The following is a 230,686-nucleotide window of genomic DNA, read 5'->3' as shown; positions in this document are numbered from 1 at the left end:
GTGAAAAACCTAAGGCTTGTTACTGAATTGTTATATAATTGAAACCGTTTTTAATGAAGAAATAATACGTGTGACAACTTGTACAGCCGATGTGTAAAAAAGGCACATTGTTATTCGTGAGAGCGCTGTTTTTTCGTTATACTGGGGGCAAAACCATATCAGGAGGGATTGTCATGTATAAAGCCGCTGCAGCCGTCATATGTATGTGCTTACTCGCCGGCTGCCAATCAAATGAAAAGATGCAAACAAACAAACCCTATTCTCAAGCCGCGGCCAATCATGCCAAACGGGAAAACCATCATACAAAAGAGAAAAAACAGAAGGCGGAGCCCCGTTACTATATCAATCCGAAAACCTTTTCTGTGGAAAAAATGGATGAACAGAAAGAAAAAAACCGATCGCATTGGTAACGATCGATGACGCGCCTGATCAGCATGCCGCTGAGATTGCGGACAAACTGCATGATCTCAATGCGTCAGCGATCTTTTTTGTAAACGGACATTTTTTGAAAAAAGATGAAAATAAGAAAGCGCTTAAGCATATTCATGAGTTAGGCTTTATGATCGGAAATCATACAATGACTCATCAAAACTTAAAAGATCTTTCCGAACAAAAACAACGGGAAGAAATCATTGGCGTCAATAAAGCGGTTGAAAAGGTAATAGGAGAGAAACCCGCATTTTTCAGGGCGCCTTTCGGAAGCAATACGGACTACAGTGACAGACTTATAAAAAAAGAAGGAATGGTGAAAATGAACTGGACCTTCGGGTATGATTGGGATCAGAAATATCAATCCAAAAAAGCGCTTACCGATATCACCCTGAGCAGTCCTTACCTGCGGGACGGCGCCAACATATTGATGCATGACCGGAAATGGACGGCTGAAGCCATGCCGGACATTGTAAAAGGATTGCGTCATAAAGGATATACCGTGATTGACCCTAGAGCTATAAAAAGACCGTAAAAATAAATGTGTTATACAATTTATCGGTTGACATATTAAATGTGACATAATAATATAATAACAACAAGTAAAAATTAAGCGTTTTCAAATTCTGAGAAATGGGGAATGACAGATGGGTACAATTGTTTGCCAAGACTGTAACGAAGCGATTCATTACTTTGAGGATGAGAAGGTCACGACGTTATACGGAACATGCTGCGGACAATGCCAGTGTCATCTTGAAGAAGAGTAAAAAGCGTAAAAAAGGCCCGAAACGATTTCGTTTCGGGCTTATTTATGTTTATTGGATGGCTTTTTGCTCTTTGATGACTCTGATCATTTCAAGCGTTGCATCTTCGGGACCCTGCACAGGAAGGCCGGCGTCCAAGTTTTTAAAAATGTAGCTGATATTTTCTTCAGTAATGATCTCACCCGGAATAAAGATCGGAATTCCCGGCGGGTACACCATGACAAACTCTGCAATGATCCGTCCCGCGGATTCTGTTAACGGAATGACTTCCGTATTTGCGTAAAAAGCGTCTCTTGGCGTCATCGCTAACAGAGGAATCTCAGGAAGCAGAACTTCCGCTTGCTGATGAGCATAGTCATTTGCAGAAGCCTGCTTTGAAATGTCTGTAAGCGCGCTTACAAGACGGTCGGCATCTCCTGCTCTGTCTCCGGGGGTGAAAATACATAAAATATTATACAAATCGGACAGCTCGACTTCGATATTAAATGATTCGCGGAGCCATTTTTCAACGTCATGACCCGTCAGCCCGAGGTTTTTGACCGAAATGATTAATTTAGTCGGATCATAACTGAAGGCAGCTTTTGACCCAGTGATTTCTTCGCCGACACAGCGGATGCCTTCAATTTGATTGAGGCGTTCCCGTGTCTGATCCGCCAGCAGAATCGTTTCTTCAAGAAGATCGCGGCCTTCTGTAGCGAGGCGTTTTCTTGCGACATCCAGTGAAGCGAGAAGCAGATAGGATGTTGACGTTGTCGTCAGCATGCTTAAAATTGACTGTACTCTTTCTTTGGAAACAAGGCCTTCTCTCACATTTAAAATGGAGCTCTGTGTCAGGGAGCCTCCCAATTTGTGCACGCTTGTGGCTGCCATATCAGCGCCCGCCTGCATGGCGGACAGAGGAAGCTTATCATGAAAATGAATATGCACGCCGTGCGCTTCATCGACAAGAACAGGCACATCGAAAGAATGCGCGAGCTTTACAATGCTGCTCAAGTCAGCTGCCACACCGAAGTACGTCGGATTGATGACAAGCAGGCCTTTTGCGTCAGGGTGCTCCGTCAAAGCCCGCTCGGCGGACTCAAGCGTAATGCCGTGAGAAATTCCGAGCTCAGCGTCAATTTCCGGGTGTATAAAAATCGGCACCGCTCCGGAAAATACAATGGCCGACATAATGGATTTATGAACGTTTCTCGGAATGATGATTTTATCTCCGGGTCCGCATACGGCCATGACCATCGTCATAATGGCGCCGCTCGTCCCTTGTACGGAAAAGAAGGTATGGTCTGCGCCGAATGCTTCCGCGGCCAGATCCTGGGCTTCTTTAATGATGCCCTTTGGCGCATGTAAATCATCCAGAGGTTCGATATTAATTAAATCTATGCTTAACGCGTTTTCTCCGATAAATTGTCTGAATTCCGGGTCCATTCCCGCGCCTTTTTTATGGCCCGGAATGTGGAATTGGACAGGCTGTCTGTCCGCGTGCTTTTTCAGTCCGCTGTACAGGGGTGTTTCATGTTGCGGCAATTGTTTTCCCACCTTTATCATAATACCTACGGATTAGTTTGTATTACATTCAGTTTTATTACCCGTTTTTAAACGTAAAACAAATGAATTATATTATGAACTTGAAAGAAAGTAAAGAACAATTTATGATCTATGGAAGATGCTTATTTTGAGCATGATGATAAAGGAGTGAAGACATTTGGAATATCAATATCCGATGAATGAGGACTGGACGACAGAGGAGGCCGTGGACGTCATTGCTTTTTTTCAGCAGGTGGAAAACGCCTATGAAAAAGGAGCTGACCGAGACAGACTTCTGAATGCGTACCGCCGCTTTAAAGAAATCGTTCCCGGGAAAGCGGAAGAAAAGAAAATCTGCAGCCAATTTGAAGCTGACAGCACCTATTCCCCGTATCGGACTGTGAAACAGGCGAAACAATCAGATCAAGCGATTATCAAAATGTAGACAAAAGCGAGCCGGCAATCGGCCCGCTTTTTATGTTATGAGACTTTCTGAGTCAGTGTGTATAAAAAGGAAAGCTTCCTAAAAGCATCTTCAATGGTTTGCAGGAATTCATTGTTGTTCATGTTGATCACGTCTTCTTTTTGCAGCTGAATGCCGCATAAAAGCTCTGCTTTTTTCACTGTCTGCAGGCGTTCAAATAATGTTTTCAGCTGCTCCTGATCCATGTCGGACTGCTTGTACGCACCTGGCTTCGTATGATCCGGCGACCATACAAAATGACCGGGAATCTGTTTTGTGATTTCCTCCTGCTTCGCTTCCAGCAATCTGCCGTATTCCTCTTTTATCGGAGATTCATAAATGATGGCAAACCATACAAACATATGGGTGTCCCATAATCCGATCTGAAAGTGAGGGAGTTTCTTATACCCGCGTTTGCTGTTGGCAAAGGCAACCCAGCTGTCAGCCGGCGGGTTGACAGATCTTCTCGCGTGCTTGGCGACATGCGGAAACATTTCATCTCCTGTCAATGCTGACAATGTCGGTGCGAAATGCTCTCCTAACAAGGTCAGCTTCGGACGGACTTGTTCTTTTAACACCTCCATGCGCGGATCTAAACCTTCTATTGTAAATGTATCGAAGTCTTCTTTTGTAAAACGCATCTGAGTCATCTTTTTCCTCCTTATCGTAAGTATTCATATTTTACCACAGCCGCCGCCGGCCGCAAAAACATTGAGAACGTTTGAGACGAGAGGATTGGTGGTAAAAAACGAATAGGTAAACACACAATTTTAAGAATGTTGTTACAGCCGAATATAAGTTTCCATACGATATAAGAAGTATCATTAATAAATTGGAAAAATGGGATGCTTTTTTAACAAATGATCTCTGGAAGGGGCGAAAGACAATGAGGCAAGTGGTGAAGGAAGGATTCAGGGAGGAAAAAAATAACCGTGTAGCTGTCTGGAGACTAGAGGTTGATTATGAATTGGCAACCCTGTATGAGGCCATGCAAAAAGAGAATGAAGATCAAATCGATCTCAGCAAAAGAAAACTGGAACGTCTCAGAAAAGAGTGGATTCGGCTTAACGGATAAAGAATAGTAAAAACGAACCGCAGGAAATGGTTCGTTTTTACGTGAGAAGGCATTTTTTTCATTTTCCTTGCTTTTTCATCGCCTTTATCAGTATGCTATAGAATAAGCTATACATAGAAAAGAGGTACACGGTATGACAAATTGGACGGAAATTGATGATATCGCAAAACAATGGGTAAAAGAAGCCGGAACGAGAATCAGACAATCCATGCAGGAAAGCTTGACGATTGAAACAAAATCAAATCCGAATGATTTAGTCACAAATATTGATAAAGAGACGGAGCGCTTTTTCATTGACCGTATACAAGGAACTTTTCCCGGACACCGGATTCTCGGAGAAGAAGGGCAGGGGGATAAACTCCGCTCCCTTGACGGAATCGTCTGGATCATTGATCCGATTGACGGGACGATGAATTTTGTCCATCAAAAGCGGCATTTCGCGATCTCCATCGGCATCTTTGAAGACGGAAAAGGCAAAATCGGCTTAATTTATGATGTGATGCAGGACGAACTGTATCACGCATTCAGCGGAAAAGGGGCTTATCTGAACGATGCGCCGCTTGCTCCTTTAAAAGAAGCTTCCATTGAAGAAGCCATTATTGCAATCAATGCCACATGGGTGACGGAAAACAGAAGGATTGACCCGAGTATTTTTGGCGCCGCTCGTAAAACGGGTCAGAGGAACGCGTTCCTACGGTTCGGCGGCACTTGAGCTGGCCAGTGTTGCGGCCGGCCGCATTGACGCATACATTACGATGAGGCTCGCGCCGTGGGATTACGCTGCCGGCTGCGTGCTGCTGAACGAAGTCGGGGGCATTTACACGACCACAGACGGCGAACCGTTCACGTTTTTAGACAACCACAGCGTGCTTGCGGGCAATCCGGCTATACATAAAATTATCTTTGACGACTATTTACATGCTGACAGGTAGAGATTTTGAAGAAGAAGATCTCGGGTTTCTGGAGCAGCTGGCGGCATCGCACCCGGTGTGGAAAAAGGAAGAGTTCGGAACAAAAAATGCGGCGGAGTTTATGCTTGCATACTCCATGTACAATGGAACGTGGCTCGTATGGGAGATTGACGGCGCTCCTGCCGCCGTCAGTTTTCATTTGGAATGGGCCCCTTCAAACGGAAAACCGTGGCTCGGAACCGTGGCCGTCGCTCCGGAGGCAAAAGAGAAAGGAATCGGACGCGCGGTCATTGAAGAGATTGCGGGCCGGCTGAGAGGAGAGCATAAAGCGATGTTTTCAGCCGTTCCCCTGGACAGGCAGGAATGGGTTTTGTTTTTAAGCCAATGCGGCTTTGAACAGCTTAAGCTTGAAAAAGACGATCGGGAAAAGACATATATGATCATGGTGAAGCCATTGTGAAATGTTGCAGATATAAAAAAGAGACCGGATTTCTCCGGTCTCTTTTCTTGTTTACAAGCCGACCGCATTCCAGGCCGCTTCTACGCTTGCAGCGTCTTGAGAGCCGTAAAGGTCCCGCGCTGATTGAATCAAAGCTGCTTTTGCATCTTTAAAGCTTGATGACGGAGTGAGATATACCGTCAGTGCGCGATAGTAAATCTGCTCCGCTTTTTTCACGCCGATTTTTGTAATCGTGTTGTAAGCGGCTTTGTTCGGAATTCCGCTGTTTGTATGCACGCCGCCGTAGTCGCCGGCATCAGTGTTCGGAAGGTTTTGATAATTTTTGTAATGGTCGGGCTGTCCGTATTTTGTCGGATTGGATAAGCTGCGGAGAGCCGGCTGGCTGACCGTAATATCCTCACCGATATCCCAGTCCTCAGTATCGGTGAAGTACCCGAATACATCAGAGAAGGATTCGTTTAAAGCGCCCGGCTGATTTTCATAGTTCAGGTTGGCTGTTTCCTGTGTAACGCCGTGTGTCATTTCATGGGCCGTTACGTCCATTGAACCGGAAAGAGGCGAGAAGAATGAGCCGTCACCGTCACCGTAAATCATTTGGTCGCCGATCCAGGCCGCGTTATTGTATCTGCTGCCGTAATGAACGGAAGATACGATTTTGCCGCCTCTATTGTCGTAGCTGTTGCGTTTAAACGTCTGATAGAAATAATCATACACTTTGCCGAGATTGTAATGCGCATCAACCGCAGCGCGCTGAGAAGAAGTTGTGAACTGGTTTGTAGTGCTTGATACGAGCGTGCCCGGCAGGTTATATTGTCGGTTTTGCAGATCGTACGTAATAATTTGTGTTCCGGTAGGCTTCGAAAGATCACGCATTACATATTTGCCGTTTTCAGAAGAAATATTTAATGAGACCGTTTTTCCTTTAAGAGTCGTACCTGTTCCGGTTGCAGCGGCATGTTCCACTTTGTTTTGCTTTTTCAGGACTTTCCCTGTTTCCGCATCAACGGTTACTTCCCAGTTAGCTGGTTCCGGTTCGATGTAGCGGATGGTTACATCATAGGCGAGTCGGTATTTACCGTCTTTTGTGGCCGCTGCTTTCAGCTCGGCTTTGTTTTTGTTTGCAACGTTGCCGTTAGAGACGGCTTCAGGTGATTTGCCGATTGCTTTAAATGCATGATCCAGCGCCTGATTTGCCGATAATTTTTTGCTGTTTGCCGTTTTGGCAGAAGCATCGTTGTTTAATTCACCGTTAATCGCATAGACATTGTTGGATTTATCGACGTGAATAATGACTTGCGAGTCTTTCACAGGCACACCGTTAACGACAGGCACATAACGGAAGTGCTTGTAGCCGAGATCATCGGTCGTGTGGTCAATCAGCTTCAGTCTCTCAGAAGGGTTGCCTTTGAAGACTTTGCCGTTTTGTTTCAAGTATTGCTTGATTGCTTTGTCACTGACTGAAGGCAATTCAGATTGCACCAAAGAATGCTTCGGCACAAAGTTCGTCAGGTTTTCTTTAAGCTGAGGATTCTCAGCTGCCTGAACACCCGGAAGACTGATGGTTAAACTCATAAAGGAAGCGGCGACAGCAACAGACAATTTCTTACCTAAACCCACAATAAATCCCCCTTTTTGAAAATAATGAAAACTTATATTGTTATAATAAACCAGCATTCTCTCATTCTGCAATATAAAACTAGACTCCGCTGATGAATTGATAGAATCGTCCCGTAAAGGCTTCCGGCGGCCAGCATCGGGGGATAAGCCGAGAGGCACGTGTTGAATCAGACATGAGTCGAATGATGCGATTTATTCTGAAAAAAATGACAAATGAAGTCGGGAAAAATGATAGGGGAAAAATGTTCCGATTTGTAAAACTTTTTTTATAGCCGTTTGTCTAAACGGGTGAGGCCTTAATAAACGAAAAGGATTGTTTCAGATGTCAGAGATTTTCAGTCATTTTATTCAGCATTTCGACAGATATTTCATTTTAAGCAGACAGAGCGTGTTGATCATTCAGTGGTCAGCCGTCTGCCTTGCTGTTTTATACGCGCTGACTTTTCATCCGAAAATCAGCCGTGAGAGAGTTTGGTTTTATTCAGGAATTCTGATCAGGGCCGTATTATTGGCGGGCATAACAGTTGAATTGGTTCATCAGGTGCAGAGTACTCGCTTTAGCGCGCACTATTTGATATCGGAAGAAAGAGAGCTTCTTCCGATCGTTCATCTCTTAATGTATGGGTATGTGCTGCTCACCGCGTTTCACTATATGCTCATGCCGCAGAAGCAGAGGGGAAAGGGCATATTTTATACCTTTGATCTCACTGTGGTGACACTGCCCGTCATTCAGCTGATCTTCAGTTTTTTCGCTTTCTGGAATAACAGTCCCGATGCGATGGCGGGGGAGGATATAGTTTCGATGCTATGTTTTATTACGGTTGTTTTACTACTTCTGATTTCTATGAATGTTTTATTCTTTAAAATATATTGGAAACCGAGACCCGTTTTTATCTGCGTGTTTTATGCCGGGGTCATCGGGCTGTTGGTGTGGGTGCTCGCTGCGCCCTCGGCAGGTGTAACAAAAGATTACGGCAGACTTCTCCCATTTACGGTGTATTTAACGATGGCCGGTTTTCTGATGACCCATCATTTATTTCATCGGTCAGACAGGATCAGGCAGCGGACGAAAAGCTTTCTTGCGGCGGCAACGGCCGCTGGTTTTATTGTCTTTTTGAATCCGGTATACAATGCGGGCGATGCAGCTTTTGCGGTTTCAAAGCCGATAGCTGAAGATTCTGTTGATAATGTGGGTGAACATATCACTTCAGACCAAGCGGAACGGATCCTTACGTCATTTTTTCCGGCTGAGAATCCGATTTATTTAACAGAGACCAATCAGGACCTCCATTACTTTTACCGTTTTAAAACGGAAGATTATGAAGCGGAAGTGGACGAGGTTTCCCGATTGATTACAAATTATCAATATCTTAAAAAACCGGAAGGCCGCACTTTTACAGAAGAGGAATACCGGAAAAAGTCGCTGGATTTCTTGTCGGCGCACGGCCGAAAAATAAAAACACAAGGCATTCAGACAACAGTGAAAAAAGAAGACGGACAGTTTGTCGTGGAGATTACGCCGAAAAGACAAGGGACGAAACACGAAGATTCAGGCACAGTATTTTACTGGGAAAAAGACACCATTATGGGTTTTTCAGAAGATCCGTCTATTTATCAGCTTGAGTCCCTGCCGCGGGTGCATATGAAGGAAAAAGACATAGTGAAAGCATCAAAAGCCGCCTTTCGTACGCTGCAAATGCCTGATCAGACATTTGAAATCACAAATACAGATATAAACAGCCTGATCGGCAGCAGTTTGACCGTAACTGCGAATAACGGAACGGAGCTGATATTTGATGCAGTATCCGGACGTCTTATGAAAATCAGAGTCTCACCTGACAGCACCGTTTTAACAAAAACAGAACTTCAGAAGAAGCTTTTTTCATTGCTGGACGCGGATACTTCAAAGCTTAGACAAATTGATAAATCGGAAGGCAATCTCGTTTTTGAAAACTCTGAAGGCACATTCGTTTATACGCTTCGGAATGAAGAAGGCATGAAAGAGGCCTCATTCTACGGACAGGTAAGTGCCAAAACGTTCCCGTATACATACAGAGACGGACAAACAGCATTCAAAAAAGTGGCGGCAGCTTATAACGGCATCATTTACAAAAAGCGGGTGAAGCCTGTCATAGCGGTGAAAGACGGCGTAACATATAACGCATGGCTTGTCATTATTCAGCCGTTCGGTTCAAACCGTCATGACGCATATGTAGTGAACGCGGATACTTACGAGGCGGTGAACCTTTATGAACAATAAAGAAAAAAGGCTGTCTTCTTCGATTTATACGACCTATATAAGGAGGGGGAACTCGAAGGCGGCACGCTCCAGTGGATGAAAGAACATGAGCCTTTATTCGGAGCTGAGGCGGAAAACAGAAAAGGGCAGAATGAACATGGTTTGAATGCGCCATCCGGCGATATCCGCCAGATTAAATATATGAAATGCCTGACGTATGGATTGTACGGATTCTTCATTGTGCTCTCAATCTGGATGACAGTGTGGTTTTACTTTTAAATGAAAAACAAGATGTCAATTGAACAGCTGTACCGTGAACATTATCAAGATATTATGTATTACCTTTACAGACGCACACAACATGCTGAGACCGCTAAAGACCTCGCTCAGGATACATTTATGAAAGCATTTAACGGGCTTGAGTCGTTTAAGGGCCATTCGTCTATCAGAACGTGGCTCTATGCAATTGCCCATCATACCTTCATCAATTGGTACAGACGTGATAGAAAATATCAATTTTCAGATATCACCCTGAATGAAGGGCTTCAGCAAACAACATATGAACTGCCGGAGCATTACGTCGCCCGGACAGACACTCAGAATGCGCTGACCAGGCAGATTCAGCGTCTGAAAAGCGATCAGCAGACCGTTTTAATTTTAAGGGAATTTCAAGAGCTGTCTTACGAAGAGATTGCTGATGTTTTGGACTGGAGTCTTTCGAAGGTGAAGAGCACCCTGTACAGGGCGAGAATGCAGCTGAAACAGCACTTGGCGGAAAAAAGGAAGGAAGGACAGATATGACTTGCTGTTTAGTGAGAGATTTACTCCCTTTATATATTGAAGGCGATTGTGAAACAGAAACGGAGCGGTTTATTTCCCGCCACCTTGAATCATGCGGTAAGTGCGAAAGTTTATATCATATGATGAAGGAGCCGCTTGACCTCGGCAGCCCTGAGATGAAGGCGCCAGCCTGTTATGCAGAAGAAGAAAGGCGGTTTAAGGAACGGTATTACGGGAAGCTGCTGATAAAAGCAGCCTGTTTGTTCGGCGCTGTTTTCTTTATCATGCTGATCCTTAAAATGCTGATTTAAAAAAACGCCCGGCTGAATGACCGGGCGTTTTATCCGTTTACTCAGCCGGATGAAAGGCTGTATAAATGCCTTCAAGCAATTCTTGGGGCAGTGAATTAAAGAATCCGGCACACAGCTTTGCTTCTTTTTTTCCTGCTCCTGCTTTTTCAGCAAGGTCCTGATCAAACGTATACACACCGTCTTCTTCAATCAGCGCAGATTGAAGGATATGAAGACTTTGGGAAAAAGCGGTGAACAGCTGATCAACGATAAGGGCCTCTTTTTCCGTAAATCCGAGCTCCACCGCTTTTTCTTTATTAAATGTATATTCGCCGTCCGTTTTCTCAATACATTGAGAAAGAACGGTTAAAAATTCGGTTGAACTGTCCCACAGCTTTTGAATGGTCTGTGCGGCTTCTTTATCTAATCCCAATTCAACCGCTTTTTCACCGTCAAAATAATAGACACCGTCTTTTTCGTAAATGGATTGGCTGATGATGTCAATGAGTTTTGCCGCGTCTTCCGGTGTTTTCTCTCCGGAAGCCTGCAGGGCATGCGGTTCATTTGCCTGAATCGTTTTTGCGCCGGCAGAATCAAGCGGACTGAATGCAAGCAAGGCGGCTGAGGCGGTTGCGGCGGCAGTTACAGCGGTTTTCTTCAAAAAAGATGTTTTCATTTCATTCTCTCCTTGTCATGTGTATTTGCTTACAGTCACAAGTATAAAAAGACAATGATGGAATTGATATAGGAGGTATGGTATTTTCTGCATAACGATGCCGGACTATTTCAGACTGTATATTCTGAGGGAATCTGCTGATGTAACTAGAATGGGGGCCGTCATTTCCGGCTTCCTGACTAGGCGGCGGGGGAGATAAGCCTTACATCTGGAGCCTGCTTTTGAGGATGTAAAAAAGCCTGAATCTTTGATTCAGGCTTCATAAGATTGTCTTTCCATGTTTACGGAATTTTGCAAAGGGTCATGCTTTTAATCAAGCAGTCCCTGTTCGCGCATTTTTTCTTTACGGTGAAACCGCTTCCCATCATGGCGATAACGAGAACAATGCTTCCGATGATGCCCCATGCGCTTTTCTCAGCGATTGATACGCCGATCAGCATCATGCTGAAGACTGCTGCGAATGCAAATAATAATAAGAGCCAATTCAATTTTTTCATATTTCCATCCCCTTTAACGTCATACTTTCAGTTTACAGAAAAACGTAACGCTTTTAAAGAGGATGTGTGGTATAATATGAAAGTTATCTAATTTTTTTAGGAGATGAAAATGTGAAACTTCGAAACGATCTTCGCAACATCGCGATTATTGCCCACGTTGACCATGGGAAAACGACTTTGGTAGACCAATTGCTTCACCAAGCCGGAACATTCCGTGCCAACGAAAATATTGCCGAACGCGCAATGGATTCAAACGATCTTGAACGTGAACGCGGTATTACAATTCTTGCGAAAAATACTGCGATTAACTATAAAGATACACGCATTAATATTTTGGATACTCCGGGACACGCCGACTTCGGCGGAGAGGTAGAACGGATTATGAAAATGGTTGACGGCGTTCTGTTAGTCGTTGACGCATATGAAGGCTGCATGCCGCAAACCCGTTTCGTACTGAAAAAAGCCCTTGAGCAGAACTTAAACCCGGTTGTCGTCGTAAACAAAATCGACCGTGATTTCGCCCGCCCGGAAGAAGTCATTGATGAAGTGCTTGATTTGTTCATCGAGCTTGACGCAAACGAAGAACAGCTTGAGTTCCCTGTCGTCTACGCTTCTGCGATTAACGGAACGGCAAGTCTGGATCCGAAAAAGCAGGACGAAAATATGGAATCACTGTATGAAACGATTCTTGAACATGTCCCTGCCCCGGTAGATAACGCCGAAGAGCCTCTTCAATTCCAAGTGGCGCTGCTTGATTACAATGATTATGTCGGCCGTATCGGTATCGGACGCGTTTTCCGCGGCACGATGAAAGTGGGTCAGCAGGTTTCATTGATGAAACTTGACGGAACGGTTAAATCATTCCGCGTAACGAAAATCTTCGGTTTCCAAGGATTGAAACGCGTGGAAATTGAAGAAGCGAGAGCGGGAGACCTTGTTGCCGTTTCGGGCATGGAAGACATCAACGTCGGTGAAACGGTTTGTCCGGCTGACCACCATGAGCCGCTGCCGGTTCTGCGCATTGATGAGCCTACGCTTCAAATGACATTTGTCGTAAACAACAGCCCGTTTGCAGGCCGTGAAGGCAAATATGTCACAGCCCGCAAAATTGAAGAGCGTCTGAACGCGCAGCTTCAAACAGACGTCAGTCTTCGTGTCGAACCGACTGCATCACCAGACGCATGGGTTGTTTCAGGACGCGGTGAGCTTCACCTGTCCATTTTAATTGAAAACATGCGCCGTGAAGGCTATGAGCTTCAAGTGTCTAAACCTGAAGTTATCATTAAGGAAATCGACGGCGTCAGCTGCGAGCCTGTTGAGCGCGTGCAGATTGACGTGCCTGAAGAGCATACCGGTTCTGTTATGGAATCAATGGGTGCGAGAAAAGGCGAAATGCTTGATATGATTAATAACGGAAACGGCCAGGTCCGCCTGATCTTTACCGTACCTTCACGCGGACTCATCGGCTATTCTACTGAGTTTCTGTCACTGACACGCGGTTTCGGTATCCTGAACCACACGTTTGACAGCTATCAGCCGATGCAAAAAGGCCAAGTCGGAGGCCGACGTCAAGGTGTGCTCGTTTCCATGGAAAACGGAAAAGCGACATCTTACGGAATTCAAGGTATTGAAGACCGCGGCGTCATCTTCGTTGAGCCCGGAACAGAAGTATATGAAGGCATGATTGTCGGCGAACATAACCGTGACAATGACCTTGTCGTCAATGTCAGCAAAATGAAACAGCAGACAAACGTCCGTTCCGCTACGAAGGATCAAACGACTACGATTAAGAAAGCGCGCATTATGTCGCTTGAAGAATCACTCGAGTACTTAAACGAGGATGAATACTGCGAAGTAACGCCGGAATCCATCCGTTTAAGAAAGAAAATCCTGAATAAAAACGAACGTGAAAAAGCGGCGAAAAAGAAAAAACAGCAGGAATGTCTTAATCACTTGCAGAATTTGAAAAGGTAGAACCCGAACGGAAAAGGGGAGGGGGATCTTTTTGAATGAAGTAAGTGAACGGCTGTCGTTCTTTGCGGCTCTTTACCAAGTGGATGAGCATCCGCTGGCGGGAATGTGGCTGTTATACGGAACGATCGTCGTGCTTTCGGTGATTGTATTTAAACTCGGCTTTGCCAAACGGCTGCCGGTGTTGAAGGCTGCGGCAGTTTATCTCTTTCTAGTGCTCGGCTGCACCGTGCTGACTTTTTTCGGTGTGTTTCTGCCGGTCGGAGAAGGGCTTGTTGTCGCCGCCTTGATTTTGATCATTTACAAAATCCGTCTGCACCAGTCCAAAAAAAGCCAGTCAGCTAAACCGCAATAAAAAAATGACCTTGCCTTCCGGCGGGTCATTTTTTATTCGGTTTATTTTTCAGTTTATCTTTTTCGCTTTTTGTCCGGGATGAAAGGAAAAGTGTCCGGTATTCAGCCGCGCCTCCGTTTTGATTTTGATTCGGTCATGGCATTCCCGGCACATATATGTATGAATCGGACGATTGCGGAGGCGTTTGGCTGTCAGTGTTTCATCATCAATTTGTTCGATTTTGTCGCAAATGGAACATTTTACTCTCATTGATTTTCACCTCTTTCACTATGACAAGCATTATATCATGGATGCCCCTCCTGCCAAAGGGAAAGAAAGCAGCGCCCTTCCTTTGGAGCGGGCGCTGCTTTTTACTGGCGGTTTTTCATATGATGATCCGATTGATCGTTCTGTTCGTTCTGCAGCTTGTTCTGGTCTCTTTGGTTCAGCTGATCATCATTCGATTGAGTCGGTGATTCTTTTTCATTGTCGGTCACATCATTCGGGACTTCCGGCATGACACGACCGACGATGGCGGCAAGTTCGTCCAAAATGCCTGAAACGGGGCGGCCGGCTTTAATGTCGCTGCCCATGCCTCTCAGACGGGAAACCGTATCAGGATCAGCCACGACAACGGCATTGGCGCCGTAAGGATCGTTTTTTAACGCCTGGGCAACGGTGTATTTAATGCTCTCCACTTTGCTTCTTTCTAAATTGTCATCCACATCGATTCCGACAACGGAGTATCTTCCGAGTACAACCGCGGTGGCATCTGAAATGCCGGGGATTTTTTCGGTTACTTCGACGAGATGCTTAGCGATGTCTGTCCGGCCGGGATTTTCAGCTGTCTCAGGAGCCGTATTTTTCACATGAATCGGTTTTGCATCACGCTGATCGGTTGATTCGTTCTGGATATTGCGGCCTCGGCCGTCCTGTACAGCAGTGCAGCCGGTCAGGATAAACAAGGCTTGTATGATAATGAAAAGAATTCGCACGTCAGATTCCCTCCTTGAATGCTTTCATTTATTTTATTGTTGAATTAACCTTCTATCTTTATTCACCAAATCATATATTTTAGCAGGCATCCCCGTTTTTCGCGGAAAGAGAAGCACACGATGGGCTTTGATCCTTATTTCAGGAGGCTGAGACTTGAGTAAAATTTATGTGTTAGATACGAATGTACTTTTGCAGGATCCTAACGCCATTTTTCCTTTGAAGAAAACGAAGTTGTCATCCCCGCCGTCGTGCTGGAAGAGGTCGATTCAAAAAAGCGGTATATGGACGAGGTCGGGAGAAATGCGAGGCACGTATCTAAGCTGATAGACGGGCTCAGGGAGAAAGGTAGGCTGCATGAGAAAGTTCCGCTTGAAAGCGGAGGAACGCTCAGAATTGAACTGAACCACCGGTCATTTCATCAGCTCCAAGAAATTTTTATCGAAAAAACGAATGATAACCGCATTTTGGCGGTGGCAAAAAATTTAAGCCTTGAGGAGGAAACGAAAGAAAACGGCCGCCTCGTCATCCTGGTCAGCAAAGATGTGCTTGTCAGGGTAAAGGCGGATGCCATCGGGCTTTTGGCGGAGGATTTTTTAAACGACAGAGTCGTTGACCATGATGAAATATATAGCGGGTACAAAGATATATTTATGAATAAAGAGCGGTTTGCCTCGTTTTATAAAAACAAACAAATTCCAGTCAAGGAGCTTCAGCAGCATCAGGTTTATCCGAATCAATTTGTGCTGATGAAAGATGAATTAGGAGGATCTTCGTCTGCGGTCGGCATGGCGGATAAGAAAGGAGAGACCGTAAAAAGACTTGTTTTCGATGATGAGCACGTATGGGGTATCAGGCCGAAGAACGTCCAGCAGACAATGGCGCTTGAACTCCTGCTGAGGGAAGATATCCCGCTTGTCACCCTGATCGGAAAAGCGGGAACGGGAAAAACCTTGCTTGCTCTCGCGGCAGGGCTTCTGCAGACTGAGGATCTCGGTATTTATAAAAAGCTGATCGTCGCGCGTCCCATCGTCCCGGTGGGAAAGGATATCGGATATTTGCCGGGCGAAAAAGAGGAAAAGCTCAAGCCGTGGATGCAGCCGATCTTTGATAATCTTGAATTTTTATTCAATGCGAAAAAGCCGGGTGAACTTGAAGCGATTTTGGCAGGAATCGGATCGATTCAGGTGGAGGCGCTGACATACATTCGGGGAAGAAGCATTCCGGATCAGTTTATTATTATTGATGAGGCTCAGAATCTGACGAGGCACGAGGTCAAAACGCTTTTGACAAGGGTGGGAGAGGGAAGCAAAATTGTCCTGATGGGCGATCCGGAGCAAATAGATCACCCATACTTAGACAGTTTAAACAACGGACTTGCTTATGTTGTAGAGCGGTTTAAAGGACAAACCGTCTCCGGCAGCGTGAAGCTTGTGAAAGGTGAGAGATCCGGCCTTGCACAGCTTGCCGCCGATTTGTTATAAAACTTCGATTTCTGTGACGCCCGTTATCGGTTTTTCAAAGTCTCCGTCCACGTAAAAATGGACCGGGCCGCCGTCTTGAAGCGGTTTCCCCGCATCGCTGAAATGCGCGATTGCGTCCATCGCCTTTTCGAGCGGCACTTCGGTTCTTTCTGATTTTGAAATAAATGCGCACAGGACAGCGCTTTCTTTCGGCTCGGCATTTGCTAAAACAGCGCCGAGCTTCATGGCGAAGCTGCCGTTCATCAGTCTTTCTTTTTCATAACGTTTTTCGCTTTTTAAAGTCGGCGGCGAAATGCGCCCTTCTCTGATCACCCGTTCCGGATCAAGTGTATGCTCCTGGGTTTCTGCAGAGCCGTCCGGATGAACGGGCTGATTGTTTTCAAACGGAAACTTGCGGTCATCGAAAATCCAGACACTCGGATCAATTGTAATCGGGTATGTAACATTGCCTTTTACTTGAATAACGCTCATGTTGAAGCCCCCCTTTACTTAAAGTATAAAAGTTTTCGCATGAATTGTCACTTTGCGTCGCAAACTTAGATGTATACAACGGCAGCGAAGTGAGGATGATCGACATGGTATGCCGGCATTACCAAGAGCTGGACGCATTAGTTCAGGAAGCGAAAAAAAGGACCGAAGAAGGCAAAGTGGCAGACTATATTCCGGCTCTTGCTGAATCCGAACAAGACAGCCTTTCGGTCACGATTTATCATGCGGAAAATACATGTCTGACGGCAGGAGACGCCGACCGGACATTTACGCTGCAGAGCATTTCGAAAGTGCTTTCTCTGGCGCTCGTACTGATGGATTACGGAAAGGAAAAGGTGTTCAGCTGCGTGGGTCAGGAGCCGACCGGCGACCCGTTTAACTCCATGATTAAGCTTGAAACAGTGAATCCGGGCAAGCCTTTAAATCCGATGATTAATGCGGGAGCTCTCATCGTTACGGCTTTAATTAAAGGGCATTCGCCGAAAGACCGCCTGGATTACCTGCTCGGATTCATCAGAAGACTTGCGAACAATCAGGACATTACATATTGCAGACATGTCGCGGAATCGGAATTCAAATCTTCCATGATTAATCGGGCCATGTGTTATTACATGAAGCAGTATGACATTTTTAAAGGCGATGTTGAAGAGGTCATGGATTTGTATACAAAACAGTGCGCGATTAAGATGAGCAGTCTGGATTTAGCCAAAATCGGCTGTGTATTCGCCCTTGACGGGAAGCATCCGGAAACCGGGGAGCAGGTCATTAAAAAAGATGTGGCGAGAATCTGCAAGACGTTTATGGTGACATGCGGCATGTACAATGCGAGCGGGGAATTCGCAATAAAGGTCGGCATTCCCGCTAAAAGCGGCGTTTCGGGAGGAATCATGGGCATTTCGCCGTACAACTTCGGAATCGGTATATTCGGCCCGGCGCTTGATGAAAAAGGCAACAGCATCGCGGGTGTGAAGCTTTTGGAAATCATGTCTGAGAAATACAGGCTGAGTATTTTTTGAAACATTTTTTATCATAACATCTGCTTAAATCCTCTTGCAATTTCATCTGATACCCTTTATGATAAATAGAAGAATTAGGTACTCGCCTGGGGAACGGAGGGATACTTTTGGCTTCAGAGATTATAGTTGACCATCAGCAGAAAGCATTCGAGCTGTTGAAGTTAGATGCTGAGAAGATTTTGAAGCTGATCCGAGTACAAATGGATAACTTAACGATGCCTCAATGTCCTCTGTATGAAGAGGTCTTGGATACTCAGATGTTCGGACTGTCGAGGGAAATCGATTTTGCTGTCCGCCTGGGATTAGTTGACGAAAACGACGGCAAAGAGCTGCTGGACAGACTTGAAAGAGAACTGTCTGCTTTGCATGACGCGTTTACAGGAAAATAAATGATCAAACTCAAACTATTCAACGGTTTGGGTTTTTTATAACCGTAAACCGTTTTTTGCATCTTCTTTTCGTAAGACGGTCTCTTAATCTGCATTTCATCCGAAAAACTATAAAGAAACTGCGTAAATTGTTTATGAATTATAGTAAAATATAATACGCAATAGGTATTAAACGTAAGCTTTAAGCAGGAAAGAGGATGTTATGTTTAAAAGAATGTTAAAATCTTACGATTATTCATTGATATGCGCTATCATTCTGCTGTGCAGTTTCGGATTGGTAATGGTATACAGCTCAAGCATGATTACCGCCGTTATGCGTTACGGCGTGAGCAGCGACTATTTCTTTAAACGGCAGCTGTTCGCCGTCATCGCGGGGTTTGTGCTGTTTATTATCGCCGCCGTTTTTCCGTACAAAGTGTTCGCCCATCAAAAGATTCAGAAAATCATACTGCTTGCGTCAGTGGCTGCGCTTTGCGCGCTGTTTGTTTTCGGACATGTTGCCGGAAATGCGCAAAGCTGGTTTAAAATCGGCGGAATGGCCATTCAGCCGGGGGAATTTGTCAAGCTGACCCTGATACTGTATCTTGCCGCGGTGTACGCAAAGAAACAAAGCTACATCGATCAGCTTTTGACGGGGGTTGCGCCGCCGGTGATCGTCACCGTAGTCATTTGTGCGCTTATCGCTATTCAGCCCGACTTCGGAACGGCGATGATTATCGGTCTGATCGCGTTTTGCGTCATTATGTGTTCGGGATTCAGCGGAAGGACCCTGCTCAGGCTGGTTCTCATGGCGGGAATCGTATTACTCCTTGTCAGCCCGATCATCTATCTGAAATGGGACGATATTTTGACACCCGGGCGTATGAGCCGGTTTGAAAGCCTTGAAAATCCATTTAAATACGCCAGCACATCAGGCCTGCAGATTATAAATTCGTATTATGCGATCGGCTCAGGCGGTTTTTTCGGTCTCGGTCTTGGAGAAAGCATTCAAAAATACGGTTATCTGCCTGAATCGCATACAGACTTTATTATGGCGGTTATTTCAGAGGAGCTCGGCATTTTCGGCGTCCTGTTTGTCATTGTGCTGCTGGCTTTTGTCGTGTTAAAAGGTTTTTATATTGCGAGAAAATGTGAAGATCCGTTCGGAAGCCTTTTGGCAATCGGGATATCCAGCATGATTGCGATTCAGACCTTTATCAATCTCGGCGGTGTCAGCGGTTTAATTCCGATCACAGGTGTTCCGCTGCCGTTTATCAGCTACGGGGGATCATCAATGTTTTTGTTATTAACGAGCGCCGGTATATTGGTGAATGTCAGCATGCATGTCAAGTACTCAGAAAAGAAGAAAAAGAGGGAGCCCGTTCCGTCTAAGGGGGTAAAAAGACGGCAGACGGAAAAATCTGTGTATCTCTAAAAAACAAGTGTATACACAGGGCGGATATTCCTTTATTATAAACTACATATTTATTAGGCCAAGGGGGAGAAAAGTTTGTCACAACAATCCATCCAAAAAGTGTTAGTAGCAAACAGGGGAGAAATTGCGATCCGGATTTTCCGGGCGTGCACAGAATTGAACATCAGAACGGTAGCCGTTTATTCAAAAGAAGATTCGGGCTCCTATCATCGCTATAAAGCGGATGAAGCTTATCTTGTAGGGGAAGGCAAAAAACCGATTGACGCGTATCTTGATATTGAAGGGATTATTGAGATCGCAAAAAGAAACGGCGTTGATGCCATTCATCCGGGCTACGGATTTCTCTCTGAAAATATCCAATTTGCGAGACGCTGTGAAGAAGAGGGCATCGTATTTATCGGACCGACGTCAGCGCATTTGGATATGTTCGGAGATAAGGTAAAGGCGAGGGAGCAGGCAGAAAAAGCCGGTATCCCCGTTATTCCGGGGAGTGACGGACCGGCTGAAACATTAAAAGATGTCGAACAATTCGCAAAAGTCCACGGATTTCCGTTTATTATTAAAGCATCGCTCGGAGGCGGAGGCCGCGGAATGAGAATCGTCCGAAGCGAAAGCGAATTGAAAGAATCGTTTGAGCGGGCCAAATCAGAAGCGAAAGCCGCATTCGGAAACGATGAAGTGTATGTTGAAAAACTGATCGAAAATCCTAAGCATATTGAAGTTCAGGTGATCGGAGATAAAGAAGGCAATGTCGTCCATCTGTATGAGCGGGACTGTTCCGTTCAGAGACGCCATCAAAAGGTCATTGAGGTGGCGCCGAGTGTATCTTTGCAGCCTGAATTAAGGGACGAAATCTGTGAAGCGGCTGTGGCGCTTGCGAAAAATGTCGGCTATATCAACGCGGGGACCGTGGAATTTCTCGTAGCGGGCGGTGAATTTTACTTTATTGAAGTGAACCCGCGCGTACAAGTGGAGCATACGATTACGGAAATGATAACGGGGGTTGATATCGTTCAGACGCAGATTCTCGTCGCGCAGGGCCACGGACTGCACAGCCGTGCCGTCAATATCCCAGAGCAGAAAGACATTTTTACAAACGGGTATGCGATACAATCACGTGTGACCACTGAAGATCCGCTGAATGACTTTATGCCTGACACGGGTAAAATTATGGCTTACCGCTCAGGCGGCGGCTTCGGCGTCCGCCTTGATACGGGAAACAGCTTCCAGGGCGCCGTCATCACGCCTTATTATGATTCACTGCTCGTCAAGCTGTCGACATGGGCGCTGACGTTTGAACAGGCATCAGCGAAAATGGTCCGCAACCTGCAGGAATTCAGGATCAGAGGCATTAAGACCAATATTCCGTTTCTTGAAAACGTGGCAAAGCATGAAAAATTCCTGACGGGCCAATACGACACATCGTTTATCGACACAACGCCTGAGCTGTTTGTTTTCCCAAAACAGAAGGACCGCGGAACAAAAATGCTTTCCTATATCGGAAATGTCACGGTGAACGGTTTTCCGGGAATCGGAAAAAAGAAAAACCTGCATTTGATAAGCCTCAGACCGTTACGTTAGATATCGGGGAAAAGCCGGCAAGCGGTACGAAACAGATCCTTGATGAAAGAGGCGCCGAGGGGCTTGCAGACTGGGTGAAAGAGCAAAAATCCGTGCTCCTGACCGATACAACGTTCAGGGATGCCCATCAGTCCCTGCTCGCAACACGGATCAGGTCCAATGATTTGAAAAAAATCGCGAATCCTACGGCTGCCCTGTGGCCTGAACTGTTCAGCCTTGAAATGTGGGGAGGCGCGACATTTGATGTAGCGTACCGTTTCTTAAAAGAAGACCCTTGGAAACGCCTTGAAGATCTTCGCAAGGAAGTGCCGAACACATTGTTCCAGATGCTCCTTCGTTCATCAAATGCCGTCGGTTATACAAACTATCCCGACAATGTCATCCAAAAATTTGTCCGGCAGTCAGCGGAGTCCGGTATTGACGTATTCCGGATCTTTGACAGCCTGAACTGGGTAAAAGGGATGACGCTGGCTATCGATGCCGTCCGTGAAACCGGAAAAGTGGCGGAGGCTGCGATTTGTTACACGGGAGATATTCTTGATAAGACCCGGACGAAATATGATTTGCAATATTATCTTTCTATGGCGAAAGAGCTTGAGGCGTCTGGTGCGCACATTCTCGGCATTAAAGACATGGCCGGTCTTTTGAAACCTCAAGCCGCATACGAACTTGTCTCAGCGCTGAAGGAAACGATTAATATTCCCGTTCATCTTCACACGCATGATACGAGCGGCAATGGCGTCTTTCTCTATGCCAAAGCTGTTGAAGCGGGTGTGGACATCGTGGATGTCGCCGTCAGCTCAATGGCGGGTCTGACTTCACAGCCGAGCGCAAGCGGATTTTATCATGCGCTTGAAGGAAACAGCCGCCGTCCTGAAATGGATGTCCGGCAGGTGGAAAGACTGTCACAATATTGGGAATCCGTCCGTCAGTATTACAGTGAATTTGAAAGCGGGATGAAGTCTCCGCATACTGAGATTTATAATCATGAAATGCCGGGCGGCCAGTACAGCAATCTGCAGCAGCAGGCAAAAGGAGTCGGCCTGGGCGATCGCTGGAATGAGGTGAAAGACATGTACAGCGTCGTCAACCGCATGTTCGGCGACGTCGTGAAAGTAACACCTTCTTCCAAAGTCGTCGGAGATATGGCGCTTTACATGGTGCAAAACAATTTAACAGAACAAGATGTTTATGATAAAGGCGAAACGCTTGATTTTCCGGATTCAGTCGTTGAGCTCTTTAAAGGGCAGATCGGCCAGCCGCACGGCGGATTTCCGGAAAAACTGCAAAAGCTCGTTCTGAAAGGACAGACGCCGATCACGGTAAGACCGGGTGAGCTGCTTGAACCGGTATCTTTTGAAGGCATTAAAGAAGAATGGAAAGAAACGCATCAGATGGAATTGAGTGATCAGGACGCAATCGCGTATGCTCTTTATCCGAAGGTGTTTACTGAATATGTTAAAACGGCTGAACGCTTCGGTGATATTTCCGTATTGGACACACCGACTTTCTTCTACGGCATGACACTCGGTGAAGAAATCGAAGTGGAAATCGAGCGCGGAAAAACGCTGATCGTGAAGCTTGTATCTATCGGTGAACCGCAGCCAGATGCAACACGTGTCGTTTATTTCGAATTGAACGGCCAGCCGCGCGAGGTGGTCATTAAAGATGAAAGCATTAAATCGTCCGTGCAGGAAAAATTAAAAGCAGATCGGACAAACCCAAGCCACATTGCGGCATCTATGCCGGGAACAGTCATTAAATTGTTAACGGAAACCGGTGCAAAGGTGAATAAAGGCGATCATCTGATGATTAATGAAGCGATGAAAATGGAGACGACGGTACAGGCGCCGTTCTCCGGGACGATACAGCAGATTCATGTGAAAAACGGTGAACCGATTCAGACAGGCGATTTACTGATCGAAATTGAAAAAGCGTAAAAAATGAACATAAAAAACCTGATCCGCCCCGTGTGCGATCAGGTTTTTTTATATGTGAAAAGGCCGAAGCTCTGATGCTTCGGCCTTTTCGTGTGCCTCAGATGTTCCGCTGTTTTGATTCATAGCGGAAGCGGGCGATTAATAATAAGAAATAGCATAAGACGCCGAACAGGCCGGCAATAAAGAGCGAATGGGCAAGTGCAAAGCCGGTGGCCATTTCTGAATAAACAACCATGATTCCGGACAGCGCCTGTAATACAACAAAGGCAAGAGCCGCTATCCAGCCCCCAAGAATCTGTTTTTGGTCTTTGTAGGAGCGCACCGCATGCGCAAAAGCGACAAGAATCCATACGAACAGAAGCAGCGCTGCCGTTCTGTGGCCCATCTGCACCCATTCCTGAAAATGGGACGGAAGCCCGTGATTCAGCCTGCTGCAAAGCGGAACGTCAGGGCAGGCAAGGCTTGATTTCGTATGGCGCACATAAGCCCCCGTATAAACGACGATATACGTGTAAATCGAAAGGCCGATCATATGAAACTGCATTTTCCTGCCGATTCTGAGCGGCTTGACGAGCTTTTTGTCTGATTTATCAGCTTCAAATATGAGCAGCGTCAAAATCAGAACAGAAGCGAAAGAAATTAGCGATATGCCGAAATGAAGCGCCATAACGAGCGCATTTGATCCGAAAACAACCGCTAATGCGCCGAGAAGCGCCTGTAAAAATAAAAAGATAATGGACATAATGGCGAGAAAGGTTGTTTCACGGAAAACAGGCGTGACTTTTCTCCATGCCCAAAAAGCCAGACTCAGCACGAGAACGATTGAGACACCGCTTGCGAGTCTGTGGCTCCATTCAATGATAGAAGCGGCGTTAAGCTCCGGGAAAAACCGGCCGTGGCAAAGCGGCCACTGCCTTCCGCATCCGAGACCCGATCCTGTTTTTGTGACAAGAGCGCCGCCGATCAGCACGACGAGCATAACGAATGTCGTCAGCACGCCGAGCGCTTTCAAAGCTTTATTCATTTTACATTCACCTTCTTAACAAACTGGACAAAATGATATACGTACCAAGTGTAAGCGAATATGTGTTTTGTGGCAATTCTCAATTCTGTTTGTTCACAAAAATATAATAGAATCAGGACTTCTTAGATAATGGGGTTGATTATTCCAGATGGGTCTGATAGAAATAAAGTAACCGCTTTATTATGAAACCGGCGGATTTGGTAAAATTCATAAAAAGTTCACAAATAAATTCCTGTTTCTCGTTTAATATTTAAGAGGATGTTTTTTTACAGGTCATTATCTTGTATGATAGAGTTGCAGGTCTTAAAAAACCTGCTTTAGGTTTGTAAGGGAGGTTTACGTTATGGCTAATTCCAGAATTTTAAACGATACAGCTATAGACGGACAGATTGAAGAGACGACGGCATGGAAGGATTTCCTTTCGCTTATCAAAATAGGAATCGTCAATTCGAATTTAATTACGACTTTTACCGGCATGTGGCTTGCGTTACATATATCCGGTCTGAGTTTTTTAGGCAATTTAAACACCGTGCTTCTTACATTAATAGGATCTTCTTTGATCATCGCCGGTTCTTGTGCGGTTAACAACTATTACGACCGTGATATTGATCATTTAATGGAACGCACGAAAGTAAGACCGACGGTAACTGGAAAGATTCAGCCGAATCAAGCGCTGTGGTCAGGAATTTTACTCATTGCTTTAGGACTTATCATGCTTTTGATGACCACCGTGATGGCAGCAGTCATCGGTTTTATCGGCGTGTTTACGTACGTTGTTCTTTATACAATGTGGACGAAACGCCGTTATACGATTAATACGGTTGTCGGAAGTGTATCAGGCGCCGTGCCGCCGTTAATCGGCTGGACAGCGGTTGAAGGGCACATCGGTGTTGTCGCGTGGGTTTTATTCATGATTTTATTCATCTGGCAGATTCCGCACTTTTTAGCGCTTGCGATTAAAAAGACGGAAGATTACAGAGCAGCGAATATTCCGATGCTTCCGGTAGTGCACGGCTTTGAAGTGACGAAAAGACAGATTATCGTCTGGGTCGCATGCCTGCTGCCGCTTCCGTTTTTCCTCGGCAGTCTCGGTCTTCCGATCGTCATTCTCGGCACTTTGCTTAATGTCGGATGGCTTGTTCTCGGACTGATGGGATTCCGCATGAAAACATCATGAAGTGGGCAACCCTTATGTTTGTCTATTCGCTTAACTACATGACCATTTATTTTGTAGCGATGGTGGTCTTCACGCTGTTTTAATTGAATAATGAGCTTGTTTGATCGCCAAAACAAACAATGACAACTAGTAAACGCCGCCTTGACCTTTTGTTTAATCAGGCGGCTTTGCTTTTATACATAGATGGAATTTTAAGTAAAAAATCTCATATTTTAAGAAATGAGGAAATGAAGTATTTCGGCTGGAAGCAGATTTACTGCTTGTGCATCTCGTACTGATTCAAAAAAGGGGTTGGGTGAAATGTTAAAGCGTTGGCGTCTTTTATCATTATTAGCCTTAGTGCCGCTTTTATTGAGCGGCTGTGGAAAACCGTTTCTGTCCACACTCAAGCCTGCCGGCGAAGTGGCTGATAAACAATATGATCTGACGGTGCTCAGCACACTTATCATGGTTGTCGTCGTTGCGGTCGTAGCAGTTATTTTCTTTTACGTCATTGTGAGATTCAGACGGTCGCGTATAGGGGAAGACACGATACCGAAACAGGTGGAGGGGAACCGTTTTTTAGAAATCACCTGGACCGTTATTCCGATCCTGCTTCTGATTATTCTTGTCATTCCGGTTGTCATCGATACATTGGCACTGGCGGATACGTCGCCGATGGATAAGAAAAACCGTAAAGCAGAGGATGCGCTCGTGATTAATGTAAGGGCGAATTTATACTGGTGGGAATTCGAGTATCCCGATTACGGGTTTGTGACAAGTCAGGAGCTGATCGTTCCCACAGATGAACGCGTCTATTTCAAGCTGAAGTCCTCAGATGTGAAACACTCTTTCTGGATTCCGTCAGCGGGGGGGAAAATCGATACGAATACGGATAATGACAATACTTTCTTTCTGACCTTCGATTCTAAACGCAGCAAAGAAGCGGGAGAATATTTCTTCGGGAAATGCGCAGAGCTGTGCGGGCCTTCACATGCGCTGATGGATTTCAAAGTGAAACCGCTGCCGTCAAAAGAATTTAAACAATGGACGAAAGCGATGAAAAATTATAAGCATACAACAGATTCCGGTTTAGCCGCGCAAGGAGAAGAGCTGTTTAAGGAAAAAAACTGCCTGAGCTGTCATGCGGTTGAGCCCAATGATAAACGGGCTGAAGCGGCAAGAACGGCTCCGAATCTCGCTACCTTCGGTGAACGGGTCAAAGTGGCCGGTATTAAGGATGCGAATAAAGAGAATATAAAAGCCTGGCTGAAAAATCCGGACAGCATTAAACCGGGCAATAAAATGACAGGCACTTATCCGAAGCTCTCGGACGCTGAAACGGATGCGCTGTATGAATATTTAAAAGGGCTGAAAGCGGAGAACAAGTGAGGACAGGGAGATATCAGGGGGGAGGTCGCAAATGATGAATACGCTTACAGGACAGCAAAGAAAAAGCTCTTTACTTTGGGATTATTTGACGACGGTTGACCATAAGAAAATCGCGATTTTATATATGATCGCCGGGGGATTTTTCTTCGTCGTCGGCGGACTTGAGGCCATGCTTATCAGGATTCAGCTCTTGAGGCCGGGGAACGATTTTATGGGTGCTCAGCAGTTTAATGAAATTATGACGATGCACGGCACGACAATGATCTTCCTGGCAGCGATGCCGCTGTTATTCGGGCTGATGAACGCGGTTGTGCCGCTGCAGATCGGGGCGCGTGACGTATCATTCCCATTTTTGAATGCGCTCGGATTTTGGCTGTTTTTCTTCGGAGGCATCTTTTTGAATCTGAGCTGGTTTTTAGGGGGCGCTCCTGATGCAGGCTGGACGTCGTACGCGTCGCTTGCGCTGAATTCGAAAGGGCACGGCATAGACTTTTTCGTGCTCGGCCTGCAAATATCAGGCTTAGGTACGCTCATTGCGGGGATCAATTTTCTCGCCACGATTATTAATATGAGGGCGCCGGGTTTGACGTATATGAGACTGCCGCTGTTTACGTGGACGACATTTGTGGCGTCGGCACTCATTTTATTCGCATTTCCTCCGCTCACCGTCGGTTTGGCGCTGATGATGCTGGATCGTTTGTTCGGAACGAATTTCTTTAATCCTGAATTGGGCGGCAATACGATTATCTGGGAGCATCTGTTTTGGATTTTCGGGCATCCGGAAGTATACATTTTAATTCTTCCCGCCTTTGGGATTTTTTCAGAAATTATTCCCGTATTTGCGAGGAAACGTCTGTTCGGTTATTCGTCTATGGTCTTTGCGATCGTGCTGATCGGCTTTCTCGGGTTCATGGTATGGGTTCACCACATGTTTACAACGGGACTCGGACCGATCGCTAATGCGATATTTGCGGTTGCGACGATGGCGATCGCGGTGCCTACCGGCATTAAAATTTTCAACTGGCTTTTGACCATCTGGGGAGGAAACGTCAAATTCACGACGCCTATGCTGTATGCCGTCGCCTTTATTCCCTCTTTCGTACTCGGAGGAGTCACGGGTGTCATGCTGGCGGCCGCAGCGGCAGATTATCAGTTCCACGATACGTATTTTGTCGTAGCGCATTTCCACTACGTCATTATCGGCGGCGTTGTGTTCGGCATCCTGGCGGGCGTGCATTTCTGGTGGCCGAAAATGTTCGGGAAGGTGCTTCATGAAACGATGGGGAAAATTTCGTTCGTCTTATTTTTTATCGGGTTTCATCTTACCTTCTTCATTCAGCATTTTCTCGGCTTGATGGGAATGCCGCGGCGCGTTTACACATATCTGCCCGGCCAGGGGCTTGATACCGGCAACCTGATCAGTTCAATCGGCGCGTTTTTCATGGCGGGCGCGGCTGCTTTACTCGTCGTCAATATTATTTATACCTCAATAAAGGGGAAATACGTCGGGAACGACCCGTGGCTGGACGGTCGTACGCTTGAATGGGCGGTCTCTTCGCCGCCGCCGGAATATAATTTTAAACAGCTTCCGTTTGTCCGGGGACTTGACCCGCTGTGGATTGAAAAGCAGGCCGGAAATGAAGGGATGGCGCCTGCAGAGCCTGTAGAGGACATTCATATGCCGAACGGCTCCATCATGCCGTTTATCATATCTTTCGGGCTGTTTGTCGCAGCGTTCGGGTTTTTATACCACTCCGATTATTCATGGGGGCTTCCGGTTATCTTCATAGGGCTCGGCATCACATTCTTTACCATGCTGCTTCGCTCTGTGGTCGATGATTACGGCTATCATATTCACAAAGAAGATCTGCCGAATGATGATAAAGGGGTGAAGGCGTAATGCAGCTGCAGGAAAAAATGACGGCTGAAACCTTTCCGGCTTCTCCTGAAAAAGCAACGCTGGAGGGGAAAAATAAGTTTTTGGGATTTTGGCTGTTTCTCGGCGGCGAAACGGTTCTGTTCGCCTCGCTATTTGCGACATTCCTTGCTTTACGGGAATCAAAAGCCGGAGGGCCGTCAACGGCTGAGATGTTTGAGCTGCCGATCGTGTTTATCGCGACGATGCTTCTTTTGACGAGCAGCTTAACGAGTGTGTATGCGATGTATCATATGAAAAATTTCTCCTTTAAAAAATGCAGGTGTGGCTTCTGGTTACCGTATTATTGGGAGCGGGATTTTTAGGGGTTGAAATCTATGAATTTATGCATTACACTCACGAATTCGGCTTTACCATTACAAGCTCTGCGCTCGGCTCAGCGTTTTATACGCTCGTCGGCACACACGGAGCACACGTGGCGTTCGGGCTGTTGTGGATCAGCGCGCTCATGATCCGGAATGCGAAAAGAGGGCTCAGCCTTTATAATGCGCCGAAATATTATGTGGCCAGCTTATATTGGCATTTTATCGATGTCGTGTGGGTCTTTATCTTTACCGTTGTATATTTGATGGGGATGGTGGGATAACGATGGACGATAACAAAAACAGAGGGACTGTCAGTACGGATCTCGAATATCGGAGAAGGAAAAATGCCGAGGAGATGAAATATCAGGTCATATCCTTCGGCTTGATGATCGGCCTTACGCTTGTCGCGTTTTTGACGGTGGCTGCAGACGGCATTGCCGGATGGTTTACGATGCCGTTTCTGATCCTGCTTGCGGTCATTCAGGTCATCTTTCAGCTGTTTTACTTTATGCATATGAGCCAGAAGGGGCATGAAGCGCCGTCATTATTTCTGTATTCGGGAATATTTGTCGCGTTTATCACCGTGCTTGCATTTGTCACGATTATTTGGTGGTAATCGGGGCGGCGGGGAGTGAGAGATTTGATTAATTTGGAAATGTTCGGGTTTCGCGCAATGTGGAGCCCGTATCTGTTTTGTATAACTGCCGTGATAACAGGTGTTTACTTTTACTGGTGCAGCCGGCATAAAGGACGTGTGGCCGTTAAGGAGAAGGTGCTGTTTGTGCTTTCCGCGCTATTTTTTTACGCGGCTGCGGGAAGTCCGGTTGATTTATTGGGCCATGTGATGTTCAGCGCCCATATGGCGCAGATGGCGGTTCTATTTTTAGTCGTACCGCCGCTGTTGATCTCCGGAATTCCCGGCTGGGCATGGAAAAAACTGATCTTCCGTCCTGTCGTAAAGCCGCTGTTTTCGTTTTTTTCAATGCCGCTTATCGCTTTAGTGCTGTTTAACGGTATTTTTTCGCTGTATCACATCCCGTTTATATTTGATTTCGTCAAAACGGATTCGCTGTATCACACGCTGATGAACGGACTCATCTTTGTAACGGCGTTTTTTATGTGGTGGCCGCTTGTGCATAAGGTGGACGGTCTGCCCCGTCTCAGCGGTTTAATGAAGCTGGGGTATATTATGGCAGACGGGATTTTGTTAACGCCGGCCTGCGCGCTCATTATGTTCAGCGGGGCGCCCATGTATGCCACGTATACAGATCCGGCGGCTTGGGCCGAAGCAATGAAGCTTTGCGTTCCTTTAGATTTGCTGGAGGAGATCCCTTTATCCGGACCGGAGATGTTTAACACGCTACCTCCTCTGGAAGATCAGCAGCTTGGGGCAGTGCTGATGAAAATCATTCAAGAGGCGGTCTACGGAATATATTTGGCTGTCATCTTTTTTCAGTGGGTCAGAACGGAACGGGAAAAAGATACGCTGTCAGAGCCGCCGTATATCGAGCATACCGTCTCATAAAAAAAGTACAGCAGAATATGCTGTACTTTTTTATTACATTTGCACTGTTTTTAATGACTCTTCCAATTCAAGCAGTAAAGCTTTGCTTTCAGCGACGACATGTTCCGGAAATTCTTCAGCGCTGCCGTATTCTACGCCGTGCGGATAATAATGCTTTCCTAAAAGAGGGGCCTTCAGCTGAATCACGGCCCGGCTGCCGCCGACATCGCCCTCTTTTGCCGTTCCTTGAATCCGCAGATAAAATGTCCCCTCAGGTACTGAAAACTTTTTGTCGTAAGTCACTCTTTCATAATCCCATTGTCCAGCCAGAATGAGCCCTTTACCTTCCATCAGATCATTCAAGCGGCTGAGCTCCGCTGTTACCCCTTCAAGACCGCTGTTTTCAAACTTCAAACCTTCCCCCTCCTTTTAAAAATGCCCTTTCCTGACAATCATAGTATGAAAGCGTTACACTTTCAATGATTCATACGGTGAAAGTATGCAAAAAGAAAAATTTGACGACAATAGTAGCAGAAAAAGGAGGAATTCCGCAATGACAAAGATCAATAAGCTCATGACGTCAGACTTGCAATATTGTACAGTATTAGATAATGTATATGAAGCTGCGGTGAAGATGAAAGACGCGGATGTCGGCGCCATTCCGATAGTGGATGAAGACGGCGCCACACTTGTCGGGATCGTGACAGACAGAGATCTCGTATTACGGGGAATTGCTTCAAAAAAGCCGAACTCTCAAAAAATAACCGACGCAATGACAGAGCGGGTTATCAGTGCAGAAGAAGACGCCTCTGTGGAGGAGGTGCTCCATTTGATGGCTGAACATCAGCTCAGAAGAATTCCCGTCACAAGGGATAAAAAACTGGTCGGCATTGTTACGCTCGGCGATCTTTCGTTGGCCGAGCAATCAAATGAGCAAGCAGGCCGGGCGCTGTCTGACATTTCTGAAGACGGAGGTCCGGAGGGGTTTATCCATTAAACATAAATCACGGACGATGCAAATAGGCTGTACTGTATAAGAGTACACAAAAACAGAACGGTTTGATGATATGGGGGTGAGAGGTTGAAAAATATCGCAAGGGCTCTCGTTATCCTTTTGCTTATTTACGGAGCGTATGTTCTGTTTATACAATATGGATCGGCTCCTCAGAAAAAGACCAATCAGGAGGAGCCTCAGGTTTCCAATGAAGAAGAGAGCGGAAAACGGCTGAAAATGCCGTCATCCGGACTGCTTTCTCTCATGGGGAAATCTGCCGCCGATGTGAAAAAGAAACTTGGGGAACCGTCTCGGAAAGATCCTTCTGCCTACGATTACGAGTGGTGGGTGTACAACCAGGGGAAAGACCAATACGTACAAGTCGGTATTTTGAATGATAAAGCCGTGACTTTATACGCTTCGGGAAGCGGCATCAACGCAAAACCGTTTAAGATCGGCGAATCGACGGGCGAAGTTTTTAAAACGACGCAGGTTTCTCCTTTTGTCAATGTGACTGACAAGGGAAACACGTATCGGTTTGAGTTTTCCGAAGAAGATATCAATACCCGTCCCACCGTCAAGATAGGCGGAATGTATGTTCAGCTGTACATGGACAAATTTGACGGGAATCTGTCAAGCATCAGGGCTTTTGATGCGGAAACGCTTGTGAAACAAAGGCCGTATGAGGTCATGTACAGAGGAAAGCTGACAGAACCCGAGCCAGTTTCTGATAAAAAATGGAACGACATTGAACGAGCGAGTGAACAGCAGATTCTCGACATTACAAATGTCATCCGCGTGAAACACGGACTGGCAAGGCTGAAATGGGACGAAGGCGCCGCGAAAGTGGCATTCGGCCACAGCAAGGACATGAAGGATAACAAGTATTTCTCTCACGTCTCAAAGAAATACGGGACTCTGAAGGACCGCTTGGAAAAAGGCGATGTGAAATACCGGGAGGCCGGTGAAAATATTGCCTACAACTATGTGGACGGTCCTGCAGCCGTGGAGGGCTGGCTGAACAGCGAAGGCCACAGGAAGGCGCTGTTAAGCCCGGATTATACGCACCTCGGTGTCGGCGTGGACCGGAAGTATTATACGCAAAACTTCATTAAGCCTTGGCAGTAAAAAACCGCAGAGGGACGCGTCCCCGCGGTTTTTTTATGTTTTTTTCGCGAGCGGCGCTCCTGCTGAAAAAAATATACCTGCTTTTTTTCGCAATTTAGGCGAACATTAAGGCGCATGAACCGATACATTATAGCAGGCAAAACTTTTCGGAGGGGGTGAGAATTGTGGCGAATCAGCAATCACGGCAATCAATCGATGATTTTAAACAATTCGTAAAAAAGCATCCCAAACTGATCCAAAATGTTCGCAAGGAACAAAGAAGCTGGCAGGAAGTCTATGAAAACTGGGTTCTTCTGGGCGAGGATGATCCGATGTGGGACCCTTTTAAAGACGAGGCCGTTCAGCCTTCTTCCGACGCGGAAACCAAACAGGAACCAGCTGAAAAGAACGATTTCGTTTCAAAAATGGTCACTGCCGTCAAAAAGATGGATATCAACCAAATGAATGAGCAGATCAATAAAATGAGCCAGTCCATTTCATCATTGCAAAGCCTTTTAAGCCAATTTTCGGGGAGCAGCACGAAGCAGCCCCGGCAAGGCTCCGGACAACATCCTTTTTCATTCAGAAAGGATTAAAGAAGGGGATCGTGTATGCGAAAAGAGGTTCAGGAATTCATATCCGCAGATGAGGAACGGAAACGGTTTATACGGCAGCGTCCCGTTTGGTACCGCAGACTTGCGAGAAAACCGGACGATCTCAATTCCTTTCAGCTTGACATGATGAATTTTTATGAAAAGACGATACCGCATCGGGTAAGTCAATTCTCAAACGGGATTCAAATGGCGCAGATGATGATGCAGATGGTACACGCCATGCGTTCGCAGGATTAAAAAGCGTTTAAACGCCGCATTTTCCAATTGGGTGGTTTCATGGTAAACTAGCAACTGGAGGTGCGTATTTATGTATGCAACAATTGAGTCCGTCAAGCTTCAAAGTGAAGCGGAGCAGCTTGCCGGCATGATTCTGCAGTCTGAGACGGCTGAAAATTACCGCGATTGTTACAAGCGTCTCCGTGAAGATGAAGAGGCAGGGCGGATCATTCGTTCTTTTATGAGCGTTAAAGAGCAGTATGAGGATGTGCAGCGCTTTGGCAAATACCATCCTGATTATAGAGAGATTTCCCGCAAAATGAGAGAAATGAAGCGGGAGCTCGATTTAAACGATAAGGTGGCCGAATTTAAAAAAGCGGAGACTGAGCTTCAGTCGCTGCTTGACGAGATCAGCATTGAACTCGGAACGGCCGTCTCGGAGCATGTAAAAGTGCCGACGGGGAATCCTTATTTTGACGGCCTGTCATCCTGCGGCGGCGGCTGCGGTTCCGGCGGCGGCTGCGGATGCAAAGTTTCCTGACGAGACGGCCGTCTCGTCTTTTACATAAAATGAACAGAAAGTCAGGCGGGTGATCATGATGGAAAATAAGCGCCAAGGCATAATCGTATATCTGCATTCCTTAAAACACAGCAAAATGCTGAGAAAATTCGGCAACGTTCATTATGTTTCCAAGCGGCTGAAATACGTTGTGCTGTATTGCGATATGGACCTGGTCGAAAAAACAGTGGAAAAGATTTCTTCTTATTCTTATGTGAAGAAGGTAGAGCCTTCTTATAAACCTTTTTTAAAGCTGGAATTTGAATCAAAGCTTGATAAAGCGAAAGAGTACGATTATAAAGTCGGTATATAAAAAAATCCCCGCAGATACCTGCGGGGTCCTTCTATTCCTTAACAAGTTAAGGAGAAGGAAAAGGGAGAGGAGAAACCGGAGGAAGAACTTATGGGGAAACGTAAGTCTTCTCCGCGGTTGGCAACAACATCATTCATTGATGCTGTTACACGTAGTCTTGACAGGAATGTGAATATGTATACACGTTTTTCACGTTCATTGTTTGAAAGAATGCTTTATGATAAGATAGGGATTGTTTTTATACATAACGGCTCAGCCGATGAGAAACATCAAAGTTTTCAGAAAAAGTGGTGTGAATAATGAGAGTGATTTCCGGTTCAAGAAAAGGACGAGCCTTAAAGGCGGTGCCGGGCACATCAACAAGGCCGACGACGGATAAAGTAAAAGAGTCTATTTTTAATATGATCGGCCCGTATTTTGACGGAGGAACAGGGCTGGATTTGTTTGCGGGGAGCGGCGGTCTCGGGATTGAAGCGCTGTCGCGCGGATTTGACCGCTGTATCTTTGTGGACCGTGATTTCAAAGCCATCCAAACGGTAAAAGCGAATATCAAAGCGCTCGATCTGCTGTCTTCATCGGAAGTATACCGCAATGATGCAGAGCGGGCCCTCTATGCCGCGGCGAAACGGGAAAAAGGTTTTGACGGAATTTTCTTAGATCCTCCGTATAAGGAACAAAAGCTGAAAGCGCTTATCGAAATGATTGATGAGCAGAACATGCTGAATGAAGACGGTTTTGTCGTAGCCGAGCATGATAAAGCCGTTGCGCTTCCTGAAGCCGTCGGCGCGCTTTCTGTAACAAGAAGGGAAATTTACGGGCTTACAGGAGTGACGATATACCGAAATAGGGGGTAATGATGTGGCAAGTATAGCTGTATGTCCCGGAAGTTTTGATCCCGTCACCTACGGACATCTGGACATTATCAGACGGGGGGCAAACGTGTTTGAGCATGTGTACGTATGCGTGCTCAATAATTCTTCTAAGCAGCCGCTGTTTACAGTCGAGGAACGCTGTGAGCTGTTAAGAGAAGTGACAAAAGACATTCCGAATATTACGGTCGAGACGTCACAGGGACTGTTAATCGACTATACGAAAAAAAGCGGGCGAAAGCGATTATCAGAGGGCTCAGAGCCGTTTCTGACTTCGAATATGAGATGCAGGGGACTTCCGTCAACCGTGTGCTTGACGAATCAATAGAAACTTTTTTTATGATGACGAACAATCAGTACTCTTTTTAAGTTCAAGCATCGTAAAAGAAGTCGCAAAATATAACGGGCCTGTTTCAGAGTTTGTTCCTCCGGAAGTTGAACAGGCGCTGAAGCAGAAATTTAAAGGATGAGAAGCGCTGATCGGCGTCTCATCCTTTTTTTGTCCGTGCTGACAGCCTGTAACAATAAATCAATGCGTATACGGCGAGAGCTGTCAGCGTGATGGCGGGCCCGGTTTCAACAAGTGTATTCCATCCGCTGACGGCAGCAGATCCCGCGTCCTGATCGCGGAAAGGGAGGAATACGGACTGGTAAGGTTCGTCCAATGCAAGGTAAAGCGGCTTCCACAGTAAGAGAATAAAGAGTGCGGCATAAATGCCCTGAAGGATACGCGCCGCGAAAAACGGTTTAAAGCGGATATCTGTTTCCGATAAAATGCCGGCTACCTGGGCCTGTACGGAAAGGCCGCTGAACCCGAGAATAAAACTCACAATCATGGCTTTCGGCAGCAAGGCGGCATCAGCTTCACTGACCAGCTTGCTCCCAAGTGTAATTTCAAACATTCCGCTGATAAGAGGGATGTCCAGATTTGCCGGAAGATGAAAAAGGGAAAGCAGCGCGTTTGTAAATACAGAAAGCACATCCATGACTTGTACGATTGATAATAACCGGCTGAAAACCGAAAACAATATAATAAAACCGCCCACCATCAGCAAGGTTTGTACAGAAGAGGTGACGGCGTCGCCCAGAATTTTTCCGAGCGGCCGCTTTTCCGAAAGCCGCGCCTTGTGGAGGGCCAGAAATGCTTCCTTCAGAGAAGGGAGAGCGATCGTCTTTTTACCGGTATACGCCGCTTCTTCTTTCCGTCCGTATGAACGCATCGTCAGGCCGACGGCGATGTTTCCGAGATAGTGAGCCGATGCCAGCAGAATGCCGAGAGACGCGTTATGAAAAAAGCCGACCGCCACAGCAGCGAATATAAATAACGGATTGGATGAATTGGTAAAAGAGACGAGGCGTTCAGCCTCTACTCTGGAGATTTGTTTATCCTGGCGCAGCCGTGCAGTCAGCTTCGCGCCGGCCGGATTGCCTGAAGCCATGCCCATAGCCAGTACAAATCCGCCGACCCCCGGCACTCTGAAAATGGGACGCATAAAGGGTTCGAGTAAAAGGCCGACAAATTTGACAATGCCGAATCCGATTAAAAGCTCAGATAGAATAAAAACGGAAGCAATGAAGGAAAACGACCTCCCACCACATGGAAAGACCGGTTTTGGAGGCTTCGAATGAGGCCTGAGGGTGTGAAATAACCGTCGCCGTCAAAAAAATGAAAAACAATGAAATCAAAAATGTATGAAACTTAGACAAATTCATTCTTACCTCCCCGATGCTAAAATTGCACACTGGCATTTATATCATGATAAAATATAGAACAGACCTTAAAGGCGGCCGGGCAAGTACCTATTTGTCATCCTGTACTAATATACGAGCATAGGGGTTCAATTTAGACCATAGAATTCATGTATAGGATGTCTATTAGGGGGTTCGTCGCGTTGGCCAAACCTACAATCGGGTTAGCGTTAGGTTCGGGAGGGGCAAGAGGCATCGCTCATCTCGGAGTGTTATCCAGTTTACATAAGCATCAGATTCCAATTGATATGATTGCCGGCAGCAGCATGGGAGCATTAGTCGGAAGCTTTTATGCGGCCGGGCATGACGTGGCTACGATGAAAAAAGTCGCCAAAGCATTTAAGCGGCGGGTGTACGCGGATTATACGATGCCGAGGCTCGGATTTTTAAAAGGAGACCGCATCAGGCAGCTTGTTCATGCCTATACGTACGGCAAGCCGATAGAAGAACTGCGGATCCCGCTCGGCATCGTGGCCTGCGACCTTCAGACCGGCGAAAAACTCGTTTTTACGAAAGGTTCAGTGTCCGAAGCCGTCCGCGCGAGCATCAGCATACCGGGCGTTTTCGTCCCGCAAAAAATGAACGGACGTATGTTAGTCGACGGCGCGGTGGTTGACAGAATCCCGGTTTCCGCCGTAAAAGATATGGGTGCTGATATCGTCATCGCCTCTGACGTATCCCGGGTGAAAAAAACGGAAAAAGCGGCACATATTTTTGATGTAATCATGCAAAGTATGGATATACTGCAAAATGAATTGGTCCGTCACCAGACCATTGCCGCAGACGTCATGATCCGCCCTTCTCTTGAATCATTCAGCTCAAGTTCTTTTGCCAACATTGATCATATGATCACAGCGGGCGAAGAAGCCGCAGACCGGATGATCGGCCGGATTAAACAAGAAATAGAGAACTGGGAGGGCTAACTCATATGAAAGCAAAACATTTTCGCTGGGTGTTTATCATCCTGATCTTATTAATTGCTGTTACATTTATTAAGCTTCCGTATTACATTACACAGCCGGGAGAAGCATCAGAGCTGAGACCGCTGATTAAGGTGGACGGAGGCTATCCTGAAAAAGGAAGCCTTTCCTTGATGACTGTCAAAGTAGGCCCCGCCAATCCGTATACATATCTTTGGGCGAAAGTGCATCCTTACGATGAAATCGTCCCTGATGAAAGCATAAAAGAAGAGGGCGAATCGGACTCGGATTATATGAAGCGCCAGCTGCAAATGATGAAAAGCTCCCAAGAAAACGCGGTCATTGCCGCTTATCAAAAAGCCGGGAAACAGGTGAAATACTCATTTAACGGGATTTTCGCCAGCTCAGTCGTCTCTGACATGCCGGCAAAAGGAAAAATAGAGGTCGGTGATAAAATCATCAGCGCGGACGGGAAAACATACGAATCCGCTGAAAAGCTGATTGATTATATCAGCAGCAAAAAAGCGGGGGAGAAAGTAACGTTTCACATTGAACGGGACACGAAAGAAAAGACCGTTGACATTGTGCTGAAATCATTCCCGGAAGACCCGAAAAGAGCGGGAATCGGCGTCGCGTTATATACGGATCGGAACGTGAAAGTAAAGCCGGATCTCCATTTCAGCATTGAAAACATCGGCGGGCCTTCTGCGGGTCTCATGATGTCTTTAGAAATTTACAACCAGCTGACAAAACCTGACGAAACAAAAGGCTATAATATAGCCGGAACGGGGACAATCGACGTGGACGGCAAGGTCGGACCGATCGGCGGAATCGATCAGAAAGTCGTCGCCGCAGACAAAGCGGGAAAAGATATTTTCTTTGCGCCGAATCAAAACGGAGCTGAAAATTCTGATTACAAAAATGCGGTAAAAACGGCGAAAGCAATCAAGTCCGATATGAAGATCGTCCCTGTCGACACCATGCAGGACGCACTTGACTATTTGGATCAGCTGAAAGTAAAAAGCACCTGATACAGGCAGGTGCTTTTTTTACGCATTCAAAAAACGCTTTTCGTCTTCATCATAGCGGATCGGCGCTTGTGAAAATTCCTGTTTCTCAAACAATGTGCGTTCAGGTTCTTTTATCGGCAGGCTGTAAACTCGTCCCGCCAGTATGTCCAGATCCAGAGCGGGATGAGAGAAAGAAGAGAGCTTGCTGACGAGAGGTGCGGTAAGCTCTTTTTTCTTTGCCGACAGGTACCCCTGTCCTTTTTTCGTCATTCCGAGAAGACGGATATAAGGAGCGCTTGAAGGCTGTAAAAGCCGATGCATGTCTTCCTTTTTCGTCCGTGTCAGAATGTGCGTGTTCATCCGCTGCAGCCTCGTCCACGTGTATCGTTTTGTTTTCAATCGTTCCATCATTTCGCGATAGGATCGGGCTTGTCTGATGGTGCGCAAAATTCTGTGCTCAAGGCCTTCTTCCACTTCGTAGATTCGGCTCAATTCTTCAGCGGACAGAGTGCTGACGCTGTATTTTACATATGAAAAATAGTCTTCCGTGCTGTGCCATATCCCGTATGAATTTCTGTAAGCCTCCAGCTCACGCGCAGACGCTTCCGGGAGAAAGCTCCTTGCGGCCGCCGTTCCTTTTTCTATCAGCGCTTTTCGGATGCTTGTTGCGCTGGCTATCCGGCTGTTATCTCCGGGAAGCTCGTCGTCATGATACTGGGAAGCGATTCTGGCTGTCGTATAAGGCTTCATAGCGGAACCGAAGGCGTGTATCGCTCTAACGTAGTGAAAACCGAGAATATTGTTCGGCTTGGACAAATCGAGCATGTCCCGCCCTTTGAATATGTGTGAAAAAGCTTTTGAGGCGGCGGCCGGATAGCTGAGACCCTTTTTCAGCTCCTCTTTCAGAATCAGGCTGCAGTCATCTTCCTTTCGGCTGAACGCTTCAGACGCTTCAATAAAGGGTTCGATCCGCCCGTTTTCGCTGCCGAAAAACAAGCTGCTGCATCCTAAATGATGAAGAAGCGAAACGCTGCCGCGCGCGAATAATTCCGCTTTTTGTACGGCATATATATAAGGGAGCTCAATGACGATATCTACGCCGTTTTCCAGCGCCATTTTTGTCCGGGCCCACTTTGAGACGGCGGCCGGTTCCCCGCGCTGCAAAAAAGGGCCGCTCATCACCGCCGCTGCCACGCTGCTGTCCGTTTTGATTTTTGCTTGTTCCGCATGATAGCGGTGTCCGTTATGAAAGGGATTATATTCAACAACCAGGCCGACTGCTTTCATATTTGTCCCGCCTTTCTTGCTATGTTTTGCTTCGTGTGGTACATTTGCAAATGAAGTGCATATTTTAGTCCGTTTCGTTTAGTGTATGCATAGCCTATCCGGCTGTCAACGATTGCATGACGGCGGCATTATGCTGTAAAGAAAAATATTGACAAAAACATTCTGAAAAGCTATAATCATGTTTGTTGCTTTCCTGAGGTGATACAAATGAAATGGACGATTTATCAGCTTCATCAAATGGCGAAAAAGAGCTTTGAATTTGATGAAACAGTTGAGTTAAATGAGCTGACAAAATTGAATTCTGACATCCGCCGCATTTCTCCCGTCCGGGTGAAGGGCCGCGCGGAGATTGAATCCAAGCAAGTTTCGTTTGACTTTACGATTTCAGGCGAAATGGTTTTGCCGTGCTCAAGAACTTTAGTTGATGTGCCGTATCCATTTACAATCGCGACAAAAGAACTGTTTAGATTTCATAAGTCGGATGATATAGAAGATGAGGACGTTCATATTGCTGAAGACGATATCGTCGACTTAACTCCGATCGTAAAAGAAGAGATTCTTTTAGAAATTCCTATGCAAGTCTTTTGTGAAACTGAACAAAAAGAAGGAGCCGCTCCCCAAGTGGGGAAGGATTGGCAAGTGATTTCTGAGGAAGACAAGAAAAATCAAATCGACCCCAGACTTGCGGATCTGAAAAAGCTCTTAACACAAGATGATGAATCTTAACTCTTTAAGGAGGTGGGAATAATGGCTGTACCTTTTAGAAGAACTTCTAAAATGAAAAAAAGATTGCGCCGTACACATTTCAAACTAAATGTACCTGGTATGACAGAATGCCCGTCATGCGGAGAGATGAAATTGTCTCACCGTGTATGTAAAGCATGCGGATCATACAACGGCAAAGACATAAATGTTAAAAGCAATTAATGTATGAAGAAAAGCGCGGGAATCTCGGTTCCTGCGCTTTTCTTTTTTTTGCCCCTCCGGCCTGCTTCCGCCGAAAAAATTGTGAGCGCCAGTAGTCTATCTAATCTATCAGCGGCATATGTATGAGGTAAATGAGCAAATATGGAGGGAGATACGATTGACGATAACGAGACAAGACGCGTGGACGCAAGATGAAGATTTGCTGCTGGCCGAAGTGGTGCTCAGGCATATTCGGGAAGGCGGGACCCAGCTTTCCGCTTTTGAAGAAGTCGGCAGAGCGCTGACGAGAACGGCTGCCGCCTGCGGGTTCAGATGGAATTCTTATGTCAGAAAACAATATCAGTCAGGGATAGAACTGGCGAAAAAACAGCGGAAGGAATTAAGAAAGCAGATCGGGGTGCATTCCGCCAATCTGCCGGGAACCGTCAAACAGCCTCCGATCCGCAGGGCGGAAGGAGAAAAAGAGCTGTCCATTGATGATGTCATTTTGTTTCTTCAGCAATTTAAAGAGTCGCCGGCCGCAGCGGATGTTCGTCATGAAAAAGAAAAACTCACAGAACAGCTGACCGCGCTGCAAAAAGAAGTCGAGGATCTGCGTGAGGAAAATGAAAGCTTGAGAAACAAGCTGGAGATGACGGAAGAAGATTATAAAGCGTTAATTGACATTATGGACAGAGCGAGAAGGATGGTCAATTCAAAAGAAGACGACAGGAAATCGGCGCAGAGCCTGTAAAATGAACCGGCCTGAGGGCGGCGGCCCGGCCGGTTTTTTATTATGCCGTTTCTCCGGATGTCATTTCACCGTCCATATCGGGATGCCAGATGTAAGGATTTTCTCCTTTATCACGCGCCATATCATATTTAACGGGCTCAAAATTCATCTTATCCCAGAATTCTGCTGATTTCATGCGTGAATTTGTCCTGATCGGCATTCTGAAGGATTTTGCAAAATCAACAAGCGCTTTTCCGTATCCGTTGTTTTGATAGCCCGGAAGAACCTCAAGCTTCCAAAGTTCCAAAAAGTCCTGACGCTGATCAAAATACGGATTCGCGCCTCCGTTTACCTGATATAAACTCATTCTCGCCACTAGTTTATCCCCGAAGTAAATCCCGTAAAAAGGCGAGGTGCTGTCATTTTCAATGATATTATCCTGAAGATCTTCAAGCATCGACAGCTCCTGCATCCCGTATTCCTTAAACCTTTTAAATTCTTCGAGTGTCTTATAGTTGATGAGCAGGCGCTCTATTTTCAACACAAACTCCCCCTTTGTTGTGTTCTACCATTATTGTAAACGCTTTAATTGAAAATTCCAACTATAATATGCTTGCCTGTCTTTTTGCTCGAAACGAAATTGAAGTAATTTGCGGCGGCTTCTGCTATGATAATATGGAAAAAAGCAGATATAGGGTGTGACAGTGTGAAAATCGGAATTATCGGCGGCGGAGCGGTAGGTCTTTTATGTGCTTACTACTTATCGTCCCGCCACCAGGTAACGGTCATTACGCGGCGGACGGAACAGGCTGATGCGATTAACTCAGGCGGTATACGGCTTTTGAAAGACGGAATAGAATGTACGGCGGCATGCAGAGCGCAAACCGGCCTCACTCCCGGATTCGACCTCTTAATCGCAGCCGTTAAACAGCACCAGCTCAGTGCTGTGCTGCGGGATCTTGAGACGATAAAAGGGACGAATGTGCTGTTTTTGCAAAACGGCATGGGACACATACACGACATTAAAGATTGGCATACGGATCATTCGCTTTATGCCGGCACTGTTGAGCACGGAGCAAAAAAGATATCGGATCATGCCGTTGAACATACGGGAGCGGGAGCCGTAAGATGGAGTGTATTCAGCGCATCCCGGCCGGAAACGCTCAAAAGCATCTTTTCCGGCATGCACCGGGATTTTCCCGTATATGATGAAAACGACTGGTATCGGCTGTTAACGGGAAAACTGATCATCAATGTATGCATCAACCCGTTAACTGCATTGCTGCGTGTGAAAAACGGAGAGCTGTTAAGAAATGACGCTTACAAAAAATATATGAGAAACGTGTTTGAAGAAGCGGAGACAATACTTGGCCTCGCCGATAGAGAAAAAGCGTGGAACAAGGTTTGCGAAGTTTGCAGACTGACGGAAAAAAATCATTCTTCCATGCTCGTCGATATCATGGCAGGCAGGCGGACAGAGGCCGATGCGATTATCGGCTATCTTGTAAAAGAAGCGGAAAGCCGCGGATTGCCGGCCGTTCATCTCACGTTTTTACACCGCAGCATAAAAGCGTTAGAAAGAAATTGAAACAAAGTCTTTTGAGGTTTTCCGGTAACATGCTATACTCATTTCGGAAACCTAACTATTTATTGGAGAAAGGAAGTTCCAGACAGATGCAGCTAACTGAACTTTCCATCAAAAGTCAAAATAAGTTTGTGCAGCACTATATAGATGGAGAAAACATGTCTTCATTTTTTGATTATGATATTCATTCAGAGGACGTATGGCAAAAGCGGCTTCATGACCTCTCTTCGCGGCCGTTTGCCAGAGAGGAATTAGCGGATTATTTATCCTCCTATCACGAAAAATTTCATTCCGACGCCATGCAGGCCTCCATCGAAAAACTGAGAGATCCAAAAAGCGCAGCGGTTGTAGGCGGCCAGCAGGCCGGTCTTTTAACAGGGCCTCTTTACACCATACATAAAATTATCTCCATTATCGTACTTGCCAGACAGCAGGAAGAGGCGCTGCAGATTCCTGTCGCACCGATCTTCTGGGTGGCGGGTGAAGATCACGATCTGGAAGAAATTAATTATGTGCATACGTCAACAGAGAATAAAGGTCCGGTGAAGCGGAAACTGCCGCAGTCGTACTGGAAAAAAACATCGGCGGCTAAAACCGAGCTTGATCAGGAAAAATGCGCGGCTTGGATTGATGAAGTGTTCGCTGCTTTTGAGGAAACGGATCACACAAACACACTCCTTCAAAACGTGAAGCGATGTTTACGCTCATCAGAGACGTTCACGGACTTTTTTGAGCTGTTGATCGCCGACTTGTTTCAAGAAGAAGGCCTTATTCTGATGAATTCGGGAGATCCGGGGATTAAAAAGCTGGAAACGGGTATGTTTCAGCAGATTTTAAAACACAATCACGAGCTTGCCAAAGCCGTGTCAGACCAGCAGGTTCTTATGCGGGAAGCCGGTTATCACCCGATTATTGAATCGGACAAAGATCAGGCCAATCTGTTTTACGAACACGAGGGAGAGCGTTTCTTAATTGAAAAAGAAAACGGCGTTTTTGTCATTAAGGAGCTTGACCTGAAGTGGACGAACGACGAGCTTCATACTCATATGGAAGAAAAACCGGAATGTTTCAGCAATAACGTTGTGACAAGGCCGCTTATGCAGGAGTTTCTCATCCCGACTCTGGCGTTTATCGCGGGACCGGGGGAGATCAATTATTGGGGTGAGCTGAAGCAGGCTTTCTCATTAATGGGCTTCCGCATGACTCCGGTAGTGCCGAGACTGAACATTACGATTCTTGAGCGCCATATTGAAAAGAAGCTTTCAGAACGGAATATCCCGCTTCAGGAAGCGATCGAACACGGCACCGGACACCTGAAAGACACTTATTTTGAAGAGCAGATTCCGGAAGAGTTTTCTTCTGTAATGGAACAGGCGAAGTCGCAGATTGAAGCCGTCCATAAACGTGCAAGGAACGAAGCGCTGAAGGTCGATTCAAGCCTTGAGCCGCTTTTACAGAAGAATGCCGCCTTCATTCAGGATCAGCTCTTGTTTTTAGAACGGACGGTAACGAAAAGAATTGAAGAAAAAGAAGGTTTTGTGCTGCGTGACTATGAAAGAATCCAAAACAGCATCAGACCGCTCGGCGCTCCGCAGGAACGGATTTGGAATGTAATGTATTATTTGAACCGTTACGGTCCAAAATTCTTCACAACCTTCAAACATCTGCCATTTTCTTTTCAAAACCAACATCAGATTGTCAAACTTTGAAATAAAGTTTTAAAGAACCCTGAATAGTTCAGGGTTTTTTTTATGTGTAAACAGTGTAAAATGAGGTTGTGGAGAGAAGTGGCGGATAGTGGTGAGTTTAGGGGAGAAAGTGGGGGTCCTTATCGTGTTTATGGGTGAATACCAGCATACAATAGATGCAAAGGGCCGCATGATCGTACCCGCAAAATTCAGAGAAGGCCTCGGTGAGCAGTTTGTGCTGACAAGAGGACTTGACCAATGCCTTTTCGGCTATCCGATGAATGAATGGAAGCTGATTGAAGAAAAGCTGAAGGCTCTGCCGCTCACCAAAAAAGACGCCCGCGCATTTACCCGATTCTTTTTTTCCGGTGCGACCGAATGCGAACTGGACAAGCAGGGAAGGGTTAATATTGCGTCATCTCTTCTGAATTACGCAAAACTGGAAAAAGAATGTGTTGTCATCGGGGTTTCCAATCGAATTGAATTGTGGAGTAAGGTAATATGGGAACAATACACAGAAGAGCAAGAAGATTCATTCGCTGAAATTGCTGAAAACATGATTGGATTTGATATATAATGGATCTTCGTGCATCACAACAACAACTGACAATTCAATTCATTCCTGATAAAGGTGGGACCGACACAAATGTTTCAGCATAAGACAGTACTTCTTCGTGAAACCGTCGACGGTTTAAATATCAAACCGGACGGAACCTATGTGGACTGCACCCTTGGCGGCGCCGGGCACAGTACATATTTATTGCAGCAATTATCGGAAAAAGGACGCTTGATCGCCTTTGACCAAGATGACACGGCACTTGAAAACGCAAAGAAAACATTGTCCGAATACAAAGGACAGCTCATTCTGGTAAAAAGCAACTTTCGTTATTTAAAAGAGTGTTTACATGAACACGGCATTACGAGTGTCGACGGAATTTTATTTGATTTAGGAGTATCCTCTCCGCAGCTTGATACACCGGAACGGGGATTCAGTTATCATCATGACGCACCGCTGGACATGAGGATGGACCAGTCGGCCGCCCTTACGGCGAAAGAAGTCGTAAATGATTGGCGGTATGAGGACCTTGTGAGGATTTTCTTTAAATACGGAGAAGAAAAATTCAGCAAGCAGATCGCCCGGAAAATTGAAGAGGCAAGAGAAAAATCGCCTATTCAAACAACCGGCCAACTGGTCGATCTAATAAAGGACGCGATACCGGCTCCGGCAAGAAGAAGCGGAGGTCATCCGGCCAAACGTGTATTCCAAGCCATTCGAATCGCCGTAAACGACGAGCTTCAAGTATTTGAAGAGGCCCTCTTGCAAGCGATAGAGGTGCTGAAGCCGGGCGGAAGGGTGTCTGTGATCACTTTTCACTCGCTGGAAGACAGAATGTGCAAGACGACATTCAAGGAAAAATCATCACTTCCCGAACTGCCTCCGGGTCTTCCCGTGATACCGGAAGAATTTGAACCGGAATTAAAACTGATTACGAGAAAGCCCATTACGGCATCAAAAGAGGAGCTTGAAGAAAATAACCGCGCCCGGTCAGCGAAGCTCCGCATTGCGGAGAAACGAAAATAACGGGCAGCAAATGACAACATTAAAGGAGGTCATCAGCCTATGAGCAACTTAGCTTACCAGCAGGAAAAACAACAACGGCCAGTGATAAGTCCCGAAAAAAAGGTGATTGTCAAAAAGAGGGCTTCCATTACACTCGGGGAAAAGGTGCTGCTCGTCCTGTTTGCCATTGCCGTTCTCTCCACATCAATGTTTATCGTATCAAAGGCATACGCGGCGTACCAATCCAATATTGAGGTGCAAAAAACTGGAGGAGAAAGTATCTGAGAAGAATAAGCAGATCGGTGATCTCGAAAAGACGGCGGCTGACTTAAGCCAGCCGCAGCGCCTGATGGATATCGCTAAAAAGCACGGTTTGAATCTGAAAGATAAAAAAGTGAAAAACATACAGGAATGATAACCCATGCCGAAAAAAAATAAGTTTATGAACAGAGGAGCAGCGATACTCAGTATTTGTTTCGCTCTCTTTTTCTTTGTCATTCTCGGGAGAATGGCGTACATTCAATTAACCGGTAAAGCAAACGGTGTAGAACTTGCAACAAAAGCGACCGAGCAGCACGAAAAAAAGCGGACGATAGAAGCGAGCCGCGGCTCTATTCTTGACCGGAACGGCAAAGTGCTTGCAGAGGACACGGCGACATATAAGCTCATTGCCGTGCTTGATAAAAAAATGACGAGTGATCCGAAGCATCCTCAGCATGTCAAAGACAAAGAGAAAACGGCGGAAAAACTGGCGACCGTTATCAATCTTGATAAAAGCGAGATTCTGGACATCTTAAACAGGAATGGCGCGAAGCAGGTGGAATTCGGTTCAGCCGGCCGCGATATCTCTTATGCGAAAAAACAAAAGATCGAAAAAATGGATCTTCCGGGTATTTCTTTCTTAAGAGATACGAAGCGCTACTATCCGAACGGTATATTTTTGTCAAATGTTCTCGGCTATGCCGATGTGAATGAAAAAACAAACGAGATACAAGGCTCTTTAGGGCTTGAAAAAATACTGAATAACTATCTGACGGAACGTGACGGGTCCGTCACTTACGAAAGTGATAAATCCGGCTGGAAACTTCCGAACAGCAAGGAAAAAATCACCGCACCTAAAAACGGTGACAATGTATATTTAACCATTGATCAGAAAATTCAAACCTTTCTAGAAGACAGCATGACGAAAGTAGCGGAAAAATATAAACCGAAAAAAATTATGGCGGCTGTCGTAGAACCGAAAACAGGCAAAGTGCTTGCGATGGGACAGCGTCCGAGTTTTGACCCGAATATCAGAAACGTCACCAATTATTACAACGACTTAGTATCGTACGCGTATGAACCGGGTTCAACGATGAAGATCTTTACGCTTGCCGCGGCGATTCAGGAAAATGTGTTTTCCGCAAACGAGAAATATAAATCAGGAACATATAAAGTGGGAGGCGGACCTGTTAAAGATTGGAACGATGGCGCCGGATGGGGTATGACAAGTTTCCATGACGGCCTCATGAGGTCATCGAATGTTGCTTTCGCCAAACTGGCCAATGAAAAACTGGGGTTTGACCGGTTTAATGAGTACCTGCACAAATTCGGGCTCTATCAAAAAACAGGGATTGATCTGCCCGGTGAAGTATCAAGTAAAATTAACTACAAATATGATTTTGACAAAGCGTCTACGGCTTACGGCCAAGCATCGGCGATAACACCGATCCAGCAGCTTCAGGCCGTCACGGCGATTGCCAATAACGGCAAAATGATGAAACCTTACGTCATTGATCATATTGTCGACCCCGATACGAAAAAAGTCGTCAAGCAGACAAAACCAGAGCAAGTAGGCACGCCGATTTCAGCCGATACGGCGAAAAAAGTCCGGAACCTGCTCGGAGAAGTCGTGACATCAGACATCGGAACGGGGAAACCTTATAAAATTGAAGGTTTTGACGTCGCGGGTAAAACGGGAACCGCACAAATCGCCGGGACGGGCGGATATTTAAGGGGAACGAGCAACTATGTGTTTTCATTCATGGGCATGGCGCCGAAAAATGATCCTAAGCTCGTCATCTATGTAGCCGTGCAGCAGCCGCAGTTAAAAGCGGGTCAAAGCAGCTCTGATCCTGTCGCGGAAATCTTTAACCCGACGATGAAAAACAGCCTCCACTACATGAATATCGAACCGACGGAAAAAACAGATTCCGGTCAGGAAGAAACGAAAAGCCAAAAGATGCCTGACCTGACAGATAAAACGGTCACGGGCGCTGAGAAGGAAGCGAAAAATGAACACCTCACACCGATTGTCATCGGCAGCGATGTTGCCGTAAAAGAGCAGTATCCGACAGCCGGAGAAGATGTGATCACCAATCAGAAAATCTTCTTGAAAACAGACGGAAAGATGACGATGCCGGATATGTCCGGATGGTCGAGACGGGAAGTGCTTCAATTCAGCAAAGTATCAGGCATTCACATCGATGTGAGCGGTGAAGGTTACGCTTCAAGCCAAAGTGTGAAAAAAGGCAAAGAACTGAAAGAAAATACCGTGATTAAGGTGAAATTTAAAAATCCTGATTAACGGGACAGAGAAGTCCGCGGATGCCCGCGGGCTTCTTTTTTATGCGCGGCCGTTCTATGTGTCCAAGCTGAGGCATAAATTGAAACAAGCCTAAATAAGGAGTGGACGGTCCCTTGCGCGTTTCAAATGTAACGGTTCGAAAACGTTTATTACTGGTTTTGCTTTTTGGCGTAATCATTTTTTTGATCATTGACAGCAGATTAGGCTATGTCCAATTTGTGATGGGGGAAAAGCTGACTTCTCTGGCTAAGGATTCCTGGAGCCGGAATTTGCCGTTTGAGCCTGAGCGGGGAGAGATCCTTGACCGAAACGGCGTGAAGCTGGCTACGAATAAAAGCGCGCCGACCGTCTTTGTCGTACCGCGCCAGATTCAAAATCCCATAAAAACGGGCAAGCTTCTCGCGTCAGTTTTAAATATGTCGGAAGAGAAGGTCTACAAACACATTACTAAGAAAACCTCCATAGAAAAAATCTCACCCGAGGGGCGGAAAATTTCCAATAAAAAAGCGAAAGAAATCAAAGCGCTTGACTTAAAAGGGGTTTATGTGGCTGAAGACAGCATCCGCCATTATCCGTACGGAAGCTTTTTGTCCCATGTTCTCGGTTTTGCTGGTATTGATAACCAGGGCCTTCTTGGATTGGAGGCTTATTATGATGATGACTTAAAAGGTGTAAAGGGATCAGTGAAATTTTATACGGATGCCAAGGGGAAGAAAATGCCTGATGAAGCGGATGATTACACCCCTCCGAAAGACGGACTTGATATGAAATTGACGATTGACGCCAAGGTTCAGACGATTATAGAAAGAGAGCTCGACAATGCAGCGGCGAAATATAACCCAGACGGAATGATTGCGGTCGCAATGAATCCGAAAAACGGGGAAGTGCTCGGTATGTCAAGCCGTCCTGATTTTGATCCGGCTGACTATCAATCCGTAGATCCGTCCGTTTACAACCGGAACCTGCCGGTATGGAGCACATATGAACCGGGTTCGACCTTTAAGATTATTACGCTTGCGGCGGCTCTCCAAGAGCAAAAAGTAAACTTGCAAAGAGACCACTTTTATGACAAAGGATTTGCCGAGGTTGACGGCGCCCGCCTCCGATGCTGGAAAAAGGGCGGCCACGGTTCGCAATCTTATCTTGAAGTCGTTCAAAATTCCTGCAACCCTGGGTTTGTACAGCTGGGGGAACGGCTCGGAAAACAAAAGCTGTTTCAATATATTAAGGACTTCGGCTTTGGAAAGAAAACAGGCATTGATCTGCAAGGGGAAGGAACGGGGATCTTATTCCCGCTTGACAGAGTCGGTCCGGTCGAACAGGCGACAACCGCTTTCGGACAAGGGGTTTCCGTCACGCCGATTCAGCAGGTGGCAGCCGTTTCCGCAGCAATAAACGGCGGAACGCTTTATACTCCGTTTATCGCCAAAGAGTGGGTTGATCCCGTTACGAAAAAAACCGTTAAGAAACAATCGCCGATTGCGAAAAGACAAGTTATTTCCCAGGAAACGTCAAAGCAGATCAGATATGCTTTAGAAAGCGTCGTCGCTCAGGGAACCGGGCGGAATGCCTTTGTGGAAGGATATCGCGTCGGCGGAAAAACAGGGACCGCACAAAAGGTCAAAGACGGCAAATATCTCGAAAACAACCATATCGTCTCCTTTATCGGTTTTGCGCCGGCTGATGACCCGAGCCTTGTCGTGTATGTCGCGGTTGATAATCCGAAAGGCACGATTCAATTCGGGGGAACCGTCGCCGCGCCGATTGTCGGAAATATGATGAGAGACAGTCTGCCGGAGCTCGGCGTGAAACCGCGAAAAAATCAAATCGAGAAAAAATATCAATGGAACGACACAAAAACAATAGAGGTTCCGAATGTTGTAGGGATGTCTGTCTCTGATCTTGAGTCGCTGCTTGTCAATTTGAATATTGACTCCTCAGGAAAAGGAAGCAAAATTGTGAAACAATCACCTGCAGCCGGAACGAAAGTAAAAGAAGGCTCAAAGATCCGTGTTTACTTGAGTGAAGAATGAGTCTTTTTGAGGCAGCCGATTGTTTTCGGCTGCCTTTTATCATAAAGAGAAAAAAAGAAGATAACTTTTAAGATTAACTGGATGTATCCTTTTATTTACGCTAAAATATGAACTGTATGTTTAAAAGCCATTCTGACTTTTATAAACGGTTATCATGATAAAAGAATGAATAGAATTTCTGAGAGGTTTGATACAATGAAACTTACAAAGCTGCTTACATATTTAATGGCCGAACCTGTTCAAAATGACTTTCATGACCCTGACATAACTTCAATTGAGATGGACTCCAGGGAAGTGAGAAAAGGGAGTCTTTTTGTGTGTATAAAAGGGTATACGGTAGACGGACATGATTTCGCCCAAAAAGCCGCAGAAAACGGCGCAGCGGCCATCGTTGCCGAGAAAGAGCTTGACGTCGATGTCCCTGTCATTCTCGTCCGCCGGTCACAGCGGGCGCTCAGCGTTCTTTCTGACGCGTTTTACGGGCAGCCGACAAAGCAGCTTCAGCTTATCGGCATCACCGGCACAAACGGCAAAACATCAACGACGCACATGGTTGATGAGATTTTCAAAAAAGCGGGAAGACAGACCGGTTTAATCGGAACGATGTACATTAAAATCGGGGATGAGACATTCCCGGTCAAAAATACAACGCCCGAAAGCGTCACACTGCAAAAAACGTTCAAGAAAATGAATGATGAGCATGTTGACACAGCTATTATGGAAGTGTCTTCTCACGCTCTGTCACTCGGCAGGGTTCACGGCTGCGATTATGATATTGCCGTATTCACGAACCTGACGCAGGACCATTTAGACTATCACAAGACGATGGAAGACTACAGACAGGCTAAAAGCCTCCTGTTTTCCCAGCTGGGCGGCTCCTTTAACCATGAAAAGCCAAAGCGGGCAGTTTTAAACGCAGATGACAAAGCCAGTGCTTACTTTGAAAAAGTGACGGCGGCGCACATCCTTACATACGGAATCGAGAACGATGCCGATGTCATGGCGAAACAAATCGAGATCTCTGCGCAAGGCACAAGTTTTGAACTCGTTACGCCAAAAGGATTAAAGCAGATCACGGTTTCACTCGTCGGCCGCTTCAACGTGTATAACGTACTGGCTGCAGCGGCGACAGCGATCGCAGCGGGTCTGCCGTTTGATACGATCACAAGCGCTCTTGAAGAGCTGCAAGGTGTCAGAGGCCGGTTTGAATTGGTGAATCATAATCAGCCGTTTCCTGTGATCGTCGATTACGCGCACACGCCTGACAGTCTGGAAAACGTTCTGAATACATGCAAAGACATGACAGAGGGCAAGCTTTTCGTCGTCGTCGGCTGCGGCGGAGACCGGGATAAAACGAAACGCCCGAAAATGGCGGAAATTGCGGTGCGGATTGCCGACGAACCGATTTTCACTTCAGATAACCCGAGAAGCGAAGACCCGCTGGCCATATTAAGAGATATGGAAAGAGGGGTAGAAGGCACCTACTATCACAGTATCGCAAACCGCGAGCAGGCTATCTTTTTTGCCATTGCCAACGCGAAAAAGGGAGATGTGGTTCTGATTGCCGGGAAAGGGCATGAAACCTATCAGCAGATCGGCAATGAAACATTCGACTTTGATGACGCCGAAGTAGCGGGAAGAGCTATTGTTGAGCTGAATAAAAAGTAAAACAGGAAAGAGTGTTAGAATGAGGGAAATGAAAAGAATTACGGGGACACAATGTGAATATGATAAATACGTATGTCGTTTGAACGAAACGGGAGGAGAAAAGAGCAATGCTTGAGCAAGTGATTTTATTTACAATAATAATGGGATTTTTAATCAGTGTTCTGATATCTCCGATTCTTATCCCGTTTTTAAGACGTTTAAAATTCGGCCAAAGTATCAGGGAAGAGGGGCCGAAATCTCATATGAAAAAATCAGGGACGCCGACGATGGGCGGGGTCATGATTATCGTATCCATCGCCATTACGGCGATTGTCATGACGCAGAAATTTTCGCATCTGAGTGCGGAAATGTTTCTTCTGCTGTTTGTTACGATCGGATACGGCCTGCTCGGCTTTCTGGATGACTATATTAAAGTAGTAATGAAACGGAATCTCGGATTGACGTCGAAGCAGAAATTGATCGGCCAGATCATTATTGCCATTGTATTTTACGGAGTATATCATTATTGCCATTTTTCAACCGGCATCAGGGTGCCGGGCACACATCTGTCAATCGATCTTGGCTGGGGATACTTTATCCTCGTTCTCTTTATGCTTGTCGGAGGTTCAAATGCCGTCAACCTGACAGACGGTCTGGACGGTCTCTTGTCCGGTACCGCGGCTATCGCATTCGGCGCTTTCGCCATCCTTGCGTGGAACCAGTCACAATATGACGTTGCGATTTTCTCGGTTGCCGTTGTCGGCGCCGTTCTCGGTTTTCTTGTATTCAACGCCCATCCCGCCAAAGTATTTATGGGGGATACCGGTTCGCTTGCGCTCGGAGGAGCGATCGTGACCGTTGCCATTCTGACGAAGCTTGAAATTCTGCTCGTCATTATCGGCGGAGTTTTTGTTATTGAGACCTTATCTGTTATCTTACAAGTCATCAGCTTTAAAACGACAGGAAAACGAATCTTTAAGATGAGTCCGCTTCACCACCATTACGAATTGGTCGGATGGTCTGAATGGAGAGTTGTCGTCACATTCTGGACTGCAGGACTGCTGCTTGCCGTTTTAGGAATTTACATCGAGGTGTGGTTATAAGTGGAAAACGAACTTTTTTTGCAAAAACAAAACTTTCTGGTCCTCGGACTGGCGAAAAGCGGATATGCGGCTGCGTCGATTCTTCATGAAAAAGGCATTAACGTCGTCGTGAATGATCAAAAAGCCTTTGAAGAGAACGAACCTGCCCAAAGGCTTTCAGAAAGAGGAATCGAGGTCATCTGCGGTGAGCATCCGACGTCACTTTTTGATCAGCATCACATTACCATTCTGATCAAAAACCCCGGAATCCCGTATGAAAATATCATGGTGGAGGAAGCGAAAAGAAGAGGCATCCCGGTCTGGACGGAAATCGAGCTTGCGTATTATATCACCAATGCAAAATTCATCGGCATTACAGGTTCAAACGGGAAAACAACAACGACGACCCTGATTTATGAAATGCTGAAAGCTGACTCGATAAAGGCGCTGATCGCAGGGAATATCGGCACTGTCGCCAGTGAAGTGGCTTATCATGCTGACGGTGATGAATGGATCGTCACAGAGCTTTCTTCGTTCCAGCTTATGGGGACTCATGCGTTCAGACCTGAAATCGGCCTGATTTTAAATGTGTTCGACGCTCATTTGGATTACCATCACAGCCGTGAAAACTATGAAAAAGCCAAGCAGAACGTGTATCTTCATCAGCTTGAGAGTGATACGGCCATCGTGAATCAAAGCGATGAAACAGTCGTGCGGCTTGCCGAAAGCGGAAAAGCCGGCACCGTTCCGTTTTCAGTTCATCAGGAACTGTCAAGCGGCGCATTTATTAAAGACGGAATGCTGATGTTCGGTGATGAAGCGATTCTGCCTGTTGATGACATCGTGCTGCCGGGCGCGCACAATTTAGAAAATATATTGGCCGCTGTAGCCGCGGCAAAAACGGCGGGCGCGTCTAATAAAGCGATTCAGAAGGTGCTGACAAGCTTTACCGGTGTCAAACACCGTCTGCAGTATGTAACAGCGATCCGGAATCGTAAATTTTATAATGACAGCAAAGCGACGAATATTTTGGCCACAAGCAAAGCGCTCTCCGCGTTCAAAGCACCGGTTATTCTGCTTGCAGGCGGACTGGACCGCGGCAACGGTTTTGACGATCTGAAACCGTATATGGACAATGTCAAAGCGGTCCTGACGTTCGGACAGACAGCGCCGAAGATAGAAAAACTGGGCAATGAGCTGGGAATACAACATGTCAAACGTGTCGATAATGTTGAACAAGCAGTATCTGCGGCGTTTGCGCTCTCAAATGAAGGAGACGTCATCCTCTTGTCACCCGCGTGTGCAAGCTGGGATCAGTTCAAAACATTTGAAGAACGCGGTGACATGTTTATAGATGCCGTGCATATGCTTAAGTAAGGGCTTGTCTCTGTTCATCGGCAGCCCTAAATGACTTATGCTTGGGGTGTCGATTGCTTTGACTACTAAAAAAACAGCGCCTGATTTGTTATTAGTTATTATTACGTTATTGCTTTTAACAATAGGATTAATTATGGTCTACAGTGCAAGTGCGGTATGGGCGGATTATAAATTTGACGACTCGTTTTTCTTCGCAAAACGGCAGCTGCTGTTTGCGGGGATCGGCGTCATTGCCATGTTTTTCATTATGAATGTGGATTATTGGACATGGCGCACATGGTCGAAGCTGCTTCTGATCATTTGTTTTTTCTGCTTGTGCTTGTGCTGATTCCGGGAGTCGGAATGGTGCGGAACGGTTCAAGAAGCTGGATCGGAGTGGGAGCGTTCAGCATTCAGCCTTCGGAGTTTATGAAACTCGCGATGATTGCGTTTCTGGCTAAATTTCTTTCTGAAAAACAGAAGAATATTACGTCATTCAGACGCGGATTCGTTCCCGCGCTCGGAATCGTGTTTTCTGCATTTATTATTATTATGTGCCAGCCGGACCTGGGAACCGGGACGGTAATGGTGGGCACGTGCATCGTGATGATTTTTGTATCCGGTGCGCGAATCGCTCATTTCGCGTTTCTCGGACTCATCGGTTTAAGCGGATTTGCGGCGCTTGTTCTGTCCGCTCCTTATCGGATTAAACGGATTACCTCTTACTTAAACCCGTGGGAGGACCCGCTTGGAAGCGGATTTCAGATCATTCAGTCGCTCTATGCCGTAGGTCCGGGCGGACTGTTCGGGATGGGGCTCGGCCAAAGCCGGCAAAAGTTTTTTTACCTGCCGGAGCCGCAAACCGATTTCATTTTTGCTATTTTATCTGAGGAACTCGGCTTTATCGGCGGTTCGCTCATATTGCTGCTGTTCAGTATTTTATTATGGCGGGGCGTCAGGATTGCCCTCGGCGCGCCGGATTTATACGGAAGCTTTGTCGCCATCGGTATTATTTCTATGATAGCTATTCAAGTCATGATTAATATCGGCGTTGTGACGGGGCTGATCCCGGTAACAGGAATTACGCTGCCGTTTTTAAGCTACGGAGGCTCATCACTGACGCTGATGCTCGCAGCGGTCGGCGTGCTTTTAAATGTCAGCCGGTACTCGAGGTATTGATCTGTATCTTGCCTCATCACTCATGATCTATTCGTTATCTATAAAAAAACAGACAACATCAATAACCCTGTCCTAAAAACAGGGTTATCGCTATGTGATTAAGGGGGACATACGAATGCGTATTGCAGTAAGCGGAGGCGGAACCGGAGGACATATTTATCCGGCTTTGGCCTTTATTAAAGAAGTTCAGCGCCGGCATCCGGATGTGGAATTTTTGTATATCGGAACAGAGAACGGTCTTGAGAAAAAAATTGTTGAACGGGAAAATATCCCGTTCCGCGCCATTGAAATTACAGGTTTCAAACGAAAACTTTCTTTTGAAAATGTAAAAACCGTCATGCGTTTCTTAAAAGGCGTGAAGAAAAGCAAATCATATTTAAAAGAGTTTAAACCGGATGCCGTTATCGGTACAGGCGGCTATGTATGCGGTCCGGTTGTATACGCGGCCGCAAAAATGGGAATTCCGACGATCATTCATGAGCAAAACAGCCTTCCAGGCATCACAAATAAGTTTCTCTCGAAATATGTTAATAAGGTGGCAATTTGCTTTGAAGAGGCAAAATCGCATTTTCCTGCTGAAAAAGTTGTGTTTACGGGAAACCCGAGAGCCTCTGAAGTCGTCTCAATTAAGACAGGCCGCTCATTAACTGAGTTCGGGCTGAAAGACAATCAAAAAACGGTGCTCATTTTCGGCGGAAGCAGAGGCGCGGCTCCCATTAACCGTGCCGTTATAGATATGCAGGAAGAATTGAAAACGAGACCTTACCAAGTGCTTTATATTACCGGGGAAGTGCATTATGAGAAGGTAACGGCTGAGCTGAAAGGCGGAAAAGCCGCTGATAATATGGTGACAAAACCGTTTTTGCACCAAATGCCGGAGTACTTACAATCAATTGATGTCATTGTGGCAAGAGCCGGAGCGACGACGATTGCGGAGATCACCGCTCTCGGCATTCCGAGCGTGCTTATTCCGAGCCCGTATGTGACAGCCAATCACCAGGAAGTCAATGCGAAGGCGCTCAGCCAGCATGACGCTGCAATCGTACTGAAGGAAACCGAGCTCAGCGGAGAAAAACTGATCGCTGCGCTGGACAAAATCGTCATGAATGAAGAAACCTTAAAAGACATGAGTGAGCGGACAAAATCACTCGGTGTTCCGGATGCGGCAGCCAGACTGTACAGTATCATGGAAGACATAAAAAATAGAGCAAATGGAATGCGGAGGTTTATGATGGAGAACGTAATTCAGGAATTAAGAGACCGCGAAGTCGGCAAAGTGCTGGAACAAGAACCGCTCGCGAACCATACAACGATGAAAATCGGCGGTCCGGCGGACATTTTAATCATCCCCAACCGTGTGGAAGCGGTCAAAGATATTATGGATATTGTGAAGAAACATGATCTGCCATGGACGGTTATCGGCCGCGGTTCAAATCTGCTCGTGCTTGATGAAGGCATAAGAGGAGTTGTCATCAAACTGGGCGCAGGTCTGGATCATTTGGAGATTGACGGTGATCAGGTGACGGTCGGAGGCGGCTATTCGGTCGTCCGGCTTGCGACTTCCATGAGTAAAAAAGGAATGTCCGGTCTCGAATTTGCAGCGGGCATCCCCGGATCAATCGGCGGGGCCGTCTATATGAATGCCGGGGCGCACGGATCTGATATGAGTGAGATTCTTGTGAAAGCCCGTATCTTATTTGAAGACGGCACAATCGAATGGCTGACAAACGAAGAGATGGATTTCAGCTACAGAACGTCTGTTTTGCAGAAAAAACGCCCCGGCGTCTGTCTCGAGGCAGTTCTTCAGCTTGAGCAAAAGGAACGGGAAGCCATTACGGCGCAAATGCAGCAGAACAAAGATTACAGAAAAAATACGCAGCCGTATTCAAGCCCATGCGCCGGAAGCATATTCAGAAATCCGCTGCCGAATCATGCCGGAAACCTCGTTGAAAAAGCGGGATTAAAAGGACATCAGATCGGCGGAGCGAAAGTATCCGAAATGCACGGGAATTTTATCGTCAATGCCGGCGGAGCGACTGCCAAGGACGTTCTTGACCTGATTGAGTATGTGAAAAAGACAATCCGTGAACAGTATGATGTTGACATGCATACAGAAGTTGAAATCATCGGAGGGAATCGTTAAAAGGTTCTCTGATTTACATGAGCTCATGTGATATACTTTTAACAAATGTCAAACGGCATCACAGCATGCCGTTTGTTTTTCAATCAGACGAATGTCAAGCTGTTTCATTCTTAGTGAGGTGGACAGGCAGTGAACCCAAATCATGAAAGAGAAAAAATCGTAAATATTGAAGAGCGGATTCCGAAAATCAAAGAGCAGCGGAAACAAAAAGCAAACCGCCGGCTGATTTCATTCATTGTGCTCTTTTTTATGATGGTGCTGATCATTGTGTATTTGCAGATGCCGATCAGCAAAGTGTCTTCTGTCACCGTTTCCGGAAACGAAAACGTGTCTGTAAAAGAGATCAACGCGCTTTCTGATATACATAACGGACAAACCGAGTTCTGGAGTCTGAACAAGAAAAAACAGAAGATAAGATTGAGCAGAATAAACTGGTGAAAAAGGCGGATCTTTCAAAAGTATTTCCTAATAAAGTCAGCATTCACATTGAAGAATACAAGACGATCGCGTATCTGCAGCGGAATGATGTGTATTATGAAGTGCTGGAGAACGGCACCGTGCTGCCGAACGAAGTCACGCCGGATGACGCGGGCCCGATTTTGGTTGACTGGACAAACGCGAAAAAGCGGGTCAAAATGGCGGAGCAGCTTGATAAGCTTTCCGGTTCGCTAAAGCAGTCGATTTCTGAAATCTATTATACACCGGTAAAAATGGACCAGGACCGGATCAAGCTGTATATGAACGACGGGTATGTAGTTACCGCTTCTATTAAAACATTTGCCGACCGGATGAAGACCTATCCTTCTATCGTTTCCCAGCTGGACGGCGGGAAAAAGGGGATTATCCACTTAGAAGTCGCTACGTATTTTGAAGAATTTAACAAAGGTAAATCCGGCAAGAAAAAAGAACATGATTAATAGTTCTAAAGAACTAATTTAGAGGTGATTCAAAAGAATCTATTATAATCAGCGGGGCAGCCGATATAACCGATAGCGGAATAATTATGACTATGTTTGTTTTTGCCTGGGATATGGCTGCCGGACAAGCGGAAAATTCTCAATGCAATGGGCGTGTCTTCTTTAATGAGCATTGCATTTGGAATTTTCCTCCTGTTTCTTCTTTTTTCGGATGTTTCTGGCAATATCTATAGCTTTTCTGGAGGTTCATCTTAGTGTAGACTAATGGAAAGCGGGTATATTTGCATCTGGTTTGCACATTATGGCACCGTGACAGGAATTCTTACGGTAAGGTGGTCCGTCTCTAAAAAAAATAAAAAAATGCGATATAAAAGAGGATATACATAGAATATAACGAATAGTTTCATTAAACATAAATTGTGAGAAATCAGATAGAAATTTGTTGATGCTGTTGTTTTTGTTACACACTTGTAAAGCCACATCCATTGTATTGTTGTTCCGCAAATAATAGAATAGAATTTGATCGAAATGTGAGGAGGTGCCATAGAATGAACAACAATGAACTTTACGTCAGTCTTGACATCGGTACGTCCAATACAAAAGTGATCGTCGGAGAAATGACAGATGATTCCCTTAACATTATCGGAGTGGGAAATGTACCGTCTGAAGGGTTGAAAAAAGGCTCAATCGTTGATATAGATGAAACCGTTCATTCTATAAGAAAAGCGTTTGACCAAGCTGAAAGAATGGTAGGTTTTCCGCTGAAAAAAGCCATTGTCGGCGTTAATGGAAATTATATTCATATTCAAGATACGAACGGCGTTGTCGCTGTTTCCAGTGAAAACAAAGAAATTCACGTTGAAGACGTCCGCAGGGTAATGGAAGCGGCACAGGTCGTGTCAGTTCCGCACGAGCAGCTGATCGTTGACGTCATTCCGAAACAGTTTATCGTTGACGGAAGAGACGAAATTACCGATCCGAAAAAAATGCTCGGCGTGCGCCTGGAAGTAGAAGGCACGCTGATTACCGGCTCCAAAACGATCTTACATAATTTACTTCGCTGTGTGGAGAGAGCGGGCGTTGAAATTACTGATATCTGCCTGCAGCCGCTTGCGGCCGGTTCGGCGGCTTTGTCAAAAGACGAAAAAAACCTCGGAGTCGCCATGATTGATATCGGCGGCGGCTCGACGACGGTGGCGGTATTTGAACAGGGGCACCTGAAGGAGACAGCCGTCATTCCGCTCGGAGGCGAAAACATCACGAAAGATGTATCGATCGGATTGCGCACTTCCACCGAAGAGGCTGAAAGAGTAAAAAAACAATTCGGACATGCATTCTACGATGAGGCTTCAGAAGATGAAGTATTTGAAGTCACCGTCATAGGAACGAATCAAAAGCAATCTTTTACACAGCAGGAAATTGCCAATATTATTGAAGCAAGAGTGGAAGAGATTCTTGAGATCGCCGCAGCCGAAATTGAGCAGATGGGAATTACAGATCTGCCCGGCGGCTTTGTGCTGACCGGCGGACAGGCCGCAATGCCCGGAGTGCTTTCATTGGCACAGGAAGTGCTGAGGCACAATGTAAGGGTCGCAAGCCCGAATTATATCGGTGTAAGAGACCCTCAGTATATGACGGGTGTCGGCTTGATACAATTTGCCTGCCGAAATGCCAGAATTCAGGGAAGAAAAATAGGCTTTCATATGCCGGAAGAAGCCGTGCAGGAAATCGCGGTCTCTCACGAAGAAGAACATCATCAGCGGCCTGAGGCGCAGCAGCGTCCAAAAGCAAAACAAAAAACACAAGCCGAACACAACAAACCGAGCAAAATGAAAAAACTATTAAGCATGTTTTGGGAATAGATTGATAGTCATTCGGCAGATTAGGAGGATTTAGCATGTTGGATTTCGAAACAAACATAGACGGCTTAGCATCAATTAAAGTAATCGGAGTAGGAGGCGGCGGTAATAACGCGGTCAACCGAATGATTGAAAATGAAGTGCAGGGTGTAGAGTACATTGCGGTAAACACGGACGCGCAAGCTCTTAACCTGTCAAAAGCGGAAGTGAAAATGCAGATCGGGGAAAAGCTGACCCGCGGTCTCGGAGCGGGAGCGAATCCGGAAGTCGGCAAAAAAGCCGCTGAAGAAAGTAAGGAACAAATCGAAGAAGCGCTAAAAGGCGCTGACATGGTGTTCGTTACAGCCGGAATGGGAGGCGGTACCGGAACGGGAGCCGCACCGGTGATCGCGCAAATCGCAAAGGACTTAGGCGCTTTGACTGTCGGTGTCGTAACAAGACCGTTTACATTTGAAGGAAGAAAACGCCAGCTGCAGGCTGCAGGCGGTATCACGGCAATGAAAGAAGCCGTTGACACACTGATCGTTATTCCGAATGACCGCATTCTTGAAATTGTCGATAAAAACACACCGATGCTTGAAGCATTCCGTGAAGCTGATAACGTCCTTCGCCAAGGGGTGCAAGGTATCTCTGACCTCATCGCAACGCCTGGTTTAATCAACTTGGACTTTGCCGATGTCAAAACCATCATGTCCAACAAAGGTTCAGCATTGATGGGTATCGGGATCGCTACGGGCGAAAGCCGTGCTGCTGAAGCCGCCAAAAAGGCGATCTCCAGTCCGTTACTGGAAGCGGCAATCGACGGAGCGCAAGGTGTTTTGATGAACATTACGGGAGGTACAAACCTGAGCCTCTACGAAGTGCAGGAAGCAGCCGACATCGTCGCTTCTGCATCTGACCCTGATGTCAATATGATTTTCGGTTCAGTTATCAATGAAAATCTGAAAGATGAAATCGTCGTCACCGTTATTGCGACCGGTTTTATCGAACAGGAAAAAGATGACTCAAAACCGCAGCGTCCGAATTTAAACCAAGGATTGAAGTCTCAAAGCCAAAACGCTGCGAAACGTGAGCCGAAACGAGAAGAAACACAGCATCAAAACACGGTGAACCGCCATACATCACAGCCGGCGGATGATGCTCTCGACATTCCTACATTTTTAAGAAACCGCAACAAACGCGGCTGATGTAAAAAAGGACAAGACCACATGGTTTTGTCCTTTTCTTTTTTGTGCACAGTCTTCCTTCCTATCCCCCATGATCTATACAGTGAAAAAGAAACTTTAGACCTATGACGAATTGATTGTTTTTAGTTTCATACGGCTTTCTACAGAATGTGACAATATCTGAATGGAAGATTGTCTACATTTAACGTACAGCATCGAAATGACAAACGATTCCAATTAAGAAGGAGGGATACACATTTTATAGGTCGTTACCAAATAAGGGGGGGTACGATTGAAGAAAAAAACGAGAAACAGATGGACAGGCTCCGTTTTAAGCGCGATTGTCGTCAGTTCACTGTTGTTTCCGGGTGGAGCCGGAGCGAACAGCACACCGGGGGCAGTTTCTTTCACCAAAGATCTTTCTTCCTCTAAGAGCATTCAGCATAAGATTTCCGATTCAGTCAAGAAGCGTTTTGAAAAAAATGATAAAGTCACGTTTCTTATCAAATTTAAAGAGAAAGCCGATACGAAAAAAGCGGTCAAAGAAGCAGAAAAAAATGCCGAGTCTCAATCGCTTTCCGCAGCAAAAACCGAATATCAAAAGCGGTCAGCCGTCGTTTCTTCTTTAAAACTGGCGGCTCATGATGCGCAGCAGAATCTGAAAACATATTTGGAAAAACAAAAAAGAAAGGAAAGGCTGATCACATCCATTCCTATTATATTGTCAACGGAATGGCAGTCACTGCTTCGAAAGAGGTAATGGAAAAAGCCGCCTCATTTCCTGAAGTAGAAAAAGTTCTTCCGAATGAAAAACGTCAGCTTACTCAACGGCAATCAAAAGCTCCTTTTCAAATGAAGAAAAACAAAAAGAGGTCAAAGCAAAGGAAGGCATCGAATGGAATATCAGCCAAATTGATGCGCCGCAGGCCTGGGCCTCAGGATACGACGGAACCGGCACGGTTGTCGCCTCCATTGATACGGGAGTTCAGTGGGATCATCCCGCGCTTAAGGAAAAATACCGGGGTTACGATCCTGAAAATCCCGCAGCGCCGAATCATGAAATGAACTGGTATGATGCCGTGTCCCATAAAGAAGCTCCCTACGATGACCTTGAACACGGCACTCATGTAACAGGGACCATGACGGGTTCAGAACCTGACGGCTCAAATCAAATCGGTGTGGCTCCGGGGGCGAAATGGATCGCAGTAAAAGCATTTTCAGATGACGGAGGAACCGATGCCGATATTTTGGATGCCGGTGAATGGGTGCTCGCGCCTAAAGATAAAAACGGCACGCCGCATCCCGAGATGGCGCCGGATGTTGTCAATAATTCCTGGGCAGGCGGTTCGGGAATGGACGAGTGGTACCGCGATATGGTGAATGCGTGGAGAGCGGCAGGGATTTTTCCTGAATTCTCTGCGGGAAATGAAGACTTATTTACACCGGGAGGACCGGGTTCAATCGCAAATCCGGCCAATTATCCTGAAGCATTTGCGACAGGTGCGACTGACATCGACAAGAAACTCGCTGATTTCTCACTTCAAGGCCCCTCACCGTATCATGAAACAAAACCGGACATTTCGGCTCCGGGAGTGAATATCCGTTCTTCTATTCCTGGAGGATCATACGAAGGCGGCTGGGACGGAACTTCAATGGCCGGGCCGCATGTGGCGGCGACGGCGGCTTTGTTAAGGCAGGCGAACGCCTCTATTACGGTCGATGAAATGGAAGACGTTTTGACGCGCACCGCCGAAAAGCTGACAGATTCAGTTTTTCCGGAATCACCGAATAACGGTTACGGCCACGGTCTCGTTAACGCTTTTGATGCCGTTTCTGCCGTAACGGACGGAATTGGAAGCGTAGAAGGCAAGGTATCTTCTGCGGGCGAAGATCACAATCCGCCCAGCTTTCGTCATGAACCGGTCTCAGAGGCTTACAAAGGGACAAACCTTCCGTTAACGGTTACAGCAGAAGATGATGTAAGCGTAACTGAGGTGATCCTCTCCTATCAGTTTGATGAAGGAGAGTGGAAAACGACAGCCGCCGTTCAAAAAAGCGGCGATGAAAAAAGGGAACATACCAGGCGGAGATTCCGGACGTAACGGGAAGCAAGATAAGTTATAAATGGACCATAAAAGATTTCGGAGGTCATTCTGTAGAATCTGATACGTACCGGGCTGACGTGAAACCGAGCATTACGGCGGGATACAAAGAGGATTTTGAATCACAGCCGGCGGGCTGGTCCAGTTACGGGACACATGATCAATGGGAATGGGGTATGCCGGGTTCAGGGCCAGGCGCCGCATTTTCCGGAGAAAAAGTGTATGCGACGAATCTGTCCGGCCCTTATGCCGATTCGGCCAACATGAATTTGGTGATGCCTCCGATACAAGTTCCGGAAACAGGGCAGCTGTTTTTACAATTTAAAAGCTGGCACAAGCTCGAAGAATTTTTTGATTACGGGTATGTGTTCGTTCTGCCGGAAGGGAAATCAAATTGGGAGCAGGCGGCCGTTTACAATGGTGATTCCGCAGGATGGAATGATGAAGAGGCAGATTTATCTGCGTATAAAGGCCAAAACATAAAGCTCATGTTTAATATGCAGTCTGACGAAGTACTCAATGAAGACGGGTGGTATATCGATGATGTCCGGCTTTCAAGCAGTCCTCTCGGCAAGGCGGTTAAAAATAGTAAACACAATAGACAAACACCTCCCGGCCACCTGAAGAAAAAAGCCATCAGTCCGAAACAGGCCAAACCGGCGGTAAAATCATCCGGAAAACCGGTGAAACATGAAACGAATCTCCTGCCGCTCAGAGCGCAAATCAGTGTCGCCGAGACGGGGAAATCCGTGTATTCCGACCCCGCAACCGGAAGCTACAGCCTGTCTCATAAAGCGGGAAACTATACGCTGAAAGCCGAGGCGTACGGATTTAAGTCCGCTTCGAAACAAGTTTCTGTTCAAGCAGACAAAACCGCGCAGGCAGACTTTACACTGGAGCAAATGCCGTCCGGCACGCTAAAAGGAACCATCACCAATCAGTCCACAGGCGAACCGGTAAAAGGGGCTGCGCTTTATGTGGCCGAGGATGCCGCAATTGAACCGGCGGTGACAAACGATAAAGGGGAATATTCGCTTAAGGCCTACGAAGGCTCCTACACAATCAAAGTAGCGGCAAAAGGCTTTTACAATAGCGAATTTTCTGTCGACATCAAAGGAGATGCTGAAAAAAACGTCAAGCTTAAGCCGTATGTCGGTTATGAAGGGGAAATCGCCTATGATAACGGGACGGAAGAAGCCGCGCTGTCATATTTTAAAGCCGGCAGCAAATCTGCCGTTAAGATGACCCTCAAAGATGGAAAAGAACACGGTATGCTGACGGGAGGCCTTTTAAAATTTTGGGGCGCCGACTGGCCTGATCCGGGCGGTACCGAATTTCAAGCAGAAGTATATGATGCATCCGGCCCTGATGGAGCTCCTGGCAGCAAAATTGCCGGCCCGTTCCAAGCTGAAGCGCTTCGAAACGGCGAGTGGACCAAAGTGGATCTCAGCTCAAAAGGAATCGCGGTCGGAAAGGATTTTTATCTTGTGTTCCGTCAGACGAAACCCGATCCTTATACACCTGCCCTGTCATCTGATGACGGCAGTCCGTACTCGAACAGAAACTGGCAATACCTCGACGGCCGCTGGTCAAAAGCCGATAAATCAGACGGAAACTTTATGATCAGGGCTTTGGTCGACTACGAAGCTTCTGTGCCTGAGATAACGTCGCCTGAAGACCGGTCATTTACAAACAAGAAGTCAATCACGGTGAAAGGAACGGCTTCACCAAAAACCGCTGTCCGTCTTACCAATAACGGTAAAACCGCCGCAGAAACGAAAGCAGATGCAGACGGCAATTTCCAGGCCGGTGTCACACTCACTAAAGATGCCAATCGGCTGACGGCGGCATCTGTGACAGACAGCGGGTCAACCGACGAGTCACGCCCTGTCACGGTCATACTGGATGAGGATAAGCCTGATGTGACGATTGACAGTCCGGCAAACGGTGATAAAACAAATAAAGAAGCAGTGACTGTAAAAGGAAAAGTGCACGACGACCATTTAAAATGGGTAAAGGTGAACGGAAAAAAGCTGAAGTAAATAACGGTTCTTATCAAGCGAGAACCCTTCTGGAAAACGGCAGCAATGAGATCAAGGTCACGGCCTCAGATGAAGCGGGTAACAAAACAACGAAAAAGACGGTAATCGATGTCAATTACAATGCTCCCGTCATTTCCGGATTGGTTCCCGGAGCGGATAAGGAATTAAAAGCCGGAGAATCAGTGAAAATCGCTTTTTCAAGCGGAAAGAAATTAGACGCTTCCTTCGTGATCCGTCTGCCTCTGACAAACGCCCGGGCAGGGAGCCAAAACGCAACAGAGCTTCCGCTGAGAGAAATTTCTCCGGGACGATATGAGGGTTACTGGACGGCGGCTTCTTCCATCAAAGCAAGCGGAGCAAAAATTGACGTTATCGCAAGAGATGACTACGGAAATGAAACGAGACAGACGGCTAAAGGAAAACTTTATATCAATGAGTAAAAACAGAGCGCTGCCAAATCACGGCAGCGCTTTTTTAGTTGAAGGGGACAATAGAAAATCAACCTTTTCGGCCCTCGACAAATAAAACGGTTATCCCTTAAAAATTGTACTTTACCCTCAACATTAATTGACAGACTTTCCCACAGAGCTTGCTTTATACTTATGAAACAAGAGAGAGAAACAGATATGTAAGACAAAAGAGGAAAGGGGTCAGATGTGAAAATCTATCTGGATGTCATTTGGCTGTTGAACTTTTGTTTTGATTCTCTTTTGCTTTTATTGACCGCCTTTATTTTAAAACGCCAAGTGAAAAAGAAGAGTGGCCGCCGGCGGTTTTATCGGGTCAGTCATTGTGCTTCTGATGTTTACGCCTGTTTCTCCCTTTGTGGAGCATCCGGCGGGAAAAATGGCGTTTTCGGTAGTCATCGTGCTTACGGCTTTTGGCTTTAAACGGTTCCGATACTTTTTTCAAAATTTGTTCGCCTTTTATTTCGCGACTTTTCTCGTCGGCGGGGGAATGATCGGCGTACATTCCCTGCTGCAAACAGAATCAATTGTGCAGCAAGGCGTAATGGTCACAAGCCAGACCGGATTCGGCGACCCGATCAGCTGGATGTTTGTAGTTATTGGATTTCCGGCCATATGGTTTTTTCGAAAAAGAGAATTGAAGACATCGAGACGAAGTCCATTCAGTACGATGAACTTGTCATGGTGCAGGCGGAATTCAGCGGACAGACAATCCGCGCGAAAGGATTGGTGGATTCCGGGAATCAGCTGTATGATCCGCTGACGAAAACGCCGGTCATGATCCTTCACATTGACAAATTCGCTCCGATTCTCAGCGAAAAGGAAACGGACCTCATCAAATCCGCCAGTCCGCTTGAAGTGATAGAGCAGCTTGATGATTCGTTCCGCCATGCGGATAAGCTGAGGCTGATTCCATACAGGGGCGTCGGCCAGGACAATCAATTTTTAATCTGTTTAAAGCCGGATTACGTCACGATTTTAACAAAAGACGAAATGATCGCTTGTGAAAAATGCCTGATCGGCATCAGCACGAAACCATTATCTGCGGACGGTGAATTTGACGGAATCGTTCATCCGAAGATGCTGACAGGGAAGGCTGTAAAACATGTTTCCTGACGAAAAGTCTGTTATTCATCATACTCAAAACGCGTTGTATTTAGAAGGGGGAGGAAGATGAAAAAACTTAAGCTGCGTCTGACATATTTGTGGTATAAATGGCTGATGAAACTCGGACTGAAAAGCGATGAAGTGTATTACATAGGAGGAAGCGAGGCGCTGCCGCCGCCTTTGTCTAAAGAAGAGGAGCAGGTGCTCTTATTAAAGCTGCCGAGCGGGGATCAGGCGGCGCGGGCCATTCTGATTGAGAGAAACTTACGTCTTGTCGTTTACATTGCCCGCAAATTCGAAAATACCGGCATCAATATCGAGGACTTAATCAGCATCGGCACCATCGGTTTGATCAAAGCGGTAAACACTTTTAATCCGGAAAAGAAAATCAAACTCGCCACCTACGCGTCGCGATGTATCGAAAACGAAATTTTAATGTACTTGCGCCGAAACAATAAAATCCGTTCAGAGGTGTCCTTTGATGAACCGCTGAATATTGATTGGGACGGAAACGAGCTGCTGCTTTCGGATGTGCTCGGCACAGATGATGATATTATTACAAAAGACATTGAAGCCAATGTGGATAAAAAACTTTTGAAAAAAGCGCTTGAGCAATTAAACGAAAGAGAAAAGCAGATTATGGAACTGCGTTTCGGGCTTGTCGGAGAAGAAGAAAAACACAAAAAGATGTAGCCGACATGATGGGGATTTCACAATCTTATATCTCCCGGCTCGAAAAGCGGATTATCAAAAGACTGAGAAAAGAGTTTAACAAAATGGTGTAAAATTTTTTCCATCTGACAGCCCTTACTGCTGCAAGGATTGCCGCAGCCGGATGTTTATTTCTGTAAAATGGCGGTGCATATTTTTCCCACCCGAGGAGATACTTAACGTTGTACAGCAGCTCCTAGTGGGAGGGAAAAACGTGTCAAGAAATAAAGTCGAAATTTGCGGGGTGGATACCTCCAAATTACCGGTGCTCAAGAATGAAGAGATGAGAAAGCTGTTTAGGCAATTACAGGATGAGGGCGATGATTCAGCGAGGGAAAAGCTTGTAAACGGCAATCTGCGCCTTGTCTTAAGCGTCATTCAGAGGTTTAACAACAGAGGAGAGTATGTTGATGACTTATTTCAGGTCGGCTGCATCGGACTAATGAAATCCATTGATAATTTTGACCTAAGCCATAATGTTAAGTTTTCAACATACGCTGTACCGATGATCATCGGAGAAATCCGCAGATATTTGCGGGATAATAATCCGATCCGCGTCTCGAGGTCGCTTCGCGATATCGCATATAAAGCGCTTCAAGTAAGAGAGCGGTTAATCAGTGAGACAAGCAGGGAGCCGACAGCAGAGGAAATCGCTAAAGTTCTTGAAGTGCCCCATGAAGAAATTGTGTTTGCCCTTGACGCCATCCAGGATCCGGTTTCACTGTTTGAGCCGATTTATAATGACGGCGGCGATCCGATTTACGTGATGGACCAGATCAGCGATGAGCGCAATAAGGATACACAATGGATTGAGGAGCTGGCTCTGAAAGAAGGCATGAGAAGACTGAACGAACGGGAAAAAATGATTTTGCGAAAGCGCTTTTTCCAAGGGAAAACCCAAATGGAAGTCGCTGAAGAAATCGGCATATCCCAAGCTCAGGTCTCAAGGCTTGAAAAGGCAGCCATTAAACAAATGAATAAGAATATCCATCAATAACGGAAAAAGCCTTTAAACCTTGTTTAAAGGCTTTTTTCATGCGATGGTTTACGTTTGCAAAAAAGTGATGTATTCTAATGTGTAAAAGTTTTTGGAAAATTTAAATAAAGTAAACGGGGGAAACTGCAATGATTTTACAGCTGGACAGTGTGTCATTAAAAAGAAACGGGAAATGGATTTTGAAAGATATCAACTGGCGCGTCGAGAAAAACGAAAATTGGGTGCTGTACGGATTAAACGGAGCCGGAAAAACGGCTTTGCTGAATATGTTATGCTCTTATTACTTCCCCACTTCAGGAGAGATGCAGGTGCTCGGCCATCAATTCGGCAAAACAGAGCTCGGTGACAGGCTCAGGAGGAAAATCGGCCTTGTTTCAGCAGGTCTTCAGCACAAATTATATGCCGCGGACTCCGCTTTTGAAATCGCCCTCAGCGGCGCGTACGCTTCAATCGGGCTGTACGAAACTCCGAGTGAGCAGGTAAGGGAAAAAGCGATCGGTCTTCTGAAGGATTTGGGCGCCATCAGTTACGCCGACAGACGGTATGAAACATTATCACAAGGGGAAAGACAAAGAGCGCTGATTGCGCGGGCGCTTATGGCTGATCCCAAACTGCTGATTTTGGACGAACCCGTGACGGGTCTTGATTTTATGGCAAGGGAGCAGCTGCTGGACACGATTACGTCGATCGCCGAAAAAGAAAATGCGCCGTCCATCCTTTATGTCACCCATCACGCTGAAGAAATTCTGCCGGTATTTGATCAGGCGCTGCTTTTAAAACAGGGCGAGGTGTTCGCCTCCGGGAAAATCAGGGACATGCTTTCTGACGAGCGGCTTACAGCGTTTTTCGATACGCCTGTCAATGTCTTATGGAACAATGGCCGCCCGTTTTTAACACGTGCAAAAGAGGCATCATCCGTAAAATAACATAAATTCACCCTGGGGGTGCTGCCATGCGGCTGAGAGAGACGTTGTCTCAACCCTTAACGGACCTGATCCGGATCATGCCGGCGGAGGGAAGCGGTGAAAAAAGCGGAGGAAGATCCGTTTTTCACCCGTTTCATTTCATGAATGAAACGGGTTTTTTGATACAGCCAAAGGGGAGATTTCCAATGCATCAGATTGATATGCTGTTACACCAGGCGGAAAAACGGCGGAATGACTTCATACATATTGCTGAAAGGTTGATAGCCTTTCCGACTCCGGCCCCGCCAGCAAGAAATACGGCAGAAGCCCAAAAGTGGGTGGCCGGCTTTTTAAAAGAAACGGGCTTCTCGGTCGATATGTGGGATGTGTATCCGGAAGATCCGAATGTAGTCGGTGTTTTAAAAGGGACAGATTCAAGCAGGCATCAAAGCCTGATTTTAAACGGACACATTGATGTGGCAGAAGCCGGGGGCGAAGACTGGCACTCTGACCCGTTTCAGCCGATCGTAAAAGACGGCATGCTGATCGGAAGGGGCGCCGCTGATATGAAAGGGGGTTTGGCGTGTGTTCTTTTCTCTCTGAAGCTGATCCATGATGCCGGCATTGAGCTTCCGGGCGACCTCATTGTACAGTCTGTAATCGGAGAAGAAGTCGGTGAGGCGGGGACGCTGGAATGCTGCAACCGCGGCTATCACGCGGATTTTGCGGTTGTTGCGGATACGAGCAGCCTGCATATTCAAGGGCAGGGCGGTGTCATCACCGGCTGGATAGAATTAAAAAGCAAACAAACATTTCATGACGGCATGAGGCGCAATATGATTCATGCGGGCGGAGGCACATTCGGAGCGAGCGCCATCGAAAAAATGGCAAAAATCATCACTGCCTTGGGAGAGCTGGAGCGCCACTGGGCGGTAACGAAAAGCTATCCCGGCTTTGCGCCCGGCACCAATACGATCAACCCCGCCGTCATTGAAGGCGGAAGACACGCAGCGTTTGTCGCCGATGAATGCCGGTTATGGATCACCGTCCACTTTTATCCGAACGAAACGCACGAACAAGCAGCCGCAGAAATCGAAGACTATATTAATCGTGTCGCTGACAGTGATCTGTGGCTCAAAGAAAACAGGCCGGTGTTCAAATGGGGAGGATCTTCGATGATTGAAGACAGAGGAGAGGTGTTCCCGGCGCTGGAAATCGACCCGGACCATCCGGCAGTTTCTGTCTTGGCTGCATCACACTCAGCCATAAAAAAACAGCAGCCCGTCATTGATGTTTCCCAAACCGTAACTGACGGAGGGTGGCTTTATCATGCCGGGATTCCGAGCGTCATATACGGTCCCGGCGATTTAAGAAACGCCCACTCCGTAAACGAGGAAGTGTCCGTTGATGAGCTTATGGACTATACGAAAATTATGCTGAGATTTATCCTCGGCTGGTGCAGCCGCAAAAAAGATTGCCCGAGGTGACAAGGTTCAGCCAGGCCGTTCATATAATAGGAAAAAGAACGGGCAAAGGGCGTGATACGGATGATCAGCATATCTGAATTTCAAATAAAAGATGTGGTAAACGTGTCGAACGGAAAAAAACTCGGAAGCATCGGTGATATTGATATTAACGTGACAACGGGAAAAATTCAGGCGATTATTTTAGGCGGCAGCGGAAAAGTTCTCGGTTTTTTTCGGAAAAGAAGAGGAAATGATCATTCCTTGGCGAAATATAGTTAAAATTGGGGAAGATGTCATCTTAGTGCGTGTAAACGAACCAAAGGGGGGAGCGTAATCCTCCCTTTACTTGTAAAAAGCCGGAAATCTCAATGTTTCCGGCACATTTATTTATCTCATTTTTCAATCAGCCGCTAAACGTATGCTTAAAATTGTGTTAAAATGAGTGGGAAATTACGCTTTTTTAATGTTTGTCGAAAGGTTGGATCTCCATGAATACATATCACCCGTTTAGTCTTACCACCCCCTCGGCACTCATGATAGAAGACTGGAACTGTGTGAATCAGCTTAACACAAAGGTCATCGCCGGATTCACGACGAAAAACGGCGGGGTCAGCAATCCTCCGTATGAGTCATTAAATACCGGATTGCACGTCCGAGACGAAGCTCATGATGTTGTGACAAACCGTGAAGTCATAGCGTCCTTATGCGGTACTGATCTGGATTCCTGGGTGTTCGCCGACCAGACACATGAAAACCGCGTCCGGCGCGTGACAGCCGGGGATAAAGGAAAAGGGGCGAGAGACTATTCTTCCGCATTCCGCGGGACGGACGGGCTCTACACGAAAGATGCGAATCTTTTTTTGGCCCTTTGTTTTGCGGACTGTGTGCCCTTGTATTTTTATGACCCGGTGAAATCCATTATCGGCGCTGCCCATGCCGGATGGAAGGGGACGGTCAAACAAATCGGACGCATCATGACGGAACGCTGGGTAAACGAAGAAGGCTCCCGTTTAACAGATATTCAGGCTGTCATCGGTCCGTCCATCAGCGCGGGAAGCTATACAGTCGACGACCGCGTCATCAATGAAGTGCGGGCGCTGCCTTTTACGGCTGAATCCGCCATATGCGAAACGGAAAAAGGCCAGTATCAGCTTGATTTAAAAGAGGTCAACCGTCTTCTTCTGATACATTGCGGCATTCCGGAAGAAAACATTTCAGTCAGCGGTTTATGCACCGAACGAGAGCGTGAACTATTCTTTTCACACCGCCGCGACAAAGGGAAAACGGGACGCATGATGTCCTTTATCGGAATGAAGGAGGCGTAAGATCTTGCGTGTTGCTGATCAATTACGACATATAAACGAAAGAATAAACGAAGCATGTAACAGATCGGGCCGAAGCCCCGAAGATGTTACCGTCATCGCGGTTACAAAATACGTATCAGCTGAAAGGGCTCAAGAGGCCGTTGATGCCGGTATTACAAGTCTGGGAGAAAACCGGGATGCCGAGCTTATCCATAAGCAGGAAGTCGTCAAAGGAAGCCCGGAGTGGCACTTTATCGGCAGTCTTCAGTCCAGAAAGGTGAAGGCCGTCGTTGACCGTGTATCTTATATTCATTCCTTAGACAGACTGTCATTGGCAAAAGAGATTGAAAAACGGGCGCAGCATGCGGTTCGCTGTTTTGTGCAGGTGAATACTTCGCTTGAACCGTCTAAGCACGGTTTGAAAACAGAGGAGGTCATCCCCTTTATCAGAGAGCTTGCTGAGTTTAGAAACATTTCTGTAGAGGGCCTGATGACGATGGCTCCCCTGACAGACGATACAGAAACGATCAGAGCCTGCTTCCGGCAATTGCGTGATCTGAGGGATCAGGTGCAAAAACTGAATCAGACAAACGCACCGTGCCGGGAACTGTCAATGGGCATGTCAAATGATTATGAAATCGCTGTTGAAGAGGGCGCAACTTTTATCAGAATCGGCTCTTCATTAGTCGGAAATGAACCGGGGGGTGTAAACAAATGAGCATGAAAAATAAACTGAAAAACTTTTTCTCAATGGATGAGGAGGAGTATGAGTACGAATACATTGAAACAGAGCAGGATCATCCGGAAGAGCATGAACAGCAGAAAGATAAACAGCCTGCTTACGCTCAGAAGCCGCAGGGCAAGCAGAACGTAGTAAGCTTGCAAAGTGTTCAGAAATCCTCTAAAGTGGTGTTGAGTGAACCGCGGGTATATGCGGAAGCGCAGGAAATCGCCGATCATTTAAAGAACAGGCGGGCGGTTGTCGTCAATCTGCAGCGCATCCAGCATGATCAGGCGAAAAGAATCGTCGACTTTTTAAGCGGTACCGTCTACGCCATCGGCGGCGACATTCAGAGAATCGGTTCAGATATTTTTCTGTGCACGCCTGATAATGTCGACGTTTCCGGCACGATTTCGGAGCTTATAAATGAAGACGAACATCAGAGGTGGTAAAGCAGGATGATTCTTTATCAAATTTTTTCCGTTCTGAGTTATTTAATTTACATCTACTCGTTTGCCCTGATCATCTATATCTTTATGTCATGGGTGCCGAGTACGAGAGAAACGGCGGTCGGACGATTTCTCGCAGCGATTTGCGAACCGTATTTAGAGCCGTTCAGAAGGATCATTCCGCCCATTGCCATGCTGGATATATCCCCGATTGTAGCGATTATCGTGCTTCGGTTTGCCACGACGGGGCTTTGGGGCCTATACCGCATGATCGCAATGTATACTTGAATGCGACAGTTTGATACGGGCTTGGCACCAGCCAAGCCTCTTTACATAGAAAGGAAAGAACATGAGCGATATTTACCAGCACTTCAGACAAGACGAGCGGCCTTTTATTGATCAGGTGCTTGAATGGAAACAGATTGTCCTGGACCAGTATCGGATGAAGCTGACTGATTTCTTAGATCCCAGGGAACAGGTGATTGTAAAAGCCGTTATCGGCGACGCCTGCGGTCTTGCGTTTTTCGGAGGATATGACAGAGCTGAGCGCAAACGCGCGATTTTATACCCTGAATATATGGAACCTGAACAGGATGATTTTGAGCTCCGTGCTTTTGACGTCCAATACGCTGAAAAATTCGTCAGCATTGACCACCGCTCTCTTCTCGGATCATTAATGGGGATCGGCTTAAAGCGGCAGAAATACGGCGATCTGATTTTCTCAGAGGAAGCCGTGCAGCTCATCGTCTCCGGTGAAATCGCCGATTTTGTCAGCACTCAGCTGACCAAGGCGGGCAAAGCGCCGGTAAAGCTTGAGAGAATCGAGCTTTCCGCTCTTCACATTCCCGCTTCAGATGTCGAAATAAGGGATGACACGGTTTCTTCATTGCGTCTCGACGCCGTCTGCGCCTCAATGAGCAGGCAATCCCGGCAGAAAGCGCAGGCGCTTGTGAAAAACGGGCTCGTTAAGGTGAATTGGAAAGCTATTGAAGATCCGTCTTATCAGGTTGCTGAAGGGGACATGCTCTCGATTCGCGGCTTCGGACGATGCAGTTTGGCAAAAGTTGACGGAAAACGAAAAAGACAAATGGAAAGTTACATTTGAACGGCAAAAATGAGTCGTTTTTTCAGTTTTTTTCTCCATCTGTGCCGTATTTGTTTTATAATGTGAACTAGATAACCGTACTGAAATGTAAAAATGGAGGTGGCAATATGCCATTAACGCCGAATGATATCCATAACAAAACGTTTACAAAAGGTTTTCGCGGATATGATGAAGATGAAGTAAATGAATTTTTAATGCAGGTCAGAAAAGATTACGAAATCGCACTCCGTAAAAAAACGGAGCTTGAGGCGAAAGTGAACGAGCTGGACGAAAAAATCGGCCACTTTGCCAATATCGAAGAAACGCTGAATAAATCAATTCTCGTAGCCCAGGAAGCAGCAGAAGACGTAAAGCGCAACTCGCAGAAAGAAGCGAAGCTGATCGTCCGTGAAGCAGAAAAAAATGCCGATCGCATCATCAATGAGTCACTTTCCAAATCAAGAAAAATCGCAATGGAAATCGAAGAGCTGAAAAAACAGTCTAAAGTCTTCAGAACACGTTTCCAAATGCTGATTGAAGCGCAGCTCGACCTGCTGAAGAACGATGATTGGGATCATCTGCTGGAATACGAAGTCGACGCGGTATTTGAGGAAAAGAATAATTTTCAGATTTTCTTGACATTCTCCGGCCCGTTCGAATATAATACGTTCATAAATTCAGATGAAAAGACGATTGAAAGGGACCGGCATGACTCAAAACAGGCTATAAAGCGAACCGGGGAAGGTGTAAGCCCGGGATGGCCGGAATCATGCAGATCAGCCCTTTAGTTTCCTTTCTGAACCGAGAGTAGGAAAGGACGTTCCATCACGTTACGATGTTCGAGAGGAAAAGACGGATGATCCGTTTTTTCTAAAAGGGTGGTACCGCGAGATAAGCTTTCTCGTCCCTTATGGGATGAGAGGGCTTTTTTTATTTTCTGAAAAATGTTGTGGAGGAATGAAAATGGATTACAAAGATACGCTGTTAATGCCGAAAACAGATTTTCCGATGCGGGGAAATCTGCCGAATCGTGAGCCGGACATGCAAAAAGACTGGGAGGAGCAGGATATTTACCGTCTTGTTCAAGAACGGACGAAAGACCGCCCGAAATTCGTGCTGCATGACGGACCTCCTTATGCAAACGGAGACATCCACATGGGCCATGCCCTGAACAAAATCCTGAAAGACTTCATCGTCCGCTATAAATCAATGAGCGGCTACAACGCACCGTACGTGCCGGGCTGGGATACGCACGGACTGCCGATTGAAACGGCGCTGACGAAAAACAAAAAAGTAAACCGGAAAGAAATGTCCGTCGCTGATTTCCGCAAGCTTTGCGAAGATTATGCATGGCAGCAGATCGAAAGACAGCGCGAACAATTCAAGCGTCTCGGCGTCAGAGGCGATTGGGAAAACCCGTATGTTACGCTTCAGCCTGAATTTGAAGCGCAGCAGATCCGCGTTTTCGGCGAGATGGCGAAAAGAGGCTATATTTATAAAGGGCTGAAGCCGGTCAACTGGTCGCCTTCAAGTGAATCTGCCTTAGCAGAAGCGGAAATTGAATATCAGGACAAACGTTCCGCGTCTATTTATGTTGCGTTTAAGGTGAAAGACGGTAAAGGCGTTCTGGAAAACGGAGAAAGCTTCATCATCTGGACGACGACGCCGTGGACGATGCCTGCCAACCTCGGAATTTCCGTTCATCCTGATCTTGAATACAATGTCATCAAGGTTGGAGACAAGCGTTATGTAGTGGCGGCTGAACTGATCGAAAATGTAGCGGAGGCATGCGGCTTTGAAAATCCTGAAGTTGTCGCATCATATAAAGGCAGAGAATTAGAATACATCACTGCAGAACATCCGCTGTACGGCAGAGATTCACTCGTCATGCTCGGTGACCACGTCACAACCGATGCCGGAACAGGCTGTGTTCATACTGCCCCGGGCCACGGGGAAGATGACTTTATCGTCGGCCAAAAGTACGGCTTAGAAGTACTGTGCCCTGTTGATGAAAAAGGAAACATGACCGACGAAGCGCCGGGCTTTGAAGGAATGTTTTACGATAAAGCCAATAAACCGATCACGGAGAAGCTTGAAGAAAACGGCGCGCTCTTGAAACTCGAGTTTATTACACACTCCTATCCGCATGACTGGAGAACGAAAAAACCGACCATCTTCAGAGCGACAGCGCAATGGTTTGCGTCAATTAAAGATTTCAGATCCGATCTGCTTGATGCCATCAAACAAACGAAGTGGGTGCCGGAGTGGGGCGAACAGCGCCTTTACAACATGGTTCGCGACCGCGGTGACTGGTGTATCTCAAGGCAGCGCGTGTGGGGTGTTCCGATCCCGGTATTTTATGCAGAAAACGGTGAGCCGATCATCACTGACGAAACGATTGAACATGTGTCTGAGCTGTTCAAACAGCACGGCTCAAACGTCTGGTTTGAAAGAGAGGCAAAAGACCTCCTGCCGGAAGGATTTACACATCCGGGAAGCCCGAACGGAATCTTCACGAAAGAGCAAGACATTATGGATGTATGGTTTGATTCGGGTTCTTCCCATCAGGCTGTTCTTGAAGAACGAGATGATCTTGTCCGTCCGGCTGATTTATACCTTGAAGGCTCTGACCAATACCGCGGCTGGTTTAACTCATCTCTTTCCACCGCTGTTGCAGTCACCGGCAAAGCGCCGTATAAAGGCGTATTAAGCCACGGATTTACACTTGATGCAAACGGCCGTAAAATGAGTAAATCACTCGGCAATACGATTGACCCGACAAAAATCGCAAAACAGCTTGGAGCTGAAATTCTGCGTTTATGGGTATCTTCCGTAAACTATCAGGCCGATCACCCGGTTTCTGAAGATATTCTGAAGCAGGTCGCGGAAGTATACCGGAAAGTCCGCAACACGTTCCGCTTCCTTCACGGCAACCTGTTCGATTTCGATCCAAGCGTCAATGCCGTGGATGTAAAAGATCTCCGCGAAGTGGATCAATATATGCTGATCAAGCTGAATAAGCTGATCGACAAGGTGAAAAAAGCGTACGATGAATACGAATTTGCGGTTGTTTATCACAGCATTCACAATTTCTGTACGATCGAGCTCAGCTCATTCTATCTTGATTTTGCAAAAGATGTTGTGTACATCGAGCATGCGGATCATCCGGACCGCCGCAGCATGCAGACCGTCTTTTATGAAACGCTGCTGGCGTTAGTGAAGCTGACGGCGCCGATTCTCCCGCACACGGCGGATGAAATGTGGTCTCATTTATCATTTGTTGAAGAAGCGAGCGTGCAGCTGACAGATATGCCGGAAACCATTGCTGTTCCGGACAGTCAAGCGACAGAAGAAAAATTCGACCGCTTCATGGAGCTTCGAAACGACGTGCTGAAAGCTTTGGAAACAGCCCGTAACGAAAAAATTATCGGAAGATCATTGGAAGCGAGCCTGACTTTGTATCCGAACAAAGAAAACCGCGACCTCTTGTCATCCATTAAAGAAAACATCGCGCAGCTGTTTATCGTCTCAGAACTGACAGTAAAAGACGAAAGTGAAGCGCCGGAAAACGCGCAAAGCTTCACAACAGGAAAAATGACCGTAGAAAAAGCGGAAGGCCAGATGTGTGAGCGTTCCCGCGTAATTTCTAAAGATGTCGGAGCCAATCCGAAATATCCGACATTATCACTGCGCAATGCGGAAATCGTTGAAAAATATTATCAAAAATAATAAATGAGAAAGCGCCCGGTGTCAGCCGGGCGCTTTTTTACATGCCAGCAATGTCATCGATTAGAACGGCAGGAAAATTCTTATGGGCTTCAAATGGCGCTCTGAGGGCAACAATAAAGCTATAACATCAAGAGCAGGAGTTGTGATGAATGAATGATCAACTGACCGCAATCCACACGGAGCTTCTCATGATGAAAGAAGAACTTCAATCAAGATTATTCGAATATTCTTGCTTTCAAATGTCAGCATCTGTTGAACCTTCAATGAACGACCAAGAAGCAACTCTGATCTATCATATAAAAGAAGAACTTCAGGATGTTCTTCTTGCCCTGTCTAAGTTTGAAAACAATACGTACGGTTATTGTGAAAAAACAGGCGCCCCCATTCCGATTGAAAAACTTGCGGTGCTGCCGACGGCCAGAACCGCTGATGATTTTTATTATCCCGCTCAATTTGAAAAGAAAACCCTTCCATACTGGGTAACCGGAGATTATGCATATGATCAGGCGCTGTATGAGTGACAGCGTCTGTTTGCATACGCTTATGATCTGCCTTTACTCTGGCATCTTTTACTGATAAAATTCATAAAGGATAAAAGTAACTGTATACTGGAGGAACGTGTGTGCTTTATTATCTTATCGCTCTTTTTATTATTATTGCCGACCAATTGACCAAATGGCTTGTCGTCAGCCATATGGAATTGGGACAAAGCATACCTGTCATCGACCAGGTGCTTTATATCACATCTCATCGCAACACGGGAGCGGCGTGGGGGATTTTAGCCGGCCAAATGTGGTTTTTCTACGTCATTACCATCGCCGTGATTATCGGAATCGTTTATTACATACAGCGTTATGCAAAAGGGCAGATGTTACTCGGAATTTCTCTCGGCTTAATGCTGGGAGGTGCGGCCGGAAACTTTATTGACCGGGCGGCGCGCCGGGAAGTGGTGGATTTTATTCATGTCATCATCGTGGATTATCACTATCCGATTTTTAATATCGCGGACTCCTCACTGTGCGTCGGTGTAATACTTTTATTTATTCATATGCTGTTTGACAGCGGGAAAAAGAAGGAGCAATAACATGAATCAATTTGAGATAACCGTTCAGCCTGAACAAAAGAGCGAACGGATTGATAAATTTTTGGCTTCAACGGGAGAAAACTGGTCACGCACTCAAGTGCAGCAATGGGTAAAAGAGGGACTGGTATCCGTTAACGGCAAATCCGTAAAAGCGAATTATAAAATGCAGCCCGGCGATCAGGTAAACGTCACCATTCCTGAACCGGAAGAATTGGACGTGCTTGCAGAGCCGATGGATTTGGACATTTACTATGAAGACCAGGATGTCTTGGTTGTGAACAAACCGCGGGGCATGGTCGTACATCCGGCGCCCGGCCATGTGACAGGGACGCTCGTAAACGGACTGATGGCTCACTGCGATGATCTTTCAGGTATTAACGGCGTCATGCGCCCGGGAATCGTCCACCGGATTGATAAAGATACCTCCGGCCTGTTAATGGTCGCCAAAAACGATATGGCGCATGAATCACTCGTTAATCAGCTCGTCAATAAAACCGTGACGAGAAAGTACACAGCGGTTGTCCACGGGTTGATTTCACATGATGACGGAACGATTGACGCTCCGATCGGAAGAGATAAGAAAGACCGTCAAAGCATGACCGTAACAAGAGAAAGCAGCAAAAACGCCGTCACGCATTTCCACGTGCTTGAGCGGTTTCAAGACTTCACGCTCGTAGAGTGCCGTCTTGAAACCGGAAGAACGCATCAGATCCGTGTTCATATGAAATATATCGGATTTCCTTTGGCAGGCGACCCGAAGTACGGACCGAGAAAAACCATTGATTTCAACGGTCAGGCGCTTCATGCCGGAATATTAGGTTTTGACCATCCGCGGACGGGCGAATACATGGAGTTTGAAGCGCCCCTTCCTGAAGATATGAAAAAACTCATTGAACATTTGAGAAATAGCCATTGACAGCGAGTTTCTTTTCTGGAATAATAAAAACAAGCTGAATAGATTCTTTAACACAGTCCAGAGAGGCTGAGAAGGATAACGGATAGGACAGAAAAGATACATGTGTGTCTTCGTCCTGGAAAGGAACCCCTCTATGCTCTGGCAGGAGGGGTTTTTTCTTCTTATATACGAATGGAGAGGTGTCACGAGTGAATCAAAAAGCTGTTATTCTCGACGAACAGGCGATCAGGCGGGCGCTGACAAGGATAGCCCATGAAATGATCGAACGGAATAAAGGAATGAATGACTGCATTCTTGTAGGGATTAAAACAAGAGGTATTTATTTAGCGAAGCGGCTGGCCGAGCGGATCGAACAGATTGAAGGAAATCCGGTCACCGTCGGGGAAATCGATATCACCCTTTACCGTGACGATCTCACAAAAAAAACGAGCAATGAAGAGCCGCTTGTAAAAGGCGCGGACATTCCGGCCGATATCACAGACCAAAAGGTCATTGTGGTTGATGATGTGCTTTATACCGGCCGGACGGTGAGAGCTGCGATGGATGCTCTCGTTGATGTCGGGCGGCCGTCATCGATACAGCTTGCCGTGCTTGTCGACAGAGGACACCGGGAGCTGCCGATCAGAGCGGACTATATCGGGAAAAACATTCCGACCTCAAAAGCTGAAAAAGTGATGGTTCAGCTGAGCGAAGTTGATCAGACTGATATGGTCGCCATTTACGAAAATGAATAATCACCCTTTTTAAATGCATTCCAGAGAGTTTGCGAAGAGGATTTTAAAACACAAAGCCGGGCGGATCGACGCGGCCGGGCTTTGTATGCCTCTTTGCGCAAAAAGCAAAGAGGTTTTTTTATACCATTTGAAAGTCAACCGGGAGGAAAACGCCATGAGTAAGAAAAAAGTAAACCTGGGAGTCAGGGACGTCCCCAATCCATTGTCCTGGCTGTCATTCAGCCTGCAGCATTTATTCGCCATGTTCGGTTCAACCATACTCGTGCCGAAACTGGTCGGAATGAGCCCGGCAGTGGCGCTTGTCACGAGCGGAATCGGGACACTCGCCTATCTCTTGGTGACAAAAGGCCAGATTCCCGCTTATCTCGGCTCATCATTCGCCTTTATATCACCGATTATCTTGGTGAAGGCGACGGGAGGGCCGGGGGCTGCCATGGTCGGCGCTTTCCTGGCGGGAATTGTGTATGGCCTGATCGCGCTTCTCATCAGGCAGCTTGGAACGGGGTGGCTGATGAAGCTGCTGCCCCCGGTGGTCGTCGGGCCGGTCATCATCGTCATCGGCCTCGGACTGGCAAGCACAGCCGTCAATATGGCAATGTATGCTGATCCGAATGCGAAGGAACTCGTTTACAGCCTGAAACATTTCAGTGTAGCCGGCGTCACTTTGGCCATCACCATTATCTGCGCCATCTTTTTACGGGGATTTTTAAGCCTGATTCCGGTATTGATCGGCATTATAGGCGGATATCTGTTTGCGGTGACACAGGGCATCGTCAATTTTCAGCCGGTCATTGATGCAAAATGGTTCGCCGTTCCTGAATTTATCATCCCTTTCAAAGACTACACGCCGTCAGTGACATTGGGCATTGCCGCTGCGATGGTGCCGGTCGCTTTCGTGACGATGTCAGAACATATCGGCCACCAAATGGTGCTGAGTAAAGTCGTCGGACAGGATTTCATTAAAAAGCCGGGACTGCACCGCTCCATAATGGGGGACAGCGTAGCGACGATCATCGCTTCGTTAATCGGCGGCCCGCCGACGACAACATACGGCGAAAACATCGGTGTCCTGGCAATTACGAGAGTTTTCAGCGTCTTTGTCATCGGCGGCGCGGGAGTGATTGCGCTGTGCTTCGGATTTATCGGCAAAGTTTCAGCGCTGATCAGCTCTGTTCCGTCCGCGGTTATGGGAGGCGTTTCCTTCCTGCTCTTCGGAATTATCGCCTCCAGCGGCTTAAGAATGCTGATTGACAACAACATTGATTATGAAAACAAGCGGAATTTAATTATCACATCCGTCATCCTCGTGATCGGCGTCGGAGGGGCTTTTATTCAAGTATCAAAAGGCGGGTTCCAAATATCCGGCATGGCGCTTGCGGCAATCGTCGGAGTCATCCTGAACCTTATCCTGCCGCATGCAAATGAAGAAGACGCGATTGCATCAGAAAACAAAATCATATGTAAACCTTTTAAAGAAAGTCCAGAGAGGCTTGGAAGGGTTATAACGGGAAGAAGCTGTACGGCTCTTCTCTCTTTAACCGCACCCCGAGTCTATAGACCGGGGTGTTTTTTACGGCCTTCAAGCGGAAACGGAGGAGAAAAAACATGAATCATTTAACGGCGATGTCTGAACTGAGCGCGGCTGAAATTACAGAACTGCTGCGAGAGGCAAAAGCGATAAAAGAGGGTGCAGTCCGTCCCGATCTCGCGGGAAAATTCGTTGCGAATCTGTTTTTTGAACCGAGCACGAGAACGCGGTTCAGCTTTGAAGTGGCGGAAAAGAAACTCGGGATGAACGTGCTCAGCTTAGACGGCACGAGCACAAGCGTTCAAAAAGGCGAGTCCTTATACGACACGGTCAAAACACTGGAATCAATCGGAGCGGACGCCTGCGTCATAAGGCACAGCACGGATGAATATTACAAAGATCTGACCGGCAGAGTCAATATTCCGATTTTAAACGCCGGCGACGGCTGCGGCCAGCACCCGACTCAGTCATTGCTCGATTTAATGACGATTCAAGAGGAATTTGAGACCTTTCAGGGCCTGACGGTTTCCATTCATGGCGATATCAAACACAGCAGGGTGGCAAGGTCAAATGCCGAGGTGCTGACAAGGCTCGGCGCACGTGTGCTGTTTTCTGGTCCGCCGCAGTGGCAGGATGAGAAAAACGCCTTCGGCACCTGTGTTCAGACGGATGAAGCCATACAAGCTTCAGATGTCGTCATGCTGCTCCGCATCCAAAATGAAAGGCATCAGACAGAAGCCGACCAAAAAGGCTACCTGGAAGCATACGGGCTGACCGCAAAGCGGGCGGAGAGCATGAAGCGGCATGCCATCATCATGCATCCCGCACCGGTGAACAGAGGAGTCGAAATTGACACAACATTAGTGGAATGCGGAAAATCAAGAATCTTTAAACAAATGGAAAATGGTGTGTATATCAGAATGGCGATCTTAAAAAGAGCACTGCAAACCAATGTGAAAAGGGGAGAAGCGGCTTATGTCTTATCTCATTAAAAACGGCTGGATATTAAATGAACAGGGAGAAAAAGCGGTACAGGATATCCGGGTAACGGGTGAATTCATTTCGGAAACCGGGCTTCTGACAGCGAAAGACGGAGAAACGGTGATCGACGCTGAGGGACTGTTCGTTTCACCTGGGCTCGTAGACCTTCATGTCCACTTCAGAGAACCGGGCGGGGAGAAAAAAGAAACCATTGAGACGGGCTCTAAAGCCGCGGCGCGGGGCGGCTTTACCACAGTCGCCGCCATGCCGAATACAAGGCCCGTGCCGGATACGAAAGAGCAGATGGAATGGCTGCAAAACAGGATCAAAGAAACCTCATCTGTCAGGGTCCTTCCTTACGCATCGATTACGATCAGACAAACCGGGGAAGAAATGACAGATTTTGAGGCGCTTCATGAAGCGGGCGCATTCGCCTTCACCGATGACGGCGTCGGCGTTCAGACGGCCGGAATGATGTATGAAGCCATGAAACGGGCGGCTTCAATAAATAAAGCGATTGTCGCTCATTGTGAGGATAACTCGCTTATTTACGGCGGAAGCGTGCATGAAGGATCTTTTTCAAAAGCGAACGGCCTGAACGGCATACCTTCCATTTGTGAAGCGGTACATATTGCCCGTGACGTCCTGCTGGCGGAAGCGGCGGGCTGCCATTACCACGTGTGTCATATCAGCACGAAAGAATCCGTCAGAGCCGTAAGAGACGCAAAAAAAGCGGGAATCCGCGTGACGGCGGAAGTATCGCCGCACCACCTGCTGCTTTGTGACGAAGATATCCCGGGACTTGATACCAATTTTAAGATGAATCCGCCGCTTCGCAGCAAAGAGGACAGAGAGGCGCTGATCGAAGGGCTTTTAGACGGCACGATTGATTTCATCGCCACTGACCATGCGCCGCATACAGAAGAAGAGAAAAACACGGACATGAAGCTTGCGCCTTTCGGTATTGTCGGGTTAGAAACTGCCTTTCCCCTTCTGTACACACATTTTGTGAAAAACGGGGCGTGGACGCTGAAGCAGCTGGTTGATTTCATAACGGTAAAACCTTGCGAGGCATTCGGTCTTCCGTACGGAACGCTTGCACCGGGGGCGCCGGCTGACATCACCCTGATTGATCTGGAAAAAGAAGCGGCCATTGACAAAGATACATTTTTATCTAAAGGAAAAAATACGCCATTCAACAAGATGAAGTGCTTCGGCTGGCCTGTTGCAACGATGGCTGCCGGTAAACTTGTATACGAAGAAGGGAGACTCGTCAAATGAAAAGAAGACTAGTGCTGGAAAATGGAGCGGTATTTGAGGGTGAAGCATTCGGGAGCCTGGAGCATACCGCGGGTGAAGTCGTATTCAACACGGGAATGACCGGTTATCAGGAAATTTTATCAGACCCTTCTTACTGCGGGCAGATCGTGACCCTGACGTATCCGCTGATCGGCAACTACGGAATTAACAGAGATGACTTTGAATCCATCACTCCTTTTGTAAAAGGGCTGATCGTAAAAGAACTGTGCGAGCTGCCTTCCAACTGGCGTTCGGCTTACACGCTTGACGAGTATCTGAAAATGAAAAATATCCCCGGCTTACAAGGGATCGACACGCGAAAACTCACCAGAATGATCCGCACGGCCGGCGCATTAAAAGGAACGTTTGCTTCAAGTGAGGAGAATGTCGGAGAGGTTCTTGCAAGGCTGAAAAAAACGGAACTGCCGAGAAATCAAGTCGCTCAAGTATCGGCGAAAACGGCATATCCGAGTCCGGGCCGCGGCAAACGCATCGTGCTCGTCGATTTCGGTATGAAGCACGGCATCTTAAGAGAGTTAAACAAAAGAAAATGCGATGTCATCGTTGTGCCGTACAATGTAACGGCGGAAGAAGTGCTTCAGCTCAAGCCGGACGGCATCATGCTTTCTAACGGACCCGGAGATCCGAAAGATGTGCCGGAAGCCATTGAAATGATAAAAGGCATACTCGGGAAGGTGCCGTTATTCGGAATCTGCCTCGGCCACCAATTATTTGCGCTGGCATCGGGAGCGGAAACGGAAAAATGAAATTCGGACACAGGGGTTCCAATCATCCGGTTAAAGAGCTTGCGACAGGGAAAGTCGCTTTAACAGCCCAAAACCACGGATATACAGTTTCTTCAATAGATGAGACAGAGCTTGAAGTGACGCACATTGCGATCAATGATCAAACGATCGAAGGACTCAAGCATAAAACATTGCCGGCATTTACAGTTCAGTACCACCCTGAAGCTTCACCGGGGCCGGAAGACGCCAATCACTTATTTGACAGATTCATTGACTTGATCGAAACAACTGAGAAAGAAGGGGAAGCGGTATGCCAAAACGCGTAGATATTAAAAAGATTTTAGTGATCGGATCAGGCCCGATTATTATCGGACAGGCGGCGGAATTTGATTATGCGGGCACACAGGCGTGTCTCGCTTTAAAGGAAGAAGGCTATGAAGTCATTCTCGTCAACTCGAATCCGGCAACGATTATGACGGATACGGAAATGGCTGATCGGGTATACATCGAACCGCTGACGCCGGAGTTTCTCACGCGTATTATCAGAAAAGAACGGCCGGACGCCATCCTGCCGACTCTGGGAGGACAGACCGGACTGAATCTTGCCGTCGAGCTGTCTGAACTCGGGGTTCTTGAGGAATGCGGAGTGGAAGTGCTCGGCACAAAGCTGTCTGCCATCCAGCAGGCGGAAGACCGCGACTTATTCCGTACGCTGATGAATGAGCTGAATGAACCGGTGCCGGAAAGTGAGATCATCCGCACTTTACAGGAAGCTGAGGAATTTGTCGGCCGGATCGGGTTTCCGGTTATCGTGCGCCCCGCTTACACATTAGGCGGAACGGGCGGCGGCATCTGCTCGAATGAAGCGGAACTGAAAGAGATCGTCGAAAACGGATTAAAGCTCAGCCCCGTCCATCAGTGCCTTCTGGAAAAAGCATTGCCGGTTACAAAGAGATCGAATATGAAGTCATGAGAGACAGCAGAGATCACGCGATCGTCGTCTGCAATATGGAAAATATCGATCCGGTCGGCATCCATACGGGCGACAGCATCGTCGTTGCCCCGAGCCAGACTTTGAGCGACCGGGAATATCAGCTTTTGCGCAATGTTTCATTAAAGCTGATCCGCGCGCTCGGCATTGAAGGCGGCTGTAATGTTCAGCTCGCGCTCGATCCTGACAGCTTCCAATACTACATTATCGAAGTGAATCCGCGGGTGAGCCGCTCATCCGCCCTCGCTTCAAAAGCGACGGGTTACCCGATCGCAAAGCTTGCGGCGAAAATCGCAGTCGGGCTTTCTCTTGATGAAATGATGAACCCCGTAACGGGAAAAACATATGCGGCTTTTGAGCCCGCGCTTGACTATGTCGTTTCTAAAATCCCGCGCTGGCCGTTCGACAAATTTGAGTCGGCAAACCGCAGGCTCGGGACGCAAATGAAAGCCACCGGAGAGGTCATGGCCATCGGGCGCACCCTTGAAGAATCGCTGTTAAAGGCGGTCCGCTCACTGGAAGCCGATGTCTATCACCTGGAACTGAAGGATGCGGAAGAGATTTCTGACGGGCTTTTGGAAAAACGGATCAGAAAGGCCGGAGATGAACGGCTGTTTTATCTCGCAGAAGCGTTCAGAAGAGGCTACACAGTGGAGCAGCTTCATGAGTTTTCCGCAATTGACGTATTCTTTTTGCACAAGCTCTCTAAGCTGGTCGCTTTTGAAACCGAGCTGAAAGCGGAAAAAGGCAGCCTCGCCGTCCTGCAGACAGCGAAGGAACTCGGTTTCTCCGACAAATATATCAGCCGGGAATGGAATATGCCGGAACAAGAGCTGTATCAAATGCGAAAAGAAGCAGCCATCAAGCCTGTATATAAAATGGTGGATACATGCGCGGCGGAATTCGAATCAGAAACCCCGTATTTTTACAGCACATATGAGGAAGAAAATGAGTCTGAGGTAACATCAAGAAAAAGCGTCGTCGTCCTCGGCTCCGGCCCGATCCGCATCGGACAGGGCGTCGAATTTGACTATGCGACCGTTCATTCTGTCTGGGCCATCAAGCAGGCAGGTTATGAAGCGATTATTATCAACAACAACCCTGAGACGGTGTCCACTGATTTCAGCATATCAGACAAACTGTATTTTGAACCGCTGACGGTAGAAGATGTCATGCACATCATCGATTTGGAACAGCCGGAAGGCGTTGTTGTCCAATTCGGCGGCCAGACGGCGATCAACCTTGCGGAAGAATTGAGCGCCCGCGGCGTCAAAATTCTCGGTACATCACTTGAAGATTTAGACCGTGCGGAAGACCGGGATAAGTTCGAGCAGGCGCTTGAGGCGCTGAATGTGCCGCAGCCGCTCGGAAAAACCGCCGTGTCGGTGAACGAAGCGGTCAAAATCGCTGCATCCATCGGCTATCCGGTACTTGTCCGCCCTTCGTATGTGCTCGGCGGCCGGGCGATGGAAATCGTCTATCACGAAGAAGAGCTGCTTCACTATATGAAAAATGCGGTCAAAATCAACCCGCAGCATCCGGTGTTAATCGACCGTTATCTGACGGGGAAAGAAATCGAAGTCGATGCCGTATCCGACGGCGAAACAGTCGTTATTCCGGGGATTATGGAGCATATCGAGCGGGCCGGCGTCCATTCAGGGGATTCAATCGCCGTCTATCCGCCTCAGTCTTTAAGCGGAGACATTAAGAAAAAATCGAACAATACACTGTAGCCTTGGCAAAAGGCCTTAACATCATCGGATTGCTGAACATCCAGTTCGTACTGTCGCAAGGTGAGGTGTATGTGCTTGAGGTAAATCCGCGGTCAAGCAGAACCGTGCCGTTCTTAAGCAAAATCACTAAGATTCCGATGGCGAATCTGGCGACAAAGGTCATTCTCGGCCAAAAGCTTGCTGATTTCGGCTATCAAGAGGGGCTGCAGCCTGAACAGCAGGGGGTATTCGTGAAAGCGCCTGTCTTCTCATTCGCGAAGCTGAGAAGAGTGGATATTACGTTAGGCCCTGAAATGAAGTCGACGGGAGAGGTCATGGGCAAAGATTCAACCTTGGAAAAAGCGCTCTATAAAGCGCTGATTGCCTCTGGCATTCAAATCCCGAACTACGGCTCAGTGCTGTTGACCGTTGCTGATAAAGATAAAGAAGAAGGACTGCTGATCGCCAAGCGGTTCCACGCCATCGGCTATAAAATCTTGGCGACGGAAGGAACGGCGGCTTATTTGAAAGACGCTCAGATTCCGGCTCAAGTCGTCGGGAAAATCGGCGAAGAAGGGAAAAATCTGCTCGATGTGATCAGAAACGGCGAAGCGCAATTTGTCATCAATACGCTGACAAAGGGCAAACAGCCGGCCAGAGACGGCTTCAGAATCCGCCGCGAATCCGTTGAGAACGGAGTCGCCTGCCTGACATCTTTAGATACGGCCGAAGCCATTTTGCGGGTATTGGAAAGCATGACATTCCGGGCGGATCATATGCCTGCATCCGAAACCAATCAAAAGGCGGCAGTCACGATATGAAAAAAGCGCATTTGACTGTTCAATCCAACTTAGAAATTGCCGACCGGATTTATAAGATGGTGCTGAAAGGAGAGCTTGTCCGGCACCTTACCGAGCCGGGTCAATTTCTTCATCTGAAGGTGAGTGACGCGGTCACGCCGCTATTAAGAAGACCGCTCAGCATTGCGGACGTCAATTTCGCCGCGGATGAAGTATCCGTTATCTACCGAGCTGACGGTGAGGGAACGCGTCTTTTGTCCGGGAAAAAAGCGGGCGGCAGGATAGACGTTCTCGGCCCTCTCGGCAACGGATTTCCCGTCCGGCGGATTGAACCCGGCAAAACCGCGCTGTTAGTCGGAGGCGGAGTGGGGGTTCCGCCTTTGCAGGAACTGTCAAAGCGCCTGACGGAAAAAGGCGTAAACGTCATTCATGTGCTTGGATTTCAATCAGCAAAGGATGTTTTTTACGAACAGGAATGCCGTGCGTACGGAGACACCTATGTGGCGACGGCTGACGGAACATATGGAGAGAAAGGATTTGTCACCGATGTCATCCGTGAAAAGCAGCTCGAATTCGATGTCCTGCTAAGCTGCGGACCGACACCGATGCTGAAAGCTCTGAAGCAGCAGTACGGCCATAAAGAGGTTTATCTTTCGATGGAAGAGCGGATGGGCTGCGGCATCGGGGCCTGCTTCGCCTGCGTGTGCCGCACGGGTGAAAGCGATACATCCTATGTAAAGGTCTGCCTTGACGGGCCGGTATTTAAAGCTGAGGAGGTGGCGCTGTAATGTTAGAGGTGAATCTGCCGGGTCTCCAATTGAAAAACCCGATCATCCCCGCTTCCGGATGTTTCGGTTTCGGGAAAGAATATGCCGGATTTTACGATTTATCATGCCTCGGAGGCATTATGATTAAAGCAACGACGAACGAAGCCCGCTTCGGAAATCCGACGCCGAGAGTGGCGGAGACAAGCGCGGGAATGCTGAATGCCATCGGACTGCAAAATCCCGGCCTTGAGCATGTGCTCAATCATGAGCTGCCTTGGCTCGAACAATTTGACACGCCGATTATCGCAAATGTCGCCGGTTCTCAGGTGGACGACTATAAAGAAGTGGCCGAGCACATCAGCCAAGCGCCGAATGTGCATGCGCTTGAGCTTAACATTTCATGTCCGAATGTCAAAACGGGGGGGATTGCTTTTGGTACTGATCCCGTCATGGCGGCCGAACTGACAAAAGCGGTGAAAGAAGTTTCCGCAGTGCCTGTGTATGTGAAGCTTTCGCCTAATGTCGCAAACATAACCGAAATTGCCAAAGCGATTGAAGCGGCCGGTGCTGACGGTCTGACGATGATTAATACACTCATCGGGATGAGGCTCGATCTCAAGACCGGACGGCCGATTTTAGCAAATAAAACGGGCGGACTGTCAGGCCCGGCGATCAAACCGGTCGCCATCCGGATGGTATACGAAGTCAGCCAGGCCGTTCAAATTCCGATTATCGGGATGGGCGGCGTTCAGACCGCAGAGGATGCATTAGAATTTCTTCTTGCGGGAGCGAGTGCGGTTGCCGTCGGCACGGCAAACTTCGTCAATCCGTTCGTCTGCCCGGAAATCATAGAACAGCTCCCCCGTGTGCTGCGCCAACACGGCTTTCAATCTGTAAGTGAATGCATCGGAAGGAGCTGGAAACATGAAAAACAACCTGCCCATCATCGCGCTTGATTTTGCATCAGGGGAAGAGACTTTAACGTTTTAGACTTGTTTGAAAAGGAAAGGCTTTTTGTCAAAACGGGGATGGAACTTTTTATCAGGAAGGCCCCGCCATCATTCACCAATTAAAAGAACGGAACTGTGATATATTTTAGATTTAAAGCTTCATGATATCCCGACTACGGTCAATAAAGCGATGAAGCGGCTGGCCCGCCTCGGCGTTGATCTCGTCAATGTGCATGCGGCAGGGGGCGCACGCATGATGCGCGCGGCCCTTGAGGGGCTTGAAGAAGGCACGCCGGCAGGCAGAAAACGCCCGTCTTTAATCGCGGTGACTCAGCTGACCAGCACTTCAGAGCAGGTGGCGAAGGAAGAGCTTCTGCTGCAAAAGCCGCTGTTAGAAACGGTTGTGCACTACGGCAAAATGGCGGAAGAGTGCGGGCTGGACGGAGTGGTATGTTCGGTCCATGAAACAAAAGCCATTTATGAAGCGGTCCGGCCTTCATTTCTGACAGTCACGCCGGGCATCCGCACGGCCAGTGACGCAGCTGACGATCAAGTCCGGACGGCGACTCCGTCATTTGCGAAAGAAAACGGTTCGTCAGCCATCGTCGTGGGCCGCTCAATTACAAAAGCGGAAAACCCCGTTAAAGCATATGAAGCAATTAAACTGGAATGGGAGGGCGTTCGCCGATGAAACAGGCTATCGCAAAACATCTATTACACATTGAAGCTGTCTTTTTACGTCCGAATGAGCCGTTTACGTGGGCGAGCGGCATTTTATCACCGATCTATTGTGACAACCGTCTGACATTGTCGTATCCAAAAGTGAGAAATGATGTGGCGGACGGGCTCGGCAAACTGCTGAAGGAGCATTTCCCCGAGGCGGAGATGATCGCGGGCACTGCAACGGCGGGCATTCCGCATGCTGCGCTTCTCGCAGACCGTACAGGCGCGCCGATGTGCTACGTCAGAAGTAAACCGAAAGCGCACGGCAAAGGAAATCAAATAGAAGGCGCCATTAAGAAAGGACAAAAACAGTCGTGATTGAAGACTTGATTTCTACCGGAGGCAGCGTGCTTGAAGCTGCGGCGGCCCTTCAAAGAGAGGGCGCGGAAGTCCTCGGCGTCATTTCCATTTTTACATACGGACTGCCGAAAGCAAAAGAAGCCTTTAAAAAAGCGGGTCTTCCTTATTACTCGTTAACCGATTATGACACGCTGATTGAAGTCGCGCTTGAAAACGGAACGATTCATTCAGCTGACATTGAAAAACTGAAATCATGGAAACTGAATCCCGAGTCAAAAGATTGGTTTAAAAAATAATGACAATAAAAACAGGCCTCAGGGCCTGTTTTATTATTCCTATCAAAAAACTCGGGTTGACTTCTGTTAGAATTGTGCTAAAATTTAGTACAAATCTAAAAAGCTTATCAAGAGCGGCTGAGGGACTGGACCGATGACGCCCGGCAACCTGCGTGTATTGCAAGGTGCCGCATCCAGAAAAATGCACAGCATTTTGAAGATAAGGGCTATACCGGGTCACTGTCTTTCATTCCGCTGGATTGAAAGTTTTTTATATGAAAAAAAGATTGAGGGATAAGACAACCGGCAGAGAACAACAGCTGTTTGATTGTCTCCGGGAGGAGGAAAGAAAAAATGCTAACGTATGACACATGGGAGGAACCGGCGATTACATTTCCGGAAGACGATTCCTATAAAGGCGCGCTGTCCGTTTTAAAATGGGCATACGGCCACTACGGAGACCAGCTTGTTTACGCGTGCAGCTTCGGGATTGAGGGCATCGTCCTGATCGATTTAATTTCTAAAGTAAAGAAAGACGCGGAAATCGTGTTTCTCGATACGGGTCTTCACTTTAAAGAAACATATGAAACGATCGAAAAAGTGAAAGAACGTTATCCCGGGCTGAACATTATCCTGAAAAAGCCCAGCCTTACTCTCGAGGAACAGGCCGAGGCTCACGGAGATAAACTGTGGGAAAGAGAACCGAACCAGTGCTGCTACATCAGAAAAATTCTGCCGTTAAGAGAAGCGCTCGCAGGGCATCCGGCATGGCTGTCCGGCCTTCGCCGGGATCAAGGGCCGAGCCGGGCGAATACGAATTTCCTGAATAAAGACGACAAGTTTCAATCGATTAAAGTATGCCCGCTGATCCATTGGACATGGAAAGACATCTGGAGATATACTTCCAAGCATGAGCTGGATTACAATATCCTCCATGATCAGGGGTATCCGAGCATCGGCTGTGAACCGTGCACTTCACCTGCGTTTACCGCGGAAGATTTGCGGAGCGGCAGATGGAACGGCATGGCGAAAACAGAATGCGGACTGCATGAATAAAGGAGCTGCCCGATGGAATTAGCCGCTATTTTATTCTGTCTGTTTTTTGCCATGAATATCGGAGCCAGCGGAGCCGCGGCATCAATGGGAGTCGCTTACGGGTCCGGCGCCGTTAAAAAGAAAACGTATGCGCTGATCATCTGTGCGGCCGGAGTCCTGTCAGGGGCGGTTATCGGCGGCGGTGAAGTCGTTAAGACGATCAGCGGCGGAATCATTCCCGAACAAACCATTACGCTCACCATTGTCTGCATTATAATCGGAGCGGCGGCGCTATCGTTATTCACGGCGAATGTGCTCGGCATTCCGCTGTCGACGAGTGAGGTCACTGTCGGGGCGATTGTCGGTGTCGGCGTCGCGTACAAAGTATTGTTTTTACAGCATCTTTTGGTCATCGTGATTTTTGGGTGCTCGTACCGTTCGTCGCGTTCTGTTTCACTTTTCTCGTATCGAAGGTATTCAGTTCTCTGAATATTCGAGTCATTTCGAAACGGAAACAGAAGATTTTAGGAATTGTGCTGCTTTTTGCGGGGTTTTGGGAAGCTTTTTCAGCCGGAATGAACAATGTCGCAAATGCGGTGGGCCCTTTGGTGGCTGCGGGCGTACTCAGCGTGTCAAAAGGAACGCTGTACGGAGGCATCTTTGTCGCTCTCGGCGCTCTGCTTTTAGGACGCAAAGTGCTTGAAACCAACGGGAAAAAGATTACGAGGTTTTCAGCCGGAGAAGGCATACTGCTTTCAGGAACCGGCGCGGGGCTTGTCATTATCAGTTCCGTCTTCGGTCTGCCGGTCCCATTGGCGCAAGTCACATCATCATCAATTATCGGTATCGGAATGGCCAAAAACGGGCCGAACGTTTTTCATAAAGAAGTCGTGAAAACGATGCTCAAAGTATGGGTTGTTTCGCCGTTTTTGTCACTGTCGATTTCGTATCTGCTTGTCTCCCTGCTGTTAAAAGGAGATTACTATTCCATCTTTATGATGGCCAGCGTGCTTTTGGCAGCTGGCGGAGCCGCCAGTCTGATGAAAGCCATCCGAAAAGAGAAACGCTCTGTCCATGAACAAGGCGGGGGCATTTAACTATTAATCTGAGTTTATTTATCTGTTAACTGGGAGGAATCATGTATTATGAGTTTAGCACCGCACGGAGGAACATTAATTAATCGGGTGAATGAGCAGTATAATCTTACATCCGTCCACAAAGAAATTGAGCTTGATTTGATTTCGTTCGCTGATTTAGAGCTGATCGGGATCGGGGGGTACAGCCCGATTGAAGGATTTTTCACAGAAAAAGATTACGTGTCAGTCGTTGAAAATATGCGTCTGGCATCAGGGGTTGTCTGGTCCCTGCCGATCACGCTTCCGGTCGATTCAGAAAAAGCGGCTGAGCTTGCCGTCGGCGACACGGTGAAACTGACTTACGGCGGAGAAACATACGGTGTCGTCGACATCGAAGATATTTATACGCCGGATAAACAAAAAGAAGCCGTTCACGTATATAAAACCGATGATGCCGCGCATCCGGGCGTGAAAAAATTATTTTCACGCGGCGATACGTATGTCGGCGGGCCGATCACATTAATTAAAAAAGCGTCAAAGCAGTTTCCTGAGTTTACATTTGAACCTGCCGATACAAGACGCAGCTTCGAAGAAAAGGGCTGGAAAACCATCGTCGGTTTCCAAACGAGAAATCCGGTCCACCGCGCCCACGAATATATCCAAAAAACCGCGCTTGAGACGGTTGACGGCCTGTTTTTGAACCCGCTCGTCGGTGAAACAAAATCAGATGACATTCCGGCGGATGTCAGAATGGAAAGCTACCAGGTGCTGCTCGATCATTATTATCCGAAAGACCGCGTTTTCCTCGGCGTATTTTTGGCGGCTATGCGGTATGCGGGGCCGAGAGAAGCCATTTTCCACGCGCTTGTCCGCAAAAACTACGGCTGCACGCATTTTATTGTCGGCCGCGATCATGCCGGCGTCGGTGATTACTACGGCACATATGAAGCGCAAGAGCTGTTTGATCAATTTACAGCGGATGAACTCGGGATTACACCGATGAAATTCGAGCACAGCTTCTTCTGCCAGAAATGCGGCAACATGGGAACGGCCAAAACATGCCCGCATGACAGAGAAGACCACGTCATTCTGTCAGGAACAAAGGTCAGAGAAATGCTGCGAAGCGGCGTCATGCCGCCGGCGGAATTCAGCCGTCCTGAAGTTGTCGAGGTGTTGATTAAAGGGCTGAAAACGAAAGAAGAAGCAGGCGTTTCTTAAGGAGGAAAATAGAGTGACAAATCGTGATATCGTATGGCATGAAGCCTCAATAACGAAAGAAGAATACCAGCAGAAAAACAAGCATAAAAGCTCTATCCTCTGGCTGACGGGCTTAAGCGGTTCAGGGAAATCCACGATTGCAAACGCCGCAGCGCGCGAGCTGTTTGAACGAGGCTATCAAGTCATTGTGCTTGATGGTGATAACATCCGCCACGGCTTAAACAAGGACTTAGGTTTTTCCGATGATGACCGCAAGGAAAATATACGCCGCATCGGGGAAGTGGCGAAGCTTTTCGTTCAGCAGGGAACCATCGTCATCACGGCTTTTATTTCTCCGTTCCGTGAGGACAGAGATCAGGTGAGAGAGCTTGTGGCAGAGGGCGAATTTAATGAAATCTACGTGAAATGCGACCTTGATATATGTGAAAAGCGCGATCCGAAAGGTTTATATAAAAAAGCAAGAAATGGTGAAATTCCGTTCTTTACGGGGATCGACTCACCGTATGAAGAGCCGAAAGCGCCTGAGCTCGTACTTGATTCAGGCAAATTTGAACGTGAAGAATGCACCGGAAGACTGGTTGACTTTGTGAAAAACAGCTTAGCATAATAGGTCCAAAAAGGCCGCGCAATCAGCCGGATATCCCCCGCAATGGAGGGATATGGTAAAATAGCTGAAGTGCGGCCTCGCGGCTGTTCTGGGAAGATTTCAAAACGGATCGGGGAGACATGCTATGGGGAAAGTATTTATCGTTGGAGCCGGTCCGGGAGATCCGGACTTATTAACGGTGAAGGCAATGAAAGCCATACAGAAAGCGGACGTTATATTATATGACAGATTGGTAAACAAAGAGATTTTACAGTACGCCGGAGAAGAAGCGGATCTGATTTACTGCGGCAAGCTCCCGGATTTTCACATTATGAAACAGGATACGATCAACCGTTTCCTTGTGAAGTATGCGAAAAAGGGGAAAACCGTTGTAAGGCTCAAGGGGGGCGACCCGTTTGTTTTCGGCCGCGGAGGCGAAGAAGCGGAGGCTCTCGCGCAAAACGCCATTCCGTTTGAGATCGTTCCCGGCATTACATCAGGAATCGCGGCTGCTGCTTATGCCGGCATTCCGGTGACGCACAGAGAGGCGAGCTCCAATGTCGCATTCGTTACGGGGCATTATAAACAAGAAGACGACTTTGAAGAAAATGGAAAGCGCTGGCGACGGGCATTGATACGCTGGTGATTTATATGGGAATTAAAAATATCCGGCAGATTGAAAGAATGCTGCTGGAAAACGGCAGAGACGGCGGCACTCCGGCAGCCTTTATTCATTGGGGGACGACGGACAGGCAAAAAACAGTCGTCTGCACCGTCGGCACGCTTTCAGACACAGTGATAAAAGAAGAAATCAAAAACCCGAGTTTAATTGTTATCGGTGATGTCGTCAATTATCACTGCAAACTGGACTGGTATGCATCTGAACAGAAAAATCCGGATTTGAGCGAGGCGTTGTAAATGAAGCAGGCGATTTTATATATCGGGCACGGAAGCAGGCTGAAAAAAGCGCAGACAGAGTCGGCGGCGTTTTTAAAAGGGTGCATGCCGCACGCTGACGTTCCCATTCAGGAAATCTGTTTTTTAGAACTGCAGGAACCGTCTATTGAAGCGGGATTTGAAGCTTGTGTCAGACAAGGCGCCACTCATATTGCGGCCGTGCCTTTGCTGCTCTTGACCGCAGCCCACGCAAAACATGACATTCCGGCTGAAATCGCCCGTGCGGCGGCCCTGCATCCCGATATAAAAGTGACATATGGTGTTCCGATCGGAGTGGACGATGAAGTCGTAAAAGCCGTGCATCATCGCATTGAAGATACCGGAGTGCCCATTGAGCAGGCGAAAGTGGTGCTGATCGGAAGAGGAAGCACAGATCCGGCCGTTAAAAACGCAGTCAGTGAGATTGCCGGAAAACTTGAGGCGATTATACCTGTTAAAGAAGTCATCCCTTGTTTTTTAACAGCATGTGACCCGCACTATAAAGAAGTGTTTGCCGGCCTTGAAGAGGATGATGGAGCACCCGTTTTTATCGTTCCATATCTTCTGTTTACCGGGCTTTTAATGACTGAGATTGAACGGGAAGTTCAAAAGCTTCAAACGATCAATCAAAATGTTCATCTCGCTTCATACTTAGGTTTTCACCCGCATATTAAGCAGGCGTTTTTGAACCGTGTGACAGAAGCTGTCCGAAACCCCGGCGGTCAGTTTGATTTTAAGGGGGGACAGTATGCTGCCTCTTCACATTAATCTCAGCGGAAAAAGAATTATCATCGCGGGCGGAGGCAATGTTGCCTTAAGAAGACTCAAAACAGTGCTTCCGGAAGGCGCGGATATTACTGTAATCAGTCCTGATGTCATGCCTGAAATTAAACAGCTGGCAGATGAAGGACGTATCCGCTGGGTTTCCCGTAAAATTGAAATGAAGGATCTCGCGCCCGCTTTTTTCATCATTGCCGCGACAAATGACCGCAGCGTGAATCGGGAGATAGCCGCGGGCGCTTCTGAAACGCAGCTGGTCAATTGTGTAAGCGAGGCTGAACGGGGCAGCGTGTATATGCCGAAGATCATCCGCAAAGGGCGCATTCAAGTATCCGTATCAACAAGCGGCGCAAGCCCGGCACATACGAAAAGACTGGCTGAGGACATAAAGCCTCTCATTACTGCTGATTTGGCTGAAGAAGTGGATCGATTATTTGAGAAAAGAAGAAGACCATAAAAAACACCTTGTCTGTCATCAGGCAGGGTGTTTTTTATACTGTCCTGACAGTCCGCCGAATATGAAAAATTCAAAACGAAAGCGGGCAGTTTGAATGGTATATGCCGACAAGCGGTCAGGATTGCGAAGTGATGCGGAATATGTATGTGATCCCGATGCCGCCTGGATTCCGCCCGCATACAAAGGAAAGGTCAGAGACCCGCCCGAATGTGCTCAGGTTTGGCGAGGGAAGGTGAAAGTATCCGCCGCCAAATCAGGTGTGACCGTTTTAATCACAGACGGCCCGGCGGATCAGGCAGACATGACGGGAAACTGATCAGATATTGTAAAGATGATTCTGACGGCTGGGAGAGTTTCGTCTCCGTTTATACGTAATAAAAACACCTCCAAGCTGAGCGCGGGTTTCAGCTTGGAGGTGCGTTTATTTTTTCAGCCGTATGACAAGGTCGGCATCAGGTGTGACAAATACGGTATGCTGGCTGTCATAGGTGACAAATCCGGGCTTTGCGCCGTTTGGCTTTTTCACGTGTCTGATTTTTGTATAATCAACCGGAACGGAGCCGGAATCTTTCGCTTTGGAAAAATAAGCGGCGATCGCAGCGGCCTCCAGTATGGATTGTTCATCCGGATCGCTGCTTTTAATCACAACGTGGGAACCCGGAATGTCTTTCGTGTGGAACCATAAATCATCCCTTGCGGCAGCTTTTGTCGTTAAGTACTCATTTTGTTTATTGTTTTTGCCGACAAGAATCGTCAATCCCCGTGAAGATTCATATTGCTCCAAAACAGGAACGTGCTGCTTCTGTTTTTTCTGTCCTCTCTGCTGTTTCGGCCGCAGATATTTGCCTTCCACAAGCTCTTCCCTTATTTCATGGATATCTTTTGTGGAGGCGGAGGAGAGCTGCTGGATCAGCTGATCGAAATAAGCGATTTCCTCCTCGGCCAGACGGATCTGTTCTTTTACCACCTCGACGGAATTCTTCGCCTTTTGATACTTTGTAAAATACATCTGTGCATTTTCTGACGGTGTTTTGTTCGGATTTAAAGGGATGGTCACCGTCTTACTTTCTTCATCATAATAATTGATGACTTCCGCTTCTTTGTCACCTTTTTTCAGCATATACAAATTCGCCGTCAGCAGTTCGCCGTATAGCTGGAATTCCTTCGCATTCTCTGAGTAGTCGAGCGTCTTTTCCAGCTTTTTTATCTTATTGGCGTTCTTTTTCCGTTCATTTGCGACAAATCGCTCGAGATCCTGCGCCTGCTGTTTGACGCGGTCGCGTTCCGCTTTGCCGAAATAAAACCGGTCCAACAGCTCACTCAATGAGTGAAAGGTGCGCTCCTCTCCGTTTACATGTGTGAGAGACAGGAGGTAAAAGTATTCCTTTCCGCCGGCTGTCGTAATGTTCGGTGTAAACCTGCAATCTTTCACGGCATGGAACATTTCAATCAGCGTCTTCGGCAGCGTTATTTTGTTAGCGAGACCCGCTCTGTGAACGGCTTCTTTTGCAAACAGCGGAGAAACACCGGAGAAATGTCTGACGATCTGCTGGTCAAGCCGTCCTTCCTGAAAACTGAGATAACGCAAAACGTCCTCTTCATCCGCGGCAAGCGGCGAAATTTTTTCCTGAGCGGGAGGAAGCTTGTAATCATATCCCGGCAGAACGGTCCGGTAGCTGTTCATCGACGGAGATAAATGTTTCAGCCCGTCGATGATGGCTCCTTCTCCGTCAGTCAGAATAATATTGCTGTGCCGTCCCATAATTTCAACATACAGCGTTCTTACGGTTTCGTCGCCGATTTCATTTCTGCTTTTTATGCGGAATATCATAATCCGGTCTAATCCGGCCTGCTCTATTTTCTCAATAAATCCGCCTTCTATATGCTTTCTGAGCAGCATACAAAACATCGGCGGCTCGCTCGGATTTTCATAGGCCTGGTTTGTCATGTGCACCCGTGAATAGCTCGGGTGCGCCGACAATAATAATTTGTGGTTTTTCCGTTGGCGCGGATGTGTAATATCACATCGTGCTTAAAAGGCTGATGGACTCTCGTGATCCGGCCTCCGGCAATCCGGCTGTTTAATTCATGTGTCATTCCGTATGTAAACATGCCATCAAAAGACATATAAAACACCCTTTCCTTCTTCCTGCATTCGATAATTATAGCATGAAAAGGGGCGAGTCAGAATAAGCTTGTTTACAGAGTGACATCTCTAAAGCGAGGCAGGGGAGTGGACGAGAAGAATGAAGTTTCATGAAATGGGACAAACCGATTTGCTGAAAGCAACAAATACGTCCATTAAACAGGGGTTGACCGAAAAAGAGGTGAAAAAACGCCTTGAAAAGCACGGACCGAACGAGCTTCAGGAGGGCAAGAGGACACCGGCGATCGTCGTGTTTTTCGCCCAATTTAAAGATTTTATGGTGCTCGTGCTGCTGGCGGCGACCTTAATATCCGGGTTTTTAGGCGAATATGTAGATGCCGTAGCGATTATGGCGATTGTATTTGTCAATGGGGTTCTCGGTTTTTTTCAAGAGCGGCGTGCGGAAAAGTCTTTACATGCATTAAAAGAGCTGTCAACGCCGTATGTGTCAGCGTTGCGGGACGGGAGCTGGAAGAAAATTCAGTCCAAGGAGCTCGTTCCCGGCGATATCATGAAATTTTCAAGCGGCGACCGGATCGGCGCGGATGTGCGGATCGTTGAAGCGAAAAGCCTTGAAATTGAGGAATCGGCGCTGACCGGGGAATCAATTCCGGTGGTTAAACAAGCTGATAAACTGAGAAAGCCGGATGTTTCGTTAGGCGACATCAGCAATATGGCGTTTATGGGTACGATCGTAACGCGCGGCAGCGGTGTCGGCGTCGTCGTCGGTACAGGAATGAATACGGCAATGGGGAAAATCGCCGATATGCTGGAATCCGCCGGCAGCCTTTCAACACCGCTGCAGCGAAGACTTGAAGAGCTCGGCAAAATTTTAATTATCGTCGCGCTCCTTTTAACGGTATTGGTCGTTGCAGTCGGCGTCTTACAGGGACATGATCTTTACAGCATGTTTTTGGCCGGGGTGTCATTGGCCGTCGCCGCGATTCCGGAAGGGCTTCCCGCCATTGTTACGGTGGCATTATCAATCGGCGTCCAGCGCATGATCAAACAAAAATCAATTGTCAGAAAGCTCCCGGCTGTTGAAACATTGGGCTGCGCCTCTGTCATTTGTTCTGATAAAACCGGCACGCTGACACAAAACAAAATGACCGTCACCCATATGTGGTCAGGCGGCAAAATTTATAAAGTGTCGGGCATCGGCTATGAGCCGGAGGGCGTTTTCACCCGAGATGAGCGGGAAATCAAGCCGAAAGATGAGAAGATTCTTGAACAGATGCTGGTTTTCGGCGCGTTGTGCAACACATCTGAAATCGCACTGAAAGACGGCCGTTATGTACTCGACGGTGATCCGACAGAAGGAGCGCTGCTGACGGCTGCAAGAAAGGGCGGCTATTCAAACGATTGGCTCAGCGGGCAATACCGCGTGGTTGCCGAGTTTCCGTTTGACTCCGTCCGCAAAATGATGACCGTCATTGTAGAGGATAAGGAAAAAAGCAGTTCGTCATCACTAAAGGAGCGCCCGATGTGCTGATTGACCGCTCGTCACATCTGATGCACGGCGCAAGAAGTACGGCTTTTTCAGGAGAAAAGAAAGCAGAAACGGAAGCGGTTCTGAAAGAGCTGGCGTCGCAAGCTTTGCGTACGATCGCGATTGCTTATAAACCGCTTAAGGCCGGAGAAAAGCCGACAATGGAGCAGGCGGAAAAAAATCTGACGATGCTCGGCTTGTCAGGCATGATTGATCCGCCCCGTCCGGAGGTCAGACAGGCCATTAAAGAATGCCGTGAGGCCGGCATTAAAACAGTTATGATCACAGGAGATCACGTCGAAACGGCAAAGGCCATCGCAAAAGATTTGCGTCTTCTTCCGAAAAAGGGGCGTGTGATGGACGGCAAGACGCTGAATGAGCTTACGGACAAAGAACTTATCGAAACGGTCGATGATGTCTACGTCTTCGCACGCGTGTCACCTGAACATAAATTGAAAATCGTCAAAGCGTTTCAGGAAAACGGACACGTCGTCGCCATGACGGGAGACGGGGTTAATGACGCGCCGGCCATAAAGCAGGCAGATATCGGTGTTGCCATGGGCGTGACGGGAACGGATGTGGCAAAGGAAGCCTCTTCTCTCATTCTGGTGGATGATAACTTTGCTACGATTAAATCAGCCATAAAAGAGGGACGGAATATCTATGAAAATATAAGAAAATTCGTCCGGTATTTGCTCGCCTCCAACGTCGGTGAAATTTTAGTGATGCTGTTTGCGATGCTTCTCGCTCTGCCTCTGCCGCTCGTTCCGATTCAGATATTGTGGGTGAACTTAGTCACTGACGGGCTGCCGGCGATGGCCCTCGGTATGGATCAGCCGGAAGGAGACCTGATGAGGCGGAAGCCGCGGCATCCGAAAGAAGGAGTGTTTGCGAGAAAACTGGGCTGGAAAGTCGTATCAAGAGGGTTTTTAATCGGAGCCGCAACCATTTTTGCGTTTATCATCGTCTATCACCGCAATCCTGAAAATCTGCCCTACGCACAGACCGTCGCCTTCGCGACTCTTGTCCTGGCTCAGCTTATACACGTGTTTGACTGCCGGAGCGAAACGTCTGTTTTCTCCCGGAATCCGTTTGAAAATATTTATCTGCTCGGCGCCATCATTTCTTCTGTCTTCCTGATGGTCATCGTCATCTATTATCCGCCGCTGCAGCCGATTTTCAAAACAGTGCCGATTACGCCGGGCGATTGGATGCTGATTATCGGGATGTCTGGCATACCTACTTTTTTGCTGGCGGGTTCACTTTTGACAAGAAAAAATAATTCCATATGATATAATCTTAGGGGTAATAGCATGTCTATTGCCCTTTTATTTTGATAACGGGAAAGAATTGGGTGTTTCATATGATACGGAGTATGACAGGCTTCGGCAGCGCAAGCAGCACAAAAGGCGATCTCTCGGCAACCGTTGAATTGAAATCCGTCAATTACCGGTTCAAAGAAGTGAACGCCCGCCTGCCACGGCCTTTGCTATATGTAGAGGATAAGCTGAAACAAACGATATTGCAGCATATACAGCGCGGAAGAGTAGAGCTGTTTCTCACTGTAAACAGTGACGCGCTCATAAAAAGAAGCCTGAACATCGATTGGGAGCTCCTTGATGAATATGTGAGCGCCGCACGCGTCATGAAAGAGCGCTACAGCCTGGCCGCAGAACCCGATGCAATGGAGTTCTTTAAATTTGAACATATTGCGCAGATACACGAAGAACAGATGCGTGATGACAAGCTTGAAGAAGTCATCAGAGAAGCCGCTGAGCTGGCTGTAAAGGAACTTTGTGACATGAGGGAAAAAGAAGGACGGCTTTTGGCGGAAGACTGCTTTCTGCACATTGAGCGGCTTGAGACGCTGTCCGAACAGGTAAAAGAGCGCGCTTCGGCCGTTGTTATTCAATATCGCGAGCGTCTTTACGCCCGAATGAAGGAATGGACGGAGGATGCGCTCGACGAAAGCCGGCTGATCACGGAATGCGCCATTTTCGCCGATCGTTCTGATATAACGGAAGAAATTACCAGATTGAAGAGCCATTTTGTTCAATTCCGTGATATATTAAAAGAAGGCGGGGCAGTCGGCCGCAAACTTGATTTCCTTGTTCAGGAGCTTAACCGGGAAGCGAATACGATCGGCTCAAAAGCCAATGATCATCAAATCACAAAGCTTGTCGTTGAAATGAAAAGTTCTATTGAAAAATTGAAGGAACAAGTGCAAAATATAGAATAGCGACTGTGCGTATTGTTTACAGACGGCCTCTTCAGGTTACACTAGAGACGTCTATTTTACAGGGGGAACGTAGAAGATGACGATTAAACTGATTAATATCGGATTTGGCAATATCATCTCCGCCAATCGGATGATTTCGATTGTCAGCCCGGAGTCTGCGCCAATAAAGCGAATGATCCAGGATGCAAGAGACCGCGGAATGCTAATAGACGCTACATACGGACGAAGAACCCGTGCAGTTGTCGTCATGGATAGTGATCACATTATCTTATCTGCCGTCCAGCCTGAGACAGTTGCACACAGACTTTCTGTGAAAGAAGAAATTATGGATGAAGGGCAGGGGTAATTGCCGCATGAAAGAAAGAGGGTTATTAATCGTTCTCTCAGGTCCCTCCGGAGTTGGAAAAGGAACGGTTCGGCAAGCAATATTTTCACAACAGGACACGAAATTTGAATACTCGATTTCAGTCACGACGAGAAACCCGAGAGAGGGCGAGGTCGATGGCGTCGATTATTTCTTTAAATCTAGAGATGAATTCGAACGCATGATTGAAAACAACAAACTGCTTGAGTGGGCGGAATATGTCGGCAACTATTACGGAACGCCCGTTGATTATGTCGAACAGACGCTTCAAGAAGGAAAAGACGTCTTCTTAGAGATTGAAGTGCAGGGCGCGCTCCAAGTGCGGAATGCATTTCCGGAAGGCCTGTTTATCTTCTTAGCGCCGCCGAGTCTTTCTGAGCTGAAAAACAGAATCGTGACAAGAGGGACTGAAACCGACGATTTAATCGAAAACAGAATGAATGCCGCAAAAGCTGAAATCGAAATGATGGACGCGTATGATTATGTCGTTGAAAACGACGATATCCAAACGGCTTGTGATAAGATTAACGCAATCGTTCTCGCCGAGCACTTAAAACGTGAACGCGTCGCTCCGAGATATAAGAAAATGCTGGAGGTAGAATAACTTATGTTAGATCCGTCAATTGACTCTTTAATGAATAAATTAGATTCTAAATATACGCTGGTGACCGTGTCTGCAAGACGCGCGCGTGAAATGCAGATCAAAAAAGACCAGCAGATTGAACATACCATTTCTCACAAATATGTAGGCAAAGCTTTAGAAGAAATTGACGCGGGCCTGCTTTCGTTTGAAAGAGAAGACAGCGAATAACAAGCACACGTAGCAACCTATCTCTACATAGGTTGTTATTTTTTTCCGTTTGGGATTTGTCCAATGCTTTCATAAAGGGGAGAAGACTTCATGAAAAACCGAAACATTTTGCTATGCGTAAGCGGAGGAATTGCCGTTTATAAAGCTTCCGCACTCACGAGCAAGCTGGTTCAGGCCGGCGCAAACGTCAAAGTGATTATGACTGAGTCCGCGCGTGAGTTTGTTTCTCCGCTGACATTTCAGGCGCTGAGCCGGAATGAAGTATATACAGATACATTTAATGAACAAAATCCGAAGGTGATTTCTCATATTGATGCCGCTGACTGGGCGGATTTAATTATTGTCGCGCCCGCTACGGCAAATATCATCGGCAAGCTTGCTAACGGAATTGCTGACGATATGCTCACAACGACGGTGCTGGCGGCTGAGGCCCCGGTCTGGGTGGCGCCTGCGATGAATGTCCATATGTATGATCATCCGGCGGTGAAACGGAACATCTCTGTGCTTTATCAGGACGGGGTCCGCTTTATCGAGCCGAGTGAAGGCTATTTGGCATGCGGATATGTCGGCAAAGGAAGGCTGGAGGAGCCGGAGCTTATTGTTGAGCGTGTCAGAGAGCATTTTAAGGAGCCTGAAGACGATGCACCGCTGAAAGGAAAACATATTGTCATTACGGCCGGTCCGACGCGCGAAGCCGTGGACCCTGTCCGCTTCTTCACAAATAAATCCACCGGCAAAATGGGCTACGCCGCTGCTGAAGCCGCCGTCCGTCTCGGGGCGCGGGTGACGCTGATTTCAGGCCCGGTGTCAATAGAGCCGCCAGTCGGGCTGTATCAGTTTCTTCCTGTGCAATCGGCAGCCGATATGAGAGAAGCCGTGCTTTCTGTGTTTGATTCATGCGACATGGTGATTAAGACGGCGGCCGTGGCCGATTTTACGCCGGCGGCTGTTTCTGATCACAAAATGAAGAAGAAAGACGGTTCGCTCGTGATCGAATTCAACCGTACGGCAGACATACTGAAAGAACTCGGCGAACGGAAAACACACCAGCTGCTGGTCGGTTTTGCGGCTGAAACGCAAGACGTCGAACGCTATGCGCGCAGAAAACTCGAACAGAAAAACCTTGATATGATCGTTGCGAATGATGTGAAAGCAGAAGGGGCCGGATTTGGCACGGATACGAATGTCGTCACCTTCTATTTCCGGGACGGAAGAAAACGGGAGCTTGCGCTTATGTCTAAACTTGACGTTTCCTTTGAAATGCTGAAGGAAATGACCGCTTTGAAAGCCGAGGACCGAAAACCCGTATGAATGTAGCAGAAGTCATTGTCGATGTCAGCTCCAAAAACATTGACAGACCCTTTGATTACAAAATTCCCGATCATTTAAAAGGGATGATCGAAGTCGGCATGCGGGTGATTGTCCCGTTTGGCCCGCGCAAGCTTCAAGGATTTGTGACCGGTTTGAAAGATTCGTCCGAATTAAACGGCGGCTCAATGAAGGAAGTCGAGAAGCTTCTTGATTTGACGCCCGTTCTGACTGAGGAACTGATGCAGCTGTCTTCATGGCTTTCTGACAAAACGCTGTCGTTTAAAATCACGGCGCTTCAGGCAATGCTGCCCGCCGCACTGAAGGCGAAGTACGAGAAAGAGCTGAAAGTCGTTGACGAAGAAGCGCTGACATCGGACATCAAACAGCTTTTCAGGAATCAAAAAAGTCTTCTGTACTCGGATATTACCGATGAAAGCATTCTTTCGTCACTTCAAAAATTCGTGCGCAAAGGAAGCATTGATGTCACATATAAAGTCGCCCAAAAAACGAATAAAAAAATGATCCGCATGATCGAAGCGGGGGCGGACAAAGAAGAACTCGCCCGGCACGCAGATTCATTGACAAAGCAGGCTTCTAAACAGCTCGCCGTGCTTACTTATTTTATCGGCGGGGGAGCAAAGATTTCCGCGGCCGAGCTTTGCAAAAAGACCGATTCCAGTTCCGCGACGCTGAAAACGCTTCTTAAAAAGGGGCTTCTTACGGAAAGCTTTGAGGAGGTTTACCGCGATCCTTATCAGGACAGAATGTTCAAAAAAACAGAGCCGCTCTCTCTTACAGAAGAGCAGCAGGCCGCTTTTGAGCCGATTAAACAAGCTGTAGCCGATCATGTCCATCACGTCTTTCTGCTTCACGGCGTCACAGGAAGCGGCAAAACGGAAATTTACCTGCAATCCATTGAAAAAGTGCTGGCAAAAGGACAAGAAGCCATCGTGCTCGTTCCGGAAATCTCGTTGACACCGCAAATGGTCAACCGTTTTAAAGGCCGCTTCGGCTCACAGGTTGCGGTCATGCACAGCGGATTATCCACAGGTGAAAAATACGATGAATGGCGGAAGATTCAGCGCAAGGAAGTCCGGCTTGTCGTCGGAGCCAGATCGGCCATCTTTGCCCCGTTTGAAAATCTCGGCATGATCATTATTGATGAAGAGCACGAATCTTCCTATAAGCAGGAGGAAATGCCGCGGTATCATGCAAAGGACGTAGCCATCCGCCGGGCCGCGCATCACAGCTGTCCGGTCGTCCTCGGGAGCGCCACGCCGACATTGGAGTCATTTGCGCGGGCGAAAAAAGGCGTTTATGAGCTGCTTCCGTTAAAACATCGCGTAAACCGCCAGCTCATGCCTGACGTTTCTCTCGTTGATATGAGAGAAGAACTGAGAAACGGCAACAGATCAATGTTTTCAAGAGAGCTGATGGAACAGCTGGAAGAGAAGCTTGCAAAAAAAGAGCAGGCCGTCCTTTTTCTGAATAAACGGGGGTATTCCTCGTTTGTGATGTGCCGGGACTGCGGTTATGTGCCGCAATGTCCGCATTGCGACATTTCCATGACTTATCACCGCTACGGACAAAGGCTGAAATGCCATTACTGCGGCCATGAGGAACCTGTCCCGGGAACATGCCCGGAATGCGGCAGCGAACATATCCGCTTTTTCGGCACGGGAACGCAGCGTGTGGAGGAGGAGCTTACCAAAGTGCTGCCTCAGGCGCGCGTGATCAGGATGGATGTGGATACCACTTCAAGAAAAGGCGCACATGAAAAACTGTTGTCAGCGTTCGGTGAAGGGAAGGCGGATATCCTGCTCGGTACGCAAATGATCGCAAAAGGGCTTGATTTTCCGAACGTGACGCTCGTCGGAGTATTAAGCGCAGATACGACGCTTCACATCCCAGATTTCAGAGCCGCGGAGAAGACATTCCAGCTGCTGACGCAGGTAAGCGGACGGGCCGGGCGGCATGAAAAGCCGGGAACGGTGGTCATTCAAACGTATACACCGTCTCATTACAGCATTCAGCTGACGAAAACGCACGACTATGAAACTTTTTTTCAGCAGGAAATGGCGCACAGACGGGCCCAGTCATACCCGCCGTATTATTACGTGGCGCTGGTGACCGTTTCTCATGAAGAGGCGGCAAAAGCTGCGGTCACCGCAGAAAAGATTACAAACTATTTAAGAGCGGGATGCGGGCCTGATACGAAAATTCTCGGGCCGGCGGCTTCCCCGATTGCCAGGATCAAAGATAGATATCGCTATCAATGCGTGATAAAATACAGACAGGAAAACGAGTTGCAGATTCAGTTGAAAAAGATACTGGAGCACTATAAACGCGACATTGCGCAAAAGCATGTAATGATTTCAATCGATATGAATCCGTACATGCTGATGTAACATTAGTTTTTGGAGGGCAAAATTTTGGCTGTGAAAAAAATCGTCACACACCCGGCGGAGGTTCTGGAAACACCCGCCGATGAAGTGACAGTGTTTGATAAAAAATTAAAAAACTGCTTGACGATATGTACGATACGATGCTCGAAATGGATGGCGTCGGTCTCGCCGCGCCGCAAATCGGCATTTTGAAAAGAGCGGCCGTCGTGGACATCGGTGAAGAAAGCGGCCGGATCGACCTTGTAAATCCGGTTATTCTTGAAAAGAGCGGTGAACAGACCGGAGTCGAGGGCTGCTTAAGTTTCCCCGGGGTTTTCGGTGATGTCACCCGCCCGGATTACGTAAAGGTAAAAGCCCACGACCGTAAAGGAAAACCGTTTATTTTAGAAGCGGAGGGTTTTTTGGCCAGAGCCGTTCAGCATGAAATGGATCATTTAGACGGCATTTTATTCACATCAAAAATTACGGCTTACTACACTGAAGAAGAACTGGCAGAAATGGAAGGATGATTGGATGACAAGGATCGTTTTTATGGGAACGCCCGACTTTTCAGTTCCCGTCCTGCGCACGCTTATTGAAGACGGGTATGAAGTGGTTGGTGTCGTTACGCAGCCTGACCGCCCGAAAGGCAGAAAAAAATCATGACGCCCCCTCCTGTAAAGGCTGAAGCTGAACGTCACGGCATTCCCGTGCTTCAGCCCGAAAAAGTAAGGCTCGAAGAAGAAATAGAAAAAGTGCTCAGCCTGAAGCCGGACCTGATTGTTACGGCGGCATTCGGACAGATCCTGCCCAAGCAGCTGCTGGACGGCCCGACATACGGCTGTATCAACGTACACGCGTCACTATTGCCTGAATTAAGAGGCGGAGCGCCGATACATTATTCGATTCTCCAAGGCAAGAAGAAAACAGGCGTGACGATCATGTATATGGTTGAAAAGCTTGATGCGGGCGATATGATTTCTAAAATCGAAGTGGAAATTGATGAAACGGATAACGTCGGCACGCTGCACGACAAATTAAGCATAGCTGGGGCAAAGCTTTTGTCAGAGACCGTCCCGAACGTCATTTCCGGAAATATTAAACCGATCAAACAGGACGAATCAAAAGCGACTTACGCGCCTAACATTAAGCGTGAGCAGGAGCGGATTGATTGGGCAAAGCCCGGAGAAGAGATCTACAACCAGATCAGAGGTTTAAACCCTTGGCCTGTCGCCTATACAACTTTGAACGGTCAAACTATTAAAGTATGGGCTTCTGAAAAAGTTGCTGCAAAAACTGAAGCTGCGCCCGGAACAGTCATCCGCACGGAGCAAAACGGCATTGTCGTCGCATCAGGAAACAGCACCGCCCTTTTAATCACTGAACTGCAGCCGGCGGGAAAAAACGGATGAAGGGCGAAGATTTTGCAAGAGGCAAAAATGTGCAGCCCGGTGACGTGTTAGGAGCAGCAAATGAAGAAAATTAATGTCCGGGAGCTCGCCCTTGAAGCGCTTGAGAAGCTTGAGCAAAATCAGGCATACAGCAACCTGCTTCTTACATCGGTTATCAAAACGAACACGCTCAGCGATCAGGACAGAGGACTGCTGACAGAGCTTGTCTACGGAACGCTGCAAAATAAAATCGCCTTAGACTATATGCTGAAGCCTTTTATCCGCAAGCCGAATAAGGTGAAGCCGTGGGTGATTCAGCTGCTTCGTCTGTCCGCGTATCAAATGGAGTATTTAGAAAAAATTCCGGATCGCGCCGCCATCCATGAAGCGGTTGAAATCGCCAAAAAACGCGGGCATAAGGGCATTGCGTCCTTTGTCAACGGCATTCTCCGCTCCCTGCAGCGTGAGGGGGCGCCGTCATTCGCTGAAATTGAAGACCCGGTTCTCCGTCTTTCTACAGAGACAAGCCATCCCGAATGGCTCGTAAAAGAGTGGGTCGAGGCGTACGGCTTTGAGGCGGCTGAAAAAATCTGCCGGATTCATCTCATTCCGCCGAAGCAGACGCTCCGTGTCAATCACATAAAGAGCGACAGGGAAACGGTGCTGAATGAGATGGAGAATGCCGGTCTGGAAGCGGAAGCCGGAGACCTTTCTCCTGATGCGATTAAGCTTTTGAAAGGAAGCATCGCGAACACGACATTTTTCCAAAACGGCCGGGTATCCATACAGGATGAAAGCTCAATGCTTGTCGCGCGGGCGCTGGACCCGAAGCCGGGCGAAACCGTTTTAGATGCATGCGCCGCACCGGGCGGAAAGTCGGCTCACATTGCGGAACTGATGGAGAACGAGGGGAGCCTCACATCGCTTGATCTTCACCGCCATAAAGTGAAGCTGATTAAAGAGGGCGCAGAACGGCTCGGACTTACGATCATCGACGCGCAAACGATGGATGCGCGAAAAGCGGGAGAGGCCTTTGGCGCAGAACGGTTTGACCGTATTCTCGTTGATGCGCCTTGCTCAGGTTTCGGTGTCATCAGAAGAAAACCCGATATGAAATATACGAAGACGCCGGAGGACAGCAGACGGCTGTCAGAAATCCAGCTCGGCATTTTAAGGGAAATCGCCCCATTAGTAAAAAAAGGTGGCACACTCGTATACAGTACGTGTACAATGGATCGGACAGAAAATGAAGAAGTTATGCATGCGTTTATACAAGAACACCCTGAGTTTGAACCCGATTTGTCTCTTGAAAAGCGGCTGCCTGAAAAGGCGAGACCCTTTGTTCAGGATGGAAGCCTTCAAATTCTTCCGCATTATTTCGGAACAGACGGTTTCTTTATTAGCAGCATGAGAAAGAAGGGATAAAAAATGACACAATTAAAAAAGACAAGCGTACGGAAAGAGCTGCGGACTGAGCAGCCGTCCATTTACTCTTTTGAATTAGATGAAATCAAACAATGGCTGACCGAGAATGGCGAAAAGCCGTTCCGCGCAGCACAGATTTTTGAATGGCTCTATGAAAAGCGGGTTTCTTCATTTGATGAAATGACGAACCTCTCAAAAAGCCTGCGTGAAAAACTCGAGAGCAATTTTGTGCTGACAACGCTGAAAACGGCTGTAAAACAGACATCTCAAGACGGTACGATGAAATTTTTATTTGAGCTTCATGACGGTTATACGATCGAAACGGTTTTAATGAGACACGAGTATGGTAATTCTGTATGTGTAACGACACAGGTCGGCTGCCGGATCGGCTGCACATTTTGCGCGTCAACGCTCGGCGGTCTGAAACGGAATCTTGAAGCGGGAGAAATCGTCGCTCAAGTCGTGAAAGTGCAAAAGGCGCTTGATGAAACGGATGAACGCGTCAGCTCAGTCGTCATCATGGGAATCGGAGAGCCGTTTGATAATTTCAATGAAATGCTCGCTTTCTTAAAAATCATTAACCACGATAAAGGGCTGAACATCGGAGCGCGTCATATCACAGTTTCCACCAGCGGAATCATTCCGAAGATTTACGATTTCGCCGATCAAAAAATGCAGATCAATTTCGCGATTTCTCTGCATGCTCCGAATACGGAAATCAGAAGCCGTCTGATGCCGATTAACAAAGCCTATAAGCTTCCTGACCTTATGGAGGCCGTCAAATATTACATCGAGAAAACAGGCAGACGGATCAGCTTTGAATACGGGCTGTTCGGCGGCGTAAATGATCAGGTCGAACATGCAGAAGAGCTTGCAGAACTGTTAAAAGACGTGAAATGCCATGTCAATTTAATTCCGGTAAACTATGTGCCTGAACGGGATTACGTCCGCACACCGAGAGATCAGATTTTCGCATTCGAAAAAACGTTAAAATCCCGCGGTGTAAATGTCACGATCAGAAGAGAGCAAGGCCATGACATTGACGCGGCCTGCGGTCAGCTTCGCGCGAAGGAGCGTCAAGACGAGACGAGGTGAAGAGGTTGATTACAGCCTTGAAAACAGATACAGGTAAAGTCCGCCGGCATAATGAAGATGCGGCGGGCATTTTCACAAAAGAAGACGCGGTGCTTGCGGTTGTCGCCGACGGCATGGGCGGTCATCTTGCCGGAGATGTAGCGAGCAGGATGGCGGTTGCGGCGATGGAAGAGCAGTGGAACCGGACGGAAACGGTTCCTTCTCTGCCGTCTGCTTGCGAGGATTGGCTGAAAGACCGGATTCATGAGGCGAATGTCAAAGTACATGACCACGCTAAAGCGAATGAAGAATGCCGGGGAATGGGCACCACCATTGTTTGCGCCTTATTCACGGGGAAGTTTGTCACTGTGGCTCATATCGGAGACAGCCGGTGCTACCTGCTTCAAGAGGGGGAATTCACTCAGCTGACTGAGGACCATTCGCTTGTGAATGAGCTGGTCAAGACGGGGGAAATTTCGAAAGAGGACGCCGAGCACCATCCGCGGAAAAATGTATTGACGAGAGCGCTGGGGACAGATGAAACCATCAGCCCCGACGCCCGTTCTTTTGAGCTGTCTGACGGCGATCAGCTGCTTTTATGCTCTGACGGACTGTCAAATAAAATAGAAGATCACGAGATCAAACAAATGCTTCAAGCCGGATCTGATCCTCAGGAAAAAGTAGACCTTCTCATCAGCAAAGCAAATCAAAACGGCGGCGAAGATAACATCACGGCTGTGTTGATTGAGTTTTCCGCAGATGCAAAAGAGGGTGAAGACAAGTGCTAACCGGCAAGCGGATCAGCGGGCGTTATCATATCCTCCGGCCCATTGGCGGCGGCGGAATGGCAAACGTTTTTTTAGCTGAGGACATCATTCTCGAACGTGAAGTCGCAATTAAAATTCTGCGGTTTGACTTTGTGAATGACATTGATTTTATCAGGCGTTTCAGAAGAGAAGCACAGTCGGCATCAAGCCTCGATCATCCGAATATCGTCAGTATTTACGATATCGGGGAGGAAGGCGATATTTATTACATTGTCATGGAATATGTGGAAGGCATGACATTAAAGGAATACATAACCGCACACGGACCGCTCCATCCGAAAGAAGCGCTGTCCGTTATGGAGCAGATCGTCTCGGCCATCGCCCATGCCCATCAAAACCATATCGTGCACCGGGATATTAAACCGCACAATATATTGATAGATCATTTAGGGCATATCAAGGTGACGGATTTCGGCATCGCCACAGCGCTTACATCTACGACAATCACACATACGAATTCTGTGCTGGGCTCGGTTCATTATTTGTCTCCGGAGCAGGCGAGAGGCGGTCTGGCAACGAAAAAATCAGATATTTACGCGCTCGGCATCGTGCTGTTTGAGCTTTTAACAGGCAAAATCCCTTTTGACGGAGAATCAGCCGTCAGCATAGCGCTAAAGCACCTGCAAACAGAAACGCCTTCCGCCAGAAAGTGGAACCCTTCCATTCCGCAGAGCGTTGAAAACATTATTTTAAAGGCAACCGCCAAAGACCCGTTTCACCGCTATGAAAGCGCCGAGGACATGGAGGCGGACATTAGAACGGCTTTTGACGCCGGCAGGCTGAATGAACAAAAATTTTCCGTGCAGGATGATGAGGAAATGACAAAAGCCATTCCCATTATTACTGACGGCGCAAAAGCCGCGCATCCGGCGGAAACGCCGGGGGAGACGGATGATCAGGAACAGCAGCCAGCCAAAAAGAAAAACGGAAATGGCCGTGGATTTTGCTGGCCGTCTGTTTCATTTTCATTATGGCGGCTGTTCTTGCGGTCACCGTGTTCCCGTCTTTATTTATGCCTAAAGATGTAAGCGTCCCCGACGTACGGGGCATGAAGTACGAAAAAGCGGAAGCCCTGCTTGAAAAGAACGGGCTCCGGGCTGATCCTGATATAACGGACATTGAAGATGAAAAAATAGAAGAGGAATTAATGGTCAAAACGGACCCAAAAGCGGGGTCTACCGTTAAAGAAGGCTCTTCTGTAAAACTGTACAAAAGCATCGGAAAACCGAAAACCCAGCTGATCGACGTGAAAGGACGGCAGATCGGCGACGCAAAAAAAGCGCTGAAGGAAAAAGGCTTCAAACATGTCAATGTCAAAGAAGAAAACGATGACAGCGAGGCCGGCACCGTAATTGATCAGGACCCGTCAGCCGGCACCGACATGGTCGCAAGCGACGATGAAGTCAATCTAACGGTCAGCCTCGGCCCGGCGGACGTTACGCTGAGGGACTTAAAGACTTACAGCAAAGAAGCGGCTTCAGGGTATCTTGAAGATAACGGCCTGCAGCTTGTTGAAAAACAAGCCCATTCAGATGACGTGCCGGAAGGACAAGTCATGAAACAAGAGCCGTCAGCCGGCACTGCGGTTAAGCCGGGAAGTAATGTTGAAGTGACGTTCTCGCTCGGACCTGAAGAAAAACCGGCGAAAACGGTAAAGAAAAATCAGCATTCCTTACGAACCTGAACATGAAGGGGACGAGCTTGAAGTGCAAATCGCCATCGATGATAAGGACCACAGCATCTCTGATACGTATGACTCATTTAAAATAAAAGAGCCGACTGAAAAAACAATTGAACTGAAGATTGATCAGGGACAGAAGGGGTATTATCAAGTGATGGTCGATCATAAAGTCGTCAGCTACAAAACGATTGAATACCCGAAAGATAATGACTGACAAGGAGGGACCCTATGCCTGAGGGCAAAATTATAAAAGCGTTAAGCGGATTCTATTATGTCTTGGATGAATCACAGGACAAGATCATTCAATGCAGGGGCCGGGGCATTTTTAGAAAAAATAAAGTAACGCCCCTGGTCGGCGATTATGCCGTTTATCAGGCTGAAAATGATAAAGAAGGCTACCTGCTGGAAATCAAAGAACGAACAAACGAGCTGATCAGGCCGCCGATTTCAAATGTCGATCAGGCCGTTCTCGTCTTTTCTGCCGTTCAGCCGGCGTTCAGCACGTCTTTATTGGACCGTTTTCTCGTCCTTGTGGAAGCCAACGGCATTCACCCGATCATCTGCATAACCAAAATGGACTTAGCTGCAGACGGGGAATCGAAAGAGGCGATACTTTCTTACGTGAAAGACTATCAGGCGATCGGTTATGACGTATATGTGACGTCATCAAAAGAAAACAGCGGTTTAACAGGCATTGTGAAACACTTCGAGGACAAAACGACGGTGTTTGCCGGTCAGTCCGGAGTCGGAAAATCTTCGCTTTTAAATGCGATCAGCCCGGAGCTTGAGCTGAAAACAAACGAGATTTCCGCGCATTTGGGACGCGGAAAACATACGACGCGCCATGTGGAGCTCATTCATACATCAGGCGGTCTGGTTGCGGATACTCCGGGGTTCAGTTCGCTTGAATTTACCGGCATTGAGGAAGAAGAGCTGGGCAGCACGTTCCCTGAGATCAGAGAAATAAGCGCCTCTTGCAAATTCAGAGGCTGTCTGCATCTTAAAGAGCCAAAATGCGCGGTAAAGCAAGCGGTGGAAGAAGGAGAGATTCAGCCGTACCGCTATGAGCATTACAAAGAATTTATGCAGGAAATAAAAGAGAGAAAGCCGAGGTATTAATATGATTAAGGTTGCGCCATCAATTCTTTCCGCCGATTTTGCTTCACTGGGCGAGGAAATTAAAGACGTGGAAAAAGGAGGGGCGGACTATATCCATATTGATGTCATGGATGGCCATTTCGTCCCTAACATTACAATCGGGCCGCTTATCGTTGAAGCCGTCCGTCCGGTGACTGATCTGCCGCTGGATGTCCATCTTATGATTGAAAACCCGGACCGCTACATCCCAGCATTCGCAAAAGCCGGTGCGGACATCCTTTCCGTTCATGCTGAAGCGTGTCCGCATCTTCACCGGACCATTCAATTGATAAAAGAGCAGGGGGTAAAAGCGGGAGTTGTGCTTAATCCGCATACGCCCGTCCAAATGATTGAACATGTGATCGAGGAGCTTGACCTTGTGCTGTTAATGACGGTTAACCCAGGTTTTGGCGGACAGCGCTTCATTCATTCGGTTCTGCCGAAAATCCGTCAGGTCAAACAGCTGGCTGAGGAGAAAGGCCTGTCTGAGCTTTTAATCGAGGTGGACGGAGGCGTTAATAAAGAAACAGCCCCTTTATGCGCTGAAGCGGGCGCCAATCTGCTTGTTGCCGGGTCTGCCGTATATAATCAGCCGGATCGGAAAAAAGCCATCGCTGACATCCGAAACGCATCATAAACATGCTGAAAAAGAGCCCGGTGAAAGCCGCCGGCTCTTTTCGCGTCTAAGAGAGAGGATAGCATATGAAGACAATCAATATCGTTGCGGGCGGCCCGCGGGAGCTTATTCCCGATCTATCCGAATACACAGACGGAGATACGACGTGGGTCGGAGTCGATAAAGGGACAGTTGCTCTTTTGGAAGCCGGAATCATTCCGCAGGAAGCTTTCGGTGATTTTGACAGCATTACGGAAGAGGAGCTCATGCAGATTCAAAAAGCGGCGCCGGCCCTCCATGTGTATCAGGCGGAAAAAGATTATACCGATCTTGAACTCGCCCTTGACTGGGCTTTACAAAAAGAACCGGAAACCATTCGGATGTTCGGTGTGACGGGCGGAAGAGCCGATCACTTTTTAGGGAACATCCAGCTGCTGTATAAAGCCTTACATAAGAATACCGATGTCAAGCTGATCGACCGGCAGAATGACATTCAGATGTTCGGGCCCGGCCGTTATACAATTGAAGAAAAAGCGCGCAGACGCTATATTTCTTTCATTCCGTTTACGGAAGCGGCAGACGGCCTGACACTCGACGGTTTTAAATATCCCCTTGATAATTGTCATATTCCTCTGGGTTCCACACTATGTATTAGTAACGAACTCATTCATTCACGAGGTACTTTTTCGTTTGCAAAAGGCATATTAATAATGGTAAGGAGCGCGGATTAGAAAAGCGGCTTCTGCCATATGCGGAAAAAACCATGAATCCTAAAGTGATGAACGCAGCGGATACGGGACTTATAGGAGGGGACAAAATGAAATTTTATACCATTAAATTGCCGAAGTTTTTAGGAGGAATTGTCCGGGCGATGCTGGGCTCATTTAGAAAAGAGTAAGCCCAAGAAGCTGAAATTGCCCTCTTTGAACGCATAAAAAACGCCTGCCGCATAAAAGGGCAGGCGTTCATTTTTGCTTATACACGCTCAACTTTACCGGATTTTAAAGCCCGGGCAGATACATACACTTTTTTAGGTTTGCCGTCAACGAGGATGCGGACCTTTTGAAGGTTGGCGCCCCAAGTACGCTTAGAAGCGTTCATTGCGTGAGAACGGTTGTTTCCGGCTTTTGTTTTTTTACCTGTAATAAAACATTTACGTGCCATTTGTTTCCCTCCTAACTGCGCGAAACATCTTTTCAAACATAGTGTCTCAGATGCTTTCGTTATACAATACTTTAAATAATTTACCACAGCTAAAAACCGTTTGCAACTATTGTTTCCCTTACTTTCAAGAAAAATCACTTGACATGTAAAACCAATCACATTTCCGCGCTGAAGGCCGCTGTCTGTATCTTTTCTTTTCATAATGGGATACATATAGTAGAATAATGATAACTCTATGCACCTGAAGGAGGAACCTGTGTGTCCATTGAAATGAAGACAAAATACGGACAGATTGATATATCCAACGAAGTCATCGCAATGGTTGCCGGAGGCGCTGCCATTGACTGTTACGGAATAGTGGGGATGGCCTCAAAAAACCAGATTAAAGACGGTTTGTCTGAAATCCTCCGGAGAGAGAACTTCGCAAAAGGCGTACATGTCCGTCAGGAAGCCGAACAAATACATATCGACATGTACATTATTGTCAGCTACGGCACTAAAATATCCGAAGTAGCCCACAATGTTCAGACGAAGGTAAAATACACAGTAAATCAAACAATCGGACTTGCAGTTGATTCTGTAAATATTTATGTCCAAGGCGTACGAGTAACGAACCCGTAGTGAGGAGGATGAGTATTGTCTAGACGAAACTTAGATGGGAGAGCTTTTGCGGCAATGATTCTGGCGGGGGCTGAGACATTGTCTCAAAACGCATCCGCGGTGGATGCGCTGAACGTGTTTCCCGTGCCTGACGGCGATACCGGAACAAATATGAATTTATCGATGTCATCCGGTGCAAGAGAGGTAGAGCACATTGACTCACCCGACATCGGCAAAGTCGGCATCGCCCTGTCAAAAGGCCTGCTTATGGGGGCGAGAGGAAACTCAGGGGTGATCTTGTCCCAATTGTTCAGAGGTTTCACAAAGAGCATTGAAAACAAAAACCAAATAGACGCCAAAGAATTTGCCGCAGCACTCCAAGCGGGAGTGGATATGGCATATAAGGCGGTCATGAAACCGGTTGAAGGAACGATTTTAACCGTGGCCAAGGATGCGGCTAAAAAAGCGGTCGCCTCGGCTAAAGAAGAAACCGATATCATTGCTCTCATGGAGGCCGTTATTGAAGAAGCCGAAGCGTCGCTGAACCGCACGCCGGATCTGCTTCCTGTTTTAAAGGACGTCGGTGTCGTTGACAGCGGCGGAAAAGGTCTGCTTTGTGTATATGAAGGCTTTTTGGCTGCTTTAAAAGGAGAGGCCGTACCGAAAAAAGCGGTTCTTCCGGCACTCGATGATATGGTGAATGCCGAGCATCATAAAAGCGCGCAGAGCATGCTGAGTACAGAAGACATTGAATTCGGATTTTGTACGGAAGTGATGGTGAGGCTGGATCAAGATAAACGGACGTTCAAGGAAGAGACGTTCAGAAACGAACTGAGCCGTTTCGGCGATTCATTGCTGGTCGTGGCTGATGATACGCTTGCGAAAGTTCATATTCATGCCGAAGAACCAGGGAACGTACTCAATCTCGCACAGCGTTACGGCGATTTGATTAAAATTAAAATTGAAAACATGAGGGAACAGCATACTTCAATCATCAGCCAAGAACATGATGAAAAAAGCCGGCCGGCGTTATGAAAGAAGCCCGCAAGCCTTTTGGCATCGTGACTGTGGCAATGGGAAAGGGCATTTCTGAATTGTTTACGAGCATCGGCGCTTCACACGTAATCGAAGGCGGCCAGACAATGAATCCGAGCACGGAAGATATTGTTGAAGCCGTTCAGTCTGTCAATGCGGAGACGGTTTTCATTCTTCCGAACAATTCCAATATTGTGATGGCTGCCAATCAGGCGGCGAGCGTGGCTGAAGAAAATGTCATTGTCATTCCGGCAAAAACGGTCCCTCAAGGCATGACCGCCCTGCTTGCGTTTAACCTTGACCAGCCGGCTGACGTAAATGAAGCCAATATGCTTGAGGCCATCCGGAATGTGAAAAGCGGACAGGTGACATATTCAGTCAGAGACACCCATATCGACGGCAAAGATATTAAAAAAGGTGATTTTATCGGCATTTTAAACAGTTCAATTATCGGCAGCGCCGAAGATCGGATAAGTGCGGCGAAATTGCTGCTGAATGAAATGATCGGGGATGAAGATGAAATCATCACCATCCTGTACGGAGAGGACGCGCCGGAAGAAGAAGCTGAGAAACTCGCTGAGTATATTGCAAGCGTCTGTGAAGATATCGAGGTTGAAATCCATAACGGCAGACAGCCTCTGTATCCATATATATTTGCGGCAGAATAGAAGGGCTTATCAGGCCCTTCTATTCTTATGCCTTTATTTACCTGCGGCAGTGCGGCAGTGTGCCTGCTTGCCAATTGAGAAATGTTCAATTAGTCTAAAGAAAAGCGCTGAATGAAGTGATGTTAAGGAGGAGCAAACCAGCATGAAGTATAGAAGCGTTTTTGATATTATCGGCCCGGTAATGATCGGTCCGTCCAGTTCACATACCGCAGGCGCCGCCCGGATCGGCAGAGTGGCCAGAAGCTTATTCAGGCGGGAGCCCCGCCGGATCGTTGTGTCTTTTTACGGATCATTTGCGGAGACGTATAAGGGTCACGGCACTGATGTCGCGATTATCGGCGGCCTGCTTGATTTTGATACATTTGATGAACGGATTAAAACAGCGATTCAAATTGCGGAAGAGAAGGGCATATATGTAGAGTTCCGTACAGAGGATGCCGTGCCCGTTCATCCGAATACGGCGCGCATCGTCATTTCTGATGATGAGGGAGAGCTTGCCCTTACCGGTATTTCCATCGGCGGCGGAAAAATAGAAATCACGGAGCTCAACGGCTTTGAGCTGCGTCTTTCCGGAAACCATCCGGCTATTTTAGTCGTTCACAATGATAAATTCGGCACGATTGCAGGCGTTGCCAATGTGCTTGCGAAATTCTCCATCAACGTCGGACATATGGAAGTGGCGCGTAAGGACGTCGGCCAGCTTGCGCTGATGACGATTGAGGTCGATCAGAATATTGAAGAAGAAGTGCTTGACGAGCTTTCAACACTTCCTAATATTATACAGGTTACTAAGATAGCTGACTAAAAAGTCAGGAGGAAAATGACATGTTTCGTAATGTAAAAGAATTAATAGAAATCACTCAAGAAAAACAAATTCCGATTTCGGAAGTGATGATCACCCAAGAGATGGAAGTGACGCAAAAAACGCGGGAAGAAATCTTTCAAGGAATGGAGCGCAATCTCTCCGTCATGGAAGCAGCTGTTGAAAAAGGGCTGAAGGGCGTCACGAGTCAGACCGGTTTAACAGGCGGAGATGCCGTGAAACTTCAGGCATATATCCAATCGGGAAGAAGCCTGTCGGGCAATCTGATTTTAGACGCCGTTTCTAAAGCTGTGGCGACAAATGAAGTCAATGCGGCGATGGGAACGATCTGCGCTACACCGACCGCCGGCTCTGCCGGGGTCGTGCCGGGAACGTTATTCGCCGTAAAGCATAAGCTGCACCCTACGACAGAACAAATGATCCGTTTTCTGTTTACAGCCGGCGCGTTCGGTTTTGTCGTAGCAAATAATGCGAGTATTTCAGGAGCGGCAGGAGGCTGTCAGGCGGAAGTCGGGTCAGCATCAGGCATGGCAGCGGCTGCGATTGTGGAAATGGCGGGCGGAACGCCTCAGCAATCAGCGGAAGCAATGGCGATTACACTGAAAAATATGCTCGGTCTCGTATGTGACCCGGTCGCCGGATTGGTAGAAGTGCCGTGTGTCAAACGAAACGCAATGGGAGCATCCAACGCAATGATCGCGGCGGATATGGCGCTGGCCGGGATTACAAGCCGCATTCCTTGCGATGAGGTGATTGACGCGATGTACAAAATCGGCCAGACGATGCCGACAGCACTGCGTGAAACGGGACAAGGCGGTTTAGCCGCGACACCGACGGGAAGAGAATTAGAGAAAAAAATTTTCGGAGGAGCGCTGAAATCAAGTGACACACCATCAGCAAACTAGTATAGCGGAAATTAAGGGCATTGGGCCGGAAACAGAAAAAACATTGCACGAACTTGGTATCTATGACATTTCTGATCTTCTGAATTATTTCCCTTACCGTTATGACGACTATGAGCTGAGGGATTTAGAAGAAGTAAAACATGAAGAAAGAGTGACGGTAGAAGGGAAGGTTCATTCAGAACCTTCTCTTACCTATTACGGCAAAAAACGAAACAGGCTGACATTCAGGGTGCTTGTCGGCAATTATTTAATTACCGCTGTCTGCTTTAACCGTCCCTACTTAAAAAAGAAACTGACGTTAGGTTCTGTCGTCACGATATCCGGGAAATGGGATAAACACAGACAGACCGTTTCCGTGCAGGAATTAAAAAACGGTCCTCATCAAGAAGATAAAAGCATTGAGCCTGTTTATTCCGTTAAAGAAAACGTCACCGTAAAAATGATGAGACGGTTTATTAAGGAAGCGCTGCAGCATCATTTGGACAGTGCGGCCGATCCGCTTCCTGAAAAATTGAGAATCCGCTACAAGCTTCCTGACTACAAACATGCCCTGCAGACGATGCATCAGCCTGAAACGCGGGAATCGTTACAGCAGGCAAGACGCCGGTTTGTTTACGAGGAATTCTTATTATTTCAGCTGAAAATGCAGGCGTTCCGTAAAGCGGAAAGGGAACAGTCAAAAGGCATCAGCCATGTGTTTCCTGCTGAAAAGCTCGCCGCTTTCACAGACAGCCTGCCGTTTTCGCTCACAACCGCACAGACGCGCGTGCTTCGGGAAATTACCGCTGATATGACATCCCCTTACCGAATGAACCGTCTGCTGCAAGGTGATGTCGGTTCAGGGAAAACGGCCGTCGCCGCCATCGCTTTGTACGCTGCGATTTTGTCGGGGTATCAGGGGGCATTAATGGTGCCGACTGAAATTCTGGCCGAACAGCATGCAGATTCTCTCGTATCGTTGTTTGCAAATGAAGATGTAAATATCGCGCTTTTGACGAGTTCTGTCAAAGGAAAGCGGCGCAGGGAGCTTTTGGAGCGGCTTGCTCTCGGAGAGATTGATATTTTAGTAGGGACCCATGCTTTAATCCAGGATGAAGTGGAATTCAAAGCGCTGAGCCTTGTTATTACGGACGAGCAGCACCGGTTCGGGGTCGAACAGCGCAAAAAACTCAAGAATAAAGGTCAGGATCCGGATGTGCTGTTTATGACAGCTACTCCGATTCCGAGAACGCTGGCCATTACCGTCTTCGGAGAAATGGATGTTTCCGTGATAGATGAAATGCCCGCGGGGCGAAAACAAATCGAAACGTATTGGGTGAAACACGACATGCTGGAGCGGATTTTGGCTTTTATAGAAAAAGAGCTGAAGCAGGGAAGGCAAGCCTATATTATCTGCCCGCTCATTGAAGAGTCGGATAAACTGGATGTACAGAATGCGATTGACGTATATAACATGCTGTCTGACGTTTACCGCGGTAAATGGAATGTCGGCCTGATGCACGGGAAGCTCCATTCTGATGAAAAAGATCAGGTGATGAGAGAATTCAGCGCCAATCAATGTCAGGTACTTGTGTCAACAACCGTCGTAGAAGTCGGCGTGAACGTGCCGAATGCGACGATTATGGTCATCTATGACGCCGACCGTTTCGGGTTATCTCAGCTCCATCAGCTCCGCGGCCGGGTCGGGCGGGGAGACCACCAATCTTTCTGCATCTTGATGGCAGATCCGAAATCCGAAACCGGGAAGGAACGGATGAGAATCATGTCGGAGACAAACGACGGCTTCGAGCTGTCTGAAAAGGACCTTGAACTGCGCGGCCCCGGTGATTTCTTCGGAAAAAAACAGAGCGGTATGCCCGAGTTCAAGGTGGCGGATATGGTTCATGACTACAGAGCTTTGGAAACGGCTCGCCAGGATGCGGCCAATCTGGTGTCTTCAAAGGCTTTTTGGAAAGATGACGAATACCGCATGCTGCGCGGTCAATTACTTTCAAGCGGCGTCCTGGAAGGGGAGAAATTAAGCTGATTCTGCAAAATTCGGCGGCTTTCAAAAAACAATCATTGCATTCCAATCTATGAGATTATATACTACTATTAGTACCTAGTCTTAATTGTCCGGATGGTGTTTACAGATGAGAAGAAGCAAGAAAGAACGCCAAAAATTATTGCAGCAGACGATCAAATCGACACCCTTCATCACAGATGAAGAATTAGCGGGGAAATTCGGCGTCAGCATTCAGACGATCCGTTTAGACCGCTTAGAGCTCTCAATACCGGAGCTGAGGGAAAGAATTAAAAACGTGGCAGAACAAACGCTTGATGATGAAGTGAAATCACTGTCTTTAGACGAAGTGATCGGTGAAATTATTGATCTGGAGCTTGACGGCCAGGCCATTTCCATATTAGAAGTAAGACGCGAGCATGTCTTCAGCCGCAATCAAATTGCGCGGGGGCATCATTTGTTTGCGCAGGCGAACTCACTCGCCGTAGCCGTCATTGATGATGAGCTGGCGCTGACCGCAAGCGCAAATATCCGCTTTACAAGACAGGTGAAAGAAGGCGAGCGCGTCGTTGCGAAAGCCAAAGTGACGGCAGTCGAAAAAGAAAAAGGCAGAACGGTAGTTGAAGTCAACAGCTATGTGGGAGAAGAAGTCGTGTTCTCCGGCAGCTTTGACATGTACCGTTCAAAACAATCATAAAGGTGGAGCATGCATGAGAATAGCTGTAGATGCAATGGGGGGCGACAACGCACCCAAAGCTGTTATTGACGGAGTAATGAAGAGTATTGAGGCATTTGACGATCTTCATATTACGCTGGTCGGTGACAAGACAACGATAGAATCACACTTGCCAACAACATCAGACCGCATCACTGTGTTGCACGCCGATGAAGTGATTGAACCGACGGATGAACCGGTCCGCGCCGTACGCAGAAAGAAAAACTCTTCTATGGTGCTGATGGCGCAGGAAGTGGCTGAAAACAGAGCGGACGCCTGCATCTCAGCGGGGAATACGGGCGCACTCATGACAGCCGGACTGTTTATCGTCGGCAGAATTAAAGGAATCGACCGGCCTGCGCTTGCGCCGACGCTTCCGACCGTTTCAGGCGACGGTTTCCTTCTTTTGGACGTGGGAGCCAATGTCGATGCCAAACCGGAGCATCTCGTCCAGTACGGAATTATGGGATCTGTATATGCCCGGCAGGTTCTCGGAATCAGCTCGCCCCGCGTCGGATTGTTAAATGTCGGCACGGAAGAAAAGAAAGGAAACGACCTGACAAAAAAGACGTTTGAACTATTAAAAGAAACAAACGTGAATTTTGTCGGAAACGTTGAGGCGAGAGACTTGCTCGAAGGCGCTGCTGACGTCATTGTCACAGACGGCTTTACGGGCAACGTCACGTTGAAAACATTGGAAGGTTCAGCGTTATCGATTTTCAAAATGCTGAAAGATACACTGACTTCAAGTTTTGTTTCTAAGCTCGCAGCGGGAGTGCTGAAGCCGAAGCTGATGGAAATGAAACTGAAAATGGACTATTCTGAGTACGGCGGGGCGAGTCTTTTCGGTTTGAAAGCGCCCGTCGTTAAAGCGCACGGCTCTTCTGACGCACGCGCTGTTTACCATGCGCTGCGCCAGGCGAGAGAAATGGTCAGCCAAAACGTGGCCGCATTTATAGAAGAAGAAGTAAAAGAAGAAAAAACAGATGAGTAGTCTGGAGGTTACCGCATCATGAGTAAGATTGCATTTTTATTTCCCGGACAGGGATCACAATATATCGGTATGGGAAAAGACCTGTACGAACGCGAAGAAGCGTCAAAACGTATTTTTGATGAAGCGGATGAAACGCTTGAAACAAAGCTGAGCTCGCTCATTTTTGAAGGCGACGCCGAAGAATTAACCCTTACATACAATGCGCAGCCTGCGCTGTTGACAACGAGCATCGCCGTATTGGAAAAGTTTAAAGAATCCGGCATCACGCCTGATTTCACCGCCGGCCACAGCCTCGGAGAATATTCGGCGCTTGTTGCGGCGGGAGCGATGACATTTAAGGATGCCGTTTACACGGTAAGAAAACGGGGAGAATTCATGAATGAAGCCGTGCCGGCCGGAGAAGGCGCCATGGCCGCTATTCTCGGCATGGATGCGGAGTCCTTGAAAAAGGTAACGGATCAAGTGACGGAAAACGGTCATCTCGTACAGCTTGCAAACTTGAACTGCCCCGGCCAAATCGTCATTTCCGGAACGGCAAAAGGCGTGGAGCTGGCTTCAAAAGAAGCGAAAAACAACGGAGCAAAACGGGCAATCCCATTAGAAGTAAGCGGACCGTTCCATTCTGAATTAATGAAGCCGGCAGCGCAAAAACTCGAGGAGGTGCTCAGCGCCTGTGAGTTAAAAAATGCGGCTGTTCCCGTGATTTCAAACGTTTCGGCTGACGTTATGACAGAAAAAGACGATATCAAGAAAAAACTGATCGAACAGCTGTATTCACCTGTTCGCTTTGAAGAAACCATTAACAAACTGATTGACGAAGGCGTCACGACGTTTGTTGAAATCGGGCCGGGAAAAGTGCTTTCAGGCCTTGTGAAAAAAGTGAACCGCCGCCTTAAAACAATCGCGGTTTCTGACCATGAAACCATCGAACTGGCGATTCAAACGCTGAAGGAGGAGAATCAGGATGCTTAATGAAAAAACAGCAGTGGTAACGGGAGCGTCCCGCGGAATCGGGCGGGCGATCGCGCTTGATCTTGCGAAAAACGGCTGTAACGTAGTAGTCAACTACTCCGGGAATGAAGCGAAAGCGAACGAAGTCGTAGATGAAATCAAATCTTTGGGCCGAAACGCGATCGCGGTAAAAGCCGATGTATCAAATTCCGAAGAAGTACAAAACATGATGAAAGAGGCTGTCGCTGCATTTTCTTCAATTGACATTCTCGTGAACAATGCGGGGATCACAAAAGACAATCTTCTGATGAGAATGAAAGAAAATGAATGGGATGACGTCATTAACATTAACTTAAAAGGTGTATTCAACTGCACGAAAGCCGTGACAAGACAGATGATGAAACAGCGCTCCGGCCGGATTATCAACGTATCATCAATCGTCGGCGTCAGCGGAAACCCCGGCCAGGCGAACTATGTGGCGGCAAAAGCCGGTGTAATCGGCTTAACGAAGTCATCAGCCAAAGAGCTTGCGAGCCGCAATATTACGGTCAATGCCATTGCTCCGGGCTTTATTTCCACAGATATGACGGACAAGCTTTCTAAAGAAGTCCAAGATGAAATGCTGAAGCAGATTCCGCTCGCGCGTTTCGGTGATCCTTCCGATATCAGCAGCGTTGTTACGTTCCTTGCTTCTGAAGGATCGCGTTATATGACGGGCCAAACCCTTCATATTGACGGCGGAATGGTGATGTAAAGATTTGTTTTTAAAATTTCATCCTAGTTTCTCTAGTTTTTTAAAAACGAATCCTCTATAATACTTGAGGGGAGGTGAATTGCTATGGCAGATACATTAGAGCGTGTAACGAAAATCATCGTAGACCGCCTTGGCGTTGATGAAGCTGACGTCAAACTTGAAGCTTCTTTCAAGGAAGACTTAGGTGCTGATTCCCTAGATGTAGTTGAGCTTGTTATGGAACTTGAAGACGAGTTTGATATGGAGATTTCTGACGAAGATGCTGAAAAGATTGCAACAGTCGGCGACGCTGTGAACTACATACAAAACCAGCAATAAGCTGATGCTAAAAGTCCCGCCTGACAGCGGGGCTTTAGCCCTTTAATCGTTCGGTTACCGGCGTCTGACGCTGTACGCGCTGCCGATTCCGTTTACGGCGGGGAGCGCGGTGAACCTGATGTGCCTATGGAGGTTACTATGTCAAAACACTCACATTTTAAAGATAAAAAAAGTTCTATAAAAAAATAGAGCAATTTAAAGAGTTCCAAGAACGGATTTCGGTTCATTTTCAAAACGAGAAACTTTTGTATCAAGCATTTACACATTCATCTTATGTGAATGAGCATCGGAAAAAGCCGTATGAAGACAACGAAAGGCTTGAATTTTTAGGTGACGCTGTTTTGGAACTGACGATCTCCCAATTCTTATTTGCCAAATATCCGGCCATGAGTGAAGGAGATTTGACGAAGCTGAGAGCCGCTATCGTATGCGAGCCGTCACTCGTCTCACTTGCCCACGAATTGTCATTCGGCGATCTTGTTCTCTTGGGAAAAGGAGAAGAAATGACGGGCGGCAGAAAGCGTCCTGCGCTTTTAGCGGATGTGTTTGAAGCGTTTATCGGCGCACTGTATCTGGATCAGGGCCTTGACCCGGTTCAGCAATTCCTGAAAGTGTACGTGTTCCCTAAAATAAACGATGGTGCTTTTTCTCATGTGATGGATTTCAAAAGCCAGCTTCAAGAATTTGTACAGCGGGACGGAAAAGGATCGCTTGAGTACAAAATTCTCAATGAAAAAGGGCCTGCCCACAACCGGGAATTCGAGGCGCTGGTCTCTCTTAAAGGTGAGGCGCTCGGTATCGGGAACGGACGTTCCAAAAAAGAAGCCGAGCAGCATGCGGCACAGGAAGCTCTTGCAAAATTGCAAAAACATCATACGAAACAATAAAATCCCCCTGTATCCCTAGGGGGATTTCAGTATGTCTGCGCCTGATATAAGCGGGTGATTATGATAATATTGAGATACTTATACGATAAGGAGGATCTGGGATGTTCCTCAAACGTTTAGACGTTATAGGATTTAAATCATTTGCAGAACGGATATCCGTTGACTTTGTAAAAGGCGTCACGGCCGTTGTCGGTCCGAACGGCAGCGGAAAGAGCAACATTACCGAAGCCATCCGCTGGGTGCTCGGCGAACAATCAGCCCGCTCGCTTCGGGGCGGAAAAATGGAAGATATCATTTTTGCGGGAAGTGATTCGCGCAAGCGGTTGAACCTTGCCGAAGTCACGTTAACGCTTGATAATGAAGATCATTTTCTCCCGATCGATTACCACGAAGTCAGCGTGACGAGACGGGTGTACCGTTCCGGAGAGAGTGAATTTCTCATCAACAATCAGCAGTGCCGTTTGAAAGACATCATTGACTTATTTATGGACTCCGGGCTCGGAAAAGAAGCATTCTCTATTATCAGCCAGGGGAAAGTCGAAGAGATTCTCAGCAGCAAAGCGGAAGACCGCCGCAGTATTTTTGAAGAAGCGGCCGGCGTGCTGAAATATAAAACAAGAAAGAAAAAAGCGGAAAACAAACTGTTTGAGACGCAGGATAACTTAAACAGGGTGGAAGATATTCTCCACGAGCTTGAAGATCAGGTCGAACCGCTGAAAATCCAGGCTTCAATCGCCAAAGACTACTTAGAAAAAAGAAAGAGCTTGAGCATGTCGAAATTGCCCTTACCGCCTTTGATATCGAAGAACTGCATGGCAGATGGTCGGGTTTAAAAGACAAGGTGCAGGCTGCTAAAGAAGAAGAATTGGCGGAATCATCGGCTCTATCCGCAAAAGAAGCGATGATAGAAGAGACGAGAGATAAAATCCACGCGCTTGATGAATCCGTCAACGAACTGCAGCAGGTTCTGCTCGTGACAAGTGAAGAGCTGGAAAAGCTGGAAGGCCGGAAAGAAGTGCTGAAAGAGCGCAAAAAAAACGCCGCGCAAAACCGGGAACAGCTTGAGGAATCCGTTACACATTACACGAACAAAGAAGCCGAACTGAAAGCGGACATTGAAAAACAGTCTGCCGTCTATGATAAGCTGCGTGCGGAAGTGAAGCGGTTAAACGCCCAAGTGAAAGAAAAGCAGCAGGCTCTCAGTCTGCATAATGAAAATGTAGAAGAGAAAATTGAACAATTAAAAAGCGATTACTTTGAATTGTTAAACAGCCAGGCGTCGATTCGCAACGAGCTGCAGCTTTTAGATGACCAGATGTCCCAATCTGCGGTCCAGCAGGCGAGACTGACCGCAAACAATGAAAAATATCTTGAAGAACGTAACGATATTACAGTCCGCAAAGCGGCGTGCGAAGAAGAATTGGCTGCCGTTGAAGAGGATATTCACAATCAGGTCGTCCGCTTTCGCGAAGTCCAGACAGCATATGAACAGAAAAAACGCCAATATGAAAAGAAAGAATCAGCGCTGTATCAGGCATATCAATTCGTCCAGCAGGCCAGATCCAAAAAAGATATGCTTGAAACGATGCAAGGCGATTTTTCAGGATTTTACCAAGGCGTAAAAGAAGTGCTGAAGCAGAAAGAGCAGCTCGGCGGCATCCGCGGCGCCGTTCTCGAACTGATTGCCACCGAACAAAAATATGAAACGGCGATCGAGATTGCACTCGGCGCAGCGGCGCAGCACGTTGTCACAGACGACGAGCAGGCGGCGCGGAAAGCGATTCAATATTTAAAACAGAATTCCTTCGGCCGTGCGACGTTCCTGCCGCTTACGGTTATGAAACCGCGCCAGCTCCAAACCCGTGATGAACAGACGGCTCAGAAGCATCCGTCTTTCCTCGGCACAGCGAGCGGGCTTGTCACATATGATGCCGCGTATCGGAATGTCATTCAAAACCTTCTCGGCACCGTGCTGATCACTGAAGATTTAAAAGGCGCGAATGAACTGGCCAAGCTTCTCGGGCACCGCTACCGCATCGTGACGCTTGAGGGTGATGTCGTCAATCCAGGCGGATCAATGACAGGCGGCGCGGTCAAAAAGAAAACAATTCTCTGCTCGGCAGAAGCCGTGAGCTTGAGACGGTGACTGCGCGGCTTGCCGAAATGGAAGAAAAACAGCTCTGCTCGAAAAAGAGGTCAAAACGCTGAAGCAGGCCATTCAAGAGCTTGAACATACGCTGAGCGGTCTCCGTGAAGACGGTGAATCTTACAGAACAAAGCAGCAGGATGTAAAAGGCAGGCTGTATGAACTCGAAGTCGCTGAAAAGAACATCAATACCCATCTGGAGCTTTACGATCAGGAGAAAGCATCACTGACGGAAAGCAGCCGGGAAAAAGAGACGCGCAAATCAGCTCTGGAAGAACAGCTGAGTGAGGCATCCGGCCAGCTGAAAGAGCTTGAGGAAGAGATGGAAAGGCTGACAAAACAAAAGCAGACCCTATCCTCAACAAAAGAAACGCTCTCTCATGAACTGACGGAATGTAAAGTGGCTGCTGCGAAAAAAGAACAGGCTTGTTCGAGTGAAGAAGACAACCTCAAAAGGCTGAAAAAAGAGCTTGAAGAAACGCAGCTCGCTCTGAAAGAAACACGGGAAGATTTAAGCCTCCTGACCTCAGAGATGACGTCCAGCACAAGCGGTGAGGAGCAGCTTGAAGAAGCAGCCCATCATAAGCTTCACGATAAAACGAGAACGATCGAATTGATCGCCAGCCGGCGCGATCAGCGTGTGAAGCTACAGCGGGCGCTTGATACGAACGAGCTTGAGCTGAAAGAGATGAAGCGTCTGTACAAGCAAAAAACGGACATTCTGAAAGATGAAGAGGTAAAACTCGGCCGGATGGAAGTTGAGCTTGATAATCTCTTGCAGTATTTACGCGAGGAGTACAGCTTATCCTTTGAAGGGGCAAAAGAACAATATCAGCTTGAACTCGAGCCTGAAGAGGCGAGAAAACGGGTCAAACTGATCAAGCTTTCAATTGAAGAGCTCGGAACGGTCAATCTCGGCAGCATCGATGAGTTTGAAAGAGTAAACGAACGGTATCAGTTTTTAACAGAGCAGAAAAATGACCTGACGGAAGCGAAAAACACACTGTTTCAAGTCATTGAAGAAATGGATTCTGAAATGACGAAGCGATTCCATGAAACGTTTATCCAGATCCGTTCTCAATTCAACGATGTGTTCCGTTCTTTATTCGGAGGAGGACGGGCTGAACTGAAGCTGACTGATCCGAATGATCTTCTTAATTCCGGGGTGGACATTATCGCGCAGCCTCCGGGCAAAAAACTGCAAAACTTAAATCTTTTGTCAGGGGGAGAACGGGCGCTGACTGCCATTGCCCTTTTATTCTCTATTCTGAAAGTAAGGCCCGTGCCGTTCTGCGTCCTTGATGAAGTGGAAGCTGCGCTTGATGAAGCCAATGTATTCAGGTTTGCGCAATATTTAAAAAAATACAGCGGCGACAGCCAGTTTATCGTCATCACCCACAGAAAAGGCACCATGGAAGAAGCGGATGTCCTCTACGGTGTTACGATGCAGGAATCCGGCGTTTCCCGAATGGTTTCGGTCAAACTGGAAGAAACAAAAGAATTCGTTCAGTAACGAGGAAAGAGGTTGAAAGATGAGCTTTTTTAAAAAATTAAAAGAGAAAATCACGAAACAGACAGACTCCGTCTCTGAAAAATTTAAAGATGGTCTTGAAAAAACAAGAAATTCCTTCTCAAATAAAGTGAACGAACTCGTCTCCCGCTACCGGAAAGTCGACGAGGATTTCTTCGAGGAGCTTGAGGAGGTGCTGATTGGCGCTGACGTAGGTTTTACAACCGTCATGGAGCTGATTGATGAGCTCAAGAAAGAAGTGAAGCTGAAAAACATCCAGGATCCTCAGGAAGTGCAGTCCGTCATTTCTGAAAAGCTTGTCGACATTTATAACAGCGGCGACGAACAGATTTCTGAATTAAATATTCAGGACGGGCGTTTGAACGTTATTCTGCTTGTCGGGGTAAACGGCGTCGGAAAAACGACAACGATCGGAAAACTTGCCCATAAGCTGAAGAATGAAGGCAAATCCGTTGTGCTCGCTGCCGGAGACACCTTCAGAGCCGGGGCGATTGAACAGCTTGAAGTGTGGGGAGAGCGTACAGGCGTGCCTGTCATTAAGCAGGCTGCCGGAAGCGACCCTGCGGCGGTTATTTATGATGCCGTACACGCGGCTAAAGCAAGAGGAGCGGATGTGCTGATTTGTGATACGGCCGGCCGCCTTCAGAATAAAGTTAACTTAATGAAAGAGCTTGAAAAGGTCAAACGCGTCATCGAACGCGAAGTGCCTGAGGCTCCGCATGAGGTTCTCCTTGCGCTTGACGCGACGACAGGCCAGAATGCGATGGCACAGGCGAAAGAATTCTCCAAAGCGACGAATGTGACGGGTATCGCATTAACGAAGCTTGACGGCACCGCAAAAGGCGGTATCGTCCTGGCGATCCGCAATGAGCTTCACATCCCCGTGAAACTGGTCGGCCTTGGAGAAAAGGTTGACGATCTCCAGCGGTTTGATGCAGAATCTTACGTATACGGTCTCTTTTCGGATTTAGTTGAAAAAGCCGAGGATTAATGAATAAAAACGAGTATAAAAGGGACGGTTTTATACTCGTTTTTTATACGCATTGATAGATCGGAATGGAGGGGGCAGTTGTTGGACAAATGGCTTAAAGCTGAATTGGAAAGTAAGATCGGCGCGATAAACCATATGTCGCTGCTGGATGAACAGGGAGGCACTTCAACCGTTCGAAAAATAGTGACCGGCCAAGACGCATTTCTGCTGAAAAGTTCTTTTCAACAGAAGTATCGGGAATGGTTAATGAGAGAAGCCTTCGTTTTACAACAACTGACGGAAACTCGTCGTCTGCCTGTTCCTATTTATTATGGGATGATACAGGAACAGCATGCCAGCCATATCATCATGTCATTTGAGGATGGAATCACCCTGACTTCGGCTTTAAGAAAAGCAAAAGGGGATACTGAAAAGAAAAAGCTGATCAAAAGTTTCGGCCAGTTTCTGCAACGGCTGCATGAAACCGAAATGGTCTCTGGTTTACAGCCGGAAACAGACTGGCTCGATCTGCAAATCAAACGAGCCGCGGAATATGTCAAAAAAGGACAAGCTGAAGGAAGTGCAGAGCTTTTGAAGGATTTGGACAGGTACAGGCCTGTTCCTGTTCAGCAGACAATGATTCACGGTGACTGCACGACTGATAATGTGCTGGTGAAAGACGGAGAGGTCTATCTGTTTATCGATGCTGCGGGAATATCGGCGGGAGATCCGCGATATGATGAATCATTAGCGATCAGTCGTTTTGTCACAAATGAAGCATGCCTCAATGCTTTTTACGAAGGCTATTGCCGCTATCGTGTATCAAAACAAGAATTCGAGTATTTTAACGACGGTCTGTATGAATTTTTTTGAAAACACTTATTCTTATTATGTAAAAAGAGCATCATGCTTTGACAAGATAAAAACTTGACACACGCTCTGAAACCATGTAAACTAAGTTTTTGTAAAGGGATTTGACTTAACAAAGGGGAGAGCTCAAATGTCGCTCGAAAAAACGACGAGAATGAACTATTTGTTTGACTTCTATCAGTCGTTGCTGACGTCAAAACAAAAGAGCTATATGTCGCTTTATTATCTGGACGATTTCTCCCTTGGTGAAATAGCCGAAGAGTATGACGTTTCAAGGCAAGCCGTTTACGATAACATCAAACGGACTGAAGCGATGCTTGAACAATATGAAGAAAAACTGCTCCTTTTTAAAAAGTTTCAGGAGCGTAAAGAAATGTTTACAAAGCTGAAAGAGCTTGCTTCCGGCTTGCAGGAAGAGGAAAAAATGACGGCTCTGATTGAAGCGCTTGAGAAATTAGATTAGGAGGCGGCAAACAATGGCATTTGAAGGATTAGCCGACCGACTGCAAAAGACGATTTCAAAAATCCGCGGAAAAGGAAAAGTCAGCGAACAAGACGTAAAAGAGATGATGCGTGAAGTCCGTCTTGCGCTTCTTGAGGCTGACGTTAACTTTAAAGTCGTAAAGGATTTTGTGAAAAAAGTAAGTGAACGGGCTGTCGGACAGGACGTCATGCAGAGTCTGACACCCGGTCAGCAGGTTATTAAAGTCGTAAAAGAAGAGCTTACCGAGCTGATGGGCGGCGAAGAAAGCAAAATTGCCGCCGCCAAACGCCCGCCGACCGTTATTATGATGGTCGGGCTCCAAGGTGCCGGTAAAACGACAACCACGGGGAAGCTTGCCAACCTGCTGCGCAAAAAACATAACCGCAAACCGCTGCTCGTGGCTGCGGATATTTACCGCCCCGCCGCGATTAAACAGCTGGAAACACTGGGGAAACAGCTTGATATGCCGGTCTTTTCGCTTGGCGATCAGGTCAGCCCGGTGGAAATTGCCAGACAGGCGATTGAAAAAGCGAAGGAAGAGCATCATGATTATGTGATTTTAGATACCGCCGGACGGCTGCACATCGATCATGAACTGATGGATGAGCTCTCCGGTGTAAAGGAAGTCGCAAATCCTGAGGAAATTTTCCTTGTCGTCGACTCAATGACCGGTCAGGATGCGGTAAACGTCGCCAAAAGCTTTAATGACCAGCTCGGTTTAACGGGCGTCATTTTAACAAAGCTTGACGGGGATACCCGCGGAGGTGCGGCGCTTTCTATCCGCGCGGTCACCGAAACGCCGATTAAATTCGCCGGAATGGGAGAAAAGCTCGATGCTCTTGAAGCGTTCCATCCTGAACGGATGGCATCCCGGATTCTCGGAATGGGTGACGTGCTGACGCTGATTGAAAAAGCTCAGGCGACCGTTGATGAAGACAAAGCCAAAGAGCTTGAGCAGAAAATGAGAACGATGAGCTTCACATTGGATGATTTTCTGGAGCAGCTCGGCCAGGTCCGAAACATGGGGCCTCTTGACGAACTGCTGCAAATGATGCCCGGCGCAGGCAAAATGAAAGGCTTAAAAAACATCCAAGTCGATGAAAAACAGCTGAATCATGTGGAAGCGATCATTAAATCAATGACTGTTCTTGAAAAAGAACAGCCGGATATTATTAACGCCAGCCGGCGGAAGCGGATTGCCAAAGGAAGCGGAACATCCGTTCAGGAAGTCAACCGTCTTTTAAAGCAGTTTGAGGAAATGAAAAAAATGATGAAGCAGATGACCAACATGTCAAAAGGGAAGAAAAAGGCTTTAAATTACCTTTTATGTAATCGGTTATACATGATAAAACCGTTGTTAAGAAAAACACTTTACAAACACTTTTATCATTGTTAATATACTATCTTGTTGAAATATTTTCGGAGGTGCTAGTAAAATGGCAGTAAAAATTCGTTTAAAACGTATGGGAGCAAAAAAATCTCCTTTCTATCGTATTGTTGTAGCAGATTCTCGTTCACCGCGTGACGGCCGTTTCATCGAAACAGTCGGCACATACAACCCGGTTGCAAAGCCGGCTGAAGTGAAAATCAACGAAGAGCTTGCTCTTAAATGGCTGCAAACAGGAGCTAAACCTTCTGATACAGTCCGCAACTTGTTCTCAAGCCAAGGAATTATGGAAAAATTCCACAACGCTAAACAAGGCAAGTAATGACTGATCAGAACTTGGAAGATTTGATTGTCAGCATTGTGGCTCCGCTTGTCGACCATCCGGAAGACATAACGGTCACAAAGGAAGAGACTGATCAAAAGATTGCGCTGCGCTTATCTGTCAATAAGTCAGATACCGGTAAGATTATCGGAAAGCAAGGCCGGACTGCAAGAGCGATTCGAACCGTCGTTTTTGCAGCTGGCGCACAGTCTTCTAAGAAAGTTCAATTTGAAATATTTGACTGAAAAAGGGAGAGGGCCGGCACCTCCCCTTTTTTTACACGTAAAAAAGGCAAATGAACAGAAATATGTTGGAAGAGTGGGGAGTCTGGTCCTATGCAGATTATTCACAGGGTAACCGTTATGCAGGTTCTGACCGAGCAAAGCAAGGAAAAGCTTTTGGCCTCTTTTGCAGAAAAAAAGCAAACGCTTGAACGAGAATGCAGCCAGCTCTATTTTCAGCTTAGAAAACATGAAAAAGATCAGCAGAATCCCGATGTAGCGGAATCTTTTAAAAAAGCCATTGAAAAAAGACAAGACAAAATCAAAATGATCGATTTCCAAATAAGCCAGACAGAGTCGCTCCCGCTTGGAAGCGAAGTGAAGGAAAAGGAGATCGATGCGCTGCTTTCAATCAATGTCGGTGATAACTGGCATGAAAAAACAGCGGCAAATACCATCGTCATAAAAGACGGGGTAGTAATTGAAATCCGCCCGAGGTGATAATATGACAAACAGATGGTTTAATGTAGGCAAAATTGTAAATACCCACGGCATTAAAGGCGAAGTGCGGGTCATTTCTAAAACGGACTTCGCCGAAGAACGGTACAAGCCCGGCAATACGCTCTATTTGTTTGCGGAAGGGGCTGCGGAGCCAATCAAAGTAACGGTCAGCGCCCACAGGCTTCACAAACAGTTTCACCTGCTGCAATTCAAAGAAATGCCGAGTCTCAATGAAGTCGAACACTTAAGAAACATGGTGATCAAAGTCCCTGAAGAAGACTTGGGAGAGCTTGAAGAAGATGAATTTTATTTTCATGAAATCATCGGCTGCGAGGTTGTGTCAGAAGACGGGGAACTGATCGGCACAGTGAAGGAAATCTTGACGCCCGGGGCTAATGACGTATGGGTGGTTGCAAGAAAAGGCAAAAAAGATGCGCTCATTCCGTATATTGCTTCTGTGGTAAAGGATATTAATATAAATGAGAAGAAAATTAAGATTCATGTAATGGAAGGGTTAATAGACGAATGAAAATCGACTTTTTAACACTGTTTCCCGAAATGTTTCAAGGGGTGCTCGGCTCATCCATTCTGCAAAAAGCACAGGAAAAAGAGGCTGTCCGTTTTGACGTCATCAATTTCCGGGCTTTTTCGGATAATAAACACCAAACGGTTGATGATTACCCGTACGGCGGGGGAGCCGGGATGGTGTTAAAGCCGCAGCCCGTATTTGATGCGGTTGAAAAGCTGACAGCCGGTACGGACGCCAAGCCGCGCATTATTCTCGTCTGCCCGCAAGGTGAGCGTTATACGCAGAAGAAAGCCGAGGAGCTGGCGGAAGAGGAACATCTCATGTTTATTTGCGGACATTATGAAGGGTATGATGAACGGATCCGGGAACATCTTGTCACTGATGAAATCTCCATCGGGGATTTTGTGCTGACCGGGGGAGAGCTCCCTGCCATGATGATTGCCGACAGCGTTGTCAGGCTTTTGCCGGGCGTCCTCGGAAAAGAAGCATCCCACGTGGAGGATTCCTTCAGCACGGGGCTTTTAGAGCATCCGCACTATACGAGGCCAGCAGATTATAAAGGCTTAAAAGTGCCTGAGACCCTTCTGTCCGGCAACCATGCCAAAATACAAGAATGGCGCAATAAAGAATCAATCAGAAGAACCTTTTTAAGACGTCCGGATCTTCTTGAAAACTATCCTCTCACTGATGAGCAAAGAAAATGGATTTCCGAGTGGGAAAACGAATAGATTCTATTGCGCAGGTGATGAAGATATGATAAGATACTACTTGTGGCTTAAGGAGGCTTATCCTTCAGAAGCTTGAAAACGATGTTCCGCTGTGCCTTGCAGTTGTGGCCAAGAGCATCTGTTGGAAGGAGTTGAAAACGATGCAAAAACTAATTCAAGATATCACAAAAGAACAGCTTCGCACTGATCTTCCTGCGTTCCGTCCTGGTGACACTTTACGTGTACACGTAAAAGTTGTTGAGGGTAACCGTGAGCGTATCCAGATCTTCGAAGGTGTTGTGATCAAGCGTCGTGGTGGTGGAATCAGCGAAACGTTCACAGTTCGTAAGATTTCTTACGGTGTTGGCGTTGAACGTACATTCCCTGTACACACACCAAAAATCGCGAAAATCGAAGTTGTACGTTACGGTAAAGTACGTCGCGCTAAGCTTTACTACCTGCGTGAACTTCGCGGAAAAGCGGCTCGTATTAAAGAAATCAGACGATAATGATAACGAACGAAAAGAGCTTGTTACCCGTAACAGGCTCTTTTTTATATGAAATTTGTAAAAGCGGAACAAGCAACGTAAAATACATAAGAGATCATCGGAACATCCGGTTCCGGTAAATAAGGCAGGTGTCGAAGTCACATGACCATTCAATGGTTCCCGGGCCATATGGCTAAAGCGAGACGGGAAGTAACAGAAAAACTGAAATTAATTGATATCGTATACGAATTGGTGGATGCGAGAATCCCGATGTCATCGAGAAATCCGATGATTGAGGAGATTTTAAAAAATAAGCCGCGCATTATGCTTTTAAATAAAGCCGATAAGGCGGATGCGGCTGTGACTGCCCAGTGGAAGGACCACTTTCAGGAACAGGGCATTCCCTCTCTTTCAATAAACTCCGTTAACGGGCAGGGACTGCATCAAATCGTGCCGTCCTCGAAAGAGCTGTTGAAGGATAAGTTCGATAAAATGAAAGCAAAAGGCATTAGGCCGAGAGCAATCCGCGCATTAATCATCGGCATTCCGAATGTCGGCAAGTCTACGCTCATTAACCGGCTGGCCAAAAAAACATTGCCAAGACGGGAGACAGGCCCGGCATTACCACTTCACAGCAGTGGGTAAAGGTAGGCAAGGAATTAGAGCTGCTCGATACACCGGGAATTTTATGGCCTAAATTTGAAGATGAGCTTGTCGGCTTGCGCCTGGCGATCACCGGGGCGATTAAAGATACGATTATCAACCTGCAGGATGTGGCTGTTTTCGGGCTGCGCTTTCTGGAAGAGCATTATCCCGACCGTTTGAAGGAGCGCTACGGACTTCAGGAAATCCCTGAGGATATCGCCGCTCTTTTCGACGCGATCGGTGAAAAACGCGGCTGTTTGATGGGCGGCGGAATGGTTGACTATGATAAAACAACGGAAGTCATCATTCGGGACATCCGTACGGAAAAATTCGGCAGGCTTTCATTTGAAGCACCATCAGAATAAAGACGCGCAGCGATGCGGGTCTTTATTTTTTCCGCAGAATACCGATATACATAATGTAAGGGAGAAGAGAACGTGAATACATTAACCGTAAAAAGCGTAAAAGAACGCCTGCAAGAGATCAGGGACGAAAGCGACCCCTTCCTTGCCCAATGTGAGAAAGACCCGAGAAAAAGCGTACAGACGCTTTTAGAGCAATGGCTGAAAAAGCACGCGAAGGAAAAAGCTCTTAAAGAGCAATGGCTGAACATGACGGCATACGAAAGACTGTCATCCAAAAAGGGCTTCCGCCTGATTGCGGGTGTTGACGAAGCCGGAAGAGGGCCGCTTGCCGGACCGGTTGTCGCCGGCGCCGTCATTTTGCCGGCAGAATGCGAGATTCTCGGTCTCACGGACTCGAAGAAATTGTCGGAAAAGAAGCTCGAGGAGTATTACAGCCGGATCACGGAAGAAGCGGCGGCTGTAGGAGTCGGCATTGTCCATGCGGACGTTATTGACCGGATCAACATTTATGAGGCTGCGAGACTGGCGATGGTAAAAGCCGTCAATGCTTTAACGGAAACACCTGATTATCTGCTTGTTGATGCCATGACCCTTCCGCTTGACATTCCGCAGTCATCAGTTATAAAAGGGGATGCCAAAAGCGTGTCAATTGCCGCCGGAGCCTGCATAGCAAAAGTAACGCGGGACCGTCTCATGGCTGAGTACGCCAAAACCTACCCCATGTACGGCTTTGAAAAAAATAAAGGCTACGGAACGAAAGAACATCTTGAAGCTCTTCAGGCATACGGACCGACAACTATTCACCGAAAAACGTTCGCTCCCGTTCAATCTTATTGTTAGAAAAGAGGCTTAAGACATGAACATTAGCGGCGAAATCCAAGCGGCTTTCAGACAGCTGACGGCGGAAATCCCTACGGACCGGCAGGACGGCGGTAAAGACAGCGGTACTCAAAGGCTGCTGTTAGGGAAGGTTCTCCGTTTGCTGGACGATCAAAGCGCTCTTATCCAGATCGGCGGCCGGACGATGCAGGGAAAGCTTGAAACCGCCCTCCGACCGCAGGCGTATTACTGGTTTTCTTATGACAAACAGCCGGCGGAAAAAACGGGCCGGCTTCATGTCATCGACCAATTCGAAGGAAGCCCGAAAACCGTTCAGGAAGCGGCGGGTAGACTGTTAAACGCTCTTTCCGTCAAACCGGGCCCTGTGTCTCTGCAGATTGCCGAAACGTTTATGCAGCAGAAGCTGCCGATGACGGAAAACAGTCTCAAAGCCTGCATCCGCTGGGCTGAATCGCTTCCGGCCGCCGAATTGAAAAAAGCGGCGGAAACAATCGTATTTGCGCTGAAACGGGAACTGCCCGCACATCCGGAAGTCTTGTCAGCCATTCATGCCGTTAAATATCCGGTTCCGACCCGTCGCCTCCTCTCAGGACTGCTTCAGGCAATCAATCAGGCTCCGCAATCGGCAAAAGAGCTGTCTGTGCTCAAAGAGGCGGTTTCTGACGTGTTAAACGCGGAAACGGATCTTCATGCAGAACGTCTCTTGAAGAAGCTTGCCGGGGCTGCACGCATGCCGATCTCAGAAACCGGGCTGATGGATGAAGGAGAACGGACGGAATCAAAACAATCACCATTTGTCCGGGAGACTCGTGAAAACGGAAAGGCAGTCTCAAGCCAACCTTCTCCTCCGAGTGCGCGGACAGATCCGGAACTTCCTGAAAAAACGGCAAAACAGATTATAGAGAAATTAATGACATCGGCAGAAAAAACTGAAAACCGCCCTGTAAAAGTAACGGCGGAGATCATTAAGGCTTTCATTTCTCAAGAAAAAACATTTAAAACAGCACCTGTTCTTCAAAACGCACATCTGACAGAACAGGAGGCGGCTGTTTTCGAAAAAGCCGTTCAGCTCACCGAATTGAAATATGCGGAAAAACATGATGTATTAAGCCTTTTGCAGAAAATCAAAAAAGGATTGGGCACGCGTGATGAATTATCATTCATTACAGCGCTTGAAAAAGGCGTATCTCCGCAGCCGGAGAAACAAGCGCTGAAAACGGCCCTCCAAGCCGTCCGGACGCTTCAAGAAGCGCCCCAATCCGTTAAACAAGAGGCGGAACCGCTTATTCATAAATTAAACGGCCAGCTGTTTATTGAGCAGCATAACCCTTCCTTTACGCAGATGGTGCTGTCATTTCCGCTGGGAGCGTCCGCGTATGAGAATGATATCACAGTTCTCTTTAAAGGACGGAAGAAGCCGGACGGAAAACTTGATCCGTCACATTGCAGGCTCCTGTTTTTGCTGCATCTTGAAACACTGCAAGAAACCGTTGTGGACTGCATGATTCAGCAAAATGTAATGACCATTACGGTTGAGACTGATTTTGAGCTTCAGGCGGCCATCGACCCTCTCGTACCGGCTTTAAAAGAAGCCGTAAAAGAAACGGGCTTCAGCCTGTCAGGCGTCACGTCTAAAAAACGGCGCCCGAAAGACCAGAGCGCTCTTGTGGAAGAGTTTATAGAAAAAGACGGCGGAAGAAAAGTGGATGTGAAAATATGAAAGAGCAAACGCCGTTAAGAAGAGCTGTCGCCCTGCATTACGACCGGCAGAAAGACCAAGCCCCGAAGGTTGTCGCAACAGGCAGGGGGCATGTGGCGGAAAATATTATAAAAGAAGCTGAGAAGGCTGGGGTCCCCATTCAGGAAGACAGAACCCTTGTCGAATTAATGCGCCATTTGACGGTTGACGATCAGATACCGGAGGCGCTCTATGAAACCGTTGCCGAAATTTTTTCATTTGTTTACAGACTGGACGAAACCCTGAAAAACGAAAAATAAGGACCATTCATTTCCCGGACTCCGTTTAAATTTATATTTTCAATAAAATAAAAGTTAGAATGTTTGGAAGGATATAAAGATTTTGTTTTGAACCCTAGACAATTCTTCCAGTATTATATAGAATGAAAGCGCAGTCTATTTTTAGTTTTGCTACATAAGTTAGGAGGATGGGAAATGAATATCCATGAGTACCAGGGAAAAGAAGTCCTCAGAAAATACGGGGTGTCTGTTCCTGAAGGTAAAGTGGCTTTTACAGCAGAGGAAGCAGTTGAAAAAGCAGAGAGCCTGTCAAGCTCGGTTTATGTCGTAAAGGCGCAAATCCATGCTGGCGGCCGCGGCAAAGCTGGTGGGGTAAAGATTGCAAAAACAAAAGATGAAGTGAAAGAGTATGCCGAAGAACTGTTAGGCAAGACGCTCGTCACACATCAAACGGGTCCGGACGGACAAGTAATAAAACGCTTACTTATTGAAGAAGGCTGCGATATTAAAAAGGAATACTATGTCGGGCTTGTACTTGACCGCGCTACTTCAAGAATCGTTTTAATGGCGTCTGAAGAAGGCGGAACTGAGATTGAAGAAGTAGCGGAAAAAACACCTGAAAAATTAAAAAGCGGTAATTGATCCGGCTGTCGGCCTTCAGGGCTATCAGGCAAGGGAAATTGCGTTCGCAATTAACATCCCGAAAGAGCTAGTCGGCAAAGCCGCTAAATTTATGCTCGGTTTATATAAAGCATTTGTTGAGAAGGACTGCTCCATCGCCGAGATCAACCCTCTCGTCGTTACGGGGGACGGAAACGTCATGGCGCTGGATGCTAAGCTGAACTTCGACAGCAATGCGTTATACAGACAAAAAGACATTATGGAATACAGAGATTTAGATGAAGAAGATCCGAAAGAAATCGAAGCGTCAAAATACGATTTAAGCTACATTTCCCTTGATGGAAATATCGGCTGTATGGTAAACGGCGCGGGTCTTGCAATGTCTACAATGGATATCATTAAACACTACGGCGGAGAACCTGCAAACTTCCTTGATGTCGGGGGCGGCGCAACCGCAGAAAAAGTGACGGAAGCTTTTAAAATCATTCTTTCCGATCAAAACGTAAAAGGAATTTTCGTTAATATTTTCGGAGGCATCATGAAGTGTGATGTCATCGCCGAGGGTGTTGTTGAAGCGACGAGACAAGTCGGATTGACATTGCCGCTGGTCGTGCGCCTTGAAGGGACAAACGTAGATTTAGGAAAGAAAATCCTGAATGAATCAGGCTTAAACATCACATCTGCGGAATCAATGGCAGACGGCGCACAGAAAATCGTATCCTTAGTTTAGGAAAGAATGAAAGGCAGGGGACCAGATAATGAGTGTTTTTATCAATAAAGATACAAGAGTTATTGTACAGGGGATTACAGGTTCTACCGCTTTATTTCATACAAAGCAGATGCTGGAATACGGCACGAATATCGTTGGCGGTGTAACACCTGGAAAAGGCGGAACGGAAGCGGAAGGCGTACCGGTATTCAATACGGTCGCAGAAGCGGTTCATACAACGGGCGCTGATGCGTCAGTCATTTACGTGCCGGCTCCGTTTGCGGCGGACGCAATTATGGAAGCGGTTGACGCGGAAATTGACCTTGTCATTTGTATCACTGAGCACATTCCGGTTTTGGACATGGTGAAAGTGAAGCGCTTTATGGAAGGCAAGAAAACGAGATTAATAGGGCCGAACTGTCCGGGTGTTATTACACCTGAAGAATGCAAGATCGGCATTATGCCGGGATACATTCATAAAAAGGGCCATGTAGGCGTTGTATCCCGTTCAGGAACATTGACATACGAGGCCGTCCATCAGCTTTCAGAAGCAGGCGTAGGCCAATCTACCGCTGTAGGGATCGGCGGCGATCCGGTCAACGGCACGAACTTTATTGACGTGTTAAAAGCGTTCAATGAAGATCCTGAAACACATGCCGTCATCATGATCGGAGAAATCGGCGGCACAGCTGAAGAAGAAGCGGCTGAGTGGGTGAAAGCGAACATGACGAAGCCTGTTGTCGGCTTTATCGGCGGTAAAACCGCGCCTCCGGGAAAACGCATGGGCCATGCGGGCGCCATCATCTCCGGAGGAAAAGGCACGGCAGAAGAAAAAGTCAAAACGATGAACGCCTGCGGAATTGAAGTCGCGGAAACCCCTTCTGTAATGGGTGAAACGCTGATTAAGGTGTTAAAAGAAAAAGGCTTATTTGAAACGTGCAAAACGCACTGATCGAAGCAGGGGCAGCCGTAACGGCTGTTCCTGTTTTTGCTGAAAAAAGAGGAGGTTGCCAGATTTGGATCAAGCATCGCGCTGTTTAATGGTCTGCAGTATTAATCAAATCATTTCCCCGTCTCTTCTATTAAAATGGTGGAAAGCTGATCACTCTCTGTCTTTTTTACCGGATCCGCATCCATTAACTGTTTTATCAGAAGGGAAAACAGCCCCGGAAGAAATTTTTCGGGAAATAGAGCGCAAGGATCCGGAACTTGATGAAGTTCTGTCCGATTACCGCCGCGAAGGCATTACTGTCATTCCGATTTCATCAAGCCGCTACCCAACATGGCTTAAAGCGATTTATGATCCGCCGGCTGTCTTGTATGCAAAAGGGAACACGCCGCTTCTTGAAAAAGGCAGAAAAATCGGGATTGTAGGAACGCGGAAACCGACGGAAGACGGAATAAAAGCGGCTGGGCATCTTTCCGCCGAACTCTCAAAAAAAGGCTGGGTCATTGTAAGCGGGCTTGCATCCGGTATAGACGGATTGTCTCATAAGGCGAGCATCAGGGCAAAAGGGCTTACGATCGGCGTGATAGCCGGCGGATTCCATCACATCTATCCCCGGGAAAATCTCCTGTTAGCAGAATACATGGCTGAACACCATCTCCTACTCTCAGAACATCCTCCTGAAACAAAGCCGAAAAAATGGCATTTTCCGATGAGAAACCGCATAATCAGCGGACTAAGTGAAGGAATTGTGGTCGTACAGGGAAAAGAAAAAAGCGGTTCATTAATCACAGCTTACCAGGCCCTCGATCAAGGCAGAGAGGTATTTGCCGTTCCAGGTTCCATATTTAATCCATATTCCGGAGGACCTATAAAACTCATTCAAGAAGGGGCGAAAGCTGTATTATGCGCAGAGGATATTGACGGAGAGCTGACCGCCCGATGCGTTCAGTATACGGAACCCTTTTGAAATATCGTTTGACAAACGGTATTGTAATATTTAATAATAGTGAGGATTTAAAGTTGCATATTATTTTCATGTATAAAATGACGTTCATCATAAAGAATGAAATGTTGAAAGCCATAAAAAGGCAGCTCTAAAATGAATTGATACTTGAAAAGAGAGAGAACACCTCTTGAGGGGGATGAAAATGTCTGATTATCTAGTCATCGTGGAATCGCCGGCAAAGGCGAAAACGATTGAACGTTATTTAGGGAAGAAATATAAAGTCAAAGCTTCAATGGGACATGTCCGGGATCTTCCGAAAAGTCAAATGGGAGTTGACATCGAACAGAACTTTGAACCGAAATATATTACGATCCGCGGAAAAGGCCCTGTTTTAAAAGAATTAAAAACAGCGGCAAAGAAAGCAAAAAAAGTCTATCTCGCGGCTGACCCCGACAGAGAAGGGGAAGCGATTGCATGGCATCTCGCACACAGTCTTGATCTGGATCTCAGCTCGGACTGCCGGGTCGTCTTTAATGAAATAACGAAAGACGCCATTAAAGAATCATTTAAACATCCGCGCATGATTAACATGGATCTTGTCGATGCGCAGCAGGCGCGCCGCATACTAGACAGACTCGTCGGATACAAAATCAGCCCGATCCTTTGGAAAAAGTAAAAAAAGGCCTCAGTGCGGGCCGTGTGCAATCCGTTGCGCTCCGGTTGATCATCGACCGGGAAAAGGAAATCAATGACTTTAAACCTGAAGAGTACTGGACGATTACCGGCTCATTTTTAAAGGGAAAAGAGACGTTTGAAGCCGGATTTTTCGGGAAAAACGGCAAAAAGCTTCCTTTAAAAAGCGAAGAAGACGTAAAAGCCGTCCTTGCTCAGCTGAAAGGCAATAAGTATACAGTTGACAAGGTGACGAAAAAAGAGCGCAAACGAAATCCCGCTCTGCCGTTTACAACGTCCACTCTTCAGCAGGAGGCTGCCAGGAAGCTGAATTTCAGAGCGAAGAAAACGATGATGATCGCTCAGCAATTATATGAAGGAATTGATCTCGGCAAAGAAGGGACAGTCGGACTCATCACGTATATGAGAACGGACTCAACGCGGATTTCCAATACAGCCGTTGAAGAGGCATCAGCTTTTATTGATCAGGCGTACGGAAAAGAGTACTTAGCGGGAAAACGGAAACCGGCAAAGAAAAATGAAAACGCTCAAGATGCCCACGAAGCGATCCGCCCGACTTCAGTGCTCAGAAAACCAGCCGACTTAAAAGCGGTGCTTGGAAGAGACCAGCTCAGACTATACAAGCTGATTTGGGAGCGCTTTGTTGCAAGCCAGATGGCGCCTGCCGTCCTTGATACGATGAGTGTCGATCTCAGCAATAACGGATTGACATTCCGGGCAAACGGAAGTAAAGTCAAATTCGCCGGCTTCATGAAAGTCTATGTAGAGGGTAAAGACGATCAGCTGGAAGAAAAAGACCGCATGCTTCCGGACCTTAAAGAGGGAGACGCGGTTTTATCGAAAGATATTGAGCCTGAGCAGCACTTTACTCAGCCGCCTCCGCGTTATACAGAGGCGCGCCTGGTTAAAACGCTTGAAGAACTGGGGATCGGCCGTCCTTCGACATATGCGCCGACTCTTGACACCATCCAGCGCCGCGGTTACGTGGGATTAGACAATAAACGGTTTGTGCCGACTGAGCTTGGGCAGATCGTGCTGGATCTTATCATGGAGTTTTTCCCGGAAATCATCAACGTTGAATTCACGGCTAAAATGGAAAGAGACCTTGACCATGTTGAAGATGGCCAGACAGAATGGGTTCAAATCATTGACAGCTTCTATACCGATTTCGAAAAACGCGTGAAAAAAGCGGAAGCTGAAATGAAAGAAGTGGAAATTGAACCTGAATACGCAGATGAAGATTGTGAATTATGCGGCTCCCGGATGGTTTATAAAATGGGCCGATACGGTAAATTTATGGCGTGTTCCAACTTCCCTGACTGCCGGAATACAAAACCGATTGTCAAACAAATCGGCGTAAAATGTCCGAAGTGCCATGAAGGAAACATTGTCGAACGAAAATCAAAAAAGAAACGCGTCTTTTACGGCTGTGACCGTTATCCTGAATGCGACTTCGTATCTTGGGACAAACCGATTGAACGAAAATGCCCGAAATGTGAAAATATGCTCGTAGAGAAAAAGCTTAAAAAAGGCATACAAGTCCAATGCGTCGAATGCGATTATAAGGAAGAACCACAGAAGTAGCGGTGAGCAGAGCCTTGCTCACCTTCTTTGTGTGGAAGGGACAAACAACAGGAGATGAAAAGAAATGAACCAGCAAACAGTTAATGTAATCGGAGCAGGCCTTGCCGGAAGTGAAGCGGCATGGCAGCTTGCAAAACGAGGAATTCAAGTAAAACTATACGAAATGCGGCCCGTCAGGCAGACGGCAGCCCATCATACTGATAAATTCGCTGAACTGGTATGCAGCAACTCCCTCCGTTCAAATACACTCGCCAATGCGGTAGGCGTATTAAAAGAAGAAATGCGGGCGCTTGACTCAGCAATCATTCAATCTGCTGATAAATGCTCGGTTCCCGCAGGGGGAGCGCTTGCAGTTGACCGCCATGAATTTGCGCAAAGCGTGACGGATCTCGTGAAAAACCATCCGAACGTAACGGTTCTTACTGAGGAAGTAACAGAGATTCCGGAAGGCCCGACGGTGATCGCGACCGGACCGCTTACGTCAGAATCGCTTTCACAGCAGCTGAAAGAGCTCACGGGAGAAGAGTATCTGTATTTTTATGACGCGGCGGCGCCGATTGTCGAAAAAGACAGCCTTGATATGGAGAAAGTGTACTTAAAATCCCGTTACGACAAGGGAGAAGCGGCATACTTAAACTGCCCGATGACAGAGGAAGAGTTTGACCGTTTCTATGAAGCATTGACGACGGCTGAGACGGTTCCTTTAAAAGAATTCGAGAAAGAAATCTTCTTTGAAGGCTGCATGCCGATTGAAGTCATGGCGAAAAGAGGCAAGAAAACGATGCTGTTCGGACCGATGAAACCGGTCGGACTGGAAGATCCGAAAACAGGCAAGCGCCCTTATGCAGTCGTTCAGCTCAGACAGGATGACGCGGCGGGAACGCTTTATAATATTGTAGGTTTTCAGACACATTTAAAATGGGGAGACCAAAAAGAAGTGCTTAAACTGATCCCCGGCCTTGAAAATGTTGATATCGTCAGATACGGCGTCATGCACAGAAACACATTTATCAATTCGCCGAGCCTTTTGAACCCGACATATCAATTTAAACAGCGGAACGATCTGTTTTTCGCGGGCCAAATGACCGGTGTAGAGGGTTATGTTGAATCTGCCGCTTCAGGTCTTGTAGCGGGAATCAATGCCGCCAAACTTGTGCTCGGTCAGGATCTTGTGACATTCCCGCAGGAGACGGCGATCGGAAGCATGGCTCACTACATTACGACGACAAATCAGAAGAACTTCCAGCCGATGAATGCAAACTTCGGCCTCTTAAAAGAATTGCCTGTAAAAATTAAAAACAAAAAGAACGAAATGAAGAATACGCTAAACGCGCAATTGAGACTATTCAAACTATTTCGAAAACGATATAGCTTTTCATTGCAACTTCGATGCATTATATGATACCATTTAAAAGCCCTTCGGAGAGGGAGGTCTTCATAATGACTGAGAATGTTAACTTTTTTTAAAGTTATTCGTTGAATATTTACAAATTGAAAAAAATTATTCACAATATACTATTGTGAATTATGTTAATTCGATTGAAGAATTTGGGATGTTTCTGCATGCTCAAAATATAAATGGAATGAAAGAAGCTGCATATCATGATGTGAGAATATTTTTGACAGAGGCTTATGAAAAAGGCCTGTCAAGAAAAACAATCAGCAAGAAAATTTCAGCTTTGAGAAGCTTCTATAAATTTTTAATGAGGGAAAAGCTTGTTGAAGAGAATCCGTTTCAGCTTGTTCATCTGCCGAAACAAGAGAAACGGATTCCGAAGTTTCTTTATGAAAAAGAACTTGAGGAGCTATTCGCTGTCTCAGACAGAAGTCAGCCGTCAGGGATGCGCGATCAGGCCCTGCTTGAGCTTCTTTATGCGACCGGAATGAGGGTCAGTGAGTGCTGTACGCTCACTGTCGGCGATCTTGACCTGTTCATGGATACGGTGCTCGTTCACGGGAAAGGCAAGAAGCAGCGCTATATCCCGTTCGGCTCATATGCCCGTGATGCGCTGGAGCTGTATATCAACAGCGGAAGGCAGTGCCTGCTTGAAAAAGCAAAAGAGCCTCATGATGTGCTGTTTGTCAATCAAAGAGGCGGCCCGCTGACCGCCAGAGGAATCCGGTATATTTTAAGCGGGCTTGTAAAAAAAGCATCCGGCACTTTACATATACACCCGCATATGCTTCGGCACACGTTTGCGACTCATCTGCTGAATGAAGGGGCTGATTTAAGAAGCGTCCAGGAGCTTTTGGGCCATTCCAATCTGTCTTCTACGCAGATATACACGCATGTATCGAAGGAAATGCTGAGAAACACATATATGTCCCACCACCCGAGAGCTTTTAAAGAAAATTAAAAGGAGGCCCTTCTCATGTCATCTTTTCATGCGACAACGATTTTTGCCGTCCAGCATAACGGGAAAAGCGCTATGTCAGGAGACGGCCAGGTCACATTCGGTCAGGCTGTAGTCATGAAACATACTGCGAGAAAAGTGAGAAAGCTGTTTAACGGAAAGGTTCTGGCCGGATTTGCGGGATCTGTTGCAGACGCTTTCACACTTTTTGAAATGTTTGAGGCGAAGCTTGAAGAATACAACGGCAATTTAAAACGTGCGTCGGTTGAGCTTGCGAAAGAATGGCGCAGCGATAAAGTGCTGCGCAAGCTGGAAGCCATGCTGATTGTCATGAACCAGGATACCTTGCTTCTCGTATCGGGAACAGGTGAAGTGATTGAGCCGGATGACGGCATTTTGGCAATCGGCTCCGGCGGAAACTACGCCCTGTCAGCAGGAAGAGCGCTGAAAACCTATGCCGGAGAGAATCTGTCCGCCAAAGATATTGCAAAAGCCGCTTTGAAAATCGCAGGCGAGATTTGTGTGTACACAAACGATCAGATCATTTTGGAAGAACTTGAATAGAAAGGACTTGAGGCGCATGGAAAACAAACCGTTAACACCGAGACAAATCGTAGATCGGTTGGATCAATACATTGTAGGACAGCAGGATGCGAAAAAAGCTGTCGCCGTGGCATTAAGAAACCGCTATCGCAGAAGTCTTCTTGATGAAAAACTGAGAGACGAGATCGTTCCCAAAAACATCCTGATGATGGGCCCGACCGGGGTGGGGAAAACAGAGATCGCCAGACGGATCGCCAAGCTTACCGGTGCGCCATTTATAAAAATTGAAGCGACAAAATTTACAGAAGTCGGCTATGTAGGCAGAGATGTCGAATCAATGGTCAGAGACCTTGTTGAGACATCCGTGCGGCTCATTAAAGAAGAAAAAATCAGCGAAGTGAAAGAACAGGCTGAAGAAAATGCAAACAAACGTATAGTGCGGCTTCTCGTTCCGGGAAAGAAAAAACAAGCGGGTGTGAAAAATCCGTTTGAAATGCTTTTCGGAGGAAGCCAGACGGCAAATGATGATGAAGCCGACCAGCAGGAAGAAGCAAGCCTTGAAGAAAAAGAAAACGCATGGCGCATCAGCTCGCATTGGGAGAGCTCGAAGACCATTACGTCTCCGTAGAGGTGGAAGAGCAGCAGCCGTCGATGTTTGACATGCTGCAAGGCTCCGGGATGGAGCAGATGGGCATGAATATGCAGGATGCGCTGAGCAATCTGATGCCGAAAAAGAAAAAACGCCGCAAAATGACGGTCAGAGAAGCAAGGAAGGTTCTGACCAATGAAGAGGCAGGCAAATTAATCGATATGGATGAAGTCGGCCAAGAGGCCGTGTTAAGAGCTGAAGAGGGCGGCATTATCTTTATTGACGAAATAGATAAAATCGCAAAAAATGGAGGGGCTTCTTCCTCAGCTGATGTATCGAGAGAAGGCGTTCAAAGAGATATCCTTCCGATTGTCGAAGGATCTACCGTCGTCACGAAATACGGCTCCGTCAAAACAGATCACGTGCTGTTTATCGCAGCCGGGGCATTCCATATGGCCAAACCGTCTGATCTGATTCCGGAGCTGCAGGGCCGCTTTCCGATTCGTGTAGAATTGAGCAAGCTGACGGTGGATGATTTTGTGAAGATTCTCGTCGAACCCGATAACGCGCTGTTAAAACAATATCAGGCTTTATTGCAGACAGAAGGTATATCTCTTGAATTTTCTGACGAAGCTATTCGTAAGATCGCCGAAGTGGCTTATCATGTGAATCAGGACACGGACAACATCGGAGCGAGAAGGCTTCACACGATATTGGAACGTCTCTTGGAAGACCTGTCGTTTGAAGCGCCGGACGTGACGATGGAAAAAGTCGCCATCACGCCGCAATACGTTGAAGAAAAGCTCGGAACGATTGCAAACAACAAAGATCTAAGTCAATTTATATTGTGAAAATTTAATAAGAGGAATTCTAGGAGGATTATTTATCATGGCTTTACTACAAAAAACACGAATTATTAACAGCATGCTGCAGGCTGCGGCAGGCAAACCCGTAAACTTTAAAGAAATGGCTGAAACGCTTCGTGACGTCATTGATTCTAATATTTTCGTCGTCAGCCGCAGAGGAAAGCTTTTGGGCTACTCTATTAATCAGCAGATTGAAAATGACCGCATGAAAAAAATGCTTGAAGACCGCCAGTTCCCGGAAGAGTACACGAGAAATCTGTTCAATGTTCCGGAGACGTCTTCAAACCTTGATATCAACAGCGAATACACTGCGTTTCCTGTGGAAAACAGAGACCTGTTCCAAGCGGGCTTAACAACGATCGTGCCGATCATCGGCGGAGGAGAGAGACTGGGCACGCTGATTCTGTCCCGTCTGCAGGATCAATTTGAAGATGATGATCTCATTCTTGCTGAATACGGGGCAACCGTTGTAGGAATGGAGATTTTAAGAGAAAAAGCGGAAGAAATCGAAGAAGAGGCGCGAAGCAAAGCGGTTGTTCAAATGGCGATCAGTTCTCTGTCTTACAGTGAACTTGAAGCGATTGAGCATATCTTTGAAGAGCTTGACGGAAACGAAGGCTTGCTTGTGGCAAGTAAGATTGCGGACCGTGTCGGCATTACGCGTTCAGTAATCGTTAACGCGCTGAGAAAGCTGGAAAGCGCAGGCGTCATTGAATCCAGATCACTGGGAATGAAGGGGACGTACATTAAAGTTCTGAACAACAAATTCCTTATTGAATTGGAAAACCTTAAATCTCATTAAGACAAAAGCAGGATCCCTGAAAATGGGGGTCCTGCTTTTTTTATGGACAATAGGTGAAAAGTTGCAGTTTAAAGTTGCTTATTGGAAGCTGATCTGAGATAATCCATCTTGCTGTGTGAAAAAAGGAGGAAGATACAGAAATTCTGCTATTTTCAGTCTTATATTAAACAAATGCTTGTAGTCCAAATACTCTAGGACTTAATACCCACATGCAAAATAGATATAATTGAGCACTTTTTTTTAGCCTAACTTCATAGACTTTAAGCCTGTTATTTCTTACAATAAGCATATGGTTTTACAATTCTCGACAAGGATTTTTAGGAGAAAAATATCTGAAATGGAGGTAAGTGGATTTGGACTTATTTTCTGGAACTATACAAAATCTTGAGAATGCCTTGGGGAGAGCGGACATTAAGCAAAAAGTCTTAACTAATAACATCGCCAATATAGATACACCGAACTATAAGGCAAAAAAGTCTCTTTCCGAAATTTGTTAGATCAGGAAACATCCAATCTTGAGGCGGTAAAAACCGACTATCGGCACGTTGACTTTACGGGTTCAGGGGACGATTATTCTATCGTGTCCAGCAGTGATACATCGTACCAGCAAAACGGAAACAATGTCGATATCGACAAAGAAATGACAGATTTAGCCGAAAACCAAATTAATTATCAGGCTTTGGTTGAAAGAATGAGCGGCAAATTCAATTCTCTGAAAACCGTCTTGACAGGAGGAAAATAATGAGTGGCTTTCAAAGCTTAAATATTTCGGGCTCCGCTTTAACTGCACAGCGTGTCCGGATGGACGTCGTATCGTCCAACCTGGCCAATATGGATACAACGAGAGCGAAGCAGGTAAATGGCGAATGGGTGCCTTACAGAAGAAAGCTGGTATCTCTCCAATCCGGAGGCGAATCATTTTCGTCCCTTTTACATTCCAAGATGAACGGAACAGGAAGCGCGGGAAATGGCGTAAAGGTATCTGGCGTTACGGAAGACCCGTCCGCTTTTAATCTCGTTTATGATCCGGAGAATCCTGATGCGAATAAAGACGGATATGTACAAAAACCAAATGTAGACCCATTAAAAGAAATGGTGGATCTTGTCAGCAGCACGAGATCATATGAAGCAAACGTAACTGCATTAAACGCCTCCAAAGGCATGCTTTTGAAGGCTTTAGAAATCGGAAAGTAAGGTGATGTAAGTGGTTAACGCTATTACTCCTTTTCAGCTTCAACAAACCCAAAACACTCAAAACGTAACGAATCAATTAAACCAAACTCAAAAAACTGATTCTTCAAACCAAACAAGCTTTTCGGAGCTTTTAAAAAACTCTATTGATTCGTTAAATGAGTCACAAGTAAAATCTGACCAAATAACGAACGAACTGGCTGCAGGAAAGGATGTAAACCTTGACGAGGTCATGATCGCTGCCCAAAAAGCAAATATCTCTCTGACGGCCGCTACCGAATTCCGCAATAAAGCCGTGGAAGCCTATCAGGAAATCATGAGAATGCAGATGTAGTGGTCAGATTGAAGAGAATGACTGGAATGACCGGGGGTTAACATGAATCGTACTCTAATGCAAATGAAAACCAAAACGGCAGCGTTTTGGAACAACAGATCAAAAACACAGAAGATACTCATGGTAAGCGGCTTGGCCGCATTCATTATTTTACTCATCGTCGTTATTATTTTTACTTCGTCTGAAAAGATGGTGCCTCTTTATAAAGATTTGTCCGCGGAAGAAGCGGGGAAGATTAAAGAAGAGCTCGATACGAAAAAGGTGTCTTCTGAACTTGCTGACGGCGGCACGGTCATAAAGGTTCCTGAGAGCCAAGTGGATTCGCTTAAAGTCCAGCTTGCCGCGGAAGGCCTGCCGAAAACGGGATCAATTGATTATTCGTTCTTCGGACAAAATGCGGGCTTCGGCCTGACAGATAATGAGTTTGACGTTTTAAAGGTTGAGGCGACTCAGACCGAATTGTCAAACCTGATAAATGAAATGGACGGTATTAAAAACTCGAAGGTCATGATCAATATGCCGAAAGAAGCCGTGTTCGTCGGTGAAGATCAGCCGGCAGCGTCCGCATCCATCGTTTTGCAGATGAAACCGGGCTACTCGCTTGATCAAAACCAGATCAACGGGCTGTACCATCTCGTTTCTAAAAGTGTTCCGAACTTAAAAGAAGATAATATCGTCATAATGGATCAAAATTCTACATATTATGACAAAAGTGACAGCGGTGCAGGGTCCGTTTCTGACAGTTATGCTTCTCAGCAAGGTATTAAGTCGCAGGTCGAAAAGGACATTCAAAAACATGTTCAGTCACTGCTCGGCACAATGATGGGGCAGGATAAGGTCGTTGTTTCCGTGACGGCGGATATTGACTTCACGAAGGAAAAACGCACTGAAGACACTGTCGAACCTGTCGATAAAGATAACATGGAAGGCATAGCGGTAAGCGCCGAAAAAGTTGCGGAAACGTATAAAGGCGACGGCGCGGCCAACGGCGGCACGGCCGGAACGGGAAGCAATGACACCGCGAACTATGCCGAGACAAACGGCGGTTCAAACAGCGGGGACTACGAAAAAAGCAGCAATAAAATCAACTATGAAGTCAACCGCATTCATAAAGAAATCGCGGAAAGCCCGTATAAAGTGCGTGATTTAGGCATTCAAGTCATGGTGGAGCCGCCTAATCCGAAAAATGCCGCTTCCTTATCAGCACAGAGACAGGCTGATATACAGAAGATTTTAGGAACGGTCGTCAGAACGTCTCTTGATAAAAACGAAACGCAAAATCAAAACCTGACAGACAATGATATCAACAATAAAATCGTTGTATCCGTTCAGCCGTTTGACGGAAAAACAAGCCTGAACACAGATTCGGCACAATCTTCAGGTCTTCCGATCTGGGTATACATTACAGGCGGCGTACTGCTTGCGGCCATTATTCTGCTTATTATTCTCCTCATCAGAAAGAAACGCTCACAAGAGGATGAATACGAAGAATATGAATATGAAACACCGCCGGAGCCGGTTCGATTGCCTGATATCAACGAAGAGAAAATTGAAACGGAAGAAACAGTCAGACGAAAACAGCTTGAAAAAATGGCTAAAGAAAACCGGAAGACTTTGCTAAATTGCTTCGAAGCTGGCTGGACGAGGATTAGGGGGAATGGAAAATGGCGAAACGTGATCAGAACAAGCTTACAGGAAAACAAAAAGCAGCCATCCTCATGATTTCCTTAGGCCTTGATGTATCAGCTTCTGTGTACAAGCATTTGTCTGAAGAAGAAATTGAAAGATTGACTCTCGAGATTTCGGGAGTCAGAAGCGTCGATCATCAAAGAAAAGATGAAATCATTGAAGAATTTCATAATATCGCAATCGCTCAGGACTATATTTCACAAGGCGGTTTAAATTACGCCCGTCAAGTGCTTGAAAAAGCGCTCGGAGAAGACAAGGCGGTAAGCATTTTAAACAGGCTCACCTCTTCTTTGCAGGTAAAGCCGTTTGATTTTGCGAGAAAAGCGGAGCCCGAACAGATTTTAAATTTCATTCAGCAGGAACATCCGCAAACGATGGCGCTGATTTTATCCTACCTTGACCCGGTTCAGGCCGGACAGATTTTGTCTGAGCTGAACCCGGACGTTCAGGCTGAAGTGGCAAGAAGGATTGCGGTTATGGACAGAACGTCTCCCGAAATCATAAATGAAGTGGAGCGGGTCCTTGAACAAAAGCTGTCCTCCTCCTTTACGCAGGATTATACGCAGACCGGCGGCATAGAAGCCGTTGTTGAAGTGTTAAACGGCGTAGACAGAGGAACGGAAAAAACGATCCTTGATTCATTAGAAATCCAAGATCCTGAATTGGCGGATGAAATCAAAAAACGGATGTTTGTCTTTGAAGATATTGTCACTCTTGATAACCGTGCGATTCAGCGCGTGATCAGAGACGTTGAAAACGATGACCTCCTGCTTTCATTGAAGGTTGCGAGCGAGGAAGTCAAAGAGATCGTCTTCAGCAATATGTCACAGCGTATGGTTGAAACGTTTAAAGAGGAAATGGAAATTATGGGGCCTGTGCGTTTGCGTGATGTGGAAGAGGCGCAATCAAGAATCGTGGGCGTCGTCCGCAAGCTGGAAGAAGCCGGAGAAATTGTAATCGCGCGAGGCGGAGGAGACGATATTATTGTCTAATATCATTAAACAGCAATCATCATTTTCTCCTGAACAAAAACGGCGCAAGCTTTCCTTGCAGGAAGTCAGGAAAACACATTCCCAGCCAGACCGGGAGGAACTTGAAAATCCGGAGGCGCTCATGGCCTTTGCCAAGGCCGAAGCCGACAGGGTGTCTGAAGAAGCGAAAAGTCAATTGGATCACACTCTTCGGCAGATTGAAGAAGAGAAAAACCGCTGGGCGGAAGAAAAACAAAGATTGATGGAAGAAGCGAAGGCAGAAGGATATAAAGAAGGCATGGCATTGGGAAAAGCCGATGCTCAAGCTGAATATGCCAATCTCATCAGCCGGGCCAATGCCGTTATGGGAATGGCGAGACAGTCAGTCGAGGAAAAACTGGAAAGCGCTGAGGAAGAAATTATTGAGCTTTCCGTTGCGCTCGCTAAAAAAGTATGGCGGCAAAAAAGTGACGATAAAGAGGCTTTCCTTCTGCTGGTCAAACAGGTAGTAGCCGAAGTAAAAGATTATGATGACATCTCCATCTATGTGGACCCTGAATATTATGAGACGGTTCATCAGCATATGGACGAAATTCAGCAGCTGTTATACAAAGAATGCAGATTAAGCTTATATGCCGATGAAAAAGCCGCGAAGGGAACGTGCTCGATAGAAACTCCGTTCGGACGTGTTGATGCAGGCATAGACACCCAGCTGATGCAATTAAAGCAAAAGCTTTTAACGGCGCTTGAGGCGGGAGCGGAGCAATGAAGATACAGTATTTAATAGACTCAATTGAAACAGCGGATCCGTACAAACGCTACGGCAAGGTTAAACGGGTCATCGGGCTGATGATTGAATCAAAAGGGCCCGAAAGCTCAATCGGAGATGTTTGTCTCATTTATCCGAAAGGCCATGCGAAAAAAGCGATTAAAGCTGAGGTTGTAGGCTTCCAGGATGAAAACATTCTGCTAATGCCTTATCTGGAAGCGGCCAGCATCGCGCCGGGCAGCATTGTGGAGGCCACTGGCGAGTCGCTCCGTATCAAAGTAGGGGCGGGTTTAATCGGACAAGTTGTCGACGCGTTCGGCGAACCTCTTGACGGCCGGGCGCTTCCGAAAGGTTTGTCCCCCGTTTCGACGGAACAGCAGCCGCCAAACCCGATGAAACGCCCGCCGATACGGGAAAAGATGGGTGTCGGCGTCAGATCGATTGACAGTCTGCTGACGGTAGGAAAAGGGCAGAGAATCGGGATTTTTGCCGGAAGCGGAGTCGGAAAAAGCACCTTGATGGGAATGATTGCGAAGCAGACTGAAGCTGATTTAAACATTATCGCACTTGTCGGTGAACGCGGGCGCGAGGTGCGTGAATTCATTGAGAAGGATTTAGGCGAAGAAGGCCTGAAACGCTCGATAGTCGTAGTCGCGACCTCTGATCAGCCTGCGTTAATGCGATTGAAAGCGGCGTATACGGCCACCGCCATTGCGGAGTATTTCCGCGATAAAGGCCGGAATGTGATGTTCATGATGGACTCCGTCACGAGGGTCGCGATGGCTCAGCGGGAAATCGGCCTGGCAGCGGGAGAACCGCCGACAACAAAAGGATATACACCTTCTGTGTTCGCTATTTTGCCCCGTTTGCTGGAAAGAACGGGCGCGAATGAACAAGGAACGATAACCGCTTTTTATACGGTTCTCGTTGACGGAGATGACATGAACGAACCGATTGCCGATACGGTGCGCGGAATATTAGACGGGCATATCGTTCTCGACCGGGCGCTTGCCAACAAGGGGCAGTTTCCGGCCGTGAACATCCTGAAAAGCATCAGCAGGGTCATGTCTAATATTTCAGACACAGCGCACATAGAGGCGGCCAACAAATTCCGCGATCTTCTGTCAACTTATCAAAACTCTGAAGATCTCATTAATATCGGAGCTTACAAAAGAGGGTCATCAAGAGAAATTGATGAATCGATTCAGTTTTATCCGCAGCTTATTCAATTTTTAAAACAAGGAACGGAAGAACCTGCTCAATTGGAAGACAGCATTGCGGCATTGACGAGTCTGACAGGAAATGAGGAATAAACATCATGGCGTACCAATTCAGATTTCAAAAGCTGCTGGAATTAAAAGAAAATGAAAAAGACCAAACATTGACTGAATACAGACAATCGGTTTCTGAATTTGAGACAGTGGCTGAAAAACTATATGAAAATATGAGTAAAAAAGAATTGCTCGAAAAAGACAAAGAATCAAAGCTGAAATGCGGGATGAGCGTTCAGGAAATGAGACATTATCAGCAATTCGTTTCCAATCTTGAGAACACCATCTATCATTATCAAAAGCTTGTCATCATGAAACGAAATGAAATGAATGAGAAGCAGGAACAGCTCACCGAAAAAAACATTGAAGTAAAGAAATTTGAAAAAATGCGGGAAAAACAATTTAATATGTTCGCACTTGAAGACAAAGCTGCAGAGATGAGGGAAATGGACGACATTTCAATCAAGCAGTTTATGATTCAGGGGCATTAGGAGCGAATAAAATGGCCGATAAAGAAAAGAGATCTGGAAAGTTCGGTTCAATCCTGCTTTTTATCATGATCCCGCTGATTTTTCTGATCATCGTCGCAAGCATCATCCTTTGGGCTGCCGGCGTTGATGTGATGAAGCCGATTCAGGAAACAGCCGCTAAAACGCCTGTTTTAAAAGAATTGGTTCCCGAAACGAAAGAAATGAAAAGCGCGGCGGAAAAGCAGAAGGAAGACAGAACGGCTTCTCTTGAAAAGACCATAAAGGAACAAAAAAGTGAAATTAACATTTTGAATAAAGATTTAGACACAAGCAAGTCCGAAATCGATAATCTGAATCAGAAAATCCGTTCACTGAAACAGGAAGCTGAACAGCAGCAGAAAACGAAGACGGATGAAACAAAAAAAGACGCTTCGGATTCAGCCGGAAAAGATAAAATGATCAACATCTATAAAAGTATGGACAGCGGTAAAGCGGCAAGCATTATCGTAAAGCTGAAAGAAAAAGAAGCCCTCGATATTTTAAATGGATTAAGTAAAAAGCAGCTTGCTGAAATCTTGACGAAAATGACTCCTGAACAAGCGGCTAAATATACAGAAAAACTATCCGCTGACGGAAATAAGGAGTGATGTAAGTTGAAGCTGCTTGAATTAACGGGTAATCGTACGCAGACTGCGCAAAACAGCAATGTGAAGACGAATGTAAACAGCTTAGGTCTATTTCAGAACTGGCTCCTGTCGGAAATCACTTCTCCCCGGCAGCCCGGAGATGAAACAAAAACAAGTGACGCAGAGCTGAATGATGCCCTATCGAAAATCGGTGATTGGCTGAAAGCCGGCCCGGAAGATAAAGAATTGCAGCTTAAACAGCTGCTTGAGGCGGTAAAAGCTCTTGAAGGAAAGCAGACGGCTGAAACAGCTCTTCCTTTATTGAAACAGCTTGCCGAATCCGTTGAAGACATGTTAGCGGGACAGCAGGGGGCGAAGCCTGAAACGAATGAGCCGGATTCTTCCGCAAAAGACGGGGATTCCGTCAAGGATGCGCTTGAGAAGGGCCTGCTTTTCATTCAAGAAGCCGTATCCCAGCTCTTCACATCTCAGCAGGAACTGCCGGACAGCACGCAGGCAAAGGCGGTTTACCGGGAAGGCGCCCGTTTATTAGAGGCATTGAAAAAACAAGGCGTTCCGGACCGCGTGATTCAAGACCTGCGGCAGACATTTTTTCCGAAAAACGAATCTGCATCTAAACTTTACGCCATGACAGCCGCTGAGCTGAAGAGCTTTCAAAGCGTCGCGGAGCAGCTTGCGGGCCTTTCTCAAAAGGGAACAAAGGAATGGGATATGGCTGAAACTGAGCTGAAAGCTTTTGTGTTATCTCAATCATCTGAATCATCCCAAGAGTCAGCCGGGAAAACGGAACAGCAAAACGGCGGCACGGTTTCTCAAGCAAAGGCGCCTGACAGCAAATTGTCTGCACATATACTGTTTTCGGGAACGAGAAGCCTTGCCGGCATTCAGCAAGCGTCCGCAGGAGCTGAACAGCAGCCGGCAGAAAATAAACCGTTAACGGATCAGGTCATCAGCGGATGGAAACAGATGAAATACACGCCTTTCGGGAAAGCAACCGGAAGCTTTACGATTCGTCTTAATCCCGAGAACCTCGGATTTGTCACAATTAAGGTGACAAACGAAAACGGGATGTTTCAAAGCAAAATAATCGCATCCAGCCAGTCCGCGAAAGAGCTGCTGGAACAGCATCTTCCTCAGCTGAAACAGTCGCTTCCGAATATGTCGGTCCAGGTCGACCGTTTTACAGTCCCGCTTCAAAGCGGGGATCAGCAGCCTGTTTACGGGCAGACGGCAGATCACAATAAACAGCAGTATCAGGGACAGAGAGAGCAGAAGAACCAGCAGCAGTCAGGCGATTTCGGAGATATGCTGGAGGAGCTTTCTCTCAACGAAATGGAGGAAGAATAGTTGACATCAGTAAACTCGGATTATGCCGCGGCGGGCGCTTCAACCACTTCAAACGCGAAGAGCACCTCCGCAGTAAACAGCAGCACGAATTTAGGGAAAGACGAATTTCTGAAGATCTTAATGACACAGGTTCAAAACCAGGACCCGCTCAATCCGGTTGATGACAAAGAATTCATCAGCCAGATGGCGACATTTTCTTCATTGGAGCAAATGATGAATATGAATACGACGATGACTAAATTTGTAGAAAATCAAGATCCGTTTACGATGTATGTGAACTGGATCGGCAAAAATGTCACATTCAGCGACAGCGACGGGAAGGATCAGACAAGCCCAGTCAATTCAGTCAAGCATTCAAACGGCAATTACGTGCTCGTGCTTGAAAATGGCAAAGAGGTCAGTCCGTGGAATGTCACGGCCGTCAGCGAAACATCTAAATAAAAAGAAACCCAGGGGGAATTTAACATGTTACGTTCATTATATTCCGGTATCAGCGGCATGAAAAACTTTCAGACAAAACTAGATGTAATCGGCAATAACATCGCCAACGTCAACACAGTGGGATTTAAGAAAAGCCGCGTTACATTTAAAGATATGATCAGCCAGACAGTCGCCGGCGGTTCAAACGTGACCAATTCAAAACAAATCGGCTTGGGTGCCGCGACTTCTTCCATTGATGTCGTTCATTCAACCGGCGCCCCGCAGGCTACACAGAATAAAACCGACCTAGCCATTGACGGAGACGGATACTTTCAGATTAATACAGGTTCGGGAATCGTCTACACACGTGCGGGGAATTTCGGAAAGGACAATCAAGGCAACCTTGTTACGACTGACGGGTACTACCTTGAAAAAATCGGCGGCGGCAAAATCAATATTCCGACTGATGCGAAAGATTACAGCATCGGTGCAGACGGAACCGTTACATACACTGATGCAGGGGATGCGGTTCATGATGCCGGACAAATCGGTCTGGTCACGTTCCCTAACAGCGCCGGTCTGGAAAAAATCGGAGGCAACCTTTACAGAGAATCATTAAGTTCAGGAGCTGCGAGCGCAGTCACCACTCCGGGCGAAAACGGAACGGGTAAGCTTTTGGCAGGCTATCTTGAAATGTCAAACGTAGATCTGACAGATGAATTTACCGAAATGATCGTTGCTCAGCGCGGTTTCCAATCAAACTCAAAAATCATTACGACTTCAGATGAAATCCTTCAGGAGCTGGTTAATCTGAAACGGTAAGGAGGGAGGAGAGGCGGTTAGGCCGCTTCTCCGGATTGCATGATTCAAGTCACCCGTTTAAACGGCCAGCCTTTTACGCTGAATGCGCTGTTTATCGAACAGATTGAGTGCTTCCCCGACACGACGATTACACTGTCCAACGGCAAGAAGTTCGTAGTGAAAGAACCGGAAGAAGCAGTTCTCAAAAAAGTCATATCGTTTTACCATAGCATACAAATATTTTCACTGGATCAGGGAATAGAGGAAGAAGAATGAAGAAAAAATTAGTCATCATTTTGCTGATTATTTTAATTGTCATCGCCGGCCTCGGAACGGCAGCATATTTTGTCGTCAGCGGACACTCCGGCAAAGATAAAAAGCCGACAATTGACGAAGTCGTTGCAGCCACTGTGTCTGTCGACGATATCACGACAAACTTAAAGTCTGACAGCATCATCCGTATCGGCATCAAGCTTGAAACCGACTCGGCTAAAGCGAAGGAAGAACTTGAAAAACGCGATTTTCAGGTGAAAGACAACATCATTTCCATTTTAGCTGACACAAGCGCCGGAGAGATTGAGGGAGATAAAGGAAGAGAAGCGTTTAAACAATCATTAAAAGAGAAAGTAAACAGCTATCTCCAAGAAGGAAAAGTTCAGAAAGTGTACATTACCTCCTTTAATCTGCAATAAAAACAAATTTGACAGAATACGGAGGTGAAGAAAATGTCAGGAGAAGTTCTCTCCCAAAATGAAATAGACGCACTGCTTTCCGCCATTTCCACGGGTGAGGCGGATGCGGAAGAGCTGAAAAAGGAAGTTAAAGAGAAAAAAGTAAAGGTATATGATTTTAAACGGGCTCTCAGATTCTCGAAAGATCAGATACGCAGTTTAACCCGGATACATGATAACTTTGCGAGGCTTCTCACAACACACTTTTCCGCCAAGCTCAGAACGTATATTCATATATCCGTCAGCTCAGTTGACCAGGTGCCGTATGAAGAATTTATCCGTTCCATACCGAACATGACGATTTTAAATTTATTCGATGTTCATCCGATGGAAGGCAGAATCATGATGGAGGTTAATCCCACCATCGCATACGCAATGCTGGACCGCGTCATGGGAGGCATCGGCATCACTCATAACAAAGCTGACAGCCTTACGGAAATTGAAACGAATATTATTTCTAACTTATTTGAAAATGCACTGGGCAACTACAAAGAAGCTTGGCAATCGATTGCTGATATTGACCCTGAAATGACTGAATTTGAAGTGAATCCTCAGTTTGTACAGATGGTTTCCCCAAATGAAACAGTCGTTGTCATTTCTCTCAATACACAGATAGGTGAAATCAGCGGTGTCATTAATCTTTGTATTCCCCATGTCGTACTTGAGCCGATTATCCCTAAGCTTTCCGTACATTATTGGATGCAATCAGACCGGAATGAAGCGAAGCCCGAAGAAACGAAGCTGCTTGAAAAGCGCATCATGACGGCTCAAATTCCCGTTGTGGCTCTCTTGGGCGCTTCTGAACTGACAATAGAAGAATTTTTAAGTTTGGAAGTCGGGGACTGTATAACTCTGGACAAATCAGTGACTGATCCTCTTACTGTATTGGTCGGAAACAAACCGAAGTTTTTAGGGCAGGCCGGCCGGGTGAATCGAAGACAGGCAGTGCAAATTTTAGATCACGACATAAGAGGTGAACAAGATGAACAATAGATTATCTCAAGATGAAATCGATGCTCTTCTTAACGGCACAAGCAGTCAGTCAGAGGATACAGAACAGCCTCAAGGGGCGAACTTGTCTGAACTTGAGCGCGATGCGATCGGAGAAATCGGGAATATTTCGTTCGGCAGCTCGGCTACGGCGCTGTCCACTCTTTTAAATCAAAAAGTGGACATTACGACGCCGAGTGTGACCGTCATTTCAAAAAGCAAAATCAGTGATGAATTTCCTCATCCGTATGTTGCCATTGAAGTGAACTACACAGAAGGCTTTGACGGCAGCAATTTGCTCGTCGTCGAACAAAGCGACGCGGCCATCATCGCGGATTTGATGATCGGCGGAGACGGCCGGGGCGCCGATCCGTCACTCGGTGAAATCCACCTGAGCGCCGTGCAGGAAGCAATGAATCAAATGATGGGCTCGGCTGCTACGTCAATGTCGACCGTATTCAGTAAAAAGATTGACATTTCTCCGCCAAGGGTTGAACTTCTGGATGTGACGGAAGAAAAAGGGACCGACAGAATACCTGAGGATGACCTGCTCGTAAAAGTGTCATTCCGTCTGAAAGTCGGTGAATTAATCGATTCGAGCATCATGCAGCTTTATCCGATTACGTTTGCGAAAGATCTGATCGCAGAACTGATGACTGCAGACCAGCAAGAGTCAGAGGCCGCAGAAACCGTATCAGAACCACAGGAAACATACGAAACGCCGCAGCCGGAACCTGCCATGCAGCCGAAGCCGCAGGCAAAACCCGAGCTTCCGAAGAGACAGGGAACCGCAAAAAAAGCTGCGCCTGTTCAAGTCGCTCCGGTAGAATTCCAGGCGTTTGATCATAACGAAGCGGCGCAAGGATCAAGGAATAACCTTGATATGCTGATGGATATTCCGCTTTCCGTTACGGTTGAGCTCGGCAGAACGAAGAGAAGCGTCAAAGAAATCCTTGAACTTTCTGCGGGAAGCATTATTGAGCTTGACAAGCTGGCTGGTGAACCTGTTGACATCCTGGTCAACCAGCGGATCGTGGCAAAGGGCGAGGTCGTTGTCATAGAAGAAAACTTCGGCGTGAGAGTCACTGATATTTTAAGTCAGGCAGACCGCCTTAACAATTTAAAATAAGCGAACATAGAGGAGAGAAACAGATTATGGCACACAGAATTTTAATTGTAGACGATGCAGCATTTATGAGAATGATGATCAAGGATATTTTAGTGAAGAACGGTTTTGACGTTGTAGCTGAAGCTTCAGACGGAGCGCAGGCAGTCGAAAAATTCAAAGAGCATTCCCCCGACCTAGTGACAATGGATATTACAATGCCTGAAATGGACGGGATTACAGCTCTAAAGGAAATTAAACAGATCGATCCGCAGGCGAAAATCATCATGTGTTCAGCTATGGGCCAGCAGTCAATGGTTATTGACGCGATTCAAGCCGGCGCAAAAGACTTTATCGTGAAACCATTCCAAGCGGACCGCGTGCTTGAAGCCATTAATAAAACATTAAGCTAAAGGGTGTACGACTGTTGAAAAAGAGTCATGGTTTACTAGCTTTGATTTGTTGTTTCGTTTTACTCAATGTACATCCGTTCCCTGCTTTTGCGGCGGAGTCTGACAATTCCACCGTCAACGAATGGTTTGACAAACAATCAACAAACAAAACAGAGAAAAAAGCGATACATCGAAACAAACGGCTGATCAAGAGATAGGGGATGCTTCTGCATCTTCTGTCTCCGCTTTTGATTTTGTAAAAATGATCGGGGCGTTATTATTCGTCATTCTGCTGATCTATGGATTTGTCAAACTGATGAATAGAAGAAACCGTCTGCTGAAGCCGTTTCAATATGTAGAAAATATCGGCGGAACGTCAGTCGGCCAAAACCGTTCCGTGCAGCTGATTAAAGTGGGAAACAGCGTTCTCGTAGTCGGTGTGGGCGAAACGATACAGCTTTTAAAAGAAATTGAAGATGAAAAAGAGCGCGAGGCGATTCTGAGCCAATACGAAGAGTCGATGTCTTCAAAAGTGGAATGGACCAAGCTCGTAAATCCGCGTAAGGATGGAGAAAAAAAGCCGCAAACGATGCTTCCGTCGTTTTCAAAAGCGCTGAAAGAACAGCTGAACGAGCTGAAACAAAGCCGTTCTGAAGGAAAGAAGAAAGGCCCTTATCATCATGAATGAATTCATTAATCTTTTTAATTCAAGCAGTCCGACCGAAGTCAGCTCCACTGTTAAATTACTGCTGCTTTTGACTGTCTTTTCAGTAGCGCCGGGGATTCTGATTTTGATGACCTGCTTTACGAGAATCGTCATCGTTCTGTCTTTTGTGAGAACCTCACTGGCGACGCAGAACATGCCTCCGAACCAGGTTTTAATCGGCCTTGCGCTGTTCTTGACGTTTTTTATTATGGCGCCGACTTTTTCAGAGATTAATAAGGAAGCCTTAACGCCGCTGATGGACAACAAAATCAGTCTCGATGAAGCATATACAAAAGCCGAGAAGCCGATTAAAGAGTATATGAGCAAGCATACAAGGCAGAAGGATCTGGCGCTGTTTATGAACTATGCCAAAATGAAAAAACCTGAATCGATTCAGGATATTCCTTTGACGACGATGGTGCCCGCTTATGCGATATCAGAACTCAAAACCGCTTTTCAAATGGGCTTTATGATTTTTATTCCGTTTTTAATTATCGATATGGTCGTGGCGAGCGTCTTAATGTCAATGGGAATGATGATGCTTCCGCCGGTTATGATCTCTCTGCCCTTTAAAATATTGCTTTTCGTTTTGGTCGATGGATGGTATTTAATCGTGAAATCTTTGCTTGACAGCTTTTAGGGTAGGTGCTAATTGTGAGTTCAGAATTTGTAATTTCCATGGCGGAAAAAGCCGTATATGTAACACTAATGATCAGCGGGCCGCTGCTTGCGATCGCGCTGATCGTCGGTTTGCTCGTCAGTATCTTTCAAGCGACAACTCAAATCCAGGAACAGACGCTAGCGTTCATTCCGAAAATCGTGGCGGTGATGCTTGGACTGATCTTTTTCGGTCCTTGGATGCTGTCGACGATTCTTTCGTTCACAACTGATCTGTTCTCTCATCTGAACCGATTTGTAGGGTAGAATCAAATGAATTCCATCATTGATTTATTTCCCGCTTTTTTATTGGTCTTTATCAGAATCTCTGCTTTTTTTGTAACGGTGCCGGTGTTCGGACATCGGAATCTGCCGGCGGTTCACCGGATCGGCTTTGCTTTTTTCTTTCGGTGATCTGCTTCAGCACGCTGAAACATGCGCCGGAAATAGAATTAGGGGAACAGTATATGCTGCTTGTCATAAAAGAGGCCGTTGTGGGCTTGAGCCTCGGGCTGATTGCTTTCATGATGATGACAGCCATTCAGATAGCGGGTTCCTTTATTGATTTTCAGATGGGCTTTTCCATCGCCAATGTTATTGATCCGCAATCAGGAACGCAAAGCCCGCTGATCGGACAATTCGTTTATACGCTGGCGCTGTTATTTATGCTCAGCGTAAACGCCCATTATCTTTTATTGGACGGGATTTATTACAGCTTTCAGTATATTCCGCTTGATCAGGCATTTCCGTCGTTTGGAAATGATCACTTTGGACTTTTTATCGCAAAAAGCTTCAATGCCATGTTCATTATCGCTTTTCAAATGTCTGCGCCGGTTGTGGCCAGTCTGTTTTTAGTTGATTTGGCGCTCGGTATTGTGGCGAGAACGGTGCCGCAGCTGAATGTTTTCGTTGTCGGGCTTCCTCTGAAAATAGCCGTGAGCTTTATTATGCTGATCGTTTGTATGGCGGTGATGTTTGTCGTCGTCCGCAACATCTTCAGCCTTACCGTTGAAACCATGCGGAATCTATTGGCATTGGTCGGTGTGACATGATGAGACTCAGACTGAATCTGCAATTCTTTGCCGGTGAAAAAACGGAGAAAGCCACTCCGAAAAAACGGAAGGATACAAGAAAGAAAGGACAGGTCGCGAAAAGTACGGATGTGAATACAGCCGTTTCTTTACTGATTATCTTTCTTTCGCTGATCGCGCTCGGTCCTTATATGCGGGACAGGCTGCTGTCCTTTATTAAAACGTTTTATACGAAATCGATATCATTACATCTGTCAGCATCTGCCGTGCATGAACTGTTCGTAGATACGGTGAAAGATATCAGCCTCATCCTCGCGCCGATTATGCTGGTCGCGCTTGTGGCAGGTGTCGTGAGCAATTACATGCAGGTGGGTTTTCTGTTTTCTGCGGAAGTCCTCAAGCCTGACTTGAATAAGCTCAGCCCGCTGAAAGGATTTAAGCGGATTTACAGCATGAGGGCGATTGTTGAACTGGTCAAATCCATTTTGAAGATTACTGTGGTCGGTTTTGCCGCCTTTATGGTGCTCTGGCTGCATTATGGCGATATTCTCCGCCTTCCGCTTTTAACGCCTGCGGAAGTGCTCACTTTCGTTTCTAAGCTCACGCTTTGGATGGGGCTTGCGGGATCAGGGGCTCTAATGCTGCTGGCCGGGCTTGATTACTTGTATCAGCGTTTTGACTATGAGAAAAATATCAGAATGTCAAAGCAGGATATAAAAGATGAATACAAAAAATCGGAGGGTGATCCGATTATCAAGTCTAAAATTAAGCAGAAGCAGCGGGAAATGGCGATGAGGCGGATGATGCAGGAAGTGCCGAAAGCGGATGTCATCATTACCAACCCGACCCATTATGCGATTGCTTTAAAATATGATGAAAAGAAAATGGACGCCCCTTACATTGTTGCCAAAGGGGTCGACCATCTCGCATTAAAAATCAGGCAGATCGCCAAAGAACACGATGTCATGACGATTGAAAACAGGCCGCTCGCGCGTGCGTTATATGATCAGGTTGACATTGACCAGGCTGTGCCGGAAGAGTTTTTTAAAGTCATTGCGGAAATTTTGGCTTATGTATATAAAACGAAACAAAAAGTATAGTGAATTTCAGATTCAAAAGGAGAGAAAAACAGCATGTCAACAAGAGATTTATCGGTTTTAATAAGTGTTGTCCTCATTGTGGCAATGCTGGTGATTCCATTCCCTCCATGGTTGTTAAGTATTTTGATCATCATTAATATCTCTCTTGCGTTGATCGTGCTTCTCACCACAATGAATATGCAAGAACCGCTGCAATTCTCGATATTCCCGTCATTGCTGCTGTTATTGACGCTGTTTCGGCTTGCGCTCAATGTGTCGACGACACGTTCGATTCTTTCTCACGGAGAAGGGGGAAAGGTAGTTGAGACATTCGGGAATTTCGTTGTCGGCGGAAATGTGCTGGTAGGGCTTGTTGTTTTCATTATCTTGATTATTATTCAGTTTATCGTCATTACAAAAGGCGCCGAGCGGGTATCGGAAGTGGCGGCGAGATTTACGCTCGATGCGATGCCCGGAAAGCAAATGAGTATTGACGCGGATTTAAATGCCGGCATGATTACGGAGCAGGATGCAAAGCACAGACGTGAAAAAGTCGCCCGGGAAGCGGATTTTTACGGCGCCATGGACGGTGCGAGCAAATTCGTCAAAGGGGATGCCATCGCAGGGATCATCATCGTGATGATCAATATTATTTTCGGAATCGTAATCGGCATGCTGCAGCAGGGGATGAGCATACAAGAAGCTGCGTCTCACTTTACAATGCTGACGGTCGGTGACGGTATCGTTTCTCAAATGCCGGCCTTGCTCATTTCAACGGCTACGGGGATTGTCGTGACGAGAGCGGCATCTGAAGGAAATCTCGGTCATGATATTACAGGCCAGCTGTTTGCTTATCCGAAGCTCTTGTATGTAGCCGCGGGAACTGTACTTTTGCTCGGTCTGCTTACACCGATCGGCATTCTGCTGACGGGGCCGATCGCCGGTCTGCTTGCATTCGGCGCTTATATGCTGTCCAAAGCGGATAAGCCGAGCGAAGAAGAGGAAGAAATTCTTGAAGAAGAGGCTCAGGCGGATGAACTGAAAAGCCCGGAAAGCGTTGTGCAGCTTTTACATATTGATCCGATTGAATTTGAGTTCGGATACGGACTCGTGCCGCTTGCAGACGCGGGGCAGGGCGGTGATCTTCTTGACCGCATCGTCATGATCAGACGTCAGCTTGCGCTTGAATTGGGACTTGTCATTCCGGTTGTGCGCATCAGGGATAACATCGCACTCCAGCCGAATGAATACAGATTGAAAATTAAAGGCAATGAAGTCGCTAAAGGAGAGCTCCTGCTAGATCATTATTTAGCGATGTCACCGACGCCTGAAGATGACGTCATTGAAGGAATTGAAACGATTGAACCGTCGTTCGGACTTCCCGCAAAATGGATCAGCGAAGCTGCAAAAGATGAAGCGGACATGCTGGGGTATACAGTTGTTGATCCGGCGTCAGTCGTATCTACGCATATTACAGAAAAAATTAAGCAGCATGCTCATGAACTGGTCGGCAGACAGGAAACAAAGCAGCTGATCGATCATCTGAAGGAAAATTATCCTGTGCTTGTTGAGGAAGTCACGCCAAACCCTCTTTCTGTCGGCGATATTCAAAAGGTGCTTGCCAAATTGCTGAGAGAAAAAGTTTCAATCAGAAACTTGGTGACCATTTTTGAAACTCTTGCCGATTACGGAAGATTAACGACAGATTCAGACCTTTTGACAGAATACGCGAGACAGTCGCTTGCCAAACAAATCACGGCACAATATGCGAGAGAGCATGAAACGCTGAAGGTCATCACATGCTCAGGCCGGGTGGAAAAAGCGATTGCAGACGGGGTTCAGCAGACTGAACAGGGCAATTACCTGTCACTCGACCCTGAGGTTTCAGACAGCATCATCCGTTCTGTCGCTAAAGAGGCCGAGCAGCTTTCCATCCGACAGGAGTCGGCGATTCTTCTTTGCTCGCCTGCTGTCAGAATGTATGTAAAACAGCTGTTAGAACGGTATTTCCCTGATCTTCCGGTTCTTTCTTATAATGAGCTGGAAGCAAATGTTGAAGTACAGAGCATTGGAGTGGTGGATATTTAATGAAAATAAAAAAATTTACAGCCGCTTCAATGCAGGATGCCGCGAAGCAAATCAAAAAGGAACTCGGCAATGATGCCGTTATTTTACATTCCAAACAAGTAAAGAAACGAAAATGGCTGGGGTTGCGGTCGCAGCAGGCCGTCGAAGTGATAGCGGTTTTAGATCGTGACGTCAGGGAAGCGAGAAAAACGCCGCCGGCTGCCGCTGGAGAAATGAAAAAGACGGAAATGGCGGAGAAAGCTGAGCCTGTTCAGCCGCCGCGTCTTCCGGATCAAAGTATTTCCGGCGAACTTGCGTATTTGAAAGAAGTGCTCCCTGAACCATTAAAAAAAGCCGAGAGACTATTGAAGCAAGCCGGGCTTCCTGATCATACGCAAAACGCCGTACTCAGTGAATTGCTCAGTTCTTCAATTGTTTCCGGAGATTTAACTGAAGATAATGTCAGCTCAAAACTGCAGGATTTGTTAGTGAAAAAACTCCCTTCGGCAGACAGGTGGCAGGAAGGGATTCAATCAAAATACGTCGTGCTTTTCGGTTCAACCGGGGCCGGCAAAACGACTACACTTGCGAAACTCGCGGCCTCATCAATGCTGACAGAGCATAAAAAAATTGCCTTTATGACGACGGATACTTACCGGATTGCCGCGGTCGAGCAGCTGAAGACATATGCGGAGCTGCTTCAGGCTCCTCTTGAAGTATGTTATTCAAAGGAAGAATGTCTGAAGGCACTGGAAAAATTCGCTGAATATGACCATGTTTTCATTGATACAGCCGGCAGAAACTTTAAAGAAGAGCAGTATATTACGGAATTACAAGAGATGATTCCGTTTGAATCAGGCTTACAATCCTTTCTCGTATTATCGGCATCTGCAAAATATGAAGATATGAAACAGGTGCTGAAACAGTTTTCCGGTGTGCCGGTCAATCAATTCATTTTCACGAAAACGGATGAAACCGCCTCACTCGGCTCCGTGTTTCAAGTGCTGTCGGAATCAAGAATCGGCGCCGCCTATTTGACAAATGGACAGGATGTGCCTGAAGACATCCTATCGGCTTCACCAAAAGAGTTTGTAAGGATGCTTTTGGCATGAAACCCGATCAGGCAGAGTCATTAAGAAGGAAAATGAGAGAGCGGCAAATGATCAAGCCGGAGCTTTATGAGAAAAAGCGAAGACATTAGCCGTCATCAGCGGTAAAGGCGGCGTCGGAAAATCTAATTTAACATTAAACATGGCAGTTGCCCTGCAGGAAAAAGGAAAAAAGCACTCATCATTGATCTTGACATCGGAATGGGCAACATTGATGTGCTGATCGGCGCTGCTTCTTCCCGCACCATTATTGATGTGATGGAGAATCGGCATGCATTGGCTCAATCACTTTCCTCCGGTCCGAAAGGCCTTCGCTACATATCCGGAGGAACGGGGCTTGAGGCGATCTATCAAGCAGACAGAGAGAAGTGGTCGGTTTTTATGAATGGTCTTTCCGCTGTATTAAGCGATTTTGATTACGTTCTGTTTGATATGGGAGCGGGACTTTCAAAAGAACAGCTGCCGTTTATTTTATCGGCGGAAGACATTCTCGCCGTGACAACGCCTGAGCCGACGGCCATTATGGATGCCTACAGCGCGATCAAACATCTTTTGCTCGCGGATGAACGGCTGACCGTAAACATTGCCGTCAATCGCGCCCGTGCCCAAAAACAGGCGCTGGACACGTACAACCGCCTTTCTCATGCGATTCACACGTTTTTAGGCGCGGAGGTGCGTTTCGCCGGCTCCATACCCGATGATCCGCTAGTAAGTCAAGCCGTCATTGACCAGGTGCCTTTTTTAATAAAAAGTCCTCAAGCAAAAGCCAGCAGGTCCGTCCGTCTTCTGACGGATGTCTTGTTTCAAACGGAAGAAAACAAACCAAGAGAAGAGAAACCGGCATTTATTGAGAGATTATCTTCTTTTTTATTGAGGAGGACTTTACAGTGATTCGTGTGCTTGTCGTTGATGACTCAGCTTTTATGAGAAAGATGATTACCGATTTTCTGGCTGCGGAAGTGCAGATAGAAGTCATCGGGACAGCCAGAAACGGGGAAGAGGCGCTGAAGAAAATAGAGCTTCTTAAACCGGATGTTGTCACGCTTGATATTGAAATGCCGGTCATGAACGGAACGGATACATTACGGAAGATCATCAGCATATATAAACTTCCCGTCATCATGGTATCGAGCCAGACACAGCAAGGGAAGGACCGAACGATCAACTGCCTGGAAATGGGCGCTTTTGATTTTATCACTAAGCCTTCCGGAGCGATTTCACTTGATCTTTATAAAATTAAAGAGCAGCTGATTGAGAGAGTGATTGCAGCCGGGCTGTCCCGCGCACAAAAACCTGAAGCGGCAGTGAAAGAGCCTTCTATCCCGGAACGTCCGGCTTTGGCGGGATTTGAAAGACCAAAAGCAAAATCCGCCAAGCAGGCCGTATTCATCGCGACCTCTACAGGCGGACCGCGGGCTCTGCAAAAGGTGATTCCGAAACTGCCGAAGGATTTAAAGGCGCCTGTATTTGTCGTTCAGCACATGCCTGAAGGCTTCACCGCTTCACTTGCGGACAGACTCAACCATTTGTCAGATATTCAGGTCAAAGAAGCGGAAAACGGTGAAGAAGCGAAAGACGGATGGGTGTACATCGCGCCCGGCGGAAAAAATATGACGGTTGCAGAGGAAGGCGGAAGGCTCCGCATCATTCTTGACGTTCATGATACGGAAAGCCGGCATAAACCGTCAGCCGATTATTTGTTTCGGTCGGCAAGCCGCTTATCCGATTACGAAAAGGTAGCCGTCATTATGACAGGCATGGGCAGCGACGGAACCGAAGGCGTAAAAGAAATGCTCAGAACAGGCGGCGTTAAAACGATTGCGGAATCGGACGAATCCTGTGTTGTGTTCGGAATGCCGAAGTCAGCGATAAAGGCGGGCCTCATTCATGAGATTAAACATGTGGAAGATATCGCGGCATCCATCACCGGATGTGTGAAAAAAGAGAGGGTGTGAATCAATTGGATATGAATCAATATTTAGATGTCTTTATTGATGAAAGTAAAGAGCACTTACAGACATGTAACGAAAAGCTGCTGCTGTTGGAAAAAGATCCGGCAGACCTTCAGCTTGTGCATGACATCTTCAGAGCTGCCCATACGCTGAAAGGCATGAGCGCAACGATGGGATATACAGATCTGGCGCATTTAACCCACCTGATGGAAAATGTGCTGGACGCCATCCGCAACGGAGAAATGCCCGTTACATCGGATTGGCTGGACGTGCTGTTTGAAGCGCTTGATCATCTTGAAGAGATGGTGCAGTCCATTATTGACGGAGGAGACGGCAAACGTGATATTTCTGAAGTAAGTGCGAAGCTCGACGTAAATGCGGTGCATGAGACTGCGGCTTCAGCCGAAACAGCAGAACCGCCGGCTTCAAAACAACAGACTTCAACTGAATGGAATTATGATGAGTTCGAACGGACTGTTATTGAAGAGGCGGAAGAGCAAGGATTCAGCCGCTATGAAATAACGGTTTCCCTGAATGAAAGCTGCATGCTCAAAGCCGTGCGCGTGTACATGATATTTGAAAAGCTGAATGAAGCCGGGGAAGTCGCAAAAACGATACCCGCCGCGGAAGTACTTGAGACGGAAGATTTCGGAACGGATTTTCAGGTGTGTTTCTTGACAAAGCAGCCTGCTGAAGAAATTAAAGAACTCATCAGCGGCATTTCAGAAGTGGAGAAAGTCGAAATTTCTGCCGGTGCGCCGTTAAAAACGGCCGAAAAACCGCAAGCGGCTGAACCGGTGAAGGAAACTCCGGTTAAAAAGGCTGAAAAAACGCCGAAGCCGCAAGCGAAAACGGAAGAACAGCCGAAGCATCACAGCGGCTCGAAAACGATTCGTGTCAACATTGAAAGACTGGATTCTTCAATGAATCTTTTTGAAGAACTTGTCATTGACCGCGGACGTCTTGAGCAGATCGCCAAAGAGCTTGACCACAATGAGCTGACTGAAACCGTTGAACGCCTGACCAGAATTTCGGGCGACCTTCAGTCTATTATTCTTAATATGCGGATGGTGCCGGTAGAAACCGTCTTTAACCGTTTCCCGAGAATGATCCGCCAGCTTCAAAAGGAATTAAACAAGAAAATCGAATTGTCCATCATCGGAGCTGAAACGGAGCTGGACCGCACGGTGATTGATGAAATCGGCGATCCGCTTGTGCATTTAATCAGAAACAGCATCGATCACGGCATTGAATCGCCTGAAGTGCGGGTGAATAAAGGAAAACCGGAATCGGGTCATGTCGTGCTTAAGGCATATCACAGCGGCAATCATGTCTTTATTGAGGTTGAAGATGACGGGGCCGGCCTGAACAGAAAGAAAATTCTTGAAAAAGCGCTCGAGCGGAGTGTAATCACCGAACGTGATGCTGAAACGCTTGAAGATAATGAGATTTACGAGCTTATTTTTGCTCCTGGCTTCTCGACTGCCGATCAAATTTCTGACATTTCAGGGCGGGGCGTCGGCCTGGATGTCGTAAAAAATAAACTCGAATCACTCGGCGGCTCTGTCAGTGTCAAATCCGCGGAAGGTCAAGGTTCTCTTTTCAGTATCCAGCTTCCGCTGACACTTTCAATTATATCCGTTCTTCTCATTAAACTGGAAGAAGAGACGTTTGCGATACCGATTTCTTCTATTATAGAGACGGCTGTTATTGATAAGAAAGATATCCTGCAGACGCATGACAGAGAAGTGATTGATTTCAGAGGCCAAATCGTTCCGATCGTCTATCTGAAAAAAGAATTCGGCATTACGGATTCAAAACAGGATGCCGATCAGTTCCATGTAATCGTCGTGAAAAAGGGCGATAAATCCACTGCTTTTGTCGTGGACTCTTTTATCGGACAGCAGGAAGTCGTACTGAAATCACTCGGCGACTATTTGACGAACGTCTTTGCGATTTCCGGCGCTACGATTCTCGGAAACGGAGAAGTGGCGCTGATTATTGATTGCAATGCGCTGATCTACTAAAACGACACGAGGAGGTGCCCGCATGACTGCTGAAATCAAAACAGGTGAAAAAATGATTGTGTTTATGATAAACGGGAAAGAATACGCTATCTCAGTTTCCCAGGTGAAATCAATTGAAAAGTGGCAAAAACCGACGAGGGTCCCGGGGGTGGAATCTTATATCCGCGGCGTTATCAATCTGCGCGGAGTGATTACCCCGGTTCTTGATTTAAGAAAACGTCTGAACCAGCCTGAACAGGACATCACAGAAGAGACACGGATTATCATCATTTCTTACCGTGACGCCGATGTCGGATGGGTCGTGGATGAGGCCAATGACGTCATCACCGTGCATGAAAATGAAATTGAATCCGCGCCTGAAAGCCAGACAAAGGAAACGGATGTGTGGATTAAACAGATCGTCAAGCAAGATAACAGGCTCCTCAATATTATCGATGCGCATGCGGTGCTGGATAAAGGTGCTTCGGCATCTGCGTCCGGAGAGCCGAATGCTTAAAGGGGAAAAGACAACATGAGTAAGTTTGAAGCGATCAAAGAAGAGCAGATGGATATTTTGCGGGAAGTCGGAAATATCGGGGCGGGTCACTCGGCTTCTGCCATGGCTCAGCTGCTGAACAGGAAGATAGACATGGAAGTGCCGTTTGCGACTTTATTGACATTTGATGAGCTCGCTGATTTTTTCGGCGGGGCTGAAACGCCGGTCGCCAGTATCTTTTTAAGAATGGAAGGCGACATGACCGGTTCTATCTTTCTCATCATGCCTTTTGATCAAGCGGAACAGTTTATCAGAGAGCTGATCGGAAATCCGGATTTTGATATTGACCAGTTGGGTGAAGATCATTTGAGTTCTTCTGCTTTACATGAGTTCGGCAATATTTTAGCAGGCTCCTACTTAACGGCATTGGCTGATTTGACAAAGCTTGAGATTTACCCGAGCGTGCCGGAAATCTCACTTGATATGTTCGGCGCGGTTATCAGTGAAGGACTGATGGAGCTCAGCCAAGTCGGAGAGCATGCCATTGTCGTGGATACTTCTATTTTTGACCAGGGCAGCCGGCAGGAGCTCAAAGCCCATATGTTTATGCTCCCGGACTATGATTCTTTTGAAAAGCTCTTCGTCTCATTGGGTGCGGCTTTATGAGCCGTGCGGAAGCCGCAGTCGTTAAAGTGGGGATTGCGGATGTTCAAGTCGCGCGTTACCCGGATAAAATCCGGACTTCGGGACTCGGTTCATGCGTGGGGCTGGTTTTATACGATAAAGACAAACAAACGGCAGGACTCGTTCACGTCATGCTGCCGGACTCCGGTTTATCAAAAACGGCGGAGCTCAACCGTGCAAAATACGCGGACACTGCCGTTAAGATGACAATTGATATGCTTTTGAAAGCCGGCTGCCGCAAGTTTGCCCTGAAGGCAAAACTCGCCGGGGGAGCGGAGATGTTTAAGTTTAAAATGACAAACGACCTGATGAAAATCGGTCCGAGGAATGTAGCGGCTATCAAAGAGCAGCTTTCATTGTATAACATTCCGGTCATCAGTGAAGATACGGGCGGCTCAAGCGGCCGGACGATTGAATTTGAGCCAAAGTCCTGCATGCTGCACATTCGAACTGTTAAACAAGGTGAAACAACGATTTAATAAAGGTATGAGGTAGGGGGATAACAATGCAATCCTTGAATTATGAAGATCAGGTGCTTTGGTCGCGCTGGAAAGAGTGGAAAGATCCTAAAGCCGGTGATGATTTAATGCGCCGTTACATGCCGCTGGTCACATATCATGTCGGCAGAATTTCCGTCGGACTGCCGAAATCGGTGCATAAAGACGATCTAATGAGCCTTGGTATGCTTGGTTTATATGATGCCCTGGAAAAATTTGACCCCGGCCGGGATTTAAAATTTGATACCTATGCCTCGTTTAGAATTCGCGGTGCAATCATCGACGGGCTGCGTAAAGAAGATTGGCTGCCCAGAACTTCACGGGAGAAGACAAAAAAAGTCGAAGCGGCAATCGAAAAACTTGAACAGCGCTACCTTCGGAATGTGACGCCTTCAGAGATCGCAGAAGAGCTGGGGATGACGGAGCAGGACGTAGTATCAACGATGAATGAAGGGTTTTTTGCCAATCTCTTATCAATTGATGAAAAGCTTCACGACCAGGATGACGGTGAGAATATTCAAGTGATGATCAGAGATGACAAAAATGTGCCGCCGGAAGAAAAAATCATGAAGGACGAGCTGATCGCTCAGCTTGCGGGCAAAATTCACGAGCTCTCTGAAAAAGAGCAGCTTGTCGTCAGTTTATTCTATAAAGAAGAACTGACTTTGACCGAAATCGGACAAGTCCTGAACCTTTCGACGTCGCGGATTTCACAGATTCATTCAAAGGCGCTGTTTAAATTAAAGCACCTGCTTGAAAAAGTAATTCAATAATGAACTCATGGTTAGCGAGTGAAAAACATGTCAACACTATTATGGCTTTTAAGCTTTGTGCTTCACGGCGTACTGCTTTATGCCGTCATTATTCTGTACACGAGGTTTTCAGCCCTCAAGGAGACGGAGCGCCAGCAGAAGAAGATTCTTGAAGAGACGGAAAACACTCTTGCAGCGTTTCTGCTTGAGCTGAAAGAAGAAAATGAAAGACTCGAAGACGCAAAAAGCCGGAATGATCAAGCACCTGACGCAGAAGACGCCGAACCCCGGCCGGAACCGAAAAAAGAGCCTGATATTCCGGACCACATGGAAAAGCTCATCAGTGCAACGGAACGGGCTGAAAGTGATGAAAACAGCGGCGCGCATTCGTTTGAAGAACGTGTTTCAGAATTATATGAACAAGGGCTCACCCCCGCGGAAATCGCCAAACGGGTGCAGAGCGGAAAGACAGAAATCGAGCTGTTTTTAAAATTTCGCGGCAAAGCTGTAAAGGATTCTTGATTGTCGCATAAAGCTGTGTTATATTATGTCTTGGTGTTAAATACACACGCTTAACGATTTATGCAGAGGGTGCTGCAAACGGCAGTTCTGCACAAAAATGACCTAAGCGGAGGAAAAAAACCATTTTATTAGGAGGAAATCACATGTCAGTTATTTCTATGAAACAATTGCTTGAAGCTGGTGTTCACTTCGGCCACCAAACACGCCGCTGGAACCCAAAAATGAAGCGTTACATTTTCACGGAGCGTAACGGAATCTACATCATTGACCTTCAAAAAACAGTGAAAAAAGTAGAGGAAGCTTACAACTTCACGAAAAACCTTGCTGCTGAAGGCGGAAAAATCCTTTTCGTCGGCACAAAAAAACAAGCTCAGGATTCTGTTAAAGAAGAAGCTGTACGCTCTGGCATGTACTATGTCAACCAACGCTGGTTGGGCGGTACACTGACAAACTTCGAAACAATCCAAAAACGCATTAAGCGTCTGAAAGACATCGAGAAAATGCAAGAAAACGGTACATTTGAAGTACTTCCGAAAAAAGAAGTTGTTCAATTGAAAAAAGAATTAGAGCGTCTTGAAAAATTCCTCGGCGGAATTAAAGACATGAAGGATCTTCCTGATGCATTATTCATCATCGATCCTCGCAAAGAGCGCATCGCTGTTGCGGAAGCTCGCAAATTGAACATTCCTATCATCGGAATCGTAGATACAAACTGTGATCCTGATGAAATTGATGTCGTAATCCCTGCAAACGATGACGCAATCCGCGCTGTCAAACTTCTTACTTCTAAAATGGCAGATGCTATTCTTGAAGCGAAGCAAGGCGAAGAAGAAGCGGAAGCTGCTGAAGAGACTGCACCTGAAACAGAAACGACAACTGCGTAACCTAATCAAAAGGTGATAAGAGGGACTGCCTTTTATCACCTTTTTTCAAGAAAAATGTATCTATACATATCTTGTTTACACATATAAGGAGGAATTCAAATGGCTATTACTGCACAGCAGGTAAAAGAACTGCGTCAAAAAACAGGCGCTGGTATGATGGACTGTAAAAAAGCACTGACTGAAACTGACGGAGATATGGACAAAGCAATCGACCTTCTGAGAGAAAAAGGAATTGCGAAAGCGGCTAAAAAAGCTGACCGTATCGCTGCTGAAGGTTCTACTCTTATTAAAACTGACGGCAACAAAGGCGTTATCTTAGAAGTAAACTCTGAAACTGATTTCGTTGCGAAAAACGAAGGCTTCAAAGAGCTTCTGAACACGCTTGCTGACCACCTTCTTGCAAACGCTCCTGCTGATCTTGAAGAAGCGATGGGTCAAAAGATGGAAAACGGTTCTACTGTTGAAGAATACATCACAAGCAACGTTGCTAAAATCGGAGAGAAAATCACTCTTCGCCGTTTTGCTGTTCTTACAAAAGAAGACAGCGAAGCGTTCGGTGCTTACCTTCACATGGGAGGCCGCATCGGCGTATTATCCGTTCTTAGCGGAACAACTGACGAAGATCTTGCAAAAGACATCGCGATGCATGTTGCAGCGGTAAATCCTCGTTATATTTCCCGCGACCAAGTGTCTGAAGAAGAAGCAAACCATGAGCGTCAGATCCTGACTCAGCAAGCTCTTCAAGAAGGCAAACCGGAAAACATCGTAGCTAAAATGGTTGAAGGCCGTCTGAACAAATTCTTCGAAGAAATTTGCTTATTAGACCAAGCTTTCGTTAAAAACCCAGACGAAAAAGTGAAACAAGTTGTGGCTGCGAAAAACGCATCTGTTAAAACTTACGTCCGCTACGAAGTTGGAGAAGGCATTGAAAAACGCCAAGAAAACTTTGCTGAAGAAGTTATGAACCAAGTGAAAAAATAATGGCGGAAAGCCTTGGCGAATCTTTCGCGGCTTTTCAGGCAGTATAGGGGACACTACTTGTGTTCCCTATTTTTAAAACTATATTTACAAACCTTTTTTTCTCTTGCATAATAGGAAACGGCAATGTTTACACTTGGAGGTTATTATGGAAAAACCAAAATACAATCGTATCGTTTTAAAGCTTAGCGGAGAAGCATTGGCAGGAGAGCAGGGAAACGGCATTAATCCGACTGTTATCCAATCCATCGCTAAACAGGTAAAAGAAATCGCTGAGCTTGACGTCGAAGTGGCCGTAGTTGTAGGCGGCGGCAACTTATGGCGCGGAAAAACAGGCAGTGACTTAGGAATGGACCGTGCGACGGCCGATTATATGGGCATGCTTGCTACTGTCATGAACTCACTTGCCCTGCAGGACAGCCTGGAAACGCTCGGAATTCAGTCCAGAGTGCAGACATCAATTGAAATGCGTCAGGTCGCTGAGCCTTACATCAGAAGAAAAGCCATCCGCCACCTGGAGAAAAAACGTGTTGTGATTTTTGCCGCGGGAACAGGAAACCCTTATTTCTCTACGGACACAACCGCAGCGCTGCGTGCCGCTGAAATCGAAGCGGATGTGATTTTAATGGCGAAAAATAATGTCGACGGTGTGTATAATGCCGATCCGAGAAAAGATGAGTCAGCCGTTAAATACGAAAAATTATCTTATCTCGATGTGTTAAAAGACGGGCTGGAAGTCATGGATTCTACGGCTTCTTCACTATGTATGGATAATGATATTCCGCTGATCGTCTTTTCTATTATGGAAGAAGGAAATATTAAGCGTGCCGTAATCGGCGAATCAATCGGAACGATCGTAAGGGGGAAATAACGTTGTCAAACGAAGTATTAACACAAACAAAAGAACGCATGGAAAAAGCGGTTGCCGCTTATTCACGTGAATTGGCGTCAGTCCGCGCGGGACGTGCCAACCCATCTCTATTGGATAAAGTGACAGTAGAATACTACGGTGCCCAAACACCTTTAAACCAGCTGTCTTCCATCAATGTGCCTGAAGCGCGTATGCTTGTTGTCACACCGTATGACAAAACGGCAATCGGCGATATTGAAAAAGCGATTCTTAAAGCTGATCTTGGCGTAACTCCGACAAGTGACGGCACAATTATCCGCATCGCGATCCCGGCTCTGACGGAAGAAAGACGTAAAGAACTTGTCAAAGTCGTGAAAAATACGCGGAAGAAGCGAAAGTAGCAGTCCGTAATGTCCGCCGTGACAGCAACGACGACCTCAAAAAACTTGAGAAAAACGGAGACATTACAGAAGACGAGCTTCGTGCTTCCAGTGAAGACGTTCAAAAGCTGACAGATGAATATGTGTCAAAAATTGACAGTGTCACGAAGGACAAAGAAAAAGAAATCATGGAAGTTTAATGAAAAACTATGTACAATAGATAATGTGAAAAGACCCTCTCATGTTTACAGGGGGTTTTTTTGTTAATACTGTTGATTACATTGATCATCAGCAACGCAACCTTTTTGGGTGACGGAGGAATCTCATGCTCAACATACTCAAAAATTGGAAGAATCAGCAGAATGCGGCTTCCAACTTAGAACGGTATACAAAAGAAGACATACTGAAGGGTGAAATTCCCGCACACATTGCCATTATTATGGACGGAAACGGACGCTGGGCGAAGAAGCGCTCACTCCCGCGGATTGCCGGACATCATGAAGGAATGAAAGTGGTAAAAAGGGTGACAAAGCTCGCAAATCAGCTCGGCGTTAAAGTTCTGACTCTTTATGCGTTTTCAACTGAGAATTGGAAGCGCCCGAAGATGGAAGTCGACTTTTTGATGAAGCTTCCGGAAGAGTTCCTGAATACGTATCTTCCTGAATTGATAGAGGAAAATGTACAGGTGAAAATTATCGGAGATGAATCCGCGCTCCCTTCTCATACGTACAGGGCGATTGAGAAGGCCGTAAAAGATACAGAACAAAATGACGGGCTGATTCTCAATTTCGCTTTGAACTACGGCGGGCGCACGGAAATCGTCAATGCGGCAAAAGCACTGGCCGAACAGGTGAAAAGCGGCACGCTGAATATCGAAGACATTGATGAAGCGCTCTTTTCCGGGCATTTAATGACAGAATCAATCCAGGACCCGGAGCTGCTCATCAGAACGAGCGGAGAAATCAGACTGAGCAACTTTATGCTTTGGCAGGTGGCTTACAGTGAATTTGTTTTTACAGATGTCCTGTGGCCCGATTTTAAAGAAGATCACTTTCTGCAGGCAGTGGGAGAATTTCAGCAGCGGGGCCGGAGGTTTGGCGGAATTTAGAGGATGGTGGAAATGAAACAAAGATTGTTAACAGGTGTTCTGGCAGCGGCACTATTTTTATTTTTGGTTATTTTCGGAGGATTGCCGTTCACCGTATTTGTTTACGTGATGGGAAGTATAGCGCTTTTTGAGCTTTTGCGGATGAAAAAGCTCAGATTTTTTTCTTTTCCGGGTCTGATCAGCCTCTTGTTGTTATGGCTGTATATGATGCCGGACAAATATCATTTTTTCGATACGAAAATGGAAGTAACGATTTTCGCCGTATTGATTCTGCTCAGCTATACGGTGCTCGTGAAAAACACCTTTACGTTTGATGAAGTCGGGTTTATCGTTCTCGCGACGGTATATATCGGACTGTGTTTTCATTATTTTATTGAAATCAGAAACATTGAAACAAACGGGCTTTTGTATATCTTTTATGCCTGCGTTGTCATATGGTCAACGGACTCAGGCGCATATTTCGTCGGAAAGTCGCTCGGGAAGCGGAAGCTGTGGCCCGAAATCAGTCCCAACAAAACGGTGGAAGGGTTTCTCGGCGGTATTGTCATCGCCCTTATTTTTACGGCTGTTTTTCAGCTGTTTGCGCACCTTCCGATTTCATACCCGGTTCTTTTGGTCATCACGCTTGTTCTGTCTGTGTTCGGACAGATCGGGGATTTGGTTGAATCAGCGCTTAAGCGGCACTATGATGTGAAAGATTCGGGGAAAATCCTTCCCGGGCACGGCGGCATTTTAGACCGATTTGACAGCTTTTTGTTTGTCATGCCGTTCTTATACTTTCTGCTTGCGCTTTTTTCATGAGAAAGGCTAATATGAAAATAAGACCGATCTGGACGCATAGAATGGGAGTGGCATTTTGAAGAATATTTGTCTTTTAGGAGCAACAGGATCAATCGGGGAGCAGACGTTAGACGTATTGCGCATGCATCAAGATCAGTTCCGTCTCGTCTCGATGACTTTCGGTAAAAACGCCGAGAAAGCGATCCCGTTGATCAGAACGTTTCAGCCGAAATATGTAGCAGTCGGCGACATGGATACATATCAAAAAGTGAAAGAAGCGTCTTTTTCTCATGAATGTCAAATCGGCATCGGAGAAGAAGGCCTGATTGAAGCGGCAGTCATGGACGAAGTGGATATCGTGGTCAATGCGCTGCTTGGAAGCGTCGGTTTAATCCCGACTTTGAAAGCGATTGAACAGAAAAAAACAATTGCGCTTGCAAATAAGGAAACTCTCGTCACTGCCGGGCATATAGTGAAAGGACACGCAAAACGAAACGGCGTTCCTCTTCTTCCGGTCGACAGCGAACATTCCGCTATTTTTCAGGCGCTGCAAGGCGAACAGACCAAAAATATCGAGCGCCTGATCATTACGGCATCCGGCGGCAGTTTCAGAGATAAAACGCGGCAGGAGCTTGAGTCTGTAACGATTGCCGACGCCCTTAATCACCCGAACTGGTCGATGGGCGCAAAGATTACGATTGACTCGGCTACAATGATGAATAAAGGGCTTGAAGTCATTGAAGCGCATTGGCTGTTTGACATTCCGTATGAACAGATTGACGTTGTATTACATAAAGAGAGCATTATTCATTCGATGGTTGAATTTCACGACAGAAGCGTCATCGCCCAGCTCGGAAATCCGGACATGAGGGTGCCGATTCAATACGCGCTGACATATCCGGACCGGCTGTCTCTGCCTGAAACAAAAAGGCTTGAATTATGGGAGATCGGAAGCCTTCATTTTGCGAAAGCTGACTTTGAAAGGTTCCGTTGCTTACAATTTGCCTTTGAATCAGGTAAAATAGGGGGAACGATGCCGACGGTTTTAAATGCGGCCAACGAAGAAGCTGTTGCCGCTTTTCTTGCCGGACGGATTTCATTCTTATCGATTGAGGACCTGATTGAAAAAGCATTGGACCGCCACAGCGTAATTCAGGATCCGAGTCTTGCGGATATCCAAGAAGTGGACAAAGACACCCGGGGATACGTTAATTCAATACTCACATAAGGTGGTATGTTCGTGAATACAGTTATCGCGTTTATTATTATTTTCGGAACGCTCGTTTTTTTCCATGAGCTCGGGCATTTATTGCTCGCCCAAAGAGCGGGAATCCTTTGCCGTGAATTTGCGATCGGCTTCGGCCCTAAAATCTTTTCATTTAAAAAGAATGAAACCGTGTATACGATCAGACTCCTTCCGGTCGGAGGGTTCGTCCGCATGGCCGGTGAAGACCCGGAGATGATTGAAGTCAAACCCGGTTATACCGTCGGGCTTCTTTTTAATAAAGATGACGAAGTGGAAAAAGTCATCATTAATCAAAAGGAAAAATATCCCGACGCTTTAATTATCGAGGTGGAGACGGCTGATCTTGAGCATGAAATGAAGATTACCGGGTACGAGCAGGGGAAAGAAGATGAACTGGCGGGCTTTACTGTCAGTCAGACCTCTTTTTTTATCGTAGACGGAGAAGAAGTGCAGATTGCGCCTTACAATCGACAATTCGGGTCTAAACCCGTATGGAAGCGGATTAAGGCGATTGCTGCCGGTCCGATAATGAACTTCATCTTAGCGTATGTCATTCTCGTCATGCTCGGATTCATTCAAGGCGTGCCTTCAAATCAGCCTGAGCTCGGGAAGCTGACAGACAATGGACGCGCAGCGGCTGCAGGTTTAAAAGAAGGCGACTATATCCAGAGCATTAACGGTGAAAAAATGAGGTCATGGACCGATATCGTGACAGCAGTAAAAGAAAATCCCGGGAAAAAAATCGATGTCGCCGTCAAACGGGACGGCAAATCGTTTCATATCTCGGTTACACCTGAAGCTGTAAAAGATGAAAATAAAAAAACAATCGGCCGCTTCGGCTCTTATGCGCCGACTGAAAAAGGCGCGCTTGCAGCGATTGCTTACGGCGCGACATCTACCGTTGATGTCACAAAAGCGATCCTGACCAATCTGAGCAAACTTGTGACAGGCCAGTTTAAGCTTGATATGCTTTCGGGCCCTGTCGGCATTTATGATATGACGGATCAAGTTGCAAAAACCGGCATCATCAACTTATTGCGGTTTGCGGCGTTTTTAAGCATCAACCTGGGAATCGTCAACCTGCTGCCGATACCGGCGCTTGACGGCGGACGGCTGCTGTTTTTATTCATTGAAGCAATCCGCGGCAAGCCGATAAATCGTGACAAGGAAGCATTTGTCGTATTTATCGGCGTAGCTTTCTTAATGCTTCTTATGCTGGTTGTCACATGGAACGATATCCAGCGTTTATTCTTATAATGACTAGTAAAAAATCAGAGGTGCGAAGACATGAGACAAAGTTTGACGCTTATTCCGACCCTGAGAGAAGTGCCGGCTGATGCTGAAGCAAAAAGCCATAAGCTTCTGCTGAGAGCGGGATTTATCAGACAAAATACGAGCGGGGTTTACAGCTACATGCCCCTGGCTTACAGGGTCATTCAAAACATTCAGAAGATCGTGCGTGAAGAAATGGAAAAAATCAACGCGGTGGAAATGCTGATGCCGGCCCTTCAGCAGGCTGAAACATGGCAGGAATCAGGCAGATGGTATACGTACGGACCTGAATTAATGCGTCTGAAAGACCGCCACGGCCGTGAATTTGCTTTAGGAGCGACACATGAAGAAGTCATTACTTCTCTCGTGCGCGATGAGGTGAAATCTTATAAGCGTCTGCCGCTCACTCTTTACCAGATCCAGTCTAAATTCAGAGATGAAAAACGCCCGCGTTTCGGGTTATTGCGCGGACGCGAATTCATCATGAAAGATGCGTATTCTTTCCATGCTTCTGAAGAAAGTCTGGAGGAAACATACCAAAACATGTACGGCGCATACAGCAGCATTTTCGCACGCTGTGAATTAAACGTCCGTCCCGTTATCGCCGACTCGGGCGCGATGGGCGGAAAAGACACGCATGAATTTATGGCTCTTTCTGAAATAGGGGAAGATACCATCGCTTATTCCGATGGATCCTCTTACGCAGCCAATACGGAAATGGCGGAAGTTGTCATGAACAGCGAGCCGTCAGATGAAACACCCGAGGCATTGGAGAAAATTGATACGCCGAATGTCAAAAGTATTGAAGAGCTCGCTTCGTTCTTGCAGATTGAGCCGAGCGCCTGCATCAAATCAATGCTGTTTAAAGCGGATGACCGATTTGTTCTCGTGTTAGTAAGAGGCGATCATGAGGTCAATGACGTGAAAGTGAAAAACCTTCTGAACGCGGAAGTGGTTGAGCTTGCGTCTCATGAAGAAGTAGCGGAGAAACTTGGCACGGAGCCGGGATTTGCGGGGCCGATCGGCGCTGCCGGCGACATTGAGATTTATGCCGACCAAGCCGTGAAAGTAATGGTAAACGCCGTTTGCGGCGCGAATGAAAAAGACCGTCATTACCGAAACGTAAACATCGAACGTGACGCGTCTGTAAAAGCATACGCCGATCTTCGAATCATTCAGGAAGGCGATCCGTCACCTGACGGAAAAGGCACGATCCGTTTCGCTGAAGGGATTGAGGTCGGACAAGTCTTTAAACTCGGTACGCGTTACTCTGAAGCGATGAATGCGACATACCTTGATGAAAACGGGCGTGCGCAGCCGATGCTGATGGGATGTTACGGAATCGGCGTGTCCAGAACGCTTTCAGCCATCGCTGAACAGCATCACGACGAAAAAGGCTTGATCTGGCCGAAGAGCGTTGCTCCGTATGATCTTCATATTTTGGCGCTGAATATGAAAAACGAAGCGCAAAAAGAGCTTGCTGAACAGCTTTACGGCAAATTCCAGGCGGAAGGTTATGAGGTATTATACGATGACCGCGCTGAACGCGCAGGCGTGAAGTTTGCTGATTCTGATCTGATCGGCCTTCCGATCCGCATCACTGTCGGAAAACGTGCCGACGAAGGCATCGTAGAAGTGAAAATCCGCAAAACCGGTGAATCTGCCGAAGTTTCAGTGGATGAGCTTTCTGAATTTATTAAGACGAAGTAATCACCATAACGAATCGTACAAAATCATGTTAAAATAGAGAAAAAAGAAGGTACCTCATCACCTGCGGAGGTACCTTCACTTATGATGTTTTAAGGGAGGGATACTGTCTGAATGGAACAGTTATCAGTAAACAGAAGACAGTTTCAGATTCTTCTGCAGCAGCTTAATATGACAGATGATACCTTCATGACATACTTTGAAGACGGAGAGATTGATAAACTGACAATCCATAAAGCAGAAAAAGCCTGGCATTTCCAATTTCGCTTTAAGGCTCTTTTGCCGTATCAAATATATGATTCATTCATGATGAGGTTAACACAATCGTTTGCTCACATCGCCCGTGTCACATCGTCTGTTCAGGTCATCGACCCTACAGTGACAGAGGAGCTTGTACAGGATTATTGGACACGCTGTATTGAAGAGCTTGAAGGAACCTCGCCGCCGATGGTGGCTCTTTTGAATCAGCAGAAACCGAAGCTCAAGGGAAATAAACTGATCGTGAAAACAAAACAGATACAGAAGCATCTGCGCTCAAAAATAAATACAGCGCACTGATTCAGCACAGCTACCGCCAATTCGGCTTTCCGGAACTGCAGCTGGATACCGAAATTTTCGTATCTGACCAAGAAGTCCAGAAATTCCGCGAGCAAAAGCTTGCTGAAGATCAGGAGCGGGCGATGCAGGCGCTTATCGAGATGGAGAAGAAGGAAAAAGAGGGCGATGAGGATCAGGCACCGTCCGGACCGCTTGTCATCGGCTATCAAATTAAAGAGAACGAAGAAATCCGGACGCTTGACAGCATCATGGATGAAGAAAGAAGAATTACGGTGCAGGGGTTTGTGTTTGATGCTGAAACACGCGAGCTGAAAAGCGGACGCACGCTCTGCATTTTCAAAATCACGGACTATACAAACAGTATTTTAGTAAAAATGTTCGCCAGAGAAAAAGAAGACGCCGCTTTGATGAAAACGCTGAAAAAAGGCATGTGGGTGAAGGCGCGGGGAAGCATTCAAAACGATACATTCGTCAGAGACCTCGTCATGATTGCAAATGACGTGAATGAAATAAAAGCCAAAACCCGTGAAGACACCGCTCCTGAAGGCGAAAAACGGGTTGAACTTCATCTGCATTCTCCGATGAGCCAAATGGATGCTGTAACGGGCATCGGAAAGCTTGTCGAACAGGCGAAAAAATGGGGACATGAAGCGATTGCGTTAACTGATCACGCCGTTGTGCAGTCTTTCCCGGATGCCTATTCCGCCGCGAAAAAACACGGCATTAAAATGATTTACGGAATGGAAGCCAATATCGTAGATGACGGCGTTCCGATCGCATACAATCCAGCTCACCGTCTCCTGGAAGAAGACACATACGTCGTCTTTGACGTTGAAACAACAGGTCTGTCCGCAGTGTATGACACCATTATTGAGCTTGCCGCAGTCAAAATAAGAGGCGGAGAAATCATCGATAAATTCGAAGCGTTCGCCAATCCGCATCATCCGCTGTCAGCAACGACAATAGAGCTTACCGGGATTACGGACGACATGGTCCGCGACGCTCCCGATGTCGTTGACGTCGTCCGGGATTTTAAAGAATGGATCGGCGATGACGTGCTTGTGGCTCATAACGCCAGCTTTGATATGGGATTTTTAAATGTGGCGTACAAGCGTCTTTTGAAAACGGAAAAAGCGAAAAATCCGGTCATTGATACGCTGGAACTCGCGCGTTTCCTGTATCCTGAGTTTAAAAATCACCGCTTAAATACGTTATGTAAGAAGTTTGATATCGAATTAACCCAGCATCACCGAGCGGTCTTTGACGCTGAAGCAACGGGCTACCTGCTGTTGAAAATGCTCAAAGATGCCGCTGAAAAAGACATTTTTTATCATGATCAGCTGAATGAGAATATGGGACAATCCAATGCTTATCAAAGATCAAGGCCTTATCACGCTACATTGCTCGCCGTAAATGAGACCGGCCTTAAAAATCTGTTTAAGCTTGTGTCCATTTCTCATATTCAATATTTCTACAGAGTGCCGCGCATTCCGAGGTCGCAGCTTAATAAATACAGAGAAGGTCTGTTAATCGGCTCTGCCTGTGACAGGGGAGAGGTCTTTGAAGGCATGATGCAAAAATCACCTGAAGAGGTTGAAGATATTGCATCATTCTATGATTATCTTGAAGTGCAGCCGCCGGAAGTATACAGACACCTTCTGCAGCTTGAGCTCGTCCGGGATGAAAAAGCGCTGAAAGAAATCATCGCCAACATCACGAAGCTCGGGGAAAAATTGAATAAGCCGGTCGTTGCCACCGGAAATGTCCACTATTTAAACGATGAGGACAAAATTTACCGGAAGATCTTAATATCTTCCCAAGGCGGCGCCAACCCGTTAAACCGGCACGAACTGCCTAAAGTGCACTTCAGAACGACAGATGAAATGCTGGATGCTTTCTCCTTTCTCGGTGCGGAAAAAGCGAAAGAAATCGTGGTTGACAATACGCAGAAAGTCGCTTCGATGATCGATGAGATCAAACCGATCAAAGACGATCTGTACACGCCGAAAATTGACGGAGCCGATGAAGAAATCCGTGAAATGAGCTATCAGCGCGCCAAAAGCATTTACGGTGAAGAGCTTCCTGAAATTGTGGAAGCGAGAATAGAAAAGAATTAAAAGCATCATCGGTCATGGATTCGCCGTTATTTATCTCATCTCTCATAAGCTTGTAAAACGGTCTCTGGATGACGGTTATCTCGTCGGCTCCCGGGGGTCCGTCGGTTCATCGCTTGTGGCGACCTTAACGGAAATCACTGAAGTGAATCCGCTCGCTCCGCACTATGTGTGCCCGAGCTGCCGATATTCCGAATTCTTTAACGACGGATCAGTCGGTTCCGGTTTTGACCTTCCGGATAAAAGCTGCCCGTCTTGCGGCACACCTTTGAAAAAGGACGGGCATGATATCCCGTTTGAAACGTTCTTAGGCTTTAAAGGTGACAAAGTACCCGATATCGACTTGAACTTCTCAGGTGAGTATCAGCCCCATGCCCATAACTACACGAAAGTGCTGTTCGGTGAAGATAACGTGTATCGCGCGGGAACGATCGGCACCGTCGCGGAAAAGACGGCTTACGGATATGTGAAAGGCTATGCGGGCGACCACAACCTACACATGCGCGGCGCGGAGATCGACCGTCTGGTGCAGGGCTGCACCGGCGTTAAGAGAACGACCGGCCAGCACCCGGGGGGGATTATCGTTGTCCCGGATTACATGGATATTTACGATTTTTCCCCGATACAATTCCCGGCAGATGCGACGGGGTCTGAATGGAAAACGACTCATTTTGACTTCCACTCCATTCATGACAACCTGCTGAAGCTTGATATATTGGGGCACGATGATCCGACAGTCATCCGGATGCTCCAGGATTTAAGCGGAATTGATCCGAAGACGATTCCGACAGATGATCCGGAGGTTATGAAGATTTTCCAAGGCACAGAATCGCTCGGCGTCACTGAAGAGCAGATCGGCTGTAAAACGGGGACGCTCGGCATTCCTGAATTCGGGACGCGATTTGTTCGGCAGATGCTTGAGGATACGAAGCCGACGACGTTCTCCGAGCTTGTCCAGATTTCCGGGCTTTCCCACGGAACGGACGTATGGCTCGGCAATGCGCAGGAACTGATACACAACAATACGTGTGAACTGAGCGAAGTGATCGGCTGCCGTGATGACATTATGGTTTACTTGATCTATCAGGGCCTTGAGCCTTCACTGGCCTTCAAAATCATGGAATTCGTCCGTAAAGGCAAAGGCCTGACGCCGGAATGGGAAGAAGAAATGAAAAAGAACAATGTGCCGAACTGGTATATTGATTCATGCAAAAAAATCAAATACATGTTCCCGAAAGCCCACGCCGCCGCATACGTATTAATGGCGGTGCGGATTGCATACTTTAAAGTGCATCACGCGCTTTTATATTATGCTGCGTATTTTACCGTCCGCGCAGATGACTTTGACATTGATACAATGATTAAAGGCTCGACCGCCATCAGAGCGGTGATGGATGATATCAGCTCTAAAGGGCTTGATGCTTCGCCGAAGGAGAAAAACCTCCTTACCGTGTTAGAGCTTGCACTTGAAATGTGTGAGCGCGGCTATTCCTTCCAGAAGGTCGATCTATACCGTTCAAGCGCTTCGGAATTTATCATTGACGGCAACAGTCTCATCCCGCCGTTCAACTCAATTCCGGGACTCGGAACCAACGCCGCTCTCAATATTGTGAAAGCGCGGGAAGAAGGGGAGTTCCTTTCAAAAGAGGATCTTCAAAAACGAGGAAAAGTGTCAAAAACCATTTTAGAGTATTTAGACCGTCACGGCTGTCTTGAGTCGCTTCCGGACCAAAATCAGCTGTCTCTGTTTTAAGCTTTGTGCACAGCCTCCGAGCGGAGTTTGATTTGCATTAAATATATGGTTATGGTATAGTTTTATTGGAAATGCTAACGATTACCGAGGCAAAGAGTGGGGAAACCCGCTCTTTTGTATTGAACAGGCAATTTTGCCTCGACATGTCCATCGTTTTCTCAATGCCCCTGCTCTTTTGAAGCAGGGTTTTTATGCAGAGGAACGGCTGATATGATATCGACAGCACAAGGAGGAAAAACATGAGCAAAAAAGTGACTGATACCGTTCAAGAAATGGCTCAGCCCATACTGGATGACCTTCAGCTTGAACTCGTAGACATTGAATTTGTCAAAGAGGGTCAAAACTGGTTCCTTCGCGTGTTTATTGATTCCGAGAACGGTGTTGATATTGAGGAGTGCGCCAAAGTCAGCGAAGCGTTAAGCGAAAAGCTGGATGAGGCCGATCCGATCACCCAGAACTACTTTCTTGAAGTATCTTCTCCTGGAGCCGAGCGTCCATTAAAGAAAAAAGCCGACTTCGAAAAATCACTGGGCAAAAATGTGTACATGAAAACGTACGAACCGATTGACGGTTTAAAAGTGTTTGAAGGCAAATTGGCTGAATTTGATGGACAAACTGTTACAATAGAGATGACGGTCAAAACAAGAAAGAAACGGGTCAATATTCCGTATGAAAAAATAGCTAACGCAAGATTAGCTGTAACATTTTAATGAATGAAGTATTAGTGTTTAAGGGGGGAGACCGCTAACATGAGCAGTGAACTATTAGATGCTCTCACTATTCTTGAAAAAGAAAAAGGCATCAGTAAAGACATTATCATCGAAGCAATTGAAGCTGCCTTAATTTCCGCGTATAAGCGAAATTTTAACCAGGCGCAAAACGTACGGGTCGATCTGAACCGTGAGACGGGCACGATCCGCGTGTTCGCAAGAAAGGATGTCGTAGACGAGGTATACGATTCAAGACTTGAAATCTCGCTTGACGACGCCCAGCACATCCATCCGAACTACCTTGTCGGAGATGTCGTTGAAATAGAAGTAACGCCGAAAGACTTCGGCCGCATTGCTGCGCAGACGGCGAAACAAGTGGTGACGCAGCGTGTCCGTGAAGCTGAGCGCGGCGTGATTTACTCAGAATTTATCGATCGTGAAGAAGACATTATGACGGGAATTGTACAGCGCTTAGACAGCAAGTTTATTTACGTGTCTCTCGGCAAGATTGAAGCGCTGCTGCCCGTCAATGAACAAATGCCGAATGAGAGCTATAAACCGCACGATCGGATTAAAGTATTTATCACAAAAGTCGAAAAAACGACAAAAGGGCCGCAGATCTATGTATCAAGAACTCATCCCGGTCTGTTGAAGCGTCTTTTTGAAATCGAAGTGCCGGAAATTTATGACGGAACGGTCGAACTGAAATCCGTTGCCAGAGAAGCGGGCGACCGCTCTAAAATTTCCGTCCGCACTGATGATCCTGACGTTGATCCGGTCGGTTCATGCGTCGGTCCCAAAGGCCAGCGCGTGCAGGCGATCGTCAATGAACTGAAAGGCGAAAAAATTGATATCGTCAACTGGTCTGATGATCCGGTTGAATTTGTTGCCAATGCGCTCAGCCCGTCTAAAGTGCTGGATGTCATCGTCAGCGAAGAAGAAAAAGCCACGACTGTCATCGTTCCTGATTACCAGCTTTCTCTGGCAATCGGAAAAAGAGGGCAAAACGCCCGCTTAGCCGCGAAACTGACAGGCTGGAAAATCGATATCAAAAGTGAAACGGATGCAAGAGACCTTGGCATCTATCCGAGAGAGCATGAAGAAGATGACGATTTAGAGCCGCTCTTTATGGAGCCTGAAACAGCCGAATCGGATGAATAAGAGGTGACTTTAGGTGAATAAGCGAAAAAAAATTCCTCTGCGCAAATGCGTGGTAACGGGGGAAATGAAGCCTAAAAAGGAACTGATCCGAATTGTCCGTTCTAAAGAAGGAGAGATTTCAGTCGATCCGACCGGAAAGAAGAACGGGCGGGGTGCCTATATCACCCTTGAGAAAGAATGCATCTTAGCTGCGAAAAAGAAAAACACATTGCAAAATCAATTTCAATCACAAATCGATGACCAGATTTTCGAAGAATTGCTGGAACTGGCGGAAAAGGTGAAAAAATAACATGTCTGGAATGGAATGGTTTCCCTTGCTGGGTCTGGCCAATCGAGCTCGTAAGGTCGTGTCGGGCGAGGACTTGGTTATAAAAGAAATTAGAAATGCGCGTGCAAAACTTGTTCTGCTGACAGAAGATGCATCTGCGAATACTGCAAAAAAGTATCCGATAAATGCAATTATTATAAAGTGCCTTATAAAAAAGTCGAAAGCCGCGCGGATCTCGGCCGCTCTATCGGCAAGGAATCACGTGTCGTTGTCGCCGTCACTGACCAAGGTTTTGCGAATAAGCTGATCAGCTTGCTCGATTAATATTTTTGGGGGTGAACGAATGGCTAAAATGAGAGTTTACGAATATGCAAAAGCCATCAATGTTTCAAGCAAGGAAATTTTGACTGCGCTGAAAAACATGGATATAGTAGTAAATAACCATATGGCAATGCTTGAAGAAAAGACCATTAAGCAGCTTGATGCGAAATTTAAAAAAGGCGGCGCCGGCGTTACATCTCAGAAGCCTGCGGAAACGAACAAAAACAAGCCGCAAGGGATTAATCAGCAGCCTGCTGGGAATCAACCAAACAAAATTCGAGACGGAAAGAAGAATGACGTGCAGAATAATCAATTTAACAAAAACAAGAAGAATAACAACAACAACAAAAACAAAAACAAACGCAATCATAACAACAAAAATCAGTATCAGCAAAAACCGCTGAAACCGAAAAAAGAGCTTCCTGAGAAAATTACGTTTTCCGGCTCTTTAACAGTCGGGGCCTTAGCCGAAGAACTTGGCAAAGAACCGTCTGAACTCATTAAAAAACTGATGCTTCTGGGTGTAATGGCTACCATTAACCAGGAGCTTGACAAAGACACAATCGAACTGATCGCATCTGAATACGGTGTGGAAACAGAAGAAGTGATTGTGCTTGAAGAAACTGAGCTTGAAAAATATGAAGAGGCTGACAAAGAAGAAGATCTTCAAATCCGTCCGCCTGTCGTGACGATCATGGGCCACGTTGACCACGGGAAAACGACCCTCCTTGACAGTATCAGAAAAACAAAGGTTGTTGAAGGTGAAGCCGGCGGAATCACCCAGCATATCGGGGCGTACCAGATCGAAGAAAACGGCAAAAAATCACGTTCTTAGATACTCCGGGACACGCGGCGTTCACAACAATGCGTGCGCGCGGTGCGGAAGTAACTGATATTACCATTTTAGTCGTAGCGGCTGATGACGGCGTTATGCCGCAAACAGTCGAAGCCATCAACCATGCGAAAGCGGCTGAGGTTCCGATTATCGTTGCCGTGAATAAAGTGGATAAAGAAAGCGCGAACCCTGACCGTGTCATGCAGGAGCTGACTGAATACGGACTCGTTCCTGAAGCATGGGGAGGAGAAACGATTTTCGTTCCTCTGTCCGCTCTTACAGGCAAGGGAATTGACGAGCTTGTCGAAATGATTCTGCTTGTCAGTGAAGTGGAAGAGCTGAAAGCCAATCCGAACCGTCAGGCAAAAGGAACGGTTATTGAAGCTGAGCTCGATAAAGGAAGAGGATCTGTCGCGACACTTCTCGTTCAAACGGGAACATTGCATGTCGGAGATCCGATCGTTGTCGGAAATACATTCGGCCGCGTGCGGGCCATGGTCAATGATCTCGGCCGCCGCGTGAAAACAGCCGGACCGTCCACACCTGTAGAAATCACGGGCTTAAACGACGTACCGCAGGCTGGCGATCAATTCCTCGTCTTTAAAGATGAAAAAACAGCCCGTTCTGTCGGTGAAGCACGCGCTTCCAAGCAACTGGAAGAACAGCGCAGCGACAAAGCGAAGCTGAGCCTCGATGATCTGTTTGAACAAATTAAACAAGGCGATGTTAAAGACATCAATTTAATCGTAAAAGCTGACGTTCAAGGTTCAGCCGAAGCGTTAACAGCCGCTCTTCAAAAAATTGAAGTAGAAGGAGTAAAAGTGAAAATCATTCACACAGGCGTCGGTGCGATTACGGAATCAGACATCATTCTCGCATCTGCTTCAAATGCAATCGTTATCGGGTTTAATGTGCGCCCAGACGGAAATGCTAAGAGCACGGCTGAAGCTGAAAATGTAGATATCCGTCTTCACCGTATCATTTACAAAGTCATCGAAGAAATTGAAGCGGCGATGAAAGGAATGCTTGATCCTGAATACGAAGAAAAAGTCATCGGTCAGGTTGAAGTGCGCCAAACATTCAAAGTGTCGAAAATCGGCACGATTGCCGGCGGATATGTAACAGACGGCCACATTACACGTGACAGCGGACTCCGCCTGATCCGTGACGGCGTGGTCATCTTCGAAGGGGAAGTAGACGTTCTGAAACGCTTCAAAGATGATGTGAAAGAAGTTTCACAAGGATATGAATGTGGTATAACGATTAAGAAATACAATGACATTCGCGAAGGCGACGTCCTTGAAGCGTATGTCATGCAGGAAATCGAAAGAAAGTGATCGGATTTGCGGAATGTGAATGCATCATTTATGATGCGGGATCATTAAAGGAGAAACGAGCCGTTCTGAAGCGGATTATAACGAGGGTTCAGAATAAGTTCAACGTGTCGGCCGCAGAAATCGGCTATCAGGACACTTGGCAGCGGACCAGCTTCGGAATCGCCGTCGTCTCCTCCTCTCACGTTCAGGCGGAAAAGGAGATCCAGCGTGTACTCGCGTTTATTGACTCCTTTCCCGAGATAGAACGGACGATCACTAGAACAGAGTGGTTTTAACTTAGAGGTGATTGAATTGAGTATGAGAGCAAACCGTGTCGGCGAGCAGATGAAAAAAGAGCTCGGGGATATTATCAGCCGAAAGCTGAAAGATCCGAGAATCGGATTTCTGACTGTAACAGACGTACGTGTTTCAGGTGATTTACAAATAGCGAAGGTGTATATCTCCGTCCTCGGCGGAGAGAAAAAGAAAGAGGAGGCGCTGAAAGGGCTTGAGAAAGCGAAAGGATTTATCCGTTCCGAAATCGGCAGCCGAATCAGACTCCGCAAAACGCCTGAGCTTGAATTTGAATTTGATGAATCAATTGAGTACGGCAATCGTATTGAAACATTGATTCACGAACTGCATTCAGATAAACCGTCTGAATAACGGGAAAGAGGATGGGCGAGTGTCGTCTGTCCTCTTTTCTGCGTTTTACGGGATACAATTGATAACAAAGGAGCGAAAGACAGATGGTTAACGGAGTTCTCCTTTTACATAAACCGGTCGGCATGACTTCTCACGACTGTGTAATGAAAATAAGAAAACTGTTAAAAACAAAGAAAGTCGGGCATACGGGAACCCTTGATCCGGAAGTGTCAGGCGTACTGCCGATCTGTGTCGGACGGGCTACAAAGATCGTTGAGTACGTCACCGACAAGTCAAAAACGTACGATGCTGAGATCACTCTCGGTTTCTCCACATCGACCGAAGACCAGACGGGAGAAACGGTCAGCGTAAAACCTGTCAGGGAGCCGCTGAAAGAAGCGGATATCAAAGCCGTTTTAGACGAATTGAAGGGACCGCAGGAGCAAGTGCCGCCGATGTATTCCGCGGTAAAGGTCAATGGGAAAAAGCTCTATGAATACGCCAGAGCGGGTATTGAAGTGGAGCGGCCGAAGCGGAATATCACGATTGAAGATATCGCGCTCACTTCCCCTGTCACTTATAACGAAGACACAGCATCATTCCGCTTTACAGTCACGTGCTCAAAAGGCACTTACGTCAGAACGTTGGCGGTGACAATCGGTGAAAAACTCGGCTATCCCGCGCATATGTCGCATCTCATCCGCACTGCTTCCGGCGATTTCAGCCTTGATGAATGTTTCACGTTTGAGGAACTTGAACAGCAGGTTTCGGACGGAACGGTTGCAGAGCATGCCGTGCCGATCGATAGAGCGCTCAATCATTTGCCGAAATGGGTCATAAGTGATACATTAGCTAAGAAAGCTGAAAACGGGTCGGTGTTTGACATTCCGGCGGAATTTTCTGCAATGACAGCTGACGCCCGTATAGCGGTCTGTACTGAAGACGGAGAATGTGTGGCCATTTATATGCCGCATCCTTCAAAAAAAGGACTGCTGAAACCGGCTAAAGTGCTCATGCAAAAAAGCGAACAATAAGAAAAAAGGTGACCGTTCTGTGAAGACGATACATATTTCTCATCCGCATCATTTACAAAAAGAAGAGCAGCCGGCGTCTGTCATGGCACTCGGCTACTTTGACGGCGTTCATTTGGGACACCGGAAAGTAATCGGAACAGCCAGACAAATTGCCGAAGAAAAAGGCCTGTCGCTGGCCGTTATGACGTTTCATCCCCACCCTTCCCATGTGTTGGGCAGGGACAAAGAGCCAAAGGATCTGATTACGCCGCTTGAAGATAAAATCAGCCAGATCGGACGTTTAGGCGCTGATGTCCTGTATGTCGTAAAGTTTGATGAAGCGTTTGCGTCTCTGTCTCCAAACCAGTTTGCCGAGGAGTATATTTTAGGGTTGAACGCGCGGCACGCTGTGGGAGGCTTCGATTTTACGTACGGAAAATACGGAAAAGGCACGATGGAGACGCTGCCGGACGATTTAAACGGCAAGGCCGGATGCACGACTGTCGAGAAACAGACCGAGCAGGACAGAAAGATCAGCTCCACTTATATCCGGTCAGCGCTGCAGGATGGTGACGTTGAACTTGCGCACACTCTTCTCGGCCAGCCGTATTTTATCCGGGGCACTGTGATTCACGGAGACAAGAGAGGCCGCACCATCGGTTTTCCGACCGCGAATATCGGCCTGCACAACAGCTATATCGTGCCGCCGACAGGCGTGTATGCAGTGAAAGCCGAAATAAAAGGCGAGGTGTATGAAGGCGTCTGCAACATCGGCTACAAACCGACCTTTTATGAAAAGCGTCCCGATCAGCCGTCAATTGAAGTTCATTTGTTTAATTTTCAACAGGATGTATACGGAGAAGACGTTAAAATCGAGTGGTACAAACGAATCCGAAGCGAACGGAAGTTTAACGGCATCGATGAACTGACGGCTCAGATCGGGAAAGACAAACAAGAAGCGATCCGTTTTTTCAGCAAATAACGGAAAAAACATCAAAAGTACACAAATTTTATTCTAAAAGATTTGCATATGGGCGCGATTTTTAGTATCATATGTTTCGTAGTCTTAAAACCATTGCTTGGCAATCCGAAGTCACCGACGGTTGCTAGGTAACTGGGGCTAATTATGATATGGAGGTGAAACAGGATGGCAATTACTCAAGAGCGTAAAAATCAACTCATCAGCGAGTTCAAAACACACGAATCTGATACTGGTTCTCCAGAAGTTCAGATCGCTATCCTAACAGACTCAATTAACAACTTGAACGAGCATTTGCGTACTCACAAGAAAGATCACCACTCACGTCGCGGTCTTCTTAAAATGGTAGGTAAACGTCGTAATCTTCTTACGTATCTGCGTAATAAAGACGTAACTCGTTACCGTGAGTTAATTAACAAACTAGGCTTACGTCGATAATCGTAAAAAGCGGGAGGATTCCCGCTTTTTTATCGTATTAAAGCGAAAAAATAATAATAAAAAACAATGAAATCCTTTTACATACTACTTTGACATTGATATGTTCAATTCATTTCGTTCATAATAGGAGTAATTGATTATTTCACACATTAAGAGAGGAGCTCGTAATCGAATGGGACAAGAGAAACATGTCTTTACCATAGATTGGGCCGGCAGACAGCTTACAGTAGAAGCCGGCCAGCTTGCCAAACAGGCAAACGGCGCTGTCATGGTCCGCTACGGCGATACTGCAGTGCTCAGCACAGCAACCGCATCAAAAGAACCGAAACCGCTAGATTTTTTCCCGCTTACCGTTAACTATGAAGAAAGATTATACGCAGTAGGTAAAATTCCGGGCGGTTTTATTAAAAGAGAAGGCCGTCCAAGTGAAAAGGCCGTTTTAGCCAGCCGTCTGATCGACCGTCCGATCCGCCCGCTTTTCGCAGACGGATTCCGTAACGAAGTACAGGTCATCAGCATTGTCATGAGTGTTGATCAGGACTGCTCATCTGAAATGGCTGCAATGTTCGGTTCATCACTCGCTCTTTGCGTTTCCGATATCCCGTTTGAAGGCCCGATCGCGGGTGTGACGGTAGGCCGCATTGACGGGAAATTCGTCATCAATCCGACGGTTGACCAGCTTGAAAAAAGTGATATCAACCTCATCGTTGCAGGCACAAAAGATGCCATCAACATGGTGGAAGCCGGAGCGGATGAAGTTCCTGAAGAAATCATGCTTGAGGCGATTATGTTCGGTCACGAAGAAATTAAGCGCCTGATCGCATTCCAAGAAGAAATCGTCGCAGCAGTCGGCAAAGAGAAAACAGAGATCGAACTGTATGAAATTGACGAAGAGCTCAGCGCAAAAGTAAAAAGCCTTGCGGAGCCGGATCTTCTCAGCGCCATTCAGGTTCACGAAAAACATGCTCGCGAAGACGCGATCAATGAAGTGAAAAATGCAGTTGTCGCGAAATTCGAAGAAGAAGAGCATGATGAAGATACGATTAAAAAAGTGAAACAGACACTGTCTAAACTCGTGAAAAACGAAGTGCGCCGTTTGATCACAGAAGAAAAAGTCCGTCCGGACGGCCGCGGCGTTGATCAAATCCGCCCGCTTTCTTCAGAAGTCGGCCTTCTGCCGAGAACACACGGATCCGGTCTGTTTACGAGAGGACAGACGCAGGCGCTCAGCGTTTGTACATTAGGCGCCCTTGGAGACGTTCAGATTCTTGACGGTTTAGGCGTGGAAGAGTCAAAACGCTTTATGCATCATTATAACTTCCCGCAGTTCAGCGTAGGGGAGACAGGCCCGATGCGCGGACCGGGACGCCGTGAGATCGGTCACGGTGCTCTTGGAGAGCGTGCGCTTGAGCCGGTCATTCCGAATGAAAAAGACTTTCCGTATACGGTCCGCCTCGTATCTGAAGTGCTTGAATCAAACGGTTCCACTTCACAGGCCAGCATCTGCGCAAGTACGCTTGCCATGATGGACGCAGGTGTTCCGATTAAAGCTCCTGTTGCAGGTATCGCGATGGGACTTGTGAAATCAGGCGAGTACTATACAGTATTGACGGATATTCAAGGGATGGAAGACGCCCTCGGTGACATGGACTTTAAAGTAGCCGGCACGGAAAAAGGCGTGACAGCGCTGCAAATGGACATTAAAATTGAAGGCCTTTCAAGAGAAATTCTTGAAGAAGCGCTTCAGCAGGCGAAAAAAGGAAGAATGGAAATCTTGGACAGCATGCTCAGCACGCTTGGTGAATCAAGAAAAGAACTTTCTCAATATGCGCCGAAAATTTTAACGATGACCATTAATCCGGATAAAATCCGTGACGTTATCGGACCGAGCGGTAAACAAATCAACAAAATCATTGAAGATACCGGTGTTAAAATTGACATTGAACAAGACGGCACCATCTTTATTTCTTCTACTGATGAAAGCAGCAACCAAAAAGCGAAAAAAATCATCGAAGATCTTGTCAGAGAAGTCGAAGTCGGCCAGCTTTACCTCGGTAAAGTGAAACGGATTGAGAAATTTGGCGCTTTCGTTGAAATCTTCAGCGGAAAAGACGGTCTCGTTCACATCTCTGAACTAGCGCTCGAACGGGTCGGCAAGGTTGAGGATGTTGTGAAAATCGGTGACGAAATCCTTGTGAAGGTAACTGAAATTGACAAACAGGGACGAGTGAATCTGTCGCGTAAAGCAGTGCTGCGCGAAGAGAAAGAAAAAGAACAGGAACAACAACAATCTTAAATGAAAACCTAACAAGGAGCCTGGGAGACCCGGCTTCTTTATTTTGAGAAAGACAACTGACGGGTTCTACCTTGTCCTCCTCATACATAATGTGTGATGAGGGGGGAAGGACATGTTGAAAAAATTCGTGCCGTTTGCCGTTTTTTTATTTCTTTTTTTGTTTCGTTTGAAATGTTAAAAAACCCGTATACAGTTGATTACATAGACGCAATGAAAAAAGACGCGGTAACTGTGTCAGCATCAAAAGATCCGCTCTATGAAGAATTACTGCAAAAAGCGTCAGAGTATGAAGTGAAGCCGCAAGACGCGCGGATTGATAAAATATGGAAGAGTATACCGGGATATAACGGTTTAAAAGTCAATGTGGAAAAATCCTATAAACAAATGAAAAAGGACGGAGAATTTCACGAAGACGACCTTGTCTATGAGCAGGTAAAGCCGAAAGTCCATCTTGATTCTCTCGCGCCCGAACCCATTTATAAAGGAAATCCCGACAAACCGATGGTCGCTTTCCTGATAAATGTCGCCTGGGGAAATGAATACGTGGAGCAAATGCTGCCTATTCTGAAGCAGCACCAGGTCAAAGCAACTTTCTTTCTTGAAGGGAAATGGCTGAAAAACAATCAGGAACTGGGGAAAAAAATAGCGGCAGACGGACATGAAATCGGAAATCATTCATACAATCACCCTGATATGAGCAAACTGACTTCAGGAAGCATTTCCGAACAGCTTGACAAAACCAATGCACAAATCAGCGAGACGCTCGGCATGAAGCCGAAATGGTTTGCGCCGCCAAGCGGCAGCTTCAGAAAAGCCGTGGTCGACCTTGCGGCGGAAAAAGGAATGGGCACCATCATGTGGACCGTTGACACCATTGACTGGCAAAAACCGTCTCCCGCTGTTTTACAAACAAGGGTGTTGAGCAAAATACATAACGGAGCCATGATTTTAATGCATCCGACTGATCCGACTGCGAAAAGCCTGGATACACTGATTGCAAAAATCAAAGAAAAAGGCTACGCGCTCGGCTCAGTGTCTGACTTAATGGATGAAAACAGGCTGATGAAGTAGCAGGCAGTTGCCTGTCTTTGAATAGGAGGAACAGACTTGATAAAACGCTATACATGCCAAAACGGTGTAAGAGTTGTGCTTGAAAATAATCCAACGGTGCGGTCTGTGGCAATCGGCGTCTGGATCGGGACGGGATCACGTCATGAAACGCCGGAGACAAACGGTATTTCGCACTTTCTTGAGCATATGTTTTTTAAAGGAACAAATACCAGGTCCGCACGTGAAATCGCAGAATCCTTCGATCGGATAGGCGGCCAAGTGAATGCCTTCACTTCAAAAGAATATACGTGCTATTACGCCAAAGTGCTGGATGAGCATGCAAACTACGCACTTGATGTGCTGGCTGATATGTTCTTTCATTCTGCTTTTGACGAAGATGAGCTCAAAAAAGAAAAGAACGTCGTATATGAAGAAATCAAAATGTATGAAGACGCGCCGGATGACATTGTCCACGATCTGCTGAGCAAAGCGACATACGGCAATCATTCGCTCGGATACCCGATTCTCGGGACGGAGGAAACGCTTTCATCGTTTAACGGCGATTCTCTCAGACAGCATATGGATGACTTTTACACGCCGGACCGCGTCGTCATTTCTGTCGCCGGAAATGTAACGGAACAATTCATTAAAGATGTGGAGAAATGGTTCGGTACATACGAAGCGAAGGGAAAAGCAAGCGGCATCAGCGAGCCTGAGTTTCATTATGAAAAGCTGACGAGAAAAAAGACACCGAACAGGCGCATCTCTGTCTCGGTTTCAAAGGCCTGAAAGTCGGAGATCCGGACATTTACGATTTGATCGTCTTAAACAACGTGCTCGGCGGAAGCATGAGCAGCCGTCTTTTCCAGGATGTGCGCGAAGATAAAGGACTGGCCTACTCTGTATACAGCTATCACAGTTCCTATGAAGACAGCGGTATGCTGACGATTTACGGAGGCACCGGCGCGAATCAGCTCGGACTTCTGTCTGAAACCATTCAGGGAACGTTATCGGTTCTAAAACGTGACGGTATCACTCCGAAAGAGCTGGAAAACAGCAAAGAGCAAATGAAGGGGAGCTTAATGCTCAGCTTAGAAAGCACAAACAGCAAAATGAGCCGGAACGGGAAAAACGAACTCCTGCTCGGAAAGCATAAGACCATGGATGAAATTATCGCTGAATTAAATGCGGTCAGCCTGGAAAGCGTCAACGGCCTGAGCCGCCGCTTATTTACGGATGATTACGCACTATCGCTCATCAGCCCGACCGGCAATATACCGGCCTCGTCTTAAGCTGCAAAGCAGTCTGCCTCTATACGGGGCAGGCATTTTTTTTTGCTCCGGGTCATATAGTACAAGGGGGTGGCTATCATGAGGCTCAGTGAACTGTCAGGTAAAGAAATTGTGGACATTAAACGGGCAGAGCGGCTCGGCGTGCTCGGCCAGACCGATTTGGAAATTAATGAACAGGACGGACAAATTACCGCGCTGTTGATACCGACGGTAAAATGGTTCGGATTGCGAAAACAAGGCCACGACATCCGCGTCCCCTGGAACCATATCCAAAAAATCGGGTCAGACATGATCATTTTAGATGTTCCGGGGGAGATCACGCCTCCCGAAGAGTAGATCTTATTCATTTTTTGCAAGCACCGGCTCATACAGCCGGTGCTTTTTTATGAAAAAGACGCTGTACATTCACCGCCCTTTCTCTTTGCACATACGATGAAGAGGAGGATGACACTTAAAGGATCCAGTAACTGTAAAGAAGGTGAACGTTTCAGATGTTAACCGGATTAACAATTGCGATCATTGGCGGTGACGCAAGACAGCTTGAGATTATAAGAAAGCTGACAGAACAGCATGCCGATATTTATCTTGCAGGGTTTGACCAATTGGATGACGGTTTTACAGGAACCGTCAAATGCAAAATTGATGAGATTCCCTTTCAAAAAATAGACAGTATCATCCTGCCTGTATCGGCAACGACCGGAGAAGGCGTTGTTTCCACGGTTTTTTCAAATGAAGAAGTGGTATTAAAGCAGAGCTATCTTGAGCGGACACCGGAGCATTGCGTCATTTATTCAGGCATCTCCAATGCATATCTTGAGGGGATCGCCAGCGAAGCCGGCCGTAAGCTTGTGAAATTATTTGAGCGGGATGACATCGCGATATTCAACTCGATTCCCACTGTTGAAGGAACAATCATGATGGCGATTCAGCATACGGATTATACCATTCACGGATCAAATGTCGCCGTTCTCGGCATGGGGCGCACCGGTATGACGATCGCCCGGACGTTTGCAGCGTTAGGGGCGAAAGTAAAAGTGGGCGCGCGGAGTTCGGCTCATTTAGCCCGTATATCGGAAATGGGGCTTTCTCCTTTTCAACTTGAAGAGCTTACTGAACATGTAAATGATATTGATATCTGCATTAACACCGTACCGAGCTTGATTCTGAATCAAAGCGTTTTATCGCGCATGACGCCGAAGACCTTGATTTTGGATTTGGCATCCCGTCCGGGCGGAACGGATTTCAAATATGCTGAAAAACAAGGCATTAAAGCGCTGCTTGCTCCGGGTCTTCCGGGAATTGTGGCCCCGAAAACAGCCGGACAGATTATTGCGAACGTATTGAGCAAGCTTTTGGCAGACTTAAAGAAAGAGGGGAAATAACCATGTCTCTGAAAGGGAAAAGAATCGGATTCGGATTAACCGGCTCGCATTGCACATATGAGGAAGTGTTTCCGCAAATAGAGGCGCTTATCAGTCAAGGAGCTGAAGTCCGGCCGGTCGTGACGTCAACCGTTCAATCGACCGATACCCGCTTTGGGGAGGGGGGAGATTGGGTCAGAAAAATTGAAGAAGCAACAGGCTTTGAGGCGATTGATTCCATCGTAAAAGCGGAGCCTCTCGGGCCGAAACTTCCGCTCGACTGCATGGTCATCGCCCCTTTAACCGGAAATTCAATGAGCAAACTCGCAAATGCGATGACTGACAGCCCCGTCCTTATGGCTGCGAAAGCCACGATCCGCAACGGCCGGCCGGTCGTGCTCGGAATTTCAACAAATGACGGACTCGGTTTAAACGGAACGAATTTAATGAGGCTGATGTCCGCAAAAAACATATATTTCATCCCGTTCGGCCAGGATGACCACGTGAAAAAACCGACATCGCTCGTCGCCAGAATGGATCTCCTTCCGATTACGGTAGAAAAAGCTCTTTTGCACCAGCAGGTTCAGCCGGTGCTCGTACACCATCATGAATAAAAAATCATGATGACAGAAAATCATTCCGGAATAAAAAAATTCGGTCAATCCGTGACTATTCTATGGTAAAATAAAACGTAAAATGCAAAGTCAATTCAACAAATGATGCTTAATTGGCGGAAGGAGTTTTACAGATGGGAAGAGGATTACACGTAGCAGTTGTCGGAGCGACGGGAGCCGTAGGACAGCAAATGCTGAAAACACTGGAAGACAGAAACTTTGAAATCGAAACACTCACACTACTATCCTCAAAGCGTTCTGCTGGTACGAAAGTAACGTTTAAAGGCGAAGAATATACAGTGCAGGAAGCTGTTCCTGAAAGCTTCGAAGGCGTTCATATCGCGTTATTCAGCGCCGGCGGAAGCGTATCACAAAGCTTGGCGCCTGAGGCTGTAAAACGGGGAGCCATCGTGATTGACAATACGAGCGCATTCCGTATGGACGAAAATACACCGCTCGTGGTGCCTGAGGTGAACGAAGGTGATCTGCACAAACATAACGGCATTATCGCCAACCCTAACTGTTCAACGATTCAGATGGTGGCTGCGCTTGAACCGATCCGCAAAGCGTACGGTTTGAAAAAAGTCATTGTATCTACTTACCAAGCTGTTTCCGGAGCCGGCAATGAAGCGGCGAAAGAATTGTACAGCCAGACAAAGGCGATTTTAAACAATGAACCCGCAGAACCGTCCATTATGCCGGTTAAAGGCGACAAAAAGCATTATCAAATCGCATTTAACGCCATTCCGCAAATTGATAAATTCCAAGACAACGGCTATACGTTTGAGGAAATGAAAATGATTAATGAAACGAAAAAATCATGCATATGCCGAAGCTGGAAGTGGCTGCGACATGTGTCAGACTGCCGATTGAAACAGGGCACTCAGAATCTGTTTACATTGAGCTTGACCGTGATGACGCAACCGTTGAAGATATTAAACAGCTTTTAAAAGAAGCTCCGGGTGTTACGCTTCAGGATGATCCGGCGGAGCAGCTTTACCCGATGCCTGCTGATTGCGTCGGCAAACGCGATGTATTTGTAGGAAGAATCCGGAAAGATTTGGACAGAGCAAACGGTTTTCATTTGTGGGTTGTTTCTGATAACCTGTTAAAAGGCGCCGCTTGGAACTCAGTTCAAATTGCGGAAAGCCTGCAAAAACTGAACCTCGTATAAAACAAACGTATTTTCTATAGGCGAACAGAAGAGAGTAAGGCTCTGCCTGCTCTCTTCTGTTACGTCAGACTAATTTGGAGTGAAAATAGTGAAGATCATTGTTCAAAAATTCGGCGGAACATCCGTAAAAGATGACAAAGGCCGCAAGCTTGCGCTAGCACACATTAAAGATGCCATAAGTGAAGGTTATAAGGTTGTCGTTGTCGTATCGGCGATGGGAAGAAAAGGAGACCCGTACGCGACAGATTCTTTAATCGGGCTCCTTTACGGCAGCCAGTCCGACATTTCTCCGAGAGAGCAGGATATGCTTCTGTCTTGCGGAGAAACGATTTCGTCCGTTGTTTTTCCAGCATGCTGAAGGAAAACGGCATAAAAGCCGCAGCTTTAACAGGAGCCCAGGCCGGCTTTTTAACCAATGCCCAGCATACTGACGCCAAAATTATAGAAATGAAAACAGAGCGGCTTTTCGCTGCACTCGCCAGCCATGATGCCGTCGTTGTCGCAGGGTTTCAGGGAGCGACTGAAAAAGGCGACACGACGACGATCGGCAGAGGAGGAAGCGATACATCAGCAGCGGCGCTCGGCGCGGCGATTGATGCTGAGTTTATCGACATTTTTACGGACGTGGAAGGCGTTATGACAGCCGATCCGAGAATCGTGGAAAATGCTAAGCCGCTTCCGAATGTCACATATACGGAAATCTGCAACCTTGCCTATCAAGGCGCGAAAGTCATTCATCCGCGCGCGGTGGAAATCGCCATGCAGGCAAAGGTGCCGATCCGCGTGCGCTCCACTTATTCAAAAGACAAAGGCACTTTGGTGACGTCCCATCATTCGTCCAACGTCGGCAGCGATGTATTCGAACGGCTGATCACGGGGATCGCCCATGTGAAAGATGTGACGCAATTTAAGGTTCCCGCCAAAATGGGGCAATACAACGTTCAGACTGAAGTCTTTAAAGCAATGGCAAATGCCGGAATCAGCGTAGATTTCTTTAACATTACGCCAAGTGAAATCGTATATACCGTAGCCGGCAGTAAAACGGAAGCCGCGCGCAGCATCTTGGCTGAATTAGGATATGAGCCGACAGTGACGGAAAGCTGTGCGAAAGTGTCAGCGGTCGGCGCCGGAATAATGGGTGTTCCGGGTGTCACGTCAAAAATCGTCTCCGCACTTTCTGATAAAGGCATTCCGATTCTGCAATCTGCCGACAGCCATACGACGATCTGGGTGCTCGTTCATGAAAAAGATATGGTAACGGCCGTAAATGCGCTGCATGAAGTGTTTGAACTTTCAAAGTAAATGTGATTGAATCATGATGAGGTGAAAAAAATGAATGTCGGAAATATATCTACAGCGATGATTACCCCCTTTGACAGTAAAGGGAATGTAGACTTTCAAAAACTGTCTACATTAATCGACTATTTGTTGAAAAACGGCACGGATTCTTTAGTCGTCGCAGGCACGACCGGCGAATCTCCGACACTTTCAACGGAAGAAAAAATTGCACTCTTTGAATTTACAGTCAAAGAAGTGAACGGACGCGTGCCTGTTATTGCGGGTACGGGAAGCAACAATACGAAAGACTCCATTAAACTGACAAAAAAAGCTGAAGAAGCCGGCGTCGATTGCGTTATGCTTGTCACGCCGTATTATAATAAGCCTTCCCAAGAGGGGATGTACCGTCATTTTAAAGCCATAGCTGAAGAAACGTCTCTCCCTGTGATGCTTTACAACGTGCCGGGCAGAACGGTCGCTTCGCTTGCGCCGGAAACGGCCATCAGACTTGCGGAGATTCCGAATATCTCTGCGATTAAAGAAGCGAGCGGCGATCTTGATGCCATTACGAAAATTATTGCCGAAACACCGGAAGATTTTTACGTCTATTCAGGTGATGACGGGTTAACGCTTCCTATTCTCGCAGTCGGCGGAAGAGGAGTCGTGTCAGTGGCCAGCCATATCGTGGGTTCTGACATGCAGCAGATGATTAAAAACTATACGAACGGGCAGACGGCAACCGCGGCACTGATTCATCAGAAGCTTCTGCCGATCATGAAGGAGCTCTTTAAAGCGCCTAATCCGGCTCCGGTCAAAACGGCGCTGCAGCTGAAAGGCCTTGATGTCGGATCTGTGCGTCTTCCTCTTATCCCGCTGAATGAAGATGAACGTCTGAGCCTGAGCAGCGTCATCAGCGAACTGTAAGAAAAAATTTATACAGTTGAAATACGCGGTCATTCTCATTTTTATCGTGAGTTTGACCGTTTTGTATACATATTGGTTTTCCCTAAACCTTCCGCTTCTTCTTGTTTTCTAAAATTGATATCAGTTATAATAGGAACAAGTGATGATGGACGGGTATGAGACTAGGAGGATACAGATTTTGAAAAAGAAAAATACAGAAAACGTCAGAATTATCGCCCTTGGCGGCGTCGGAGAAATTGGGAAGAACCTATATGTCATTGAAATTGACTCAGACATATTTGTAGTGGATGCAGGGCTGATGCACCCTGAAAATGAAATGCTCGGTATTGATGTCGTCATTCCGGATATTTCCTACTTAGTAGAACGGGCTGACCGCGTGAAGGCCATCTTTCTGACACACGGGCACGATGAAAACATCGGGGGCGTCTTTTATTTATTGAACAAGCTGTCGGTGCCGGTATACGGAACGAAGCTTACGCTTGCATTACTGAGAGAAAAACTCAAGCAGTACGGGCATAATCGAAAAGCTGATTTACGTGAAGTTCACTCTAAATCAGTCATTACATTTGAATCAACGAAAGTATCGTTCTTTAAAACGATTCACAGTATTCCGGATTCAGTGGGAGTCAGCTTCAAAACATCACTTGGCTCTATTGTATGCACGGGAGACTTCAAATTTGACCAGACGCCTGCATATCACCAATCATGTGATATTGGCGAAATTGCCAAAATCGGAAACAGCGGCGTGCTCGCCCTGCTTTCTGACAGCGCCAATGCGGAGCGCCCGGGGTATACTCCGTCAGAAGCATATGTAAGCGGTGAAATTTCCGATGCGATGAACAATTCAGAAAACCGTGTCATCATTGCTGTATTCGCTTCTAATATCAACCGGATCCAGCAAGTGATACAGGCTGCCGTCCAGAACGGCCGCAAACTTGCAATCGCCGGAAAAAATCTGCAAAACGTGCTTCAGCTTGGGCGCAAGCTCGGCTATATTGAAGCCGAAGATGAAATGTTTATTCCTGTGCAGGATGTGAAAAAATATCCGAAGCGGGACGTGGCAATTGTTACAGCCGGAAGCCATGGTGAGCCGCTGGCCGCTCTTACGCGGATGGCCAAGCAGGCGCACAAGCAGCTTAACATTGAAGAAGGAGACACCGTTGTCATTGCATCAACACCGATTCCGGGGCATGAATTGATATATTCCAAAACCGTCAACCTGCTTGCCCGCGCCGGCGCTCAAGTGATTTTCGCCCAAAAACGAGTGCATGTGTCCGGTCACGGCTCGCAGGAAGAATTGAAACTCATGCTTAATTTGCTGAAACCGAAATATTTAATTCCGGTTAACGGTGAATTCAGAATGCAAAAAGCGCATTCCAAAATCGCAGAAGAGATCGGCATGAAACGCAGCGATATTTTCTTGATTGAAAAAGGTGATGTCGTTGAATTCCGCGGCCAGAATGTCAAAATCGGGGATAAAGTCACATACGGAAACGTTCTGATTGACGGCCTCGGAGTCGGCGACATCGGCAACATCGTGCTGAGAGACCGCCGCTTATTGTCACAAGACGGCATTCTCATCGTCGTGATTTCACTCGATAAGCAGAAGAAGAACCTTGTTTCAGGCCCTGAGATCATTACGCGCGGTTTCGTGTATGTCAGAGAATCAGAGGGGTTAATTGTACAAGCTACTGAGCTCGTCCGCTCTATCGTGACTGAAGCGACGGAAACATCTGCCGTAGAATGGTCCACGCTGAAACAAGCAATGCGTGATGCGCTGAATCAATTCCTTTATGAAAAACAAAACGCAAGCCGATGATCATTCCGATCATTATGGAAGTATAATGTATACAAAGCCGGAGCGCATCATGCTCCGGCTTTGTTTTTGTTCATGTCCCGGATGGAAATCATCATCTTTGTTCATAATACAAAGAGACATTCGGAAAGGGTGAAAGATAAAATGGATCATCGTATGGAAAACACCGAGGAACAGCAGCCCGAAAAATCAGATGCGAAAGACAGCATTATGAGCAAAATTCAGCAGCTGGGAGAGACATCTCTGCCGCAAATGTCCCAAGATACCAATATTCACTGCCTGACGATCATCGGCCAAATTGAGGGGCACGTCCAGCTCCCGCCGCAAAATAAAACAACCAAATATGAACATGTTATTCCGCAAATCGTCGCCATTGAGCAAAATCCGAAAATCGAAGGACTTCTGATCATCTTAAACACCGTCGGAGGTGATGTGGAAGCGGGACTTGCGATTGCGGAAATGCTCGCATCCTTATCAAAACCGACCGTTTCAATCGTACTCGGCGGGGGCCACTCCATAGGTGTGCCGATCGCCGTGTCATGTGATCATAGTTTTATCGCGGAGACAGCGACAATGACCATTCACCCCGTTCGGCTTACAGGTCTGGTTATCGGCGTTCCGCAAACGTTTGAATACCTGGATAAAATGCAGGAGCGGGTCGTCAACTTTGTGACCCATCATTCAAATATTTCCGAAGAAAAATTCAAAGAGCTGATGTTTTCAAAAGGAAACTTAACCAGGGACATCGGAACGAACGTAGTCGGCAAAGATGCGGCTGATTACGGACTAATTGATGACGTGGGCGGCGTCGGACAGGCGATAAAAAAGCTGAATCAGCTGATTGAGGAACGAAAGGGCGAGGAAGGAAGGATGATTCAATGATCCTTTATACCGTCATGCCCCAAGAAGTCGTTTACGGTCAGGATATAGAGCAAAGCGTGCATGAACAGGTAGATTACGCCGGCGTGCCGCTGCTAGTTGAGATGAAGGGAAATGAAGCTGAAGTCGTACAGATTTTAAGTACGAACCCGATGGATTTTCTGAATCCGGACATCGCTCCGGGACAAAAAATCAAGCTGAAAATCTAACCGGCATTCAGTCCGTTTCTCGGGGGCAAAATATGCTATAATAGGGGAATCCTACAGAAAAATGCAGCCGGCAAAAGGCTGCTTTTCTTCATGATGTATGATTTTACATTTTTTAACGCAGTAAGGTGATGAGTGTGGCAAAGAAAAAACGGAAATCTAAAAAGAAACAAGAGAGTAAGCTCAATCTAAAATACGAACTAAGCGGACTGCTCTGTGTTGCAATCTCAATTATTGCTGTTTTGCAGCTCGGCGTTGTGGGACAGACATTTGTGTACTTGTTCCGTTTTTTTGCCGGAGAGTGGTTTATTTTATGCTTAATTGCGCTCTTCCTTCTCGGAATTTCGCTGTTTTGGAAAAAGAAGAGTCCAAGCCTTTTAACGAGAAGAAAGGCGGGGTTGTACTGTATTATCGCCAGTATTTTGCTGCTGTCTCACGTGCAGCTCTTTAAAAATCTGTCTCATCACGGGTCGATTCGGTCGGCAAGTGTCATCGGCAACACGTGGGAGCTGTTTATGATTGACATGAAACAGCAGGCTGCTTCCCCTGATTTGGGCGGCGGCATGATCGGCGCGGTACTGTTTGCAGCTTCCCACTTTTTATTTGCATCAACGGGTTCACAGATCATGGCGATCGTGCTGATCTTAATGGGGCTGATTCTTGTAACGGGCCGTTCACTGCAGGAAACGCTCAAAAAGTGGACGAGCCCCGTCGGCCGGTTTATCCGCGGCCAGTGGCAGGCATTTCTTGAGGATATGAAAACGGTCAGAACGAATATGTCTTCGCCGAAAACAAAAACAAAATCAGGCAAAAACAAAAACGGGTTCAAAAGAAAAAGAAGAGCCTGAACCGGAGGAAGAGGAAGAGGAAATCATTTCGCCGATCATCCATTCAGAGCCGATTATTTCAAGCTTTTCAGACCGTCAGGAAGAGCCAGCCGAACCGCTGATTCCGGAAAAAACGCAGGAGACGGCGCAAGCGGCAAAAGATGAGCCTTCCGGCGGCGCTCAAGACAGTGACGAAACGGCTGCGGCTCCGCCGATGACGTTTACAGAGCTTGAAAATAAAGATTATCAAATGCCTTCATTGGACATTCTGGCTGACCCGAAACATACCGGCCAGCAGACCGATAAGAAAAACATTTACGAGAATGCAAGAAAACTCGAACGGACTTTTCAAAGCTTCGGTGTAAAGGCGAAAGTGACCCAAGTTCATCTCGGCCCGGCGGTCACAAAATATGAGGTGTATCCGGACGTCGGGGTCAAAGTCAGTAAAATCGTGAATCTGAGCGATGACCTCGCGCTGGCGCTTGCCGCCAAGGATATCCGGATAGAAGCGCCGATTCCGGGTAAATCAGCAATCGGCATCGAGGTGCCCAATGCTGAAGTTGCGATGGTTTCGTTAAAAGAAGTGCTTGAATCCAAGCTCAATGACAAGCCGGACGCGAAGCTTCTGATCGGCTTGGGACGAAATATTTCCGGGGAAGCCGTGCTTGCCGAACTGAACAAAATGCCCCACCTGCTCGTAGCGGGGGCAACGGGAAGCGGAAAAAGCGTCTGTGTCAACGGTATTATTACGAGCATTCTGATGAGGGCCAAACCGCATGAAGTGAAGATGATGATGATTGACCCGAAAATGGTTGAGCTGAATGTGTATAACGGCATTCCTCATCTGCTTGCGCCGGTCGTGACAGATCCGAAAAAGGCCTCGCAGGCTTTGAAAAAGGTCGTCAATGAGATGGAGCGCCGCTATGAGCTGTTCTCCCATACGGGTACGAGAAATATAGAAGGCTATAACGACCATATTAAGCGGTCAAATGCCGAAGAAGAAGTCAAGCAGCCTGAGCTGCCGTACATCGTCGTCATCGTTGACGAGCTTGCCGATCTGATGATGGTCGCTTCTTCCGACGTGGAAGATTCAATTACGAGACTTTCACAGATGGCGCGGGCAGCGGGAATTCATTTGATTATCGCGACCCAGAGGCCTTCAGTCGACGTCATTACCGGTGTTATTAAAGCCAACATCCCGTCAAGAATTGCCTTCAGTGTCTCATCTCAGACCGATTCACGGACAATTTTAGACATGGGCGGCGCTGAAAAACTTCTGGGGCGCGGAGACATGCTGTTTCTGCCTGTAGGCGCAAATAAGCCGGTGCGTGTGCAAGGGGCATTTTTATCGGATGAAGAGGTTGAGCATGTCGTCGATCATGTCATTACGCAGCAAAAAGCGCAGTATCAAGAAGAGATGATTCCGGAAGAAGTGTCGGAAACACACAGTGAAGTAACGGATGATCTCTATGACGAAGCGGTCGATTTGATTATCGGCATGCAGACGGCATCAGTCTCCATGCTTCAAAGGCGGTTCAGAATCGGATATACGAGAGCAGCCCGTCTGATTGACGCAATGGAGGAACGGGGCGTCGTCGGGCCGTATGAAGGAAGCAAACCGAGGGAAGTACTATTATCTAAGGAACAATATGATGAGCTCTCTTCTTAAAAAGGAGAGGGTTTTCACTGAAAATGATATCACCAAAATCATTCCTATTTATTTTTTATTAAAACATGATATAGTTGTCCCAATTGTTCAATAATTTATGAAAGTGGTTTACGGAGGGGAAACATGTCTACAAAAGCTGACAATCGTCACTTGTACCTAAAAGTGATTGAGCGAATCAAAGAGGATATACAAAACGGAATTTACACCGAAAAGGAAAAGCTTCCTTCTGAATTTGAGCTTTCAAAATCTATGGGTGTCAGCCGGGCAACTCTGCGTGAAGCTTTGCGTATCCTTGAAGAGGAGCATGTGATTATCAGAAGGCACGGTGTGGGCACTTTCGTCCATACAAAACCGCTGTTTCTTTCAGGTATTGAACAGCTCAACAGCGTGACGAAAATGATTCAGCAGGCGAACATGGTGCCGGGTACGATTTTTTTGTCGTCTCAGGTCATCACGCCGTCTGATGAAGATATCGCTAGATTCCGGCTTGAGCCTGAGCAGGAGCTTTTTTATTTGGAACGCGTGAGAACGGCAAGCGGCACTCCGGTCGTTTACTGTTTAGATACGATTCCGATGCACATTCTGCCGAATTCTTTCTGTCATGAACAGGAATCTATTTTTGATCTTTTGGAAAAAAACTCCGGGTCTGTGATCAGCTATGCCGTTGCTGATATCGAACCGATCGGATATCACGATACGATTTCACCGGTTTTGGAATGCGAGCCGGAGACGGCGCTTTTATTGCTGAAGCAAACCCACTATAATCAGAATGATGAACCTGTGCTGTATTCATTAAATTATTTCCGGGCTGATAAGTTCAGTTTTCATGTTGTAAGAAAACGTTTTTAAGACAGACGCGTCATGTGTCTGTTTTTTTATTTGCCGCTTCAATACATACTTTGTTTTCCGCAAGGCACAATAAAACAGGAAACAACCAAGTATAGTGAATGGGTGAATAAGTTGAGTAAGAAGAAAAATGGAACAAAAAATATCATTGCTCTGGCTTCTGTACCGCTCGTGATGACACTCGGGAATTCCATGCTGATTCCTGTGCTTCCGATGATTGAAAAGAAGCTGTCCATATCGTCTTTTCAAGTATCGTTAATTATAACGGTCTATTCGATTGTGGCGATTATTTGTATTCCGATTGCCGGATATTTGTCCGATAAATTCGGAAGAAAAAAGGTTCTTCTGCCTTGTCTTCTCATAGCCGGTGCGGGCGGAGCGCTTGCCGCGATAGCTTCCACCGCGTTCAAGCATCCTTATCCCATTATCTTGGCGGGGCGGGTGCTGCAGGGAATCGGTTCGGCAGGGGCGGCTCCTGTAGTGATGCCGTTTATCGGTGATTTATTCAAAGGGGATGATGAGCGGATTACCGCGGGGCTCGGCGACATTGAGACATCAAACACGGCCGGGAAAGTATTAAGCCCGATTCTCGGGTCGCTCTTGGCTGCATGGTTTTGGTTTATGCCGTTTTGGTTCATTCCGTTTTTTTCGCTCATCAGTTTTTTTCTCGTATTGTTTTTGGTGGCAAAGCCGGAGAAACAAAAAGAAGCGCCTTCTATTTCCGAATTTGTGAAAAATGTCGGCCGCATATTTAAGCGTGACGGACGCTGGCTCTTTACGGTATTTATCATCGGCTGCGTGATTATGTTTTTGCTGTTCGGGGTTCTTTTTTATTTATCAGACTCACTGGAGAAGAAATACGGAATTGACGGTGTGGCTAAAGGAGCGCTTTTGGCAATCCCGCTTTTATTTCTATCCGTCAGTTCATATATATCAGGCAGAAAAATCGGGAAAGACCAAGGCAAAATGAAGTTTTGCATTGTTTTCGGAATGAGTGCCGTGACACTGTCGTTTATCGGCCTATGGTGGAATCACAGTTTTTATTTATTATTTATCTTTTTGTGTGTCAGCGGTATCGGTATCGGAATAGCATTACCGGCATTAGACGCTGTCATCACAGAAGGCGTAGACAACGAGGAATCGGGAACCATCACCTCATTTTATAACAGCATGCGGTTTATCGGAGTAGCGGCGGGACCGCCGATCTTTGCTGCCCTGATGTCAAATGCAGGCTGGCTGATTTTTATTTTATCCGCTTTTTGCGGCATTGTGTCTGTATTTTTAGCGCTGTTAAATATCTCATCACAAGCAAAAGAAAAAAGGAATCATTAAAGACGGTGTAATCTGCACTGTCTTTTTTTATTTTGAAGATTGACATGATATCGTCAAGTCGTTATCCTTTTTAATAGTTAAACATTTTAACTATTAGGAGGAGGGGGAAAAGGTGCATGAAGAAAAAGTAAAGCAGCTGATTCAGCGTTATTCCGATGTATACCTGCACGTCTTAAAAAAAATTGACAGCATTATCGCTGAAAAAGTGAACAAAGAGCTGACATTGGATCAATATTACATACTCCGCTATATTATGCTCAATCCGGATTGCAAATCAATTCAACTGGCCGCGGTGTGCCACGTCAACAAAAGCGCCATTACATCGATGACGAACCGCTTGTATGAAAAAGGCTACATCAATAGAGAACGCAGCCAAAGCGACCGCCGGAGCATACTTTTAAATGTCACGGAAAAGGGGACGGAAGTATTTCACCGTGTGGAGCGGCGGATTGAGGAACTCGTCCGTTCATATATTATGTATTTTGATGAAGACGAGGCGGAGATGTTCGTTAATACATATGAAAAATTATATCGATTGATGATGACAGAGGAGGATCAGCAGACATAATGAAAAACATTATCCGAGCCCGCTGGATCATCGCCGCGGTATGGATCGCCGCAACGGTGATATTTATGCTTACAGCGCCTGATATGGCTGAATTGACACGGGAGAAAGGGCAGATTTCCGTACCGGACGGATATTCCTCTTCTTATGCCCATGAATTGCTTGATGAAATGTCTGATTCAGATGCACCGTCTTCTTCTGCCGTCATCGTATTTCACGAAAAAGGCTTAATGACAGACAAAAAAGATCGTCTGGAAGAAGCCGTCAGCACTTTGTCTGAACAGAAAAAAGCGCTTCAGATTAAAACGGTGACTTCATACTTCGGGGAGAAAAATGACGACATCAAAAAACAGCTGCTGTCAAAAGACAGACAAACGATGCTCGTTCAGCTGCAGCTTGATACATCCAAAAACGATATCCTCGAAATAAAAAATAAAATTGATAATGAGCTGAAACCGTACGGCGTATCATACGGCATTACAGGCCAGTCGCTGATTGACGAAGATGTGTTAAAAAGCTCACAGGACGGCTTGAAAAAGACTGAATATATAACGGTCGCTTTTATCTTGATCGTGCTGATCCTTGTATTCCGGTCAGTGGTCGCTCCGTTTGTGCCGCTTTTATCTGTATTGATATCTTATTTAGTCAGCCAGTCGATTGTCGCATTTTTAGTCGGCCAGCTGAATTTTCCGCTCTCAACTTTTACGCAGATTTTTATGGTTGCGATTATGTTCGGAATCGGTACAGACTACTGCATTCTGCTTCTCAGCAGATTTAAAGAAGAACTGTCGCATGGCGCTGATATAAGAGAAGCGATCGTCGTCACCTACAAAACGGCCGGAAAGACGGTTTTGTACAGCGGCGGTGCGGTGCTGATCGGATTTGCCTGCATAGGATTTGCGACATTTAAGCTGTATCAGTCGGCAGCCGCCGTTGCGGTCGGTGTCGCGGTGCTGCTGCTTGCGCTCATGACGATCGTGCCGTTTTTTATGGCTGTTTTAGGAAAAAGACTGTTTTGGCCTGTTAAGGGCGATATTTCCCATCCTCAAAGCAAAGCATGGGAAACGGCAGGGCGGTTTTCATTTAAAAGGCCGCTCATCAGTCTTGCAATCGTTGCGGTATTCACCGTCCCGCCGATCCTTCTTTACAAAGGATCGCTATCTTACAACAGCCTTGACGAAATCGGGGATAAATATGAATCCGTCCGCGCGTTTAATACGATTTCAGGCGCATTCGGCCCGGGAGAACTTCTTCCGGCCACAGTCGTCATCAAAAATGATGAGACTCTAAATACCGAAAAACACCTGATTGACATCGAAAAAATCAGCAGAGAACTTGAAAAAACAGAGGGTGTAAAAACGGTCAGAAGCGCCACGCGCCCTGCCGGAAACGGATTGAATCAATTATTTGTCACAAATCAGGCAAAGCAGCTACAAGAAGGGCTTGATAAAGGCAATACAGGACTTGAAAAAATCACGGACGGATTAGGGCATGCCGCAAAGTCGTTAGCTGATTCACAGCCGCAGATCGAAGAATCGGGGAAAAGCGTCAATCAGCTTATTGACGGAACATTGTCTCTGAAATCCGGGCTTTCTGATATAGGAGAAAACCTGAATAAACTGCAGGCTGGCTTGAATGAGAATAAAGCCGGCGTCGCCCAGATGAGAAATCAGATTGAAGAGCAAAAACAAATGCTGACTTCACAGCTAAAACAAAACAGCGGTCTCGCTTCAGAAACGCAAAACGCTTTAAAATTGGTAAAAACCGTCCTGCCGATGAAAGATGAAGCCAGCAGACAGCTTGCCGATTTGAACAAGCAGCTTGCCCGGCTGCCGTTTGCAAAATTGGAAGCGTCAATACCGTCAGTCAAAACCGATCCCTCTTACAAAGAAATCAAATCGGCCTTTACGGGTGTACAGTCAGCCGTTTCCAAGGCAAACGCGGATGCAGAAGCGTTTTCTAAACAGGTCGACAGTCAAAAGGATCATCTGCAGCAAGCGGAAAAACAATTTGCCCGGCTGGCAGCCGCACAGAAGAAGATTGACACTCAAATTAACGCAATGATCAATGGACTGACCAGTATTGAAAACGGTCTGCAGCAAGTGTCAGACGGACAGGGGGCTCTTGCAGGACAAATGCCCCGCCTTGAATCGGCGGCAGGACAGCTCGCGGAGGGTCAGAAAAAAATGAAGAGCGGTCTCGGTGATTTTTCTTCCCGGCTCAGCGATCTTTCTTCAGGCCTTAACGATAGTGTAAAAGGGCTCAAGAAAGTATCAAGCGGCATGATGGGGGCGAATGATTACCTGGGTGAGCTTCACAAGGCGTCAGATAAAGAAATGACAGGCTGGTTTGTGCCGAAAGACGCGTTGACAAACAGTGATTTCACTAGCGTGTTTAATACGTACATGTCAGATGACAGAAAAACGACAGAATTGACCGTCGTTCTTGATAACAATCCTTACTCAAATACGGCCATTCAAGATATTCAAGCGATCAAAGCGAGTGTAAAAAGAGCCATTCCGAACACAGATCTGAAGAATGCCTCTTTCGGCGTTTCGGGAATCTCCAGCATGAATGCCGATCTGAAAGAAGTATCGGATTCAGACTTCAAACGGACGGCAATGTTTATGCTGGCGGGAATTTTTCTGATTCTCATCATGATGCTGCGCTCTCTCATTATGCCTGTTTATTTAGTGGCGTCGCTCGTACTGACGTATTTCGCATCCATCGGCGTGACGGAATACATCTTTACACACTTCTTCGGGTATCCGGGCGTAAACTGGGCCGTGCCGTTCTTCGGCTTTGTTATTTTGATGGCTCTTGGTGTGGATTATTCCATCTTTTTAATGGACCGCTTTAATGAGCTGAAAAAAGAAGGAACGGGGCCCGCAATGATCAGCAGTATGAAAAATATGGGTTCCGTCATCATTTCTGCGGCGATTATTTTAGCGGGAACCTTTGCGGCCATGCTGCCGTCAGGCGTTCTTTCCTTATTACAGATTGCAACCGTGGTATTAACAGGCCTTCTCATGTACGCAATTGTCGTCCTTCCGTTTTTGTACCGGTCATGGTGAAAATATTCGGAAGAGCCAACTGGTGGCCTTTCAATTTGAAAAAATAACGTTCAATGCCTCTGCCTGTTTTCGGGCAGAGGTTTTTTGTTTCCTTATAAATCCTCCAGTTGATATAATTACATCTGCGCACTCTTTTTTGCGAATGCTGAAATTTGGTCATAATACATACTATTAAAGAATGAACGAAGGAGGTTTCACATGACTTACGTAAATGAAATGAAGTCAAAGCACGGCGGGATCACCGCCCACATCGTAAAGACTGAGAAATTTAAAACCGTTTCGCTGACGTTTAAAATGCTGGCTCCTTTAACGAAAGAGCTTGTAACAAAAAGGGCGCTGTTTCCGCATGTGCTTCTGCGCGGAACAGAAAGCCGCCCGAAAACCGCTGATCTGCGTTCTTATTTTGATGAGCTGTACGGCACATCCGTTTCAGCTGATCTGACAAAAAAGGGAGAACGTCATGTCATTACGTTCAGACTTGAGATTCCTAATGAAAAGTATCTGAAGGACCGCACACCGTTATTGGAAAAAGGCCTTCAGCTTTTATCAGAGCTTGTCTTTTCGCCCGCTTTGGAAAACGGCGCCTTCCTGCCCCTTTATGTCACGCAGGAAAAACGGACGCTGAAACAGCGGATTCAAGCCGTATATGATGATAAGATGAGATATTCTAATCTGCGTCTCGTTCAGGAAATGTGCAAAAGCGAACCGTATGCCCTTCACGTCAACGGCGAGTTCGATGATGTTGAACACATTACACCGCAAGATTTGTATGAAGCCTATCAAAAAGCCATACGCGAAGATCAGCTGGACCTGTACGTCATCGGCGATGTTGATTCAGATCAGGTGAAAACGGCTGTTGATACGTATTTTAAAACGGAAGAACGGGAGCTGCAGCCTTTTGAAAGAAGCGCGGCGAATGAACAGCCCGATCCGAAGGAAGTCATTGATGAAGAGGATGTCAAGCAGGGCAAGCTGAATATCGGATTCCGGACCAATACGACATATACAGACCCGGATTATCCGGCATTGCAGGTGTTTAACGGGCTGTTCGGAGGGTTCTCTCATTCAAAGCTGTTTATAAATGTCCGTGAAAAAGCGAGTCTCGCCTACTATGCAGCCTCAAGGGTGGAAAGCTTCAAAGGGCTTTTGATGGTCATGTCGGGCATTGAGGTGAAAAATTATAAGCAGGCCGTCACCATAATCGAAGAACAATTTCAGGCTATGCAAAACGGTGACTTTTCAGAGGACGATATCGCCCAAACGAAAGCCGTTATTAAAAACCAAGTGTTAGAAACGATTGATACGGCATACGGCTTAGCGGAATTTCTGTATCAGCAGGCTTCAGCCCAAGTGGAGATACCGATCGAAACTTTCCTCGACAATATCGAGAAAGTGACAAAAGAGGACATTATCAATGTCGGAAAGAACATTAAGCTGGATACGACTTATTTCTTAAAAGGGACGGGGGGAGCATCTTGACTAAACCGATAAACTTCGAACAGCTTCAGGAAACGCTGTATCATGAAAAAATGGCAAACGGCCTTGATGTCTATGTGCTGCCGAAACAGGGTTTTAATAAAACATACGCCGTGTTTACGACAAAGTACGGTTCCATTGACAATCAATTCGTTCCTTTAAATAAGGAAGAAATGGTACACGTCCCTGACGGAATCGCGCATTTTCTGGAGCATAAACTGTTTGAAAAAGCGGACGGCGACGTGTTTCAGGACTTCAGTAAGCAGGGGGCGTCGGCAAATGCCTTTACATCATTTACACGAACCGCTTATCTGTTCTCCAGCACTTCTAATGTAGAGAAAAACCTGGAAACACTCGTGGATTTTGTTCAGGACCCGTATTTCACGGAAAAATCAGTTGAAAAAGAAAAAGGCATCATCGGTCAGGAAATCAATATGTATGATGATAATCCGGATTGGCGGCTGTTTTTCGGCCTTATCGAAAATATGTATAAAGACCACCCCGTGAAAATTGACATTGCCGGAACGGTGGAGAGCATCTCTCATATTACGAAAGATCTGCTGTATGAGTGCTATGAAACATTTTATCACCCGAGCAATATGCTGCTCTTTATCGTGGGTCCCGCAGATCCTGAAGCGGTCATCAGCCAGGTGCGGAAAAACCAGGAGAAAAAGCCGTTTACAGACCAGCCTGAAATCAAACGTGAAGAGGTTCAGGAGCAGGAAGCGGTTTTCCGCCGGGAGCAGGAGTTAAAAATGAACGTGCAAGGCTCAAAATGTCTTGTCGGCTTAAAGGCGAAAGACCCTTATAAAACGGGGCGGGAGCTGTTGAAGCACGAGCTCAGCATGAACCTCATGCTTGAATGTCTCTTCGGAAAAAGCTCACCGCATTACGGCAACTTGTACGATAAAGGCTACATTGATGAAACCTTCAGCTTTGATTACACGGCTGAATACGGATTCGGTTTTGCCTCTGTCGGAGGAGATACACCGGAGCCGGATAAGCTCGCTGACGAATTAAAACAGATGCTTCTTGATGCAGAATCAGCCGTGACTGCGGAAAAACTTGACCTTGCGAGAAAAAAGAAAATCGGGTCATTTTTAAAAGCGCTCAATTCACCTGAATATATTGCCAACCAATTCACACGCTACGCCTTTTTAGATATGAGTCTGTTTGATGTCGTAACCGTACTGGAGCAGATCACCCTGGAAGACGTAAAGCGGGTCATTAAAGAAGAAATATCAGAAGACAGGCTGACAGTCTGCAAAGTCGTGCCAAAATCATAACAAAACATCCCTCACGCCCTGAGGGATGTTTTTCTGGGGAAAGAAGGAGTATTGATTGATGAAACAGACAGCGCTCGTAACCGGAGCAAGCGGCGGAATCGGACAAAGTATAAGTGAAGTCCTCGCAAAAAACGGATATGACGTCCTTTTGCATTATCACTCTAATAAGGAAGCCGCACACAGGCTTGCGGAAAGGCTGAGCGCATCATTCGGCGTAAAAGCCTCCGTTATACAGGCGGATCTGTCCTCACCGGATGGCGCGGAGACACTCAGCCGTTCCGTTAAGCAGCCTGTGGATGCTCTGATATTAAACAGCGGCAAAAGTCATTTCGGCCTGATTACGGACGTTACGGATGACACGGCGCGGGAGATGGTGCAGCTGCATGTGACGAGTCCGTTTCTTTTGGCGCGTAATCTGGTGCCCGGCATGATCCGGAAAAAAAGCGGGAGCATCGTCGCGATCGGTTCCGTCTGGGGAGAAACAGGCGCATCGTGCGAGGTATTATACAGCATGGTCAAAGGAGCGCAGCATTCGTTCGTCAAAGCGCTTGCCAAAGAGCTCGCTCCGAGCGGCGTCCGCGTGAATGCAGTCTCGCCGGGTGCCGTTGATACAAATATGCTTGATCAGTTCACGTCTGATGAAAAAGAAGCGTTGGCAGATGAAATTCCCGCGGGCCGGCTGGCGAAGCCGGAGGAAATCGCCGAAGCGGCGGCCTTTTTATTATCGGACAAGGCTTCCTATATTACGGGGCATATATTATCCGTAAACGGCGGCTGGCACTGCTGAAAAAAATGTGTGTATAGTTTGCATCTGCACGGACAAAATAATTTTGTAACAACAGATGAAATGGAGGAACCCAACATGTCAGTATTAGAAAACTGGGATAATTGGAAGAATTTCCTTGGCGACAGATTGAACTATGCACAGGAAAAAGGGATGAGTGATGAAACAATCACTGACCTCGCTACAGAAATCGGCGGTTACCTTGCGAACGAAGTCGACTCGAAAAACCATCAGGAAAAAGTGCTTGCTGATCTTTGGAGCGTTGCTTCTGAAGATGAACAGCGCGCCATCGCAAATATGATGGTGAAGCTTGTTGAAAATAACAGCACTCATTAAGAGGGGGGATTTCTCCTCTCTTTTTTTATGTTTTCCTCTATAGAGCAACATTCTTCTTTCTAATTAGAGAAAAATGTTTTATGATAAAGGAAGGTAAAAATTTGCCACAATGGAGGGGGTATATCATTTGGCAAAGCTCGAATGGTATTTTGAATATGAAATTCAAGTGAACCGCCCCGGCCTGCTCGGGGATATTTCATCTCTTCTCGGGATGCTGTCAATTAATATTGTCACAATTAACGGTGTCGACCTTTCCAGAAGGGGAATGCTGCTCAGATGCCGGCATATAGATCAAATTAAACGATTGGAATCAATTTTAAAAACAATGGAGACCATTAAAGTAACGAAGCTGAGAGAACCGAGGCTTCGCGACCGTCTCGCAGTCCGCCACGGAAGATACATTCAGCGTGATGCCGATGACAAAAAACCTTCCGTTTTGAAAGGGACGAGCTCGGTCTTCTGGTTGACTTTATGGCCGAGCTGTTTAAAAAGAAGGGCACAAACTGATCGGAATCCGCGGAATGCCGAGGGTCGGAAAAACGGAGTCCATCGTTGCGTCAAGCGTTTGTGCCAGCAAAAGATGGCTTTTCGTATCATCAACGCTGCTAAAACAAACGATCCGGAGCCAGCTGGTTGCCGATGAATACAGCACGGAAAACGTGTTTATCCTCGACGGCATCGTTTCGACAAGACGGGGATCTGAGCGCCATCTTCAGCTCGTCAGTGAAATTATGCGGCTTCCGGCGACAAAGGTCGTGGAGCACCCCGATATTTTTGTTCAAAATTCGGAGTATACGCTCGATGATTTCGATTATATTATCGAACTCAGAAATGATCCTGACGAAGTCATTACATATGAACATGCAGAAGAACCGCAAATGTTTGATCAGACCGGTTTTTCAAGCTTTGATTTTTAATATTGGAAGGTGTTTGTTGTGACAGAATTAGCAATCCGGCTTAAAGAAGCCAGAGAGGAAAAAGGGATGTCATTGGATGAACTCCAGGCGGCGACGAAAATTCAGAAAAGATACTTAACCGCTCTGGAAGAAGGCAATTATGACGTCATTCCCGGCAATTTTTATGTGCGGGCGTTTATCAAGCAATACGCTGAAGCTGTCGGGCTTGATTCAGATCAGTTATTTGAAGAATATAAAAAAGACATCCCTAACACGTACCATGACGATGTGTCGGAAAAAATCTCCGGTCTCGCCATGCAAAGAGAGCTTCCTAAGTCCGCTTCAAAGGCGGCGGAATGGCTTCCGACCGTCCTTGTCGTCATCGGTGTCATTATCGTCATCGCGATCATTTATGCGATTATTCAGTTCGGAATGAGCAAATCCGGGCAGACAGACGGAGATAAGGCCGTGACCCAAAGTGAGAGCAAGTATGAGATTCCTAAGGATTCTGCGCTGAAAAACGACGGCAATACAAACGACGAAGCGCAATCTGACAGCAAAAAAGACAAAAAGGACACAAAAGCGTCAGAGCAGAAAAAGAAAGAAAAAGCAGTGATAAGACGGAGATCAAAGCGGCCGGAACGGAAGGATCGGCTTCTTCATACAACGTCTCCGGGGCAGATAAGTATAAGCTTGAACTGATTGCTTCTGACAGCGCATGGATCCGCGTCCGTGATGACAGCGGCGGTTCTTTAAAAGAAGGAACGCTGCAAAAAGGCGAAACCTTTAAAAAAGACGTCACGGATCAAAAGCAGATTGAAATCCGCACGGGCTATGCCCCTAACCTGAAAATTAAAATCAACGGAGAGGTTCTGTCCTATGAACTCAATCCGCATGATGTGATGGCGCAGACCATCACAATCAAGATGAAAAAATAAAAGGGGAAAAGTCATCTGAACGATTAAGATGACTTTTTCTTCACGTCCGAGTACATATTATTGGAGGGGCTTTATGTTTAACTTACCGAATAAAATCACACTGGCAAGAATCGCTTTAATTCCTGTATTTATGATTATCATGCTTGTTCCTTTTCATTGGGGCAGCGTTCATATAGGGGATGAATCGATTCCGGTCGCGCATCTTACGGGAGCTGTTTTGTTCATTATCGCATCAACGACTGACTGGGTGGATGGCTACTACGCCAGAAAACTGAACCTCGTGACAAACTTCGGGAAATTTTTAGATCCGCTGGCTGACAAACTGCTGGTGTCCGCGGCATTAATTACGCTTGTGCAATTTGACCTTGCGCCGGCGTGGATGGTCATCATCATCATCAGCCGCGAATTTGCCGTAACGGGATTAAGACTTGTGCTGGCGGGAACGGGGGAAGTTGTAGCCGCCAATATGCTCGGGAAAATTAAAACATGGGCCCAGATCATCGCTGTTGCCGCGCTTTTGCTGCATAATCTTCCGTTTGAGCTCGTTTCTTTCCCATTCGGCGATATCGCTTTATGGGTGGCCGTGCTCTTCACAGTCATTTCCGGCTGGGATTATTTTGCGAAGAACTGGGATGCGTTAAAAACATCTAACTAAGGAAGAAGGACTTAAAGATGGAAATAGCAAAAAAAGCAGAAATCATTGCGGTCGGCTCGGAGCTTCTGCT

175 protein-coding genes, 59 pseudogenes and 2 riboswitches (1 of these 236 cut by a window edge) are annotated in these 230,686 nt (G+C 46.8%); of the genes and pseudogenes, 219 read left to right on the top strand and 15 right to left on the bottom strand.

Annotation, left to right across the window (positions count from 1 at the left end):
- Positions 1-173 precede the first annotated feature (173 nt).
- Both D368_RS05210 and D368_RS05205 read left to right on the top strand, forming a co-directional pair.
- Positions 174-964, top strand: a pseudogene (locus tag D368_RS05210) (polysaccharide deacetylase family protein).
- A 112-nt stretch (positions 965-1,076) separates the two neighbouring features.
- Positions 1,077-1,196, top strand: a complete 120-nt coding sequence (locus D368_RS05205; RefSeq protein WP_003154518.1) for a GapA-binding peptide SR1P — start codon at positions 1,077-1,079, stop codon at positions 1,194-1,196.
- A gap of 48 nt (positions 1,197-1,244) precedes the next feature.
- On the opposite strand, the gene D368_RS05200 is transcribed toward D368_RS05205, so the two are convergent.
- Complete coding sequence (locus tag D368_RS05200; RefSeq protein ID WP_128574609.1) at positions 1,245-2,717, bottom strand: aminotransferase class I/II-fold pyridoxal phosphate-dependent enzyme; 1,473 nt, start codon at positions 2,715-2,717, stop codon at positions 1,245-1,247.
- Positions 2,718-2,895: 178 nt separating this feature from the next.
- On the opposite strand from D368_RS05200, the gene D368_RS05195 reads away from it, so the two are divergent.
- Complete coding sequence (locus D368_RS05195; RefSeq protein ID WP_007409667.1) at positions 2,896-3,162, top strand: UPF0223 family protein; 267 nt, start codon at positions 2,896-2,898, stop codon at positions 3,160-3,162.
- Between the two features lie 35 nt (positions 3,163-3,197).
- Here the strand turns inward: D368_RS05195 and D368_RS05190 are convergent, their stop codons facing one another.
- Complete coding sequence (locus tag D368_RS05190) at positions 3,198-3,830, bottom strand: DUF1054 domain-containing protein (protein WP_014470447.1); 633 nt, start codon at positions 3,828-3,830, stop codon at positions 3,198-3,200.
- Between the two features lie 236 nt (positions 3,831-4,066).
- On the opposite strand from D368_RS05190, the gene D368_RS05185 reads away from it, so the two are divergent.
- The 3 genes and pseudogenes from D368_RS05185 to D368_RS05170 all read left to right on the top strand — a co-directional run bounded on the left by D368_RS05185 (position 4,067) and on the right by D368_RS05170 (position 5,626).
- A complete protein-coding gene (locus D368_RS05185; RefSeq protein ID WP_003154513.1) occupies positions 4,067-4,255 on the top strand; it encodes a hypothetical protein in 189 nt (62 codons plus the stop codon).
- 196 nt (positions 4,256-4,451) lie between these two features.
- Positions 4,452-5,187, top strand: a pseudogene (gene suhB / locus D368_RS05175) (inositol-1-monophosphatase).
- Positions 5,174-5,626 carry a GNAT family N-acetyltransferase gene (locus tag D368_RS05170; protein ID WP_128574608.1) on the top strand — a complete coding sequence of 151 codons (453 nt, stop codon included), beginning with the start codon at positions 5,174-5,176 and terminating at the stop codon, positions 5,624-5,626. Before suhB ends, D368_RS05170 begins: the two are co-directional and overlap by 14 nt.
- Positions 5,627-5,677: 51 nt before the next feature.
- Here the strand turns inward: D368_RS05170 and D368_RS05165 are convergent, their stop codons facing one another.
- On the bottom strand, positions 5,678-7,243 hold the full coding sequence (locus tag D368_RS05165) for a M4 family metallopeptidase (RefSeq protein ID WP_003154510.1): 1,566 nt from the start codon (positions 7,241-7,243) through the stop codon (positions 5,678-5,680).
- Between the two features lie 322 nt (positions 7,244-7,565).
- Here D368_RS05165 and D368_RS05160 point away from each other — a divergent pair, with 322 nt between their 5' ends.
- From D368_RS05160 to D368_RS05145, 4 genes and pseudogenes are all read left to right on the top strand, one after another.
- Entirely contained in the window at positions 7,566-9,503 is a 1,938-nt protein-coding gene (locus D368_RS05160) for a hypothetical protein (RefSeq protein WP_128574607.1), read from the top strand.
- A pseudogene (locus D368_RS05155) lies at positions 9,493-9,761 on the top strand (hypothetical protein). The gene D368_RS05160 and the pseudogene D368_RS05155 overlap by 11 nt, the downstream one beginning before the upstream one ends.
- The gene (locus tag D368_RS05150) at positions 9,762-10,283 is read left to right on the top strand and encodes a sigma-70 family RNA polymerase sigma factor (protein ID WP_128574606.1); all 522 of its coding nucleotides are present in this window, start codon (positions 9,762-9,764) and stop codon (positions 10,281-10,283) included.
- Positions 10,280-10,573 (top strand): anti-sigma factor family protein, encoded by a 294-nt coding sequence (locus D368_RS05145; RefSeq protein WP_071391878.1) that lies wholly within the window; start codon positions 10,280-10,282, stop codon positions 10,571-10,573. The genes D368_RS05150 and D368_RS05145 overlap by 4 nt, the downstream gene beginning before the upstream one ends.
- 37 nt (positions 10,574-10,610) lie before the next feature.
- Here the strand turns inward: D368_RS05145 and D368_RS05140 are convergent, their stop codons facing one another.
- Positions 10,611-11,228 (bottom strand): hypothetical protein, encoded by a 618-nt coding sequence (locus tag D368_RS05140; protein WP_071391877.1) that lies wholly within the window; start codon positions 11,226-11,228, stop codon positions 10,611-10,613.
- 309 nt (positions 11,229-11,537) lie between these two features.
- A pseudogene (locus D368_RS05135) lies at positions 11,538-11,725 on the bottom strand (YlaF family protein).
- Positions 11,726-11,836: 111 nt separating this feature from the next.
- On the opposite strand from D368_RS05135, the gene typA reads away from it, so the two are divergent.
- Positions 11,837-13,699, top strand: a complete 1,863-nt coding sequence (gene typA, locus D368_RS05130) for a translational GTPase TypA (RefSeq protein ID WP_128574605.1) — start codon at positions 11,837-11,839, stop codon at positions 13,697-13,699.
- 31 nt (positions 13,700-13,730) lie between these two features.
- A complete protein-coding gene (locus D368_RS05125) occupies positions 13,731-14,051 on the top strand; it encodes a YlaH-like family protein (RefSeq protein WP_014304952.1) in 321 nt (106 codons plus the stop codon).
- A 48-nt stretch (positions 14,052-14,099) separates the two neighbouring features.
- Here the strand turns inward: D368_RS05125 and D368_RS05120 are convergent, their stop codons facing one another.
- Both D368_RS05120 and D368_RS05115 read right to left on the bottom strand, forming a co-directional pair.
- Entirely contained in the window at positions 14,100-14,300 is a 201-nt protein-coding gene (locus D368_RS05120; RefSeq protein WP_128574604.1) for a YlaI family protein, read from the bottom strand.
- Between the two features lie 101 nt (positions 14,301-14,401).
- A complete protein-coding gene (locus D368_RS05115) occupies positions 14,402-15,025 on the bottom strand; it encodes a YhcN/YlaJ family sporulation lipoprotein (protein WP_003154498.1) in 624 nt (207 codons plus the stop codon).
- Positions 15,026-15,179: 154 nt separating this feature from the next.
- On the opposite strand from D368_RS05115, the pseudogene D368_RS05110 reads away from it, so the two are divergent.
- Positions 15,180-16,507 (top strand): annotated as a pseudogene (locus D368_RS05110) (PhoH family protein).
- On the opposite strand, the gene D368_RS05105 reads toward D368_RS05110, so the two are convergent.
- Positions 16,502-16,978, bottom strand: a complete 477-nt coding sequence (locus D368_RS05105; RefSeq protein ID WP_003154496.1) for a hypothetical protein — start codon at positions 16,976-16,978, stop codon at positions 16,502-16,504. The pseudogene D368_RS05110 and the gene D368_RS05105 sit on opposite strands and share 6 nt — an antisense overlap.
- A 104-nt stretch (positions 16,979-17,082) precedes the next feature.
- On the opposite strand from D368_RS05105, the gene glsA reads away from it, so the two are divergent.
- From glsA to pyc, 4 genes and pseudogenes are all read left to right on the top strand, one after another.
- Positions 17,083-18,012, top strand: a complete 930-nt coding sequence (glsA, locus tag D368_RS05100; protein ID WP_094246964.1) for a glutaminase A — start codon at positions 17,083-17,085, stop codon at positions 18,010-18,012.
- A 107-nt stretch (positions 18,013-18,119) separates the two neighbouring features.
- Positions 18,120-18,401, top strand: a complete 282-nt coding sequence (locus D368_RS05095) for an Fpa/YlaN family protein (protein WP_003154494.1) — start codon at positions 18,120-18,122, stop codon at positions 18,399-18,401.
- A gap of 202 nt (positions 18,402-18,603) precedes the next feature.
- The gene (locus D368_RS05090; protein WP_003154492.1) at positions 18,604-19,815 is read left to right on the top strand and encodes an FtsW/RodA/SpoVE family cell cycle protein; all 1,212 of its coding nucleotides are present in this window, start codon (positions 18,604-18,606) and stop codon (positions 19,813-19,815) included.
- A gap of 75 nt (positions 19,816-19,890) precedes the next feature.
- Positions 19,891-23,336 (top strand): annotated as a pseudogene (gene pyc / locus D368_RS05085) (pyruvate carboxylase).
- Between the two features lie 97 nt (positions 23,337-23,433).
- On the opposite strand, the gene ctaA reads toward pyc, so the two are convergent.
- Positions 23,434-24,360 carry a heme A synthase CtaA gene (gene ctaA, locus D368_RS05080; protein WP_007611205.1) on the bottom strand — a complete coding sequence of 309 codons (927 nt, stop codon included), beginning with the start codon at positions 24,358-24,360 and terminating at the stop codon, positions 23,434-23,436.
- Positions 24,361-24,703: 343 nt separating this feature from the next.
- Between ctaA and cyoE the strand changes: the two are divergent.
- The 6 genes and pseudogenes from cyoE (at position 24,704) to ctaG (ending at position 30,674) form a co-directional block, all read left to right on the top strand.
- A pseudogene (gene cyoE / locus D368_RS05075) lies at positions 24,704-25,620 on the top strand (heme o synthase).
- 217 nt (positions 25,621-25,837) lie between these two features.
- Positions 25,838-26,908, top strand: a complete 1,071-nt coding sequence (gene coxB, locus D368_RS05070) for a cytochrome c oxidase subunit II (protein WP_003154484.1) — start codon at positions 25,838-25,840, stop codon at positions 26,906-26,908.
- 31 nt (positions 26,909-26,939) lie between these two features.
- Positions 26,940-28,808, top strand: coding sequence for a cytochrome c oxidase subunit I (ctaD, locus tag D368_RS05065; protein WP_007611227.1), 1,869 nt, complete (start codon positions 26,940-26,942; stop codon positions 28,806-28,808).
- A pseudogene (ctaE, locus tag D368_RS05060) lies at positions 28,808-29,430 on the top strand (cytochrome c oxidase subunit III). Before ctaD ends, ctaE begins: the two are co-directional and overlap by 1 nt.
- Positions 29,431-29,432: 2 nt before the next feature.
- Positions 29,433-29,765, top strand: coding sequence for a cytochrome c oxidase subunit IVB (gene ctaF, locus D368_RS05055; RefSeq protein ID WP_015388278.1), 333 nt, complete (start codon positions 29,433-29,435; stop codon positions 29,763-29,765).
- A gap of 24 nt (positions 29,766-29,789) precedes the next feature.
- Positions 29,790-30,674, top strand: coding sequence for a cytochrome c oxidase assembly factor CtaG (gene ctaG, locus D368_RS05050; RefSeq protein ID WP_003154480.1), 885 nt, complete (start codon positions 29,790-29,792; stop codon positions 30,672-30,674).
- A gap of 33 nt (positions 30,675-30,707) precedes the next feature.
- Here ctaG and D368_RS05045 read toward each other — a convergent pair whose 3' ends face one another.
- Complete coding sequence (locus tag D368_RS05045; RefSeq protein ID WP_007409688.1) at positions 30,708-31,067, bottom strand: YugN family protein; 360 nt, start codon at positions 31,065-31,067, stop codon at positions 30,708-30,710.
- Positions 31,068-31,206: 139 nt separating this feature from the next.
- On the opposite strand from D368_RS05045, the gene D368_RS05040 reads away from it, so the two are divergent.
- The 9 genes and pseudogenes from D368_RS05040 (at position 31,207) to coaD (ending at position 35,795) form a co-directional block, all read left to right on the top strand.
- Positions 31,207-31,650 carry a CBS domain-containing protein gene (locus D368_RS05040; protein WP_003154478.1) on the top strand — a complete coding sequence of 148 codons (444 nt, stop codon included), beginning with the start codon at positions 31,207-31,209 and terminating at the stop codon, positions 31,648-31,650.
- Positions 31,651-31,734: 84 nt separating this feature from the next.
- On the top strand, positions 31,735-32,775 hold the full coding sequence (locus D368_RS05035) for a CAP domain-containing protein (RefSeq protein ID WP_003154477.1): 1,041 nt from the start codon (positions 31,735-31,737) through the stop codon (positions 32,773-32,775).
- A 164-nt stretch (positions 32,776-32,939) separates the two neighbouring features.
- On the top strand, positions 32,940-33,350 hold the full coding sequence (locus D368_RS05030; RefSeq protein ID WP_071391875.1) for a YlbD family protein: 411 nt from the start codon (positions 32,940-32,942) through the stop codon (positions 33,348-33,350).
- 15 nt (positions 33,351-33,365) lie between these two features.
- Positions 33,366-33,605, top strand: coding sequence for a YlbE-like family protein (locus tag D368_RS05025; protein ID WP_003154475.1), 240 nt, complete (start codon positions 33,366-33,368; stop codon positions 33,603-33,605).
- A gap of 70 nt (positions 33,606-33,675) precedes the next feature.
- Positions 33,676-34,125 (top strand): regulatory iron-sulfur-containing complex subunit RicF, encoded by a 450-nt coding sequence (ricF, locus tag D368_RS05020; RefSeq protein ID WP_003154472.1) that lies wholly within the window; start codon positions 33,676-33,678, stop codon positions 34,123-34,125.
- 58 nt (positions 34,126-34,183) lie between these two features.
- On the top strand, positions 34,184-34,456 hold the full coding sequence (locus tag D368_RS05015; RefSeq protein WP_071392581.1) for a YlbG family protein: 273 nt from the start codon (positions 34,184-34,186) through the stop codon (positions 34,454-34,456).
- A gap of 90 nt (positions 34,457-34,546) precedes the next feature.
- The gene (locus D368_RS05010; protein ID WP_015388275.1) at positions 34,547-34,756 is read left to right on the top strand and encodes a hypothetical protein; all 210 of its coding nucleotides are present in this window, start codon (positions 34,547-34,549) and stop codon (positions 34,754-34,756) included.
- The gene (rsmD, locus tag D368_RS05005; RefSeq protein ID WP_128574603.1) at positions 34,756-35,310 is read left to right on the top strand and encodes a 16S rRNA (guanine(966)-N(2))-methyltransferase RsmD; all 555 of its coding nucleotides are present in this window, start codon (positions 34,756-34,758) and stop codon (positions 35,308-35,310) included. The genes D368_RS05010 and rsmD overlap by 1 nt, the downstream gene beginning before the upstream one ends.
- Positions 35,311-35,314: 4 nt before the next feature.
- A pseudogene (gene coaD, locus D368_RS05000) lies at positions 35,315-35,795 on the top strand (pantetheine-phosphate adenylyltransferase).
- 18 nt (positions 35,796-35,813) lie between these two features.
- Here coaD and ylbJ read toward each other — a convergent pair.
- A pseudogene (gene ylbJ, locus D368_RS04995) lies at positions 35,814-37,038 on the bottom strand (sporulation integral membrane protein YlbJ).
- A 179-nt stretch (positions 37,039-37,217) separates the two neighbouring features.
- Here ylbJ and D368_RS04990 point away from each other — a divergent pair.
- Both D368_RS04990 and D368_RS04985 read left to right on the top strand, forming a co-directional pair.
- Positions 37,218-37,997 (top strand): patatin family protein, encoded by a 780-nt coding sequence (locus D368_RS04990; protein WP_015388274.1) that lies wholly within the window; start codon positions 37,218-37,220, stop codon positions 37,995-37,997.
- Positions 37,998-38,002: 5 nt separating this feature from the next.
- Positions 38,003-39,025, top strand: coding sequence for a SepM family pheromone-processing serine protease (locus D368_RS04985; protein ID WP_071391872.1), 1,023 nt, complete (start codon positions 38,003-38,005; stop codon positions 39,023-39,025).
- Positions 39,026-39,043: 18 nt separating this feature from the next.
- Here the strand turns inward: D368_RS04985 and D368_RS04980 are convergent, their stop codons facing one another.
- Positions 39,044-40,291 (bottom strand): nucleotidyltransferase, encoded by a 1,248-nt coding sequence (locus D368_RS04980; protein ID WP_128574602.1) that lies wholly within the window; start codon positions 40,289-40,291, stop codon positions 39,044-39,046.
- A gap of 207 nt (positions 40,292-40,498) precedes the next feature.
- On the opposite strand from D368_RS04980, the gene D368_RS04975 reads away from it, so the two are divergent.
- From D368_RS04975 to gerR, 3 genes are all read left to right on the top strand, one after another.
- Positions 40,499-41,017 (top strand): YceD family protein, encoded by a 519-nt coding sequence (locus tag D368_RS04975; RefSeq protein ID WP_003154459.1) that lies wholly within the window; start codon positions 40,499-40,501, stop codon positions 41,015-41,017.
- A 21-nt stretch (positions 41,018-41,038) separates the two neighbouring features.
- Entirely contained in the window at positions 41,039-41,218 is a 180-nt protein-coding gene (rpmF, locus tag D368_RS04970; protein ID WP_003154457.1) for a 50S ribosomal protein L32, read from the top strand.
- A gap of 157 nt (positions 41,219-41,375) precedes the next feature.
- The gene (gerR, locus tag D368_RS04965; protein WP_003154450.1) at positions 41,376-41,951 is read left to right on the top strand and encodes a sporulation-specific transcriptional regulator GerR; all 576 of its coding nucleotides are present in this window, start codon (positions 41,376-41,378) and stop codon (positions 41,949-41,951) included.
- 40 nt (positions 41,952-41,991) lie between these two features.
- Here gerR and D368_RS04960 read toward each other — a convergent pair whose 3' ends face one another.
- The gene (locus D368_RS04960; protein WP_003154449.1) at positions 41,992-42,474 is read right to left on the bottom strand and encodes an N-acetyltransferase; all 483 of its coding nucleotides are present in this window, start codon (positions 42,472-42,474) and stop codon (positions 41,992-41,994) included.
- Positions 42,475-42,636: 162 nt separating this feature from the next.
- Between D368_RS04960 and D368_RS04955 the strand changes: the two genes are divergently transcribed.
- From D368_RS04955 to D368_RS04705, 53 genes and pseudogenes are all read left to right on the top strand, one after another.
- The gene (locus D368_RS04955) at positions 42,637-43,518 is read left to right on the top strand and encodes a 2-dehydropantoate 2-reductase (RefSeq protein WP_436335749.1); all 882 of its coding nucleotides are present in this window, start codon (positions 42,637-42,639) and stop codon (positions 43,516-43,518) included.
- 86 nt (positions 43,519-43,604) lie between these two features.
- Entirely contained in the window at positions 43,605-45,224 is a 1,620-nt protein-coding gene (bshC, locus tag D368_RS04950; RefSeq protein WP_071391869.1) for a bacillithiol biosynthesis cysteine-adding enzyme BshC, read from the top strand.
- A gap of 124 nt (positions 45,225-45,348) precedes the next feature.
- Positions 45,349-45,780, top strand: a complete 432-nt coding sequence (gene mraZ / locus D368_RS04945; protein ID WP_013352164.1) for a division/cell wall cluster transcriptional repressor MraZ — start codon at positions 45,349-45,351, stop codon at positions 45,778-45,780.
- A 69-nt stretch (positions 45,781-45,849) separates the two neighbouring features.
- Positions 45,850-46,785 carry a 16S rRNA (cytosine(1402)-N(4))-methyltransferase RsmH gene (rsmH, locus tag D368_RS04940; protein WP_128574600.1) on the top strand — a complete coding sequence of 312 codons (936 nt, stop codon included), beginning with the start codon at positions 45,850-45,852 and terminating at the stop codon, positions 46,783-46,785.
- 39 nt (positions 46,786-46,824) lie between these two features.
- Positions 46,825-47,179 (top strand): annotated as a pseudogene (ftsL, locus tag D368_RS04935) (cell division protein FtsL).
- A 6-nt stretch (positions 47,180-47,185) separates the two neighbouring features.
- Positions 47,186-49,330: a penicillin-binding protein 2B gene (gene pbpB, locus D368_RS04930; RefSeq protein WP_046559578.1), complete on the top strand. Its 2,145-nt coding sequence runs from the start codon at positions 47,186-47,188 to the stop codon at positions 49,328-49,330.
- Positions 49,331-49,443: 113 nt separating this feature from the next.
- Entirely contained in the window at positions 49,444-51,363 is a 1,920-nt protein-coding gene (locus tag D368_RS04925; RefSeq protein ID WP_003154438.1) for a stage V sporulation protein D, read from the top strand.
- 195 nt (positions 51,364-51,558) lie between these two features.
- Positions 51,559-53,031 carry a UDP-N-acetylmuramoyl-L-alanyl-D-glutamate--2,6-diaminopimelate ligase gene (locus D368_RS04920; RefSeq protein WP_071391866.1) on the top strand — a complete coding sequence of 491 codons (1,473 nt, stop codon included), beginning with the start codon at positions 51,559-51,561 and terminating at the stop codon, positions 53,029-53,031.
- A gap of 107 nt (positions 53,032-53,138) precedes the next feature.
- A complete protein-coding gene (gene mraY, locus D368_RS04915; RefSeq protein WP_007409707.1) occupies positions 53,139-54,113 on the top strand; it encodes a phospho-N-acetylmuramoyl-pentapeptide-transferase in 975 nt (324 codons plus the stop codon).
- Positions 54,114-55,469, top strand: a complete 1,356-nt coding sequence (gene murD, locus D368_RS04910; protein WP_128574599.1) for a UDP-N-acetylmuramoyl-L-alanine--D-glutamate ligase — start codon at positions 54,114-54,116, stop codon at positions 55,467-55,469. It abuts the gene before it with no gap.
- Between the two features lie 58 nt (positions 55,470-55,527).
- A pseudogene (gene spoVE, locus D368_RS04905) lies at positions 55,528-56,627 on the top strand (stage V sporulation protein E).
- A gap of 115 nt (positions 56,628-56,742) precedes the next feature.
- A pseudogene (gene murG, locus D368_RS04900) lies at positions 56,743-57,828 on the top strand (undecaprenyldiphospho-muramoylpentapeptide beta-N-acetylglucosaminyltransferase); the annotation flags it as partial.
- 30 nt (positions 57,829-57,858) lie between these two features.
- The gene (murB, locus tag D368_RS04895) at positions 57,859-58,770 is read left to right on the top strand and encodes a UDP-N-acetylmuramate dehydrogenase (protein ID WP_015388267.1); all 912 of its coding nucleotides are present in this window, start codon (positions 57,859-57,861) and stop codon (positions 58,768-58,770) included.
- A 249-nt stretch (positions 58,771-59,019) separates the two neighbouring features.
- Positions 59,020-59,207, top strand: a pseudogene (locus tag D368_RS19925) (FtsQ-type POTRA domain-containing protein); the annotation flags it as partial.
- A 90-nt stretch (positions 59,208-59,297) separates the two neighbouring features.
- A complete protein-coding gene (locus D368_RS19920; RefSeq protein WP_486129227.1) occupies positions 59,298-59,687 on the top strand; it encodes a cell division protein FtsQ/DivIB in 390 nt (129 codons plus the stop codon).
- A gap of 548 nt (positions 59,688-60,235) precedes the next feature.
- Positions 60,236-61,549 (top strand): cell division protein FtsA, encoded by a 1,314-nt coding sequence (ftsA, locus tag D368_RS04885; RefSeq protein WP_071391863.1) that lies wholly within the window; start codon positions 60,236-60,238, stop codon positions 61,547-61,549.
- Between the two features lie 35 nt (positions 61,550-61,584).
- Positions 61,585-62,733 carry a cell division protein FtsZ gene (ftsZ, locus tag D368_RS04880; RefSeq protein WP_070081790.1) on the top strand — a complete coding sequence of 383 codons (1,149 nt, stop codon included), beginning with the start codon at positions 61,585-61,587 and terminating at the stop codon, positions 62,731-62,733.
- A 271-nt stretch (positions 62,734-63,004) separates the two neighbouring features.
- Positions 63,005-67,296, top strand: a pseudogene (locus D368_RS04875) (S8 family serine peptidase).
- A 279-nt stretch (positions 67,297-67,575) separates the two neighbouring features.
- Positions 67,576-68,439: pseudogene (gene spoIIGA, locus D368_RS04870) on the top strand (sigma-E processing peptidase SpoIIGA).
- Positions 68,440-68,496: 57 nt separating this feature from the next.
- A pseudogene (sigE, locus tag D368_RS04865) lies at positions 68,497-69,215 on the top strand (RNA polymerase sporulation sigma factor SigE).
- 140 nt (positions 69,216-69,355) lie between these two features.
- Positions 69,356-70,138 (top strand): RNA polymerase sporulation sigma factor SigG, encoded by a 783-nt coding sequence (gene sigG / locus D368_RS04860; protein ID WP_003154420.1) that lies wholly within the window; start codon positions 69,356-69,358, stop codon positions 70,136-70,138.
- Positions 70,139-70,266: 128 nt separating this feature from the next.
- A complete protein-coding gene (locus D368_RS04855) occupies positions 70,267-71,064 on the top strand; it encodes an ABC transporter ATP-binding protein (protein WP_071391860.1) in 798 nt (265 codons plus the stop codon).
- A 4-nt stretch (positions 71,065-71,068) separates the two neighbouring features.
- Positions 71,069-71,173: riboswitch (TPP riboswitch) on the top strand.
- 76 nt (positions 71,174-71,249) lie between these two features.
- The gene (locus tag D368_RS04850; protein WP_015417428.1) at positions 71,250-72,530 is read left to right on the top strand and encodes an acetylornithine deacetylase; all 1,281 of its coding nucleotides are present in this window, start codon (positions 71,250-71,252) and stop codon (positions 72,528-72,530) included.
- A gap of 60 nt (positions 72,531-72,590) precedes the next feature.
- A pseudogene (locus D368_RS04845) lies at positions 72,591-72,843 on the top strand (YlmC/YmxH family sporulation protein).
- Positions 72,844-72,997: 154 nt separating this feature from the next.
- A complete protein-coding gene (pgeF, locus tag D368_RS04840) occupies positions 72,998-73,834 on the top strand; it encodes a peptidoglycan editing factor PgeF (protein ID WP_014304972.1) in 837 nt (278 codons plus the stop codon).
- Between the two features lie 4 nt (positions 73,835-73,838).
- Positions 73,839-74,531: a YggS family pyridoxal phosphate-dependent enzyme gene (locus D368_RS04835; protein ID WP_070081795.1), complete on the top strand. Its 693-nt coding sequence runs from the start codon at positions 73,839-73,841 to the stop codon at positions 74,529-74,531.
- Positions 74,528-74,986: a cell division protein SepF gene (gene sepF, locus D368_RS04830; protein WP_007409719.1), complete on the top strand. Its 459-nt coding sequence runs from the start codon at positions 74,528-74,530 to the stop codon at positions 74,984-74,986. Before D368_RS04835 ends, sepF begins: the two co-directional genes overlap by 4 nt.
- A 6-nt stretch (positions 74,987-74,992) precedes the next feature.
- A complete protein-coding gene (locus tag D368_RS04825; protein ID WP_003154408.1) occupies positions 74,993-75,271 on the top strand; it encodes a YggT family protein in 279 nt (92 codons plus the stop codon).
- 61 nt (positions 75,272-75,332) lie between these two features.
- Positions 75,333-76,101, top strand: a pseudogene (locus D368_RS04820) (YlmH family RNA-binding protein).
- A gap of 94 nt (positions 76,102-76,195) precedes the next feature.
- A pseudogene (gene divIVA, locus D368_RS04815) lies at positions 76,196-76,684 on the top strand (septum site-determining protein DivIVA); the annotation flags it as partial.
- Positions 76,685-77,030: 346 nt separating this feature from the next.
- Complete coding sequence (gene ileS / locus D368_RS04810; RefSeq protein WP_024085284.1) at positions 77,031-79,796, top strand: isoleucine--tRNA ligase; 2,766 nt, start codon at positions 77,031-77,033, stop codon at positions 79,794-79,796.
- 149 nt (positions 79,797-79,945) lie between these two features.
- The gene (locus D368_RS04805) at positions 79,946-80,317 is read left to right on the top strand and encodes a TraR/DksA family transcriptional regulator (protein WP_014304976.1); all 372 of its coding nucleotides are present in this window, start codon (positions 79,946-79,948) and stop codon (positions 80,315-80,317) included.
- A gap of 101 nt (positions 80,318-80,418) precedes the next feature.
- Positions 80,419-80,880 (top strand): signal peptidase II, encoded by a 462-nt coding sequence (lspA, locus tag D368_RS04800; protein WP_101562997.1) that lies wholly within the window; start codon positions 80,419-80,421, stop codon positions 80,878-80,880.
- Position 80,881: 1 nt separating this feature from the next.
- Positions 80,882-81,796 (top strand): RluA family pseudouridine synthase, encoded by a 915-nt coding sequence (locus tag D368_RS04795; RefSeq protein WP_128574597.1) that lies wholly within the window; start codon positions 80,882-80,884, stop codon positions 81,794-81,796.
- A 188-nt stretch (positions 81,797-81,984) separates the two neighbouring features.
- Entirely contained in the window at positions 81,985-82,530 is a 546-nt protein-coding gene (gene pyrR / locus D368_RS04790) for a bifunctional pyrimidine operon transcriptional regulator/uracil phosphoribosyltransferase (RefSeq protein WP_003154392.1), read from the top strand.
- A gap of 154 nt (positions 82,531-82,684) precedes the next feature.
- Positions 82,685-83,994, top strand: a pseudogene (gene pyrP / locus D368_RS04785) (uracil permease PyrP).
- 141 nt (positions 83,995-84,135) lie between these two features.
- Entirely contained in the window at positions 84,136-85,050 is a 915-nt protein-coding gene (locus D368_RS04780; RefSeq protein ID WP_128574596.1) for an aspartate carbamoyltransferase catalytic subunit, read from the top strand.
- Positions 85,034-86,320, top strand: a complete 1,287-nt coding sequence (locus tag D368_RS04775) for a dihydroorotase (protein ID WP_128574595.1) — start codon at positions 85,034-85,036, stop codon at positions 86,318-86,320. Before D368_RS04780 ends, D368_RS04775 begins: the two co-directional genes overlap by 17 nt.
- A pseudogene (locus tag D368_RS04770) lies at positions 86,317-87,410 on the top strand (carbamoyl phosphate synthase small subunit). The gene D368_RS04775 and the pseudogene D368_RS04770 overlap by 4 nt, the downstream one beginning before the upstream one ends.
- Positions 87,395-89,808: pseudogene (carB, locus tag D368_RS04765) on the top strand (carbamoyl-phosphate synthase (glutamine-hydrolyzing) large subunit). The pseudogenes D368_RS04770 and carB overlap by 16 nt, the downstream one beginning before the upstream one ends.
- Positions 89,809-89,810: 2 nt before the next feature.
- Positions 89,811-90,608: an ATP-binding protein gene (locus tag D368_RS19915; protein ID WP_486129213.1), complete on the top strand. Its 798-nt coding sequence runs from the start codon at positions 89,811-89,813 to the stop codon at positions 90,606-90,608.
- Positions 90,605-91,375 (top strand): dihydroorotate dehydrogenase electron transfer subunit, encoded by a 771-nt coding sequence (locus D368_RS04760; RefSeq protein WP_128574594.1) that lies wholly within the window; start codon positions 90,605-90,607, stop codon positions 91,373-91,375. The genes D368_RS19915 and D368_RS04760 overlap by 4 nt, the downstream gene beginning before the upstream one ends.
- Positions 91,375-92,310 carry a dihydroorotate dehydrogenase gene (locus D368_RS04755; protein WP_003154377.1) on the top strand — a complete coding sequence of 312 codons (936 nt, stop codon included), beginning with the start codon at positions 91,375-91,377 and terminating at the stop codon, positions 92,308-92,310. The genes D368_RS04760 and D368_RS04755 overlap by 1 nt, the downstream gene beginning before the upstream one ends.
- A pseudogene (gene pyrF / locus D368_RS04750) lies at positions 92,279-92,995 on the top strand (orotidine-5'-phosphate decarboxylase). Before D368_RS04755 ends, pyrF begins: the two are co-directional and overlap by 32 nt.
- Positions 92,992-93,623 (top strand): annotated as a pseudogene (gene pyrE / locus D368_RS04745) (orotate phosphoribosyltransferase). The pseudogenes pyrF and pyrE overlap by 4 nt, the downstream one beginning before the upstream one ends.
- Before the next feature lie 101 nt (positions 93,624-93,724).
- A riboswitch (SAM riboswitch) is annotated at positions 93,725-93,829 on the top strand.
- Between the two features lie 127 nt (positions 93,830-93,956).
- A complete protein-coding gene (locus D368_RS04740; RefSeq protein ID WP_003154369.1) occupies positions 93,957-94,658 on the top strand; it encodes a phosphoadenylyl-sulfate reductase in 702 nt (233 codons plus the stop codon).
- 12 nt (positions 94,659-94,670) lie between these two features.
- A pseudogene (gene cysP, locus D368_RS04735) lies at positions 94,671-95,734 on the top strand (sulfate permease).
- A gap of 48 nt (positions 95,735-95,782) precedes the next feature.
- Positions 95,783-96,931, top strand: coding sequence for a sulfate adenylyltransferase (gene sat, locus D368_RS04730; RefSeq protein ID WP_003154365.1), 1,149 nt, complete (start codon positions 95,783-95,785; stop codon positions 96,929-96,931).
- A 13-nt stretch (positions 96,932-96,944) separates the two neighbouring features.
- Complete coding sequence (gene cysC, locus D368_RS04725; protein WP_071391853.1) at positions 96,945-97,538, top strand: adenylyl-sulfate kinase; 594 nt, start codon at positions 96,945-96,947, stop codon at positions 97,536-97,538.
- Between the two features lie 124 nt (positions 97,539-97,662).
- Positions 97,663-98,435, top strand: a pseudogene (gene cobA, locus D368_RS04720) (uroporphyrinogen-III C-methyltransferase).
- Entirely contained in the window at positions 98,436-99,221 is a 786-nt protein-coding gene (locus D368_RS04715) for a sirohydrochlorin chelatase (protein WP_128574593.1), read from the top strand. It begins immediately after the preceding pseudogene.
- On the top strand, positions 99,202-99,690 hold the full coding sequence (locus D368_RS04710) for a precorrin-2 dehydrogenase/sirohydrochlorin ferrochelatase family protein (RefSeq protein ID WP_101563004.1): 489 nt from the start codon (positions 99,202-99,204) through the stop codon (positions 99,688-99,690). Before D368_RS04715 ends, D368_RS04710 begins: the two co-directional genes overlap by 20 nt.
- A 94-nt stretch (positions 99,691-99,784) precedes the next feature.
- Entirely contained in the window at positions 99,785-100,006 is a 222-nt protein-coding gene (locus tag D368_RS04705) for a hypothetical protein (RefSeq protein WP_233499608.1), read from the top strand.
- A gap of 105 nt (positions 100,007-100,111) precedes the next feature.
- Here D368_RS04705 and D368_RS04700 read toward each other — a convergent pair.
- A pseudogene (locus tag D368_RS04700) lies at positions 100,112-101,817 on the bottom strand (Rqc2 family fibronectin-binding protein).
- 119 nt (positions 101,818-101,936) lie between these two features.
- On the opposite strand from D368_RS04700, the pseudogene D368_RS04695 reads away from it, so the two are divergent.
- The 17 genes and pseudogenes from D368_RS04695 to spoVM all read left to right on the top strand — a co-directional run bounded on the left by D368_RS04695 (position 101,937) and on the right by spoVM (position 119,483).
- A pseudogene (locus D368_RS04695) lies at positions 101,937-104,617 on the top strand (calcium-translocating P-type ATPase, SERCA-type).
- Positions 104,618-104,688: 71 nt separating this feature from the next.
- Entirely contained in the window at positions 104,689-105,564 is an 876-nt protein-coding gene (locus D368_RS04690; RefSeq protein ID WP_007409745.1) for a YicC/YloC family endoribonuclease, read from the top strand.
- A 76-nt stretch (positions 105,565-105,640) separates the two neighbouring features.
- The gene (remA, locus tag D368_RS04685) at positions 105,641-105,910 is read left to right on the top strand and encodes an extracellular matrix/biofilm regulator RemA (protein WP_003154355.1); all 270 of its coding nucleotides are present in this window, start codon (positions 105,641-105,643) and stop codon (positions 105,908-105,910) included.
- Between the two features lie 7 nt (positions 105,911-105,917).
- Positions 105,918-106,532, top strand: coding sequence for a guanylate kinase (gene gmk / locus D368_RS04680; RefSeq protein ID WP_003154347.1), 615 nt, complete (start codon positions 105,918-105,920; stop codon positions 106,530-106,532).
- Between the two features lie 3 nt (positions 106,533-106,535).
- Positions 106,536-106,739 carry a DNA-directed RNA polymerase subunit omega gene (gene rpoZ / locus D368_RS04675; protein ID WP_003154346.1) on the top strand — a complete coding sequence of 68 codons (204 nt, stop codon included), beginning with the start codon at positions 106,536-106,538 and terminating at the stop codon, positions 106,737-106,739.
- Between the two features lie 90 nt (positions 106,740-106,829).
- The gene (coaBC, locus tag D368_RS04670; RefSeq protein WP_003154345.1) at positions 106,830-108,050 is read left to right on the top strand and encodes a bifunctional phosphopantothenoylcysteine decarboxylase/phosphopantothenate--cysteine ligase CoaBC; all 1,221 of its coding nucleotides are present in this window, start codon (positions 106,830-106,832) and stop codon (positions 108,048-108,050) included.
- Positions 108,047-110,458 (top strand): primosomal protein N', encoded by a 2,412-nt coding sequence (gene priA / locus D368_RS04665; protein WP_128574592.1) that lies wholly within the window; start codon positions 108,047-108,049, stop codon positions 110,456-110,458. Before coaBC ends, priA begins: the two co-directional genes overlap by 4 nt.
- A 24-nt stretch (positions 110,459-110,482) precedes the next feature.
- A pseudogene (def, locus tag D368_RS04660) lies at positions 110,483-110,964 on the top strand (peptide deformylase).
- 4 nt (positions 110,965-110,968) lie between these two features.
- A pseudogene (fmt, locus tag D368_RS04655) lies at positions 110,969-111,920 on the top strand (methionyl-tRNA formyltransferase).
- Positions 111,907-113,250 (top strand): 16S rRNA (cytosine(967)-C(5))-methyltransferase RsmB, encoded by a 1,344-nt coding sequence (rsmB, locus tag D368_RS04650; RefSeq protein ID WP_128574591.1) that lies wholly within the window; start codon positions 111,907-111,909, stop codon positions 113,248-113,250. Before fmt ends, rsmB begins: the two are co-directional and overlap by 14 nt.
- A gap of 3 nt (positions 113,251-113,253) precedes the next feature.
- On the top strand, positions 113,254-114,345 hold the full coding sequence (gene rlmN, locus D368_RS04645; RefSeq protein ID WP_003154339.1) for a dual-specificity RNA methyltransferase RlmN: 1,092 nt from the start codon (positions 113,254-113,256) through the stop codon (positions 114,343-114,345).
- A gap of 5 nt (positions 114,346-114,350) precedes the next feature.
- Entirely contained in the window at positions 114,351-115,112 is a 762-nt protein-coding gene (locus D368_RS04640) for a Stp1/IreP family PP2C-type Ser/Thr phosphatase (protein WP_128574590.1), read from the top strand.
- Positions 115,106-117,046: pseudogene (gene pknB / locus D368_RS04635) on the top strand (Stk1 family PASTA domain-containing Ser/Thr kinase). The gene D368_RS04640 and the pseudogene pknB overlap by 7 nt, the downstream one beginning before the upstream one ends.
- Before the next feature lie 14 nt (positions 117,047-117,060).
- Positions 117,061-117,951 (top strand): ribosome small subunit-dependent GTPase A, encoded by an 891-nt coding sequence (gene rsgA / locus D368_RS04630; RefSeq protein ID WP_128574589.1) that lies wholly within the window; start codon positions 117,061-117,063, stop codon positions 117,949-117,951.
- A 1-nt stretch (position 117,952) separates the two neighbouring features.
- Positions 117,953-118,606: a ribulose-phosphate 3-epimerase gene (rpe, locus tag D368_RS04625; protein ID WP_003154331.1), complete on the top strand. Its 654-nt coding sequence runs from the start codon at positions 117,953-117,955 to the stop codon at positions 118,604-118,606.
- 65 nt (positions 118,607-118,671) lie between these two features.
- Positions 118,672-119,316, top strand: a complete 645-nt coding sequence (locus tag D368_RS04620; RefSeq protein WP_102422465.1) for a thiamine diphosphokinase — start codon at positions 118,672-118,674, stop codon at positions 119,314-119,316.
- An 86-nt stretch (positions 119,317-119,402) separates the two neighbouring features.
- Positions 119,403-119,483 carry a stage V sporulation protein SpoVM gene (gene spoVM / locus D368_RS04615; RefSeq protein ID WP_003154329.1) on the top strand — a complete coding sequence of 27 codons (81 nt, stop codon included), beginning with the start codon at positions 119,403-119,405 and terminating at the stop codon, positions 119,481-119,483.
- 77 nt (positions 119,484-119,560) lie between these two features.
- Here the strand turns inward: spoVM and rpmB are convergent, their stop codons facing one another.
- Complete coding sequence (gene rpmB / locus D368_RS04610) at positions 119,561-119,749, bottom strand: 50S ribosomal protein L28 (protein ID WP_003154328.1); 189 nt, start codon at positions 119,747-119,749, stop codon at positions 119,561-119,563.
- 258 nt (positions 119,750-120,007) lie between these two features.
- Between rpmB and D368_RS04605 the strand changes: the two genes are divergently transcribed.
- The 112 genes and pseudogenes from D368_RS04605 to D368_RS04050 form a co-directional block, all read left to right on the top strand.
- On the top strand, positions 120,008-120,370 hold the full coding sequence (locus tag D368_RS04605) for an Asp23/Gls24 family envelope stress response protein (RefSeq protein ID WP_003154327.1): 363 nt from the start codon (positions 120,008-120,010) through the stop codon (positions 120,368-120,370).
- Between the two features lie 15 nt (positions 120,371-120,385).
- Positions 120,386-122,052, top strand: a pseudogene (locus D368_RS04600) (DAK2 domain-containing protein).
- A 142-nt stretch (positions 122,053-122,194) separates the two neighbouring features.
- The gene (gene sdaAB / locus D368_RS04595; protein ID WP_003154325.1) at positions 122,195-122,857 is read left to right on the top strand and encodes an L-serine ammonia-lyase, iron-sulfur-dependent subunit beta; all 663 of its coding nucleotides are present in this window, start codon (positions 122,195-122,197) and stop codon (positions 122,855-122,857) included.
- 20 nt (positions 122,858-122,877) lie between these two features.
- Entirely contained in the window at positions 122,878-123,780 is a 903-nt protein-coding gene (gene sdaAA, locus D368_RS04590) for an L-serine ammonia-lyase, iron-sulfur-dependent, subunit alpha (RefSeq protein WP_012117539.1), read from the top strand.
- Positions 123,758-125,806 carry an ATP-dependent DNA helicase RecG gene (recG, locus tag D368_RS04585; RefSeq protein ID WP_015417457.1) on the top strand — a complete coding sequence of 683 codons (2,049 nt, stop codon included), beginning with the start codon at positions 123,758-123,760 and terminating at the stop codon, positions 125,804-125,806. Before sdaAA ends, recG begins: the two co-directional genes overlap by 23 nt.
- Before the next feature lie 106 nt (positions 125,807-125,912).
- A complete protein-coding gene (gene fapR / locus D368_RS04580) occupies positions 125,913-126,479 on the top strand; it encodes a transcription factor FapR (RefSeq protein ID WP_003154320.1) in 567 nt (188 codons plus the stop codon).
- Between the two features lie 13 nt (positions 126,480-126,492).
- Positions 126,493-127,491 carry a phosphate acyltransferase PlsX gene (gene plsX, locus D368_RS04575; RefSeq protein ID WP_007409758.1) on the top strand — a complete coding sequence of 333 codons (999 nt, stop codon included), beginning with the start codon at positions 126,493-126,495 and terminating at the stop codon, positions 127,489-127,491.
- Between the two features lie 18 nt (positions 127,492-127,509).
- The gene (fabD, locus tag D368_RS04570; protein ID WP_015417458.1) at positions 127,510-128,463 is read left to right on the top strand and encodes an ACP S-malonyltransferase; all 954 of its coding nucleotides are present in this window, start codon (positions 127,510-127,512) and stop codon (positions 128,461-128,463) included.
- The gene (gene fabG, locus D368_RS04565; RefSeq protein WP_003154312.1) at positions 128,456-129,196 is read left to right on the top strand and encodes a 3-oxoacyl-[acyl-carrier-protein] reductase; all 741 of its coding nucleotides are present in this window, start codon (positions 128,456-128,458) and stop codon (positions 129,194-129,196) included. The genes fabD and fabG overlap by 8 nt, the downstream gene beginning before the upstream one ends.
- Before the next feature lie 84 nt (positions 129,197-129,280).
- A complete protein-coding gene (acpP, locus tag D368_RS04560) occupies positions 129,281-129,514 on the top strand; it encodes an acyl carrier protein (protein ID WP_003154310.1) in 234 nt (77 codons plus the stop codon).
- Between the two features lie 138 nt (positions 129,515-129,652).
- Positions 129,653-130,401: pseudogene (gene rncS / locus D368_RS04555) on the top strand (ribonuclease III).
- 101 nt (positions 130,402-130,502) lie between these two features.
- Positions 130,503-134,060: pseudogene (gene smc, locus D368_RS04550) on the top strand (chromosome segregation protein SMC).
- A 19-nt stretch (positions 134,061-134,079) separates the two neighbouring features.
- Positions 134,080-135,069: a signal recognition particle-docking protein FtsY gene (gene ftsY, locus D368_RS04545; RefSeq protein WP_003154301.1), complete on the top strand. Its 990-nt coding sequence runs from the start codon at positions 134,080-134,082 to the stop codon at positions 135,067-135,069.
- An 81-nt stretch (positions 135,070-135,150) separates the two neighbouring features.
- Positions 135,151-135,921 carry a phosphotransferase family protein gene (locus D368_RS04540; RefSeq protein ID WP_128574587.1) on the top strand — a complete coding sequence of 257 codons (771 nt, stop codon included), beginning with the start codon at positions 135,151-135,153 and terminating at the stop codon, positions 135,919-135,921.
- Positions 135,922-136,048: 127 nt separating this feature from the next.
- Positions 136,049-136,381, top strand: a complete 333-nt coding sequence (locus D368_RS04535) for a putative DNA-binding protein (RefSeq protein WP_003154299.1) — start codon at positions 136,049-136,051, stop codon at positions 136,379-136,381.
- 13 nt (positions 136,382-136,394) lie between these two features.
- Positions 136,395-137,734 (top strand): annotated as a pseudogene (ffh, locus tag D368_RS04530) (signal recognition particle protein).
- A 104-nt stretch (positions 137,735-137,838) separates the two neighbouring features.
- On the top strand, positions 137,839-138,111 hold the full coding sequence (gene rpsP, locus D368_RS04525; RefSeq protein WP_003154296.1) for a 30S ribosomal protein S16: 273 nt from the start codon (positions 137,839-137,841) through the stop codon (positions 138,109-138,111).
- The gene (locus D368_RS04520) at positions 138,111-138,356 is read left to right on the top strand and encodes a KH domain-containing protein (RefSeq protein WP_007611392.1); all 246 of its coding nucleotides are present in this window, start codon (positions 138,111-138,113) and stop codon (positions 138,354-138,356) included. Before rpsP ends, D368_RS04520 begins: the two co-directional genes overlap by 1 nt.
- A 90-nt stretch (positions 138,357-138,446) precedes the next feature.
- Positions 138,447-138,833 (top strand): YlqD family protein, encoded by a 387-nt coding sequence (locus tag D368_RS04515; protein WP_003154291.1) that lies wholly within the window; start codon positions 138,447-138,449, stop codon positions 138,831-138,833.
- Positions 138,834-138,837: 4 nt separating this feature from the next.
- A complete protein-coding gene (gene rimM / locus D368_RS04510) occupies positions 138,838-139,362 on the top strand; it encodes a ribosome maturation factor RimM (protein ID WP_003154290.1) in 525 nt (174 codons plus the stop codon).
- Positions 139,359-140,090 (top strand): tRNA (guanosine(37)-N1)-methyltransferase TrmD, encoded by a 732-nt coding sequence (trmD, locus tag D368_RS04505; protein ID WP_003154289.1) that lies wholly within the window; start codon positions 139,359-139,361, stop codon positions 140,088-140,090. The genes rimM and trmD overlap by 4 nt, the downstream gene beginning before the upstream one ends.
- Positions 140,091-140,230: 140 nt before the next feature.
- On the top strand, positions 140,231-140,578 hold the full coding sequence (gene rplS / locus D368_RS04500; RefSeq protein WP_003154288.1) for a 50S ribosomal protein L19: 348 nt from the start codon (positions 140,231-140,233) through the stop codon (positions 140,576-140,578).
- A 141-nt stretch (positions 140,579-140,719) separates the two neighbouring features.
- Positions 140,720-141,567 (top strand): annotated as a pseudogene (ylqF, locus tag D368_RS04495) (ribosome biogenesis GTPase YlqF).
- A 72-nt stretch (positions 141,568-141,639) separates the two neighbouring features.
- Positions 141,640-142,407, top strand: coding sequence for a ribonuclease HII (locus D368_RS04490; RefSeq protein WP_094246942.1), 768 nt, complete (start codon positions 141,640-141,642; stop codon positions 142,405-142,407).
- A gap of 16 nt (positions 142,408-142,423) precedes the next feature.
- The gene (locus D368_RS04485; protein ID WP_128574586.1) at positions 142,424-144,127 is read left to right on the top strand and encodes a glycosyl transferase; all 1,704 of its coding nucleotides are present in this window, start codon (positions 142,424-142,426) and stop codon (positions 144,125-144,127) included.
- Complete coding sequence (locus D368_RS04480) at positions 144,124-144,405, top strand: FlhB-like flagellar biosynthesis protein (protein ID WP_007409769.1); 282 nt, start codon at positions 144,124-144,126, stop codon at positions 144,403-144,405. The genes D368_RS04485 and D368_RS04480 overlap by 4 nt, the downstream gene beginning before the upstream one ends.
- A 174-nt stretch (positions 144,406-144,579) precedes the next feature.
- A pseudogene (gene sucC / locus D368_RS04475) lies at positions 144,580-145,735 on the top strand (ADP-forming succinate--CoA ligase subunit beta).
- Positions 145,736-145,763: 28 nt separating this feature from the next.
- Positions 145,764-146,666 (top strand): succinate--CoA ligase subunit alpha, encoded by a 903-nt coding sequence (sucD, locus tag D368_RS04470; RefSeq protein ID WP_003154281.1) that lies wholly within the window; start codon positions 145,764-145,766, stop codon positions 146,664-146,666.
- Positions 146,667-146,730: 64 nt separating this feature from the next.
- The gene (gene dprA, locus D368_RS04465) at positions 146,731-147,630 is read left to right on the top strand and encodes a DNA-processing protein DprA (protein ID WP_094246940.1); all 900 of its coding nucleotides are present in this window, start codon (positions 146,731-146,733) and stop codon (positions 147,628-147,630) included.
- 181 nt (positions 147,631-147,811) lie between these two features.
- Positions 147,812-149,886: pseudogene (gene topA, locus D368_RS04460) on the top strand (type I DNA topoisomerase).
- Between the two features lie 64 nt (positions 149,887-149,950).
- Positions 149,951-151,257, top strand: a pseudogene (gene trmFO / locus D368_RS04455) (FADH(2)-oxidizing methylenetetrahydrofolate--tRNA-(uracil(54)-C(5))-methyltransferase TrmFO).
- 119 nt (positions 151,258-151,376) lie between these two features.
- Positions 151,377-152,243, top strand: coding sequence for a tyrosine recombinase XerC (xerC, locus tag D368_RS04450; RefSeq protein WP_050436825.1), 867 nt, complete (start codon positions 151,377-151,379; stop codon positions 152,241-152,243).
- Between the two features lie 15 nt (positions 152,244-152,258).
- Positions 152,259-152,804: an ATP-dependent protease subunit HslV gene (gene hslV / locus D368_RS04445; RefSeq protein ID WP_003154267.1), complete on the top strand. Its 546-nt coding sequence runs from the start codon at positions 152,259-152,261 to the stop codon at positions 152,802-152,804.
- A gap of 16 nt (positions 152,805-152,820) precedes the next feature.
- Positions 152,821-154,223, top strand: a pseudogene (hslU, locus tag D368_RS04440) (ATP-dependent protease ATPase subunit HslU).
- A 37-nt stretch (positions 154,224-154,260) separates the two neighbouring features.
- On the top strand, positions 154,261-155,040 hold the full coding sequence (gene codY / locus D368_RS04435; RefSeq protein ID WP_003154263.1) for a GTP-sensing pleiotropic transcriptional regulator CodY: 780 nt from the start codon (positions 154,261-154,263) through the stop codon (positions 155,038-155,040).
- A gap of 353 nt (positions 155,041-155,393) precedes the next feature.
- Positions 155,394-155,782, top strand: a pseudogene (gene flgB / locus D368_RS04430) (flagellar basal body rod protein FlgB).
- Entirely contained in the window at positions 155,782-156,234 is a 453-nt protein-coding gene (gene flgC, locus D368_RS04425; RefSeq protein ID WP_003154259.1) for a flagellar basal body rod protein FlgC, read from the top strand. Before flgB ends, flgC begins: the two are co-directional and overlap by 1 nt.
- Positions 156,235-156,244: 10 nt before the next feature.
- Positions 156,245-156,565 (top strand): flagellar hook-basal body complex protein FliE, encoded by a 321-nt coding sequence (gene fliE / locus D368_RS04420; RefSeq protein ID WP_007409777.1) that lies wholly within the window; start codon positions 156,245-156,247, stop codon positions 156,563-156,565.
- Positions 156,566-156,607: 42 nt separating this feature from the next.
- Positions 156,608-158,217: pseudogene (fliF, locus tag D368_RS04415) on the top strand (flagellar basal-body MS-ring/collar protein FliF).
- 12 nt (positions 158,218-158,229) lie between these two features.
- Positions 158,230-159,246 (top strand): flagellar motor switch protein FliG, encoded by a 1,017-nt coding sequence (gene fliG, locus D368_RS04410; protein WP_003154256.1) that lies wholly within the window; start codon positions 158,230-158,232, stop codon positions 159,244-159,246.
- Positions 159,239-159,994, top strand: a complete 756-nt coding sequence (gene fliH, locus D368_RS04405) for a flagellar assembly protein FliH (protein WP_128574585.1) — start codon at positions 159,239-159,241, stop codon at positions 159,992-159,994. Before fliG ends, fliH begins: the two co-directional genes overlap by 8 nt.
- A complete protein-coding gene (gene fliI, locus D368_RS04400) occupies positions 159,991-161,307 on the top strand; it encodes a flagellar protein export ATPase FliI (protein ID WP_128574584.1) in 1,317 nt (438 codons plus the stop codon). The genes fliH and fliI overlap by 4 nt, the downstream gene beginning before the upstream one ends.
- 5 nt (positions 161,308-161,312) lie before the next feature.
- A complete protein-coding gene (fliJ, locus tag D368_RS04395; RefSeq protein ID WP_003154253.1) occupies positions 161,313-161,756 on the top strand; it encodes a flagellar export protein FliJ in 444 nt (147 codons plus the stop codon).
- Between the two features lie 11 nt (positions 161,757-161,767).
- The gene (locus tag D368_RS04390) at positions 161,768-162,382 is read left to right on the top strand and encodes a MotE family protein (protein WP_015388236.1); all 615 of its coding nucleotides are present in this window, start codon (positions 161,768-161,770) and stop codon (positions 162,380-162,382) included.
- A 6-nt stretch (positions 162,383-162,388) separates the two neighbouring features.
- Positions 162,389-163,729, top strand: a complete 1,341-nt coding sequence (locus D368_RS04385) for a flagellar hook-length control protein FliK (RefSeq protein ID WP_128574583.1) — start codon at positions 162,389-162,391, stop codon at positions 163,727-163,729.
- On the top strand, positions 163,730-164,170 hold the full coding sequence (gene flgD / locus D368_RS04380) for a flagellar hook assembly protein FlgD (RefSeq protein ID WP_003154247.1): 441 nt from the start codon (positions 163,730-163,732) through the stop codon (positions 164,168-164,170). It begins immediately after the preceding gene.
- A 24-nt stretch (positions 164,171-164,194) separates the two neighbouring features.
- Complete coding sequence (gene flgG / locus D368_RS04375) at positions 164,195-164,971, top strand: flagellar basal body rod protein FlgG (RefSeq protein WP_003154244.1); 777 nt, start codon at positions 164,195-164,197, stop codon at positions 164,969-164,971.
- Between the two features lie 39 nt (positions 164,972-165,010).
- Positions 165,011-165,226 carry a swarming motility protein SwrD gene (gene swrD / locus D368_RS04370; protein ID WP_003154243.1) on the top strand — a complete coding sequence of 72 codons (216 nt, stop codon included), beginning with the start codon at positions 165,011-165,013 and terminating at the stop codon, positions 165,224-165,226.
- Complete coding sequence (fliL, locus tag D368_RS04365; RefSeq protein ID WP_003154241.1) at positions 165,223-165,642, top strand: flagellar basal body-associated protein FliL; 420 nt, start codon at positions 165,223-165,225, stop codon at positions 165,640-165,642. The genes swrD and fliL overlap by 4 nt, the downstream gene beginning before the upstream one ends.
- A gap of 33 nt (positions 165,643-165,675) precedes the next feature.
- Positions 165,676-166,674, top strand: coding sequence for a flagellar motor switch protein FliM (gene fliM, locus D368_RS04360; protein ID WP_003154240.1), 999 nt, complete (start codon positions 165,676-165,678; stop codon positions 166,672-166,674).
- On the top strand, positions 166,664-167,800 hold the full coding sequence (gene fliY, locus D368_RS04355; RefSeq protein WP_101563020.1) for a flagellar motor switch phosphatase FliY: 1,137 nt from the start codon (positions 166,664-166,666) through the stop codon (positions 167,798-167,800). Before fliM ends, fliY begins: the two co-directional genes overlap by 11 nt.
- A 26-nt stretch (positions 167,801-167,826) precedes the next feature.
- Positions 167,827-168,189: a chemotaxis protein CheY gene (gene cheY / locus D368_RS04350; protein ID WP_003154238.1), complete on the top strand. Its 363-nt coding sequence runs from the start codon at positions 167,827-167,829 to the stop codon at positions 168,187-168,189.
- Between the two features lie 14 nt (positions 168,190-168,203).
- A pseudogene (gene fliZ, locus D368_RS04345) lies at positions 168,204-168,856 on the top strand (flagella biosynthesis regulatory protein FliZ).
- Complete coding sequence (gene fliP, locus D368_RS04340) at positions 168,849-169,514, top strand: flagellar type III secretion system pore protein FliP (protein WP_007409786.1); 666 nt, start codon at positions 168,849-168,851, stop codon at positions 169,512-169,514. The pseudogene fliZ and the gene fliP overlap by 8 nt, the downstream one beginning before the upstream one ends.
- 14 nt (positions 169,515-169,528) lie before the next feature.
- Positions 169,529-169,798, top strand: a complete 270-nt coding sequence (gene fliQ / locus D368_RS04335) for a flagellar biosynthesis protein FliQ (RefSeq protein WP_128574582.1) — start codon at positions 169,529-169,531, stop codon at positions 169,796-169,798.
- A gap of 6 nt (positions 169,799-169,804) precedes the next feature.
- Positions 169,805-170,583 (top strand): annotated as a pseudogene (fliR, locus tag D368_RS04330) (flagellar biosynthetic protein FliR).
- Positions 170,583-171,662 (top strand): flagellar biosynthesis protein FlhB, encoded by a 1,080-nt coding sequence (flhB, locus tag D368_RS04325; protein WP_007409787.1) that lies wholly within the window; start codon positions 170,583-170,585, stop codon positions 171,660-171,662. The pseudogene fliR and the gene flhB overlap by 1 nt, the downstream one beginning before the upstream one ends.
- Before the next feature lie 33 nt (positions 171,663-171,695).
- Entirely contained in the window at positions 171,696-173,729 is a 2,034-nt protein-coding gene (flhA, locus tag D368_RS04320; RefSeq protein ID WP_003154231.1) for a flagellar biosynthesis protein FlhA, read from the top strand.
- Positions 173,729-174,820 (top strand): flagellar biosynthesis GTPase FlhF, encoded by a 1,092-nt coding sequence (gene flhF / locus D368_RS04315; RefSeq protein WP_071391833.1) that lies wholly within the window; start codon positions 173,729-173,731, stop codon positions 174,818-174,820. The genes flhA and flhF overlap by 1 nt, the downstream gene beginning before the upstream one ends.
- Positions 174,817-175,708: pseudogene (locus D368_RS04310) on the top strand (MinD/ParA family protein). The gene flhF and the pseudogene D368_RS04310 overlap by 4 nt, the downstream one beginning before the upstream one ends.
- Positions 175,705-176,772: a protein-glutamate methylesterase/protein-glutamine glutaminase gene (locus tag D368_RS04305; RefSeq protein ID WP_065180271.1), complete on the top strand. Its 1,068-nt coding sequence runs from the start codon at positions 175,705-175,707 to the stop codon at positions 176,770-176,772. The pseudogene D368_RS04310 and the gene D368_RS04305 overlap by 4 nt, the downstream one beginning before the upstream one ends.
- A gap of 5 nt (positions 176,773-176,777) precedes the next feature.
- Complete coding sequence (gene cheA, locus D368_RS04300) at positions 176,778-178,796, top strand: chemotaxis protein CheA (protein WP_017417784.1); 2,019 nt, start codon at positions 176,778-176,780, stop codon at positions 178,794-178,796.
- A gap of 22 nt (positions 178,797-178,818) precedes the next feature.
- Positions 178,819-179,292, top strand: a complete 474-nt coding sequence (cheW, locus tag D368_RS04295) for a chemotaxis protein CheW (RefSeq protein ID WP_003154225.1) — start codon at positions 178,819-178,821, stop codon at positions 179,290-179,292.
- 15 nt (positions 179,293-179,307) lie between these two features.
- Positions 179,308-179,937, top strand: a complete 630-nt coding sequence (gene cheC / locus D368_RS04290) for a CheY-P phosphatase CheC (RefSeq protein WP_014417781.1) — start codon at positions 179,308-179,310, stop codon at positions 179,935-179,937.
- Positions 179,934-180,434 (top strand): chemoreceptor glutamine deamidase CheD, encoded by a 501-nt coding sequence (cheD, locus tag D368_RS04285; protein WP_003154219.1) that lies wholly within the window; start codon positions 179,934-179,936, stop codon positions 180,432-180,434. The genes cheC and cheD overlap by 4 nt, the downstream gene beginning before the upstream one ends.
- Positions 180,435-180,460: 26 nt before the next feature.
- Positions 180,461-181,225 carry an RNA polymerase sigma-28 factor SigD gene (gene sigD / locus D368_RS04280; RefSeq protein ID WP_003154217.1) on the top strand — a complete coding sequence of 255 codons (765 nt, stop codon included), beginning with the start codon at positions 180,461-180,463 and terminating at the stop codon, positions 181,223-181,225.
- Positions 181,226-181,252: 27 nt separating this feature from the next.
- Complete coding sequence (locus D368_RS04275) at positions 181,253-181,726, top strand: DUF6115 domain-containing protein (protein ID WP_062623359.1); 474 nt, start codon at positions 181,253-181,255, stop codon at positions 181,724-181,726.
- A 143-nt stretch (positions 181,727-181,869) separates the two neighbouring features.
- Entirely contained in the window at positions 181,870-182,610 is a 741-nt protein-coding gene (rpsB, locus tag D368_RS04270) for a 30S ribosomal protein S2 (RefSeq protein ID WP_003154215.1), read from the top strand.
- 99 nt (positions 182,611-182,709) lie between these two features.
- On the top strand, positions 182,710-183,591 hold the full coding sequence (gene tsf, locus D368_RS04265; protein ID WP_003154214.1) for a translation elongation factor Ts: 882 nt from the start codon (positions 182,710-182,712) through the stop codon (positions 183,589-183,591).
- A 145-nt stretch (positions 183,592-183,736) separates the two neighbouring features.
- On the top strand, positions 183,737-184,459 hold the full coding sequence (gene pyrH / locus D368_RS04260; protein ID WP_003154213.1) for a UMP kinase: 723 nt from the start codon (positions 183,737-183,739) through the stop codon (positions 184,457-184,459).
- 2 nt (positions 184,460-184,461) lie between these two features.
- Positions 184,462-185,018 (top strand): annotated as a pseudogene (gene frr, locus D368_RS04255) (ribosome recycling factor).
- A gap of 125 nt (positions 185,019-185,143) precedes the next feature.
- The gene (gene uppS / locus D368_RS04250; protein WP_003154211.1) at positions 185,144-185,926 is read left to right on the top strand and encodes an undecaprenyl pyrophosphate synthase; all 783 of its coding nucleotides are present in this window, start codon (positions 185,144-185,146) and stop codon (positions 185,924-185,926) included.
- 3 nt (positions 185,927-185,929) lie between these two features.
- Entirely contained in the window at positions 185,930-186,727 is a 798-nt protein-coding gene (locus D368_RS04245) for a phosphatidate cytidylyltransferase (protein WP_128574581.1), read from the top strand.
- Positions 186,728-186,782: 55 nt separating this feature from the next.
- Positions 186,783-187,934: a 1-deoxy-D-xylulose-5-phosphate reductoisomerase gene (dxr, locus tag D368_RS04240; RefSeq protein ID WP_101563022.1), complete on the top strand. Its 1,152-nt coding sequence runs from the start codon at positions 186,783-186,785 to the stop codon at positions 187,932-187,934.
- Positions 187,935-187,940: 6 nt separating this feature from the next.
- On the top strand, positions 187,941-189,209 hold the full coding sequence (gene rseP, locus D368_RS04235) for an RIP metalloprotease RseP (protein ID WP_101563023.1): 1,269 nt from the start codon (positions 187,941-187,943) through the stop codon (positions 189,207-189,209).
- A gap of 30 nt (positions 189,210-189,239) precedes the next feature.
- Positions 189,240-190,934, top strand: a complete 1,695-nt coding sequence (gene proS / locus D368_RS04230) for a proline--tRNA ligase (RefSeq protein ID WP_003154202.1) — start codon at positions 189,240-189,242, stop codon at positions 190,932-190,934.
- A gap of 111 nt (positions 190,935-191,045) precedes the next feature.
- Positions 191,046-195,356 (top strand): annotated as a pseudogene (locus tag D368_RS04225) (PolC-type DNA polymerase III).
- 239 nt (positions 195,357-195,595) lie between these two features.
- Positions 195,596-196,066, top strand: a complete 471-nt coding sequence (gene rimP, locus D368_RS04220; RefSeq protein WP_007409801.1) for a ribosome maturation factor RimP — start codon at positions 195,596-195,598, stop codon at positions 196,064-196,066.
- Between the two features lie 39 nt (positions 196,067-196,105).
- Positions 196,106-197,227, top strand: a complete 1,122-nt coding sequence (gene nusA / locus D368_RS04215) for a transcription termination factor NusA (protein WP_003154195.1) — start codon at positions 196,106-196,108, stop codon at positions 197,225-197,227.
- A gap of 13 nt (positions 197,228-197,240) precedes the next feature.
- Positions 197,241-197,516 (top strand): glucose-induced regulator RulR, encoded by a 276-nt coding sequence (rulR, locus tag D368_RS04210; protein ID WP_003154193.1) that lies wholly within the window; start codon positions 197,241-197,243, stop codon positions 197,514-197,516.
- A 1-nt stretch (position 197,517) separates the two neighbouring features.
- Positions 197,518-197,819, top strand: a pseudogene (locus D368_RS04205) (YlxQ family RNA-binding protein).
- 19 nt (positions 197,820-197,838) lie between these two features.
- Positions 197,839-199,988: pseudogene (gene infB, locus D368_RS04200) on the top strand (translation initiation factor IF-2).
- Positions 199,985-200,263 carry a DUF503 domain-containing protein gene (locus D368_RS04195; RefSeq protein WP_003154188.1) on the top strand — a complete coding sequence of 93 codons (279 nt, stop codon included), beginning with the start codon at positions 199,985-199,987 and terminating at the stop codon, positions 200,261-200,263. The pseudogene infB and the gene D368_RS04195 overlap by 4 nt, the downstream one beginning before the upstream one ends.
- Before the next feature lie 16 nt (positions 200,264-200,279).
- Positions 200,280-200,633 (top strand): 30S ribosome-binding factor RbfA, encoded by a 354-nt coding sequence (gene rbfA, locus D368_RS04190; RefSeq protein ID WP_003154185.1) that lies wholly within the window; start codon positions 200,280-200,282, stop codon positions 200,631-200,633.
- An 83-nt stretch (positions 200,634-200,716) separates the two neighbouring features.
- Positions 200,717-201,646 (top strand): tRNA pseudouridine(55) synthase TruB, encoded by a 930-nt coding sequence (gene truB, locus D368_RS04185; protein ID WP_069013689.1) that lies wholly within the window; start codon positions 200,717-200,719, stop codon positions 201,644-201,646.
- A 19-nt stretch (positions 201,647-201,665) separates the two neighbouring features.
- On the top strand, positions 201,666-202,607 hold the full coding sequence (ribF, locus tag D368_RS04180) for a bifunctional riboflavin kinase/FAD synthetase (RefSeq protein WP_057080708.1): 942 nt from the start codon (positions 201,666-201,668) through the stop codon (positions 202,605-202,607).
- Positions 202,608-202,772: 165 nt separating this feature from the next.
- Entirely contained in the window at positions 202,773-203,042 is a 270-nt protein-coding gene (gene rpsO / locus D368_RS04175) for a 30S ribosomal protein S15 (protein WP_003154182.1), read from the top strand.
- Between the two features lie 172 nt (positions 203,043-203,214).
- Entirely contained in the window at positions 203,215-205,338 is a 2,124-nt protein-coding gene (gene pnp / locus D368_RS04170) for a polyribonucleotide nucleotidyltransferase (RefSeq protein WP_003154181.1), read from the top strand.
- 112 nt (positions 205,339-205,450) lie between these two features.
- A pseudogene (locus tag D368_RS04165) lies at positions 205,451-206,409 on the top strand (polysaccharide deacetylase family protein).
- A 36-nt stretch (positions 206,410-206,445) separates the two neighbouring features.
- Positions 206,446-207,680: pseudogene (locus D368_RS04160) on the top strand (M16 family metallopeptidase).
- A 78-nt stretch (positions 207,681-207,758) separates the two neighbouring features.
- On the top strand, positions 207,759-208,016 hold the full coding sequence (locus D368_RS04155; RefSeq protein ID WP_003154176.1) for a YlmC/YmxH family sporulation protein: 258 nt from the start codon (positions 207,759-207,761) through the stop codon (positions 208,014-208,016).
- A 155-nt stretch (positions 208,017-208,171) separates the two neighbouring features.
- A complete protein-coding gene (dpaA, locus tag D368_RS04150) occupies positions 208,172-209,062 on the top strand; it encodes a dipicolinic acid synthetase subunit A (RefSeq protein WP_025851250.1) in 891 nt (296 codons plus the stop codon).
- A gap of 2 nt (positions 209,063-209,064) precedes the next feature.
- Positions 209,065-209,655, top strand: a complete 591-nt coding sequence (dpaB, locus tag D368_RS04145) for a dipicolinate synthase subunit B (RefSeq protein ID WP_007409809.1) — start codon at positions 209,065-209,067, stop codon at positions 209,653-209,655.
- A 134-nt stretch (positions 209,656-209,789) separates the two neighbouring features.
- Positions 209,790-210,829: pseudogene (gene asd / locus D368_RS04140) on the top strand (aspartate-semialdehyde dehydrogenase).
- 88 nt (positions 210,830-210,917) lie between these two features.
- Positions 210,918-212,131 (top strand): annotated as a pseudogene (dapG, locus tag D368_RS04135) (aspartate kinase).
- A 30-nt stretch (positions 212,132-212,161) separates the two neighbouring features.
- Positions 212,162-213,031 (top strand): 4-hydroxy-tetrahydrodipicolinate synthase, encoded by an 870-nt coding sequence (dapA, locus tag D368_RS04130; protein ID WP_003154166.1) that lies wholly within the window; start codon positions 212,162-212,164, stop codon positions 213,029-213,031.
- Between the two features lie 178 nt (positions 213,032-213,209).
- A pseudogene (gene rnjB / locus D368_RS04125) lies at positions 213,210-214,876 on the top strand (ribonuclease J2).
- A gap of 115 nt (positions 214,877-214,991) precedes the next feature.
- Positions 214,992-215,729: a ClpP family protease gene (locus D368_RS04120; RefSeq protein ID WP_025851243.1), complete on the top strand. Its 738-nt coding sequence runs from the start codon at positions 214,992-214,994 to the stop codon at positions 215,727-215,729.
- Positions 215,726-215,935 (top strand): YlzJ-like family protein, encoded by a 210-nt coding sequence (locus D368_RS04115; RefSeq protein ID WP_003154161.1) that lies wholly within the window; start codon positions 215,726-215,728, stop codon positions 215,933-215,935. The genes D368_RS04120 and D368_RS04115 overlap by 4 nt, the downstream gene beginning before the upstream one ends.
- Before the next feature lie 134 nt (positions 215,936-216,069).
- Positions 216,070-218,428: pseudogene (locus D368_RS04110) on the top strand (FtsK/SpoIIIE family DNA translocase).
- A 123-nt stretch (positions 218,429-218,551) separates the two neighbouring features.
- Entirely contained in the window at positions 218,552-219,277 is a 726-nt protein-coding gene (locus D368_RS04105; protein ID WP_015388224.1) for a GntR family transcriptional regulator, read from the top strand.
- Between the two features lie 171 nt (positions 219,278-219,448).
- Complete coding sequence (gene bcbE, locus D368_RS04100; protein ID WP_423734604.1) at positions 219,449-220,606, top strand: bacillibactin exporter BcbE; 1,158 nt, start codon at positions 219,449-219,451, stop codon at positions 220,604-220,606.
- Positions 220,607-220,718: 112 nt separating this feature from the next.
- Positions 220,719-221,174 carry a MarR family winged helix-turn-helix transcriptional regulator gene (locus D368_RS04095; protein ID WP_071391823.1) on the top strand — a complete coding sequence of 152 codons (456 nt, stop codon included), beginning with the start codon at positions 220,719-220,721 and terminating at the stop codon, positions 221,172-221,174.
- Positions 221,174-224,292, top strand: a pseudogene (locus D368_RS04090) (MMPL family transporter). Before D368_RS04095 ends, D368_RS04090 begins: the two are co-directional and overlap by 1 nt.
- 151 nt (positions 224,293-224,443) lie before the next feature.
- Positions 224,444-225,724 (top strand): EF-P 5-aminopentanol modification-associated protein YfmF, encoded by a 1,281-nt coding sequence (gene yfmF / locus D368_RS04085; protein ID WP_014305019.1) that lies wholly within the window; start codon positions 224,444-224,446, stop codon positions 225,722-225,724.
- Complete coding sequence (yfmH, locus tag D368_RS04080) at positions 225,721-227,007, top strand: EF-P 5-aminopentanol modification-associated protein YfmH (protein WP_101563028.1); 1,287 nt, start codon at positions 225,721-225,723, stop codon at positions 227,005-227,007. Before yfmF ends, yfmH begins: the two co-directional genes overlap by 4 nt.
- Before the next feature lie 58 nt (positions 227,008-227,065).
- Positions 227,066-227,794 carry an elongation factor P 5-aminopentanone reductase gene (gene ymfI / locus D368_RS04075; protein WP_101563029.1) on the top strand — a complete coding sequence of 243 codons (729 nt, stop codon included), beginning with the start codon at positions 227,066-227,068 and terminating at the stop codon, positions 227,792-227,794.
- Between the two features lie 75 nt (positions 227,795-227,869).
- Positions 227,870-228,127 carry a DUF3243 domain-containing protein gene (locus D368_RS04070; protein WP_003154150.1) on the top strand — a complete coding sequence of 86 codons (258 nt, stop codon included), beginning with the start codon at positions 227,870-227,872 and terminating at the stop codon, positions 228,125-228,127.
- A gap of 109 nt (positions 228,128-228,236) precedes the next feature.
- Positions 228,237-229,044, top strand: a pseudogene (locus D368_RS04065) (DUF3388 domain-containing protein).
- An 18-nt stretch (positions 229,045-229,062) separates the two neighbouring features.
- A pseudogene (locus tag D368_RS04060) lies at positions 229,063-229,961 on the top strand (helix-turn-helix domain-containing protein).
- 73 nt (positions 229,962-230,034) lie between these two features.
- Positions 230,035-230,616 carry a CDP-diacylglycerol--glycerol-3-phosphate 3-phosphatidyltransferase gene (gene pgsA, locus D368_RS04055; RefSeq protein WP_003154147.1) on the top strand — a complete coding sequence of 194 codons (582 nt, stop codon included), beginning with the start codon at positions 230,035-230,037 and terminating at the stop codon, positions 230,614-230,616.
- A 17-nt stretch (positions 230,617-230,633) separates the two neighbouring features.
- Positions 230,634-230,686 carry the 5' portion of a competence/damage-inducible protein A gene (locus D368_RS04050; RefSeq protein ID WP_043867100.1) on the top strand. 1,198 nt of this gene lie beyond the right edge of the window, so 53 of the gene's 1,251 nt are visible here — the first part of the coding sequence; its start codon is at positions 230,634-230,636; its stop codon lies off the right edge, out of view.

It is taken from the genome of Paenibacillus lentimorbus NRRL B-30488 (genome assembly GCF_000411595.1).
Taxonomy (GTDB): Bacteria; Bacillota; Bacilli; order Bacillales; family Bacillaceae; genus Bacillus; species Bacillus velezensis.
This window is presented reverse-complemented; position numbering and strand designations above follow the sequence as displayed.

Excerpts from the sequence above, each read along its gene's own strand:
- rimP (WP_007409801.1), top strand. The coding sequence starts at position 195,596 with ATGAGCAAAAAAGTGACTGATACCGTTCAAGAAATGGCTCAGCCCATA.
- dapA (WP_003154166.1), top strand. The coding sequence starts at position 212,162 with ATGAATGTCGGAAATATATCTACAGCGATGATTACCCCCTTTGACAGT.
- sigD (WP_003154217.1), top strand. The coding sequence starts at position 180,461 with ATGCAATCCTTGAATTATGAAGATCAGGTGCTTTGGTCGCGCTGGAAA.
- D368_RS04755 (WP_003154377.1), top strand. The coding sequence starts at position 91,375 with ATGTTAGAGGTGAATCTGCCGGGTCTCCAATTGAAAAACCCGATCATC.
- D368_RS04520 (WP_007611392.1), top strand. The coding sequence starts at position 138,111 with ATGACTGATCAGAACTTGGAAGATTTGATTGTCAGCATTGTGGCTCCG.
- D368_RS05190 (WP_014470447.1), bottom strand. The coding sequence starts at position 3,830 with ATGACTCAGATGCGTTTTACAAAAGAAGACTTCGATACATTTACAATA.
- spoVM (WP_003154329.1), top strand. The coding sequence starts at position 119,403 with ATGAAATTTTATACCATTAAATTGCCGAAGTTTTTAGGAGGAATTGTC.
- truB (WP_069013689.1), top strand. The coding sequence starts at position 200,717 with ATGGTTAACGGAGTTCTCCTTTTACATAAACCGGTCGGCATGACTTCT.
- gmk (WP_003154347.1), top strand. The coding sequence starts at position 105,918 with ATGAAAGAAAGAGGGTTATTAATCGTTCTCTCAGGTCCCTCCGGAGTT.
- D368_RS04715 (WP_128574593.1), top strand. The coding sequence starts at position 98,436 with ATGAAGCAGGCGATTTTATATATCGGGCACGGAAGCAGGCTGAAAAAA.
- D368_RS04390 (WP_015388236.1), top strand. The coding sequence starts at position 161,768 with ATGGCCGATAAAGAAAAGAGATCTGGAAAGTTCGGTTCAATCCTGCTT.
- D368_RS04775 (WP_128574595.1), top strand. The coding sequence starts at position 85,034 with ATGTCTTATCTCATTAAAAACGGCTGGATATTAAATGAACAGGGAGAA.
- fabG (WP_003154312.1), top strand. The coding sequence starts at position 128,456 with ATGCTTAATGAAAAAACAGCAGTGGTAACGGGAGCGTCCCGCGGAATC.
- D368_RS05160 (WP_128574607.1), top strand. The coding sequence starts at position 7,566 with ATGTCAGAGATTTTCAGTCATTTTATTCAGCATTTCGACAGATATTTC.
- remA (WP_003154355.1), top strand. The coding sequence starts at position 105,641 with ATGACGATTAAACTGATTAATATCGGATTTGGCAATATCATCTCCGCC.
- flhF (WP_071391833.1), top strand. The coding sequence starts at position 173,729 with ATGAAAATAAAAAAATTTACAGCCGCTTCAATGCAGGATGCCGCGAAG.
- D368_RS04155 (WP_003154176.1), top strand. The coding sequence starts at position 207,759 with ATGAGGCTCAGTGAACTGTCAGGTAAAGAAATTGTGGACATTAAACGG.
- pgsA (WP_003154147.1), top strand. The coding sequence starts at position 230,035 with ATGTTTAACTTACCGAATAAAATCACACTGGCAAGAATCGCTTTAATT.
- swrD (WP_003154243.1), top strand. The coding sequence starts at position 165,011 with ATGATTCAAGTCACCCGTTTAAACGGCCAGCCTTTTACGCTGAATGCG.
- mraY (WP_007409707.1), top strand. The coding sequence starts at position 53,139 with ATGCTTGAGCAAGTGATTTTATTTACAATAATAATGGGATTTTTAATC.
- sat (WP_003154365.1), top strand. The coding sequence starts at position 95,783 with ATGAGTTTAGCACCGCACGGAGGAACATTAATTAATCGGGTGAATGAG.
- uppS (WP_003154211.1), top strand. The coding sequence starts at position 185,144 with ATGCTCAACATACTCAAAAATTGGAAGAATCAGCAGAATGCGGCTTCC.
- D368_RS05150 (WP_128574606.1), top strand. The coding sequence starts at position 9,762 with ATGAAAAACAAGATGTCAATTGAACAGCTGTACCGTGAACATTATCAA.
- pgeF (WP_014304972.1), top strand. The coding sequence starts at position 72,998 with ATGAATACATATCACCCGTTTAGTCTTACCACCCCCTCGGCACTCATG.
- rpsB (WP_003154215.1), top strand. The coding sequence starts at position 181,870 with ATGTCAGTTATTTCTATGAAACAATTGCTTGAAGCTGGTGTTCACTTC.
- dpaA (WP_025851250.1), top strand. The coding sequence starts at position 208,172 with ATGTTAACCGGATTAACAATTGCGATCATTGGCGGTGACGCAAGACAG.
- ftsA (WP_071391863.1), top strand. The coding sequence starts at position 60,236 with ATGAACAACAATGAACTTTACGTCAGTCTTGACATCGGTACGTCCAAT.
- D368_RS04070 (WP_003154150.1), top strand. The coding sequence starts at position 227,870 with ATGTCAGTATTAGAAAACTGGGATAATTGGAAGAATTTCCTTGGCGAC.
- D368_RS04245 (WP_128574581.1), top strand. The coding sequence starts at position 185,930 with ATGGTGGAAATGAAACAAAGATTGTTAACAGGTGTTCTGGCAGCGGCA.
- rpmB (WP_003154328.1), bottom strand. The coding sequence starts at position 119,749 with ATGGCACGTAAATGTTTTATTACAGGTAAAAAAACAAAAGCCGGAAAC.
- rimM (WP_003154290.1), top strand. The coding sequence starts at position 138,838 with ATGACAAACAGATGGTTTAATGTAGGCAAAATTGTAAATACCCACGGC.
- rlmN (WP_003154339.1), top strand. The coding sequence starts at position 113,254 with ATGACACAATTAAAAAAGACAAGCGTACGGAAAGAGCTGCGGACTGAG.
- D368_RS04105 (WP_015388224.1), top strand. The coding sequence starts at position 218,552 with ATGTCTACAAAAGCTGACAATCGTCACTTGTACCTAAAAGTGATTGAG.
- yfmF (WP_014305019.1), top strand. The coding sequence starts at position 224,444 with ATGACTTACGTAAATGAAATGAAGTCAAAGCACGGCGGGATCACCGCC.
- D368_RS04515 (WP_003154291.1), top strand. The coding sequence starts at position 138,447 with ATGCAGATTATTCACAGGGTAACCGTTATGCAGGTTCTGACCGAGCAA.
- rpsP (WP_003154296.1), top strand. The coding sequence starts at position 137,839 with ATGGCAGTAAAAATTCGTTTAAAACGTATGGGAGCAAAAAAATCTCCT.
- flhB (WP_007409787.1), top strand. The coding sequence starts at position 170,583 with ATGAGACTCAGACTGAATCTGCAATTCTTTGCCGGTGAAAAAACGGAG.
- D368_RS04120 (WP_025851243.1), top strand. The coding sequence starts at position 214,992 with ATGGATCATCGTATGGAAAACACCGAGGAACAGCAGCCCGAAAAATCA.
- pnp (WP_003154181.1), top strand. The coding sequence starts at position 203,215 with ATGGGACAAGAGAAACATGTCTTTACCATAGATTGGGCCGGCAGACAG.
- D368_RS04535 (WP_003154299.1), top strand. The coding sequence starts at position 136,049 with ATGTCGCTCGAAAAAACGACGAGAATGAACTATTTGTTTGACTTCTAT.
- ymfI (WP_101563029.1), top strand. The coding sequence starts at position 227,066 with ATGAAACAGACAGCGCTCGTAACCGGAGCAAGCGGCGGAATCGGACAA.
- flgC (WP_003154259.1), top strand. The coding sequence starts at position 155,782 with ATGAGTGGCTTTCAAAGCTTAAATATTTCGGGCTCCGCTTTAACTGCA.
- fliL (WP_003154241.1), top strand. The coding sequence starts at position 165,223 with ATGAAGAAAAAATTAGTCATCATTTTGCTGATTATTTTAATTGTCATC.
- D368_RS04850 (WP_015417428.1), top strand. The coding sequence starts at position 71,250 with ATGCATCAGATTGATATGCTGTTACACCAGGCGGAAAAACGGCGGAAT.
- sepF (WP_007409719.1), top strand. The coding sequence starts at position 74,528 with ATGAGCATGAAAAATAAACTGAAAAACTTTTTCTCAATGGATGAGGAG.
- fliG (WP_003154256.1), top strand. The coding sequence starts at position 158,230 with ATGGCGAAACGTGATCAGAACAAGCTTACAGGAAAACAAAAAGCAGCC.
- D368_RS04760 (WP_128574594.1), top strand. The coding sequence starts at position 90,605 with ATGAAAAAAGCGCATTTGACTGTTCAATCCAACTTAGAAATTGCCGAC.
- D368_RS04805 (WP_014304976.1), top strand. The coding sequence starts at position 79,946 with ATGAATGATCAACTGACCGCAATCCACACGGAGCTTCTCATGATGAAA.
- ftsZ (WP_070081790.1), top strand. The coding sequence starts at position 61,585 with ATGTTGGATTTCGAAACAAACATAGACGGCTTAGCATCAATTAAAGTA.
- priA (WP_128574592.1), top strand. The coding sequence starts at position 108,047 with ATGAATGTAGCAGAAGTCATTGTCGATGTCAGCTCCAAAAACATTGAC.
- D368_RS05185 (WP_003154513.1), top strand. The coding sequence starts at position 4,067 with ATGAGGCAAGTGGTGAAGGAAGGATTCAGGGAGGAAAAAAATAACCGT.
- fliJ (WP_003154253.1), top strand. The coding sequence starts at position 161,313 with ATGGCGTACCAATTCAGATTTCAAAAGCTGCTGGAATTAAAAGAAAAT.
- cheW (WP_003154225.1), top strand. The coding sequence starts at position 178,819 with ATGACTGCTGAAATCAAAACAGGTGAAAAAATGATTGTGTTTATGATA.
- cheC (WP_014417781.1), top strand. The coding sequence starts at position 179,308 with ATGAGTAAGTTTGAAGCGATCAAAGAAGAGCAGATGGATATTTTGCGG.
- ctaD (WP_007611227.1), top strand. The coding sequence starts at position 26,940 with ATGATGAATACGCTTACAGGACAGCAAAGAAAAAGCTCTTTACTTTGG.
- cheY (WP_003154238.1), top strand. The coding sequence starts at position 167,827 with ATGGCACACAGAATTTTAATTGTAGACGATGCAGCATTTATGAGAATG.
- D368_RS04740 (WP_003154369.1), top strand. The coding sequence starts at position 93,957 with ATGCTAACGTATGACACATGGGAGGAACCGGCGATTACATTTCCGGAA.
- rsgA (WP_128574589.1), top strand. The coding sequence starts at position 117,061 with ATGCCTGAGGGCAAAATTATAAAAGCGTTAAGCGGATTCTATTATGTC.
- sdaAA (WP_012117539.1), top strand. The coding sequence starts at position 122,878 with ATGTTTCGTAATGTAAAAGAATTAATAGAAATCACTCAAGAAAAACAA.
- proS (WP_003154202.1), top strand. The coding sequence starts at position 189,240 with ATGAGACAAAGTTTGACGCTTATTCCGACCCTGAGAGAAGTGCCGGCT.
- rpmF (WP_003154457.1), top strand. The coding sequence starts at position 41,039 with ATGGCTGTACCTTTTAGAAGAACTTCTAAAATGAAAAAAAGATTGCGC.
- fabD (WP_015417458.1), top strand. The coding sequence starts at position 127,510 with ATGAGTAAGATTGCATTTTTATTTCCCGGACAGGGATCACAATATATC.
- cheD (WP_003154219.1), top strand. The coding sequence starts at position 179,934 with ATGAGCCGTGCGGAAGCCGCAGTCGTTAAAGTGGGGATTGCGGATGTT.
- rseP (WP_101563023.1), top strand. The coding sequence starts at position 187,941 with ATGTTCGTGAATACAGTTATCGCGTTTATTATTATTTTCGGAACGCTC.
- D368_RS05205 (WP_003154518.1), top strand. The coding sequence starts at position 1,077 with ATGGGTACAATTGTTTGCCAAGACTGTAACGAAGCGATTCATTACTTT.
- D368_RS05105 (WP_003154496.1), bottom strand. The coding sequence starts at position 16,978 with ATGAGCGTTATTCAAGTAAAAGGCAATGTTACATACCCGATTACAATT.
- rpoZ (WP_003154346.1), top strand. The coding sequence starts at position 106,536 with ATGTTAGATCCGTCAATTGACTCTTTAATGAATAAATTAGATTCTAAA.
- coxB (WP_003154484.1), top strand. The coding sequence starts at position 25,838 with ATGTTAAAGCGTTGGCGTCTTTTATCATTATTAGCCTTAGTGCCGCTT.
- ctaF (WP_015388278.1), top strand. The coding sequence starts at position 29,433 with ATGGACGATAACAAAAACAGAGGGACTGTCAGTACGGATCTCGAATAT.
- rsmH (WP_128574600.1), top strand. The coding sequence starts at position 45,850 with ATGTTTCAGCATAAGACAGTACTTCTTCGTGAAACCGTCGACGGTTTA.
- D368_RS04275 (WP_062623359.1), top strand. The coding sequence starts at position 181,253 with ATGTCAACACTATTATGGCTTTTAAGCTTTGTGCTTCACGGCGTACTG.
- tsf (WP_003154214.1), top strand. The coding sequence starts at position 182,710 with ATGGCTATTACTGCACAGCAGGTAAAAGAACTGCGTCAAAAAACAGGC.
- D368_RS04795 (WP_128574597.1), top strand. The coding sequence starts at position 80,882 with ATGAATCAATTTGAGATAACCGTTCAGCCTGAACAAAAGAGCGAACGG.
- ricF (WP_003154472.1), top strand. The coding sequence starts at position 33,676 with ATGTATGCAACAATTGAGTCCGTCAAGCTTCAAAGTGAAGCGGAGCAG.
- rpe (WP_003154331.1), top strand. The coding sequence starts at position 117,953 with ATGATTAAGGTTGCGCCATCAATTCTTTCCGCCGATTTTGCTTCACTG.
- D368_RS05145 (WP_071391878.1), top strand. The coding sequence starts at position 10,280 with ATGACTTGCTGTTTAGTGAGAGATTTACTCCCTTTATATATTGAAGGC.
- D368_RS05040 (WP_003154478.1), top strand. The coding sequence starts at position 31,207 with ATGACAAAGATCAATAAGCTCATGACGTCAGACTTGCAATATTGTACA.
- bcbE (WP_423734604.1), top strand. The coding sequence starts at position 219,449 with ATGACACTCGGGAATTCCATGCTGATTCCTGTGCTTCCGATGATTGAA.
- D368_RS05120 (WP_128574604.1), bottom strand. The coding sequence starts at position 14,300 with ATGAGAGTAAAATGTTCCATTTGCGACAAAATCGAACAAATTGATGAT.
- D368_RS04980 (WP_128574602.1), bottom strand. The coding sequence starts at position 40,291 with ATGAAAGCAGTCGGCCTGGTTGTTGAATATAATCCCTTTCATAACGGA.
- D368_RS05015 (WP_071392581.1), top strand. The coding sequence starts at position 34,184 with ATGGAAAATAAGCGCCAAGGCATAATCGTATATCTGCATTCCTTAAAA.
- D368_RS04705 (WP_233499608.1), top strand. The coding sequence starts at position 99,785 with ATGGTATATGCCGACAAGCGGTCAGGATTGCGAAGTGATGCGGAATAT.
- rsmB (WP_128574591.1), top strand. The coding sequence starts at position 111,907 with ATGAAGAAAATTAATGTCCGGGAGCTCGCCCTTGAAGCGCTTGAGAAG.
- glsA (WP_094246964.1), top strand. The coding sequence starts at position 17,083 with ATGGTATGCCGGCATTACCAAGAGCTGGACGCATTAGTTCAGGAAGCG.
- fliI (WP_128574584.1), top strand. The coding sequence starts at position 159,991 with ATGAAGATACAGTATTTAATAGACTCAATTGAAACAGCGGATCCGTAC.
- fliM (WP_003154240.1), top strand. The coding sequence starts at position 165,676 with ATGTCAGGAGAAGTTCTCTCCCAAAATGAAATAGACGCACTGCTTTCC.
- D368_RS04710 (WP_101563004.1), top strand. The coding sequence starts at position 99,202 with ATGCTGCCTCTTCACATTAATCTCAGCGGAAAAAGAATTATCATCGCG.
- D368_RS05090 (WP_003154492.1), top strand. The coding sequence starts at position 18,604 with ATGTTTAAAAGAATGTTAAAATCTTACGATTATTCATTGATATGCGCT.
- fliY (WP_101563020.1), top strand. The coding sequence starts at position 166,664 with ATGAACAATAGATTATCTCAAGATGAAATCGATGCTCTTCTTAACGGC.
- dpaB (WP_007409809.1), top strand. The coding sequence starts at position 209,065 with ATGTCTCTGAAAGGGAAAAGAATCGGATTCGGATTAACCGGCTCGCAT.
- plsX (WP_007409758.1), top strand. The coding sequence starts at position 126,493 with ATGAGAATAGCTGTAGATGCAATGGGGGGCGACAACGCACCCAAAGCT.
- D368_RS04480 (WP_007409769.1), top strand. The coding sequence starts at position 144,124 with ATGAAAGAGCAAACGCCGTTAAGAAGAGCTGTCGCCCTGCATTACGAC.
- trmD (WP_003154289.1), top strand. The coding sequence starts at position 139,359 with ATGAAAATCGACTTTTTAACACTGTTTCCCGAAATGTTTCAAGGGGTG.
- D368_RS05010 (WP_015388275.1), top strand. The coding sequence starts at position 34,547 with ATGGGGAAACGTAAGTCTTCTCCGCGGTTGGCAACAACATCATTCATT.
- D368_RS04620 (WP_102422465.1), top strand. The coding sequence starts at position 118,672 with ATGAAGACAATCAATATCGTTGCGGGCGGCCCGCGGGAGCTTATTCCC.
- coaBC (WP_003154345.1), top strand. The coding sequence starts at position 106,830 with ATGAAAAACCGAAACATTTTGCTATGCGTAAGCGGAGGAATTGCCGTT.
- D368_RS05170 (WP_128574608.1), top strand. The coding sequence starts at position 5,174 with ATGCTGACAGGTAGAGATTTTGAAGAAGAAGATCTCGGGTTTCTGGAG.
- D368_RS04690 (WP_007409745.1), top strand. The coding sequence starts at position 104,689 with ATGATACGGAGTATGACAGGCTTCGGCAGCGCAAGCAGCACAAAAGGC.
- flgG (WP_003154244.1), top strand. The coding sequence starts at position 164,195 with ATGTTACGTTCATTATATTCCGGTATCAGCGGCATGAAAAACTTTCAG.
- codY (WP_003154263.1), top strand. The coding sequence starts at position 154,261 with ATGGCTTTACTACAAAAAACACGAATTATTAACAGCATGCTGCAGGCT.
- rpsO (WP_003154182.1), top strand. The coding sequence starts at position 202,773 with ATGGCAATTACTCAAGAGCGTAAAAATCAACTCATCAGCGAGTTCAAA.
- D368_RS04115 (WP_003154161.1), top strand. The coding sequence starts at position 215,726 with ATGATCCTTTATACCGTCATGCCCCAAGAAGTCGTTTACGGTCAGGAT.
- sucD (WP_003154281.1), top strand. The coding sequence starts at position 145,764 with ATGAGTGTTTTTATCAATAAAGATACAAGAGTTATTGTACAGGGGATT.
- fliP (WP_007409786.1), top strand. The coding sequence starts at position 168,849 with ATGAATGAATTCATTAATCTTTTTAATTCAAGCAGTCCGACCGAAGTC.
- fapR (WP_003154320.1), top strand. The coding sequence starts at position 125,913 with ATGAGAAGAAGCAAGAAAGAACGCCAAAAATTATTGCAGCAGACGATC.
- D368_RS04780 (WP_128574596.1), top strand. The coding sequence starts at position 84,136 with ATGAATCATTTAACGGCGATGTCTGAACTGAGCGCGGCTGAAATTACA.
- hslV (WP_003154267.1), top strand. The coding sequence starts at position 152,259 with ATGTCATCTTTTCATGCGACAACGATTTTTGCCGTCCAGCATAACGGG.
- pyrH (WP_003154213.1), top strand. The coding sequence starts at position 183,737 with ATGGAAAAACCAAAATACAATCGTATCGTTTTAAAGCTTAGCGGAGAA.
- rsmD (WP_128574603.1), top strand. The coding sequence starts at position 34,756 with ATGAGAGTGATTTCCGGTTCAAGAAAAGGACGAGCCTTAAAGGCGGTG.
- bshC (WP_071391869.1), top strand. The coding sequence starts at position 43,605 with ATGCAGCTAACTGAACTTTCCATCAAAAGTCAAAATAAGTTTGTGCAG.
- ctaA (WP_007611205.1), bottom strand. The coding sequence starts at position 24,360 with ATGAATAAAGCTTTGAAAGCGCTCGGCGTGCTGACGACATTCGTTATG.
- rplS (WP_003154288.1), top strand. The coding sequence starts at position 140,231 with ATGCAAAAACTAATTCAAGATATCACAAAAGAACAGCTTCGCACTGAT.
- D368_RS04825 (WP_003154408.1), top strand. The coding sequence starts at position 74,993 with ATGATTCTTTATCAAATTTTTTCCGTTCTGAGTTATTTAATTTACATC.
- acpP (WP_003154310.1), top strand. The coding sequence starts at position 129,281 with ATGGCAGATACATTAGAGCGTGTAACGAAAATCATCGTAGACCGCCTT.
- flhA (WP_003154231.1), top strand. The coding sequence starts at position 171,696 with ATGTCAACAAGAGATTTATCGGTTTTAATAAGTGTTGTCCTCATTGTG.
- nusA (WP_003154195.1), top strand. The coding sequence starts at position 196,106 with ATGAGCAGTGAACTATTAGATGCTCTCACTATTCTTGAAAAAGAAAAA.
- D368_RS04975 (WP_003154459.1), top strand. The coding sequence starts at position 40,499 with ATGAAATGGACGATTTATCAGCTTCATCAAATGGCGAAAAAGAGCTTT.
- D368_RS05140 (WP_071391877.1), bottom strand. The coding sequence starts at position 11,228 with ATGAAAACATCTTTTTTGAAGAAAACCGCTGTAACTGCCGCCGCAACC.
- sdaAB (WP_003154325.1), top strand. The coding sequence starts at position 122,195 with ATGAAGTATAGAAGCGTTTTTGATATTATCGGCCCGGTAATGATCGGT.
- D368_RS04920 (WP_071391866.1), top strand. The coding sequence starts at position 51,559 with ATGAAACTTACAAAGCTGCTTACATATTTAATGGCCGAACCTGTTCAA.
- murB (WP_015388267.1), top strand. The coding sequence starts at position 57,859 with ATGGAGAACGTAATTCAGGAATTAAGAGACCGCGAAGTCGGCAAAGTG.
- ftsY (WP_003154301.1), top strand. The coding sequence starts at position 134,080 with ATGAGCTTTTTTAAAAAATTAAAAGAGAAAATCACGAAACAGACAGAC.
- D368_RS04485 (WP_128574586.1), top strand. The coding sequence starts at position 142,424 with ATGAACATTAGCGGCGAAATCCAAGCGGCTTTCAGACAGCTGACGGCG.
- D368_RS04855 (WP_071391860.1), top strand. The coding sequence starts at position 70,267 with ATGATTTTACAGCTGGACAGTGTGTCATTAAAAAGAAACGGGAAATGG.
- D368_RS05025 (WP_003154475.1), top strand. The coding sequence starts at position 33,366 with ATGCGAAAAGAGGTTCAGGAATTCATATCCGCAGATGAGGAACGGAAA.
- ileS (WP_024085284.1), top strand. The coding sequence starts at position 77,031 with ATGGATTACAAAGATACGCTGTTAATGCCGAAAACAGATTTTCCGATG.
- pbpB (WP_046559578.1), top strand. The coding sequence starts at position 47,186 with ATGCCGAAAAAAAATAAGTTTATGAACAGAGGAGCAGCGATACTCAGT.
- D368_RS04985 (WP_071391872.1), top strand. The coding sequence starts at position 38,003 with ATGAAAGCAAAACATTTTCGCTGGGTGTTTATCATCCTGATCTTATTA.